This is a genomic window from Sorangium sp. So ce381 (assembly GCF_051473845.1).
GTDB lineage: Bacteria > Myxococcota_A > Polyangia > Polyangiales > Polyangiaceae > Sorangium > Sorangium atrum.
Map to the genome: position 1 here is coordinate 115,343 of NZ_CP150336.1, position 229,984 is coordinate 345,326.

Annotated in this window: 184 protein-coding genes, 2 pseudogenes and 1 riboswitch (2 of these 187 cut by a window edge); of the genes and pseudogenes, 71 read left to right on the forward strand and 115 right to left on the reverse strand. The window is 71.4% G+C overall.

Features of this window, described 5'->3' with window-relative positions; translation table 11 throughout:
- A protein-coding gene (locus WMF29_RS00435; RefSeq protein WP_437326940.1) for a UvrD-helicase domain-containing protein crosses the window boundary here: on the reverse strand, positions 1-29 show its start. It extends 3,730 nt beyond the left edge of the window; the window shows 29 of its 3,759 coding nt (coding positions 1-29); the start codon lies at positions 27-29; its stop codon lies beyond the left edge, outside the window.
- A 249-nt stretch (positions 30-278) separates the two neighbouring features.
- On the opposite strand from WMF29_RS00435, the gene WMF29_RS00440 reads away from it, so the two are divergent.
- Genes WMF29_RS00440 through WMF29_RS00455 form a run of 4 tightly spaced genes read left to right on the forward strand, consistent with a single transcriptional unit; the run spans position 279 to position 3,599 of the window.
- A complete protein-coding gene (locus WMF29_RS00440; protein ID WP_437326941.1) occupies positions 279-1,238 on the forward strand; it encodes a UbiA family prenyltransferase in 960 nt (319 codons plus the stop codon).
- Positions 1,235-1,969 carry a ferrochelatase gene (locus tag WMF29_RS00445; RefSeq protein ID WP_437326942.1) on the forward strand — a complete coding sequence of 245 codons (735 nt, stop codon included), beginning with the start codon at positions 1,235-1,237 and terminating at the stop codon, positions 1,967-1,969. Before WMF29_RS00440 ends, WMF29_RS00445 begins: the two co-directional genes overlap by 4 nt.
- On the forward strand, positions 1,966-2,883 hold the full coding sequence (locus tag WMF29_RS00450) for a prenyltransferase (RefSeq protein ID WP_437326943.1): 918 nt from the start codon (positions 1,966-1,968) through the stop codon (positions 2,881-2,883). The genes WMF29_RS00445 and WMF29_RS00450 overlap by 4 nt, the downstream gene beginning before the upstream one ends.
- 14 nt (positions 2,884-2,897) lie before the next feature.
- Positions 2,898-3,599: a lycopene cyclase domain-containing protein gene (locus WMF29_RS00455; RefSeq protein WP_437326944.1), complete on the forward strand. Its 702-nt coding sequence runs from the start codon at positions 2,898-2,900 to the stop codon at positions 3,597-3,599.
- A gap of 78 nt (positions 3,600-3,677) precedes the next feature.
- On the opposite strand, the gene WMF29_RS00460 is transcribed toward WMF29_RS00455, so the two are convergent.
- The 4 genes from WMF29_RS00460 to leuC all read right to left on the reverse strand — a co-directional run bounded on the left by WMF29_RS00460 (position 3,678) and on the right by leuC (position 12,478).
- Positions 3,678-6,215 carry a glycoside hydrolase family 31 protein gene (locus tag WMF29_RS00460; RefSeq protein ID WP_437326945.1) on the reverse strand — a complete coding sequence of 846 codons (2,538 nt, stop codon included), beginning with the start codon at positions 6,213-6,215 and terminating at the stop codon, positions 3,678-3,680.
- 1,508 nt (positions 6,216-7,723) lie between these two features.
- The gene (locus tag WMF29_RS00465; RefSeq protein WP_437326946.1) at positions 7,724-9,172 is read right to left on the reverse strand and encodes a hypothetical protein; all 1,449 of its coding nucleotides are present in this window, start codon (positions 9,170-9,172) and stop codon (positions 7,724-7,726) included.
- A 1,251-nt stretch (positions 9,173-10,423) separates the two neighbouring features.
- Positions 10,424-11,041, reverse strand: coding sequence for a 3-isopropylmalate dehydratase small subunit (gene leuD, locus WMF29_RS00470; RefSeq protein WP_437326947.1), 618 nt, complete (start codon positions 11,039-11,041; stop codon positions 10,424-10,426).
- A gap of 27 nt (positions 11,042-11,068) precedes the next feature.
- Entirely contained in the window at positions 11,069-12,478 is a 1,410-nt protein-coding gene (leuC, locus tag WMF29_RS00475) for a 3-isopropylmalate dehydratase large subunit (protein ID WP_437326948.1), read from the reverse strand.
- 244 nt (positions 12,479-12,722) lie between these two features.
- On the opposite strand from leuC, the gene WMF29_RS00480 reads away from it, so the two are divergent.
- On the forward strand, positions 12,723-13,634 hold the full coding sequence (locus tag WMF29_RS00480; RefSeq protein WP_437326949.1) for a LysR family transcriptional regulator: 912 nt from the start codon (positions 12,723-12,725) through the stop codon (positions 13,632-13,634).
- A gap of 136 nt (positions 13,635-13,770) precedes the next feature.
- On the opposite strand, the gene WMF29_RS00485 is transcribed toward WMF29_RS00480, so the two are convergent.
- The 5 genes from WMF29_RS00485 to WMF29_RS00505 all read right to left on the reverse strand — a co-directional run bounded on the left by WMF29_RS00485 (position 13,771) and on the right by WMF29_RS00505 (position 19,392).
- Positions 13,771-15,315 carry an IMP dehydrogenase gene (locus WMF29_RS00485; protein WP_437326950.1) on the reverse strand — a complete coding sequence of 515 codons (1,545 nt, stop codon included), beginning with the start codon at positions 15,313-15,315 and terminating at the stop codon, positions 13,771-13,773.
- Positions 15,316-15,526: 211 nt separating this feature from the next.
- A complete protein-coding gene (locus WMF29_RS00490) occupies positions 15,527-16,492 on the reverse strand; it encodes an AraC family transcriptional regulator (protein ID WP_437326951.1) in 966 nt (321 codons plus the stop codon).
- A 128-nt stretch (positions 16,493-16,620) separates the two neighbouring features.
- Positions 16,621-17,748 (reverse strand): DUF4185 domain-containing protein, encoded by a 1,128-nt coding sequence (locus WMF29_RS00495; protein ID WP_437326952.1) that lies wholly within the window; start codon positions 17,746-17,748, stop codon positions 16,621-16,623.
- A 201-nt stretch (positions 17,749-17,949) separates the two neighbouring features.
- On the reverse strand, positions 17,950-18,288 hold the full coding sequence (locus tag WMF29_RS00500) for a four-helix bundle copper-binding protein (protein WP_437326953.1): 339 nt from the start codon (positions 18,286-18,288) through the stop codon (positions 17,950-17,952).
- 447 nt (positions 18,289-18,735) lie between these two features.
- The gene (locus WMF29_RS00505) at positions 18,736-19,392 is read right to left on the reverse strand and encodes a ferritin-like domain-containing protein (RefSeq protein ID WP_272097150.1); all 657 of its coding nucleotides are present in this window, start codon (positions 19,390-19,392) and stop codon (positions 18,736-18,738) included.
- Positions 19,393-19,471: 79 nt separating this feature from the next.
- Here WMF29_RS00505 and WMF29_RS00510 point away from each other — a divergent pair, with 79 nt between their 5' ends.
- The 3 genes from WMF29_RS00510 to WMF29_RS00520 all read left to right on the forward strand — a co-directional run bounded on the left by WMF29_RS00510 (position 19,472) and on the right by WMF29_RS00520 (position 21,951).
- Positions 19,472-20,455 carry a hypothetical protein gene (locus WMF29_RS00510; protein WP_437326954.1) on the forward strand — a complete coding sequence of 328 codons (984 nt, stop codon included), beginning with the start codon at positions 19,472-19,474 and terminating at the stop codon, positions 20,453-20,455.
- Positions 20,456-20,534: 79 nt separating this feature from the next.
- Positions 20,535-21,353: an MOSC domain-containing protein gene (locus WMF29_RS00515; RefSeq protein WP_272097152.1), complete on the forward strand. Its 819-nt coding sequence runs from the start codon at positions 20,535-20,537 to the stop codon at positions 21,351-21,353.
- Positions 21,354-21,474: 121 nt separating this feature from the next.
- Complete coding sequence (locus tag WMF29_RS00520; RefSeq protein ID WP_437326955.1) at positions 21,475-21,951, forward strand: DUF2059 domain-containing protein; 477 nt, start codon at positions 21,475-21,477, stop codon at positions 21,949-21,951.
- Between the two features lie 32 nt (positions 21,952-21,983).
- On the opposite strand, the gene WMF29_RS00525 is transcribed toward WMF29_RS00520, so the two are convergent.
- From WMF29_RS00525 to WMF29_RS00585, 13 genes are all read right to left on the reverse strand, one after another.
- Positions 21,984-22,844, reverse strand: a complete 861-nt coding sequence (locus WMF29_RS00525) for an alpha/beta fold hydrolase (RefSeq protein ID WP_437326956.1) — start codon at positions 22,842-22,844, stop codon at positions 21,984-21,986.
- Between the two features lie 126 nt (positions 22,845-22,970).
- Positions 22,971-23,783 (reverse strand): dienelactone hydrolase family protein, encoded by an 813-nt coding sequence (locus tag WMF29_RS00530; protein WP_437326957.1) that lies wholly within the window; start codon positions 23,781-23,783, stop codon positions 22,971-22,973.
- A 191-nt stretch (positions 23,784-23,974) separates the two neighbouring features.
- Positions 23,975-24,826, reverse strand: coding sequence for a dienelactone hydrolase family protein (locus WMF29_RS00535; protein ID WP_437326958.1), 852 nt, complete (start codon positions 24,824-24,826; stop codon positions 23,975-23,977).
- Complete coding sequence (locus tag WMF29_RS00540) at positions 24,823-25,806, reverse strand: TauD/TfdA dioxygenase family protein (protein ID WP_437326959.1); 984 nt, start codon at positions 25,804-25,806, stop codon at positions 24,823-24,825. The genes WMF29_RS00535 and WMF29_RS00540 overlap by 4 nt, the downstream gene beginning before the upstream one ends.
- Before the next feature lie 433 nt (positions 25,807-26,239).
- The gene (locus tag WMF29_RS00545; protein WP_437326960.1) at positions 26,240-27,115 is read right to left on the reverse strand and encodes a transglutaminase family protein; all 876 of its coding nucleotides are present in this window, start codon (positions 27,113-27,115) and stop codon (positions 26,240-26,242) included.
- 30 nt (positions 27,116-27,145) lie between these two features.
- Positions 27,146-27,559 (reverse strand): DUF4150 domain-containing protein, encoded by a 414-nt coding sequence (locus tag WMF29_RS00550; RefSeq protein WP_272097160.1) that lies wholly within the window; start codon positions 27,557-27,559, stop codon positions 27,146-27,148.
- A 12-nt stretch (positions 27,560-27,571) separates the two neighbouring features.
- Positions 27,572-28,303: a DUF3540 domain-containing protein gene (locus WMF29_RS00555; RefSeq protein WP_437326961.1), complete on the reverse strand. Its 732-nt coding sequence runs from the start codon at positions 28,301-28,303 to the stop codon at positions 27,572-27,574.
- 44 nt (positions 28,304-28,347) lie between these two features.
- Positions 28,348-30,360: a pentapeptide repeat-containing protein gene (locus tag WMF29_RS00560; protein ID WP_437326962.1), complete on the reverse strand. Its 2,013-nt coding sequence runs from the start codon at positions 30,358-30,360 to the stop codon at positions 28,348-28,350.
- Positions 30,357-32,729 carry a DUF2169 family type VI secretion system accessory protein gene (locus tag WMF29_RS00565; protein WP_437326963.1) on the reverse strand — a complete coding sequence of 791 codons (2,373 nt, stop codon included), beginning with the start codon at positions 32,727-32,729 and terminating at the stop codon, positions 30,357-30,359. Before WMF29_RS00565 ends, WMF29_RS00560 begins: the two co-directional genes overlap by 4 nt.
- Before the next feature lie 52 nt (positions 32,730-32,781).
- Positions 32,782-35,460, reverse strand: a complete 2,679-nt coding sequence (locus WMF29_RS00570) for a type VI secretion system Vgr family protein (RefSeq protein WP_437326964.1) — start codon at positions 35,458-35,460, stop codon at positions 32,782-32,784.
- Positions 35,457-36,917: a type VI secretion system Vgr family protein gene (locus WMF29_RS00575; RefSeq protein WP_437326965.1), complete on the reverse strand. Its 1,461-nt coding sequence runs from the start codon at positions 36,915-36,917 to the stop codon at positions 35,457-35,459. The genes WMF29_RS00570 and WMF29_RS00575 overlap by 4 nt, the downstream gene beginning before the upstream one ends.
- Positions 36,918-37,076: 159 nt before the next feature.
- Entirely contained in the window at positions 37,077-38,693 is a 1,617-nt protein-coding gene (locus WMF29_RS00580; RefSeq protein WP_437326966.1) for a DUF2169 family type VI secretion system accessory protein, read from the reverse strand.
- A gap of 253 nt (positions 38,694-38,946) precedes the next feature.
- On the reverse strand, positions 38,947-39,069 hold the full coding sequence (locus tag WMF29_RS00585) for a hypothetical protein (protein WP_437326967.1): 123 nt from the start codon (positions 39,067-39,069) through the stop codon (positions 38,947-38,949).
- 79 nt (positions 39,070-39,148) lie between these two features.
- On the opposite strand from WMF29_RS00585, the gene WMF29_RS00590 reads away from it, so the two are divergent.
- Positions 39,149-39,727 carry a Uma2 family endonuclease gene (locus WMF29_RS00590; RefSeq protein ID WP_437326968.1) on the forward strand — a complete coding sequence of 193 codons (579 nt, stop codon included), beginning with the start codon at positions 39,149-39,151 and terminating at the stop codon, positions 39,725-39,727.
- Between the two features lie 142 nt (positions 39,728-39,869).
- Here WMF29_RS00590 and WMF29_RS00595 read toward each other — a convergent pair whose 3' ends face one another.
- Positions 39,870-40,232 carry a metallophosphoesterase gene (locus WMF29_RS00595; protein ID WP_437326969.1) on the reverse strand — a complete coding sequence of 121 codons (363 nt, stop codon included), beginning with the start codon at positions 40,230-40,232 and terminating at the stop codon, positions 39,870-39,872.
- A 173-nt stretch (positions 40,233-40,405) separates the two neighbouring features.
- On the opposite strand from WMF29_RS00595, the gene WMF29_RS00600 reads away from it, so the two are divergent.
- The 4 genes from WMF29_RS00600 (at position 40,406) to WMF29_RS00615 (ending at position 46,838) form a co-directional block, all read left to right on the forward strand.
- Complete coding sequence (locus WMF29_RS00600; protein WP_437326970.1) at positions 40,406-42,991, forward strand: YwqJ-related putative deaminase; 2,586 nt, start codon at positions 40,406-40,408, stop codon at positions 42,989-42,991.
- A complete protein-coding gene (locus WMF29_RS00605) occupies positions 42,988-44,283 on the forward strand; it encodes a hypothetical protein (RefSeq protein ID WP_437326971.1) in 1,296 nt (431 codons plus the stop codon). Before WMF29_RS00600 ends, WMF29_RS00605 begins: the two co-directional genes overlap by 4 nt.
- A 165-nt stretch (positions 44,284-44,448) precedes the next feature.
- Positions 44,449-46,110 carry an amidase gene (locus WMF29_RS00610; RefSeq protein WP_437326972.1) on the forward strand — a complete coding sequence of 554 codons (1,662 nt, stop codon included), beginning with the start codon at positions 44,449-44,451 and terminating at the stop codon, positions 46,108-46,110.
- 32 nt (positions 46,111-46,142) lie between these two features.
- Positions 46,143-46,838: an acetoacetate decarboxylase family protein gene (locus WMF29_RS00615; protein WP_437326973.1), complete on the forward strand. Its 696-nt coding sequence runs from the start codon at positions 46,143-46,145 to the stop codon at positions 46,836-46,838.
- A gap of 11 nt (positions 46,839-46,849) precedes the next feature.
- On the opposite strand, the gene WMF29_RS00620 is transcribed toward WMF29_RS00615, so the two are convergent.
- From WMF29_RS00620 to WMF29_RS00635, 4 genes are all read right to left on the reverse strand, one after another.
- Positions 46,850-47,263: a PilZ domain-containing protein gene (locus WMF29_RS00620; RefSeq protein ID WP_437326974.1), complete on the reverse strand. Its 414-nt coding sequence runs from the start codon at positions 47,261-47,263 to the stop codon at positions 46,850-46,852.
- 239 nt (positions 47,264-47,502) lie between these two features.
- The gene (locus WMF29_RS00625; RefSeq protein WP_437326975.1) at positions 47,503-51,564 is read right to left on the reverse strand and encodes a DUF3344 domain-containing protein; all 4,062 of its coding nucleotides are present in this window, start codon (positions 51,562-51,564) and stop codon (positions 47,503-47,505) included.
- A 41-nt stretch (positions 51,565-51,605) separates the two neighbouring features.
- Entirely contained in the window at positions 51,606-53,447 is a 1,842-nt protein-coding gene (locus WMF29_RS00630; protein ID WP_437326976.1) for an OmpA family protein, read from the reverse strand.
- Between the two features lie 485 nt (positions 53,448-53,932).
- The gene (locus WMF29_RS00635; RefSeq protein ID WP_437326977.1) at positions 53,933-54,451 is read right to left on the reverse strand and encodes a DUF2690 domain-containing protein; all 519 of its coding nucleotides are present in this window, start codon (positions 54,449-54,451) and stop codon (positions 53,933-53,935) included.
- Between the two features lie 359 nt (positions 54,452-54,810).
- On the opposite strand from WMF29_RS00635, the gene WMF29_RS00640 reads away from it, so the two are divergent.
- The 4 genes from WMF29_RS00640 to WMF29_RS00655 all read left to right on the forward strand — a co-directional run bounded on the left by WMF29_RS00640 (position 54,811) and on the right by WMF29_RS00655 (position 60,088).
- A complete protein-coding gene (locus WMF29_RS00640) occupies positions 54,811-56,028 on the forward strand; it encodes a cytochrome P450 (RefSeq protein WP_437326978.1) in 1,218 nt (405 codons plus the stop codon).
- Positions 56,029-56,352: 324 nt separating this feature from the next.
- Entirely contained in the window at positions 56,353-56,835 is a 483-nt protein-coding gene (locus tag WMF29_RS00645; RefSeq protein ID WP_437326979.1) for a PspA/IM30 family protein, read from the forward strand.
- A 273-nt stretch (positions 56,836-57,108) separates the two neighbouring features.
- Positions 57,109-58,110: a universal stress protein gene (locus tag WMF29_RS00650; protein WP_437326980.1), complete on the forward strand. Its 1,002-nt coding sequence runs from the start codon at positions 57,109-57,111 to the stop codon at positions 58,108-58,110.
- A gap of 142 nt (positions 58,111-58,252) precedes the next feature.
- A complete protein-coding gene (locus WMF29_RS00655) occupies positions 58,253-60,088 on the forward strand; it encodes an SLC13 family permease (protein ID WP_437331255.1) in 1,836 nt (611 codons plus the stop codon).
- Positions 60,089-60,137: 49 nt separating this feature from the next.
- Here the strand turns inward: WMF29_RS00655 and WMF29_RS00660 are convergent, their stop codons facing one another.
- Positions 60,138-60,356, reverse strand: coding sequence for a hypothetical protein (locus tag WMF29_RS00660; RefSeq protein ID WP_437326981.1), 219 nt, complete (start codon positions 60,354-60,356; stop codon positions 60,138-60,140).
- On the opposite strand from WMF29_RS00660, the gene WMF29_RS00665 reads away from it, so the two are divergent.
- Entirely contained in the window at positions 60,355-62,001 is a 1,647-nt protein-coding gene (locus tag WMF29_RS00665) for a glycoside hydrolase family 43 protein (protein WP_437326982.1), read from the forward strand. The two genes, WMF29_RS00660 and WMF29_RS00665, sit on opposite strands and share 2 nt — an antisense overlap.
- Before the next feature lie 185 nt (positions 62,002-62,186).
- On the opposite strand, the gene WMF29_RS00670 is transcribed toward WMF29_RS00665, so the two are convergent.
- The 4 genes from WMF29_RS00670 to WMF29_RS00685 all read right to left on the reverse strand — a co-directional run bounded on the left by WMF29_RS00670 (position 62,187) and on the right by WMF29_RS00685 (position 68,803).
- The gene (locus WMF29_RS00670) at positions 62,187-63,593 is read right to left on the reverse strand and encodes a hypothetical protein (RefSeq protein WP_437326983.1); all 1,407 of its coding nucleotides are present in this window, start codon (positions 63,591-63,593) and stop codon (positions 62,187-62,189) included.
- A gap of 358 nt (positions 63,594-63,951) precedes the next feature.
- Complete coding sequence (metG, locus tag WMF29_RS00675) at positions 63,952-66,027, reverse strand: methionine--tRNA ligase (RefSeq protein ID WP_437326984.1); 2,076 nt, start codon at positions 66,025-66,027, stop codon at positions 63,952-63,954.
- Between the two features lie 55 nt (positions 66,028-66,082).
- On the reverse strand, positions 66,083-66,946 hold the full coding sequence (locus tag WMF29_RS00680) for a DUF6209 family protein (protein ID WP_437326985.1): 864 nt from the start codon (positions 66,944-66,946) through the stop codon (positions 66,083-66,085).
- A 237-nt stretch (positions 66,947-67,183) separates the two neighbouring features.
- The gene (locus WMF29_RS00685) at positions 67,184-68,803 is read right to left on the reverse strand and encodes a DUF1552 domain-containing protein (protein ID WP_437326986.1); all 1,620 of its coding nucleotides are present in this window, start codon (positions 68,801-68,803) and stop codon (positions 67,184-67,186) included.
- Positions 68,804-69,226: 423 nt separating this feature from the next.
- Here WMF29_RS00685 and WMF29_RS00690 point away from each other — a divergent pair, with 423 nt between their 5' ends.
- Positions 69,227-69,736, forward strand: a complete 510-nt coding sequence (locus WMF29_RS00690) for an RDD family protein (protein WP_437326987.1) — start codon at positions 69,227-69,229, stop codon at positions 69,734-69,736.
- 148 nt (positions 69,737-69,884) lie between these two features.
- Here the strand turns inward: WMF29_RS00690 and WMF29_RS00695 are convergent, their stop codons facing one another.
- On the reverse strand, positions 69,885-70,274 hold the full coding sequence (locus WMF29_RS00695) for a hypothetical protein (protein WP_437326988.1): 390 nt from the start codon (positions 70,272-70,274) through the stop codon (positions 69,885-69,887).
- A gap of 444 nt (positions 70,275-70,718) precedes the next feature.
- Here WMF29_RS00695 and WMF29_RS00700 point away from each other — a divergent pair, with 444 nt between their 5' ends.
- Positions 70,719-71,123, forward strand: a complete 405-nt coding sequence (locus tag WMF29_RS00700; RefSeq protein WP_437326989.1) for a hypothetical protein — start codon at positions 70,719-70,721, stop codon at positions 71,121-71,123.
- A gap of 45 nt (positions 71,124-71,168) precedes the next feature.
- Here the strand turns inward: WMF29_RS00700 and WMF29_RS00705 are convergent, their stop codons facing one another.
- The 5 genes from WMF29_RS00705 to WMF29_RS00725 all read right to left on the reverse strand — a co-directional run bounded on the left by WMF29_RS00705 (position 71,169) and on the right by WMF29_RS00725 (position 75,650).
- Positions 71,169-73,085, reverse strand: a complete 1,917-nt coding sequence (locus tag WMF29_RS00705) for a hypothetical protein (RefSeq protein ID WP_437326990.1) — start codon at positions 73,083-73,085, stop codon at positions 71,169-71,171.
- Positions 73,086-73,133: 48 nt separating this feature from the next.
- A complete protein-coding gene (locus WMF29_RS00710; RefSeq protein ID WP_437326991.1) occupies positions 73,134-74,243 on the reverse strand; it encodes a hypothetical protein in 1,110 nt (369 codons plus the stop codon).
- Positions 74,244-74,328: 85 nt separating this feature from the next.
- Positions 74,329-74,751 carry a hypothetical protein gene (locus WMF29_RS00715; RefSeq protein WP_437326992.1) on the reverse strand — a complete coding sequence of 141 codons (423 nt, stop codon included), beginning with the start codon at positions 74,749-74,751 and terminating at the stop codon, positions 74,329-74,331.
- Positions 74,752-74,778: 27 nt separating this feature from the next.
- Positions 74,779-75,399, reverse strand: coding sequence for a hypothetical protein (locus WMF29_RS00720; RefSeq protein ID WP_437326993.1), 621 nt, complete (start codon positions 75,397-75,399; stop codon positions 74,779-74,781).
- Positions 75,396-75,650: a YdeI/OmpD-associated family protein gene (locus WMF29_RS00725; protein ID WP_437326994.1), complete on the reverse strand. Its 255-nt coding sequence runs from the start codon at positions 75,648-75,650 to the stop codon at positions 75,396-75,398. The genes WMF29_RS00720 and WMF29_RS00725 overlap by 4 nt, the downstream gene beginning before the upstream one ends.
- Positions 75,651-75,814: 164 nt before the next feature.
- Here WMF29_RS00725 and WMF29_RS00730 point away from each other — a divergent pair, with 164 nt between their 5' ends.
- The 4 genes from WMF29_RS00730 to WMF29_RS00745 all read left to right on the forward strand — a co-directional run bounded on the left by WMF29_RS00730 (position 75,815) and on the right by WMF29_RS00745 (position 78,946).
- Positions 75,815-76,723: a hypothetical protein gene (locus WMF29_RS00730; RefSeq protein WP_437326995.1), complete on the forward strand. Its 909-nt coding sequence runs from the start codon at positions 75,815-75,817 to the stop codon at positions 76,721-76,723.
- A 2-nt stretch (positions 76,724-76,725) separates the two neighbouring features.
- Entirely contained in the window at positions 76,726-77,502 is a 777-nt protein-coding gene (locus tag WMF29_RS00735) for a hypothetical protein (RefSeq protein WP_437326996.1), read from the forward strand.
- Positions 77,499-78,401: a DUF692 domain-containing protein gene (locus WMF29_RS00740; protein ID WP_437326997.1), complete on the forward strand. Its 903-nt coding sequence runs from the start codon at positions 77,499-77,501 to the stop codon at positions 78,399-78,401. Before WMF29_RS00735 ends, WMF29_RS00740 begins: the two co-directional genes overlap by 4 nt.
- 212 nt (positions 78,402-78,613) lie before the next feature.
- Complete coding sequence (locus WMF29_RS00745; RefSeq protein ID WP_437326998.1) at positions 78,614-78,946, forward strand: hypothetical protein; 333 nt, start codon at positions 78,614-78,616, stop codon at positions 78,944-78,946.
- 103 nt (positions 78,947-79,049) lie between these two features.
- Here the strand turns inward: WMF29_RS00745 and WMF29_RS00750 are convergent, their stop codons facing one another.
- Complete coding sequence (locus WMF29_RS00750) at positions 79,050-79,766, reverse strand: Uma2 family endonuclease (protein ID WP_437326999.1); 717 nt, start codon at positions 79,764-79,766, stop codon at positions 79,050-79,052.
- A 114-nt stretch (positions 79,767-79,880) separates the two neighbouring features.
- On the opposite strand from WMF29_RS00750, the gene WMF29_RS00755 reads away from it, so the two are divergent.
- The gene (locus tag WMF29_RS00755) at positions 79,881-81,896 is read left to right on the forward strand and encodes a hypothetical protein (protein ID WP_437327000.1); all 2,016 of its coding nucleotides are present in this window, start codon (positions 79,881-79,883) and stop codon (positions 81,894-81,896) included.
- A gap of 142 nt (positions 81,897-82,038) precedes the next feature.
- On the opposite strand, the gene WMF29_RS00760 is transcribed toward WMF29_RS00755, so the two are convergent.
- The 6 genes from WMF29_RS00760 to WMF29_RS00785 form a co-directional block, all read right to left on the reverse strand.
- Positions 82,039-82,806 (reverse strand): thaumatin family protein, encoded by a 768-nt coding sequence (locus tag WMF29_RS00760; RefSeq protein WP_437327001.1) that lies wholly within the window; start codon positions 82,804-82,806, stop codon positions 82,039-82,041.
- A gap of 127 nt (positions 82,807-82,933) precedes the next feature.
- A complete protein-coding gene (locus tag WMF29_RS00765) occupies positions 82,934-83,833 on the reverse strand; it encodes a hypothetical protein (protein WP_437327002.1) in 900 nt (299 codons plus the stop codon).
- A gap of 250 nt (positions 83,834-84,083) precedes the next feature.
- The gene (locus tag WMF29_RS00770) at positions 84,084-84,764 is read right to left on the reverse strand and encodes a lamin tail domain-containing protein (protein ID WP_437327003.1); all 681 of its coding nucleotides are present in this window, start codon (positions 84,762-84,764) and stop codon (positions 84,084-84,086) included.
- Positions 84,765-84,930: 166 nt separating this feature from the next.
- Positions 84,931-86,355: a M20 family metallopeptidase gene (locus tag WMF29_RS00775; RefSeq protein ID WP_437327004.1), complete on the reverse strand. Its 1,425-nt coding sequence runs from the start codon at positions 86,353-86,355 to the stop codon at positions 84,931-84,933.
- Between the two features lie 259 nt (positions 86,356-86,614).
- Entirely contained in the window at positions 86,615-87,877 is a 1,263-nt protein-coding gene (locus tag WMF29_RS00780; RefSeq protein WP_437327005.1) for an alpha/beta hydrolase family protein, read from the reverse strand.
- 343 nt (positions 87,878-88,220) lie between these two features.
- Complete coding sequence (locus tag WMF29_RS00785; RefSeq protein WP_437327006.1) at positions 88,221-89,147, reverse strand: hypothetical protein; 927 nt, start codon at positions 89,145-89,147, stop codon at positions 88,221-88,223.
- A 741-nt stretch (positions 89,148-89,888) separates the two neighbouring features.
- On the opposite strand from WMF29_RS00785, the gene WMF29_RS00790 reads away from it, so the two are divergent.
- Positions 89,889-90,623 carry a hypothetical protein gene (locus WMF29_RS00790; protein ID WP_437327007.1) on the forward strand — a complete coding sequence of 245 codons (735 nt, stop codon included), beginning with the start codon at positions 89,889-89,891 and terminating at the stop codon, positions 90,621-90,623.
- A 141-nt stretch (positions 90,624-90,764) separates the two neighbouring features.
- A complete protein-coding gene (locus tag WMF29_RS00795; protein ID WP_437327008.1) occupies positions 90,765-91,235 on the forward strand; it encodes a hypothetical protein in 471 nt (156 codons plus the stop codon).
- Between the two features lie 267 nt (positions 91,236-91,502).
- Here the strand turns inward: WMF29_RS00795 and WMF29_RS00800 are convergent, their stop codons facing one another.
- Entirely contained in the window at positions 91,503-92,159 is a 657-nt protein-coding gene (locus WMF29_RS00800) for a YceI family protein (protein ID WP_437327009.1), read from the reverse strand.
- A 21-nt stretch (positions 92,160-92,180) separates the two neighbouring features.
- The gene (locus tag WMF29_RS00805; RefSeq protein ID WP_272097221.1) at positions 92,181-92,981 is read right to left on the reverse strand and encodes a dioxygenase family protein; all 801 of its coding nucleotides are present in this window, start codon (positions 92,979-92,981) and stop codon (positions 92,181-92,183) included.
- Positions 92,982-93,215: 234 nt separating this feature from the next.
- On the opposite strand from WMF29_RS00805, the gene WMF29_RS00810 reads away from it, so the two are divergent.
- The 8 genes from WMF29_RS00810 to WMF29_RS00845 all read left to right on the forward strand — a co-directional run bounded on the left by WMF29_RS00810 (position 93,216) and on the right by WMF29_RS00845 (position 102,392).
- Positions 93,216-94,133 (forward strand): LysR family transcriptional regulator, encoded by a 918-nt coding sequence (locus WMF29_RS00810; protein ID WP_437327010.1) that lies wholly within the window; start codon positions 93,216-93,218, stop codon positions 94,131-94,133.
- A 547-nt stretch (positions 94,134-94,680) separates the two neighbouring features.
- Positions 94,681-95,592 (forward strand): ABC transporter substrate-binding protein, encoded by a 912-nt coding sequence (locus WMF29_RS00815; protein ID WP_437327011.1) that lies wholly within the window; start codon positions 94,681-94,683, stop codon positions 95,590-95,592.
- A complete protein-coding gene (locus tag WMF29_RS00820) occupies positions 95,589-96,497 on the forward strand; it encodes an ABC transporter permease (protein WP_437327012.1) in 909 nt (302 codons plus the stop codon). The genes WMF29_RS00815 and WMF29_RS00820 overlap by 4 nt, the downstream gene beginning before the upstream one ends.
- Positions 96,473-97,261, forward strand: a complete 789-nt coding sequence (locus WMF29_RS00825) for an ABC transporter ATP-binding protein (protein WP_437327013.1) — start codon at positions 96,473-96,475, stop codon at positions 97,259-97,261. The genes WMF29_RS00820 and WMF29_RS00825 overlap by 25 nt, the downstream gene beginning before the upstream one ends.
- A complete protein-coding gene (locus WMF29_RS00830) occupies positions 97,258-98,610 on the forward strand; it encodes an LLM class flavin-dependent oxidoreductase (protein WP_437327014.1) in 1,353 nt (450 codons plus the stop codon). Before WMF29_RS00825 ends, WMF29_RS00830 begins: the two co-directional genes overlap by 4 nt.
- A 348-nt stretch (positions 98,611-98,958) precedes the next feature.
- Positions 98,959-100,281: a S41 family peptidase gene (locus WMF29_RS00835; protein ID WP_437327015.1), complete on the forward strand. Its 1,323-nt coding sequence runs from the start codon at positions 98,959-98,961 to the stop codon at positions 100,279-100,281.
- A 153-nt stretch (positions 100,282-100,434) separates the two neighbouring features.
- Positions 100,435-101,073 (forward strand): peroxiredoxin, encoded by a 639-nt coding sequence (locus WMF29_RS00840; RefSeq protein WP_272097229.1) that lies wholly within the window; start codon positions 100,435-100,437, stop codon positions 101,071-101,073.
- Entirely contained in the window at positions 101,073-102,392 is a 1,320-nt protein-coding gene (locus WMF29_RS00845; RefSeq protein ID WP_437327016.1) for a hypothetical protein, read from the forward strand. The genes WMF29_RS00840 and WMF29_RS00845 overlap by 1 nt, the downstream gene beginning before the upstream one ends.
- A gap of 93 nt (positions 102,393-102,485) precedes the next feature.
- On the opposite strand, the gene WMF29_RS00850 is transcribed toward WMF29_RS00845, so the two are convergent.
- From WMF29_RS00850 to WMF29_RS00860, 3 genes are all read right to left on the reverse strand, one after another.
- Positions 102,486-103,034, reverse strand: a complete 549-nt coding sequence (locus tag WMF29_RS00850) for a hypothetical protein (RefSeq protein WP_437327017.1) — start codon at positions 103,032-103,034, stop codon at positions 102,486-102,488.
- A gap of 173 nt (positions 103,035-103,207) precedes the next feature.
- The gene (locus WMF29_RS00855; protein ID WP_437327018.1) at positions 103,208-103,615 is read right to left on the reverse strand and encodes a cupin domain-containing protein; all 408 of its coding nucleotides are present in this window, start codon (positions 103,613-103,615) and stop codon (positions 103,208-103,210) included.
- A 196-nt stretch (positions 103,616-103,811) separates the two neighbouring features.
- Positions 103,812-104,513, reverse strand: coding sequence for an alpha/beta hydrolase (locus WMF29_RS00860; protein ID WP_437327019.1), 702 nt, complete (start codon positions 104,511-104,513; stop codon positions 103,812-103,814).
- 249 nt (positions 104,514-104,762) lie between these two features.
- Between WMF29_RS00860 and WMF29_RS00865 the strand changes: the two genes are divergently transcribed.
- Positions 104,763-105,476: an IclR family transcriptional regulator gene (locus WMF29_RS00865; protein WP_437327020.1), complete on the forward strand. Its 714-nt coding sequence runs from the start codon at positions 104,763-104,765 to the stop codon at positions 105,474-105,476.
- A 5-nt stretch (positions 105,477-105,481) separates the two neighbouring features.
- A complete protein-coding gene (gene ilvE, locus WMF29_RS00870) occupies positions 105,482-106,372 on the forward strand; it encodes a branched-chain-amino-acid transaminase (protein ID WP_437327021.1) in 891 nt (296 codons plus the stop codon).
- Between the two features lie 95 nt (positions 106,373-106,467).
- Here ilvE and WMF29_RS00875 read toward each other — a convergent pair whose 3' ends face one another.
- Positions 106,468-107,379, reverse strand: coding sequence for a LysR family transcriptional regulator (locus tag WMF29_RS00875; RefSeq protein WP_437327022.1), 912 nt, complete (start codon positions 107,377-107,379; stop codon positions 106,468-106,470).
- A gap of 680 nt (positions 107,380-108,059) precedes the next feature.
- Between WMF29_RS00875 and WMF29_RS00880 the strand changes: the two genes are divergently transcribed.
- The 3 genes from WMF29_RS00880 (at position 108,060) to WMF29_RS00890 (ending at position 113,630) form a co-directional block, all read left to right on the forward strand.
- On the forward strand, positions 108,060-109,622 hold the full coding sequence (locus tag WMF29_RS00880) for a hypothetical protein (protein WP_437327023.1): 1,563 nt from the start codon (positions 108,060-108,062) through the stop codon (positions 109,620-109,622).
- A 154-nt stretch (positions 109,623-109,776) separates the two neighbouring features.
- A complete protein-coding gene (locus tag WMF29_RS00885; protein WP_437327024.1) occupies positions 109,777-111,711 on the forward strand; it encodes an ABC transporter ATP-binding protein in 1,935 nt (644 codons plus the stop codon).
- The gene (locus WMF29_RS00890; protein ID WP_437327025.1) at positions 111,708-113,630 is read left to right on the forward strand and encodes an ABC transporter ATP-binding protein; all 1,923 of its coding nucleotides are present in this window, start codon (positions 111,708-111,710) and stop codon (positions 113,628-113,630) included. Before WMF29_RS00885 ends, WMF29_RS00890 begins: the two co-directional genes overlap by 4 nt.
- On the opposite strand, the gene WMF29_RS00895 is transcribed toward WMF29_RS00890, so the two are convergent.
- The gene (locus WMF29_RS00895) at positions 113,616-114,041 is read right to left on the reverse strand and encodes an organic hydroperoxide resistance protein (RefSeq protein WP_272097241.1); all 426 of its coding nucleotides are present in this window, start codon (positions 114,039-114,041) and stop codon (positions 113,616-113,618) included. The genes WMF29_RS00890 and WMF29_RS00895 overlap by 15 nt on opposite strands.
- Before the next feature lie 220 nt (positions 114,042-114,261).
- Positions 114,262-114,870 (reverse strand): VOC family protein, encoded by a 609-nt coding sequence (locus tag WMF29_RS00900; protein WP_437327026.1) that lies wholly within the window; start codon positions 114,868-114,870, stop codon positions 114,262-114,264.
- A gap of 136 nt (positions 114,871-115,006) precedes the next feature.
- Here WMF29_RS00900 and WMF29_RS00905 point away from each other — a divergent pair, with 136 nt between their 5' ends.
- The gene (locus tag WMF29_RS00905) at positions 115,007-115,660 is read left to right on the forward strand and encodes a TetR/AcrR family transcriptional regulator (protein WP_437331256.1); all 654 of its coding nucleotides are present in this window, start codon (positions 115,007-115,009) and stop codon (positions 115,658-115,660) included.
- Between the two features lie 96 nt (positions 115,661-115,756).
- On the opposite strand, the gene WMF29_RS00910 is transcribed toward WMF29_RS00905, so the two are convergent.
- From WMF29_RS00910 to WMF29_RS00930, 5 genes are all read right to left on the reverse strand, one after another.
- A complete protein-coding gene (locus tag WMF29_RS00910) occupies positions 115,757-117,016 on the reverse strand; it encodes a PAS domain S-box protein (RefSeq protein ID WP_437327027.1) in 1,260 nt (419 codons plus the stop codon).
- 233 nt (positions 117,017-117,249) lie between these two features.
- A complete protein-coding gene (locus WMF29_RS00915; RefSeq protein WP_437327028.1) occupies positions 117,250-118,005 on the reverse strand; it encodes a glutathione S-transferase N-terminal domain-containing protein in 756 nt (251 codons plus the stop codon).
- A gap of 163 nt (positions 118,006-118,168) precedes the next feature.
- Positions 118,169-121,453: a P-loop ATPase, Sll1717 family gene (locus tag WMF29_RS00920; RefSeq protein WP_437327029.1), complete on the reverse strand. Its 3,285-nt coding sequence runs from the start codon at positions 121,451-121,453 to the stop codon at positions 118,169-118,171.
- Between the two features lie 52 nt (positions 121,454-121,505).
- On the reverse strand, positions 121,506-121,835 hold the full coding sequence (locus WMF29_RS00925; protein WP_437327030.1) for an AzlD domain-containing protein: 330 nt from the start codon (positions 121,833-121,835) through the stop codon (positions 121,506-121,508).
- On the reverse strand, positions 121,832-122,575 hold the full coding sequence (locus tag WMF29_RS00930; RefSeq protein ID WP_437327031.1) for an AzlC family ABC transporter permease: 744 nt from the start codon (positions 122,573-122,575) through the stop codon (positions 121,832-121,834). The genes WMF29_RS00925 and WMF29_RS00930 overlap by 4 nt, the downstream gene beginning before the upstream one ends.
- Before the next feature lie 366 nt (positions 122,576-122,941).
- Here WMF29_RS00930 and WMF29_RS00935 point away from each other — a divergent pair, with 366 nt between their 5' ends.
- Positions 122,942-123,850 (forward strand): MBL fold metallo-hydrolase, encoded by a 909-nt coding sequence (locus WMF29_RS00935; RefSeq protein WP_437327032.1) that lies wholly within the window; start codon positions 122,942-122,944, stop codon positions 123,848-123,850.
- Positions 123,851-123,880: 30 nt separating this feature from the next.
- Here WMF29_RS00935 and WMF29_RS00940 read toward each other — a convergent pair whose 3' ends face one another.
- Positions 123,881-126,319, reverse strand: coding sequence for a PAS domain-containing protein (locus WMF29_RS00940; RefSeq protein ID WP_437327033.1), 2,439 nt, complete (start codon positions 126,317-126,319; stop codon positions 123,881-123,883).
- A gap of 1,095 nt (positions 126,320-127,414) precedes the next feature.
- On the opposite strand from WMF29_RS00940, the gene WMF29_RS00945 reads away from it, so the two are divergent.
- From WMF29_RS00945 to WMF29_RS00970, 6 genes and pseudogenes are all read left to right on the forward strand, one after another.
- The gene (locus tag WMF29_RS00945) at positions 127,415-128,335 is read left to right on the forward strand and encodes a transposase (protein ID WP_437324994.1); all 921 of its coding nucleotides are present in this window, start codon (positions 127,415-127,417) and stop codon (positions 128,333-128,335) included.
- Between the two features lie 613 nt (positions 128,336-128,948).
- Positions 128,949-129,194, forward strand: coding sequence for a hypothetical protein (locus tag WMF29_RS00950; RefSeq protein WP_437331257.1), 246 nt, complete (start codon positions 128,949-128,951; stop codon positions 129,192-129,194).
- A 365-nt stretch (positions 129,195-129,559) separates the two neighbouring features.
- A pseudogene (locus WMF29_RS00955) lies at positions 129,560-129,616 on the forward strand (hypothetical protein); the annotation flags it as partial.
- A gap of 52 nt (positions 129,617-129,668) precedes the next feature.
- Positions 129,669-129,917, forward strand: a complete 249-nt coding sequence (locus WMF29_RS00960) for a hypothetical protein (protein WP_437327034.1) — start codon at positions 129,669-129,671, stop codon at positions 129,915-129,917.
- Positions 129,814-130,077 (forward strand): hypothetical protein, encoded by a 264-nt coding sequence (locus tag WMF29_RS00965; protein ID WP_437327035.1) that lies wholly within the window; start codon positions 129,814-129,816, stop codon positions 130,075-130,077. The genes WMF29_RS00960 and WMF29_RS00965 overlap by 104 nt, the downstream gene beginning before the upstream one ends.
- Positions 130,074-130,556, forward strand: a complete 483-nt coding sequence (locus WMF29_RS00970; protein ID WP_437327036.1) for a hypothetical protein — start codon at positions 130,074-130,076, stop codon at positions 130,554-130,556. Before WMF29_RS00965 ends, WMF29_RS00970 begins: the two co-directional genes overlap by 4 nt.
- 199 nt (positions 130,557-130,755) lie before the next feature.
- Here WMF29_RS00970 and WMF29_RS00975 read toward each other — a convergent pair whose 3' ends face one another.
- Positions 130,756-132,096, reverse strand: coding sequence for a sigma-70 family RNA polymerase sigma factor (locus tag WMF29_RS00975; protein ID WP_437327037.1), 1,341 nt, complete (start codon positions 132,094-132,096; stop codon positions 130,756-130,758).
- Between the two features lie 706 nt (positions 132,097-132,802).
- Between WMF29_RS00975 and WMF29_RS00980 the strand changes: the two genes are divergently transcribed.
- Complete coding sequence (locus WMF29_RS00980) at positions 132,803-133,162, forward strand: arsenate reductase family protein (protein ID WP_272097255.1); 360 nt, start codon at positions 132,803-132,805, stop codon at positions 133,160-133,162.
- 134 nt (positions 133,163-133,296) lie between these two features.
- On the opposite strand, the gene WMF29_RS00985 is transcribed toward WMF29_RS00980, so the two are convergent.
- Positions 133,297-133,956, reverse strand: a complete 660-nt coding sequence (locus WMF29_RS00985) for a hypothetical protein (protein WP_437327038.1) — start codon at positions 133,954-133,956, stop codon at positions 133,297-133,299.
- Between the two features lie 149 nt (positions 133,957-134,105).
- On the opposite strand from WMF29_RS00985, the gene WMF29_RS00990 reads away from it, so the two are divergent.
- Positions 134,106-134,531: a hypothetical protein gene (locus WMF29_RS00990; RefSeq protein ID WP_437327039.1), complete on the forward strand. Its 426-nt coding sequence runs from the start codon at positions 134,106-134,108 to the stop codon at positions 134,529-134,531.
- Positions 134,532-134,707: 176 nt separating this feature from the next.
- Here the strand turns inward: WMF29_RS00990 and WMF29_RS00995 are convergent, their stop codons facing one another.
- Entirely contained in the window at positions 134,708-135,973 is a 1,266-nt protein-coding gene (locus tag WMF29_RS00995) for a DUF4142 domain-containing protein (protein WP_437327040.1), read from the reverse strand.
- A gap of 551 nt (positions 135,974-136,524) precedes the next feature.
- Here WMF29_RS00995 and WMF29_RS01000 point away from each other — a divergent pair.
- A complete protein-coding gene (locus WMF29_RS01000) occupies positions 136,525-138,882 on the forward strand; it encodes a GAF domain-containing protein (RefSeq protein ID WP_437327041.1) in 2,358 nt (785 codons plus the stop codon).
- 63 nt (positions 138,883-138,945) lie between these two features.
- Here WMF29_RS01000 and WMF29_RS01005 read toward each other — a convergent pair whose 3' ends face one another.
- Both WMF29_RS01005 and WMF29_RS01010 read right to left on the reverse strand, forming a co-directional pair.
- Positions 138,946-140,163, reverse strand: a complete 1,218-nt coding sequence (locus WMF29_RS01005) for an ABC transporter permease (RefSeq protein ID WP_437327042.1) — start codon at positions 140,161-140,163, stop codon at positions 138,946-138,948.
- Positions 140,164-140,246: 83 nt separating this feature from the next.
- A complete protein-coding gene (locus WMF29_RS01010) occupies positions 140,247-143,930 on the reverse strand; it encodes a PD-(D/E)XK nuclease family protein (RefSeq protein ID WP_437327043.1) in 3,684 nt (1,227 codons plus the stop codon).
- 629 nt (positions 143,931-144,559) lie between these two features.
- Between WMF29_RS01010 and WMF29_RS01015 the strand changes: the two genes are divergently transcribed.
- From WMF29_RS01015 to WMF29_RS01025, 3 genes are all read left to right on the forward strand, one after another.
- Positions 144,560-145,258 carry a hypothetical protein gene (locus tag WMF29_RS01015; protein WP_437327044.1) on the forward strand — a complete coding sequence of 233 codons (699 nt, stop codon included), beginning with the start codon at positions 144,560-144,562 and terminating at the stop codon, positions 145,256-145,258.
- 341 nt (positions 145,259-145,599) lie between these two features.
- A complete protein-coding gene (locus WMF29_RS01020; protein ID WP_437327045.1) occupies positions 145,600-147,717 on the forward strand; it encodes a tetratricopeptide repeat protein in 2,118 nt (705 codons plus the stop codon).
- Positions 147,710-148,726: a ComEC/Rec2 family competence protein gene (locus WMF29_RS01025; RefSeq protein WP_437327046.1), complete on the forward strand. Its 1,017-nt coding sequence runs from the start codon at positions 147,710-147,712 to the stop codon at positions 148,724-148,726. The genes WMF29_RS01020 and WMF29_RS01025 overlap by 8 nt, the downstream gene beginning before the upstream one ends.
- A 329-nt stretch (positions 148,727-149,055) precedes the next feature.
- Here the strand turns inward: WMF29_RS01025 and WMF29_RS01030 are convergent, their stop codons facing one another.
- Both WMF29_RS01030 and WMF29_RS01035 read right to left on the reverse strand, forming a co-directional pair.
- Positions 149,056-149,313, reverse strand: a complete 258-nt coding sequence (locus WMF29_RS01030) for a hypothetical protein (RefSeq protein WP_437327047.1) — start codon at positions 149,311-149,313, stop codon at positions 149,056-149,058.
- Positions 149,314-149,556: 243 nt separating this feature from the next.
- Positions 149,557-151,005, reverse strand: a complete 1,449-nt coding sequence (locus WMF29_RS01035) for a cytochrome P450 (RefSeq protein WP_437327048.1) — start codon at positions 151,003-151,005, stop codon at positions 149,557-149,559.
- Between the two features lie 81 nt (positions 151,006-151,086).
- On the opposite strand from WMF29_RS01035, the gene WMF29_RS01040 reads away from it, so the two are divergent.
- Entirely contained in the window at positions 151,087-151,596 is a 510-nt protein-coding gene (locus WMF29_RS01040) for a bifunctional diaminohydroxyphosphoribosylaminopyrimidine deaminase/5-amino-6-(5-phosphoribosylamino)uracil reductase RibD (RefSeq protein WP_437327049.1), read from the forward strand.
- Positions 151,597-151,910: 314 nt separating this feature from the next.
- Entirely contained in the window at positions 151,911-152,864 is a 954-nt protein-coding gene (locus WMF29_RS01045; protein WP_437327050.1) for a S1 family peptidase, read from the forward strand.
- A 55-nt stretch (positions 152,865-152,919) separates the two neighbouring features.
- Here the strand turns inward: WMF29_RS01045 and WMF29_RS01050 are convergent, their stop codons facing one another.
- The 5 genes from WMF29_RS01050 to WMF29_RS01070 all read right to left on the reverse strand — a co-directional run bounded on the left by WMF29_RS01050 (position 152,920) and on the right by WMF29_RS01070 (position 162,209).
- Positions 152,920-155,757 carry a hypothetical protein gene (locus WMF29_RS01050; protein ID WP_437327051.1) on the reverse strand — a complete coding sequence of 946 codons (2,838 nt, stop codon included), beginning with the start codon at positions 155,755-155,757 and terminating at the stop codon, positions 152,920-152,922.
- 460 nt (positions 155,758-156,217) lie between these two features.
- Entirely contained in the window at positions 156,218-157,447 is a 1,230-nt protein-coding gene (locus tag WMF29_RS01055; RefSeq protein ID WP_437327052.1) for a radical SAM protein, read from the reverse strand.
- A 119-nt stretch (positions 157,448-157,566) separates the two neighbouring features.
- Entirely contained in the window at positions 157,567-157,983 is a 417-nt protein-coding gene (locus WMF29_RS01060) for a GAF domain-containing protein (protein WP_437327053.1), read from the reverse strand.
- Positions 157,984-158,029: 46 nt separating this feature from the next.
- The gene (locus WMF29_RS01065) at positions 158,030-161,461 is read right to left on the reverse strand and encodes an ATP-binding protein (RefSeq protein WP_437327054.1); all 3,432 of its coding nucleotides are present in this window, start codon (positions 161,459-161,461) and stop codon (positions 158,030-158,032) included.
- Between the two features lie 109 nt (positions 161,462-161,570).
- Positions 161,571-162,209, reverse strand: coding sequence for a regulatory protein RecX (locus WMF29_RS01070; RefSeq protein WP_437327055.1), 639 nt, complete (start codon positions 162,207-162,209; stop codon positions 161,571-161,573).
- Between the two features lie 189 nt (positions 162,210-162,398).
- On the opposite strand from WMF29_RS01070, the gene WMF29_RS01075 reads away from it, so the two are divergent.
- Positions 162,399-163,244 (forward strand): hypothetical protein, encoded by an 846-nt coding sequence (locus WMF29_RS01075; RefSeq protein WP_437327056.1) that lies wholly within the window; start codon positions 162,399-162,401, stop codon positions 163,242-163,244.
- Between the two features lie 59 nt (positions 163,245-163,303).
- Here WMF29_RS01075 and WMF29_RS01080 read toward each other — a convergent pair whose 3' ends face one another.
- The 23 genes from WMF29_RS01080 to cobM form a co-directional block, all read right to left on the reverse strand.
- Positions 163,304-163,714, reverse strand: a complete 411-nt coding sequence (locus WMF29_RS01080) for a hypothetical protein (protein ID WP_272097270.1) — start codon at positions 163,712-163,714, stop codon at positions 163,304-163,306.
- 105 nt (positions 163,715-163,819) lie between these two features.
- Positions 163,820-167,494, reverse strand: a complete 3,675-nt coding sequence (locus WMF29_RS01085; RefSeq protein ID WP_437327057.1) for a hypothetical protein — start codon at positions 167,492-167,494, stop codon at positions 163,820-163,822.
- A 6-nt stretch (positions 167,495-167,500) separates the two neighbouring features.
- Positions 167,501-167,761 carry a hypothetical protein gene (locus tag WMF29_RS01090; RefSeq protein ID WP_437327058.1) on the reverse strand — a complete coding sequence of 87 codons (261 nt, stop codon included), beginning with the start codon at positions 167,759-167,761 and terminating at the stop codon, positions 167,501-167,503.
- 83 nt (positions 167,762-167,844) lie between these two features.
- Positions 167,845-168,498, reverse strand: coding sequence for a hypothetical protein (locus tag WMF29_RS01095; protein ID WP_437327059.1), 654 nt, complete (start codon positions 168,496-168,498; stop codon positions 167,845-167,847).
- On the reverse strand, positions 168,495-170,108 hold the full coding sequence (locus WMF29_RS01100) for a type VI secretion system baseplate subunit TssF (protein ID WP_437327060.1): 1,614 nt from the start codon (positions 170,106-170,108) through the stop codon (positions 168,495-168,497). Before WMF29_RS01100 ends, WMF29_RS01095 begins: the two co-directional genes overlap by 4 nt.
- Before the next feature lie 12 nt (positions 170,109-170,120).
- A complete protein-coding gene (locus WMF29_RS01105) occupies positions 170,121-170,699 on the reverse strand; it encodes a hypothetical protein (RefSeq protein ID WP_437327061.1) in 579 nt (192 codons plus the stop codon).
- A 2-nt stretch (positions 170,700-170,701) separates the two neighbouring features.
- Positions 170,702-172,345: a hypothetical protein gene (locus WMF29_RS01110; RefSeq protein ID WP_437327062.1), complete on the reverse strand. Its 1,644-nt coding sequence runs from the start codon at positions 172,343-172,345 to the stop codon at positions 170,702-170,704.
- Positions 172,342-172,737 carry a GPW/gp25 family protein gene (locus WMF29_RS01115; protein ID WP_437327063.1) on the reverse strand — a complete coding sequence of 132 codons (396 nt, stop codon included), beginning with the start codon at positions 172,735-172,737 and terminating at the stop codon, positions 172,342-172,344. Before WMF29_RS01115 ends, WMF29_RS01110 begins: the two co-directional genes overlap by 4 nt.
- Positions 172,738-172,746: 9 nt before the next feature.
- Complete coding sequence (gene tssK / locus WMF29_RS01120; protein ID WP_437327064.1) at positions 172,747-174,150, reverse strand: type VI secretion system baseplate subunit TssK; 1,404 nt, start codon at positions 174,148-174,150, stop codon at positions 172,747-172,749.
- Between the two features lie 11 nt (positions 174,151-174,161).
- Positions 174,162-174,731, reverse strand: coding sequence for a hypothetical protein (locus WMF29_RS01125; protein ID WP_272097280.1), 570 nt, complete (start codon positions 174,729-174,731; stop codon positions 174,162-174,164).
- A gap of 33 nt (positions 174,732-174,764) precedes the next feature.
- A complete protein-coding gene (gene tssC / locus WMF29_RS01130) occupies positions 174,765-178,055 on the reverse strand; it encodes a type VI secretion system contractile sheath large subunit (protein ID WP_437327065.1) in 3,291 nt (1,096 codons plus the stop codon).
- 139 nt (positions 178,056-178,194) lie between these two features.
- On the reverse strand, positions 178,195-179,085 hold the full coding sequence (locus WMF29_RS01135; protein ID WP_437327066.1) for a hypothetical protein: 891 nt from the start codon (positions 179,083-179,085) through the stop codon (positions 178,195-178,197).
- 6 nt (positions 179,086-179,091) lie between these two features.
- Positions 179,092-180,087 carry a type VI secretion system protein IglI family protein gene (locus WMF29_RS01140; protein ID WP_437327067.1) on the reverse strand — a complete coding sequence of 332 codons (996 nt, stop codon included), beginning with the start codon at positions 180,085-180,087 and terminating at the stop codon, positions 179,092-179,094.
- Between the two features lie 3 nt (positions 180,088-180,090).
- On the reverse strand, positions 180,091-180,480 hold the full coding sequence (locus WMF29_RS01145) for a DUF4280 domain-containing protein (protein ID WP_272097284.1): 390 nt from the start codon (positions 180,478-180,480) through the stop codon (positions 180,091-180,093).
- Positions 180,481-180,546: 66 nt separating this feature from the next.
- Complete coding sequence (locus tag WMF29_RS01150; protein ID WP_437327068.1) at positions 180,547-182,253, reverse strand: DUF4135 domain-containing protein; 1,707 nt, start codon at positions 182,251-182,253, stop codon at positions 180,547-180,549.
- A gap of 91 nt (positions 182,254-182,344) precedes the next feature.
- Entirely contained in the window at positions 182,345-184,036 is a 1,692-nt protein-coding gene (locus WMF29_RS01155) for an AMP-binding protein (protein WP_437327069.1), read from the reverse strand.
- A 238-nt stretch (positions 184,037-184,274) separates the two neighbouring features.
- Entirely contained in the window at positions 184,275-186,440 is a 2,166-nt protein-coding gene (locus WMF29_RS01160; protein ID WP_437327070.1) for a DUF362 domain-containing protein, read from the reverse strand.
- An 85-nt stretch (positions 186,441-186,525) separates the two neighbouring features.
- The gene (locus WMF29_RS01165; RefSeq protein WP_437327071.1) at positions 186,526-188,088 is read right to left on the reverse strand and encodes a cobyric acid synthase; all 1,563 of its coding nucleotides are present in this window, start codon (positions 188,086-188,088) and stop codon (positions 186,526-186,528) included.
- Entirely contained in the window at positions 188,085-189,023 is a 939-nt protein-coding gene (gene cbiB / locus WMF29_RS01170; protein ID WP_437327072.1) for an adenosylcobinamide-phosphate synthase CbiB, read from the reverse strand. The genes WMF29_RS01165 and cbiB overlap by 4 nt, the downstream gene beginning before the upstream one ends.
- Positions 189,020-189,619: a bifunctional adenosylcobinamide kinase/adenosylcobinamide-phosphate guanylyltransferase gene (gene cobU, locus WMF29_RS01175; RefSeq protein ID WP_437327073.1), complete on the reverse strand. Its 600-nt coding sequence runs from the start codon at positions 189,617-189,619 to the stop codon at positions 189,020-189,022. The genes cbiB and cobU overlap by 4 nt, the downstream gene beginning before the upstream one ends.
- Positions 189,616-191,100: a cobyrinate a,c-diamide synthase gene (locus WMF29_RS01180; protein WP_437327074.1), complete on the reverse strand. Its 1,485-nt coding sequence runs from the start codon at positions 191,098-191,100 to the stop codon at positions 189,616-189,618. The genes cobU and WMF29_RS01180 overlap by 4 nt, the downstream gene beginning before the upstream one ends.
- Positions 191,100-191,672 carry a cob(I)yrinic acid a,c-diamide adenosyltransferase gene (gene cobO / locus WMF29_RS01185; protein WP_437327075.1) on the reverse strand — a complete coding sequence of 191 codons (573 nt, stop codon included), beginning with the start codon at positions 191,670-191,672 and terminating at the stop codon, positions 191,100-191,102. The genes WMF29_RS01180 and cobO overlap by 1 nt, the downstream gene beginning before the upstream one ends.
- Positions 191,669-192,463 carry a precorrin-4 C(11)-methyltransferase gene (cobM, locus tag WMF29_RS01190; RefSeq protein WP_437327076.1) on the reverse strand — a complete coding sequence of 265 codons (795 nt, stop codon included), beginning with the start codon at positions 192,461-192,463 and terminating at the stop codon, positions 191,669-191,671. Before cobM ends, cobO begins: the two co-directional genes overlap by 4 nt.
- A 268-nt stretch (positions 192,464-192,731) precedes the next feature.
- On the opposite strand from cobM, the gene WMF29_RS01195 reads away from it, so the two are divergent.
- The 4 genes from WMF29_RS01195 (at position 192,732) to WMF29_RS01210 (ending at position 198,637) form a co-directional block, all read left to right on the forward strand.
- Positions 192,732-192,917 (forward strand): GmrSD restriction endonuclease domain-containing protein, encoded by a 186-nt coding sequence (locus WMF29_RS01195; protein ID WP_437327077.1) that lies wholly within the window; start codon positions 192,732-192,734, stop codon positions 192,915-192,917.
- Positions 192,918-193,131: 214 nt separating this feature from the next.
- The gene (locus WMF29_RS01200; RefSeq protein WP_437327078.1) at positions 193,132-193,398 is read left to right on the forward strand and encodes a hypothetical protein; all 267 of its coding nucleotides are present in this window, start codon (positions 193,132-193,134) and stop codon (positions 193,396-193,398) included.
- Between the two features lie 456 nt (positions 193,399-193,854).
- The gene (locus tag WMF29_RS01205; protein ID WP_437327079.1) at positions 193,855-195,705 is read left to right on the forward strand and encodes a hypothetical protein; all 1,851 of its coding nucleotides are present in this window, start codon (positions 193,855-193,857) and stop codon (positions 195,703-195,705) included.
- Between the two features lie 34 nt (positions 195,706-195,739).
- Positions 195,740-198,637, forward strand: a complete 2,898-nt coding sequence (locus tag WMF29_RS01210; protein WP_437327080.1) for a protein kinase domain-containing protein — start codon at positions 195,740-195,742, stop codon at positions 198,635-198,637.
- Here the strand turns inward: WMF29_RS01210 and WMF29_RS01215 are convergent.
- The 4 genes from WMF29_RS01215 to WMF29_RS01230 all read right to left on the reverse strand — a co-directional run bounded on the left by WMF29_RS01215 (position 198,634) and on the right by WMF29_RS01230 (position 202,683).
- The gene (locus tag WMF29_RS01215) at positions 198,634-199,917 is read right to left on the reverse strand and encodes a formylglycine-generating enzyme family protein (RefSeq protein ID WP_437327081.1); all 1,284 of its coding nucleotides are present in this window, start codon (positions 199,915-199,917) and stop codon (positions 198,634-198,636) included. The two genes, WMF29_RS01210 and WMF29_RS01215, sit on opposite strands and share 4 nt — an antisense overlap.
- 146 nt (positions 199,918-200,063) lie before the next feature.
- Positions 200,064-200,228, reverse strand: a complete 165-nt coding sequence (locus WMF29_RS01220; RefSeq protein WP_437327082.1) for a hypothetical protein — start codon at positions 200,226-200,228, stop codon at positions 200,064-200,066.
- A 225-nt stretch (positions 200,229-200,453) separates the two neighbouring features.
- The gene (locus WMF29_RS01225; protein ID WP_437327083.1) at positions 200,454-201,569 is read right to left on the reverse strand and encodes a BPSS1187 family protein; all 1,116 of its coding nucleotides are present in this window, start codon (positions 201,567-201,569) and stop codon (positions 200,454-200,456) included.
- 136 nt (positions 201,570-201,705) lie between these two features.
- Positions 201,706-202,683, reverse strand: a complete 978-nt coding sequence (locus WMF29_RS01230; RefSeq protein ID WP_437327084.1) for an AraC family transcriptional regulator ligand-binding domain-containing protein — start codon at positions 202,681-202,683, stop codon at positions 201,706-201,708.
- 167 nt (positions 202,684-202,850) lie between these two features.
- On the opposite strand from WMF29_RS01230, the gene WMF29_RS01235 reads away from it, so the two are divergent.
- The 9 genes from WMF29_RS01235 (at position 202,851) to WMF29_RS01275 (ending at position 210,109) form a co-directional block, all read left to right on the forward strand.
- Positions 202,851-203,342 (forward strand): hypothetical protein, encoded by a 492-nt coding sequence (locus WMF29_RS01235; protein ID WP_437327085.1) that lies wholly within the window; start codon positions 202,851-202,853, stop codon positions 203,340-203,342.
- Between the two features lie 153 nt (positions 203,343-203,495).
- On the forward strand, positions 203,496-203,735 hold the full coding sequence (locus WMF29_RS01240) for a hypothetical protein (protein ID WP_437327086.1): 240 nt from the start codon (positions 203,496-203,498) through the stop codon (positions 203,733-203,735).
- Positions 203,735-203,857 carry a hypothetical protein gene (locus tag WMF29_RS01245; RefSeq protein WP_437327087.1) on the forward strand — a complete coding sequence of 41 codons (123 nt, stop codon included), beginning with the start codon at positions 203,735-203,737 and terminating at the stop codon, positions 203,855-203,857. Before WMF29_RS01240 ends, WMF29_RS01245 begins: the two co-directional genes overlap by 1 nt.
- Positions 203,858-203,984: 127 nt before the next feature.
- On the forward strand, positions 203,985-205,172 hold the full coding sequence (locus WMF29_RS01250; RefSeq protein ID WP_437327088.1) for an amidohydrolase family protein: 1,188 nt from the start codon (positions 203,985-203,987) through the stop codon (positions 205,170-205,172).
- Between the two features lie 62 nt (positions 205,173-205,234).
- Entirely contained in the window at positions 205,235-206,185 is a 951-nt protein-coding gene (locus WMF29_RS01255; RefSeq protein WP_437327089.1) for a BMA_0021/BMA_0022 family TOMM bacteriocin, read from the forward strand.
- Between the two features lie 159 nt (positions 206,186-206,344).
- Positions 206,345-206,638: a hypothetical protein gene (locus WMF29_RS01260; RefSeq protein ID WP_437327090.1), complete on the forward strand. Its 294-nt coding sequence runs from the start codon at positions 206,345-206,347 to the stop codon at positions 206,636-206,638.
- Between the two features lie 198 nt (positions 206,639-206,836).
- Positions 206,837-209,062 carry a TOMM precursor leader peptide-binding protein gene (locus WMF29_RS01265; protein ID WP_437327091.1) on the forward strand — a complete coding sequence of 742 codons (2,226 nt, stop codon included), beginning with the start codon at positions 206,837-206,839 and terminating at the stop codon, positions 209,060-209,062.
- A gap of 421 nt (positions 209,063-209,483) precedes the next feature.
- Complete coding sequence (locus WMF29_RS01270) at positions 209,484-209,717, forward strand: hypothetical protein (RefSeq protein ID WP_437327092.1); 234 nt, start codon at positions 209,484-209,486, stop codon at positions 209,715-209,717.
- Positions 209,714-210,109, forward strand: a complete 396-nt coding sequence (locus WMF29_RS01275; protein ID WP_437327093.1) for a type II toxin-antitoxin system VapC family toxin — start codon at positions 209,714-209,716, stop codon at positions 210,107-210,109. Before WMF29_RS01270 ends, WMF29_RS01275 begins: the two co-directional genes overlap by 4 nt.
- A gap of 100 nt (positions 210,110-210,209) precedes the next feature.
- On the opposite strand, the pseudogene cobJ reads toward WMF29_RS01275, so the two are convergent.
- The 16 genes and pseudogenes from cobJ to WMF29_RS01355 form a co-directional block, all read right to left on the reverse strand.
- Positions 210,210-211,481, reverse strand: a pseudogene (cobJ, locus tag WMF29_RS01280) (precorrin-3B C(17)-methyltransferase).
- Positions 211,474-212,613: a cobalt-precorrin 5A hydrolase gene (locus WMF29_RS01285; protein WP_437327094.1), complete on the reverse strand. Its 1,140-nt coding sequence runs from the start codon at positions 212,611-212,613 to the stop codon at positions 211,474-211,476. Before WMF29_RS01285 ends, cobJ begins: the two are co-directional and overlap by 8 nt.
- Entirely contained in the window at positions 212,610-213,410 is an 801-nt protein-coding gene (cobI, locus tag WMF29_RS01290) for a precorrin-2 C(20)-methyltransferase (RefSeq protein ID WP_437279194.1), read from the reverse strand. Before cobI ends, WMF29_RS01285 begins: the two co-directional genes overlap by 4 nt.
- On the reverse strand, positions 213,407-214,735 hold the full coding sequence (cbiE, locus tag WMF29_RS01295) for a precorrin-6y C5,15-methyltransferase (decarboxylating) subunit CbiE (RefSeq protein WP_437327095.1): 1,329 nt from the start codon (positions 214,733-214,735) through the stop codon (positions 213,407-213,409). Before cbiE ends, cobI begins: the two co-directional genes overlap by 4 nt.
- Positions 214,732-215,451 carry a precorrin-8X methylmutase gene (locus WMF29_RS01300; RefSeq protein WP_437327096.1) on the reverse strand — a complete coding sequence of 240 codons (720 nt, stop codon included), beginning with the start codon at positions 215,449-215,451 and terminating at the stop codon, positions 214,732-214,734. The genes cbiE and WMF29_RS01300 overlap by 4 nt, the downstream gene beginning before the upstream one ends.
- Positions 215,448-216,593 (reverse strand): cobalt-precorrin-5B (C(1))-methyltransferase, encoded by a 1,146-nt coding sequence (locus WMF29_RS01305; RefSeq protein ID WP_437327097.1) that lies wholly within the window; start codon positions 216,591-216,593, stop codon positions 215,448-215,450. Before WMF29_RS01305 ends, WMF29_RS01300 begins: the two co-directional genes overlap by 4 nt.
- Positions 216,594-216,727: 134 nt before the next feature.
- Entirely contained in the window at positions 216,728-220,657 is a 3,930-nt protein-coding gene (gene purL / locus WMF29_RS01310) for a phosphoribosylformylglycinamidine synthase (protein ID WP_437327098.1), read from the reverse strand.
- A gap of 100 nt (positions 220,658-220,757) precedes the next feature.
- The gene (locus WMF29_RS01315; RefSeq protein ID WP_437327099.1) at positions 220,758-221,495 is read right to left on the reverse strand and encodes an FAD-dependent oxidoreductase; all 738 of its coding nucleotides are present in this window, start codon (positions 221,493-221,495) and stop codon (positions 220,758-220,760) included.
- Positions 221,496-221,562: 67 nt separating this feature from the next.
- Positions 221,563-221,937, reverse strand: coding sequence for a DUF3209 family protein (locus tag WMF29_RS01320; protein ID WP_437327100.1), 375 nt, complete (start codon positions 221,935-221,937; stop codon positions 221,563-221,565).
- A gap of 23 nt (positions 221,938-221,960) precedes the next feature.
- A complete protein-coding gene (locus WMF29_RS01325; RefSeq protein WP_437327101.1) occupies positions 221,961-223,148 on the reverse strand; it encodes a CbiX/SirB N-terminal domain-containing protein in 1,188 nt (395 codons plus the stop codon).
- Positions 223,124-223,951 (reverse strand): ATP-binding cassette domain-containing protein, encoded by an 828-nt coding sequence (locus WMF29_RS01330; RefSeq protein ID WP_437327102.1) that lies wholly within the window; start codon positions 223,949-223,951, stop codon positions 223,124-223,126. The genes WMF29_RS01325 and WMF29_RS01330 overlap by 25 nt, the downstream gene beginning before the upstream one ends.
- Positions 223,948-224,697, reverse strand: coding sequence for a CbiQ family ECF transporter T component (locus tag WMF29_RS01335; RefSeq protein ID WP_437327103.1), 750 nt, complete (start codon positions 224,695-224,697; stop codon positions 223,948-223,950). Before WMF29_RS01335 ends, WMF29_RS01330 begins: the two co-directional genes overlap by 4 nt.
- The gene (locus WMF29_RS01340; RefSeq protein WP_272097333.1) at positions 224,687-225,010 is read right to left on the reverse strand and encodes a hypothetical protein; all 324 of its coding nucleotides are present in this window, start codon (positions 225,008-225,010) and stop codon (positions 224,687-224,689) included. The genes WMF29_RS01335 and WMF29_RS01340 overlap by 11 nt, the downstream gene beginning before the upstream one ends.
- 23 nt (positions 225,011-225,033) lie before the next feature.
- Positions 225,034-225,747 (reverse strand): energy-coupling factor ABC transporter permease, encoded by a 714-nt coding sequence (locus WMF29_RS01345; RefSeq protein WP_437331258.1) that lies wholly within the window; start codon positions 225,745-225,747, stop codon positions 225,034-225,036.
- A gap of 98 nt (positions 225,748-225,845) precedes the next feature.
- Positions 225,846-226,053, reverse strand: a riboswitch (cobalamin riboswitch).
- A 1,166-nt stretch (positions 226,054-227,219) separates the two neighbouring features.
- On the reverse strand, positions 227,220-228,041 hold the full coding sequence (locus WMF29_RS01350; RefSeq protein ID WP_272097335.1) for an enoyl-CoA hydratase/isomerase family protein: 822 nt from the start codon (positions 228,039-228,041) through the stop codon (positions 227,220-227,222).
- Positions 228,042-228,595: 554 nt separating this feature from the next.
- The gene (locus tag WMF29_RS01355; RefSeq protein ID WP_437327104.1) at positions 228,596-229,486 is read right to left on the reverse strand and encodes a 3-hydroxyacyl-CoA dehydrogenase family protein; all 891 of its coding nucleotides are present in this window, start codon (positions 229,484-229,486) and stop codon (positions 228,596-228,598) included.
- Positions 229,487-229,744: 258 nt separating this feature from the next.
- On the opposite strand from WMF29_RS01355, the gene WMF29_RS01360 reads away from it, so the two are divergent.
- On the forward strand, positions 229,745-229,984 hold the 5' end (the start) of the coding sequence (locus tag WMF29_RS01360) for a tetratricopeptide repeat protein (protein WP_437327105.1). The gene runs 10,980 nt beyond the window's last position; 240 of the gene's 11,220 nt are visible here — the first part of the coding sequence; the start codon lies at positions 229,745-229,747; its stop codon lies off the right edge, out of view.

The window sequence follows — 229,984 nt, forward strand, 5'->3', positions numbered from 1 at the left end:
CCGCGCGGCCGGACCGCGTCGGCGGTCACGCGCGCCTCCGCGCGGGCTCGAGGCGCTGCCCGAGGGCGCGCGGCTGGAGCGCGCCGGCCAGGCTCGGGGAGGGAAGGGGGACGTGCCGCACTGGTCGCGTGTGGAGGCTGTCGGGGGGAGTAAGGTGGCTCAGATCGCCGTGGAAGGAAACGCTGCCGTGCCCGGCGGAAGGCGCTCCGTTTTCCGGACGGGCTCATGTAGCCCCGAAGCGTGGATGTTCTTGTGCTAGCAGCAGGGAGAGCTGATCCATGCGCCTCGAGTCGATGAGCCCTGGAGCGCGGTGGGCGTACGCGCTCAAGCCCGCGAGCTGGCCCAAGGTGCTCGTCCCGGCCGTATACGGGCACGCGGTGGGCGCGGCCGTCGCCGGCCGGCTGTCCGCAGGGGCCCTCGCCTTCGGCGCGCTGTGGATGATGGCCGACGTCGCCTTCGTCGTGCTCCTGAACGACTGGGGCGATCGCGAGGTGGACGCCCTCAAGCGACGCATGTTCCCGGACGGCTGCTCGCCGAAGACCATCCCGGACGGCATCCTTCCCGCGAGCGCCCTCCTGCTCGCCGGGCTCGGGGCAGGCGTCGCCGCGTTGCTCATGGCCTGGGGTGCCGGCGTCGCGCTCGATCGCCCGCTGCTGCTCCCCCTGGCCGCGCTCGGCCAGCTCGTCTTCATCGCCTACACGTTGCCGCCGATCCGGCTCAACTACCGCGGCGGCGGCGAGCTCCTCGAGATGGCCGGCGTCGGCGGCGTGCTCCCCGCGCTGCACGCGTATGCCCAGTGCGGCGCGCTGGCGCCGGCGTGGCTCGTCGCGCTCCTGCCGGGGTTGCTCGTGCTCGCGCTGGCGAGCGCGCTGGCCAGCGGGCTGTCCGACGAGCAGAGCGACCGCGCCGGCGGCAAGCGCACCGTGGCCACGCTGCTCGGCAATGCGGCCACGCGCCGGGCCACCGAGGCCCTCGCCGGCCTCGGCCCGCTCCTCTGGCTCGCGGCGTCCCTCCTCGCCGAAGACGCGCCTCCGCTCTGGTCGGTCGCGCCGGCGGCGGCCGTGGCGCTCTCCTTCAGGGCGCGGCTCCTCGAGAAGAGCCCCGAGGCGGTGACGAACGCCTTCGCCGCGCAGGCGGCCTACAAGCGCGAGCTCCACCGCGCGATCCAGTGGGGGATCGTCGCCCTGTCGGCGGCCGTGCTCGCCGCCGGGCTCCGCGCCGGGGGAGGGCCGGCATGACGGGCATCGCGGTCATCCCCCCGGAGGAGCGCGACGCGCTCGCGCGCCTCACGCCCCTGCAGGGCGCGCGGGCCTCGGTCGCGCCGGGCCGGCCGTGCGCGCCCACCCCCGTCGCCCTGGTCGAGCAGATCGTGGGCGGCAGCGAGGACGCCGAGCGGGCGCGCGCCTTCGCCCGCGGGCTCGGCGAGATCATCTGCGCGGTCGCCGACAACTTCCCCGACAACATCTTCTGGGATCTCGACTACCTGGCCTGCTGTCTGTGGCAGGCCGGGAGCGCGCCGGCGATCGGCGACTTCGCCCGCCGCGTGGTGTCGCTCTGCCTGGGCTTCGGCAACAAGTCGAAGCTGCGCTTCCGCTACGCGCACGACTTCCTCTACGGCTACGACTGGGCCCGCTGGGTGATGCGCAAGCCGGAGGAGCGCGCGGGCATCGGGCCCTTCGACGTCTCGTTCTTCGATTACCTCGACGGCCGGCAGAGGACGCTCGTCGAGCTCGTGGCCAGCAACGACCGCAAGTACTCGCAGCTGAACGGCCGGGAGTACCGCAACCCCTTCTCGTTCATCCGCGAGCCGCCCGAGGAGTCGCAGCTCCACTGCCTGCTCGCCCAGGTCGACCTGATCCCGCTCAAGGCCTGGCGCCTCGACGGCGAGCGCCGCTGGGACCTCCCCTTCACCGATCTGCGCGCCAAGCTGGCCGATCGCCTCGGCCTGTCGCGGGGCGAGGGGCGATGAGCGTCCGGCCGGGCGCGCTTCGAGCGTGGCTCGATGCGTCGCGGCTGGCCTCGCAGCCGAGCATCGCGCTCCCGCTGCTGCTCGGGCAGCTCGTCGGCGCGCAGGCGGCCGGCCGACCGCTCGACCTGGGGACGCTCGCGGCGGTCCAGCTGTTCGGCCTGCTGGACCAGCTCTTCATCGTCTACGCGAACGACGTCGCCGACCACGACACCGATCGCCGCAACAGGACCGCGACGCCCTTCTCGGGCGGCTCGCGCGTGCTCGTCGAGGGGCGCCTCTCGCCCCGCGCGCTCGGCGCGGCGGCCGTCGCGTGCGCCGCGGCGCTCGTGGCCGTCTCGGCGGCGCTCGCCGCGGCGCTGGCGACGGCCGCCGCGCCGCTCCTCGTGCTCCTCGCGATCGCGGCGCTCCTGCTCCTCTGGGCCTACAGCTACCCGCCGCTTCGCCTGTCGTACCGCGGCGGCGGGGAGCTGCTCCAGATGGTCGGCGTCGGCGCGGTCTTGCCGCTCTACGGTTACATCGCCCAGGGGGGCGACCCCGCGCGTTTTCCCTTCGCGCTGCTCGCGTTCCTGCTGCCGAGCCACCTCGCCTGCGCGATCGCCACCGCGCTCCCGGACGAGCCCTCGGATCGCGAGAGCGGCAAGCGGACGCTGCCGGTGCGCGTGGGCGGAGAGCGCGCGGCTCGGTGGGTGGTCCTCCTGAACGGGCTCTCGCTCCTGCTCGCGCCGGTCGGCCTGGGCGCTGTGGGCCTGCGCCCGGGGGCGGGCCTGCTCGCGCCGGCGGCGGCGGCGCTCGTCGTGATGCTGGCCCGCCCGGCGCCGCCGGGCTCGCGCCTGCTGCTGGTCCGGGTCGCGGCGGCGGGCGCGGCGACGCTGTCGCTGGTCGGCTCGACCGCCATCGCCCTCGCAGCGCGCTGAGGGGCGAGGGCGCGATGTCGCACGAGTTCCTGCTGCTCTCGTTGCTCTTCCTCCTGCCAGGGGGCGTCATCTGGCTCGCGCGCCCGGATCTGCGCCCCCTGATGAAGCGGATGGCGCTCGCCTCGCTGCCGTTCGCGGCGGCCGAGCGGCTGTTCTACCCGAGGTACTGGGCCCCGAAGTTCCTGTTCGACCTGGCCGATCGGATCGGGTTCGGCATCGAGGACGTGCTGTTCGTCGTCGGGCTCAGCGCGTTTTCCTCGACCGTCTATGCCGTTGTGTTCCGCCGCGCGCCGGTGCCCTGCGGGGCGCGGGGGGCGCGGCCGTGGCGGCGGGCGGCGGCGGCGATCGCGCTCGTGCTCGCGGTGGCCGGGGCGCTGCTCGCGGCGGGGGTGCCCGTGCTCTATGCGTCGGTGGCGGCGATGGTGGGGGTCGCCGCGGCGCTCGGCGCGGTGCGCGCCGATCTGCTCGTGCCGGGCCTGCTCGGAGCGCTCCTGTCGGCGGCGCTCTATCTCGGCCTGTGCCTCGTCTTCGCGGCGCTCGTGCCTTCCGTGTTCGAGCGCACCTGGCGGCCCAGCGTGCTGCTGCCGGGGAGGGCGCTGCTCGGCGTGCCGCTCGACGAGATCCTCTACGGGCTCGGCGCGGGCTTCGCGGCCACGGTGTTCCCGGCGTGGGCGTTCGGGTTCAGGTACGGGCACGCCGGAAGCGACGGGGATTGAAGTTCCCCCGGCGCCTCCGGCGCGCCATTTCTTCAGCGGAGCGGTGTTGCCACCGCAGGGTCGAGCCGCCCCCGTCGCTCAGTTCGCGGTGACGACCACCTCTGAGCCATTGTAGGTGACCATTTGATCCGGCGCGGCAGTGACGTCGACGCCGGCGCCGTGATTGGAGCCTACCCGCACGATCCTGAACGTCCTGCTGGCCGGCATTCCTGTATAGGTTCCCTTCCGTGCGCCGATGGTCAACTTCTTGGTCGACTCGTTCCATGTGAATGGAATCGTCGAATATTGACCGTCCTCGTAGCTGTAGCTGTCGCCCTCGTCTTCGTAGAGAGTGAAGGCCCCGTCCTGGCCTGTATAGATCCGGATCTCCAGCGGGTCGATGCTCTGCGTCGCGTACTGAATGCTGGGACCCATGGGGACGATCGAGCCCGCTTTGACGAAGAGCGGCATCTCGCTCAGCGGCGCGGGGACCGAGGCGGTACGTCCGCCGTCTGTCGTCGATCCTGTCCAGAAATCGTACCAGGTCCCCGCGGGGAGATAGACGGAGCGGCTGGTAGCGCCCGCGGTGGTCACTGGATTGACAAGGAAGGCAGGGCCGAACAGGAACTGATCCTTGATGTTGAACACCTTCGCGTCATTGGGATAGTCGAAGACCAGGTGCCGCATCATGGTGTAGCCCTCGCTGGTCACCTTCCATGCCAACGAGTAGATGTAAGGCATCAACCGGTAGCGCAGGTTGTCGATCTTGAGGAGGTTGGCCTTGGTGGCGGCGCTCCAGCTGTTGCTGTACAGCTCCCTCGATCCGCCCCCGTGAATCCGGAAGATCGGGGAGAAGGCGCCATACTGAAACCAGCGGGTAAAGAGCTCGTTGTTTGCGCTGGTGGTCCAGTTCACGTTGTGTCCCCAGTATCCGCCTATGTCCGTGGTCCAATAGGGCATCCCCGCGAGCGAGAAGTTGAGCCCCGCGGGGATCTGCTTGGTATAGGTCGCGAAATCACTGTTGATGTCTCCCGACCAGCACGTCGTGGCGTATCGCTGCTGGCCGGCGAAGGCGCTGCGGGTGAGGACGTAGACTCGCTTTTGCTTCGGGCCGATGCCACGCCAATGCTCGTACACCCCCGCGGCGTGTCCCAGGGGATAAGCGTTCAGGTACAGCGCGCCCTTGCCGAGCGCGGTATCCGCCGCCCGCACGTTGACGGGGTCCGGATAGGCCTGGGGTTCGGTGTTGTCTGCCCAGATGCCGTCCCAGCCGTACGGCCCCAGCAGGCGATCGTGGATCTGCTGGTACACCAGCGCTCTGGCGGCGGGGTTGAACGTGTCGTAGAAACGGTGTGTGCCGCTGCTGGGGTACAGCGCGCCAATTTCGTCGAGCGCGTTGTAGTTGCCCATCTCTCCCGCCTTCCGCTCGGTGTTCACGCGTTGATACACGGGCCAGATCGATATCATCGTGTGAACGTTGGCCTTGTGCATCTCGGCGATGAGGGCCGCTGGATCCGGGTAGCGGCGTTCATCCATGAAGTGGGAGCCCCACGCGTACGGGGTCCAGTAGTCCCAGTCTTGAACGATGCAGTCGACAGGGATTTTGTTGTCGCGGTAGCCGTCCTTGATCTTCAGCAGCTCGGCCTGGCTGCCGTACTTGTCCTTCGACTGGAAGAGCCCGTAGGCCCACTTCGGGAACAGCGGGGCCGCGCCGGTCGCGGTGCGGTACTGGGCTACTATCTGGTCGATGCTCGGACCATAGAAGAAGTAGTAGTCCACCATCTCGCCGGCTTCGGACGAATAGCTGTACTTGCTGTTGCTCGACCTGGTCCCGTCGAAGTTCGAGGTGGAATAGTTGTCCCAGAAGATCCCGTAGCCCTTGTTGGACACCAGCACCGGAATGTTGATCTCCGTGTTGGCGTTGACGATGCGCCGGGTCGTCCCTTTGCGGTTCATCACGTTGTCCTGGTGCTGGCCAAGACCGAACAAGGCTTCGTCGGCGGGCGAGTTGAAGACGGTCTCGACGCGGTTCGTGCGGACCCCCTCGACGGTCGCGGGCGTCAAGGTCTTGCTGTCTTCCGACAGGATGACGCTGTCGTTCAGGTCGGTGTATGTGACCAGGCCGTCGGTCGTGTTGACGTTGATCTTCAGCCGTGAAGTGGTGATGGTCACGGTCCCCGAGTTCTCTGCGACGCAAAAGCTCGGCTTGTCCCACTCCTTGTTGACGGATAGAGATTTCTTGTCAGGGGGTGAAGCGGCAGTGGTGTACTGGACTCTGATTATGCTTTCATTGCAGACCTCCAGTCTCAGCAGGCCGGTCTCCAGGTTGAAGGTGACGCCGCTGGCGTCGACGGCATAGAGCCCGGTCTCTGGAGGTGCAGGCGGGCAAGCTAGCTGGTCGTCGTCGCCTCCCTGGCCTCCGGAACCGCCGCCGCCGCCGACCCCGGCCGCACCGGCTGCACCGGTCGTACCGGTCGTTCCGCCTCCCCCCGCCCCGCTGGTCGTGCCAGCGGCGCTGGTCGACGCGCCGCCTCCGGCGCCCGGATCGGGGGTGGTGGACCCGCCCGAGCATGCGCCGCCGAGCGGCAAGAGGCCGATCAGAACCGCGTAGAGATGACGGTTAATCAAGTTTCGCATGACTCCTCGCAAGCAACAGAGTGCATGATGGTTCTCCCGACTTCGATGATGTATGCCAGCTGTAAGAGCGCGGACTGTCCCCATGCGGCCGAGGCACGGAGCTGTTTCCGCCTGCGCTTCGCACCGCTGGATCAGCATGAGAGCATCTGGTAATAGCCCGCTGATCCCGCTCGCTTGGGAGAGGCGGAGCGCGCGACGGATTAGGATGTTGGAAAGCTGCTTGTGCCGGACGAACGCTGGGAGCGACTTGAACCGCTACTTCCGAAGACGGAGCCGAATCCGCAGGGCGGCCGGCCGCGTGCGCCTGGTTGGATCGCCTTGACGAGGATCTCGTTCGTGATCGAGGCGGGGTCCCTCGGGAGTACCTGCCGCGAGAGCTCGGCTACAGCGGAGCGCCTCGCTGGCGCAGGCTGCCCGACTGTCCATTCCCAAGGTGCCATCCGGCCGCACCGCCAGTATCGCCGGATTCGTGACGAAATCATCTCCGGTGGACAGCACTCAGGCTTTCACGACAGGCGTCGAATGAGCGACGCTCGTCGTGTTCTCTGGCGGATCACCCTTCGCAAAACGCCAATCACCATCGATCGGCAATTGCTTTCCCGAAGGCCGAGCGAACAGAATCGGTGCAAAAATTGATCAAAAGTGAATAGATGACGAAGATCTCGGTGCCACGGGGACCGAGGAGGCCGAAGCGAAAGGATGCCCCTCGACCGCAATGTGAACGCTCACATGATTGATGTCAATTCCAATCAACCGGCCCGCGGGCATCATCGAGGCCGAGGGAGGGCGAGGCTGGCGGGGTCGCTCCGGAGCGCCGCGTCAAGAGGGGGAGCGCTGGACCGCGGTCATCGCTTTACCGCCGGACCAGCTCGACGCGTCGGAGGCAGCTCGATCAACCGCCGAGAGGGCGCGCGCAGACGGCGTGAGGGGGATGTGGCGGTACCAGCGGGTGAAACGGCGAACCTCATCGTGGCCAAGGCAGACCTCGCTCATCGCCCTCTCGAGCGCTCTTCAATCGACCAGCGGCTTTCAACGGTACGGAGCACGTCGATCAGCGGGGTGATTTCCGTGGTCCAGACGGCATAGTGGGCGACGTCGGTCGGGCCACCGAGGCTGCGGCGGAACAGGATACCGCGCCTCCGACGACGCGGCTCCGCTTCGACGAGCGGGCGAAGGCCCGGTCCTAGCTCCGTGGTCCCTTGGCACTGTCGCCTGCGCCGAGGTGGTGCCAGCGACCCGAAGGCGCCTGCTGCCGCAGCTCGCTCACATCGATCTGCGGCCGGTCCTGCCAGATCCGATGCTGGCTCGAGGGGGCCGCGCGGCCGCGCAGCGCCGGGGCGGTGCCGTCCTGAAACGCCGATGCGCCGGGAGCGCCAGGGGATCGCGTTTCCCCTGGCGCTCCCGGCGCCTTCGTCATTCGATCGGAGCTGCGGCGCTCCAGGGCGCGGGCGGCGGCGGTTCGCTCGCGAAACCTCCCGCCGTCGGGGGGATCGCCCGCGCCCGTCGCGTCACGGCAGCATCAGGACGCACTCGGTCCGGCAGATCGGGGCGGAGCCGCCGGCGCTGATCTCCTCGCAGATGGTCCGGATGGTCGCGCCGGGGGGGCAGGTGGCTCCCTCCACGCACTCGATCCAGCAATCACCGGGGGGGTACGCGTCGGCGCCGCCCATGCCGGTGCCGGTGCTGCTGCTGCTGCTCTCGCCGGAGCAGACCTTCTGCTCGATCATGCCAGGCGGGCAGTAGGGCTCGACGGGCACGCACTCGGTCCAGCAATCGCCGGGGTAGGGCATGCCGCCCACGCCGGTGCCAGTGCTGCCCGAGCTGCCGACAGAGACAGAGCTGCCGCCGCCGCAGACCGTCTGCGGAATGCTGTCCGGCGGGCAGTAAGGCTCGGTGGGCACGCACTCGGTCCAGCAGCCGCCGCCGGGGTAAGGCATGCCGCCCACGCCGGTGCCGCTGCTGCTGGTGCCGGGCATGGGGTCCTCGCAGATGGTCTGCTGGGTCGTGCCAGGCGGGCAGTAGGGCTCGACGGGAACGCACTCGGTCCAGCAGTACTCCTGGCCGGGGTACGGGCTGGCGCCGCCAGCGCCGCCGGCGCCGCCGTAGCCGGTGCCGGTGCTGCCGACCGAGACCGCGCTGCCGCCGCAGACCGTCTGCGGGATGCTGTTCGGCGGGCAGTAGGGCTCCGTGGGCACGCACTCGGTCCAGCAGCCGCCGCCGGGGGGGAGCGGCGCGGCAAAGCCTGGATCGGCGCCAGCGGTGTTCCCGCCAGCGCCGCCGGCGCCCGCCCAGCCGCCCGAGCCGCCGACGCCGACGCTGCTGCTGGTGACGGTGGTGCCGCCGTCGCAGTAGGTCTGCGGGGTGGTGCCGGGCGGGCAGTAGGGCGCGGTGGGCACGCACTCGGTCCAGCAGCCGCCGCCGGGGCGCGGGGCGGCGAAGTCTGAATCGGAGCCGCCGATGCCCCCGCCAGCGGTGCCGCCGCCGGTGCCCGCCCAGCCGCCCGAGCCGCCGGCGCCGCCGGTGCCCGCCCAGCCGCCCGAGCCGCCGACGCCGACACTGCTGCTGGTGACGGTGGTGCCTTCGTCGCAGAAGGTCTGCGGGGTGGTGCCCGGCGGGCAGTAGGGCTCGACGGGCACGCACTCGGTCCAGCACGGCTCGGAAGGCATCGGAATGCCGCCAGGGCCCGAGCCGCCGACGCCGACAGCGCTGCTGGCGCTGCCCCAGCCGCCGGAGCCGCCGGCGCCGCCGACGCCGACCGTCACGGAGCCGCCGCACACGGTCTGCTCGATCGTGCCCGGCGGGCAGTACGGCTGCGGCGGGATGCACTCGGTCCAGCACTCGCCCGGATCGACGGGCATGGCGGTGCCGCCGGCGAAGCCACCCTGGCCCGAAGAGGTGGTGCCGCCGCTGCAGATGGTCTGCTCGCTCCAGTCAGCAGGACAGACGCTATCGGGCACACACTGCTCCTCGCACATCTCGCCGATCTCGCACGGTGAACAGACCGTCTCCCAGTGAAAGCCAGGTCCGCAGTTGGGCTCTGGTGGCGGTGACGGCTCGTCCACGCCCCCACAGCCCTGCCCCTTGGCGCCGGTGAGCACAACGAGCGCGGAGAGCGCAATGAGCCCCTGGAGAGAGGAGCGAGCGGCTGACGAACGCGGGATAAGAGAGGAGAAGATCGCGAAACGCATGGGGTACTCCATCCTGCGTGCCTGTGCGAGACACGCGATCAAGGAACGATGGCTCTGCGCCGCGGCATGCGGAGCGCTGCTGCGCGCGGCGTCTCAGCGCCGACTCGAAGAGCTCGCGTCGAGATAAAGCACTGGACATGCCAGGCGCGTCCGCCTGCTCGGTCGGGTTGCCGGCCGCCCGGAGCGACGTGTATCGGCCGGCTTTTCGCGGTCGCGCGGCGCCCGCTGCGCGCAACCGCACGGCGCGACAGGGCCACAGTGTGACGGGGAGCGCTGCCTACGTGTCACGTTGAGCCAACCGGCGCCGCAGGGGGTGCCGGCAGGCAAGCGGATGGAGTGATGGCGGAATTTTCCTCTTGAGTGACCTGGGATGCCCCGACCCAGGTTGAGGTTCGGCCGGGTGGTAACCCGGTGGTAACCCGGTGGTAACCCGACCCAGGTTGGGGTTTGGATGAGGTTTGGATGACCCGACCCTGGAGGACCTGGATGCCCCGACCCAGGTTGAGGTTCGGCCGGGTGGCGACCCCTTACCCGACCCAGGTTGAGGTTTGGATGCCCCGACCCTGGAGGACCTGGATGCCCCGACCCAGGTTGAGGTTCGGCCGGGTGGTGACCCGACCCCCCTGACCCGACCTAGGTTGAGGTTTGGATGCCCCGACCCTGGAGGACCTGGATGCCCCGACCCAGGTTGAGGTTCGGCCGGGTGGTGACCCGACCCCCCTGACCCGACCTAGGTTGAGGTTTGGATGCCCCGACCCTGGAGGACCTGGATGCCCCGACCCAGGTTGAGGTTCGGCCGGGTGGTGACCCGACCCCCTGACCCGACCCAGGTTGAGGTTTGGATGGCGTGGTACCCCGACCCAGGTTGAGGTTTGGAGGACCCGACCCTGGAAAGCCCGACCCAGGTTGAGGTTCAGGTTCGGGGAGGCGGTCGATCCGACCCAGGTTGAGGAGGTGCTTGAGGTTGAGGTGCTTCCTCGCGCGCCCCAGGTTGGGGCAGCGCCTCGATCGAGCGCGGAGCTACTGCGCGGAGGCGGGCCGCACGTAGGGCAGTCGCGCCGCCACCTGCTGGACCTCCGAGGCCCCCTCGAGCAGCTGGGCGATCGGATCCCACGTGCCCCGGATCAGCGACTCGCGCGCGCCCGGCTTGATGGTGAAGGGCACCGTGAGATCGCTCCCGGCCCGGACGACTTGCCCCTGCAGGTCGACCGTGACGGGCGTCTTCGGGTCGGCGTTCACGCGCGCCACGAGCGCGGCGCGGTCCTCGCGGCTCACCGAGACGCAGGGGATGCCGAGCGTCGTCGAGTTGCCGAAGAAGATCTCGGCGAAGCTCTCGGCGATGACCGCCTTGAAACCCGCCTTCGCGATCGACTGCGGCGCGTGCTCGCGCGACGAGCCGCAGCCGAAGTTGCGGTCGGCGATCAGCACCGTCGCGCCCGCGAAGCGCGGGTCGTTCAGCGGGTGCTCCCGCTTCTCGCCCCGCTCGTCGAAGCGCACGTCCCGGAAGAGGTGCTCGCCGATGCCGTCGAAGGTGACGCACTTCAGGAAGCGCGCCGGGATGATGCGGTCCGTGTCGATGTCGTCCCCCGGAACGTGAACGGCGCGACCGGTGACGGATTGAATCAAATCGAGTGCCATTGGGATCTCCCTCGGGTGCGAGCGTCGTCAGATTCCGAACACGTCACGAGCGTCGGCGATCTCGCCGCGGACGGCGGCAGCCGCGACCATCACCGGGCTCATGAGCACGGTGCGCCCCGTGGGGCTCCCCTGCCTGCCCTTGAAGTTGCGGTTGGACGAGGACGCGCACAGCTCATCTCCGATGAGCTTGTCGGGGTTCATCGCCAGGCACATCGAGCAGCCCGGCTCGCGCCACTCGAAGCCCGCCTCGCGGAAGACCCGGTCCAGCCCCTCGGCCTCGGCCGCGCGCGCCACCTCCATCGACCCCGGGACGGCCAGCGCGCGCACGTGCGGCGCGACCTTGTGCCCCTGGATGCGCCGCGCCACCTCCCGGAAATCCGAGATGCGGCCGTTCGTGCAGCTGCCGATGAACGCCACGTTGATCTTCGTCCCCTCGATCGGCTTGCCGCCCTCGAGCCGCATGTACTCGAGCGCCTCGCGGATCAGCGCCCGCTCGGACTCGTTCGCCACGTCCTCGGCCGCCGGGACCCTCTCCTTCACCGAGATCGCCTGCCCCGGCGTGATGCCCCAGGTGACCGTCGGCGCGATCTCGCTCGCGTCGATCCGGACGACGTCGTCGTAACGCGCGTCCTCGTCGGAGGCGATCGAGCGCCAGTACTCGAGCGCCTTCTCCCACGCCTCACCCTTCGGCGCGTACGGACGCCCCTTCATGTACTCGAACGTCGCCTGGTCAGGGTTCACATAGCCGACCCGGGCGCCGCCCTCGATCGACATGTTGCACAGGGTCATCCGCTCCTCCATCGAGAACCCCTCGATGGTCGACCCGCCGTACTCGTACGCGTAGCCCGTGCCGCCGGACACGCCGAGCCGGCGGATGATCTCGAGGATGATGTCCTTCGCGTAGACGCCCGGCCCGAGCTTGCCCTCCACCTGGATCCGCCGGACCTTGAGCCGCTGGAGGCTCAGCGTCTGCGTGGCGAGCACGTCGCGCACCTGCGTCGTCCCGATCCCGAACGCGATCGCGCCGAACGCGCCGTGCGTCGACGTGTGCGAGTCGCCGCACGCGATCGTCATGCCCGGCTGCGTGAGGCCGAGCTCGGGGCCGATGATGTGCACGATGCCCTGCCGCCCCGACTCGAGATCGAAGAACGTGACGCCCTGCTCGGTGCACGCCTTCTTGAGCGCGTCGACCATCCCCTCGGCCAGCGTGTCCTTGAACGGCCGCTTGCGGTTGTCGGTCGGGACGATGTGATCGAGGGTCGCGAACGTCCGCTCGGGCATGCTCACCCGCAGGCCGAGATCGCGGAGCATCCCGAACGCCTGGGGGCTCGTCACCTCGTGGATCAGGTGAAGGCCGATGAAGAGCTGGTCCTCGCCGCTCGGCAACGTGCGGACTTTGTGGAGGTCCCAAACCTTGTCATAGAGACTCTTACCCATGATGGCCTCTCGCGGTGCGCTGGAATCCGGTGAAAGGGGACGTGAAGGGGGGTGAAGCGGGACGGCGTGCGAAGCGAAGCGGACCGGCCCGAGCGCCGCAGCCGCGGCGCACCGGCAGCCTCCTCGGAGGCATCGGGCGCGCCGCCGGTCTGGCGGTCCAACGTCGGGCGGGCGGCATGACTATGCGGGCGCGAGAGGATTAAGTCGAATGAAACTTTTTTCACGATCGATTAAGTAAAGCTACATGGACGCGTCGCTGCTCCCCGCGCTCGAGGATGTGCTCATGGTGGCCCGGTCGGGCTCGGTCGCCGAGGCGGCGCGGCGGCTGCACAAGACGCCGTCGGCGATAAGCCAGCAGGTGCGGCGGGTGGAGGAGCGCTTCGGGGTGGCGCTGTTCGAGCGCGACGGGCGCGGCGTGCGGCTGAGCCCGGCGGGCGAGGCGGCGCTCGGCGCGATCACACGGCTGTTCGACCAGGCGGAGGGGGTGTTCGAGCTGCTCTCGGAGCTGGCGGGGGAGCCGTCGACGACCCTGCGCGTGGCGGCGAGCGACTACCTCGGCAAGGGGCTGCTCGTGCCGGTGATCCGCCAGATGCTCGAGAAGCGCGCGCCGGTGCGGTTCGCGATCACGACGGCGAACTCGGTCGACGCCGCGCGGGGGGTGGAGCGCGGCGAGGTGGATCTGGGCCTCGCGTCGGCGTCCTCGGCGGGCGGCGACCTCGTGAAGCAGCCGCTGTTCGTGCAGCCGTTCCTCTGGGTGGGGCCGCGGCTCAAGGGCTCGTCGCCGGCGCTGCGCGAGCGGCTCCGGCACGAGCCGCTGCTCCGGCTGGCGCCCGGCAGCGTGGGGCGGCGGATGCTCGACGCGTACCTGGATCGCGAGCGGATCCGGCCCATCTCGACGATCGACGTGTCGAGCGTGTCGCTCCTCGTCTCGTACGTCTCCGGCGGGCTCGGCATCGGCCTCGCGCCGGCGCTCGCGCTGACCGAGGTGGCGCGCTCGCGGCTCGACGTCGAGGTCGCGGAGGTCGACCCGCTGCCCGTCGAGCTGATGACGCGCGAGAATTTCCGGCGCAATCCGATCATCGAGCGCTTCGTCGAGCGGCTCGCCGCCGAGGGGCGCCGCGCGGAGCAGCGGACGCGCGCGCTCCTCGGCGGCTGACGCCGCGCGAGGCGCGCCGCCGCCCGTCAGGTGGACGGGGCGCGACACGATGACTCGCTCCGTCGACCAGAGTGTGCGCCCCGGGGCGCAAGAGGGGTAATCGGCGCGGCCGGCGCGGCCGGCCGGCCGGCGCGGCTCAGGGCTCGCGCGTGTTGCCGCGCGTGTCCTTCAGCATCACGTCGTGGACTCCGCCCTCGTGGATGCTCACCGCGGACGCGACGGTCAGGCGCGCGCGCATGTACAGGTCGCGCAGCGAGGTGGCGCCGCAGTTGCACATCGTCGAGCGCACCTTGGCGAGGGTGACGTCGAGGTTGTCCTTCAGCTTGCCGGCGTACGGCACGTAGCTGTCGACGCCCTCCTCGAACTCCAGCTGATCCTTCTTCTTGCTGGTATCGCCGTGGTCGTAGCGCTGCCAGTTGCGCGCGCGGTTGCTCCCTTCACCCCAGTACTCCTTCATGAACTGGTTGTTCACGCGGACCTTGCGCCCGGGCGACTCGTCGAAGCGCGCGAAGTAGCGGCCCATCATGACGAAGTCGGCGCCCATCGCGAGGGCGATCGTGATGTGGTAGTCCTGGCTGATGCCGCCGTCGGAGCAGATCGGCACGTAGACTCCGGTCCGCTGGAAGTACTCGTCGCGCGCCTTGGCCACCTCGATCACGGCCGACGCCTGGCCGCGGCCGATCCCCTTCTGCTCGCGCGTGATGCAGATCGAGCCGCCGCCGATGCCGACCTTGACGAAGTCGGCGCCGGCCTCGACCAGGTAGAGGAAGCCCTCGCGATCGACGACGTTGCCGGCGCCGACATAGGCCGGCTTGCCGAGCGACTTGACGAAGGCGATGGTGTCGCCCTGCCACTCGGAGTAGCCGTCCGACGAGTCGATACAGAGCACGTCGGCGCCCGCCTCCACCAGCGCCGGCACGCGATCTCTGTAGTCGCGCGAGTTGATGCCGGCGCCGACGATCAGGCGCTTCTCGTGATCCACGTTCTCGAGCGGGTGCGCCTGGTGCGACTCGTAGTCCTTGCGAAACACCAGGTACTGGAGGTGCTGTCGCTCGTCGATGACGGGCAGGGTGTTGAGCTTGTGACGCCAGATGAGCTCGTTCGCCTCCTGCAGATCGAGGCCGACCTTGCCGCAGTGGATCGACTTGAACGGCGTCATGATCTCGCGCACCGGCGTGCTGAGCGGCGTCTTGCCGAGCCGGTAATCACGGCTCGTGATGATGCCGACGAACCTGCCCGTGGGCGTGCCGTCCTCCGTGATCGCAATCGTGGAGTGGCCCGTGCGATCGGTGAGCGCGAGGACGTCGCCGAGCGTCGCGTCGGGGCGCAGGTTCGAGTCGCTCACGACGAACCCCGCCTTGTAGTTCTTCACGCGCCGCACCATGGCGGCTTCCTCCTCGATGCCCTGCGAGCCGTACACGAACGACAGGCCGCCGCAGCGCGCGAGCGCGATCGCGAGGTCGGCGCCCGAGACCGACTGCATCATCGCGCTGGTGACCGGCACGCTGATCGTGAGCGGCGCGAGCCTCGGATCCGGCGGCGTCGCGCCCGGATCGGCCTTGAACCGGACGACAGGGGCCGTGAGATCGACGTTCGCCGGGACGCAGTCCTTCGTCGTCAGATTCGGGACGAGCAGGTACTCGCCAAACGTCCTGCTCGGCTCATCGTAGATGAATGCCATGTCGGCTCCTAGTGCAGGGATCCCCGGCTGTCAAACACGAGCGGCGCCGTTCTCCCGGGAAAGTCGTGTAATATCGATGCTTTACGGTGGCAACGGCGGGCCTGGAAGCGCGGCGCGAGGCGCGAGGCGACAGGGGCCCGGCCGCCCGCCAGCGTTGCGGTGAGGCGGTGCAGGAGCCCGGGCGGGATGACCGGGCTCCCTGGGGGCGGCGCTAGAGCGGGCGCACCGGCAAGCAGAGCTCGCAGCGGAACCTGTTGGTCTTGGGATCGTGGAACTCGCCCTGGTAGAGCTCGAAGCAGGGCCGGTGATCGGGCTGATAGCCGCTCTCGGGGAGCCACCTCCCGAAGAGCTGGTCCCAGGCGGCGCCGATCGTGTGCGCCTCGCCGAGGAACGCGCCCGCGGCGTACTTGCCGCCGGCGACGTCGGTCACGTTGACGTCGCCGTCCGCCTTGAAGCCCTGCGGGATCACGATGGCGGCGTCGAGGCGGCACTTGGCAGGCTCGGTGACCTTGGGGTTGTCGTGCGCGATGCCGAGGCAGATGCGGTCCGGGGTCCACAGATCGCGCGCGCTGGCCCAGCGCGCGATCCGTCGCCAGGCCTCGTCGACGACCCCTCCGGGGCCGTAGGGGCCGATGCATCGGACATAGGCCACGTGGTAGCTCGGCAGGGTCTTCACGGTCACGTTCATGATCTCCTCCTCGTCTTGACGGGCGTCCGCGCCCGACGAGGAGGCATCTTGGTCAGGCGCGCAGAGCGCTGCTTTGCGCGGATTGTGCTCGACTTCACCCGGCTTGCGATCCGCTTGCCGCGCCTTGCTCGCGTCCGTGGCGCCGCCGTTGCGCCAGGCGGACGCGCTCATGCCGAAGCGCTCCTTGAAGGCGCGCGCGAAGGCGCTCGCCGAGCTGAAGCCGTTCTCGAGGGCGATCTCGAGGACGTCGGTGTGCGGCCGCTGCACGAGGTGGCTCGCCGCGGTCTCGAGGCGCGTCCGCTGGATGAACTCGCGAAGGTTCTCGCCCGTCATGGACTTGAACACGCGGTGGAAGTGAAACGGCGAGAACGCCGCCACGGCCGCCAGCGTATCGAGGGAGATGTCCTCCGCGCGATGGGCCTGGATGTAGTCGATCACGCGGTTGACCCGCCGCTGGTACTCGGCGCGGCTCCTGTCGGACGTTGCCACGGGCGGAGGGTACCTGATGGATGGTCGCAGAAAAAAGGGCCTCGGCCGCGACCGCGCCCAGGTCGGGAGGGGCGCCCGGCACCCGACTCAACGTGGGTCGGGTCGCCTCAACGTGTGTCGGGTCGCCTCTACTCGAGCTCCAGCTCGACGAGCCGGATCTCCCCCTCCAGGAACCCCGTCTCCCGGAAGTACGTCACGTACTCCACCCGCTCTCCTTCCCGCGCGAGCTCCGCGTGCACGAGGGCGGCATAGGGCCACGCATCCGGCGTAGGCGGGACCTCGGCGGTGAGAACCACCGCGCTGTCCGACCAGGGCCCCTCCGGCGCCGGAGCCGTCCGGATCGAGATCTCCGACGATACCGGCTCGCTGTACAGCGCGATGTACCTGCCGACATGCTCGTTCCAATGCACCGACATCATCGGTGCGCCCGCCATGACCGGCTCTGCCTCATCATGGCCCTTCACCCAGCGCTCGTCCGAGAAGAACCGCCACGCGTCGCGCTCCGTTGCCTCCGCGAGCGGGGCGCGCGCGACGATGCACGGGCACGTGAGACCCGAGCACGCGCAGGCATAGGCGTAGAGCATCCCCTCGCGGACGAGCGCCGCCGACGTGAGCGAGGGCTCATCCGCGCCGAAGAGGAGCGTCGGATCCGCAGCGCCCCGGCGCACCTCCGGGCGTGCGGGGGGCGCGTCGAGGCTCTCCCAGACAGCGATGGACGAACCCAGCATGTCGACTTCGAACGCCCCGGCCCCGAGTCGCCCCGTCACCTTGCTGTAGAAGACGAGCGCACGGCCGGTCGACTCGTCGACGACGATGGGGCCCGGCCACAGCGCATAGCGCGCTCCGCAGTCCTCCTCGCACGTCTCCTCCGCACGAGGGTCGGAGTGCTCGAGGTTGAACGCGAGCTCCTCCTCGGTGAACGGCAGGAACTCCCGCGGCGCGCCGTCCGCGTCGAGCGGCTCGGTGAGCGACGAGAGCCCATCCGACGCATCCAGATCGTCGGTCGCGCAGAAGGTGCTCGACCTCCAGATCGCCCCGTCTTCCCCCGGCATCTCCAAGGTCGTGTCGCCGAACACCCACACCGATCGGTCGCCCCACCGCGCGCTGTAGCCGCCGTCCCGCCCTCGGATCGCCGGGGCAAACTCCAGCGCGCCCAGGTCGCGCACCGCGCGCACCGCGGCCTCGGGCGCCTCCTCGCCACACCCGGCGCACAGGAGAGCGAACCCGGCGGCTCCCATGGTCCATCGATAACGCATGCGCGCGAGGGTACCATGGGGAGCCTGAACGCCGCCGCCGTCGGCGTCGCTCCGCTGCCGGACTCCACGCGACGGGGGCGCCGGCGGGCCCCGCGCGCACAAGGGCTCTGGCGCAGAGGGTGGCGGCGATCCGCAAGAGGCGAGGAGAGCTACTCCGCTGATCGGTTCGCGGTCTGGAGGACGGCGATGCCTCCGCCGCTGTCAAATCTGCCGGCAGGCGGCAGCGCAGCGGCGGCACTCGTCAGCGCACGTCTTCATCTGCATATCCCCAGTGAGCTTATCGCAGCTCGCCGCGCACTGCTCGCAGAGGCTGGCGCACACGCTCATCATCTGGGGGATCTGGGGCGAGCTGCGCAGGAGGAGCTTCGAGGTCGCCTCGCAGATATCGGCGCAGTCCTGGAGCATCCGCATGTGCGTGGCGCTCACGTGAGAGCCTCCCATCTCGAGGCAATACTGAGCCGCGTGCGTGCAGATCGAGCCACAATCCTGGGTGAACCGGGCCACCTCCCGGAACGATCTGTCCCCCGGAAACTTGATCATGAGAACCCCCCTTGATCCAACCGGCCGCCCCTCGCCGCGAGGGAGCCTCGCGACAACGCGGCAACTTCGGTGTCTGGAGGGTGCATGGATTCGATGGCTTTCGCATGTCGGGCCATCCCGCAAATGGGCCTCGGAACAGCGACCGACGCCGAGACCGCCGTGCCCTCGAGCGCGCCTCGCGAACAGCCGGGACGCCGCGAGACATGCGCGAACGCCCCGCCCGAACCGCTGGTCCCGCCCTGGTCGCTCCCTCAGCGCAACGCGGCGACACAACTTGGCTCTACTGCGGGAAGTTGCCCCGGCTCGGCAGAAAAACCGCCAAGCCGCCAAAGACGCCAAGGGGAGAGGGGGAAGGGGGCCGTCCGGGCATCCCCCCTATTCCCGGTTCTCTTGGCGCCCTTGGCGGCTTGGGGGTTCGCTTCCCCGGCCGACTTGCCGCAGTAGAGCTTAGCACCCAGGCGCGCGGCAGATACCCATCTTCAGGCGCGCGATCTCCTGGAGCTCCTCGGCGATCTCGAGCGTGCGCATCGCGGCGGCGCGCGCGAGCGCCTGGGACTCCTCGGTGACCGCGAGGCGCGCGAGGAGCCGCCGGCCCATCTCGTGGTGATGGCCCTCGTCCGGCTGGATGACGTCGCGGTAGAGGCGCGCGGTCTCGGCGTCGCCTTGCGACTCGCAGTAGTCGATGAACGCCTGGTTGTGCACCTTCGCGAGCGCCTCCCGCGTGAACTGGCCCGCTGCGACGCGCTCGACCGTGGAGCCGAGCCCCTTCAAGTACCCGAACATCGGCGTGGGAGGCCCGAACTTCGCCGGGATCGCCGCGGGGTCGACGCCGAGCGCGCGGAGGCGCTCGGCGATGAGCCGGTAATGCCTCGCCTCGTCGCCGCACTGGCGGGCGAGGGCGAGCTTCACCTCCACGTCGGTCTCGGTGGTGAGCCAGAGCGCAGCCTCCTCGGTCGCCTCGAGCTCCTTCTTGAGCGCTGTCGCGAGCAGCGCCGGGATGCCGACGCCGCTCGCCGGCTCCGCCGCGCGGGCCACGGCGCCGATGTGGGCGAGGCGCTCACCGACCTTGCGGTCGAGCTCGTCGAGGAATTCCTCTGGTTTCATGCGGGGCATGATGGGCGCGCCCCGTGCGGCGGGTCAATAGGCCGCGCTTCCGGCGGCCAGGTGGGTGTACCCTCCTCGAATGGCCTGGTGCTTCCTGCCGTCGTGGATCGATCTCGAGTCGGTCTCGATCTCGTTCGAGCTCCCTGCTCGCACCGTCCTGAAGCGCACCGGCGTGGCCGCGCTCGCCACGTCGAGCGCGACGGCGCTCCGCCTGACGCTCGCGCCGGCGCTCCTGCGGATCACCTTCGAGCCGTACCTCGTCATCGACCTGCCGCCGCCGCTCGGTGACATGGGGCTCCAGCAGGTCGAGTACGACTTCCGTTCAGGCGCGATGACGCCCAACGTCTTTTACACGGGAGGGCTCGTCCGGGTCGGAAAGGGATCGGCGGAGGACGAGGCGCGCGCCTTCATGCGCGGACTCGTCACGTCGACGCCCATGGCCATGCCCCCGTACGACCCCACGAGCGATCCCGATCTCGTCGTGACGGTGCGTCAGGCGCTCTCGAACCTCGAGGCCGGCAGCAGTACGGCCGTGCGGGGTGCCCGCCTGTCCGCGCGGCTGACGCTGCGCCAGGAGCTCGCTGGCGGGGTGGGCTCGGACGGGTTCCGCATCCCGGCCGGCGCGACCATCGCGGCCAGCGTCGATATCGAGGGCACCCGGCAGGAGATCGAGACGGCGCCGCGCGTGCAGCGCATCGAGGTCGACTGTTCCTCGGCGGTGCTCCAGAAGGGGGGAGTCGACCAGGCCGATGTCCGTCGCTTCATCGTGAAGCGCGGCGGCGAGATCGCCGTCGAGCGGGTCGAGCCGCTCGGCGCGGCGCGCCAGGCCGCGGGCGCCGAGTCGCTCGTGCGCCTGTTCAGCGCCCTGGTCGCGGGCGGCGGCGTCGCGCTCGACCCGCAGCGCCTCGGGCCGAGCGTCGTGGAAGGGCTCGTCAAGGAAGAGATCGCGCGCGCCCTGCGCCCCGCGCTCGTCGGCTGGGTGCGGCAGAACGCCGACGTCGTCGTGGGGATGGACCTGCGGCAGGTGCTCGGGATACCGGCGGAGGGAGGCGACGTGGCATGAGGGGCGGCGCGGGCATTCGCGACGCGCGCTCCGTGCTTCTCCAGGCGCCGGGCGCCCGAGGGGTGTTATAAGCTACGGAATGCGACTCTCCGCGATCCACATCTATCCGGTCAAAGGCTGCCGGGGCCTCACGCTCGACGCGTCCGCCGTCGACGCGCTCGGCCTCGCCGGCGATCGGCGGTTCATGATCGTCGACCCCGAGGGAAAGCCCCTCACGCAGCGCCCGCTGCCGCGCATGGCGCTCATCGAGACGCAGCTCTCCGAGAGCGCGCTCACGCTCGGCTTCGCCGGCCGGCCGCCGATCTCGGTGCCGCGCAGGGCCGAGGGCGCGCGCCTGCTCACGGTCGAGGTCTGGAGCAGCAGCGGCCTCCTGGCCGAGGATTGCGGTGACGAAGCCGCCGCGTGGCTCAGCGGCGTCCTGGATCATCCGGCGCGGCTCGTCCGCATCGGCGAGGCGTTCCGGCGGCCCGTCCTCAAGGCCTCGGTGGCAGGCACGGAAGACGTCGTGTCGTTCGCCGACGAGTTCCCGCTGCTCGTGATCTCCGAGGCCTCCCTCGCCGATCTGAACGCCCACCTCGAGGGCCGGGGCGCCGCGCCGTTGCCGATGGATCGCTTCCGGCCCAACCTCGTCGTGAGCGGCTGCGCTGCCTTCGACGAGGACCTGTGGAGCCGCGTCCGCATCGGAGACCTCGTGCTCCGCGCCGGCGGCCCGTGCGGCCGCTGCGTCGTCACCACGACCGACCAGCGCACCGCAGAGCGCGGCCCGGAGCCGCTCCGCACGCTGGCCAGCTACCGGCGCGATGCGCAGAGGCCCGGCGAGGTGAACTTCGGACAGAACTACATCCAGGAGACGAAATCCGGCACATTGCGCGTGGGGGACGAGGTGACGGTCGTGTGACCGAGCACCCGATCTGCTCCGGCGTGGCGGCTCCTCAGGTGTCGCGGCGGCTCCTGGGAGGGAATGCGGCGGGCCACCCTGCGCGGCGCGGATCGCGGCGCGGTCGTGATACAAAGGGCCGATGAGAAAGCACGCGCTTCGTTCATGGATCGTCTCGCTCGCCGTCGTGACCTTGCTCTCGTTCGTGTCGCTCGGCAGCGCCTACGCCGGAGAGGCGGAGAAGAAGCTCGCCCTGGAGCTCACGCACCTCGTCATGCCGAAGGACGTCTACAACGCGCTCCTCGATCAGCTGATGACCAACATGAGTGCATCGATGCAGCAAGCGGGCGCGAAGGTCTCGACCAAGGACGCCAGCAAGCTGAAGGCGGTGGTCGCCGAGGTGCTGCCGTACGACGAGCTCGTCCAGTGGAACGTCGATATCTACGCGGGGAAGTTCACCGCCGATGAGCTGAAGGAGCTCATCAAGTTCTACGGCACGCCGGTCGGAAAGAAGGCCGCGAAGCTCCTCCCGGAGATCAGCGGCGAGGTGGGGAAGAAGGTCGGGACGGTCATCGTCCAGCGGATGCCCGCGGCGATGAAGAAGGCCGGGATCCAGTAGAGGGCGCGACGCTCGGCGGTGCGCTCTCCGCGCTACCGCCTCTCGGCCAGGAAGCCGGCGACGGCGTCGAGCAGCGCCCGCGGCTCGTCAGCGCGCACCCAGTGGCTGCTGCGCTCGAAGATGCGTAGATCGGCGCCCGGGATGAGCCGCGCGATCTCCTCCGAGAGATCGGGTGGGCAGATCCAGTCGTGTCGGCCGGCGATGACGAGCGTGGGCACCGCGATCTCGGGGAGGCGCGGCGTGAAATCGAATCTCCGCATGAACCTCTCCAGGCCGACGTTCCACGCGTCGACGTTGTAGATGGTGCGCGCGCGGGCCTCGTTCGCCTTCTGTGGATCGAAGGTGGTCGAGTAGAGAGGCCCCAGGATCTGGAGGAGGTCGGCGAACTGCGCGTCGCCCTCGATCTCGCCGGCCCAGAGGCGTTCGCACGCCGCTCTCTGCTGCTCGGTGCCGCGCTCCGCGACGATCCGCTTGGCCCGGTCGATGAGGCGATGGCTGGCCGCCGTGGCCACCAGGATGAGATGAGAGATGTTGCGCTGGTATTCGAGCGCATAGGCCATGGCCACCATGCCGCCATAGGAGGTGCCCATCACGACGATACGATCGAGGCCGAGGTGCAGGCGCAGCGCCTCCATGTCCTCGACGTTGTTCTCGAGGGTATACGTCTCCTTCGGCCCGCGCGCGGAGCGGCCCTGTCCGCGATGATCGAAGTAGACGAGCTGCGCCTGATCGGCGAGCGGCGTCATCCCGCCCTTGTGCGAGGCGTGATCTGCGCCAGGTCCGCCGTGTACGACGAACATCACCGGCTTCTCGCGCATCCGCGGGCCGTCGGGGACGAGGCCCATGCCCTCGACGTCGAAGTAGAGCTCGGTGTCTCGGATCCTGGCGCGCACCGCGTCAGGGTATCCGATCGGCGGGGCGCGGTGGCGCGGGCGGGAGGTGCGTGGGGAGTAGCAGTGGAGGCGCAGCTTGTTGCCGGGGCAGCAGGGGCCGCCGGGCGCTGTCGCGGCTGGTCGCCGTCAGGCGACGCCGTGTCGGGCCAGCCAGTCGAGCTGGCGCTGCCAGGCGTCGGCGGCGGCTTCCGGCCGGTAGCTCGGCCGATAGTCGGCGTAGAACGCGTGCGGGACGTCCGGGTAGACCTGGATCTCGGAGTGCGCGGCGCCGGGCGCGCTGCCGGTCTCGGAGGCGGTACGGAGCGCCTCCTGCAGCGCGGTGACCGTCGGGAGGGGGATGCCCTGGTCCTGTCCGGCATAGAGGCCCAGCACGGGCACCTGCAGCGCGCTCGCCACGTCGATCGGGTGCTTGGGCTGGGCCTCGGTCCGATCGCCGGTCAGGCGTCCGTACCAGGCCACCGCCGCCTTGAGCGCCGGGTTGTGCGCGGCGTACAGCCACGTGATGCGCCCGCCCCAGCAGAAGCCGACCGCGGCCGCCTTGCGGACGTCGGCCTTTCCGGAGGCTTGGGCGAAGGCCACGCTGGCGTCGAGGTCCGAGAGGACCTGCCGGTCGGGTACGCGGCCCGCCAGAGCGCGGAACTCGTCGACGGTGCGGAGGTGGCTCGGATCGCCTTGCCGAACGAACAGATCCGGGGCGAGGGCGTAGTAGCCGCGGTGTGCGAGGCGGCGGACCACGTCGCGGATGTGCTCGTGGACGCCGAAGATTTCCTGGATCACCAGCACCAGAGGGAAGGGGCCACCGGAGGCGGGGTGGGCGCGGTAGCCGGGGAGGTCACCCGCGGGCGCGGGGAGGGTGATCGCGCCTGCGATGAGTCCGGCGTCGTCGGTGTGGATGGGCTTCGGAGCGTTGCTCTCGGCGATGGGCGTGGAGGCGGTCATGGCGGGCGCCCAGCAGCCTCCGTGCCATGAGGCGGGACCGACCCGACCCAGGTTGAGGATCCGACCCAGGTTGAGGAGCCGACCCGACCCAGGTTGAGGAGCCGACCCGGGTTGAGGAGCCGACCAAGGTTGAGGATCCGACCCAGGTTGAGGAGCCGACCCAGGTTGAGGTGCCGGCGGCGGAGCCGCAGCTACCCCGCCGCGCGCGCACCCTCGCCGGCGACTGCCTGCGGCCGCCACTGCGCGACGTTGCCGGTGCGCTCGGCGAAGAATTCCCGCGTGCGCCGCCACGAGAGCTGCGCCGCGTCGGCGTGGTACGCAGGCCGCGTCTCGTTGAAGAACCCGTGGCGCGTCCCAGGGTACACGAACGAGATCAGCTCTCGCCCCGCAGCCCTGAACGCCTCCCCCACCGCTGGCGCCTTCGGGGTGATCGCCGGATCGTCCTCCGCATAATGCACCTGCAGCGGAAATCGCACGTTCTTCACCTGCTCCAGGGCCGGCGCCTGCCCATAGAACACCGCGCCCGCCGCGAGCTCCACGCCTGCGACCGCGAGCTGCCCCACGAGCCCGCCGCCCAGCGAGAACCCGACGGCGGCGACGCCCCCCGGCCGCACGTCCGACCGGCCGACGAGGTGCGCCGCCGCCGCCCTCGCGTCGGACAGGTAGGTCGACGTGTCGCGGCTACCGAACCAGGCGAACACCTTCTTCAGCCGCTCCTGTTCGTCCGCCGGCAACCGCGCGACCACCTCGTCGCGGTCGGCGGCGCGCAGCAGGCTCACCCCCCGAGCCACCTCCGCCTCGGTGAAGGTCCGGTGCGTCGTGTCGTGCGAATACAGGTTCGGCGCGAACGCGAGGTACCCTTCCTGCGCGAAGCGCCTCGCCAGCTCGATCGTATGGACCGTGAGCCCCAGCCCCTCGTGGAGGATCAGCACCGCCGGCGCCGGCGAGCGCCCGCCCGACGCCGGGCGGACCTGCACCGCATCCACCGGCCCGTGGGGCCCCTCGAACGACGTCCTCTCGACGCCTGCGCTCGCGGCGCTCATGCCTGCACCTCGGCCTCGGGCGCCTTGTCCTTGCGGGCGGGCTTCAGCTTGCTCGGGGGCCGCTTGCCGAACGGCTCCCCGGCCACGATCTCGGAGCGGACCCCGTCGATCCCCACCGGGATATCTCCGGTCAGCGTCACCCGGTAGAGGACGCGCTCGACGTCGAGGTGCCCGAGGTCCTGCGGCCCCAGGTGCGCCGTGGCCCGGTTGTCCCAGAACGCAATGCTGCCGGGCTCCCACCGGAACCGCACCGTGTAGGTCGGGCGGCTGATCTGCTCGAAGAGCAGATCGAGGATCGCGCTGCTCTCGCGCGGCGACAGCCCGACGATGTGGCTGGTGAAGCCGGGGCTGACGAACAGCGCCCGCTCCCCGGTCTCGGGGTGGACGCGCACCACGGGGTGGATCGAGATCAGCGGGTTCTCGCGCACCTTGCGCAGGTACGGGCTGTCCTGGTCCTGCGGCGCGAACCGCAGCCCGAAGCGGTGCTCCGCGCGCAGGCCGTCGACGAGCGCGCGCAGCGGCGCGGACAGCCCCTCGTAGGCCGCCACGAGGTTCGTCCAGGTCGTGTCGCCGCCGTAGGGCGGCAGGATGTGCGCCCGCAGGATCGACGCCGCCGGCGGGTTCACGGCCGCGGTGACGTCGGTATGCCAGCGGTTCTCGTAGCTGAAGCGCCTGCCGTAGCGGCGATCGTAGCGGCGGCTGTCGATGGCGAGGATCTCCGGGTGCTCGTCGAACGGCTCGTCCTCGTGCGGATGGGCATAGGTCACCTCGCCGAAGCGCGCCGCGAAGGCGATCTGCTCGGCGTGGCCGAGCGGCTGATTCCGGAAGAAGACGACCTTCCACTTCAGCAGCGCCGCGCGGATGGCCGCCACGGAGTCGTCGGGCAGCGGCTTCGAGATGTCGGCGCCGTGGATCTCGGCGCCGATATGCCCTGCGAGCGGCTTTACCTGGATGGCTTGATCGGATGCTCTCTGGCTCATGGGTCTCCTCCGCGTGGTCCCCCCGCCACGTCCTTGCTGACGGTCGGTATGCGGGCGCCGTGCCAGGGAGCGAGCGGCGGCGTGCGCGGGGGCGGGGCGCGCGTGCGGAAGTCCCCAGAACGTCTCCAGCAGGGGGCATGGTGACGTCGCCGCCCACGGCGAGCGCGTCGAACACCGTCGTCCTCTCCGCGATATCGCCGAAGTGCAAGCAGACCTCGGTGTCGCTCCCTTTCGCGGCCGGCGTGCCGGGCATCGTGCCGATGACCATGATGACGCCAGGACCGATTGCAGCGTGGCGTGGAGGATCCGGTCCTTGCTCTCGGGAGAGGGGTTGTCGCCCGACACATCGCCGGAGCGCATCACGCCCTCACACGTCGCCCCGAGCGCTCTTGTGGAGCGTGATGGCCCTCTCGGCGGTTCCGCCGAACATCAGTCATTCGTTTCCCTGCGGCGCCACCACGATCTCCGTCCGCAGCCGGACGCCGCGCGCGCCCTCGGCGGTGCCCCTGAGCGGCGCGACGTCATCGTAGTCGCGTCCGTAGCCCAGCACGATGTGCCCGGGCGCGCCCAGGCGCCCGAGCGTCGGATCGAGGTCGTGCCAGCCGCCCGACGGCAACCACACCGACGCCCACGCGTGCGAGGCGCGCGCCGGCGCCGAGGCGGAGCCGGTCACGTAGCCGCTCGCATAACGCGCCGCGAGGCCCATCGATCGCAAGCACGCCACGGCGAGGTGCGCGAAGTCCTGGCAGACGCCGCGCCGGAGCTCGCAGAAGACGGCGATGCCGGTGTCCGCGGTGGTGACGCCCGGGGTGAAGGTGAAATCCCGTCGGATCTGGTCGACCAGCCCCTCCAGCGCTCCGCCGAGCGGGAGGCCTTCCCGGAAGCTCCCCCGCGCGTAGTCCGCCATCGCGCCGCTCCGCGGCGCCCGCGCCGTGCCCTCCACGAGCGCGCGAAGCGCCGGGTCCTCCGCCGCGGCGGCCGCCGTGCGCGCCGCCGCTGCCCGCCAGTCGTCCCCGAGATCGCCGGCGCCGCCCGCGGCCTCCTCGCAGAGGCGCACCACGCTGAGGGCCGTGACGTCGATCGCGCCGAAGCGCCCGCAGATCTCTATCCGCGCGCGGCGGTTGCCGAAGGCGTCCTCCTCGACCCGCCTCGATCGCGGCGGCGGCCGCACCACCAGCTGGTGAAACTCGACCGCTTGATGCGGCAGCGCGCGCGGGGTGAGGTGCGCCTCCAGCCGGCACGCGACCGCTCCGTCGGCCCCGAGCTCGTACCGGCTGCGATGAACCACGCGGTAACGACGCGCCGCCACGTGGACCCCCTCCGCCAGCCGCGCGGCCCCTCAGCCGCTCACCATCACCTTCGCCTGCGACGGCGCGACCTGCACGCCCATGGGCATGTTCGGGCTCTTGCCGTTCTGCGCCACCGCGCACGCGTGGAACACGACCGGATTGCCCTCGGCCTTCACCTTCGCCGAGAAGCTGCGGAACATCGCCTCGCCTTTGATCTTGCCGCTCACGACGCCGCCGGCAGCTCCCGCCTCGTCGCCGGTCGACATCGGGATCTCGCTCTGCTTCGTGAGCACCGGCTTGCCCTCCACCAGCACCTTCAGGGCGCAGGTGCTCGGGAGCGCCTGGTTGCACATCGCCACGTTCGGGTACGGCAGCGGCACCGGCGGACCAGGCGGCGCAGGGGTCTTGCACGTGTCCGGCATGGCCTGGCAGATCCCGGCCTGCGTCGTTGTTACAGGGAACATCGCCGCGCCCTCCTACCCCAGGTTGATCCGCTGGCCATCGATGCTCACGTCTTCGCGCGCGTCCACCGATACCTCGCGCCCGCGCAGCTCGATCACGTCCTCGACCAGCGCGCGCACCCGCCCGGCGCGGAGCTGGTGCAGCTCGCGCACCTCCTGGAAGAGATCCCCCGCCCGCGCGATCACCCGCCCGGCGATCGACTCGATCTTGCCCACGGTGGTGTGCGCCCGCTCCAGCACGGCGGTGAGCGCCCGCCCCTCATAGCGCGCCTCGGCGATGCGGACGTCGCCCCGCTCGGCGACGGCGGCGAGCGTCTCCCCGGCCACGGTGACGCGCCCGGGCGCGACCTGCACCGTCGCGCCGCGCTCGCCGGCGCGCGCGCTCAGGGTCGCGCCGCTCCGGCTCGCGATCGCGACCTCGCCGGCCGCCCAGCAGCGGATGGCGCCGCCCGCCACGAGATCGATGTCGCCCCCGGGCGCCGCGAGCGAGAGGCCGCCCGCCGCGACGAGGCTGCCCCGACCGGTCTCCGCGTCGTACTCGAAGAGCAGCCGGCCGGCCCGGTCGTGCACCGCGACGACCTCGTGGCCGTCGCGCTCGACGATCGACGCCGAGGCGCCCCCGCTCGCCACGATGCGCAGCGGGCGCTCCGCTGACTGCGCGCGCGGCGCGCCGTCGCGGAGCCCCTCGGGGCGCGCGTCGGAGGGCGGGGGCTCGACGGGGAGAGCAGGGAGGGCGGCGGTGGGCATGGCGGTGGTCCTCGGGTCGTGGCTTCGCGGCCGTCGTCGGCCGTTCATAACAGCGTGGGCGGGCGCCAGTCCTCGGCGCGGGCACGCTCCGGATCGGTCTCGCGGGCGCCCTCGCGCTTCGCGCCGTCCCAGCGCGCGCGCGCGGTGGCCGCCCGGTGCAGGTTCACCCCGCGGCAATCGGCGCCCGACAGATCGGCGCCCGACAGGTCGGCGTGCGACAGGTCCGCGCCGACGAGCGAGGCGCCCTCGAGCCGCGCGCCGCTCAGATCCGCCTTGCGCGCCATCGCCTCGTCGAGCCGCGCGCCGCCGAGATCGGCGCGCGCGAGCGCGGCGCCGTCGAGGCACGCCCGGGAGAGATCGGCGCCGGCGAGCCGCGCGCCCCGGAGGCCGGCGCCGGTCAGGTTCGCGACCCCGAGGCGCGCCGAGGCGAGCGAGGCGCCGCCCAGCTCGGCGCCGGCCAGGCTCGCTTGCGCCAGATCGGCCCCGTCCAGCCGCGCGTCCCGGAGGTCCGCGCGCGACAGGTCGCAGTCGCGGAGCTCCGCGCCCGAGAGATCCATCCCGCCGAGCTTCGCCCCGACGAGCGAGCTCCTCGCGAGCCGCGCGCCGGCGAGCCGCGCGCCCCGGAGATCGAGCCCGACCAGCGAGGTCCCCTCGAGCGAGGCCCCCCCGAAATCCGCGCCGGAGAGGGCGGCGCCGGCGAGCTGCGCGCGCTTCAGCGTGGCGCCGTGCAGGCGCGCGCCGGCCAGGTTCGCGCCGCGGAGGCGCACGCCCGCGATGCGCGCCTCGGAGAGATCGGCGCCCGCGAGGTCGGCGTCCGAGAGATCGACGCCGGTGAGCTCGGCCCGGGCGAGGCGGGCGCCCGGGAGGCGCGCGCGGCGCAGATCCGCGCCGTCGAGCGCGGCGTCCTGGAGCGACGCCTCGGCGAGATCGGCGCCCGTGAGCTCGGTCCCGCGCAGCACGGCGGCCGCGAGCAGCGCGCCGCGCAGGCGGGCGCCGCGCAGCCGCGCGCCCGACAGATCGCAGCCCGACAGGTTGGCGCCGGAGAGGTCGGCCCCCTCGAGGCCGGCGCCGTCGAGCCGGGCGCCGTCGAGGTTCGCGCGCTCGAGCACGGCCCCCTCGAGGTCGGCCCCGCTCAGCGTGGCGCCGGCGAGGCGCGCGCCGCGCAGCGACGCGCCGCGCAGCGACGCGCCGCCGAGCGCCGCGGACGGGAGCTGCGCGCCGTCGAGAGCGGCCGCGTCGAGCTTGCAGCCGCGCAGGTCGAAGCCGGACAGGTCCGCGCCGGTGAGGTTCGCGCCCGTGAGGTCGCCGCCGGCGAGGTCGCGCGGGAGCGCCGCGCCGCGGAGGTCCTGGTTCGGAACGCGGAGCCCGCGGACGAGGCGCGCGCGCGACAGGTCGAGCGCGCCGAGCTCGACGCCGATGAGCGTCACGGCGGCGAGCTCGGCGTCGATGAAGCTCGCGCCCGCGAGCGCGCAGCGGTCGAGCTCGACCTCGCCGAGCGTCGCGCCGTCGAGGCGCGCGCCGTCGAGGGCGCACTCCGCGAGCGCGGCGCCGGTCAGCGTCGCGGCCGAGAGATCGGCGCCGGCGAGGTCCACGCCCTCGAGCCGCGCGCCCGACAGATCGGCCCCACGGAGCGACGCGCCGGCGAGCGACGTGGCCCCGGCGGCGTACCCCGCGTACCCGGCGGCGCGCAGCGCCTCGACGGACTCGGCGCCGAGGTCGCGATCGGCCTCGAGCGGCAGCGTCGCGGCCGCGGCGTCGCGGGTGAGCCGCACGTGGCGCGCGAGCACCGCGCGCTCGAGGCGCGCGCCCGACAGATCGGCCCCGCGGAGCGTGACGGCCAGGAAGACGGCGCCGGCGAGCCGCGCGCCCGCGAGCCGCGCGTCGCTTAGGTCGACGCCGTTGAAGAGCACGCCCGAGAGATCGCGGCCCGCGAGGTCGACGCCGCGCAGGTCGAGGCCGAGGATCATCGGCGGATTGAGCGGTCCGGCGTCGAGGCGCGCGAGGAGATCGTCCTTGTCCCGCGCGAAGCCCGCGGAGGTGGCGGCGGCGCCGGTCACGTCGCGCCTCGATCGCTGGTGAGCAGGGTGGACGCGAGCTGCGCGCCCGTGAGATCGGCGCCCTCGAGCCGCGCCTGCCACAGGGCGGCCTCGTACAACCCTGCGCCGCGCAGGTCGGCGTCGCGCAGGTCGGCGCCCTCGAGGCGAGCCCCGTGCAGGTTCGACCGCTCGAGGCGGGCGCCGCCGAGCCGCGCCCGCGTCAGGTCGGCGCCCGCCAGGTCGGCGCCGCGCAGGTCGGCGCCGCCGAGCTCGGCCCGGCCGAGATCCGCGCGGCGCAGGCTCGACAGCGCGAGGTCGGCGCCCGTGAGGTCGGCGTGCATCCAGCGCGAGCCGTCGGCGCGGGCGCCGCGCGCCTGGGCGCGCGGCAGGCGGGTGTGCTCCGAGGCGCGCAGCCCGCGCAGGTCGGCGCCGCGCAGGTCGACCGCCTCGCCGTGCGCCCCCTCCATGCTCGCGTCCTCGAGCGCCGCGCCGCCGAAGGACGCGCGGTCGAGCGCCGCGCGCGCGAGGCGGGCGCCGGCGAGCTGCGCGCCGTCGAGCCGCGCCCCGGTGAGGTCGGCCTCGAGGAACGAGGCGCCGGCCGCGGCCGCGCCGGTCAGGATGGCCCCGCGCATCGCCGCGCGGTCGAGGCGCGCCTTGCCGAGCGCCGCGCCGGTCAGGTCGGCGCCCGCGAGGTCGGCGCCGGAGAGGTCGGCGTCGTTCAGCCTGGCCGCCGGCAGCCACGCGCCCGCCATCCTGGCGCGAGCGAGCGTCGCGCCGCCGAGGTCGGCCCCGGCGAGGCGGGCGCCGGTCAGGTCGGCGCCGACGAGCAGCGCGCGCGCGAGGCTCGCCTCGCTGAGGTCGAGCCCCGACAGGTCGAGCCCCGAGAGATCGGCGCCTGCCATGCTCTCGCGGATCGACAGGCAGAGCTCCACGCGCTCGCGCGTCCACGGCGCCGCGCGCTCCGTGGCTGCCCGGTCCCGTGCCTCGTCCTCGCGGTCCAGCGCGTCGAGCTGCGCCGGGTCGTGCCCCCCGGCCTCGAGCGCCTTCTTCATCTGCTCGCGGCTCTTCCGCTGGATCTCGTCGAGCTGCGCCGGATCCCCGCCGAGCTTGCCCAGCCACGCCTCGAGCTCCACGCCGGGCGGGCGCGGGCCATCGACCGACGCGCCGAGCGAGGCCACGAGCGCCGCGGGGGCGCCGCCCCGCTCGAGCGTCGCGCGGATCTGCGCGAGGAGCTCGGCGTCGTCGAGGCCGGCCAGGGGAGACGCTCCGCGGTTGTCGTTGCCGGGGGGCGCCCCTGCGGCCGGCGCCCCTGCGGCGGGCGCCTCCGCCACGGCAGGGCGCGCCTCCATCAGCGCGAGCGCGAGCTGCTCGCGGTAGCGCGCGGCCGCGACGCGGCCCTCGCCGAGCGGCTCGCTCGCGAGGAGCACGTGCCGCACCTCGGGGTGGTCCTCGGCGGAGACGGGCGCGTGGCCGCGCCACACGAGGGTGAGCGCCTCGGCCTCCATGTCGACCCGGACCGTGTCGAGGTGCATCTGCACCTCGCGGAAGCGCTCCGCGCCGCCCGCGAGCTCGTCGAGGAAGCAGCGGATCCGGACGCCGGGGAGCCGCGCGCGGTAGTCGCGCCGCGCGCGGTGCAGGTTGTGGCAGACGATCTCCTCGTCGCCGCGCGGGTACTCGGCCTGGAGCGCCGGCACGGCCGCGTTGAAGTGGCTCCAGTCGAAATCGTCGGGGAAGAACGGCCAGCGCTGCTTCAGCCAGCGCTCGTCGTAGGTGCCGAGCTTGCTCGCGCGCAGCGCCCAGGCGGCGGCGAGCGGCCCGAAGCCCGCGGGCAGCGGCCGCGCCGCGGGCGAGTCGACCAACGCGCGCGGATCCTCGATGTTCGGCAGCGGCCGCCGCCGCAGATCGCGCTCGCCCGGATCGAACACGCCGCGCCCCGCCGGGTTGGCAGCGAAGCCCGGGCCCCCGAAGGCGCGGTCATGGCCGAGCGGCATCTCGACGAACGGCTGCGGGTCGGTGCGCTTGCCGGCGGCCGGATCGGTCCAGTACCGGTCGCCGGTCACCTGCAGCGCGAGCGACGTCCTGCCGACGGCGAAGCTCACCGGCAGGGAGCTGACGGGCCGGCCGCCGGGCGCGTGGGCCTTGCCGAGCAGCAGGAGATCCGCCTTCGGCTTGAAGGGGGCGAAGTCGGACGCGCGGAGGAGCGCCCCGCGCGGATCGTCGCCCTCGTGCGCGTCGCCGAGCGGCGGCTCCGGGGCGCTCGCGGGGATCGCCGGCTCGCCGGGCACGAGGCGGTAGGTGCCCTTCGCGATCAGGCACAGGGCCCATTGCGGGGGCCGGATCTGCCACGAGACCGCGGCGAACGTGGTGGGCGTGGGGTTGATGATCTTCATGGCAGCTCTCGACGCGCGCAGGCCGCGGGGCCGCTCGCCGAGCGGGCTCCTCCTAGAGCATGTGGAACTGGGCGCCCTGGATGACGGCTCCCCCGGCGTCGACCTGGACCTGGTGGCCGCCGAACCTCAGGACGGAGGACGCGGCTGTGCTGCTCAGCTCCAGCTTGGCGGTCCCTGTTCCGGCGACGACGCTCGTCGCGTCGATCCTGAGGCTGCTGGGACCGCAGGCGAGCTCGATCGCGGCGGGCTCGATCTTGATGTACGCGCCGGCCAGCCCGCCGCAGCGCAGCAGGAGCTGGGTCGGCTCGATGATCAGCTCGGCGTCGTTCAGCGGGCTCGCGTGGGCGAGCTTGTGGACCAGGTACGTCCCGACGAGCGCCCCGAGCGTCGCGATGCCCCACGTCGCGCCCGTGAGCCCGCTGCCCTTCTCGAGATCGTCCTTGCCCGCGGAGGCGCCGAGCGGGCCCGCCACCGCGCCCAGGGCGCCCGCGGCCACGGCGGCTGCCCACGGCTTCGCGGCTTCGACCGTCGGGGCGTCGGTGCTCCGCACGCGCAGGTGCACCTTGGAGCGCGCCTTGATGTCCTGTTCGTCGGCCGTGGTGAGCTTCTTCGTGCTGCCGAACTCGAGCACCGGGCCGTACGCGATGTTGCAGCTCATCCCGGCCGTGATCCCCGTGTTGAGCCCGAGGAAGACGTTGCCGTTCACGCCCGCCGCGATGCTGTAGTTCCCGCCGAGGCTCGCCCCGAAGTTGATCCCGGTGAAGAAGTTCGAGTTGTCGCCGTACGTGAGGTTGACCGTCGAGACGTGGCTGCGCGTCGTCTTCCGCCAGCCCTGCCAGTCCTTGCTGAACGTCATCGAGTAGAAGTCCACGTCGAAGATGCCGAGCGTCCGGTTCGGGATGACGAGCCGGTAGTTCCCCAGGACGACGTCGGTGCGGTTGCCCGTGGTGACCGACTGGTAGTCCCCCTGGGTCACGACCGTGCGGTTGCCGTCCGTGTGATCGTAGACCCCGTCGCTCGCTGCCCAGCCGAAGTGCGCCGCTTTCCCCTTGTCATTGGCGTCCGAGCTCGTGTCGTAGCCGTCGTCGAGGCTCGACCACGTCCAGCCGCTGCTGCCGAACCCCCCCGTAGGATCCAGCCGCGCGGACTCGGTGAACGTGCCGGCCGCCGTGGTCGCCCGCTCGCCGTAGCGCAGGTAGCTGTACTTGCCGTCGCTGTGGGGGACCGCGATGCGGATCCAGTCCTCCGCGCTGCTCGCGGTGGTCGTCATGTCGTCCTGGCCGAGCTGCTGCTCCGTCGGCAGCGCGCCCTCGGCGCCGGCGCGCGTCGCGGGCCCGCCGCGCGCGCGCCCGAAGCCGCCTCCCATCTCGACCATGGCCCCGTTCGGCATCCGGATGCGGCCGCGCCCCTCGTCGGCGCTCGTGACCATGCGGCTCTTCGCGTTGGGCACGACGCCGGTGATCACCGGCCGCTCGGGATCCCCGCCGACGCCGGTCCACAGCACCTCGGCGCCCTTGCGCAACGTGAAGTGCATGCCCTCGTCGGCCCCGCCGTAGGGCGTCGCCAGGCGCATCGGCACCGAGCCCTGCGCCTCGGCCGCGCCGCTCAGATCGAACGGCATCACCACGCGGTAGCGCCCCTCGGCGTCGACCGCGGCGGTGCCCTCCGGGCCGCGCGCGTCGACGTGGGCGACCATCGCGCCCTCGAGGCGAGGCCTCGGCGTGGCGCGCGGCGGGCGGTAGCGCGTCGAGGCCGGGATGGCCTCGAACTGGCAAGCATAGCGCGGCTCGTCGACCGCCCCGGCGCTGTGCACCGCGCGCGTCACCAGGTAATCGCGGTTCCAGTCGGCCCGGAAATGGCCGGAGAGCCCGAGGCGCTCGCCCGCGGCGAGCGGCGCGCCGATCGCGCCGTCGTACACGGTCGCGCGGCAGCGCAGCTCCTCGGCGCGCACGGCGGCGAGCGCGGCGCCCTCCTCGGGCGCCGCGAACGAGCCGCCCTCGTCGACGAGCAGCCCGAAGCCGCGCGCGTCGACCTCGGCCTCGGCCTCCAGCGGTACCTCCGGCGTGCGCTCGTTGTAGTCGAGCAGCACGAGCGCGCGCGGCGACATCCGGCGCCGGCAGCGCAGCGCGCGCACCCCTCCGGCCTCCCCCATCGCGGCCTCGACCGCGCCCCGGAAGCCGTCGGGGTGGTCGCAGAGGACGAGCCGCTCCGCCCCCCCGCGTGGCTCGATGAAGTAACTGACGCCCGCCTGCTCCAGCTGCCGCGACACGAAGTCGAGCGCGCTCTCCTGGTACTGCACGGCGTGCTCGCGCGGCGGATACGCCCGCTCGAGCCGCCGCTCCACCTCGATCCCGAGGCCGCTCCCGGCGATCACCGCCTCCACCAGGTCCGGCACGCTGAGCCGCTGGTAGATGCGCGTCTGCCGCGCGAGGCCGAGCAGGGCGAGGCGCGGCACGAGCACGACCCGGTAGGCGTACCGATCGCCGCCGAGCGCGCCGCCCTGCTCCACCTCCGCCACGACCCCCGGGACCGCGCGGCCGGCGAGCTCGAGCTCCCCGGCCGCGCCGACGAGGTCGTCGAGCGGCAGCGCGGGATCGGGCGACGCGAGATCGATCTCGAAGCGGTACGGGCGCGACAGCGCCTCCTCGCCGCGCAGCCCCAGCACCGTGAACGCCCCGGCCGGGGCGGCCTCGGAGCGGAAGTGGATCCCGACCGTCGTGGGCTTCGTCATCGCTTCTCCGAGATCTCGAGCATGGCGCCGGACGCCGTGGTGATGCGGCTCTGGTTGGCGTTGCGGGCCGTCACGGGCGACGGCGCGAGCGGGTTGAACATGGCCCCGACGATCACCGGGCGATCCGGGTCGCCGTTGGCGAACGCCACGAGGACCTCGGTGCCGGGGCGCAGCGGGAAGTGCATCCCGTGGCCCACGCCGCTGAAGGGCTGCGCCATCCGGACAGGGCGCGAGGCCTTCTGCTCGCCCGGCTCCGCCGTGTCGAAGTGGAGCTGGACCGTGTAGCGCCCCTCGGCGTCGAGCAGGGCGACGCCGTTCGTCTTTCCCCCGGGCCCCGGCTGCACGACGCCCGTGACCACGCCGGAGATGCGCGGCCTCGGCGTCCGGCGCGGCGGCCGGTAGGCGACGCGCGCCGGGATCGCGCGGAATGCGTTCCTGTAAAACGGGCTCTGCTCGCCGGCGTCCTTGAACGCGGGGAGCCTCGCCTCGTGCTCCACCTCGACGAGGAGCAGCTCCTCGCGCTCCGGGAAGCGCGGGTGCTCGATCAGGGTCACGCGCCGCCCGGCGGACAGCGCCGCGCGGCTGGCCTTGCCCTCGTACACGCGCTGCCGCGACAGCCGCTCGTCCGCCCGGATCTGCGCCAGCTTCGCGGCCTCCTCGGGCGTCTTGACGTGGCTGCCGTACTCGACAACGCCGCCGCCGTCGCCCGAGCCCAGGCTGGCGTAGGCCGTCAGGTCGAGCTGCGGCGCGCGGTAGTTGTAGTCCTGCACCACGTAGCTGGTGGGCACCAGGTCGGTCGTCACCTCGAGGGCGAAGATGTCCGCGGCCTCGCCGCGGGCGCGGAAGGGCACCGTCTCCGCGCCCGCGGCGTGGCGGAAGCCGGACGGGTGATCGGTGAAGACCAGCCTGTCGCGGCCGCCCTCGTGCTCGAAGAAGAAGCTGATGCCGACGTGCTCGGCCAGGCGGCTGATGAACGCGAGATCGCTCTCGCCGTACTGCACGACGAACTCGCGCTCGGGGTAGGTCTCGAGCAGCCGCAGCTCGACGTCCTCGGAGCCCAGGCCGTGCCGCTCGAGCTTGCTCCGGAGGATGTCGGGAACGCTGCGATCCAGGTAGATCTCCTGCGTCTCGACAAGGGTGAGCCGGAACGCGCGCGGCACGAGGCGCAGGCGGCAGGTGGCGCGCTCCGCCAGCGGCTCGAGGCGGTCCCGGATCGGGCCGAGCATGCCCGAGACGCGGCGGATCTCCTCGCCGTCGGCCTCGAAGACCAGGCTGACCTCGGCGCCGGGCGCGGCGTCGGCCGGGAGCTCGCGGCCCTCGTCGATCACGACCTCGAGGTCGAACGAGAAGAGCTGCGAGATCGCCTCTCGCCCGGAGAGCTCGCGGACCTTCACGTGGTCCCACGGCCCCCGCTCCGACTCGATGCGAACGTCCAACGTCCCGGAGGCTTCCTTCATCGCTCGTTCTCCGATTCCTCCGCGGCTTTCCCTGGAGCACCGGAAAGGTGGAGGAGCCGCGTGGGCGTGCGCGCCGCGGGGGCGCCGGGGTGGCCGCGCGAGGGCAGCTGACACCCTGCGCCGGGGCTCGCCCTTCGGGGTTTCACGGGCATCGGAGCGTCAGCCTCGCCCCTTGCCGGCGCCGTACAGGAGCGCCCGCACATCGAGCTTCGCGGGGCGCTTCGGCGCTCCGGCGGGCGGCGGCTCCGGGGGCGGCGGTTCGGGGGGCGGTGTCGCCCAGGCGAAGGCGCCCCCCGCGGCCGCGGGGCTCGCCGGGTCCGGCGTGGGGACCGCGGGCGCGGCCGCGCTGGCGGCGGGAGCGCTCGGCTCGGCCGGCGGCGCGCGTGGCGGCTCGGCCGGCAGCGCGCGTGGCGGCTCGTCCGGCGGCGCGCGTGGCGGCTCGGCCGGCAGCGCGCGTGGCGGCTCGGCCGTGAAGGGAGTCGCCGGCTGGCGCGCCGCATGGCTGTCGACGTCCTTCGGCATCTGCATGGTCCCCGACCTGGCGAGCGGAGCCTCGGGTGGCGATGGCGAGGCGCCTTGGTTGCCGACGTCCTTCGGCATCTGCATCGTCCCCGACCTGGCGAGCGGAGCCTCGGGCGGCGATGGCGCGGGCCGTTTCGGCGGCGACGGCGAGGCGCCTGCGGGGGCCGGACGAAACGGCAGCGTCCCCGGGACCGCGAGCGCCCTGTTCGGCGCGATGTCCAGCGTCCCGCTGGGACTCATGCTCGCCGCGGCGGACAGCGCGACGGTCGACTCGAGGGAGGCGTCGTCCTCGTCGCCCGCCGCGCCCGCGCGGGGCGCCGTCGCTCCGGCCCTGCCGACCGCGGCGCCCGGAGCGGGCCACGCGATCGGCTCGCCCGGGAGCTCGACGCCGGCGAAGATGCGCATGCGCGGGAGCACGTCCTCCGAGGGCACGGGTAAGCTGCTGCGCCACGTCACCGTGCAGCGCTGCTCGTCGCCGTCGATGCGCAGCACGTCGGCGCTCATCTGGAGCTCCTGGTGCTCGGCGAGGCCGAGGCCCGCGAGGCCGTGGATGCGCGCGAAGCCGCGCGCGCCGGGCAGGCGCATGCGCATGCGCGGCGCGCTCGGGTGCAGGCCGTCCATCACGATCCACTCGTCGCCGCGCAGGAAGTGCGTGCGCTGATCCGGCGGCGCCGCCTGGAAGTAGTCCCAGCTGAGCTCGTCCGGGATCTCGGGGATACCGCGCTCCAGCAGGGCGCGCGGGGTCGCCCCGAGGAGCCGCCGGCGGGCGGGGCTGATCTTCGAGATCGGGCCGAAGCCAGCCACGCGCCTCGCGTCGACCGGATCGAGGATGTTCGGCTCGCCCGAGCCCTGCGGATGGCCCTCCCCGAACGGGTTGTCCGGGAAGCCGATCCCGCCAAAAGCATGCTCGTAATCGATGGGGAGCCGCACGAAGCCGCCCCGCTTACGGACCATCAGCGTCTTGTCCAGCAGCGTCCAGCTGCTCGAGAAGAGTCCCAGCCGGACATGCGCCGCCTCGACGGGGCGGCCGTGCGGCGCATGCGCATGGCCCGTGAAGAGAACGTCGGCCTTGAGCAGGCGAGGAACCAGATCGGTCGCGAACCGGATGCTCCGCGAGGGCAGCCCGCGGTGATGGACCTCCTCCCGGATGATCTCCTGCGGCGCGATGCGTTGCATCGTCGTGTCGCTGGCGAACCCGAAGGTGGCTTTCACCATCGCGGTCACCCAGAGCTTGCCCTTGAACCTCCATGCCATGGCGGCGGCGGTCGCAGCGCCGACCGGCATCGCGCTCACATGCGGAGGGCTGCTCGTCGCCATGGATCCACAGCGATGAGACCCGCCCTCCGACGCTGCTGTCAAGCCATTGTGGCCGTCACGCGGCGCAGCGATCACCGGTTCAATCGGCAAGAGGATCGCGCCGCTCCGCTTCTGTCGAGCGCGTCCTCGAGCGATCTCTGCGCGGGCCGATGAGCTCGACCCTCCCTTTCTCGGCGAGCATCGCAATCTCTCAGCAGCTCATGGCCGAGACGCCACGCCTATCCGCACCATCGACGGCCACGGCTGCCTGCTCGGAGAGGCGATCTGGGGACGCGACGAGCCAGAACCAGGCGTGCGTCTTCAGCACGATCACGGCTTGAAGCTCTCCTCGTCGCGCGGCCGCGCATCGGCATTCGCGGCGAACGCCGTGCGCTGTGCCATACTGCGCGGCCATGGTGGCCCCGGCACATCGCATCCACTACACGTACGCCGAGTACCTGGCCCTCGAGGCGTCCAGCAACGTCAAGCACGAGTACCTGGACGGCCAGATCTACGCGATGGCGGGAGGTACGCCCGAGCATGCCGCGCTCGCTGCGGCGGTCATCGGCCTCCTCTTCCCCGAGCTTCGCAGAGGTCGATGCCGTGCTTACGACGCCGATCTTCGCGTGCGTGTGCCGTCGACAGGCCTCGCCACCTACCCCGACGTCACGGTCGTGTGTGGGCCGATCGAGCGCGACGCCCAGGACGAGCAAGCCGTGACGAACCCCACGCTCATCGTCGAGGTGCTGAGCCGCAGCACCGAGGAGTACGACCGAGGCGACAAGCTCGAGCATTACAAGAGCCTCGCCTCATTGCGCCAGTACGTCCTGGTGTCGCACCGGGAGCGCAGCGTGGAGGTGTGGACTCGCGACGTCGACGGCGACTTCACGTCTGCCATCGCGCGGGATGGCGACGTCGCGCACCTCGCGTCGATCGGCGCCCGGCTCGACGTCCGCGAGCTATACGAGGCTGCGGCCGAGCCGGCGGCCTGAGAGGGCGCAGCCGGCGGAGCCCTGTGCCCGGCACAGCGTTCGAGGGCGCGCTGGCGGCGCTCATCCCGCGGCGGACGTGCGGCGCCTTTCCACTGCTGGAACCGGCTCCGTCACACCGTCTCGGTGCAGTGTCCGCTCGCGCTCACTCGTCGAGCTCATCGCGGATCCACGCGCCGGGGACGGGGACGCGGAGATGGTCCTCTTCGGTGAGGAGGCAACGGCGACCGCGCGCGACATCATGGTTACCCGGCACCACGAAGAGCCGTTCGGCGCCGAGCCCCAGCCGTGAGAGGAGCCGCTCGAAGAACGCGGTCGCTGCCTCGTACTCCCTGGCGATCCCCCAGTCGGCGATATCACCCGTGAAGCAGACGAGGTCGATTGCCCCGCCTCTCAGAACCTCATCCAGGTTTCGCTCCCAGGCCGCTCCGAGCACGCGCTGCCGCCGCCAGTGATCCCGTTCACGCGGTCCACGCTCGTGCAGATCCGAGATATGGAGGATTCGCACGCGAAGCGCTGCATTCGACGAGAGGTGCCCGGGCTCATCGAGGCACATTGTACACCAGCGTGCATGGGCTGGAAGCTGCGCGTACGTCCGGTCACCGCGCGCTGCACCATCCCAGCACATTTCTGCGTGGCAGCGGGTATTGACTCCGTGGCTCGTTGGGCGACCATCGCATCATGGCGCGCACAGCTCCGGTTCCGAACATCCCCGCGATCCCTGGGATGAACCCTGGTGTCTTCATCCTCGGCGGCGGCGCCGGCGGCGGTGGCAGCGGAGGGCGGGGCGGCAACGGCGCCGGCGGCGATCAGGGCGCGGGCGGCAAGAACGGCGGCAACGGCGCCCAGGGCGGCGGCCGCAACGCCGGCAACTGCGGTCAGGGCAGCGGCGGCGGCTGCCCCAACCCGACGCACGGGGGCGGTGGAGGAACGCATGCCGGGCACCCCATCGATCCGGTCACGGGCCGCGTCTACACGCTCGCCGTCACCGACATGGCGCTGCCGGGAGCGTTCCCGCTCGTGATCGAGCGCGCCTATAACTCTGCGCAGCGCGACCTCGACTACGGCCTTGGCTACGGCTGGAACCATTCGCTCGGCGAGTTCGTCGAGCTCGCCTACGACGAGCTCGATCGGCTGATCGCGCGCACCTTCTCGGACGACACATCCCACAAGCTGGAGTACGACGAGCGCGGGCGCCTCCTGAGCTTCGAGACGGAGGCCGTCAGCACGCGCTACACGTACGACACGCGAGGGCGTTGCACCCGCGAGGACACGGAGCGGAAGGACGATCCGTCGTCCGCGACATCGCTCCGGCACGTCTACGACGCCGGCCTGCATCGCACGAAGGTGGAAGTGCTCGGCGCTTTCTCGATCGCCGCGCCGCGCGACGCCGTCGGGCGATGCGTCGCGCTCGTCTTCTCGGATGTCCCGGGCGCCCGGGGTGCGGACCCGCCGATCGCGACGTTCGTGTACGACCCGACAGACGGCGAGACGGGGCGCTTCTTTGCCGGCGGTGGCCGTATCGAGCTCACGAGGGACGCGCACGGCAACGTCCTCCGCTCGGCGGTCTTCGGCGGTGGCACCGCTGTCATCCGCCCGGGCGAGCCCATGTGGGTCGGCGGCCTGGGCGGCCCGGAGACCCTGCGGTTCGACTACCGATGGTCGCCTGCCGACGAGCTCCAGGTGCTCGCCGATCGCGATCGCGGGGCGCAGTCCTTCCTGTACGACGCGCGCGGCCGGATCGCGCAGAAGCGGCACGAGGGGCGGGCCAGGACCGAGGACTACGCGCTCTCGCCGCGAGGCGACGTGCGCTGGATCGACGGCCGGGCGCAGTCCCACCTCGGCGGCGGCCGCCTCGTGACCACGAACGGCGCGGCCCTCACGTACGACGCGCGCGGCCGGCTCTCGAAGAAGGTCGAGGGCACCGCGGTGACCACCTACGCGTGGAGCGTGCTCGGCTTGCTCTCGGGCATGACGCTGCCTGACGGCACGCGGCTGGAGTTCGTCTACGACGGGTTCGCCCGGCGCATCGAGAAGCGCGTGCTGCGTCGGGACGCGGCGATGGTGCGGCACCGCTACCGCTGGGATGGTGAGGACCTCCTGGAGGAGACGGTCGAGCGCGGGTCGAGCGCCACAGGAGCATTCGCGCCGTTCAAGCTGGTGGAGCGCCGTCGCTACGCGTACTCGCCGGGCTCGCCGGCGCCGGTCGCGCAGGCGATCGACACCGAGGCGGGCCCGGGCGCCTGGAAGTACTTCGTGCACCGGGACGGGGCGCCTGTGCCGCTCGGGCTCGTCAATGCTGACGGGAGCGTCGATCAGGTCTTCGAGACCGACGCGTACGGTCGGGTGATCGCGGGCGACGCGGCTGCCACGCTGGTCCGGTTCCCGGGGCACTGGTACGAGCCGGAGACGGGGCTCCACTACAACCGGTGGCGGTACTTCGATCCGGCCAGCGCGACGTACCTGAGCCCGGAGCCGCTGGGGCTCGAGGGGGGGCTCGAAGCGTACGGGTATGTGAGCGGGAGGCCGCTCGCAATGGTCGACGCTGACGGGCTGATGGGCTCCAAGTTCAACACGCGGCGCCTCCCGCGATCTCAAGGAGGCGGCACGCGGGAGTTCACCGGGCAATCAGCCAGCGAGCGCAACGCTGGCGGGAAAGGGCCGCTGCACGATCTCCACCCGGCAGTCGCCGCCGCGCTCCCTCAGGACTCGGGGCGCGGCCAGGGCAGGGATCCATCCTGGTGCTCCGAGCCCCATGCGGTCAGCAATTATCTCTATGATTACGAGGAACGAAATCGGGTAAAATGCGATCCGGGCACGTCCGAGGGCCAGCGACACCTCCGACGCGCCTTGCGCCGCATGGGGCCGATCGGAAGCACCGATGTTAATGGAACCGCTTGCGCGCCGTGCCCAAACTGCTCGCAGACGCTGGCTCGCTTGCATGCGCTGGTAGGCACGGGCCAGCAGCCCGAGACGATTCCCGCGTCGCCTCCCAAAGGCGGACCGCCCCTCAACTTCAGGCCCGCAGGCCCGGGAGCTCCGCTGGATCGAGCACGGCAGCAGGCCGCCCAGGGGAACAATGCACCTCTAGACGACGCGCGCAGGGCGAATGCAACGCGGTATCGAGAGCAGCTCGAGGCCGATCGGGCGGCAGGACGCAACAATCATTCGGACGCGGAGATTGAGCGCCGCACCAATCGCGTGGCCGGAATGACGCCGGGCGTCTTCGGAGGTACCGGCCTGAACAACGACTGGGGGCCGACGTGAAGCCTCGATTCAGCCATTTCCTCCTCGGAACGATCGAGAAGGGCATGTTCAGCCCCCAGCTCCGATCCATCTGCGGAACCAAACAGCTCACGGCCTCCGTTGCCCAGTTGAACGAGGTGGCGGAGAGGCTCGAGGGGTGGCGGGCTCCGGGGTTTGAGCTGCGTGCCCGCGTCCACCTCGGCACCTTCGAGCCGGAGGTGGGACCGGTCACCGCGCTCGACAAGACGAACGCTCTTGTCAAGGGCGTTGCTCGCCGGGTCGGCCAGGCGGCTCGTTCGTCTCGCCTGCACGGATTCGTGTGGCACGTCTGCGACGGGGTGCTCGCCCTGCGCGACGACGTGTTCTTGCGGGTGCTGGGCCCCACGGCGGCCAGCCTTTTGCCGTGGCTCGAAGAGTGTGCGGCCCTGCGGTTGCAGTGCGCCTTTCCGGTGGTGCGAGCGGCGGGAGAGGCGCCTCGGGCGCCCGAATCTGGCTGGATCGAGTTCCGCGACAACTATGCTGATTTGACAGCGCGTGCGGCTCTGGACAACGACGCCGTGCACCTCGATCTCCCGCTCGAAGAGGCGAACCACCGGTTTCGGCAGAGCGTGGTCGGGTTTCTTTGCGCAACCGTCGATCCGGCATCGAAGACGCTTCCACTGTCGCCTCGTGCGAGCGAGGCGGCATCGCGCTGGCTTTGTCGGCTGCACGATCCCGGCGATCCCGAGCGGCTCGCCTCGTGGGTGCTGGAGAACGGCGGCAGCGAGGCGCTCGCCAGGACGGCCGCCGACGCCGAGCGCTCGTTCGGTGGTCTGCGCAGCGTCGACCGGATCCAGCGCTTCGGCGGGATCCAGATGCTCGATCGAGCCCTCGCCGAAGGGAGCGTCGCCGAGTGGCCGCTTCAGCAGACGCCGGATGGCCCCGCGATCCTGGTGAGCCCGCGAGACATCGACAACCCTGACACCCTCGCATGCGTGACGGAGGACGGCAGGATGTGGGCCTATGGGTTCGGCTGGGACGACTGGGAGCGAACGAGCGACTCGGTGCACACTTTCGTCTCCCGCATTGCGTTGTGGGGACACCCCAAAGAAGTGCCGGTTCATATCTCGCGGTCGTCGCACGGTCGTGAGCTCGCGCAGGCGCTCGGCCTGGACGAGGTCGAAGAGGCGACCGACTCCACCGGCACTTTCTACGCGGGCGAGGCGGCGCTGGTGTTCGAGCGGAGGCTGTCCGAGGGGCGCGCCGTGACGTGGTTGCGCGAGCTGCGCCCCGAGTCGGTGCGTGTCTGGGACGACCTCACCTCGTCTGCCTGAGCGCCGGGTCGCGGCGGCCGACGTCCCATGCCATCCCACGCGCGTGGATCGACGAGGAACGACGAGCGATCCCGCCGTCGACGACACGCAGCCACGGCGTGATCTCACGGAGCACCCTGACCATGAGCCGCCGCCCCGCCCAGCCGGTCGAGTAAGCTGCGGCGCATGAAGGTCCCCCGACTCACCGGCCGCGCGCTCACCGCGGCGCGCCTCGCCGCCGAGGCGCCCGGATCCTCCGCCGCCCTCCGGGAAGTGATGAAGCGCAGCCTGGGCATCGATCGCCTCGCCTCGCTTCCGGACGCCTTCCGCGACGACGCCCCCGCCGAGGCGCGCCCCCTCCAGGCCGCGCCGCCGCGGCGCTGGGAGGACGCCGACCTCGGCGCGCCCCCGGTCCGCGACTGGCCCCGGCCCTCGCTCGCCTACGCGGCGGCCTACCGCAAGGGCGCCACCACCCCGCTCCGCGTCGCCGAGCGCGCGCTCTCGGCGCTCGAGGCGCTCGCCGCCGAGCGCCCGTGCATGAACATCGCCGTCGCCACCTCGCGCGAGGCGACGCTCAGGGACGCCGACGCGTCGACCGCGCGCCACGCCGAGGGGCGGCCGCGCGGCCCGCTCGACGGCGTGCCCCTGCTCGTCAAGGACGAGTTCGACGTCGAGGGCCTCCCGACGACGCTCGGCTCGCCCTGCGGCCCGCAGACGCCCGCGCCGCGCGACGCCGCCGTGGTCGCCCGGCTCCGGCAGGCGGGCGCCGTGTTCCTCTGCAAGACCGTGCTCACCGAGTGGGGCATGTCGCCGATCGGCAACAGCATCCACCAGCGCATGCCCCACAACCCGCACCACAAGGAGCGCGCCGCGGGCGGCTCCTCCACCGGCTCCGCCGTCGGCGTGGCGCTCGGGCTCGCGCCGCTCGCGGCCAGCGGCGACGGCGGCGGATCCATCCGGGCGCCGGCCGCGCTGAACGGCGTCTTCGGCCTCAAGCCGACCTTCGGCCGCGTCAGCCGCGCCGGCGACGGCTTCAAGGGCTCGGTCGCCCACGCCGGCCCGATCGCCAGCAGCACGGCCGATCTCGCGCGCTTCCTCGACGCCGTCGCGAGCGAGCCGGACCCCGACGACGACCTCACCGCGTGGGCGCCCCCGCCGCCCCCCGGAGGCTTCGGCGCGCGCCTCGGCGCCGGCGTGCGCGGGCTGCGCATCGGCGTCGACGAGGCGGAGTGGCGCGACGCCTCCACCCCGGTCGCGAGCGTGTGCTGGGGGGCGCTGCGCGCGCTCGAGCGCGAGGGAGCGACCCTCGTGGACCTGAAGATCCCCCTCGCGAGGCACGCGGCCTCCATCGGCTACCTCGTCATCGGCCCCGAGTCGCTCGCGGCGAACCAGCGCGCCTGGAGGGAGCAGCGCGATCTCATCAGCGAGGACCTGCGCGTCACCTTCAGCCTCCTCTCGGGCGTCACCGCGCTCGAGCAGATCGACGCCGCGCGGCTCCGCGCGGGCATGCGGCGCGAGGTGGCGCGCGCCCTCGCCGGCGTCGACGTCCTCGCGCTCCCGACGACGGCGATCACCGCGCCCCCCTACGCCCAGGCCGAGGAAGGCCGCGCCTTCCTGGATCCCGTGGCCCTCGACGGCATGTGCCGCTTCGCCTTCCTCGGCAACCTCACCGGACTCCCCGCCGGCACGGCGCCCGTCGGCGTCGACGCCGAGCGCCTGCCCATCGGCCTGCAGATCCTCGGCGACGCGTGGGACGAGGCGGCCGTCCTCGCCGTCCTCGCCCACCTCGAGAGGTCGGAGCTCGCGCGCGCGCGGCGCCCCCCGGGAGCGATCGATCTGCTCGGGTAACCTGATCCCATCGAGCCCGAGGAGAGGTCGTCATGAGCCAGAGCGCCGGAAGTCATCCTCCTGACGTGAAGCCAGCGCCGGCGCCGTGGACGCTGGCCGGCGATGCGACCATCGTGATGCTCGAGCTCCCCGGGCCGCTGCTCGAGGAGCAGAGCTTCATCCCGGAGGCGCTCCGCCCCCGCTTCGAGGGGCGCTACAGCCTGCTGATGGCCCTCGACTACGCGTCATCGAACGTGGGGCCTTATCGCGAGCTCCTGTTCATCCCCGGGCGCTTCCGCACGCGCCGCGGCCTCTGCTGGTCCATCAGCAAGATCTACGTCAGCTCGTGGGACAGCGTGGTGAACGGGCAGCGCAACTGGGGCATCCCCAAGGAGCACGCCGATTTCGAGATCGCGCGCGAGGCGGACGGGAGCGAGCGATTCCGGGCGTCGCAGGGCGGTGAGGTCTTCGCCGATCTGCGCTTCGCGGCCGCGGGCCCGAGCCTGCCCGCCTCGAGCGCGCTCGTGCCCGCGCGCCTCCGCCGGCTGGTGCACCACCGCGACGGGCACGACTATTTCTGCGCGCCGACCGCGCGCGGGAGCGCCCGCCACGCGCGCCTGATCGAGGCGCGCGTCGATCCGGCGCGCATGCCGCGCGTCGACGAGGGTCGTGTTGTGTTCGCCGCCCGGCTCTCCCGCTTCCAGGCCGAGTTCCCGGTCGCCGACGTCGAGCTCGCTCCCTCGTCCTGAAGCAGCGCGGATCAGCTGAGCGCGATCATCGCGGCCGTCGCCGCGTAGTCCACGCGCTGCGCGCGGTAGGGGTACGTCGGCGGGAAGCGCTCGAGCGCCGCGCGCAGGCGCCGGATCGACGCCCTGTCGAGCGGGTCGAAGCGCAGGCCCACGGCGCGCCCCGGGTCGCCCTGGCGCCGGCCGTGGAGGGTGCGCGCGATCGTCGCCGTCGCGTCGATCCAGACGTTCGTCTCCGGGATCCGGAACGAGACGATCACCGGCTCGCCCGTGAGCGCGCGGGCGCTCGTCAGCACGAGCATGCCGTCGATCGACAGGTCGATCGCCCGGGTCCCGAGCAGCCGAAAGCCCCGCTCGCGCACGGCCTGGCACTCCACGATCGCGGCGCGGCGCGTGGCGCGGCGCTCGCTGGCGAGCAGCATCTCCATGGTCGTTCTCCTTGGCGCGGTACGCTACGGAGGACGGCTACAGGTGGACAAGAAACTTACACGATGATGCCGCCCGCTGCGGCGGGTCGAGGAGGAACGCAGGCAGGGGAGCGGGTGGGGGGATCTCGGCGCCCCTGAGGGCGCTCGCGGCGAGAGGCGCCCGCGGCCGCTGGGGAGGGTCGCCGCCCCGCCGGGGGGGCGGGGCGGCGCGCGGCCGTGGGCCTCTCTCTATCCGGCGGTCAGCGGCCCGCGCGGCGCCGGCGCAGGGCGAGGCCGGCGAGGGCGGCGAGCATGGGCAGGAGCGCGGCGGCGCCGCGGGTGCTGCCCGCGGGCGTGGGCCGCGCGGCGCAGAAGCCGTTGCCCTCGGCGAAGATGCCGCTCGGGTCGTTCTCGCTCTCGGGCTCGCAGGTGCCCGCCGTGCTGTCGGTCGAGCTGCACACCTCGCCGGACGGGCAGCTGTTGCCCTCGGCGCCGCGGCAGCCTTCCACGCAGGTCTCCTGCTCGCAGATCATCCCGCTCGTCGCGCCGCCGCAATCGCTGTCCTGCCGGCACGCCGGAGGCGTCTGATCGTCGGCGGGATCGTTGGGATCGGTCTCGCCCGCGTCGATGGCGCCGTTGTGGTTCGCGTCCTCCACGCCGTCGGGCACGCCGCCGTGGTCCGTGTCCGGATCGAGCGGGTTCGTCTTCGTCGTGGGATCGGCGTCCGGGATGCAGGTCCCCGCGGCGGCGTCGGTGGCGGCGTTGTCGCAGGGCAGGCCGCGCTCGGTGCCGTCGAACAGCCCGTCGTCGTCGCTGTCGGGGTCGAGCGCGTTGATGAGGCCATCGCCGTCGTGGTCGTCGCTGAAGTTCGGCTCGTCGCCGTCGATCACGCCGTCGTCGTCGCTGTCGGCGTCGTTCGGGTCGGTGCCGATCTCCTCCTCGAGCGCGTCGACCAGCCCGTCGCCGTCGCTGTCCACCGGCGTCCCGTCGTCCTCACCGATGTTGGGATCGGTCTCGCCCGCGTCGACGACGCCGTTCAGGTTGGTGTCCTCCTGGCCGTCCGGCACGCCGCCGTCGTCGGTGTCGGCGTCGAGCGGGTCGGTCTTGGTCGCGCCAGCGTCCCCGTCGGGTCGGCAGTGGCCCGCCGCAGCGTCGGTGCCCTCGTGATCGCAGGGCAGGCCGAGCTCGGTGCCGTCGAACAGCCCGTCGTTGTCGCTGTCGACGTCGCGCACGTTGATCAGCCCGTCGCCGTCGGTGTCCTCGCCGGGCTTCGGCTCCTGGCCGTCGGGCACGCCGTCGTCGTCGGTGTCGGCGTCGTCCGGATCGCTCCCGATCGCCTCCTCCTCCGCGTCGGGCAGCCCGTCGCCGTCACGATCCTCGTCCACCGCGTCGTCGTCGCCGTTGTTGGGATCGGTCTCGCCCTCGTCGATGGCGCCGTCGTGATCCGCGTCCTCCGCGCCGTCGGAGATGCCGCCGTCGTCCGTGTCCGAGTCGAGCGGGTGCGTCGTCGTCGTGGGGTCGGCGTCCGCGATGCAGTTGCCCGCGGCAGCGTCGGTGGCGGCGTTGTCGCAGGGCAGGCCGAGCTCGGTGCCGTCGAACAGGCCGTCGCCGTCGCTGTCCGGGTCGAGCGCGTTGATGAGGCCGTCGCCGTCGTGATCGTCGCTGAAGTTCGGCTCATCGCCGTCGATCACGCCGTCGTCGTCGCTGTCGGCGTCGTTCGGGTCGGTGCCGATCTGCTCCTCGACCACGTCGATCAGCCCGTCGCCGTCGGTGTCCTTCGGCGTCCCGTCGTCGGCGCCGTTGTTCGGATCGGTCTCGCCCGCGTCGATCTCGCCGTCGAGGTCGATGTCCTCCTGGCCGTCGGGCACGCCGCCGTCGTCCGTGTCGGGATCGACCGGCGAGGTCTTGGTCGCGCCCTCGTCCGCGTCGGCGCGGCAGTGGCCCGCGGCGGCGTCGGTGTCCTCGTTGTCGCAGGGCAGGCCGAGCTCGGTGCCGTCGAAGAGCCCGTCGTTGTCGCTGTCGACGTCGCGCACGTTGATCAGCCCGTCGCCGTCGGTGTCGTCGGCGGGGTTCGGCTCCTGGCCGTCGAGCGCGCCGTCGTCGTCGGTGTCGGCGTCGTTCGGATCGCTCCCGATCGTCTCCTCGAAATCGTCGCTCAGCCCGTCGCCGTCGGTGTCCTTCGGCGGCACGTCGTCGGCGCGCACGTTCGGATCGGTCTCGCCCGCGTCGACGACGCCGTCGAGATCGAAGTCCTCCTGGCCGTCGGGCACGCCGCCGTCGTCCGTGTCGGCGTCGAGCGGATCGGTCTTGGTCGCGCCGGCGTCCCCGTCGGCGCGGCAATGGCCCGCGGCGGCGTTGGTGGCGGCGTTGTCGCAGGGCAGGCCGAGCTCGGTGCCGTCATAGAGCCCGTCGTTGTCGCTGTCGGGGTCGAGCGCGTTGATGAGGCCGTCCTCGTCGGAGTCCTCGTCCCAGCGCGGCTCCTGCCCGTCGGGCACGCCGTCATCGTCGCTGTCGGCGTCGTTCGGGTCGGTGCCGGCCTCGAGCTCGTCGGGATCGTCGATCCCGTCGTTGTCCGAGTCGCAGCCGTTGTTGAACACGCCGTCGCAGTCGTTGTCGATCGAATCGCCGCAGACCTCGGCACCCGTGGGCACGCACTCGCAGGCGTGCGTGTCGGGGTCGCACGTCGGCGAGAGCGGCCCGCAGTGCGCGTTGGTGAGGCACTCGACGCACTCGTTGGGCTCCGCCGCCGTGTCGCAGTGAGGCGTCGCCCCGGCGCACTGCGCGTCGGTCTCGCACGCGTCGATGACGACCTCGGTCGGCGGCACGCCGTCGGTCGGGCCGTTGCCGTCGGTCGGCGTGTCCTCTTCGGGCGCGCCCTGCTGCCCGGCGGCGCGGACGATCGCCTGGTTGGCGATGACCCCCGAGGCGCTGGCGTCGACCGTCACCCGGAAGGTCACCCGCGCCGACTGCCCGGCGGGGATCGACCCCCCCGCCGTCCCGTTCGCGCCCGTGCCGAGCCGCACGCGGACCGTGCGCGTCCCGGCGTCGTACTCGCCCTGGTCGTCGCCGGCCGCGTCCGTCTTCGGGCCCATGTTGGCGCCCGCCACGATGGAGAGCGAGCCAGGCACGTAGGTGACGCCCGCGGGCAGCGGATCGGTGAGCACGGTGCCCCTCGACGCGTCGTTGCCGCTGTTGACGACCTCGATCGTGTACTGGAGCTGGTCGCCCGGGAGCAGCAGCCCGCCGTTCACGTCGACGGCCGACTTCGAGGAGGACGTGAAGTCCGGCTTGAAGGTCGAAATCGACGTGATGAACCCGGCGAGGAAGTACAGATCCATGCTGCTCGACGCCCGGATGGGCGCCGAGGTCTGCCTCGGGGTCACCAGCGAGGTGATATCGAAGACGTCGATATCCATGCCCGCCATGGTCCCCGCGGTCCCGGCGAGCTGCGGCAGATCTCCGACGTTCGACACCGGCGCGTTGAAGTAGGAGCGCGTGCCGTTGAAGAAGTTGTTGACCGGGTTCAGATCGTTGCCGAGCGCGGTCCCGTTGAAGAGGAACTGGTCCCCCTCGTGGGCCACGTCGCCCTCGAACGCGACCATGCCGATCTTCGCGTCGTAGCCCGCGTTCGGCACCAGGAACCCGTCCAGGGTGGCGTTCTGGGTCGACCCGCTGGCCACCGTGTCGAGGCCGTCGAAGAGCGCGAGGTTGCGCGGCGGCTCGGAGGCGAGCTCGTAGAACACGACCAGCCACCACCCGGCGAAGTGGTTGTCGAAGTTGTTGTTCGTGAAGGTCGCGCTGTTGACGCCGCTCACCCGGTACGCGCCGGACCCGTGGGCCTGCACGAGGTCGGTGATGTTCGCGACCGACTGGTAGTAGACGCGACTCGAGCTGATCGTCTCGACGCTGTCGACGGCGGTCACCTCCTGGGAGAAGCCGCCCGCGCCGGGCCGCTCCAGCGTGACGGCCCCGTCCGCGGTCCCGGTGGTCCCGAGGTGCGCGCCCCAGTAGAGGTACGCGTGGGTGACCGTCGCGCCGGCCGGCACCTGGAGCACGGCGGTGGTGCGCGCCTGCGCGGCGGTGATGGTGGTGCTCGCCTCCGCCTGGCCCTCCGCGGGCGAGTCGGCGCGCCAGTACGTGTCGGGCGCGCTGTCGCCGATGTTGCTGCCGCAGGCACCGATGTCGCCCACAATGGGCGAGTCGATGTCGTCCCTGCCGCACTCGTGGCCCAGCGTGTTCCCGATCAGAATGAAGTCGCCCCGCTGGTCGACCTGCTCGCGCAACGCGGGCGCGGCGTGCGCGGCGCCGCCCTGCCCGCCCACGCAGGCGATCCCGACAAGACTACTTATGACCCAACGTCTCTTCACGGCGCCTCCTGCTGCTGCTTCGGCTTCTTCTCGAGGATCTTGAACTGCACGCGGCGGTTCTTCTGCCGTCCCTCGTCGGTGTCGTTGTCCGCGATCGGGACGTCGGGCCCGTAGCCCTTCGACGCCAGCCGCTCGGCCTCGACGCCGCGCTGGACCAGCGCCTTCATGACCGACTCGGCCCTCGCCTGGCTGAGCTTGATATTGTACGCGCGTCCGCCGCGCGGGTCTGTGTGTCCTTGCACCTCGATCTTGGCGATCTCCGGGTGCTCCTTCAGCACACCCGCGACCTCATCGAGGAGCGGATCGCTCACCTTCTTGATGGTCGCCTTGCCGGTGTCGAACTGCACCTGCTGGAGGATGACGATCTCGGTCTCGGTCATGCGCACCGCGACGGGGCAGCCGTTCTTCGAAGGATCCGGATCGGGCTTGCCCTTGATGTCGGGGCAGGCGTCCTGATCGTCGCGCACCGTGTCGCCGTCGCGGTCGCCGGGGCAGCCGTTCGTCGCCGGATCCGAGGTGCGGATACCGGGGATGTCGGGGCAGGCGTCCTCCGCGTCGATCACGCCGTCGCCGTCCCTGTCGGGCGGCGGCGGGCAGCCGTGCTTCTTCGGATCCTCGTTCGCCGGGCCGGCCTCGTCCGGGCACGCGTCGACGTCGTCCGTGATGCCGTCCTTGTCGCGGTCCCCTGGCGGCGGGCAGCCGTGCTTCTTCGGGTCGTCGTTCGCGACGCCGGGCACGTCCGGGCACGCGTCGACGCGATCGAGGATGCCGTCCTCGTCGCGATCCGAGGGCGGGCAGCCGTTCTTCTTCGGATCCGGGTCGCCGACGCCGGGCACGTCCGGGCAGGCGTCCTTCTCGTTGACGATGCCGTCCTTGTCGCGGTCCGGGTCCGCGCGCCGGACCTCGGGCGAGTACGCGAGCATCGCGACGGCGCGGAAATCCGGGGTGCCGATGCCCGAGGTGAAGCCGGGGCCGGCGGCGACGCCGAGCTCGAAATCGCGGAGCGTGGGCGCGAAGCGGTAGCGCAGGCCGAGCAGCGCCTCGACGTTCGTGTTGCGGGCCTCCGGGTCCTCCAGCACCGTCGACACGGTCGCCTCGGGGCCGATCTGGAGCTGCTCTTCCGAGCCCAGCAGCAGGCCGACGCCCGCGCCGCCGTTGAACATCAGGCCTTGCCGCACCTGCGCGAACGTCTGCGCGGGGCGCAGATCGACGCCGGCCGCGGCCGACCAGACGAAGCCCGGGATCCGGCCGCCGGCCAGGATCTGAGGCAGGCCGCGGACCGACTCCTCGCCCACGAACGAGCCGTCGCGGTCGCCGGTCGGCACCCACACGAAGCCGCCGACGGCGAGCTGGAACGGGTCGAAGTAATCGCCGAGGAGGCGCAGGCGCAGCCCGACCCGGAGATCGCCGAGCTGCACGTCGCTCGGCGACCTGAACGAGAGGCCCTCGGCCGCGGGGCTGTCGCCCTGCTGCAGCACGGCGAGGGGCAGGTCGACGTTGACGTGCAGCCGGTCCCAGAGCGTGAGCGAGGAGTTCAGGTGCAGGAACAGCTGGTGGCCGACGATCGCGCCGAGGTTCTCGTCGCTGCCCTCCCGCGTGAGCACGAGCGGGTTGTGCGCGTAGTCACCGAGCAGCATCACGTGCAGCGTCGCGCTGCCGTCCTGGTTCGGCGAGGCTGCGTACGGCGACGGCACGCCGAACATCCGGTCGCCGGCGGGCGCGGGGCTGAAGCGGTTGAGGGCGAGGCCGCGCGCCGGTCCCGCTTCCTGAGCGGACGCTGGCGCGGCCCACGCCGCCGCGGCTAGCGCGGCGGCGCCGCAGATCCATCGAGGGGGCAAGGGGGCTCTCATTCGCAGGATCACCTTGGGTGCTTTGGGCGAGCGGCCGTCGACTGCTCCGGCGCGCAGGCAAGTTGGGGGAAACGCCGCATGCTCGACGAGGAAGATCGCGAGCAGCCTCGAAATCCCGGGCCGTCTTATAGGCTTCGCAGGACGCTACGGGTGGACTTTTCGCTGGGCGGCCGTCCGAATTCGGATCGGCCTCGACAGGGCGGCTCTCCTGCGAGCCGGCCATCGCAGCGCGGCCTATGCAAGGCGTGTGCACGCCTCGCCGTCGCGCGGGGCCGGTGGTCTGTCGAGGATCTGGCGCCTCAAGCCGGCTCTGCGGCGGGTCGACTGAGGACTACAGACATCAGCACTGCGGCCCCGGTGCGGCGGTATCGACCGCGATCGAGCGGGGGGCGCGCCGGCGCGCCCGGTTGGCGGGCTCTGCGGCGCTCGCGGCCCCGGCGCTGCGCCGCCGGAGGCCCGGCTTCACCGCGGGGTCAAAAGTTCGTTCGGACGGTGCCGCTGAATTGAAAGATGCCAGGGTTCGAGCCGATCTTGCCAATGGCGGTGAACCTGGAGCCTGGCGTGACGGCCAGCATGGCCGAGCGCAGCGCGTCGGTCGGTGAGGTCGACTCGGCCTGGCTCGTCGCGTAGGGCGAGCTCCTCGTGATCTCTGCCCGCAGATACGAGCTGCCGCTGGTCACGACGGTCCTTGCCCATGCCGCGTTGCAGCTCGGCGAGTACCGGATCACGATCTTGCCGATCGCGGTGGTGCCCGACAGGATGTCGCTCGACGCCCGCGTGACCGCGTCGGCCTCGCACCCGGTCGCGCCAGGGTCTTGCCCCGTGCACGACGCGCCGTAGCAGCTGCCGAGCGCGGCAGCGTCCTCGCCCACGTCCTCCTGCGCGGAGCCCTCTCCGTCGAGCGGCTCGGGATCGGACGTGTCGGCGATGCAGCCGGCGAGGGCAAAGGAAGCTCCGAGGGCGACGACGGCAAACGAGGAGGCGATACGCATGGTCCATGTCCTTTCGAGCCCTGGGAACGCGGGCATTGCGCTACAGAGCGGCGCCGGCGCGTCGAGGTCTCGGCCTGGGTACGGGCGCCGGGCCCCGACCGGTTCCCGCGACCGCGAAAGGACCCGTGTCGGGCGCCTCCCGGGACTCGCTACGTCGGGCGCCGCGGGCTCGTCAGGGGCCGCCAGCGGCGCGCGGCGCGGCGCGAGGCGATCGCGCGACGCGTCCGTCCGGGTCGTGTCGACTGGGGCATTCCGTTCGGGAGGCGCGTTCCAGCGCTCCATCTGGTGGTTGCATCGATTACCATCGTCTCCCGAAGGGCTGCTGCCACCGGCGACTCCAGACGACGGAGGTTTCGACGATGAACCTTTTTCCGGACGAGATGCGGCGGGATCCTTATCCCCTCTACGATCAGCTGCGGACCGGCTCTCCCGTGTTCCACGTCGCTCCGCTCGATCTCTGGATGATCTTCGATTACGAAGGGGTGAAGCGGGCGCTGACCGATCATGACGCGTTCAGCTCCGCGGTGACGCCTCCCACGGGCAAGGCGCCGGACTGGATCGTCTTCTCGGACCCGCCGCGCCACACGAAGCTTCGATCCATCGTCCTGCGGGCGTTCACGCCGCGCTCGATCGCGGGCCTGGAGCCGCGCATCCGGGAGCTGTCGCGCGAGCTCCTGGATCCGTGGATCGAGCGCGGGGAGATGGACCTCGCGGCGGACTACGCGGGGCCGCTGCCCACGATGGTGATCGCGGAGATGATCGGCATTCCCCCCGAGGACCGGGCGCGGCTGCTGCGCTGGAGCGAGGTGATAGCGAACCTCAGCCACGCGATCTCCGGCGGCGAGGAGGCGGCGAGGGCCGTGAGCGAGCACGCCCTGGTGAAGGAGGAGATGAAGGCGTATCTCGCCGACCTGATCGAGGCGCGCCGGAGGGCGCCGGCGGAGGATCTCTTGACCCGGCTCGTCGAGGCCGAGGTGGACGGCGAGCGGCTGACCGAGGGAGACATCCTGAACTTCTTCCAGTTCCTGCTCGCGGCGGGCACCGAGACGACAACGAACCTGATCGACAACGCCATCCTGTGCTTCATCGGGAGCCCGGCGGAGCTCTTCCGCCTCCGGGCGGCGCCCGAGCTCTTGCCCTCGGCGATCGAGGAGGTGCTGCGCCACCGCTCGCCGCTGCAGATGGTGTTCCGCGAGACCAGGCGCGCCGTCGAGGTGCACGGCCAGGTGATCCCGGCCGGGAAGCTGGTGCTGCCCGTGATCGGCTCCGCGAACCGGGATCCGCTGCAATTTCACGACCCTGGCCGCTTCGACATCGGGCGCGATCCCAACCCGCACGTCGCGTTCGGCCACGGCATCCATTTCTGCATCGGGGCGGCGCTGGCGCGCCTGGAGGCGCGGATAGCGCTGCCCGATCTGCTCTGCCGGCTGAAGGGCCTCCGGCTCGCGAGCGACGAGCCGTGGGAGCCGCGCAAGGCGATCATCGTGCATGGGCCGGCGCGCTTGCCGATCCGCTTCGAGCCGGGGAGGCGCGTTGCGGTGCACGCGGCGGGGGCGTACACGCCGTGTCCGGGGTGAAGGGCGCGAGGACGTCGTGGGGGTGGGGGAGGGGGCTCTGGACGGGCGGGGCCGCGGTGGGGCAAGGGGCAGGGGCGTGGGGAAGCGCCGGCCCCGTCCCGGCGGCCCCGGTCGGGGCGGACGGAACGCCGTGAGCCCGTCCGGATGACCTGGCTCGTCCACCCGGGAGAGGGGTGGCACCCGTCTCCGGGTGGAGGTGCGTCCACAAAAAGACGAGTGGCACTCGTCTCCGCGGTGGAGGTGCGTCCACAAAAAGACGGGTGGCACTCGTCTCCCGGTGGACATGGCTCCAGCGTAAGACGAGCAGCAGGCGGTTCAATCGAGATGCCTTCCCATGCCGAGAGGTTTGCCAAGATCGCCGAGCGAATTGAACGCGAGTTGGAGCGTATCGATGAGGCTGCAGTCGCCGCTGCCCGGCTCGAACCCGTGCGGGCACGGGAGAGGGGACCTCATTGGTTCGCTCGCGTCCTTTCAAAGCTTCGGCATGGTTTGAAGGCTCAGCCGAGCGCCGAGGACGAGGGAGCTCGTCGATTCGAAGCAGCTCAACGCCGCCTGGAATCACTTGAGAAATACGGGGCGGAGCTGGCACGAGCGGCTGCGCAGCAGGCGGCGAACGCCGATGAATGGGAACGACGCGCGATGCTCGCGGTTCGAGCGGGGGACGATGACCTCGCGCGCAAAGCGCTCTCCTGGCAGCGCGAGGCGCTCGAACGTGCATCGACGCTCGAGCGGCAAGCCGCAACGATCTCGGCGGCGATGGCCGAGTACACGTCTGCGCTCGCCGCCATCAAGGCCTCCTCGCGTTGATGGGGCTGCCCCCACGTCGCTGGCGGAGGTGGTTCGCGCGGCTCGGCGGAGCGGCGCGACGCCTCCGGCGGGCGTGCAGGGTGGCTGAGCTGAGATCGCCTGCCGGAGCGCTTCGACCTCGAGGAATACGGCGAGTCCCGCCCCACCGCGGGCGCAATCCTTACGTAGCGCGCGCATCTTCCGCGCCGCGCAGGTCCTCGGCGGCACGCGCGCCCTGCGCAGGGCAGGTCGCGATGCCTGGCGCGCGGCTTGCTGTGTTTGCGCGGCGAGCCGATGCGCCGCACCGACGCCACGCCCACCACGCCTCCGAACTCGCCCGCCCAGGCGGAGCCGGCCCCCAGGCGCGGCGGCCGGACGACGAGCACACCGCGCCGCGAGGCCCGCGTCGGCGACATCCTCGCTGCCACCGATTTCTCGCCGGGTGCTCTCGCGGCGGTCGAGCGCGCCGCGTGCCTCCCCCTCTCCGCGAGCAGCACCTTGCACCTCGTTCACGTGCTGCCAGCGCCCGCCTCGCCCGCGGAGGGCGACAGCGCGGAGCAGGCCGCGCGTCGCTCGCTCGACGAGATCGCGGCCCGCGCTCTCGATGTCGCCCGGGGCGCGGGGAACGCAGGTCTGCGGATCGTTCCGAGCGTGCTCGTCGGCAGAGGGTTCGTCGAGATCATCCGTCATGCGCGCAGCCACGGCGCGGAGCTGATCGTCCTCGGCAGGCACGGAGAGCGCTCGATCCTCGATCTTCTGCTCGGGTCGACGGCCGAGCTCACGGTCCGTCACGCGGACACTCCCGTGCTCGTCGTGCAGCGAGCCCCCGCCAGCGCCTACAGGCGACCGCTGCTCGCCGTCGAGCTCTCGGACGTCGCGCTTCGGAGCGCCGCGCTCGCGACGAAGGTCATCGATCCTGAGGTGAGCCGCATCCGGGCGATCCACGCCTATCGCGTGCCCTTCGAGGACAGGATGGCGCTCGCCCTCCCCTCGATGGAGTTCGCGGCCTATAAGGCTCGATACCATGACGACGCGCGCGCCGGCCTCGGGCGCCTCCTCGACTCGTTCGACGGGCTCGGTGTGACGTGGGAGCCGTCGGTCCGGCGTGGCGATGCGAGGCGCGCGATCGTCCGCGAAGCCAGGCGATGGAAGGCCGATCTCATCGTCATGGGGACGCACGGGCGCTCGGGCATCTCGCGCGCTCTCCTGGGCAGCGTGGCCGAATCCGTCATGCGCTCGGCGCCGTGCGACGTGCTGGTCGCGCGCCCCTCCACGTTCGTGCTGGAGCTGCCCTGAGCGGCGCGGCAGCAAAGCATGCTCCGGCGGCGCCTGGACACCCGCGTCGACTCGACCCGCCGAGGGCAAGGCGGCGTGAGCCCTAATGAGACGATAGGGGGTTGGATCTGCAGCCCCTTCGGATAGCCTTCGCCGTCGCATGATGCCGGAAGCCGCCCTCACGTTGGCCATCCTCGGAGCCACGATCGTCTTGTTCGTGAGCGATCGCCTGCGGCTCGACGTCGTTGCGATGATGTCCTTGCTCGCGCTCACCCTCTCCGGCGTCACCACGGTCTCGGACGCGCTCGCAGGGTTCAGCAACCCGGCCGTGCTCATGATCGCGGGCCTGTTCATCGTCGGGGCGGCGCTGACGGACACCGGCGTGGCCGATTGGCTGGGCCACCGCCTCGAGCGCGTCGCGGGATCGGGAGAGGCGAGGGTGATGGTGGTCCTGATGGGGGCGACGGCGCTCCTGTCCGCCTTCATGAGCTCCACAGGGACGGTGGCGATCCTCCTGCCGGTGGTCGGGACCCTCGCGTTGAAGCGCGGAATTGCGCCCGCGAGGCTCCTCATGCCCGTGGCGTTCGCCGCGCACCTCGGGAGCAACCTTACGCTCATCAGCACGCCGCCGAACCTCCTCGTGAGCGACGCCCTCCGTGAGGCGGGGCGCGAGCCGTTCCGCTTCTTCAGCTTCATCATTCCCGGCCTCGCCGTGCTCGTGATCGGTGTGGCCTACCTCGTGTCGATCGGTCGTCGCATGCTTCCTGGCAAGGCAGACGCGGCGGGCGGGGTCGCGCCGCGCTCGCTCACGCTGAACGATCTCGCGATGGACTACGAGCTCGACACGTCGCTGCGCGCCTTGCGTGTCACCGCGCGCTCGGAGCTCGCCGGCCTCACGCTCGGCGCCGCGAACCTCCGCGCCGAGTTCGGCGTGACCGTGGTGGGGATCGCGCACGCCGGACCCCGCGGCCCCTTGGCGAAGCGCGTCGTTCCGCAAGCGGTGTTCGTCGCGGGCGACGAGCTGCGCGTGCTCGGGAGCGACAGCGCGATCGCGGCGCTCGCAGATCGATTCGGGCTCGAAGCGCTCCCGGAGCGCCCCGTCTTCTCGTTGCCCCACGAAGAGTCCATGTGTGAGGTCGTGCTCCCGCGGCGCTCCCGGCTGGCGGGACAGACCCTGCGGGAAGCCAAGTTCCGCGATCGCTACCGCGCGAACGTGCTCGCGATCCGCCGAGGCGGAGGATCGCTGCCGGTGTTCCATGCGACGCCCGAGCTGCGCGATCTCAAGCTCCGCGCCGGCGATACGCTCCTCGTGAAAGGGCGGCAGAAGCACCTGAGGAACCTCCGCGACGAGCGGCGGGATCTCGTGCTCGTCGCCGAGCCCGACGCGCCGAGCGCCGTGTTCGTCGATCGCGGGCGCGCCCTCGCTGCCGTGGGGGTCACCCTGGGTATGCTCGTCGTCATGGCGTTCGGGTGGCTGCCCAACGTGGTCGCCGTGCTGCTCGCCGCGGTCCTCCTGGTGCTCGCGCGGTGCGTGCGCCCGGCGGACGCCTACCGCGCCGTGAACTGGGAGAGCGTCGTGCTCATCGCGGGGATGATCCCCGTCTCCACGGCGCTGGAGCGCACCGAGGCGATGGGGGCCGCCGTGTCCGCGGTCGAGGCGCTCCTGACCGGGGCGCGGCCCACGGTGGTCCTAGGTCTGCTCGTCCTCTTCACCTCGGCCATCGGGATGGTCCTCTCCAACACCACGACGGCCTTGCTCGTGGCCCCCCTCGCGGTTCGCCTGGCCGGCGCGCTGGGCCTCGCGCCGGAGCCATTGCTCATCGGCGTCGCGTTCGCGTCCTCCGCGGCATTCGCCACGCCGATCGCTTCTCCTGTGAACGTCCTGGTGATCGCGCCGGGCGGCTATCGCTTCAACGATTTCACGCGCGTCGGGCTGCCGCTGCAGCTCCTGGTGCTCGCGACCACCGTCGTCGTCGTCCCGCTCGTGTGGGGCTTCTGACCGCGGGAGGCGCGGCTTCAGCCGCCCGGCGGCGCGCCGGGCGCAGGCCTCAAGGCTCCTTCTTCTTCTTCCACTTCTTCTTTTTGGCGGCGGCGGCTTCGTCTTGTTCGGGTCCTTCGGCGCCCACGGAACGCGCGTGTCGATCGGCAGGATGTCCTCGCGGCAGGGCGCGCTCGCCCTCGAATCGTTTCACTTTTCCTTCCCCCCGTTCCTCGATATCCTCGGCGCGATCGTCCTCTGGACCATCGCCGGCGAGCCAGTCATCCATGCCTGATACCGTCATCCGCAATCCGATCCTGCCGGGCTTCAACCCCGATCCGTCCATCGTCCGCGTCGGCGACGACTACTACGTCGCGACCTCGACCTTCGAGTGGTACCCCGGCGTGCAGATCCACCACTCGCGCGACCTCGTGCACTGGCGTCTGCTCTCGCGCCCGCTCAACCGCGCGAGCCAGCTGAACCTGCTTGGCGACGGCGATTCGTGCGGCGTCTGGGCGCCGTGCCTGACGTATGCGGATGGCCTGTTCTGGTTGATCTACACCGACGTGAAGCGCTACGGCCGGACCAGCGTCGGCGGCGCGACGGGCGCGTCGATGCGCGACTTCCACAACTACCTGGTGACCAGCCCCACCATCGACGGCGAGTGGTCGGATCCCGTTCATCTCAACTCGAGCGGCTTCGACCCCTCGCTGTTCCACGACGACGACGGCCGCAAGTACCTGAGCAACATGCTGTGGGACCACCGGCCCGGCCACAATCGCTTTGCCGGCATCGTGCTCCAGGAGTACTCGCACGCCGAGCGCAAGCTCATCGGGCCTGTCACGAACATCTTCAAAGGCACGCCGATCGGCTACACCGAAGGTCCGCACATCTACAAGCGCGGCGGCTACTACTATCTGATCACCGCCGAGGGCGGCACGTACCAGGGCCACGCCGTCACCATGGCGCGCTCCCGTGACCTCACCGGCCCGTACGAGCTGCACCCCGAGACGTACATCCTGACCTCGCGGTCTCGCGCCGACGTCGCGCTGCAGCGCGCGGGCCACGCCGACCTTTGCGATACGCCGTCGGGCGACGTGTACATGGTCCACCTGTGCAGCCGTCCCATCCCGAACCGCGGGCGCTCGACGCTCGGCCGCGAGACCGCGATCCAGAGGATGGTCTGGTCGGACGACGGCTGGCTTCGCACGGCCGATGGTGAAAATATCCCGCGCGTCGAGGTCCCAGCCCCCGGCCTGCCCGCGCATCCTTTCCCTGCCCCGGCCGCGCGCGAGGACTTCGATTCACCGCAGCTGCCTATCGACTTCCAGTGGCTGCGCTCACCCTACCCCGACGAGCTGTTCAGCCTCACCGCACGTCCCGGTCATCTGCGGCTCTACGGCCGCGAGACGCTCGGCAGCCTGTTCCGCCAGTCGCTCGTCGCACGCCGCCAGCAGGCGCACTGCTACAGCGCGGTCACGTCGGTCGACTTCGCGCCCGAGCGTTATCAGCAGATGGCCGGGCTCATCTGCTACTACAACGCGAGCAAGTTCCATTACCTGCACATCTCGCACGATGAGACGGTCGGGCGCTATATCCGGATCATGTCGGCGATTCCGGATGGGGTCATGGCGGACGCCTTCACCGCACCCGTCCCCATCCCGGGCACCGCGCCCGTGCACCTGCGCGCCGAGCTCGACCACGACCGGCTCTACTTCGCCTACAGCCTCGACGGTACGGACTGGAGCTGGTTCCCCGAGCACCTGGACGCCAGCATCCTCTCGGACGAGGCCTCCGCGCCCGGCCTTCCCAACTTCACCGGCGCGTTCGTCGGCATGGCGTGCCAGGACATGTCGGGTACCGCGCGCCCAGCCGATTTCGACTACTTCGAGTACCGCGAGCGCGAGTACCTGATCGACCCCAGGCGCCCGTAGCGTCACTCTCCCGGGAGGGAGGCGGTAAGGAACCTCGTTGTTGACCGCGGGTCGCCGGATCTGGGGTCGTGGCGCCCGACGGGGTCGACGACGAGCGCCTCGCCGAAGCGCGAGGCGCGATCCGGCTCGCGCTCGCTCGGCTGAGCTCTCTGCAGCCCGTCAGCGTCGTGAGCAGGCCGGGGCCCTCAAGGCTCCTTCTTCTTCTTCCACTTCTTCTTCTTGGGCGGCGGGAGCTTCGTCTTGTTCGGGTCCTTGGGCGCCCACGGGACGCGCGTGTCGATCGGCAGGATGTCCTCGTGCGGCAGGGCGCGCTCGCCCTCGCGCTTCACCGCGAACGACGCCGAGACCACGTTGACCTTGTGGGCGCCGATATCGGACAGATCGCCCTTTACGCGCAGCCCGACAGGGATGCAGAACCTCCTCTTTCGCTCTTCTTCATCCATGTCGCCCGGCGGCGGCGCCCCGCCGCCCGGGCCGCGCAGCTGGCCGAGCCGACTCGGGTCCTCCATCGCCTGCTGGAGCTGCTCGAGCACCTCCTCGGCGCACACGAGCTCCGGCTTGGGCTTCTTCTTGCTGCCGGACGGATACTGCACCTTGGACTGGACCTTGACCGTCACGGTCACCGGTTGCCGGTCAGGCCCCATCTGCAGCGCGCTCCCCGCGAGCGCGCCCTTGGCCCCGTCCACGATGCGATCCCACGTGGGGCCGTCTCCGGCCGACGCGCTCACCAGCCGGACGCCGAGGACCTGGCCGTCGGCGCCGAGCTTGACCTCGAAGGTCGCCCGCGCGTCGAGGGGCGCGGCCGAGGAGCGCACCATGTCCGCCAGGGTGCTCGCCACCGCGCCCGCGGCGGGGACGCTGATCCCGACGCTCTTGTCCTTGCCGTGCAGCGTCTCGTTCAGCACCGTGCCCGCTATCGCCGGATTCACCGGGCGAGCGCGCGGGGCGGACGTCGGGGCGGCGCGCGGCGCGTCGGGGCCGGGGAGCACGCCGGGCACGGTCCAGAGGGGCGTCCCGAGCCCTGGCGCGAGCGCGATGCCCCCGCCCGCAGCGGGAGGTGCCCCGCCGTACTCGTCGCCGGGCGGCGCCGTCGCCGGGGCCGCCGGCGCCTCGGCGGCGGGCGCAGGGGCCTCGGCGGTGGGCGCGGGGGCGCCGGGAGCCTCGGCGGCGGGCGCAGGGGCCTCGGCCGCAGGCCGGGCGGCGGCTTCGGCTGCGGGCGGCGCGCTCTCCGGAGGTGCGGCCTTCGGCTCTGTGGCCGGAGAGGCCGGCGCGGGCCTCGCGCGATCGACCGAGGCGATCTTGGCCGCTGCGGCGCCCGGCGCGGGCGCCTGCGCCTTCTCGGCCGGAGGGGCCTTGCCGATCTCACCGGCCGCCTCCGGCTCGCTCGCGACCGGCTCGCCTCCGGCCGGCGCCGCGGTTGCGGCCTGGGGAGCCTGTGGTTCCAGCTCGAAATCGATGCCATCCACGAGCGCCGATGGCTCGGCAGGGCCCTCGAGAGGCCGTTCCGGCGTCGGCGCGGCGAGGATCGCGGCGTGCGCCGCGACCGCCATGGCCAGGGCCACGGCATCGCGCCCCCGCAGGGAGATGCTCACCGCCTCCTCGTGCCAAGGCAAGCGCGCATTGACCAGGTCTAGCACGCCCCCCGGCGGGCGGACCGGCATCCCCCTTGGTCCCCCGCCCACCGGCGTGAAAAGCACGATCGCGGCGCAGCGATCGCGGCCATGCCGGTCGGCCGCGGAGGCGGGGTGGCGAGGGGATTCCCCACCTGCCGGAAGGATGGAACCGCCAAGTCGCCAGGAGACGCCAAGATTTTTTTGTTTTTCTTGGCGTCTCCTGGCGACTTGGCGGTTCAAAAGACCCCACCTGCGGCCAGAGGTACACAACCGCCAGAGGCCGGTGTCTCGCTCCCGCCGTGTCGCTGCGCTGTGAATCGCGTGCCGAGGTGCGGTATCAGAGCACCGGCGTGCCCGGCGCGGCGTCCTCGACCGTGATGGTGCGGACTCGCCCCTCGACATCGGCGGTCAGCAGCATGCCTTCCGACACGAGCCCTTTGCCGAAGTCGCGCGGCGGCAGGTTGCAGATGACGACGACCCGCTTGCCCACCAGCTCTTCCGGGGCGTAGCTCGCCGCGATGCCCGAGATGATGCGCCGCGGAGCGCCGTCGCCGGTGTCGACGCGCAGATCGAGCAGCCGGTCCTTCTTCTTCACGCGCTCGGCGCTCGTGACCACGCCGATCCGGAGGTCCAGCCGGGCGAATTCGTCGAACGCCACGGGGCTCTTGCCCTGGCGCGCCGGCGGGGCAGCCACCTCGGCGCCGCCGCTCGCCGCGGGCGCGGCCTTCGCCTCCTTCGACTCGGCCTTCGCACCGGCCGTCGCGTCGGCCTTCGCCGGCTCGGCGTCCGGCCGCGGCGGGGCGAACCGGGCGAGCAGCTCGGCTTCTTTCTCCTTCTCGAGGCGCGGGAAGATGGGCGAGCCCCTGCGGAGCTTCTCGCCGGGCGCTCGCGAGGGGAGCGCCATCGGCCAGCGATCGCTGCCCGCCTCGAACGCGATCGGCGGCAGCCCGAGCTGCTCGCGCATCCTGCCCGCCACGACCGGCATCACGGGGGAGATCATCACGCTGATCGCCTCGAGCTGCTCGATCAAGGTCGCGATGATCGTCCCGAGGCGCGCCGGGTCCGTCTTCTTGGCCACCCACGGAGCGGCCTTGTCGATGTAGAGGTTCGCCGCGGCGATCACCGTCCAGATCGCGTCGAGCGCGCGCGTCGGCTGGTTCGCGTCGAACGCGGCCGCCGCGGCCGCCGCGGCCTGCCGCTGCGCCCCGGCGAGCTCCTCCTCGAGCGGGCCCAAGGCCCCCTTCGCCGGGACCTCCTCGGCGAACGGGAGCACGCGATTCAGCAGGTTGCCGAGCGAGTTGCCGAGCTCCGAGCCATACCGCGACAGCACGTCCTGAAGGCCGAAATCGCCGTCCTGGCCGAACGAGATCGCGCGCATCAAGCAATACCGCACCACGTCCACCCCGACGGGCGGCGCGGCGGCGGCCGCGTCCGGGCCGCCGGGCAGGGCCGCCGCGGCCGCCTCGGAGAGGGCGGCCGCCACCTCGACGGGGCTGATGGTGTTGCGGAGCGTCTTCGACATCTTCTGGCCGCTGTACGTGAGGAATCCGTGGGCGAAGACCTGGCGCGGCAGCTCCGCCTCGCCGTAGCCGGCCGAGAGCAGGAACGCAGGCCAGTAGACGGCGTGGAAGCGCAGGATGTCCTTGCCGACGAGGTGCACGTCCGCGGGCCAGAAGCGCGTGTTGTCCTCTGGCTCCCGGAGGGCGGTCATGTAGTTCGCCAGCGCGTCGAACCACACGTACATGACGTGCTTCGGGTCGTCGGGGACGGGGATGCCCCACTGGAACGTGGTGCGGGAGACCGACAGATCCTGGAGCCCCTCGCGCACGAAGCTCACCACCTCGTTCAGGCGGCTCGCCGGCTGCACGAAGGTCGGGTTGCGCTTGTAGTAATCGAGCAGCGCGTCCCCGTACCTGGACAGGCGGAAGAAGTAGCTCTCTTCCTTGACGCTCTCGGCGGGCTTCTTGTGCAGCGGGCAGACGTTCCCGGGCTGCTCCAGATCCTTCTCGGTATAGTAGGCCTCGCACCCGACGCAGTAGAGCCCCTCGTAGTGGCCGAGGTAGATGTCCCCGCGCGCCTTGATCCGGCTCCAGAGCTCCTGCACGGCCTTCTTGTGGCGCGGCTCGCTCGTGCGGATGAAGTCGTCGGGAGCGCAGCCGAGCTTCGGCCACGTGTCGCGGAAGACGGCGGCGATCTCGTCGGCGTGGGCGCCCGGCGCGACGCCGCGCGCCTCGGCGGCGCGCTGGATCTTGAGGCCGTGCTCGTCCGTGCCGGTGAGCATGCGGCTCTCGTGGCCGCGCAGCCGGTGGTAGCGGCACAGCACATCCGCGGCGATCGTCGTGTAGGCGGTACCGAGGTGCGGGACGTCGTTGATGTAATAGATGGGCGTCGTGACGTAGAAGCGGCTCGCCATGGGAACGCCCTCTTAGCATGGGGCGCTCCCCCGCGGCGAGGCGGCGGGGCGCCGATCAGAGCCGCGCGTCCTCGGGGAGCTCGGCCTGGTGCAGGACTCCATCCGTGAACACCTGACCGTCGATCTCGTAATAGAGCCGGAGCTGCACCTTGCGCGCGTCCGGCCGCGGCGACACCGAGCCCGGCGTCGCGGTGGATCCCTGGAAAATCTTGCCCGCGAAGCTGAACTGCTGGTTCGGGCCCCACCCGGTATACGAAAGCGGGATCGTCTCGGCGTGGACGAGCGCGTCGTGTCCGTCGAACACGTGGACATCGATCCACGCCTTGGCGCCCCACGCCGAATGGCTGACCCACGCGTCGAGGTCCACGTGGGTCTGGATGTCTTTCCCCGCGATCGGCCCCTGTGCGGGCCTCGGGAACGCGTTGACCTTCGAGACCCGCAGGGCCCGGACGTTCGTGATGTCGGGTCGCCGCTGCGCCCCCGCGCGGTAGACGACCGGCTGCGCCGGGATCCGCGGCGGCGGGCCGCCCACATCGAACCAGTAGTTGTCGCCGAAGCGCGTGTCCCACGCCTCGCACCGGCGGCTGGTCTGAGAGAAGCCGTGGAACCAGATCTCCGCCTGGGTCGCGTCGTCCGGCACCGAGATCTCCAGGGCCGCCGCCCTGTGCGCGATGACGTGCCCGGGCGGGTTCCCCGGGGCCCGCACCTCCTCGACGACGCTCCCCTGCACGATCGCGCCGCGCGGGTGAAAGCGGACGTAGGCGGTGATGTCGCCGATCTCGGCGCCGCGCCACATCGTGAAGCAGCGCGACAGGCGGCTCGGCTCATACTCGATCCTGAGCTTCCCCCCGCGCTCGATCGGACCCTGCTGCGCGTGCTGCCAGTCAGGCAGGAACTGGAGAACAGCGGTCGTTGTCATCGGGACCCTCCTTGCATGGACGGGTAGCCAGGAACGGGCAGCAAATGCAAGCGGGGCGACGTTTCGGCCCGCGTGAGGGCCGATCGCGCGTCGGCTGGGCGCGCGGGTGCGCTTTCAGGGGGGCATGACGGCGGAACGCAGCTCCTCGGACGGCGCGGACCCAGACCGGGCCCAGCTGTCAAGCCCCGGGCCTGGGGAGCTCGCCCTGGCGCGCGACAGGCCAGGGGACGAGACCGCTCAGGAGCTCGCCCTGAGCGCGTCGAACTCGCCCGGATCGTGGATGGTGGGGGGATTGGTCCCGCCACCGATGAAGTCTTCCGTCCGGTCGTACATGCCGTAGTGGGTCACAGGCGCCGAACCACCCGGTGCCGGGAAACCATCCGCCCCTGCCTTGACCCCGAGGGCGTTCATCAAGTTGCAGAAGTACTTGTTGATCGGCGCGTTGGCGAGCGACGGAGCGGTCCCCGTTTCCTGGGACATCGCGTCGACCTGGTCCAACGTGCCGTCGGCACACGTGATCTCGCTGTTGCCGGCGGTGAGATCGGGCGAGCCGTCATCGACGTTCACGGCCCAGCCGGTCTTGAAATAGCCGCCGGCGCTGCCGACCTGGACGATCGGCAGGTTGTTGAGGTTGCGGGCGCAGCCGTCCGACGCGTCCTGGAACCAGACGGCCGCGCAGTTGTCGAGGAGCGTCCCGTCGCCCTCGTCGATACGGTTCAGCTGCCCGATGAGGTGGGCGAACTTCCTCGCATAGTAGTCGTCGATCTTGAGGATCATGTCGATCACACCGGGGACGCAGGTGCCCGTCATGCCCGCGTGGTCCAAGCGACTCGCGAGACCCGCGGCCTCCTGCGTCAGGCCGAGCCCCCCAAAGGTGTAGGCCGCGGGGTACTTCAGGAAGATGACGGGGTTCGCGTTGCACGCCGCCGCGAGCACGGCGAGGTTCGAATAGAGGTCCGCTCCGTCCAGGCCGTCTGAGATTGGCTGCGTCAGCTTGTCCGAGTAGTTCGCGTTGCTCACCAGGTCGATGTTTTCTTGCGTCACGCCGAGCGCCGTGGCGAGGGACGCGTTGCACTGCGAAGGAACCACCACGTTTCCTGTCGCGTGGAGGAGCTCCTTCCAGGCTGCGAGCTTCCGCTTGTCGGTACGGCTCATGTCGAACCGCTCGAGCGTCTGCAGATCATCCCTCACGATGTCGAGGATGCTCTTGCCGCGCATCGCCGCGTAGGTGTCCGGAGATGTCGGCTTCCCCGCCTCGAAGAGGCCCGTGAGGCTGCTGAAGGCCTGCTGCGCGTCGAGGGCCTTGAAGAGGGTCTCGGCGGCGGAGTAGGAGATCGCCGACTGAGAGTTGTCATTCCCACCAATCGTGTTCATGAGCAAGGGAGTGCCTTGCGGGCTGAGCTGTCGTGCGATGACGTGGTCCAGCGAGGGGCCGGTCGGCATGGCGTAGAACTTCGTCGCCGTGTTGAAGCTGAACGGGTCGTTGCTGTTGGGAGTGACCGGGTGGCAAGTGAAGTACGACCCGTTCACCTGCGTGTTTTCATCGTTCCCCTGCCCCCGAACCATCGTCGCCGTCCACTCGTTCATCGCGCGGATGCCTCGGGGCATGAGGAGCTTGTCGACGTAAGGCGCCAGGTGCTTGAGCGTCGTCGACTCGAGGTCCGCGGCGGTGAGCGGCCCGTGCGACTTCTTCGGGAACCACCGCGTCGTGATGCAGCCATAGTGCGTGTACATCACGATGAGCCGCTTCGGTGGCGTGGCCGGCTGCGCCATCACGGTGCGGTCGAGGATCGAGCCGAGGAACGGCGCCGCGACGCAAGCTCCGCCCAGCCCCCGGAGGAAGATTCTTCGGTTCACGCGCTTCGCCATGGTCGTACTTTTCCTGCCTCGGTGGAGGCAAACGCCCGGCTGACACTCGGAACGCCGTCGGATGCCCGCGTTTGCCACGTCTCCATCACCCCTACAATGCCCGCGGGCCCGTGAACGTATTTGGGTTTCGCTCGGCCGGGCGCGTTCTTCGAGCGGAAGGATGCCCCGCGATCGCCGCTCGACGCGGCAGCCCGCCACGTCGCCGCAGTCCTCGAGAGCGCACCGGTCGCCCTTGCGATCCGTCCACACTCCGAAGACCGACGCCGGTTTGATCGTTCATCGCCGGGTCGAAGGGGCTGTCTTCACGCCGCCGCATACGGGGCGTAGCATGCGCTTGGGCGCGTCGACTCCACGGCAGTCTGCCCTCGAGCGCTGCGCCGCGACGTCATCCAACCCGCATGGAGGGGTCTCATGAATTCTCCGACCGCGCAGCCCGCCGAGAGCTACAACCCCTACGAACCACCCAAGGCAGACGCCTCTGCGGGGCTGCGACCGGAGGAGCGCTCGCGGTTGCGGCTCGCGAGCAGCGACAGGCGGCTCGTGAACCTCGTCGTCGATTACATGGGATTGATGCTGTTCACGTTCCTCGTGGGCGTGATCTTCGGGCTCCTCGGAGGCGCCGAGGTGTTCGAGAAGATCAACGATACATTGCTCGGCCTCGTGATGATGTTCGCGTACTATGCCTCGATGGAGGTGATCTTCGGCGCCACGCCTGGCAAGCTCGTCACTGGCACGCGGGTCGTGATGGAGGACGGCAGCCGCGCCGGCCTCGGTCGGATCGCGCTCCGCACCCTGTGCCGGTTCATCCCCTTCGAGGCGTTCACGTTCCTGACGCGGCGGGGCCGCGCGCCCGTGGGCCTGCACGACCGGCTGTCGAAGACCCGTGTCATCCTCGTGCGCGGCTCTGACGACGCACGTTGAGAGGCGGTTCGCCCGGCTCCAGCGGGGACGAGGCGTGTCTCCGGCGGCCGGCGGCGTGCGTGGTGCCTGTCGCAAGAATGCGGTCGTCTCGCCGTAGCCTCACGGCGTTCGCGGCGCGCGCGCTTTCGTCGCCTCTCGAAGGTGCAGGTCAGGGGAGGGGCTGCTTGCGAAGGCGAGCGAGAGCGCGAGAGCACTGGAGGGCCATGGCGCCGAACCCGACAAAACAGACACCGACGTCAGACCAGCTCCGGAGGTCGAGGGCGTCGACGCGCACAAGCAAGAGATACGCGAAGGCGAGGTTGGCCAGCGCCCAGGCGACGTTCACCGCCGGCGGCGACAACCCCTTGAATGGCGGTGATGCGAACGGGGTCTGCAACGGTTGGCCGGACACGCCGGCGATCAAGTGGGGGAGCGCATTGGCGAGGAACGCCCCACCGAAGAAGTACGCGAAATAGACATACCAGGGCATGGTGATCTCCTCGAGCTGTTCGAGCGGAGCCTGCTCTCCCGTCAAGAAGTACGCTGTGGCGGCTTTCACATGCAAGGAAGAAGACCGGGCCACCCCGGACCGTCGAGTGGAATCGTCTGGACTTTTTCCTGTCTCCTGCCCGATCACGAACAGCCGATGCCGTCCGCGCGCGTCAGAGGATGACGCACGCATCAGGCGTGGCGTGAGCGCGGCGGCCAGCGCCGCAGCGTCCTCTCACGTCCGGGATGGGCAGGCTCACCTGCCACAGGGTGTCACGTGACACCCTTGTGGCGATGTGTCACCCGCAGCGCTCCCGCCCGAAGGCTCGAGCAGGCGCCCGGGGGCTCCGCGCGCGCGCCTCCCCGCAGCGGAGGCGGGCGGCGCGCGACGAGGACGAGGCCCGGCCCTCGCGGTCCGACGCGAGTTCGCCTCTGGCCTGCCGGTTGCTGAGGTCCCTGCGCGAGCGAGCCGTCGAGGTGAATCGACGGCCGCAACACCACAGGAGGACTCGCCATGATGATCCAACGACATGTGCTCATTCGCCGGACCTTGATCGCCGCTGCCCTCGCGTTGCCCATCGGCGCTGCGATCGCCGCGGGCGCGCCGAGCGACGCGGTTGCCGGCTGCCAGATCACGGTGAGCGTGCACAACTCCGGCAGCCAGGCGTTCACGGTCGACTGGGACGAGAGCAAGGTGAAGGTGTCCGGCGGCACGTGGGACAAGCTCGCGAACAACTCGTCCGAGCTGGTCGGCGCCGGTCAGACGAAATCGGTCGTCTACGGGGCGCTCTTCAATTGCGGAGCGAATCGCCGGTACCAGATCCACACGACCCAGGGCGGCGACGAGGAGACGACCTATTTCCCGGGCGTCAGCTCCTGGACGACGGACCAGACACCCACGATCAACATCTCGATGTGACGCTGCCACGAGCGCGGTCCGGGCCCCTCGCGCGGTGGGTCGACGTCAGCGCGCGAGGAGCGCGATCGCGTCCTGGATCCCGGCGTGGGTCAGCCGCACGCGGACGTCGAGGCGGGCCGCGCCGGAGCCGAGCACCTCGGAGGTGACGGCGAGCGGAATGGCGACCCCGCCGCGCGCCGGCAGCGCCGCGAGCGCGGCGAGATCCTTGGCGACCTTGTCCAGCGCCTCCGGCGTGTCGCCGTTCGCCGCGAGCAGCGCCAAGCCGGCCAGCGAGAAGAGCCCGCCGGCCAGCGTCCCGCGCCTCCGCAGCACGTCGATGTCCGGCGCCGCGCCGAGCGTGCCGTCGTCGCGCCCCGGATCCACCGCGACGCGCAGCCGGTCCACGAGGGCGGCGTCGTCCTCGCCGATCCCGAACCACGTCCGCTGGCCGGCGGGGACGACGTAAAGATGGGTCGTGTGCGCGGGCGGGGCGTCCTTCGTGAGCGGCTTCGAGCGGAGCTCGACGTGGAGCGTCCCCGCGGGCAGCGAGGCGGGCGCGCGGACGATCGCGTGCGTCGTGCGCTGCTTGTCCTCGTCGTCCTTGCGAGCACCGTCCTTCGGCGCGCCCCCGGGCTTGCCCGCGGCCTGCGTGCTGTTTCCGTCCTTCGGCGCGCTCCTCTTGAGCTTGTCGAGCTCATCGCCGCGCAGGAGGAGCTCCTTCACGCTGGAGATCCACGTCGGCGCCGGCTCCTCGACCGAGGCCAGCATCCATCCCTGGAGCGCGAGGCGCGCCGCCTTTTGCGCGCGCTGCGCGCCCTTGTCGCGCTGGTAGGCCGCGAGCGCCTTCTCCGCCGCCGCGCCGTTCGCGCCCGCGCCGAAGACGAAGGGGCCGCCCGTGAGGGCCAGGGTCTCGAGGCGATCGAGGACCTGATCGAGCCGCGCCTCGTCGTAGCCGTCGTCGATCATGTCGTCGCGCAGCGCCTTGAAGACGGCCTCTCGCAGCGGGGTGAGCTCGGCGCGCGACGCGCCCTGCGTGTGGAAGGCGACCGCCGTGTCGGCTGGGAGGCGGAAGAAGGCCGGCGGCGGCGCGGCGTCCTGCGCCGCCGCCGGCGCGAAGGCCAGCGTGAGGGGCGAGCGCCGGCCCGCGAAGCGCAGCGTGAGGCCGACCTCGACGTCCGCGCGGCCCCACGTGAGGTCGACGTTCAACCTCTCGATGTCGCGCAGGAACCCCGCGGCGAGCTCCTGGCCCAGCGCCCCCGCGTGGCCGTCGTCCTCGTCCGCGCCGTCCGCGCCGTTCGCCTCTTCCACGGCCTGGCGGAGGGTCCGCTCCGAGAGCTCGATCCGCGCGTCCGCGTCGAGCGGCTCGCGGGCCACGACCTGGACGAGGTAGGCCGCGGCGGTCTCGATGTCCTCCACGTCCGTGCCGCAGAGCAGGCGCGCGCCATCCCGCCGCTCGCCGGGATCGAACGCGCAGGCCCAGGGCGGCGCCTCGTCGTCGGGGTCGGCGTCACGCGCGCGCTCGACGCGCAACAGGCCCGGGTGCTCCTTGAGCTCCTTGAGCGCGAAGCGATCGGCCAGCCGCGGCACGTCCTGCTCCGCGACCGACAGGGAGGCCACGGCGTGATTGCCCATGTTGCCCAGGAAGGCGACGTCGAGCGGCCTCTCCAGATCGACGATGTCGGCGAGCTCCGGGCCCGCCGCTTGCGCGATGACCTTCGTGGGGTCCGTCGAGCCCATGGTGAACACGAGCGCGCTGCTCGGCAGGATCCGCGCGACGTTGTCCCAGGTCCGCTTCGGATGGGCGATCCTCAGCACGAAGGCGAGCTCCTTCGGCGCGGTCGCTGGCTGCGCCGCCGCGACCGCGGGCGCGGCGACGGCGGGGCGCGGCGCCGCGAGCAGCGGCGCGTCAGGGGCCCGCTGGGGAGCCGGAGCGCCGGCGCACGCGGTGAGGAGGGCGATCGGGAGGAGGGCGGCGCGCTTCATGGAGGCGCCGATCGTCGCGCTCGAACCGGGCCCCTGGCAAGCGGGGTGTCACTTCGGGAGCTTCATCACCGTGCCTGCGGCGCTGTTCGTCCAGTAGACGCTGGTCGCGTCCACGGTGATGCCCAGCGGATGATCTTGCCCCGTCGCGAGCGTCTCGGGATCGCCGCCGCCGATGGGCACCTTCTTCACGCTGCCGTCGTCGTTCGTCCAGTACACGCTCTCGGCGTCGATCGCGAGCTTCCCGGGGTTGCGCTGACCCTCCGCGAGCGCGACGGGGCTGCCGCCCTCGAGCGGCGCTTTCATCACGGTGCCTCCGTCGTTGGTCCAGTAGACCGCGGCGGCGTCCACGGCGATGTCCTTCGGCTTGAGCTGCCCCTCCGCGAGCGTGACCGCGGCGCCGCCCGCGACAGGCACCTTCATCACCGTGCCTCCTTCGTTCACCCAGTAGACGTGGGTCGCGTCGACAGCGACGCCGAGCGGGGAGTCTTGCCCCTCCGCGAGCGCGACGGGCGAGCCGCCCGCGATAGGCACCTTCATGACCGTGCCCTGGTCGGCGCTCGTCCAGTAGACGTTCTCGGCGTCGATCGCGATTCCCATGGGGTATGTCTGCCCGTCCGCGAGGATCGTGTAATCGCCCTCGAACGACGCGCTCACGACGACCTCGAGGCCGGAGTCCGTGAAGTAGACCTGGCCGGAGGGGCCGAGCGTGATGCTCTGGGGGGCGAACGGCGGGTCTCCCTCGAAGAGGAACGCCGCATTGCCGCCGCGGACCGGCACCGTCATCACCTGTCGAGCGACGGGATCGACCCAGTACGCCGTGGTGTCGTCGACCGCGATGTCCGTCGGCTCGACGCCGCCCGACGCCAGGAGGAGGGGCTGGCAGCGCGACGCCTCGCACGGCGCCCCCAGGCAATAATGGCCGCAAGCGCCGCAGTGCTCAGGATCGGAGGTCTTGTCCACGCAGGCGCCGGCGCAGAAGGACAGGCCATCCTGGCAGCCGGGCGCGTCGCCCCCGGCGCCCGCCGCGGCCACGGCGTCGCCTCCGCCCCCGCCGGCGGTCCCCGAGCTCGTCGCATTCGAGCTCTCAGGAGTGAAGTCGCGATCTTCGGGGCTACACGCGGACAAAGCAAGCACGCTCATCAGGAGGAAGCGGTTCATGGCGCGTAGTGTACACGGAACGCGGGAGCACGTCGGGCCCGCCTTGGAGCGCTCGCGATGGTCGCTGCTGTCGGTCGCTGTCGTGTCAGCGGGCCAGCGCCACGAGCGACTCGGGCATTCCGAGGTCGACCAGGGTTGGTCGCACGAGGGAGAAGAGCTCGAGCCAGATGCGATCGAACTCCGCCTCGAGCGGCGTAGCGGTCCTCCCCGATACCGACCGGCGACGTTCGATGGCCCCATCTCCGGTGCGGCACCGGACGTGCCGGACAGGAGCGTCGTCGAGCGCCCACCGCTGGAGCTCCTCGGGGAGCTCGCGGAGCGCGCGACTGAGCCTCTCGAAGGCTTGCGAGGTCAACAAGAGATCGTCGCGTGTCCCGGTCCGCTCCTCGGGGCCCGACGGCCCGATCCAGTGGCACCTCACCGCGCCATGGCCGCCCACGCGCAGCGTGGCCTCCCAGCCGGCGAGCGACGCGGAGAAGCCGGGGACGAACGCGAGGTCGATCTCCATGAGCACCGGCTCTATGGCGGGCGCGCCTCAGCGCGCCGGAGGCATGCCCGTGTCGTCGAGCGCCGGCCAGGCTGGCCGGAGCGGGAGGACGAGCGCATCGAACGGCGCGGGCAGGGATAGGGAGATCGCCGCGTGCAAGCAGAACTCCCGGCCGGGCCCGAGCACCATCTGGCGCATCCACAGGCCGGCGCTCGCCTGGTTCAGCGCGGGCGCGAGCCGGTCGAAGAGCTCACCGTAGGACACGCCGTCGGGTTTGCCGAACCAGTGGGCGTAGCCGGGAGCGTTCAGCGCTGCTCCGCCTCTCAGGCGATACAGCCCGCCGGCCCCGCCGCTCGCGACCGCGGCCGCCGCGTCGTGCGGCGCCGAGCGGCTGGCGGAGACCGCGGCCTCGTTCAAGGCGCCGAGCGCACCGAAGTCTTGCACAAGGTACCAGTCCTCGTAGACGTCGCCGCCGCCGGCCGCCCAGGGGGCCCCGGAGAGCCCGACGCTGAACGACCGGAGAAAGCCCGGCGCGGGCGCCGCGGCGAGCGCCGCATGGAAGGCTCGCTGCCGGCGCTCGTACTCCTCCGCAGGGGTCTCGGGTCGTCTCCAGTGCCAGAACACATAGGCCAGCACGGACTCGCTGTTCCCTTCCGCGGGATAACTCACGTCTTCTCCGATGCCGGATGCTTCATGTTCATGTAAACACCGCCGGCTTCGAGCTCATCCAGCATCTGGCGGAGGCGCTTGTCCCTGGTCTCCTGCCGCTTCGCCTTGTCGATCCATCCGATATAATCGTTCTGCTGGTACGCGGGGCGGGCCCTGTAGGCATCCATCAAGCCACGCTCGTTCAGCGCGTTCTCGACGAAATCGGGGATCGGGTGCCTGGGCCGTCTCAGGCCTGACGGGTCGGCGCTCATGACTTCCTCTTTATACCGATGCACGGCGTGGAGGTGAAGCCGAGGGTCGAGCCCCTCGCCGCTCGGGGCTCGCCCCGGGCGCCCCACGGGCGGGGCGCGCCCCTTGGTGGTCGATGAAACTTTCACCCCCGTGGGGCGTCTCAGCTCCCTGGAGGTTCCGCCCGATGCCCAGACGTCGTGGTCTCTTCCTTGCGTTCTCCCTTCTTTGCCCGGCGCTGCTCTCCGCCGGGTGTTCCCAGCCGATCGACGCTCCGGACGCGACCGCGTACGTGCTGCTCGATCCCGCAGCCCGCGCTCGCTGGACCGTGGCCAGCGACGGCTGGCAGGGCGCGCCGATCCTGCCGGTCGCCCTCGACGTGGAAGAGACGGCCGTGCTGCGCGGCCCGGAGGGCGCGGCGCGGATCGCGCTGCGCGGGGGCATGCTCGCGCACGTCCGCGGCGCCGAGGGCGAGATCCGATGGCTCGCGCTGGGGGAGGAGGCGCGGGACGACCGCCTGACGCTGCACGCGAGCAAAGCGGCCGCTGCGGCGCTCGCGGCGCTCGTCGGCGGCGAGATCTCCCGGCGCCGCGACGGCATGTGGACGCTCACGGCGCCGGACCTGCTGGAGCGTGGCTCCTTCCTCGATCCGCCCGAGGGCGTGATCGAGGCCCTGCCCGACGCGCAGCGCGATCCCGGCGAGCCCGCCGCGTTCGCACCTTCGGCGGCGCAGGACGCCCTGGACGCGCTCGCCGCGGTGCCGGCGGCCGCCAGAGGCGGCGCGCTGGAGCCTGGCAGCGCGGAGGCGGAGCTGGTCGGCCTCTATGCCGCGGGGCTGCGGACGCTCCTCCTGGACGCGTCCGGGGGCTTCACGCTCGAGGACCGCTGCTCTGGCGAGGTGGTCGCGACCGGCGCGTACTCGGCCGCGGGCGATCGCGTGATGCTGCGATCCGCGGGGGCGGCGTCGATCGTGCTGGACCGGGATCGGGATAGGCTGGTGCAGCCGGGCGGGTCGGCCTTCGCGCCGCTCGCGCCCGAGCCCTCGGGGCGCGGCGAGACGGAGAGCGAGCTGCTCGGGAACGGCGGTGAGGAGTGACCATGAAGCGCAGGCATTTGCTGGGAGCGACTGCAGCAGGGCTCGCGGCCACCGCGTGGCCCGCGTTCATCCGCGACGCGTTCGGCGACGGCGCCGCGTGCGACGAGAAGGGGACGAAAGCGGCGGCCTCGGGGTCGCTGGTCCAGGTCTCGGCCGCGTTCCGGCGCGCCCGGCACGCGAACAGGGCGCTGCTCGTCTTCGTCATCCCTGCCGACGACAGCGCCAAGTGGGAGCGCGGCCATGCGTTCGGCGAGCTGCTCAACTTCGGCGCGGACGGGGATCTCGCGCCGCTCGCGGGCGTCGAGGTCGTCTGCGCGACCATGGCGGATCTGAAGAAGCTCGTGCCCGGCGCAGGCAACGGGGAGCCGCTCCTGGTGGTGGTCGGGACCGACAAGGTGCCCGTCGCCGCGACGCAGCTCGACGTCGCGCTCCCGAGCTACGACGGAATGCGCCGCATGGCGGCCGGGGGCCGGGAGGAGCAGCTGAAGCACGACGAGCGCATCGCTGCGCAGCGGATCGGCGCGCTGGGCGCGCTGCTCCGGAAGGGCCTTGGCGACGACGCACGCAATGTGGAGGCCCGGGCCGCGAGCGTGCGCGCGCGGCTCGTGAAGGCGCCGCCCGCGGGCGCGCACTGGGCGATCGCGAGCGGCTGCGGGATCGACGTCGAGGGGGCCAAGGACAGCGGGCTCATGGCCTGCGGCATGGGGCACGTGCCCTCCAAGTCGCGGCGCTTCCTGTACTTCTTCTCGGTCGAAGGGCGCGGGGCATCCACGCGTTGATCCCGATCGGCCTGACGCTCCAGCCCGACGCGGCGTTCCTCGACCTGCTGGCCGAGGTGATCCTGCGCGACGCCGACTACTACGAGGTGGCGCCCGAGACGCTCTGGCGCGTCCCGGACGCCGCCGAGGCCGATCTCCAGGAGAACGGCTTCCACCGCCGCTTCGCCGAGCTGGCGCGCCGGTCGGACCGGCCGTTCGTCGCCCACGGCGTCGGCTGGTCGCTCGGCGGCGCCTCGGCCGCCGACGCGGGCCGGCGCGCCCGCTGGCTCGCGGCCCTCCGGCGCGACCACGCGATCTTCCGCTTCCGCTGGTACACCGATCATCTCGGGATCAGCGCGCCCGCCGGGCTTTCGGCCGGTCTGCCGCTCCCGATGCCCATGAGCGCGCACGGCGCCGCGGTCGCCCGCCGCGCGCTCCGGGCGATGCAGGCCGTCGTGGAGGACGTCGGCGTCGAGAACAGCGTCAGCTACTTCGTGCTCGGCGATCCGCTGGACGAGCCGCGCTTCCTCGAGCGCATCCTGAGGGCGCCGCGGACGCACCTGCTGCTCGACCTGCACAACGTCCACACCATGGCGGAGAACTTCGGCTTCGATCCGGCCGAGTACGTGGCGCGGCTCGATCTCGCCCGGGTGATCGAGATCCACCTCTCCGGCGGCGGTCCGAGCGATCCGGGCTGGCTGCCTTCGGGCCGGGTGTTGCGGCTCGACGGTCACGACGACGCGGTGCCGGAGCCGGTGTGGCGCCTCCTGGACGAGGTCGCGCCGCGCTGCCCGAACCTGCGCGGGGTGACCCTGGAGCGCATGGAGGGCACGGTGCACGGCGCGGACGACGCGGCCGCCGTGCGGGAGGAGCTCCGCCGCGCGCGGCGCGCGCTCGACCGGCGCGGGAGGCGCAGGTGACGCGCGCAGCCGGCGGAGGGGCAGCGGGGCGCGCGGCGCGTGGCAGGGCAGCGGAGGCCCGCGGCGGGGCAGGGGAGGCCGGCGGGGCAGCGGAGGCCCGTGGCGGGGCAGGGGAGGCCCGTGGCGGGGCAGCGGAAGGCCGGGCGGCACGGCCGGCGCGGCTGAGCGGGGCGCAGGCGCACGCGCGTTACGAAGCGCTCGTTGCCCGCGCGATGACCGCCGAGGATCCCGTGGCCGCGCTGCGCGCCGCGGCCGAGGATCCGGCGCTGCCGCCCGCGCTCCGGAGGGCGCTGCTCGGCGCGGACGAGGACGGCGTGAGGATGTCGGCGCTGCTCGTGGCGCGGCTGCGCTTCGAGCGGCTCCTGCGCGGCTCGCCCGAGGCCGAGGCGTGGTTCGACCGCGATCCTGCGGAGTTCAGCGCCGCGTTCCGGCGCTACCACGCCCAGGTGCCTCCCACCGCCTTCTTCCCGCCGGGCGAGGCCCGCCTGTTCCGCCGCTGGATGGAGGCGCCCTCCGCGCCTGCGCGCGCCCGACGGCCCCGATGACCAGTGGGCGTCAGCAGCGCTTCCTCGCACCCCTGCCGGGTGTCAGCAGTGCTTCTTGGCCTCGTCGGAGATGGTGAGGTTGACCCGGTGGATGCCGACGGGGTCAGCCGCCTCGTCGGCGCAGCTCGGCCTCGAGCTCGGCGATGCGCCGCTCCGCAGTCGCGCGGGCGGCCTCCTCGGCCTCGGCGCGGGCCTGCTCGGCCTCGGCGCGGCGTCGCTCCGCCTCCTCAGGGGTCGGGACGAGCTCCGCCCCGTCGGGGGTGCGGGCGAGACGAAGCGCCGCCGGCTGGCCTGCGGCAGGGACGATGACCCAGTGCAGATTGAGCACGGTGCACGGGCTGCGTTCCCCTTCGACGACGCGCTCGATCAGATCGCCGTCGATGCGATCCCAGACCCGCAGCCGCTCTCCTGACGCGGCGTCAGGATCGAACGCGACGAGCTCCAGCACGCCGAGCTCGTGGTACTTGCGGAGCTTGTCGGCCCACGTCTGCGGATCCGAGTCGTGCTCGCTCACGATCTCGACGGCGAGCTCAGGGGCACCACGCTCCCACGTCTTCCAGGAGCCGAACGGCGTGTCAGGGGTGTCGAGCCGGACAAAGGCGTCCGGCGCCAGACACCGGCTCGGATCCGACGCGGACCAGTAGACGAACTGGTCGGATCCGATCGACGCGCGATCCGCGAAGGTCTTGAGCACGACATAGAGCAGGGTCCTGATCTCGAGGTGGCGCTTGGTCTCCGGCACGAGGGCCTCTTCCGGGAAGTGGAGCGGGGAAGGCGCGCGAACGTGGCGGAGCCGGCGCGCGAGCGCGGCGTGCTGCATGGGGACAGTATCCACACGCCGTGTGTGTACGTCGACCGCGACGCGGCTCGGTTTGCTCGCTTCGTCGAGATCGCATCGAGATCGTTACGGCGCGCGCCGGTGTAGCCTGGCAGCGTGCGCCCCCGCCGCCTCCGTCACGCCCTCGCCCTCGCCGCGCTGGCAGCCAGCGCCGGCATCGCCGGGTGCTCGTGGTGGCCATCCGAGGGTCCCTCCGCAGCGCGCCAGGATGTCCGGAGGGCAGCGGGGCAGCCGTCCGCCGCGCCGCCCTCTCCCGCCGCGGGAGGGCCGCAGCCCGCCGCCGCGCCGCAGGGAACCCCGCCGCAAGCGCGGCCTCTCCTGCTCCTCACGGACCCTGCCGTGCTCGCCGAGCTCGAGGCCGCGGGCCTCGACTTCGGCTCGGTGCTCACGGGCGCGCAGCGCGCGCCGGCCTCGCTCTCCGCGCTCTCCCGCACCGCCGAGCTCGCCTCGATCGCGCGCGTGCTCGCCGACGACCTGCGGCAGATCCAGCGCGCCGATCCGAGGAGCGGGACGAGCATCGCGCGCCACGCGCACCGCCTCTTCGACGAGCGGTGGCTCTCGGCCGAGGGCGCCCGCTTCGAGCTCATCGGCGTGGTGAACCGGATGGATCGCCGCCCGTTCGACGCCTCCGCCTGTGGAGAGACCCGCCTCGTGTACCGGCTCGCCTACGCCGCGAAGACCCCGGGCGGCGCGGCAGGCGCCACGTCCGCTGCGGGCGCCTCCGTCGCCACGCCGGCTCCCGCCGCCTCACGCCTCCCGATGACCGCGTCGTTCGAGCTCCTCGCCCCCGCCGGCGACGCCCTCTCGTGCCGCCGGCTCGCGCAGGCCTGGTCGCGCGCCGGCGCGCTCTCCGGGCCGGATCTCGTCCGTTTTCTCACCTCGCTCGAGGGCCCGCTCGCCCCGGGCGCCGCCGATCGCGCGAACCTCGCGCAGCTCGTGGTGAACCTGCAGAGCGTCCGCTGGCCCTCCACCGTTCGCCCCGACCTCGGCGGGCACGCGGAGTACGTGCTCCGCGCCTTCCGCTGGGACGCCCGCGCTGGGCGCTACGCGCCGCTCGCCCTCGAGAACACCCCCGACGTCGCCCGGCTCTCGCGCGACCCGGCGCGGCGCGAGCGGCTGCGCGCGTGGCTGTCTGCCCCCGAGAACCTCGCGCGCCTCGACGAGGGGACCGCGCTCCTGCCCGAGGAGTTCCTCGCCACGAAGGCGCTGTCGGCCACGCCCCACGGGCTCGCGCGCCGCGCCAACCGGCCCTTTCGCGTCCTGTTCGAGCCCCGCGACTTCGCCGGCGTCGACTTCGCCGGCCTCTCGCGCGTCCGCTCGCCGGAGGGGCTGCTCCGGCGGCTCGACCAGATGACCTGCCCCGGGTGCCACCAGAGCGGGTCCGTCGCCGGCTTCCACCTGCTCGGGCAGGAGCCCCCCGGCCGCGTCCACGACGCGCTGTTCACCCTCGAGTCCGCGCACCTCGCGGGCGATCTCCCGCGCCGGCAGGCGGTGGTCGAGGCCATCGCGCGAGGCGCCGCCCCGGACTACCAGGTGCCGTACCCCGAGCGAGGCGACGGCGCGCGCGGCGGGTACGGCGCGCGCTGCGGGCTGGGCGACCCGAGCTTCGCGGGCTGGGCCTGCGCGGAAGGGCTCGTGTGCTCCGCGTACGACGCGCCCCAGGAGGACCGCGCGACCGTCGGCGTCTGCCTGCCGGCGGCGCCGGAGGTCGGCGACCCGTGCCAGGTCGGCGCCGTCGTCCCCCACGCCGACCCGCACCGCGATCGCGCCGCGGCGGCCCAGCCCGGGGCGTGCCCGCTCGCGGCGGTGTGCAACACGAGCCCCGTCGGGTTCCCCGGCGGCATGTGCACGAGCAGCTGCGTCGGGCTCCCGGACGAGGGCGTCTGCGGCGCCATCGCCGTGCTCGACCCCTTCAACCGCTGCCTCGCCCGCGGGTCGGTGTTCACCGAGTGCCTGAGCCGCCACGTCACGCCCGCGGGCCTGCGCCGCTGCTCGAGCGAGGCGCCCTGCCGCGAGGACTACGTGTGCGCCAGGACGAGCTCGGGCGAGGGCGCCTGCATCCCGCCGTATTTCCTCTTCCAGCTCAGGGTCGACGGCCACGCGGTGCCGTGACCCGCCCGGCGCCCTGCGGCGCCGGGGTCCGGCATCACGTCATCACCGGCCTCTGGACCACCCTCTGTGCGGCCTTTCGGGTGCCAATCCGCGGTGAGCTGACCCTGACGTGCGGGTGCAGGACGGGAGTTGAGGGAGCACGTCAGGGGCAAAACACGATGTCGTAGTCTTCCCCGGCGCAGGCGGCCATCGACTCCTGATCATCGCCGGACCACGAATACGCGTCCTTGCATTGCTCTTCGAAGTACGCGGCCACGGGGTTCGTGGCATCGTCCCGGTCAGGGCTCACGCAGGAGACCGTCGCGCCGCTCGCGTCCTTGTAGCGACCCACCTCCGGGCACCCCGCGAGGAGGCTCGCCGGGCACGACAGCGTCCGGCAGTCCGGCAGGCCGACGGGCACGATCGCCAGGGGGAGGTTGTGCGCGTCCACGTGGCTGATGTTGTACCAATCGAAGTCGTTGAAATCGGTGTTGAGGGTCATCTCGGCCAGCGTGTATCGGCCGCCGCCGGGGTCCGACCCGGCATACGCCCGGTAACGCAGGGACGACAGCGGCTCCTCGCTGGTGCCCACGTCGCGGCACGCGAACTGCCCCGGCCCGAGCTCCCCGCCGTCGATGAGGCTCCCCTGGAACTGGAGCGGCTTGTCGCACTTGTTGACGAAGGTCAGGGTGGACTTCCCGTCCCCGGGGGTGCGGCAGTCGACGTCGCCCGGATTGATGGGCGGCTGGCCTGTCGACGCGCTGCTGGCTTCGCTCGACGACGGTCCGCCGGTCGCGCTGGACACGGAGCTGACCGAGGTGGATCCGCCGCCCGTCGCGCCGGAGGATGTGTCCTGCTCGGGGGACCCGCAGCCGGCATGAAGCAGCGCAATGGCGAGCAGTGCGGCCGCGGCCTTCCCATGGTGCGACATGATGGTCCTCCTTGCGGACTCGGTGGCGGGAGGAGGATGAGAATACAGAAAGCCTCGTCCACCGAGAAGCCGTGTCCTCTCGGGCCGCGGGCAACGACCAGCGCGGACTCGCGACCTCGGGCGTCCTTCAGGGCGCCTGGCAGGACACGCGGTGGATCGGCTCCTCTTTCCCTTCACCGACCGTCACGTAGTCCCATCCGCCGGGCACCCACGCGATCGCCTCGGCCTGCTCCTCGTCGGGCGACGGCAGCACGCAGGGCGGTTCGGCCAGCGCCTGCGCCACCGTCTGATCCGGTGTCATGGGGTAGTAGAGCACGTGGGATGAGGTGCGCAGCAGCACGCCCGTGCCGTCCGGGTGGACGTCGCCGCTTGTGAAGCGCGCGCTCCCGGCGGGCGGCTCGATGGAGCCCGTCCGGACGAGCGTCGCCGGCGCGCCCGCTGCGGGCAGCGCTGGCAGCTCATAGACGTCCGAGGTGCCCTTGTTGACCTTCGTCACGATGGTGAGCGCTCCGGTGGCGGGGTGAATGAGCAGCGTCTCCGCGTCGTGGTCTCCGTCGGGGTACGAGAGGACGAACACCTCGGCGGTCGAGGCGAGCGGCGCTCCTCCGAGCGTGTCCGGCTCCGGCACGCCGTAGATCGTGTAGCTGTCGCGCTCGCCGTCGTTGTCGCCGATGTCCGCGAGGAACAGGCAGCTGCCTCCGCCCGAACGGCACGGGCCGCGCGCGATGTCCTCCCAGTCGATCGCGGCCGCGCCGGCCACGGTCACCTCGGCCCGCAGCGTGCCGTCGAGCCCGATCGCGAAGAAGCGGGGGTCATCGCCGTGGTCGTTGTGAACATAGAGCGTGTCCGGGTGCAGCCCGCTGGCGACGACACCGGAGCACTCGTCGATGTCGCCCGGCGGGAGCGCGCCGATTCGCGCGGCCCCGGTGCAACGAGGGCAGCCCGACTCCCGCACCTCCGGCGGATCCGAGGCCCCGCAAGCCGGCAGGAGCAGCGAGAGCGCGAGCGCCGCCGAGCGCCACGCCAAGGCACCTGGCGCATCATTGCTACGCGGACGGGACGCGTGGAGGCGACGCGGCAGCGGCCGCGGGGAGCGGAGGATCTCGATCGCGGACGTCGGTGACGTGCGCATCGCGGTTCGGTGCAGAGAGAGAGCTGAACGCAAAGGCGCCAAGAGCGCAAAGGCGCAGAAATGCATGATATTCATTCTTTCTTTTGCGTCTTTGCGTCTTTGCGCCTTTGCGTTCACTCTCTCTCCGGATCCCCGGCGGGCGGAGCTAGGGCGCCGCGTTCTCCGCCCCGGGGGTCGGGGCCGTGACGGCGCCGTCGCCGGTCAGGTCGGGCAGCCTGCCCCACGTCTGCCCATCTGCTGCTGCCTCCATCGGGTACTCGAACTGGGCGAGCACCTGGTCGCTCTCGGAGATGAGGTAGACGGTCTCGCCTCTGGAGGCGCTCACCTTCCAGGTCGCATAGAAGCAGCTGCTCGGGCCGCCGTCCGGCAGGCACGCGGTGTGGGGCCCAGGGCCGTCCTCGGGCAGCTGGTCGCCGAGGATCAGCAGGTACGCGCCCGGGGCGAGCTGCGTGCCTTCGGGGAACCTGAGCGCGTCGGCCGTGTTGCACTGCCCGCTGTCGTCGGAGTCGCACAGGCCGAGCCCGCTGAGGTCGGCCGAGCCCGGGCCCGGGTTGCCGAGCTCGATCCAATCGCCGCCCTTGGCCGAGATCTCGTTCACGACGACGGTCGTCGTCGCGGTCCCGCCGCCCGTCCCCCCTTGGCCGCCGCCGCCCGCGCTGCTCGAGCTCTGGGACGCGCTGCTCGAGCTCTGGGACGTGGTGGTCGCGCCCGCGCCGCCCGTGCCGCCCGCGCCCCCCGTGCCCGTGTCCCCGGGCTCGTCGCTCGAACCGCAGCCTCCCGCGCAGAGGGCAGCGATGCAGAGCGCGGCGTATCGAAATTGTGCCATCACGATGTTCTCCTCGGCCCCAGCACACGGCGATCCCGGCGGTGTGTCAACGGTGTGTCGACGGGCGGCGCGCGCCGGCTCCCGTTCGCGGCCGCCCCCGCCATGGACGCGCGCGTCTGCCCCGCCATGGACGCGCGCTCGTGTGAAAGGCGCGCCGCCGCGCCCCTCAGCGCGCGCGTGCCGCGTGGTCCGCGATCACGCTCGCCACGCAGCAGGTCAGCTTCTTCCCCATGCCGAGGTGCAGGAACTCGTTCGGGCCGTGCGCGTTCGATTGCGGCCCGAGCACGCCGGTGATCAGGAACTGCGCCTCCGGGAACTTCTCTCCCAGCATCGCCATGAACGGGATCGTCCCGCCCTCGCCGATCCCCATCGCCGGCCGGTCGAAGAACGTCTTCGACGCCTTGCGCACCGCCGCTTCGAGCCAGGGCGCCGTCGCCGGCGCGTCCCATCCGGCCGACGGCTCGCTCACGTGGAACCGGACCTCCGCGCCGTACGGCGGGTCCTTCTCCAGCGCGTCCTTCAGGGCCGCCGCCGCCGTCCTCGGGTCGAGGCGCGGCGGGAGGCGCATCGAGAGCTTCGCCCTCGTGAACGGGCGCAGCACGTTGCCCGCGGCGGCGATGGGCGGCAGGCCGTCGGCGCCCGTCACGGAGAGCGCGGGGCGCCAGGTGCGGTTCAGGAGGAGCTCCGCCGTGTCGCCGGTCACCGGGCGCGCGCCCTTCACCCACGGCAGCTCGCTCACGACCGACGCGCCCAGCACATCGGCCGCGGCCCGCGCCTGCGCCGCGCGCTCCTCCGGGATCTGCACGTGCAGCGCGTCCACGAGGACGCGCCCGGTCCGCTCGTCCTCGATGCGCGACAGGAGCTGCCGCAGGATCCGGAAGCTCGAGGGCACCACGCCGCTGCCCACGCCCGAGTGGACGCCCTCGCGCAGGATGTTCACGTCGAGCGTGCCCTGGAGCAGCCCGCGGAGCGAGGTCGTGGTCCAGAGCTGGTCGTAGTTGCCGCAGCCGGAGTCGAGGCACACGACGAGGCTCGGCTTGCCGATGCGCCCCGCGAGCGCGTCGATGTAGGCCGGCAGGTCCGGGCTGCCGCTCTCCTCGCAGCCCTCGATGAGGATCACGCAGCGCGCGTGCGGGATCCCCTGCTCGTGCAGGAGGCGCAGCGCCGCGAGCGACGCGAAGGCCGAGTAGCCGTCGTCGGCGCCGCCGCGGCCATAGAGCTTGTCGCCCTCGCGCACAGGCTCCCAGGGGCCGAGCCCCTCGCGCCACCCCGTCATCTCGGGCTGCTTGTCGAGGTGCCCGTAGAGGAGCACCGTGTCGTCGCGCGTGCCCGGCACCTCCATCAGGATCACCGGCGTGCGGTTCCCGATGCGCACCACCTCCACGGTGAGCCCGGGGATCGGCTGCGCCTCGCACCAGGCCGCGATGAGCGACGCCGCCCTGTCCATGTGGCCGTTCTCGCGCCAGGCGGGGTCGAAGGCGGGCGACTTGTTGGGGATGCGGATGTAGTCGTGCAGCGCGGGGACGATCTCGTGCTCCCAGCAGCGCTCGCAGGACGCGACGGCTTCACGCTCGTTGAGCTTCGTCAGCATGAACCTCTCCAGGGGCTTGAGGACGGCGGCGATCTCCGGGGACCGACTCTACAGCGCCCACGACGTGGGTGTACCCCGGACATGGGGGAGCGACATCTTCAACCTTCCAGAGCGCCGAGGCGAGGAGCGCGGGGCCGGCGGGCGGGCGCGGCGCGTGGATGGGCGGACGCGGGGCCGGCGGGCGCGGCGCGTGGACGGGCGGGCGCGGGGCCGGCGGGCGCGGCGCGTGGACGGGCGGGCTCAGCGGGCTCGCAGGGCGTCAGGGCCGCTTCTCGAAGGTCACTTCCGGGTACTCCGGCGAGGGACCGTCGAGCAGCGGGGCCGCGTCGCCGCGCACGTGCGCCTGGACGAACGCGCGCGTGTACGCGTTCGTGATCTCGACCGCGCGGGCCGGATCGAGCGTGCCGAGCAGCTCCGGGACGACGCCCTCGCCAAGGAAATGCTCGACGACGAGCGGCAGGTCCGAGAACGTGAGGTGGGCGGTGTCTTCGACCCGCGCCCGGTAGGCTTGCCCGTTCAGCGCGCCGTAGGTCTCGTCGATGCTCGCATCGTCGGGGTGGTCCGCCGCGAGCATGATGAAGAAGGGCTGCGCGAGGCTCCTGCCGCCGGCGCCGTTCTGCGGCCCGAAGAGGCTGCCGTCGATGTCGAGGCCGGCGTCGAAGCGGTCGTCGCGGGCGCACGCCTCGGCGGCCATCGCGCCGCCGTAGGAGTGGCCGAGCACGCCGACCCGCTCGAGGTCGAGCCGGCCCGTGAGCAGGCCGCCCGGGTCGTCCTGCGCGGCGGCCGTGAGCTCGTCGAGCACGAAGCGCGCGTCGTCGACCCAGACAGCGACGTGCTCGTTCATCGCCTGAGAAAAGGCCTCGATCTCCTCCTCCGACGCGTCCATCGCCGGCGTCAGGACGACCGAGCCGAAGGGCACCGCGCGGCCGTCGGGGAACACCGTGAGCTCGGTGTCGTAGGTGTGGCTGATGGCGGCCACCACGAAGCCGTGGCTCGCCAGGTCCTCGAGGAGGCTCGTGTAGTCGGCGCGGAGCATCCCGAACCCGTGCGAGAAGAGGAGCACCGGGTGGGGCGCGCCGTCTTCGGCGAGCGGCACGCCCACGCGCGCGTGCGTGACGATGCTCGCCTCGAAGCCGTCCTCGATCGGGAGGCCGCCGGTCGTACGGCGGCTGTCGCCTTCCTCCGGCGACAGGTACGGCGCGAGCTGCCCTGTGCCGCAAGGATCGGCCGGGTAGAAGAGCTGCACCACGAGCTCGCGGCGGTCGTCGGGATCCTCCGTCGCCTCTTCTCCACGCGCGCTGTCGGTGAGGGCGCGGATCTGCGTGCCGACCGGGTGCGGGCCGGTCGGGCGGGGCAGCTCGAGGACGCCGTCGGCGGGCGCCTCGTCGCCCCAGCCGGTGCAGACCGGATCGCCTTCGTGCGGCGGCAAGGCCTCGTCATCGGCGCAGCCGGCGAGGAGCGTAGAGGCCGAGAAGGCGGCGAGCAGGCAGAGGGCGTGTCGAGAGACGTCGCTGTGGAGCATGCGCGCATCGTTCTCACGCCCTGGCCGAGACCGGCGCGGCGAGCACGATCGCGGCGCGAAAGGAACGAAGATACGAAGGGGCGAAGACCGTCGGCTGTGTTCTTCCCGTCTTCCTCTTGGATCCGATGAGCTGGTGGCGACCGTCCAGAGTGGTCGTGGAGCATCGGGGCAGCGGATCTGCCCGAGCTCTGTGCTTCTCCGCCGCACCGATGCAATTGCCGAGAACGCCTCCCATTGCCTCGTCGCGGTGGGGCCCTCGACTGGAGACCGCTGACGGTCCTGAGAACGATGCGAGGTCGTTGCCGAAGCACCCGAGTCGGGCAGCGCCTTCGGCCTGCATCGCTCAGCTCAGTTCGTCGAGCACCTCGGCGAGCGATGTGGCGACGATGGCCCGCTCCAGCCACCGCTCCAGCGCCTCCGGATCCTTCTCGGCCAGGATGCGCTCACGCGCGGCGTCCGGCACGGCGATGCCGCGGACCCGGAGCGCGGTCAGCACGGAACGCGCCGCCTCCTCCGCGCGCCCCTCGTCACGACCTTCCTTCCGCTCCTCGGCGCGGAGCTTCTGCTCGTACTCCTTGAACCACGCCCGGATCTCTGCGCTCACATCGTCCTCCTCGTCGGTCGTCGGCTCCTGGATTTCGTGCCGGAAGTGTACCAGCAGCGGCGTGGCGACGCTCTTCTCCCAGGCATCGTCTGGCAGTGCCGCCAGATCCGTCAGCGCCTCGCGCAAGCGGCGGCCCGAGCCGAGCAGCCGCAGCAGCAGCGTCGCACGCGTCCGGGGCAGCTCTGCGAGCACCACCACGCGCATCACCAGGCCCGGTACGGCGTGGTAGACGCGGGCTTGCACCGGCTCGCACCGGTAGGCGTCGAGCACCGTCTCAGGACGCCCGGGGCCGATGACGACCAGCGCAGGAAAGTCCACCGCTGGCTGCGGCGGCGTGTCCGTGTCCTCGTCCGGCGCGACGGAGCGCGCTGCAGAGCGGGCGCGGCGCTCGAGCTCGTGGTGCCACGTGAGCTGCTTGCGCAGGCAGTGCCGGACCTGACGAAGGCTCGGCGTGCCGTGGAACGGCTCGAACAGGCTTGGTTCCGCCGAAAGCTCGCCGAGCAGGCCCATGGCGGCGCGCTCGGACGCTCGCGCGGGATCAGGCACGCTGTAGACATCGATCTTCTGTGTCGCCGCCAGCACCTCGACCTCGGTCTCGGCCGCCGAGACGAGGCTCAGCCCGTCGCGCAGCAAGCTCTTGGTCAACTGGTCGGAGCGGTTGTGCATTCGCGAGCGACTCTAATCCACCATCGCGGCATGAGCCAGCATGTTTCAATGGGTCGGGGCGAATCGGAGAGTCGTCGAGTCGCGCTACGAGATTGCAGATGCGTTCGTAATGCGACATGGGAGCACGAACAATTGCCGTCAGGTGGAGCCAGTCGTGTGGAAATCGTATTCGGTCGCGCGAGATTTGCGGTCGACTGGGGGAATGAGCACTTTGTGGCTCGTCGGCGATGGGGGAGGTGCACGCCGCAGCGTTGGTTGCCGAGGTTGGTTGGCGTCGCGCAGGTACGGGCGGTAGAACCGGGCCGGCGTCAGCTGCGAAGCACGGAGGAGAGCGCCCGGCGGGCCTGACGACCACGTGGTCGGCCAGGGGGGCGCCGATGAGGTGCGCTGTGTGCCGAGCACGCGCGACGCCGCGCCGGGCATGCCGAGCGCCAGGTCCACCAGCATGGTCTCCGGGGCGGTCGGTACGCCGACGAGCAGAGCCGCGGCCCATCGCCGGGGCGACCCGACCCAGGTTGGGTTCGCGCCTTCGCTGGCGCGACCAGCCTCGATCGCGCTCGGCAGACGCGAAGATTCGCCTGACAGAAACCGCAGTCCCCTGTAGTATCGGCACCATGCGGGCAGTTCAGGAGGCGTGGCCGCGACCCAACGGGCGGCGCGTCAGGCAGACCCGCGACGGCGGTACGAGGCGGGGCCACTCTTGAGGAGCCGCGACGCCGCGACCGTGTGGAGACATTCCAGATGTTCGAGTACAGCCCCGCGTGGCCGCATGGCGAGGTTCAGGACGCATTCCCAGAGGTCTTTTACGTCGTGGGTACGAACAGGACTCACCACGCCGGGATCGATCTCCAGACGAGCCGCACGATGACCGTGCTCCGACAGAACCGAGAGCTCACGCTCGTGAACACCGTGCGCCTGACCGAGGAGGGGCTGCGCCAGCTCGACGCCCTGGGCCAAGTCCGCCACATCGTGCGGCTCGGTGCGTTCCACGGTCGAGACGATCCCTTCTATCGTGACCGCTATGGCGCCACCCTGTGGGCGCTTCCCGAGGCCGTGGCGGCCGACGGCCGACCTGCCGACCGAGCCCTCGCAGCAGGGGGCCCGTTCCCGGTTCACGGAGGCATCGTGTTCGTGTTCACGACGGCGCGGTTCCCGGAAGCGGCCGTCTTGCTCCCGCGGGAGGGCGGAATCCTCATTACCTGTGATGCCGTCCAGAACTGGTCACACGTCGATCCGTTCTTCTCCGAAGAAACGGGCGCGCTGTTCGTCGCCCAAGGGTTGATCGGCGTGGCGAACATCCCCGCGACCTGGCGAGAGGCGTGCGCCCCCGATATTTCAGATTTTCGCCGCCTGGCCGACCTGCCATTTCACCATCTCATCAGTGCCCATGGTGAGCCGCTTCGTGACGACGCCAAGAGGCTACTCCAGGTCCGCATGGACGAAGTGTTTCACCCGCGAGAACAGGCGCCGATGTGACGCATGCTGATGCATCGAGGATGGCGATGGCCTGACGCGGTAGGAACGCGTCGAATTGCTCACCAGCCGCTGCTCATCTTCATGATGGAACCGCACGATGATGACAGGCTACAGCTCGAGGGGTGATGAGAGCTTGTTGGTATGTCGGGCATCTGGATTGACCTGTCGGACGGAGCGGCAGCCGGCGACGGCGTTGCTGAGGCGCGTTCTCAGTGTTCGCTCTGTCGACGCGGGGTGGCCGTTTCATCGCCCGAGCGGACTGCCCCAGCTGTGGACATTTCAGGCGAGCTCTGGGGCGCCAGCGTGGGGGACTCCGGCGCGCTCCTCGTCACGCCCGACGGACCGATCGAGCTGACGGCGGCGCAGAGCCGCAAGCCGCTGGCCGGCAGCGGCGCGTGCAGGCCCGCGATCATTCCTCGCCAACCGCTCTCGCGACGCCTCTTGGTCGCCACCGATGGCCTGCTGAAATACACGTCGCTTGCGACCATCAACGCTCTTGCGCGCACGGGTGACGTGAAATCGGCGGTGGAGGCGTTGATCCAGGCGGCGGCTTTTCCATCCGGCAACCTGCGGGACGATGTCGCGGTGGTGCTCGGCGAGCGCGTCGGCTGACCTGGCGCCGCTTCGCGGCGCGGCAGGGTGGTGCTCGATCAGGATCACCGTGTTCCTCGCGTCCACGAGCCGGTCAATGATGCGCACCAGCTGGCCGATGTCCGAGAGGTGCAGCCCGGTGGCGGCGAGCCGCGAGAGTAGGCCTCCTTTCTGGGCGGAGGCGCACCCTCTCATGCCTCGGCGTCTCGCACGCCGGCGCGCCGCCATGGCACCTGCGTCGTCGGAGCGCGGCGTCCACGGGCGGCGCGCCCGGTGTGCGGCCGGCGCTCAGCCCTGCTTGCGGGGCGCCTTGAGCGAGAGCTTCAGCAGCACGTCGTCGCGGATCAGATCGTCCTGCTTGCCCGGATAGACAATGCCGAAATCCTTGCGGTTGATCACGAACTCGGCGCTGCCCGAGACGGCGTCGGCGCCCTCGGTGATGGTCGCGGGGAAGGTGATGGTCTTCTTCACCCCGTGCAGATCGAGCTCGCCGGTGACGGTGTGCGTCGCGCCCTTCTCGCCGCCGGCCTTGATCTCGGTCGAGGTGAACGTGGCCTTCGGGTACTTCTCGACGTCGAAGAAGTCCGGCGACTTGAGGTGGCCGTCGAGCTTCTCGGCGTCGGTCTTCACCGACGACGCGTCGGCCTCGATGGCGAGCTTGCCGCCCGCGGCCTTGCCGCCGGCGAGCGTGATCGAGCCCGAGATCTTCTCGAATTTGCCCTCGTGTTTGCCCGTGACCTTCGAGCCGGCGAAGCCGATGGTCGATGCGGCCGCGTCGATGGGCAGCGTCTCGGCGGGGCCCGAGGGCGCGGCGGCCTGGGTCTGCGCGGGCGCGGCGGTCGAGATGGTCGCCTTGGGCTTGTCCTTGGTCGGATCTTCGCACCCCGCGAGCGAGAGCAACAGCGCGGCGGGGAGGGCGATGCGAGCGAAACGAGCGGTGAACATGAGAGACAATCTCCTTATCTGTCAGCCAAACTGCACAGAACGTCTCGTGAACGAGCCATAGGTGAGCCCCGTGATGGGGAACTGCACAGGCTCGCTCACGTCGATCGACGCCCCCATGGCGGCGACGACCGGCACGAAATGCTCGTGGGTCGGGAGCGCCATCCGCACTCCCGGCGCGCGGGCGCGGTACTCGACGAGCGCGCCCACGTCGCGGCGCGAGAGGACCTCGGCGCACCATGCGTCGAACTCCGTGGCCCAGGGCTGCGCGACCGCATCTCCGCGCCAGTCTGCCGCGCGGAGGTTATGGGTCAAGAAACCGCTGCCGACGATCAACACCCCCTCGTCGCGGAGCGGGGCGAGCGCTCTCCCCATCTCGAGGAGCGGAGCTGGAGAGAGCGTCGGCAAAGAGATCTGGAGCACCGGGACATCCGCGCCCGGGTACATGCAGACGAGCGGCACATAGGCGCCGTGATCGAGCCCGCGGCGAGGAGCCTCGGCGACCGGCCCCAGCGGGCCGAGCAGCTCACGGACGCGCCGCGCGAGCGCGGGGGCGCCGGGTGCGGGGTACTCCACCCGATAGTACTTCTCGGGGAAGTTGTAGAAGTCGTAGACGAGGGGCACTGTCTCGGTGGCGCCGAGCGTGACCGGCGCGTCCACCCAGTGCGCCGAGATCATGAGGATCGCCGTGGGGCGCGGCACCGCCTGCGCCCAGGCGGCGAGCTCGGCGACCCACGCGCGATCGTCGAGCAGGAACGGAGAGCCGTGCGCGAGGAACAGGGCCGGCATGCGACCCTCGCGCGCCTTGTGCTGGGTGTCGGACATCGAACCTCTCTCGGCCGCGGTGGATGTGGAGCTCGACGCCGGAGCCGGGCCGGGCACGGTCGACGTCGAGCGCCCGCACGCGCCGGCGATCGGTACGGCCCCGCCCGCGGCAAGGAGGAGCCTCAATGCAGCCCGGCGATCCATGGTGCGCTCACCCTAGGTCGTTTCCAGGAGTGGTACAATGACCCTGCAATGAAACGCCAGGTTGCCAAAACGGAAACGATCGACGCGAATGTGAGCGATTTGCGGGCCTTCTGCCTGGTGGTCGACCTCGGGTCGATCACGGCGGCCGCGAAGACGCTCGGCGAGACGAAGGGCAGCGTCAGCCGCCGCATCACGCGCCTGGAGCACGCGCTCGGGGTGGAGCTGCTCCGCCGCAGCCCGCGGCTCGTGCAGGCGACCGAGGACGGCGTCGCCTACCGGATGCGCGTCGGGCGGGCGCTCGAGCTGCTGGAGGACGCGAACGTGGCGGTGCAGCAGGCGCGCTCGAGGCCGCGCGGGCACCTGCGGGTGACGGCGCCGTTCGATCTCGGGCTGAGCATCCTGGCGCCGCTCTCGGCCGGCTTCGCGGAGCGCTTCCCCGAGATCTCGCTGGAGCTGCTGCTCACCGAGGCGCTCCTCGACTTCGACGCCCACCAGGTCGACGTGGCCCTGCGCGCGACCGCGAGCCTCCCGGACTCGTCGCTCATCGCTCACAAGCTGCAGCACATCGAGGTCGGCCTGTTCGCGGCGCCTTCCTACCTCCGCAAGCACGGGGCGGTGCGACGGCCCGAGGACCTCGAGGGGCACCGGCTGCTGCTCGCCCAGACCGCGCGCGGGCACGCGACGATCGCGCTCTCGGCGCGCGATGGCCGCGAACGCGCGGAGCTCCGGGTGCGCGCGGCGATCTCGGCCTCCGATTTCTCCTTCTGCCGCGAGGTCGCGCTGGCCGGGGGCGGGATCGCGCTGGTCCCCGCGATCAACGTGCGGGGTGACCTCGACGCGAAGCGGCTCGTGCCGGTGCTCAAGGACTACGCGATCCACGGCGCCGCCTCCCTGTACCTCGTTCACCCGGGGACGCGCTTCCTGCCGTCCAAGATCCGCGCCTTCCGCGACTACCTGCTCGACGCGTTCGGCGTCCAGGGGCGGCGCGAGGCCGCCGCCGCGCGGTAGCGGGCCGCCGCCGCGCTCGCTCCCGCCGGAGGGAGGCCGGCCGTGCTCGCGCCGGAGCAGCGGATCACCACCGGCTGTTGCTGGGGAAGCAGCGCGGCGGCGGCCCGACCGTCCTGCCGCCGGCGGGCGCCGCGCGACGGCGGGCGCGGGCCGCTGGACCGCGCCGTCCCCGGGCGCGCGGCGCGGCGGCATGGGCGTTGCTGGTCATGGCGAGACGCTCCCGAGGACGGACCGCGAGCCATCGGCTCGGTGAGGCCCATCCCGGGGTCTCCTGAGCGCTCCTCTCCGCCGCCGGCTGGGCGGCGGGCGGGGCGGCGCCTGGGCAGCAGCGAAACGGCACCGCTTCCAGCCGCGCACCGAGGTCCATCTGCGCTCGTTCATCGACAGGATTCGCTCACTCGCGACGTTCGCGGCGCTCTCTGCGCTGATCGCGTCGTCCGGGTGCAAGCGCGACGGCCAGGCGAGCGCCGCTGCCACGCTCGCCCCGGACGCGCCGATCCCGGCGGAGATCCCGCGCGAGACGCGGCTCAGCATCGGTGATCCGACGGTGCAGAAGCAACTCCAGCTCTCCGGCGACATCGACAAGCTCCCGTTCCGCGTCGACTGGCAGAACATCAGCGGAGGACCGCAGACCGTCGAGGCGTTTCGCGCCGGCGTGCTCGACGCGGGCGCGGTCGGCGATACGCCGCCCATCCACGCCACGTTCACCGGGCTCGACGTGAAGATCGTCACCGTGCAGGTCAGGGAGAAGCCCATCTACGAGCTGGCCACCGCGCCGGGCGCGCGGGTCGCGTCCATTGACGATCTCCGCGGCAAGAAGATCGCCTATTCGCCGGGGCAGGCGCAGGGCGCGCTCGTCCTGCGCGCGCTGAAGAAGGCCGGGCTGTCGCAGAAGGACGTCACGCTCGTCCAGCTCGGGAGCACCGAGTTCAAGGAGGCGCTCACCAGCCGCCAGGTCGACGTCGCGCCGCTGTCCGGCGTCACCCTGCTGCGTTATCTCAACGAGTACCGCGCCGAGGGCGCCTCGTCGATCGCGCACGGCGTCCGCGACAACCTCGGCTTCCTTTATGTGCGCGCCGCGGCGCTCAAGGACGCTCACAAGGCGGCCGCGCTGGTCGACTACGCCAGGTGGCGGGCCAGGGCCCAGCTGTGGGCCTATGCGCACCCGGAGGCGTGGATCGAGGCGTACTACGTCAAGGACCAGGGCCTCTCGGCCAGGGAAGGGCGCTTCCTCATCGAGGCCGCGGGCAACCCGCAGTACCCGGGCGACTGGTCGGAGGCGATCGCGCTGACGCAGGAGACAGCCGATCTGCTCGCCGAGGCCTCCGGCCAGAAGCGGTTCGAGGCCAGGACGATCTTCGACCTCCGATTCCAGACGATCGGAGCGGAGGTGGCCGGCGCCGCCGAGGGCGCCGGACCGACGGACAGGCCGGCGACGGCCGACAGGAGCACTCCATGACGACCGCACTGCCCACGAGCGCCGCCTCGCCGCGCCTCGCCAGCTTCCCGGATCTCACCGCGACCGCGGACGTCTCCGCGCCGCCGTCCGGCGCGCCGACCGGTCGCCGCCTGTCCGGCCGCCGCTCGCGGCGCCGCCTGGGCCCGGGGCGGCGCATCCCGTACGGCCTCGCGCTCGGCCCGGCGCTGCTGCTTGCGCTCTGGACCGTCGCTTCGGCGACGGGCGCGCTCGACGCGCGCGTGCTCTCCGCGCCGTGGACCGTGGTGACCACGGCCCATGAGCTGATCGCGGACGGGCGGCTCCAGTCCAACCTGCTCACGTCGGCGCAGCGGGCCCTCCTGGGGCTGGCGCTCGGGGCCGGCCTGGGCACGGTGCTGGCGCTCCTCGCCGGGCTGACGCGCGTCGGCGAGGCGCTTGTCGACGGGCCGGTGCAGATCAAGCGCGCGATCCCGACGCTGGCGCTCATCCCGCTGCTGATCCTCTGGTTCGGCATCGGCGAGCAGATGAAGGTGCTCACCATCGCGCTTGGCGTCGTCATCCCGGTCTACGTCCACACCCACGCGGCGCTGCGCACCATCGACGCGCGCTACGTGGAGCTGGCCGAGACGGTCCGCCTGACGAGGTGGCAGTTCATCCGGAAGGTGGCGTTGCCGGGGGCGCTGCCGGGCTTCCTGATGGGCCTCCGGCTGGCGGTGACCGGCGCGTGGCTGGCGCTCGTCGTCGTCGAGCAGATCAACGCCACGAGCGGCATCGGCTACATGATGTCGCTGGCGCGCTCGTACGGGCAGACGGAGATCATCCTCCTCGGCCTCGTGGTGTACGGGCTGTTCGGCCTGGCCTCCGACTCGGCCGTGCGGCTCATCGAGCGAAAGGCCCTGTCATGGCGCCGCATCCTGGCCGGCTGACGGCGGCACCGCCCACGGTGCGGATCCGCGGCCTGGTCCGCCGCTTCGGCGCCCGCGTGGTGCTCGACGGGATCGACCTCACGATCGAGCGGGGCGAGTTCGTCGCGCTGCTCGGCCGCAGCGGATCGGGTAAGAGCACGCTGCTGCGGGCGATCGCCGAGCTGGACGACGAGGTGACCGGCTCGGGCGAGCTGCACGTGCCGGACAACCGGGCGGTCGTGTTCCAGGACACGCGGCTCCTGCCGTGGGCGCGGGTGCTCGACAACGTGATCCTGGGGCTCGATGTGCCGCAGGCCCGGGAGCGCGGCCTGGACGCGCTCGCGGAGGTGGGGCTCGCCGGGCGGGAGCGCGCGTGGCCGGTCGAGCTGTCCGGCGGCGAGCAGCAGCGGGTGGCGCTGGCGCGGTCGCTGGTGCGCGATCCGGAGCTCGTGCTGGCCGACGAGCCGTTCGGCGCGCTCGACGCGCTGACCCGCGGGCGCATGCACGACCTCCTGCGCGAGCTGTGCACGCGGCACCGGCCGGCCGTGCTGCTGGTCACCCACGACGTCGACGAGGCGATCGCGCTCGCCGATCGGGTGCTGGTGCTCGAAGGCGGCCGCATCGCCGAGGAGCGGCGGATCGATCTGCCGGCGCCGCGCCCGCTGCGCGATCCGCGGTTCCTCGCCCACCGCGAGTCGCTGCTCTCGGCGCTGGGCGTCGCGCCGGGCGCGGCCGCTGCCGGAGATCCTGACTCGAACCCTGAACTGGAACGGAGTTCCCCGTGACCCAACGACCCGGACAGCTGCATCTCAACGCGTTTCTCATGAGCGTCGGCCACCACGAGGCCTCGTGGCGCTTGCCGGAGAGCGATCCGTTCGCGAACACGAGCGTCGCGCACTTCAAGAACCTGGCCCGCATCGCGGAGCGGGGGAAGCTCGACTCGGTGTTCCTCGCCGACAGCCCGGTGCTGTGGAACAACGTGGGCCGGAGGCCGGCCGGGACGCTCGAGCCGACGGTGCTCCTCGCGGCGCTCGCCGGGGTGACAGAGCACATCGGGCTGATCGCGACCGCCTCGACGACGTACAACGAGCCGTTCAACCTGGCCCGGCGGTTCGCCTCGCTGGACCACCTCAGCGGGGGTCGGGCGGGCTGGAACATCGTCACGACGGCGGGCGTGGACGCGGCGCGCAACTTCAACCTGGACGAGCTGCCGGCGCACAGCGACCGGTATGCGCGGGCGGCGGAGTTCATCGATGTGTCGCTGAAGCTGTGGGACAGCTGGGGCGACGACGCGCCGCTCGGCGACAAGGAGAACGGCGTCTGGGGTGATGACCGCAAGATCTACCCGCCGCGGCATGTGGGGCGGTACTTCAAGGTCGAGGGGGCGCTCAACGTGCCGCGCTCGCCGCAGGGGTATCCGCTGCTCGTGCAGGCCGGCTCTTCGGATGACGGCAAGGAGCTGGCGGCGCGGTACGCGGAGGCGGTGTTCACGGCGCAGCAGACGCTGGAGGACGCGCAGCGGTTCTATGTCGATCTGAAGGGGCGTGCGCGCGCGCTGGGGCGCGATCCGGGGTCGATCAAGATCTTGCCGGGGATCGTGCCGGTCATCGGCGCCACCGAGGCCGAGGCGCACGCGCTCGACGCCGAGCTCGATCGGCTCATCAAGCCGGAGTATGCCAAGCGCCAGCTCGCGCAGACGCTGCGGGTGAAGCCGGAGGATCTCGACCTCGACGCGGAGCTGCCGCGGGATCTTCCGAGCGAGGATCAGATCGAGGGGGCGAAGAGCCGTTACACGTTGATCGTGAGCCTGGCGCGGCGGGAGCGGCTGACGGTGCGCCAGCTCATCGGGCGGCTGGGCGGCGGCCGCGGCCACCGGACGTTCGCCGGCGCGCCCGAGCAGGTGGCGGACGCGATCCAGCACTGGTGGGAGCAGGGGGCGGCCGACGGCTTCAACGTGATGCCGCCGGTGTTGCCGTCGGGGCTCGAGGCGTTCGTCAAGCACGTGGTCCCGATCCTGCAGAAGCGAGGGCTGTTCCGGACGGAATATGCGGGGCAGACGTTGCGGGACAACTATGGGCTGCCGAGGCCGGCCAACCTCAACCCCGGTCGGGATTTGGTCGCGGCGGCAGAGTGAGATGGATTGCATTTAGCCTCAACCACGGTTGGGTGAGCTGCAACCCCGGTGAGCCGCAATCCCGTTCAGGGAGCGAGCGAACCTCAACCCCGGTCGGGATCTGGTCGGCGGCTAAGTGAGATGAATTACGTTGGTGGCTGAGCCGCAACCCTGGTCGGAGAGCGGCTGAACCTCAACCCCAGTCCGGATCTGAACCTCAACCCCGGTCGGAATCTGGTCGGTGGCGTGGTGAGGTGGATTACGTTGATCCCAACCCCGGTCGGGGATCGCGAACCCAACCCAGGTCGGGTCGAACCGCCAACCCAACCCCGTTGCTCGCCCTTTCCGTTTCGTGGTGTGCTGAGGCGCATGGTCGCCTCGAAGCTCGTCGCGGTCCTCTCCACATGCACCCTCGCGCTGGCCGCCGCCGCGATGGGAGGCTGCACCGCCTCGGACGGTGATCCGGAGCCAAAGGCAGACTGCTCACCGCAGGGACAGAACCAGTTTCTGTTCGAGCTGATGAAGGACGCCTATCTCTGGTACGACACCGTACCCGACGTGGACTACCGGGCGTACCCCTCGCCCGAGGCGCTGCTCGCGGATCTCGTCACCGAGCCGCGAGACCGCTGGAGCTACATCTCGAGCAAGAGCGTCGACGACGCGTTTTTCCGGGAAGGACAGACCCTCGGGTTCGGCATGCGGTGGAGCTTCGACCAGGAGAACAGCCTCCGGCTCGCGATGATCCAGCCGGGCTCGCCTGCCGGAGAGGCCGGCCTCCGGCGGGGCGACGCGGTGGTGGCGATCAACGGGATCGACGTCGAGCAGGTCGTGAGCGACGACCTCTGGGAGGAGCTCGCAGGCCCCGACGAGGAAGGATACGAGATGTCGCTCACGATCGAGCGCGCGGACGCCGAGCCCTTCACGGTCGCGCTCCAGAAAGCGTGGTATGGCATCACCACGGTCGTGAGCCCGCGTGTCGTGCAGGCAGGGTCCGCGACCGTCGGATATCTCATGCTCACCACCTTCATCGAGCCTTCGGTGAGCGAGCTCGACAGCGCCTTCGCGCTGTTCAGGGAGAGCCAGGTCGACGAGCTCGTGCTCGACCTGCGCTACAACGGAGGTGGGCGCCTCTCCGTCGAGAGGCACCTCGCGAGCCTGATCCACCGGCCGGCGGAGGCCGGCGCGCTGCTCGACATCACCGCGCACAACGACAGGCACGTCGACTGGGACAAGCGGGAGACGTTCGAGGACCTCGACCAGCCGCCGCTCCCCCTGTCCCGGCTGGTCGTCATCACGTCCGGCGGGACGGCCTCCGCGAGCGAGACGCTGATCAACAGCCTGCGCGCCTACATGGACGTGAAGATCGTCGGCTCGACCACGCACGGCAAACCCGTCGGCATGTACGGCTGGGACAACTGCGACATGGTCGTGCACCCGATCGCGTTCCGGGTGCTCAACGCGAAGGAAGAGGGCGACTTCTACGATGGCTTCCCCCCCGACTGCGCCGCCGACGACACGCTCAGCGCAGAGCTCGGCGACGCGGGCGAGACGTGCCTCGCCGAGGCCCTGCACCTGCTGGAGCACGGCGAGTGCTCGACCGCGGCGCAGCCGGACGGGGCGGGCGAGCGCCGCGCCTCGCCGCCGCGGGAGATCCCGTGGCGCGGCCTCCGGCGCGAGGTCGGCGCGCTCTGACGCGCGGCCGCGCCGGCCAAGCGCGGCGCGGTCGAGCCCGCGCCGGCGGCGCCCCGGCGCGAAACACCGCCGCTCCCGGCTTGACACGCTGAGCGGCTTGACGGAGATTCCTCCGCCATAGCGGAGACTAGGCTGCGGCCAGGAGGGAATGTCATGAGCCTGCAACTCGGAAGCATCGCGCCTGATTTCGAGCAAGAGTCCACGCACGGGACCATTCGATTCCACGAGTGGGCCGGGAGCTCGTGGGTGATCCTGTTCTCGCACCCGAAGGATTTCACCCCGGTCTGCACGACCGAGCTCGGCGCGGTCGCCAACCTCAAGGCGGAGTTCGACAAGCGCGGCGTGAAGCCCATCGCGCTCAGCGTCGACGACGTCGACTCGCACAAGCGCTGGTCCGTGGATATCGAGGAGACACAGCGCACGAAGCTGAACTACCCGATCCTCGCCGACGTGGACCGGAAGGTGTCGGGCCTTTACGGCATGATCCACCCGCAGGCGAGCGACACGCTCACGGTGCGCTCGGTGTTCGTCATCGATCCGAACAAGAAGATCCGCGCGACGTTCACGTACCCGGCGAGCACGGGGCGCAACTTCGATGAGATCCTGCGCCTCATCGACTCGCTCCAGCTCACGGACAGCCACTCCGTGGCGACGCCCGCGAACTGGAAGGACGGCGATGAGGTGGTGATCGTCCCCTCGCTCCAGGACCCCGCCGTCCTCGCGCAGAAGTTCCCCAAGGGCTACAACGCCGTCCGCCCGTACCTGCGCCTCACCCCGCAGCCCAACCGCTGATGCGGCGTGGCGCCGCCCGAGCGCGGCGAGGCGTCGACGCGTCCACGCGGCGCCTCGCCGCGCTCGCCCTGGTGCTGCCGGCGGCGTGCTCGCGCGCGCCCGCGCCGGAGGCGCTCGGGGTGAGTGGCGGCGGGCCGAAGCCGGCGGCGCGGGCCGCCGGCGCCGGCTGGAAGCTCGTCCACCACGAGACCTTCGATGCGCCGTTCCAGGAGCCCGCGGCGTGGACCGAGGATCGGTATGGCGACGAGAGCCCCTATCACGTCGACGTCTTCGACGAAGATGGTGAGTTCTTCTCCGCGCGGGGCGGCGAGGTGTTCAGGGAAGGGCTGCGGAGGTTCCGATCGTTCCGGAAGTCCTTCACGTACGGCGAGGGCGGCTGGCTCACGGTCGAGCTGTATGGCCGCGACAGCGACCGCGACGGCGTCCCCGAGACGGGCGGCCGCTTCGAGGCGGTGGGCGGCAAGGCGAGGCTCGTCTCCACCCGCCATTACGACGGCGCGATCCTCCGCTCTACCGCGCCGCTGCCAGCGCGGTACCGCGTGGAGGTGACGGTCTCGAACATCGACTTCGGCGGCCTGCGCGAGGGCAGCTGGACGCACGGGGGCAAGACCAACGGCTACGACGGGGACGAGCTGGCCGACCCGTGGCGGTTCAGCGATCGCAGCACCGCGCCGCGGTCGGCGACATTCGATAATGGTGTTTACTTTCTCTGCATCACCGATTATCCGCGGCCGGCCCCTCACAACAACGTCTTCATCCATCACCACCGGAAGGTCGTGATGGACACCGACAGCAACTTCGGAGAGGACGGCCCCTGGTCGGCGGTCTGGAACCCCTCGACCGGCCGGGCCGAGCAGGATGGATCACGCTATGTGAGCATGATCTGGCTCCGCGGCGATGCGTTCGGGAGCCCGTGGACCGGAAATGGGTTCACGTCGTACACCGCGGCCGGGTGGAAGGACGGCCCCATCTTCGTGGACAAGTACCTCGAGAGGGAGGCTTACGAATTCACCGTCGAGCGGGACGGCCGGGGCTATGCGATGTCCGCGGCGGGCAGGTTCCACCACGGCGGCAGCACGACGTACGCCGCGCGGAGGGACTTCCGCGAGCCGCCGGTGACGTGGCACTACAACCAGCGCCCCGACGAGATCGAGGCGGAGCGCCACGGCGAGACGGTCGATTTCGGCAAGACCTTCGAGACCTGGCCGGCGGGGTCGGCCTACCCGGATCACTTCTTCTTCGGTGATCCGCACATCAACTATTACGAGGGCACCGCCGAGTTCGACGACGTGAAGCTCTACCTTCCGGACGACGGGTAGCGCCTGTTCCGGCGGGCGGCGCTGGCCGGGCGGGGCTCCGGCGGCGGCGGTCTCACGCGGACGAGCCGTCCCGGAGCCTCCGGTCGAGCGTGTTCACTTGGGCGTGCACCCCGTCGAGAGCTTCAGGAGCGGTCCCGATGTGCAGGAGTCCAGGCCGAGCCGGAGGTCGGCCACCAGGTGATCGAGCGCCAGAAGGGGCGCCGGCGCCTCGGCGTACTGGTAGAGGTGCGACGTCTCGAGACCGTCGCGGCGCAGGTGCACCGACGTTGCGCCGCCGTCGGCGCAGTCAGGGCAGCCGTAGCGGTCGTCGAGGGCGACACCCGAGAGCGCGTCCTCGATCTCGTCGAGCTTTCGCGCGCCTTCGTCCGTCAGCGTCGCCAGGTTCGAGCGGGGACAGCCCTGGTTGTGCGTGCAGGCCTTGAGCGAGAGCTCGGCGCCGTCGCGGGAGATCGTCGTGATGCACTCGCCGGAGCAGAGCCCGAAGGAGTATTTCGTGGAGAGCCAGATCCCCTCGGCGTCGGGCGAAGCGCCGAGCGACTGTTGCCCCGGTGCCGGATCCTCCTCGGAGCCGAGAGCGCAGCCGGCGGCGAACGGGAAGCTAGCGATCAGCACAAGAACCTTGAAGAGCGTGTTCGGTTTCATGCCAGCACCAGACGGCAACCCGTGTGCCACGAGCCAGGGCGCCGCACGTGGCTCCGGTGCAGGCAGCGTCCTGCGGCCGGGCAGAACAAGGCTGCACGCCCGCCCGGCTGCTCGGCGAAGGCGACCTCGCCAGAAAGCGACAGGCGGCCTGGCTCAGCCGACTGGCATCGATGTCAGACTTCGCACTTTTTGCGAGCGAAGCGGTGCTGATCCCAGGGCAGCTCGATGCGTTCGCCGGCAGGCGTCTCCACGGTGACCGGCGCTGCGCCGAGCGCGGCGACGACGTGCATCTCTTCCTCACCCGTGTTCACGATCTGGTGCGGGACGCCCGCCGGTACGATGAGCGTCGAACCCGGGCCGAACGTGAGCGCCACTCCATCGATCTCGCATGTCCCGGAGCCGCGGAGGACGACGATCACCTCCTCACATGCGTGCCGGTGACGCGGAGTTTGCGCGCCCGGCGCAATGGTCTGCATCCACACCTCGAGCGTCCGGAGGCCGTCGCGAGGGCCGGCGAGGGTCTGGTGGGCGAGCCCGGGCAGGCTGAGCTTCTCGATCGAGGCGATGTTCAGGACAGTCATGGCTTGATCCTCCACGGCAGCGTCGGGCGCGGGTCTGCCCATCGCGACAGGCCGTCGCGACAGGCCGCCCTGCTCGCTGGATACGGCAGCCCTCCGCCGCCGTTTCGCTGGCCGAGCAGAAATGTCGATGCGGCTCCGGGGGCCAGGCGCGGGCGATGGCGGCCCCGATGTCGCCGCGCCGCGCGCCGACGTCGGCTCAGCCGCCCGCGGCCGCGACGATGTCGCGCACGAGCGCAACCAGCTCGTCCGGCTGCGACAGGAACGGAGAGTGGCCCGCGTCGAGGCGCCGCACGTCCCTCGCGCGCCGCGACATCGCCTCCTGCGCGAACAGCGGGATGGCGTTGTCGCGCTCGCAGATCACGTACGTGGAGGGCAGCTCCTGCCAGGCCGCGGCCCCCAGCGGCTCCGTGAAGGACGCCTTGGACTGGGGCCGCAGCGCCGTTGCCGCGGCGGCCGCGACCTCGTCGCTGCAGTCGTTGTAGAAGATGTCGCGCGCGCGCTCGGGCATCATCGTCCGGCCGTCCGTGGAGGTGATCCACCACGGCGGCTCCTGGCCTCCGATCGCCGAGAGCAGGGATTCCCCCGGGCCGAGCATGAACGCGCACAGGTAGACGAGGTGGGCGACGTTGCCCGCGCGGGCCGCGACCTCCGTGACCGGCAATCCCCCGTAGGAGTGCGCGACCACGACGGTCTCGCCTGGCGCCTCGGCCAGCGCCGCCCGCACCACCTCCGCGTCCGCCGCGAGGCTGCCCGGCTCGCCCGCGGCAGGCCCGACGCTCGGCAGCTCTGGCACCCGGACGTCGAGCCCGCCGGCGAGCAGCCGGCACGCGACCTGGGACCAGCAGGACGGGCCGTGCCAGGCGCCGTGGACGAGTACGACCGATGAGATCTTCCGCATGTGCTCCTCTCCTCCGCAGCTCACGGCGGGACCGAAGGACGCTATCCGACCCCCTCGAGCGACACCAGCGCGCGTCGCCCCCAGCGCTGAGCCCGCTGTCCCAGCGCCTCCTCCGGCCCCCGCGCGCCTCCGCCCGCCATGCCGCGGAAATTCCGCGGCGCAGCCCCGCACCCGCGGCGCGCCCTCGACCGCGGCGCGGGATGGATGTATACCAATAGTCGGAACGTCATTCCGAATAGTGGAACTAGCATGGAGCGATCCGGGACGGTCGACAAGGCGGTGCGCGCCCTCGAGGCGCTGCGCGAGGGGGGCGGCAGCGCTTCGCTCTCGGAGCTCGCGGAGCGGCTCCGCATGCCGAAGGCGACCCTGCACCGGCTGCTCGCGTCGCTCGCCGCGCACGCGCTGGTGGAGCAGGACGGGGAGGGGCGCTACCGGCTCGGCGTCGGCCTCATCCGGCTCGGGCTCGGGGCGCAGGGGCTCGACGCGGTCGCGCGCGTCGCGAGGCCCGAGCTGGAGCGGGCGGCGCGCGCCTTCGGCGAGACGTTCTTCCTCGTCGCCGCGCGCGCCGGCAGGCTCGTCGTGCTCGACAAGGCGGAGGGGACGGGCCTCCTGCGCGCGGCGCCCACCGTCGGGGCCGAGGTGCCGGTCGACGTCACCGCGAGCGGGCGGCTCTACCTCGCGCACGCGCCGGAGCTCGTGGGCGCCTCGGGCGCGGACCCCGCCGTGCTCCGCGCCGCGCGCCGCGCGGCGAAGCGCGGCTACGACGTCAACGAGGGGGAGTGGATCGACGGGCTGACCGTCATCGCGGCCCCGGTGCTCGCGCGAGGCGGCCTGCACGGCTGCGTCGCCTGCGCCGCGGCCGCCCAGAGCCTGCGCGGCGATCGTCGTGACGCCGCGGTGAGTCACACACGCGACGCCGCCGAGCGGGTCGCGCGCGCCCTCCAGGGCGAGGGCAGGAGGTGAACGGCATGAAGACATGGATCGATGGGCGGATCGTCGACGCTGCGGACGCGACCGTGAACGTGACCGATCACGGGTTGCTCTACGGCGACGGCGTGTTCGAGGGCATGCGCGTCGCTGCGGGGCGCGTCTTCCGGATCGAGCGCCACCTCGCGCGGCTCGAGATCGGCGCGAGGGCGCTCGGCATCGCGCTCCCGCGCTCGCTCGACGGGCTCCGCGCCATCGTCGAGGAGACCGCGCGCGCGCACGGCCAGCCCGAGGCCTACGTGCGCCTCGTGGTGACGCGCGGCGTGGGCCCGCTCGGCGTCGACCCGACGACCTGCGAGCGGCCGGGGCTGTTCTGCATCGTGGGGGCCATCCGCCTCTTCGACGACGAGCAGCGGCGGCGCGGCCTCGAGCTCATCACGTCGAGCCACAGGAGGCCCAACGCGGACGCGCTCGACATGCGGATCAAGAGCCTGAACTACCTCGGCTCCGCGCTCGCGAAGCTCGAGGCGAGGCAGCGCGGCGCCGACGACGCGCTGCTCCTGAACGCGCGGGGCCACATCGCCGAGGCCTCCGTGGCCAACGTGTTCGCGCTCCGCGGCGACGTGCTCGCGACGCCGCCGGCCACCGACGGCTGCCTCGAGGGCATCAACCGCGCGGCCGTCATGGATCTCGCGCGCGACATCGGGCTCACGGTCGTGGAGCGCTCGATCGGGCGGCTCGACGTCTTCGCCGCCGACGAGGCGTTCCTGACGGGCACCGGCGCCGGCGTGATCGCCATCCGGAGCCTCGACGGGCGCACGATCGGCCGCGGCGAGCGCGGCCCCGTCACGGCCCGCCTGACCTCGCTCCACCGGCAGCTCGCCGAGACCGAGGGCACCCCGTTCATCGCCGCGCCCGGCGGCCCGGGTTGAACGGCGGCGCGAGTTAACCGGTTCATCCATTCGTCACTCGGCACGTCGGCTCGCCCCCGCTCCCGCGAGACCTGGCCGCCGCGCGGGAGAGCGCGTCAGCTGTCGCGGGCGATCTCCGCGAAGACGCCGCGCAGCCAGATGTGCGCCGGGTCCTTCGCGTGCCGCTCGTGCCACACCTGATCCACGGAGAACCCGCCGAGCTCCACGGGCGGCTTCATGACGTGCAGCTCCTCCATCTCCGCGAACACGCGCGCGATGCGCGCCGGCACGGTCAGCACGAGGTCGGTCTGGGCCACGATGTGGGCCGCCACCAGGAAGTGCGGGATCTGCAGCGCCACGCGGCGCGAGAGCCCTCGTTCGGCGAGGACCTCGTCGACCCGGCCTCCGCCCTCGCCGCGCGGGCTGATGAGCGCGTGTGGCAAGCTCGTGTACGTCTTGAGCGTGAGCTTGCCCCGCACCGCGGGGTGGCTCCTCCGCACGACGCACATGTAGCGCTCCTCGATGAGCCTTTGCCGGTAAAACCCCGCGGGCAAGGTGGGGAGCAGGCCGATCGCGAGATCGACCTTGCCGGTCTCCATGGAGCTCCACATCTCGCTGTCGTAGGGGCGCGCGACGAGGTCGATGAAGGGCGCCTCGGAGACGAGCTTCTGCACGAGCCGCGGCAGCAGGATGAGCTCCACGTAATCGACCGTGGCGACGGTGAACGAGCGGCGCGCCGTCGCGGGCTCGAAGCGAGGGCTGCGCGCGACCGTCGCCTCGATCTTGGCGAGGGCCTCGCGGATGGGGCCGATGAGCTCCTGCGCGCGCGGCGTCGGGATCATCCCCCGCGGCGTGCGCACCAGGACGGGATCGTCGATCAACACGCGGAGGCGCCCGAGGGCGTGGCTCATCGCCGACTGGCTCAGCCCGACGCGCGCCGCCGCGCGCGTGACGCTCCCCTCCGCCAGCAGGGCGTCGAGGACGACGAGCAGGTTCAGGTCGATGGAAGCGAGATGCACGGGATGCATAGGGCCCATGCTACTAATGAGTTGGAAGCGCGCCATCGGCCGACCTAAACGTTGGCCATTGAACCGGCACGGTCACTGATCTCACCGAGAGAGGTGAGGGGATGCCGCCGGTCTTCGCACCCATGTCCGCTTCGATCTCCCGAGCACGCCCGCGGAGCCGGGCACACGGCTCCTCCTCGCGCCCGCTCCGCCCGCCGTCATGGCGATACCCGGCGATGCCGCAGGCCGATCCGCCGGGGAATGTCGTCTCGTGATCCTGCTTGTAAAGGTTCGTTAAGAAGTCAGATTTGTGCTGCGAACGTTTGTGAACGTTGCCATGTCTGGTCCGGTCCGCTAAGTAATCGCCGCCTGAGATCGCCTGTGGCGCGATCCCCGTAGGGGGTCGTATCGAGGCGGAGCGGCCCGAGCGCGCTTGTCGCATGGAGCGCGCGAGGACCGGGCCTCGAGCCTCCGGCGTGCCTCCAACGCCGCGCGGATGGCCTGGATCGGCCATCTCGCCCGCAGCGCCGGCGCCTCGTCGGCCGCCTGCCGTCGGCGTATCGCCAGGTCGGTTTCACCTGTGTTTCCACGGCGCTGCCGCCGGACGGCGCGCCGCATCCATGAACGCCGTGGTTCGGAATCGGTGTCGAACAACAGTAATAGGAAGAGAGAGCGTCATGCCAAGTCCGAGATTGAGTTCCTTGATCCTCGCTCCCATCGTCTCTGTCTCGCTCCTCGCCTCGTGCGCGCCCTCCGCGCCGGAGTCCGCGCCGGAGGGCGAGGGCGAGGTGGAGACCGTCGGCGCCGCGTCGAGCGCGCTCACGGCTCAGCAGCGGCTCGCGGCTTGCGACCAGGATCCTCGCGTGATCGCCGGGCTCGTCACGAGGGAGATCTGCGCGGGCGCCGATATCTTCTTTCGCGAGACCTTCGAGGGCAACGGCCGCTCTTGCGGGACGTGCCATCCTGTCGGAAACAACTTCACGATTGACATCCCCTTCATCGACGCTCTGCTCGAGGAGAACCCCCTCGACCCGCTGTTCGTCTTCGAGCAGGACCCGGAGCTGACCGATCTCGAGACGCCCGAGCTGAAGACGCTCGGCCTGATCCGCGAGAACATCGACGGCTTCGACGATCTCGACAACAAGTTCTCGATGCGCGCGGTCCCCCACACGCTCTCGCTGGCGACGAGCATCACGCCGGATCCGGTGGACGGGATAGCGAGCCCGCCGGTCCATCGCACGGGCTGGTCGGGCGACGGCGCCCCGGGCACCGGCTCGCTGCGCGAGTTCCTCACCGGGGCGATCACGCAGCACTACCCGACGGATCTCGGCCGCGTGCCGGGGGTGGCCTTCCGGCTCCCGACGGCGCAGGAGCTCGATCTGACGCTCGCCTTCCAGATGAGCCTGGGCCGGACGAACGAGCTCAACCTCACGCAGGTGAACCTCGCCGATCCCGAGGCGAACGAGGGGCGGCAGGCGTTCCTCGACCCGGCGCGGGGCCGCTGCAACGTGTGCCACGCGAACGCGGGCGCGAACCACCTGGACACGGGGCGCAACCGCAACCTGGACACGGGCACCCGGAAGGCCCCCGCGACCGGCACCATCGGCGCGTTCGACGGCGGCTTCGGCGGCAGCGGGCTGGCCTCGCCCAACATCGATGTCCTGGACATCGGCTTTCTCAACGGGTTCGGCGACGGCACGTTCAGCACCCCGCCCCTCATCGAGGCTGTGGACACGCCGCCGTTCTTCCACACGAACGCCTTCGGGAACCAGATCGAGGGCGCGGTGGCGTTCTACCTGTCGAACTTCTTCAAGGACTCGCCGGCCGGCCTGGAGCTCGAGGCGCGGTTCGGCAGCCCCATCCAGTTCCCCGACACCGACATCAACAAGATCGGGCGGTTCCTTCGTGTGCTGAACGCCGCGTTCAACCTCGACATCGCGAAGCAGCGCCTGAACGCCGCCCAGGTGCTCGTCCAGCAGTTCCACGACACGCGCGCCGACGTCCAGAGGCGCCTGATGGAGCTGGCCGAGGCCGAGATCGACGACGCGCTGGAGGTCCTCGACGCCGGCGGCACGCCGCTGCACCCCGTCTCCACGGATCGCCTCCAGCTGGCGAAGACCGAGATCGCGGCGGGCCTCTCGGCGGCGACCTGGTCGCAGCGCCAGGGCCGGATCTCGAACGCGATCTCGCGCGTCCAGAACGCGCGCGATCAGTTCGGATCGAACATCAACTTCCAGCTCGGCAAGGGCAACCTGATGTACTAGCGGAGCGCCAGGAGCCCTGTCAGGGCGCTGACCCAGCGGTCCAGGCGACACGCGGGCCGCGCCCCGGGGTTCGTGTCCCCGCCGCTGGCGAACGCCGCACAAATCGGTAGCTTACGGGCCCCGGCATGGCCGGTATGCCAGGTGCCCTGCGCTGATGTTGTCCGGTTCACGTCCTGATGTCGGTTCCCTCGCTTCGCCTGAAACAGGGCGCTCCCGCGAGGGCGGCTCTCTCCTGCTGCGGCTCCTCGGGCTGAGCTGGGCGTACCGGGGGCGCGTCCTCCGTGTCCTCGGCTACCAGATCGTCCTGCTCTCGCTGGGGCTCGCCGGGCTCGGCCTGACCGGGCTCGCCATCGACATCCTCCGCCATCGGCTCGATCCGTCGATCCACCTCCCCGAGCTGCCGGCCGGCCTCGGCACGCTGGTAGACGCCGAGCGTGAGCCCATGCGCGCGGTCCTCTCGATCGGCGCCGCCATCCTCGCCATGGCGGCCGCGCGCGCGGTGATCAACTACGGTTACGCGCTCTCGGTGGGCCACCTCGTCCACATGGAGATCGTCCCGGATCTCCGGGCGCGGGTGTACGACAAGCTCCAGCGGCTGAGCTTCCGGTTCTTCGACGCCAACAAGAGCGGCTCGCTCATCAACCGCGTCACCGGCGACGTGCAGCTCGTCCGCTCCTTCGTGGACGGGGTGCTGCTCCCGAGCGTCATCATGGTCCTGTCGCTCGGCGTGTACGTCGCGTACATGCTCCGCGCGCACGCCCTCCTCACGCTCGCGTGCCTCGCCCCGACGCCGCTCCTCTGGATCACGAGCACGCTCTTCGCCCGGTGGGCGCAGCCCGCCTACCTGCGCAACCGGGAGCTCGTGGACCGCATGGTCCTGAGCTTCACGGAGGGGCTGCAGGGCATCCAGGTCATCAAGGGGCTCGGGCGAGAGCGCGAGGCCCATCGCCGCTTCGACGAGCGCAGCCGCGAGGTGCGCGAGCAGCAGCAGGAGACCTTCCGGACGGTCAGCGTGCTCAGCCCGACCATCGATCTGCTCGGGCAGATCAACCTCGTCATCCTGCTCGGCATGGGCGGGCTGCTCGTCACGCGCGACCGGATGACGCTCGGGCAGCTCGTGGTGTTCGCCGGCATCCTGCAGCAGTTCTCGGGGCAGATCGCGAGCATGGCGACCATCGTCAACACCGCGCAGCAGAGCCTCATCGGGGCGAAGCGCGTCTTCGAGGTGCTCGACACCCCCGTCGAGATCACGAGCCCCGAGGCGCCGGCGCGCCCTGCCCGGGTGGAGGGGCGCCTCGTGTTCGAGCGCGTCACGTTCGGGTACGATCCCGAGCGGCCCGTCCTCCACGACGTCCACCTCGACGTCGCGCCGGGGCAGTTCGTCGCCGTGATCGGCCCGACCGGCGCGGGCAAGAGCACGCTGCTCAGCCTGATCCCGCGCTTCTACGATCCGACGTCGGGGCGCGTCCTCCTCGACGGCATCGACCTCCGGCGCCACGACCTCGACCACATCCGCCGGCGCATGGGGGTCGTCTTTCAGGACAACTTCCTCTTCAGCAACACGGTGGCGGCGAACATCGCGTTCGGCGCCCCGCACGCGACGCGCGAGCAGATCGAGCGCGCCGCGGTCATCGCCTGCGCCGACGAGTTCATCCGGGAGCTGCCCGAGGGCTACGACACCGAGCTCGGCGAGGCGGCGGCCAACCTCTCGGGCGGCCAGCGGCAGCGGCTGGCCATCGCGCGCGCCGTGCTGCTCGACCCGCCGCTGCTCCTGCTCGACGACCCGACCGCGGCGGTGGACGCGAGCACCGAGCGCGAGATCCTCGACGCGATCCTCAGCGCGACGCGGGGGCGGACGACGATCATGGCGACGCACAGGGCGCACCTGCTCCGCCGCGCGCACCAGGTGATCGTGCTCGACCGGGGCCGCATCGCCGAGCGGGGGACCCACGAGGAGCTGCTCCGGCGGCGCGGCCACTACGCGAGCGCCCTCGCGCTGCACGAGGCCCACGCCTCCGGGGCGCGGGCGGACGACACCCCCTCGCGCCGCGCCGCCGCGGGCGCGCGCCCTGCCGAGGACCCGGCGTGAGCCGCGGAGTCGACGCGCCGAGCCGCCCCGCGACGACGTCGGGAACGGCCCGCTCCGCGGCCGAGGCGGCGCCGATCGACGTGCGCCTCGGCCTCACGCGCGTGGCGCTCGACGACGAGCGGGACCAGCACCACCGCACGCTCGATCTCGGGCTCGTGCGGCGGGTGTTCGACTTCACCCGCCCGTACGCGCGCAAGCGGAACGCGCTCTTCGCCCTCGTGGTGGTGAGATCGATCCAGCTCCCGATCCTGACGTGGGCGGTCGGCGCCATCATCAGCGGCCCCGTGGCCCGGCGCGACGCGCGCGCGACGCTGCTCGCCGTCCTCGGCTTCGCGGCGCTCGTCCTCTTCACCGAGATCGTCTTCCACTACCGCGCGCGGCTCGCGCTCGAGCTCGGCGAGGCGGTGGTGTTCGACATGCGCGATCGGCTGGAGAGCCACCTCCTGCGCATGCCGATGCGCTTCTTCGTGAAGACGAAGGTGGGGCGCCTCATCGGCCGCATGACGTCCGACATCGACGCGATCCGGGTGGCGGTGCAGGACGTCGTGTTCGTGAGCACGGTGAACCTCGGCACCATGGCGGTCGCGATGGCGCTGATGGCCCACGCGCACTGGCAGCTCTTCCTCGTGGTGGTCGCGATGGTCCCCGTCTTCTGGGGGCTGATCGTCTATTTCCACAAGCGCCTCGGGGCAGCCCACCAGCGCGCGCAGGAGAGCTTCACCCGCGTGACCGCGACGCTCGCCGAGTCGGTCACGGGGGTGCGCGTGACGCAGGGCTTCGTGCGGCAGGACATCAACGGCGGGCTGTTCCGCGCGCTGATCTTCGACCACTCCCGCTACAACATGGATGCGGCGCGCCACTCGGCGGCGTTCCTTCCGCTCCTCGAGTTCAACGGGCAGCTGTTCCTGGCCGTCCTCGTGGTCGTCGGCGGCTATCAGGCCCTCCACGGCGCGATCGAGCTGCGCGTGCTCGTGGAGTTCTTCTTCCTAGCGAACCTCCTGTTCAACCCGATCCCCGTCCTGGGCAACCAGTACAACCAGGCCCTCACGGCGATGGCGGGGGCCGAACGGCTCTTCCGCGTGCTCGACACGGCGCCCGACTGGCCCGACGAGCGCGGCCTCCCGGCGCTGCCCCCGGTGCGCGGCCGGGTCGTGTTCGAGGGGGTCCACTTCGCCTACGATCCGGGCAAGCCGGTGCTCCACGGCGTCGATCTCGTCGCCGAGCCGGGGCAGATGATCGCGCTGGTCGGGCACACGGGCAGCGGCAAGACGTCGATCCTGAACCTGCTCGCGAAGCTCTACCTGCCGACGGCGGGGTCGATCACCGTCGACGGGCACGATCTCGCGGCGACCTCGTCCGCCTCGCTGCGGGCGCAGCTCGGGCTGGTGCTGCAGAGCAACTTCCTCTTCAGCGGGACGGTGCTCGACAACGTGCGCCTCGGGCACCCCGCCGCGACGGACGCCGAGATCCGCGACGCGGCGCGGGGCCTCGACGTGCTCGACATGCTCGACGCGCTGCCGGACGGCCTGCGCACCGAGGTCGGCGAGCGCGGGACGGCGCTGTCGCTCGGGCAGCGGCAGATCGTGTGCTTCCTGCGCGCCATGGTCGCCAATCCGCGCATCGTGCTGCTCGACGAGGCGACGAGCGCCGTGGACGCGCTCACCGAGGCCCGGCTGCAGGCGGCGCTCGGGAGGCTCTTGAGAGGGCGAACGAGCTTCGTGGTGGCCCACCGGCTGAGCACGATCCGGCACGCCGATCGCGTCGTCGTGCTCGACCACGGGCGGGTCGTCGAGCAGGGGACGCACGCCGAGCTGCTCGCGCGGGGAGGCGCGTTTGCGGCGCTCCACCGGGAGCTCATCCAGGAGGGGCCGGCCCCCGTGGAGGGGGCGCGCGGCGTCAGACGGTCAGGCGACCTCTAGACGGACGGGGACGTTGTTGCGGGTGGCATTCGAGTAGGGGCAGACCTGGTGCGCCTTCTCGACCAGCTGCTCGGCTTGCGACCGCTCCAGGCCCGGCAGCGCGATCCGCAGGCCGATGTCGAGGCCAAACCCGCCCTCGGAGCGCGGGCCGATGCCGACGCTCGCCGTCACGGTGGCCTCGGCCGGGATCCGGGCCTTCTCCTGCGCGGCCACGAACTTGAGGGCGCCCAGGAAGCAAGCCGCGTAACCCGCCGCGAACAGCTGCTCCGGGTTGTTCCCCTCGCCGCCGGCGCCGCCGAGCTCCTTCGGCGTCGAGAGCTTGACCTTGAGAGCACCGTCGGCAGTGGCAGCGTGGCCATCGCGGCCGCCATGGGCCGTGGCTTGCGTCGTGTACTTCACGTCAACAGGCATCGGAGCGTTCCTTTCGTGGCGATGGGCCCGGTCACGGGCAGATCGTTCCCGCCGGGCACGGCCCGACCGGACAGCGCCGTTCGGGTACGCTCCCATAGTGCCCGCTTTCCTCCCGGGCAACCGCGGGAGGAGACGCTACCCGGAAATCACGCCAGGCATCGACCGCGCGGCGTCATCCGCTTGTGATCGGCTTGCAGTCCGCTTGCAGTCCGCTGGCGGCTCACGGACCAGCCCAGGTGTAGTCCAGCGCGGAGAGGTCGGGCGCCCCGACCGGTATCTCCCCGGTGAAGCCGAGCGTGACGAGCTCGAGGCGGTTGCCGAATGGATCGTTGAAATAGAGCGACGCCTGGCCCGGCGGTCCGAGCCGCGTGGGGCCGTACGTCGGCACCGAGGCCGCGTTCAAGCGCTCCTTCCACGCAAGCAGCTTCCCAGGCGCGACCCAGAGCGCGCAGTGCGGATGATCCGCCTTGCGGGGCGGCTGCCCGATCGGCGACTCGAAGAGGTCGAGCCGCGGCCCCCCAGCGAACACGACCGAGAGGTGGACCCCCCGCGCGATCTCGTCCGCAGGCCGCCCCATCCGCTCGAGGAACGGGGCGTCGACGCGCATCATCAGGCGCGCGCCGAGCAGCCCGACATAGAACCGCTCCGCCACCCGGAGATCCGAGCACGGCACGGTGAGGTGATCGACAGCGCGCAGCTTGCCGCCCCACGGCGGAAGCAGGCGATACGCAAGGTGTGACCAGGCGAAGAACAGACGCATCCCCACGCCTATCGCCTTTCGCTGGACCCGGGCGGCGAGCGGCGCGGCGGTGAGCTCCAAGGACATCATGCATTTCCTCCATGCGATGTGAGTCAATCAATCAGTTGATTGACAATACGCGGCGGCGGCCGGACGGTCAAGGCGCGCGCCGCGGGCGCTTGCTGGGACCGGAGGAAATCTGTAGCTTTGCGCGGGCTTGGCGAAGATGAGAAGCGCCGCCGCGGGCGGCAAGACCTCGTCCACGGAGCTCGGTGCAGCGCGGCGGCGCGACCTGCTCGAGGCGGCGTATACGCTCATCGCCGAGAAGGGCCTCGAGGGGCTGCGGACGCGCGACATCGCGGCGCGCGCAGGGGTCAACATCTCGACGCTGCACTACTATTTCGGGACGAAGGACGAGCTCCTCGCGGCCATCGTCACGCACGTGACGGACAAGTTCGTGGAGGCGCAGCGCCGCCCGGCAGGCCAGGGCGCCGCGAGCCCGGCGGACGCGCGCGCGATCCTGAGAGCGCACCTCGAGAGCGCATGGCGCACCTTCCAGGACAATCCGCACCTCGCGGCCGTGCTGCAAGAGCTCTCCGTGCGCGCGCAGCGCGATCCGGCGGCGCAGGCGGCGCTCCGCGCCGTCCACAAGGAGTGGAACCTCGCTGTCGAGCACCTCGTGCGGCAAGGCGTGCGCGGCGGACAGCTGCGCTCCGATCTGGATCCTCGCTCCGCGGCCCGCGTGGTCACGTCGTTCATCATCGGCGCCATGACCCAGCTCGGGATCGACTCCGAAGCGTTCGACTTTCACCTCGTCTCGGACGAGCTCGATCGATGGCTCGCGCCTGCGGACGGGAAGCGGGCGCGCAGCCGCGGGTGAGCGGCTCGACAGCCGTCGAGCGACGCAGAGGCGCTCCCCGCCACGTCACGTCAGCTCATCAGCTCAAGCGCGCGTCGATGCGCGCGCCCGGTCGGCTCACCGCGGGCCCTTGGCGCCGCAGTGGGAGAGCGCGTAACGCAAGGCGCTCTGGAGCACGCCGAAGGTCTTGAACCCGCCATCCGCCGCGCCGAGCTCCGTCATCGTCCGCGCGATCTCGGGCGAGATCCCGGAGACGAGGCAGCTGCTGCCGAGGAGGTTCGCCGCGCGCACCACGGCGAGGAGGTGAGCCACGGTCGCGGCGTCCACCGCGCTCACGCCGGTCAGGTCGAGGATGGCGAAGCGCGCGCTCGTCCGCACGATCTCGGTGAGCAGCCGCTCCATGATGTCGTTCGCCCGCCCGGTCTCCACGGTCCCGATGATCGGCAGCACGAGGACCCCCTCCCACGCCTGGATGATGGGCGTGGACATGGCGCGCATCGTCTCCTGCTGCTGCCGCATCAGCGCCTCGGCGCGCTCGCGCTCGGCGTTCTCCGCCGCGAGCAGGCGGTTCTTCTCCTCGAGCTCCTCCGCGTGGATGGCCCGGCGCTGGAGCGCCTCCCTGAGCTCGGCCTCCAGCTGCTTGAAGGGCGTGATGTCCCTGATCGTGATCGCGACACCGTCGCTCAGCTGGATGACCTGATGCTGGAACCACCGATCCTTGTGCGCTGGACTGTCGCTCAGCTCCTCCTCGAGGAGCCGCTCGCCGGTCCGAGCGACGCGCGCGTACTTGTCCAGCTGCTGGCGCGCGGCGGGCGAGAGCTCGCTGAGCCGCTTGCCGACGATCTCCTCGCGGGGCATCGACATCCCCGCGAGGGCCCTCTGGTTGGCGTCGGTGATCACGAAATCCACGAGTGTCCCGGCCTCGTCGAAAGCGCTCCGGAGCACGAAGAAGGCGTCCAGGCTCCCTTCGACCGCCGCCCGGAACCGGGACTCGGCCTCGATCAGCGACTCCTCCGCGCGCTTGCGATCCGTGATGTCACGAGCGACGAAATAGACGAGCTCCTCCTCCGGGTGAACCGACGAGTTCCACTCGATCCATCGGTAAGAGCCGTCGCGACACCGGTAGCGGTTCGTGAACGTCACGCTGCCGCTGCCGCCGAACACCTGCGCCGACTCGGCCAGCGTGCGCTCTCGATCGTCGGGGTGCACGAAGTCGATGAACGGCGTCGACAAGAGCTCTTCGCGCGAGAACCCGAGCGTGCGCTCCCACGCCTGGCCAACCCGCTTGAAATGCCCGTCAAAACCGGCAGTGCCGATCAGATCCACGGACATCTCGAAAAAGCGGCCCAGCTCGTCCGTTTGCCACGCTTGTTTCATGGTAAATTCCACCGCTATCAGATCCGGCGTCCACGATCGAGCCTCTGGCGCGACGCGAGGCCCAGCGCTGCGGACGAGCCTGCCAACGGTCGGAGGGAGCGCGCTGGGCGACCGCGCTCCCGGTCAGCCTCACTCGACGCTGAAGGAGAGAGCCCCTTGATGAAGCACATTGCCATGCTGGTTTCCCCGGGCTTCACGGCGCTCGAGATACCGCGCTCGCCCGACGCGGCCGGTCAGCTCGTGCGGAAGGCGCGGTAGAGCTGGTCGCGCCACGCGATCAGGTCGTCGTAGCGATCGCGCAGGTCGGGGTCGGAGAAGCACCGGCGGCTGGCGGCGCCGAGCTTCAGCTGGGCGGGCGGCGCCACGTTCACGAGGACCTGGCTCATTGCGATATCGGCGAACGTGAAGCGCCCGAGGAGCGTCCGCGGCGCGTCTCCGGACGGCGCCGCGCGCGCGAGCGTCTCGCGGATCTCCTCCAGCACGGCGACCTGCGTTTGCCTGTGCGCCTCGCCGTCGGCTTTGTCGCCTTCGTACTTGCGGAGGGTGCGGGCGACCCCCAGCGCTCCTAGCCGCGAGGCGAGGGGGCGGAGCGCACGGCGGATCGGCCTCGGCGCCATCTCGGCGAGCGCCTCGTCGTCGGCCAGCATGCGCCTCAGCGCGCGGGCGCGCCCGGCGGCGAGGCCGCGCTCCGATAGATCGATGAGCCGCGCGATGTCGGCCTCGTGCTCGACGGGGAACAGGGTCGGTCCAGCGCCGCGTCCGTCCGCCCAGCGCGCGATGTCGGCCGAGTCCCCGAGCACGCGCCCGTCGTCGGTGGTGAGCACAGGCACCGAGACACGGCCTGTGAGCCGGCGGAGCTTCACCCGGAGCGCGGGCTCACCGACGAGCGGCTGGTAGTGCCGGAAGGTGTAGGGGACGCGCCGGACGTCGAGGGCCCAGCGGGCCTTCTCGGTCCACGGCGAGAAAACGAGGCCAAGTAGCTCGGTCATGTCGCCGGCAGACTACCACACTGGCGCGCGCCTCCGGCCGAGCGCTTGCGGGCGGAGGACGCGGCGCGCCGGTGGGCCCTTCGGCTCACCGCGAGCGATCTCACGGGCAGGCGTCGACCTCGCCGAGCGCGCCGGTGGGCCCTTCGGCTCACCGCGAGCGATCTCACGGGCAGGCGTCGACCTCGCCGACCTCGTCGATCTCGACCCAGATCGACTCGGGATCGTCGAACCCCTTGAGCCGGAACGTGCCCGCTCGGCGGAAGTCCGCGCGCGACGGGTCGGGGAGCGCGGCGGCCGCGGAGCGCGAGAGCGTCACGCGGCCGGGGCGAGGCAGGCCGATCCCGGAGCTCGGCTCGTCCGTGCGATCTTCCTCTGTGACCGCCTCGATCCGGAAGAGCCGGTGGACCTCCCTGCCGATGACGTCGTGATCGCTCATCCGCACCCAGCCCCAGTGGACGACGAGGCGCAGCTGGGCAGGGTCGTCGATGGTGCGACGGAGCATGCGGGCCGCGTCGACGGCGCGGGCCACCGTGGGATAGACCGCGAGGTACCCATCGCCGGTCCCCTTCAGCAGGCGCGGATTCGTCGCCCCTCGGAGGGAGCCGCGGAGCCGGTGAAGGTGGTCGACGAAGCCGGTGTCGCCGATGCTGCGGATCATGTGGGTCGACCGGACGATGTCGATGAGCAGCATCGCCACCTCCACCCGGTCGGTCGGCTCCGTTTCCTCCCGCCGCTCGTCGGGGAAGAGCTCGAGGAGCGTGAGGTGGAGATCGTCCCAGTGGATTCGCTCGAGGTGCGCGCTGAGGCGGGCGAAGGTGGGAGAGGCGGCGATCGCCCGCCGCGCGGCCTCAGGGCCCTCGCCGTCGGCGACCTCTGTCGAGAGGCGGTCGAGGAGGGAGAACACCGCCCCGGCGATCTCCTCGTCGGCGTCCGGGCGCCGGAAGAGCTCGCGCTGGACGTCGACCACGAGGTCCCAGTGGCGCGGCCAGGGCTCCTCGTGGCCGATGACCACGTGGCGGATCGCGTGGAACGGGCCGCCGCCGGGGAGCGGCTCGATCAACGCGCGGAGGGACGGGTGGAGCAGGTAATACCGCGAGCGCGGCAGCGCGTGGCGCGAGCCGACCACGGCCTCGTGCGGCTGTCGAAAGTGCTGGAGCTGGCGCTCGGTCCCCGGATCGGCGCCGAGCACCCCGAGGAGGCCGCACTCGAAGAGCTCGCGGAAGGGGTGGTAGACGTCGTCGGCGTCCCGGCCGTGGGCGTCGTAGTACGCGCGATCGACCTCATGAAACTTGCACCAGACCTCGATCACCTCGTCGTGGGTGAGGACGTCGCAGGGGAGGAGGCCGAGGAAGCGAGCCCGCTTGTCGCGGTCACAGAGCACCTCGAGGAAGACCCGCATCTCGTCGAAGATGTTGGCCACGAGCAGACCGGCGCTGGTGCGCTGCACGATCTGCGTGAAGGTCCGCTCGTCGAGGGCCTTTCGGTTGCGTGAGATCTCCGAGGCGAGGATCACGAGGTCGCGCGGCCGCCCGAGGGTGTGGCGGTGGAGGAAGTCGAAGGTCGACTCGCCGCGGGCCGAGCGGCCCGCGCTCACCACGTCGAGGTGGATGAACTCGCGGAGCGGCAGCCGCTCGTAATAGTACGTGAGCTTCTCGAGCAGCTCGAAGAGCTCGTGCTTGGCGTAGCGGAGCGTCGACGTCGCCCCGTAGAGGTTGTTCTTGATGTCGGACTCGTAGGTGGAGAACGCCTCCTCGCGGATGGTGGCGAAGATCTTGACGTGCCTGTTGGCGTTCATCAGATCCCACGCGGCCTCGATCATCCCCGCTTGCATGTGGATCCACGCGGCTCGCGGGAGCCGCCGGAGCGCCTGATCGAGCTTGTCGATGAAGATGTAGACGCCGCTGTGGAGCGAGCGGAGCCGCCGCTCGAGCGGGCGCTCCATCGCGTCGACCACCTGGTTGATCTGGCGAACGGTCAGCGAGAGCAGCTCCTTCAGCACCATCGTCGGCTCGATCGGCCGGCCCTCCAGGAGCCCGCGCAGGCTCCGGGGGAGCGGCGCCAGATCCGCGGGATCGGCGGCGCCGGCGGCCGCGGACTGGTAGGAGACGATCGACATGCGGAAGCTGAAGCTCCAGAGCCGCTTGCACTCGTGGAGACCCGACATGAGGTCGGTCCGGGTCTGATCGACGCTGGGCAGATCGCCCATCAGATCGAGGTACGGCCGCCCCTCCGGGATGAACTGCACGGCGGCGTGGCGCCGCTCGCGGCCGGTCGCCGCCAGGTAGATCTCGCTGAAGACCGAGCGCTTGTACGTGAGGAGGAGGGTCTTGCCGAGCCCCTTGCTCCCCGAGACAAAGTGCTTGTTGGCGCTGTCGAGGAACTCGCGGACCACGGCGTTCTTGAAGGTCAGGTCCTTGAGGGCGCCGATGTCGATCTGGTTGGCGTCCGAGGCCCAGCTCTGGTTGACGGGGGGCTCGGGCGGCCCGCCGGAGGGCCGGGTCGGGGGCGGCTCCGGCGGGCGCCCGGCGAGCGCCCGGAGCGCCTCGAGGAGCTCGCGGGCGGAGGTGAACCGGCGGTCGAGGTCGCGGTGGGTCGCGCGGGCGAACCAGGCGTCAAAGCCGCTCGGGACGTCCGCGAGCCGCGACGGCGGGACCGGGACATCGAAGCAGATCTTGTGGACGAGCTCGAAGAGCGACTCGCCGCGGAAGGGCCGTTGCCCGGTCATGCACTCGTAGGCGATCACGCCGATCGACCACAGGTCCGCGCGGAGGTCGACCCCACGGGCGTCGGCGATCTGCTCCGGGCTCATGTAGCTCACCGTGCCCAGGGTGGCGCCGGCGTCCGTCTGCGGGGATCCTTGGGGGTCGAGCCCGAGGTCACCCAGCTTGACGATCCCGAAGTCGAGGACCTTGCAGAGCGGGCCATCGTCGTCCTCGACGAGGAAGACGTTGGCCGGCTTGATGTCGCGATGGATGATCTCCATGCGGTGGGCCTTGGCGATCGCGCTGCAGACATCGCCGAGGATCGCCGTCGTCTCTTCATAGGAGAGCGGCCCGCGGGCGATCCGCTGGGCCAGGTCCTCGCCGCGAAGGAGCTCCATGGCGATGTAGGGCACCTGCGTGGCTGCATCGACGTTGAAGTCGAGGAGCTGCACGACGTTCTTGCTCCGCAGCCTGGCGGCTGTCTGCGCCTCGCGGAAGAAGCGGGCGCGCGCCCTCTCCGTGCCGACGATCGCCGGATCCATCAGCTTGAGCGCGACCGGCTCGCCGAGGCGAAGATCGGTTGCCCGGTAGACCCGACCCATGCCTCCCTTCTTCAGGAGCTCGTCGATCCGAAAGTGCTGGCCGACGACATCCCCCGGGCCAACGCCCCTGGCCGCGGTCGAGTCGCTCCCGCGAGCGGATGACTTCGTGGCCTGGTGCGGACGGCGGGCACTCTCATCCGACATGTCGCCCAGCGTACCAGCCTTGGCGCCTCAGGAGAACCTGCGCGCCCGCGCACTACCAGCCCAGCCCGATGCGCAGCGGCAAGAACACAGCCATCCCGATCACGATGGTTCCGAGGATGCCGCGGCGGGAGAAGTAGTAGGCGCTGGCCGCGATGGTCGCGGGCAGCCGCGCGTCCTGGAAGGTCGCGATGAGGTGTCCCTGGGTCATCACCACCTCGGGCACGATCACGGCCGCCAGGGCTGCCAGCGGCGCGTAGCGCAGCCCGCGCCTGAGCCAACCTGGCATCGGCAGATCCCGGTCGGGGTACAGGAAGAAGGCGCGGGTGAACGCGGTGATCAGCGAGAGGCCGACGATGGCCACGAGGGTCTCCCAGGCGCTCATCGTCCGGCCTCTTCGCTCACGTTGCGCGCGCGTCGTTGCGCCTCCTCGGCCGCCTCGAGGCCCAGGCCCACCGCGACCGCGGCGGCGATCGCGACGAGGATGTTGAGCTTCAGCGGCAGCGCGTAGGCGGCCACCGCGGCGCTGGCGGCGGTGCCGGCGGCCAGCCAGGTGGCCCTGTCCTGGAGCAGCGAGCAGGTGATGCCCAGCAGCGCGAGCACGCCGGCGAAGCCCAGGCCCCATTCGACCGGGATCACGTTGGCCAGCGCGATGCCGCTCAGCGATGCGCCTTGCCATGCAGACCAGTTCATCGCAACGCCGCCCCAGAAGTAGGGCTCCTGCTCGGGCGCCGGCTCGAGCGCGGGGAAGCGCTCCCTGAAGATCACGTAGTTCAGGTCGCCGCTGAAATAGCCGCACAGGCACCGTCGCCACCTGGGGAGCCGCGCGAAGTAGGGCCGCCACATCGCGCTGAAGATCACGAAGCGCAGGTTCACGCAGGCGGCGGTGGCCCAGACGACCCAGAGCGGCGCGCCGGACGCGAGCAGCGGCATCGTGGCGAGCTGCGCGCTGCCGGCGAAGACCACGAGCGACATGAGCGCCGCGAGCGGCGCCGTGAGCCCGCTCTTGACCATCGCGACGCCGGTCACAAGGCCCCAGGCGGCGATGCCGGGCGACACGTGCAGCATGTCGCGCGCGCCGCGGCGGAACTCGGGGTGGCGCGCGGTGGCGCGGGCGAAGGACATGGGGCGCTCGGGGTCAGGAAGTGTCCAGGCGGGGTACGAAAGTCAAGGCCGCCCATCCAGGGCGCCTCCCGTTCAGGGCGGCCTGAACCGGGGTGCTCCCGCGCCGCGCCCCGGAGCAGGGATCTCGTGGCGTGGGCCTGGGCGCGCGGTGCGATCGACCTCCTCGAGGAGCTCGGCATACCCCGTGCAACCACTGTAACCACGGTGCCTCATGCGCTCCGGTGAGCCCAGGCTCTGGTCGTATGATCACCGGCGGGCGGGTCGCGATGAGCAGTTCGAGCGCACGCCGCGCCGTGGGCCCGCGTCGGCGCCGGCTCGTCGGGCGGTCGTCGCGGGAGCAGGGGAGCCGCGAAGGGGGATGCGTCCGTGCGAATCCATCATCTCAACTGCATCTCGACTTGCCCGGTCGGCGGCGCGCTGATGGACGGGCGGACCCTGGGGCTCCGCGGGAGGCTGACGTGCCATTGCTTGCTCCTCGAGACGGACAGCGGCCTGGTCCTCGTGGACACCGGGCTTGGGCTGCTGGACGTCTCGATGGCGAGGAAGCGGCTCAGCCGGTTCTTCCTCTTCCTCCTGCGACCGGAGTTTCGCGCCGAGATGACCGCGCGCCGGCAGATCGAGCGCCTGGGCCTTCGACCCGAGGAGGTCCGCCATATCGTGCTCACCCACCTCGATTTCGACCACGCCGGAGGCCTCGACGACTTTCCCGGAGCGCACGTCCATCTGCTCGCCGACGAGCGTGACGCCGCGGTCGCTCGGCGGACGCTCCTCGACCGGATGCGCTACCGGCCGGCTCAGTGGTCGACGCAGCCGAACTGGATTGCGTACCCCTCGGGCGGCGGCGAGCGCTGGTTTGGCTTCGAGGGCGCGCGGCCGGTGGGTGGTTTGAAGGACGAGGTGCTCTTCGTCCCGCTCATCGGTCACACGCTGGGCCACGCTGGCGTGGCCGTCCGGAGCGACGGCGGCTGGCTGCTCCTCGCCGGCGACGCCTACTTCTATCACCGAGAGATGGACCCGGTTCGGCCGGCGTGCACGCCGGGTCTGCGTCTCTATCAGTTCATGATGGAGAAGGACCGCGGCGCGCGGCTCGAGAACCAGCGACGGCTGCGCGCGCTGCGCGAGGAGCGCGGCCACGAGGTAAGGCTCGTGTGCTCTCATGACGTCGTGGAGTTCGAGCGCATCACCGGACGAAGCCATGCTGTGCCGGCCGGAGCGGGGAGGGGCGTGCCCGAGCCACCGCTGTGGATCCCCGCTTCCGTCGCGGGCGCGCGCTGACCGGGCACAGCAGGCCAGGGCGGCTCGTGATCACATCGCATCCCGGCGCGGCGCCGCCGCCACCGGAAGCGTGAAATGGAACGTCGTGTGACCCCCCTCGGGGCTCTCGACCCAGATCCTGCCGTCGTGGGCCTCGACGAGCCGCTTCGCGATGTACAGGCCGAGGCCGAGGCCGACCACGCGCTCCTCCTTCGCCTTTCCCCGGAAGAAGCGCTCGAACAGGAGCGGGAGATCCTCGGCCGGGATCCCACGGCCGCTGTTCCGGATGGAGATCTGCACCGCGTCGTCGCGCCGCTCCAGCGCCACCTGTATCGGGGTCTCTGGATCACCGTATTTCACGGCATTGGAGATGAGGTTGCTGAGCACCTGCTCGACGCGCCCGGCGTCCGCGCGCACGATCGGGATCTCGCCGCGGCTCTCGACGTCGACGGCGCGCCCCTCGGTCTCGCTCTCCATCCGCTCGACGACCGCCTCCACGAGGGCGCGCAGGTCGAGGGGAGCGCGCTCGATCGCGAGTCGACGCGACTCGATCTGGGAGATGTCCGTGAGATCGGAGACCATCCGCCCGAGCCGCTTGGCGCTCGCCAGGATGTGTCCCGCCCTCGTCTTCACGGCGGTCGCGACCTGGGGCTTCCGTTCGAGCTGGGTCGCATAGCCGATGATCGTCGTCACGGGCTGCTTCAGGTCGTGCGCGACGACCGACGTCCACTCTTCCTTGAGCCGCTCGAGCTCCTTGAGCCGGGTGATGTCGTCGAACACGACGACCGCGCCGAGCAGCTTGCCGTTCCCGTCGACGATGGGGCCAGCGCTCGCGAGCACCGCCAGCATGGTGCCGTCGGCGCGTCGGAGCGACAGCTCCCTCGAGCTCGTGACCTCGCCGCGCAGCGCGCCCGCCGACGGCTGCTCCTCGTCCGTGAGGGGCTGCCCATCGGGCAGGCACAGCCACCATGCGCCCGGCAGCCCGGGCGGCGAGTCTGTCCCGGCGAGCTCCTGGGCGCGGCGATTCCGGGCGATCTGCGCGCCGGCCCGGTCGAGGAGGAGGATGCCGACCGGCGAGCGCTCGATGACCGCGTGGAGCCAGCGCCGCTCGGCCGCGAGCTGTCCGAGGAGCTGCTCGCGCTCCTCGTCGGCGAGCTTCTCCGAGGTGACGTCGCGCGAGATGCCGATCCCGGCGATCGGGTTTCCGTGCTCGTCGCGCTGGATCGTGATGTGGGTCGAGACCCAGCGGGTCCGGCGGCTCCTGTCGATGATCCGGAAGGTGAGCCGGCCGCCGGACGCGGCCATGTGCTCGACGAACGCATGATAGCGCCCGACGTCCTCGGGATGGATCAGGGTGACGAACAGCTCAGGGTCCTCGTACCAGGCCTCGGGCGGATAGCCGGTGTGATCGAGGACGGCGGGGTTGATGTACTCGTAGCCCCCTTCCGGGCCGAGCCGTATATGGAAGATGACGTCGCTCGCGTGCTCCGCGATCATCCGCAGGCGCTCCTCGCTCAGCCGCAAGGCTCGATCGGCGCGCCGCTGCTCGGTGACGTCGAGCGCCGTGCCGATCATCCGCAGCGGAGAGCCGTCCTCGGCGCGGAGCACGTCCGCCTCGGTGTGGAGGAAGCGCTCTTCGCCGTTCGGGCGGACGATCCGGTAATCGACACAATAGGGCAGGGTGCCCTGGAGCGCGAGGTCGACGGAGCGCATCACACCCTCTCGGTCCTCCGGGTGGATGCGGTCGATGAACCGCTCGTAGGTGATCGCGCCGGCGTCGCGGGACACGCCCAGCATTCGATAACACTCGTCGGACCAGAGCAGCTCGTTGCTTGGAATGTGCCAGTCCCAGTTGCCCAGCTTCGCCAACCTCTGCGCGCGGGCGAGGCTGTCCTCGCTCAGCCGGAGCGCTGCCTCCGTCTGCCTGGCTTCCGCGATCGTCGCGTGGAGCTGCTCGCGCGAGCGCTCGAGCTCGTGGTTCTCCCGCTCGAGCTGCTCGATCCGTGCGCGCTGGGCGTGCAGCTCGGCGGCGGTGAGCGCCATCCCGAAGAGGCTCGATAAGGCGCCGGCGATCTCGAGCAGCTCGGCCTGCGGGAGGGCGGGCTCCGCCGCGGCGCAGAGGAGCACCGCGCGCAGGGTGCCGGCGAAGGCGATGGGGATCGCGAACGCGTGGGTACAGCCGCAGCGTCGGCGCAGATGGCCGGCGTCCAGGAGCGCGTCGGCGCTCTCGTCCTCGGGCGCGACCTGCACGATGCCCGTGCGGGCGGCGGCGCCGGCGAGGCTCGGGGCGTCGAGCGGCAGGCGCCGGAGGGGGTCCAGCGAGTCCGCGCTGCCGCCTGTGCAGGCGACGAGCCCGAGCGGGTGCGGCGCCTGCGCGACATCGTAGAGGCAGGCGATGTCGGCGTGGAGGACGCGCGCCGCCGCCGCCACGATCGCTTGCTGCGGACCGTCATCGCCGGCGCGCGAGAGGGCCATCGACGCGTCGGCCACGGCGCGTGCCAGCGTGTCGTCCGGCGCCGACGGATCCTCGCGGCGTCGTTCCCTGGACGGTCCACCCCGTTCGGCACCGCGCCCTCTGTCGTCGCTGTTCAATCCGCCCCTTGCGCCTTCTACCCGGATGCTGGTGAGCGCGAAGCGAGACTAACACGAGCCTCCGCGCCGCAACCTGGTTCACGCGGAGCCTTCGTCGTCGCGCCGCAACCTGGTTCGTCGCGCCGCAACCTGGTTCACGCGGCCGTCCACAGCCCGGGCCGGCGCAGGCCGGCGGCGGCTCTGCGGCGCCCGCGCCGGCCGAGGAGGACCCCGGCGAGGAAATACGCAACGGCCAGCGCGCTGGGAGGCGGCTACTGGGCGGCGTCGCTCCCTTGTGGCGAAGGTCAAGCGCTCCCGTACCTCTCGAAGTGCGTGGGCGATTTGTATACTGACGGCAACCTCCCATCGTCGCTGTAGGGGTCGAACGCCGCCGGGCGCACCCAGGCGTGCAGAGGTGGCATATCTCGCTTGCGCCGCACAAGTGCGCGGGCTCTGGCAGCGTGATGGCCAATCCCACCCGGACAGGGGAATTCCGGTGAACCATCGTGCCGACGGCGGCGCTTCCTCGCGGCGTGCGCAGAGGCGCACCTCATGATTCACGCCATGCAGGAAGCCCCCCGGCGTTTGCGCGGCGAGGTTCCAGGTGGCTTTCATCCTCCCCCCGTTCAGAAGCGTCTTCGCGGCCCGTCGATGCCATACGGCTGGGCGCCGTAGATGCGCAAGAGAAAATGTGAGTTACAGTGTGAGCGTTGCGGTTCCCAGGTTCGGACCCCACCCAGGTTGGCACGGCGGACCCGGTGGACCGAAGGTTGGCATCGGGTCCGACCCAGGTTGGCGGTGGGCCAGGTTCGCAGACCGGGTTGGCATCCCGACCACGACCAGGTTGGCGTCCCGACCTGGGTCGGACTAACTGCAACCCAGGTCAGGCTGGAGTAGGCGACGGCTCCAGCTCAGGTGGCGGACCGCCAGGCGGCCGCCACCCACGAAGCTTGGTCGAGCAGCGAAATGATTGACGAAAACCCGTGGCACAAAGCTTGTCATGGTGCACCTGTCATGAGCCAGCCCCGCGAGATCGCTGCCGGAGCCACGTACCTCATCACCCGTCGCGTCCTGCGCCGGCACCTGCTCTTCCGCCCGGATGCGGCCATCACCCGGCTCCTGGTCTACGTCCTCGCGGTGTCGACCCGCCGTTACGGCATCGAGGTCCATGCGCTCTGCGCCATGTCAACGCATCTGCACCTGGTCGTGACCGACTCGAGGGGCGTCCTGCCGCGGTTCTTGCAATTCTTCCATCGCATCGTCGCGCTTGGCACGAAGGTGCTACGCGGGTGGGAAGGCCCCGTGTGGGACCACGAGGCCACGAGCGTGGTGCGGCTGCTCACGCGCGCGGCGGTGGTGGAGAAGATTGCTTATGTCATGGCGAATCCCGTCGCCGCTGGCCTGGTGCAGCATGCTCGCGAGTGGCCGGGCGCCAAGGTAAATGTGGACGAGCTCGGTCGCGGCGTGCTGCGCGCGGCACGGCCTTCGGTGTATCTCGACCCGGAAAACCCCCAGTGGCCCGAGGAGGTGGCGGTCTCACTCGCGCTGCCGCCGGCCATTGAGCAGGAAAGCGCGGAAGGCTTTCGCCAGGACGTCTCTGCCGAGCTCGAGCGACAGGAAGCGCGGGCCCGCGCGGAGGTGCAGCGGCGAGGACTTCGCTTCTTGGGCGCCGAGAGAGCCAGCAGGGTGTCCCCTTACGAGCGCGTGACGAGCTTCGAGCCGCTGCGCGACGGCAATCCGACGTTTGCGGTTGGTCGCAATCAGGGGGACGCGTGGCGAATCGCAGGTGCCGCTGTGCGTGCGTTTCGAGCGTCGTACCGTGCGGCACTCGAGCGATGGCGTGCCGGCGTGCGCAGCGCTGTATTCCCCGCGGGGACGTGGTGGATGCGCACGTTTCACGGCGCCAGCGTGGCCGACTTCGTGCTCACGGTGTAGAGCCTTAGCAGCGGCGCGGCTGGGAGGCGGGCGGGACGGGCAAGGGCATCAGCGCCTTGTCGTGGGGCGCGTCCGGCTGGGGCCGGCGGGGTGGACGGCCGAAGCGGCGTGCGGCGGTATACCCTTTCGTACGGCTGCAGGCGGTGCCGAACGCGCAGGAAGCGGCGTCAGAGGCAGCGAGCTGTACGCTATGCTTGGCCGAGCGGGATGATTTTCTATCGGAAGGCGAACCCATGGGATAGTCATTCCGGGGCCGGTAGCCGCGGCCGCAACGCAACCTGGTCGCGATGCAACGTAGGTCAGTCGTTTGTTGACGCAACCCGGGTCGTTTGGGTAGGGTCGTTTGCCTGCTCAATCCGTGTCAGGTGCTGTTGGAACGGGCGTTTTTACCCGGTTGTCGTGCACCGGGTCGGATCGTCGGCTGGCGTGGCCGAGCCAGAGCGCGCGATAGAAGCCGCGGGAACACGGTAAGATGCACCCAGGCACGGGCGCGAGGCGAATGATGATCGGACGAAGATGTCTCATCTCCCGACGAGGGGCGGCCGCCTCGCTGCTCATCACGGCGCCCCTCGCCGGCGGCTGCTTGGACGACTACCACTTCACGCCGGTGCGCATGAGGGCGCTCGAACCCGCGGCGCAGGTCGTCGCCGGTACCTACCATACCTGCGCGATTCTCAGGAACGGTAATACTGCGTGCTGGGGCGACAACGACGCAGGCCAGCTTGGCGGTGTTTCCATCGGCTCGCTGAGTACCTCCCCAAGGTGGGTCTCGCTCGCCGCGGACCCCGTGCGTGTCACCGCTGGTCCGCGGCACACGTGCGCGCTGTTCGACCCGGGGGGTATGTGCTGGGGGGGATGACGTGGGCGGCTCCTCGCCGTCGTGCCGGCGGGCTGCGCAGGCACTTCCGGGGGCGTGGACGCCGTGGCTGGAGGGCGTTGCCCGGTGCCACCGCGCGGCGTGCCGGGTCCTGGAGGACGTGGTTGAGCTCGCGGCCGGCGGGCTCGTGGAGGCGGACGACCCGTCGCTCGGGTTCACGTGCGCCGTGCGCGCCGCCGACACCGTGGTCTGCTGGGGTGACAACCTGATCCACCTGCTCGGCTCCGATCCCGAGAGCACTGTGAGGAGCGAGTCCGCGTTCGTTCGTTCTCAACCTCGTTCGTTCGTTCTCAACCTGGGTGGGTTCCCGCTGGGCGGCGTGACGCGCGTCGCCGCCGGCGAGGCGCACGGCGTGCGCCCTCGACGCGCAGGGCGACGTGTGGTGCTGGGGAGACGGTGCCGCCGGAGCCGCCCGCAAGGAGGGGGTGCGCGGCGCGACCGACGTTGCAGCGGGCGGTGGGCGGCCGCCACAGCTGCGGCACGGGACAGGTGGCGTGCTGGGGGTGGAACCTCAACGGCCAGAGCGGCGGCGGGCCCATTTTCGACAGCGCCGACGAGGTCGTCGAGGTCGTCGGCGTCACCCTCGTCGAGAGCGTTGCCGGTGCGAGGGCCGTCGTCACCGGCAGGCGCCACAGCTGCGCGCTGCTCGACGACGGCAGCGTCGTCTGCTGGGGCTCCAACCAGAGCGGCCAGCTCGGCTCCTAGGAGACCAACCTGGTCTCCGCGCCGGTGCGGGCGGGGCTCGACATGCGCGCGGTCCCCCCTCGCCGCCGGGCGGGAGCGCACCTGCGCGCTGGACGAGGAGGGCGGGGTGTTCTGCTGGGGCAGCGACGGCCAAGGTCAGATCGGGACCGGGCGACAGTGACGCGCGCCGCGTGGCAGCTCGCGGCCGTGTCAGGGATGGCCGGCGCCCTCGCCCCGGGCGCTGCCCTCGCCGATCCGATGCGGCCTTTTCAGATGGATCTCGCCTTCGGTGCGCGCGCGGGCAGCGGAGTGCGGGTCCTCGAGGGCGGGCTGTTCCTCGGCTGGTGCGGGTCTACCGGCCCCGACAGCGCGTCGTGGGTCCCGTACCTCTCCGCGGGGCTCTCGGCGAGCGCCGGCTCGACCGACGTTGACGATCGTCGTGGCTTCGACGGCGAGATGCGCGTCGCGCGCTACGCGCTCGGTCCCGAGCTTCGCGTCGGCTTTGCTGGCGAGAGCGGCACGATGAACCACTACTTCTATCTGGCCGTCGCGCCGGTCTACTTCTTCGCCGGGACGTTGAGCGACAGGCTCCCCGAGGCCGGCGGCGCGTTCGGCGCGCGCGTGGTCCTCGGCCCGGCCTGCCCGTGCAGTGGCGCATAATTTTCGGGAGCCGGGACGACCGGCTGTGCGAAGGCAAGAACGAGTGCCTCCTCGTCGACGCCCTGCTCTTCCTTGTGCCCAACCACGTCGAGGTCGCCCTCGTGCCCAACCACGTCGAGGTCGCGTGGCCGGCTCGTCTCACCGGCTGGGCGGGGCGGTCCGGTACAGCTTCTGAAGCGCGCCGGCGCTGCCCGCGCCCTCACCCCTCGAGATAGGAGCCGAGCTCTCGTTGCCGCGAGCGCGTCCGGAGCTTCTCGAGCAGCTTCGCCTCGATCTGACGGATGCGCTCCCGCGTCAGCGAGAACGACTGCCCGATCTCCTCGAGCGTCTCGTCCTCGTTGCCGTCGAGGCCGAAGCGGCGCCGCAGGAGCTCGCGCTCGCGCGGCTGCAGCGAGTCGAGCAGCTCGCGCGTCTGCTCGATCAGGCGGCGCCGGGCCAGCATGTCCGCGGGCGTGGGCTCGTCGTTGGCCAGCAGATCCCCGTACCGGGTATCCCCCTCCTCGCCGACGGGGGCGTCAAGGCTGAGCGGCTCGAGCGCGAGCTCGCTGATCACCCGCACCTTCTCCACGGTGAGGCCGCTGCGCTCCGCGATCTCCTCGACGGAAGGCTCGCGCCCCCGCTCCTGCACCAGATCTCGCCGGGCGCGCACCACCTGGCTCCGTATCGCGGTGAGGTGGACCGGCATCCGAACGGGCTTTCCCTGGTTGAGGATCGTCCGCTTGATGGCCTGCTTGATCCACCACGCGGCGTAGGTGCCGAAGCGGTGGCCGCGGCGGTACTCGAACTTGTCGGCGGCGCGGATCAGGCCGAGGTTCCCCTCCTGCACGAGGTCGAGCAACGGGACGCCGAAGCGCTGGTGCTCGCGCGCGATGGCGACCGCGAGCCGGAGGTTCGCCTGGACGAGCTCGGACTTCGCCTGGGCGACGGCGCGGCGCCCCCGGGCGATCGCCGCGAGCGTGGCCTCGATCGTGGCGCGCTCGGCCTTGTCGGCCTCGGCCGCTGCTGCACGAAGGCTCCGCTCGATGCGCTCCTCGAAGGTCGGATCGAGGCGCAGCTCGGCGAGGCCTGCGGCGAGGCCCGCGAGGGCGGTCTCCACGCCGTCTTCGGCGATCTGCCGGCCGAGCAGCGAGCGGGCGAGCCCGAGCAGCTCCGCGAGCCGCTTCGCGGAGGCGTCCGCCTCGGGATCACCCGCGTCGGCCTCGCACAGCAGATCGCGGAGGCTCAGCGCCCCGACCTGGACGTCCTCCGCCGTCGAGGCGAGCTCGCGCAGGGCGACGGGCGACCGGACCCACGCCTCGAAGCAGGCGAGCGTGCCCGCCTCGATACGACGGCCTATCGCGACCTCGCCCTCGCGCGTCAGCGGCTGGCTGCCGGCGAGCGACCGGAAGTAGAGCTCGGTCGCTCCGAGCGTGGCTTGCGCGCTGGCGGCCTTCGCACGCCGAGCCGGCGCGCGCTCGCCCGCGCGTCCGCCCGCGGAAGCGATGGAAACGGGATGACTCGATTCGGACTCGCTCGTCGAGAGCGAGGGACGGAACCTCATTCAATGCGCTCCAGTGTTGCCGCTGCGTCGTACCCGACCGCGAAGGGTGTGAGGGGGCACGATCATCGATGCGCCTCGATATCCTAACCGCCGAGGACGTAAATAGGAAAACGAATCGACCGCCGACATGGCGCATTTTACCGACGTTTTTCGGTGTTGTTGCCCCGCTCGGCGCGGCGCGTTCTCGTTGTCCTGGGATGGCGGCGCGCGCGCGGGCGTTGCCGGACGAGCATACATTGCCGGGCGAGCGGACGGGTCACGCTCGATCGCGCGGGGAGGGGGGCCGGAGGGCGCGACGTGACGAAACGGCGGAGGGCCTCGCGAGGGGGTCGCCCTCGAACCGACACGGGCGGCCTCGGAGGGGGACACGGCGAGGTCGCGGCATGCCGGGACCGTCCGGCGGGGGAGGGGGCGAGACCGGAGCGGGCGGCCTCGTAGGGGGCGGAGCGAGGTCGCCACCTGGTGGAGCGGCCGCGACGGGGCGGATCGATCCAAGACGGCAGCGGACGGCACCGCCGGTCGGAAGAATCGACCCGTGCGCGCGGCGGCGCTGCTGAGCTGCGCTTCGGGGCGAAGCGTTTCGGGAACGGCGCGGAGCGTCCTGCGCGCCGCTGGCTCTGCGCCGTCCAGGCAACGGTTGCTATGCTCCGCGCCCGCGCTGCCCTCCGGAGCGCGGAGGTAGCCATTTCACCGAGGAGCGACGCGCATGATCCAGATCTTCGGCACGGCCAAGTGCAAGGCGACGCGGGCGGCGCAGCGGTTCTTCGCCGACCGGGGCATCAAGGTGCAGCTCGTCGATTTGCGCGAGAAGGGCCTCTCCAAGGGGGAGCTCGCGAGCGTGGCGCGCGCGGTGGGCGGCGTGCGCGCGCTTTACGACGCGGAGAGCGCGCGGGTGAAGGAGCGGGGCCTCCAGCACCTCGGCCCGAGCGAGGCGCGGATCGCGGAGCTCCTCGTCGACGATCCGCTCCTGCTCCGCACGCCCATTGTGCGCGACGGGACGCGCGCCTGCGTGGGCGCGGCCGAGGCGACCTGGAAGGCCTTTGCCGACGCCGCGAAGGGTGGGTAGCGGAAGGGCGGGCTAGGGGATCCGGGGAGGCTGGACCCGCGCGCGGGCCGAGGCGCCCCCGAGGGGAGCGCGGTCATGCGACGCCCCGCGTCGCTGGTGCATGCGCAACGTTTGTGCCAACGATGAGACGGCCGTCAGCGCTCGGGGTGCCTCTCCTCCACGTGGTGCCGTCGACGCTCCACGCGATGCTTCTTCGCTGGCTTCGCCGGAGTCGCCGGCCTGACCGTGGCTCCTGCCGTCACCGTCGCCCCCGCCCTGACCGAGGTTGCCGGCCTGACCGAGGTTGCCGGCCTGACCGAGGTTGCCGGCCTGACCGAGGCCCCCGCTCGGACCGAGGCCCCCGCCCGGACCGTCGCTGCCGGCCTGACCGTGGTTGTGCGGTGCACGTGGTGATGGTGATGATGGCCGTGTCGCTCGAAGTCGACGCGGTAGCGGACCAGGGCGCGCGGCTCGTCGCGGTAGTAGACCCAGCCGTGGTGCGACGGGTAGTACCAGCGGCCGTCCACATAGTAGACGTAGGTCCCGCGGTAGTACACGCGCGGGTAGGTCTCGACGTGGACCGGCGCCGCTGCGATGTGAACGACCGGCTCCTCGTACACCGCGAACTCCTGGTACGTGACGGTCGCATGCGCCGGCGCTGCGGCCCTGGTGTGGACTTCTGCCACGCACCCGGTCGCGCCGAGGAGCGCGAGCGCAACGAGCGCGGCCAGCACGGCGAGCCTGCTGCTGCGCTGCTGAGCGCGCGCCGCAGCTCTGGGGGAGGAAATATCGAGGACTGGCACGTTCATCTCCATGGGGGCTTCACAGGAGCAACTGCGGTGCCACCCGGCGAAGGCGGAGCGCCGCCGGCGCATCGCAGCGCGCCGCTCGCTGGTATAGCGCTTGCTGCCGTGCCGCGCATCGGCGCGACAGCGCCAGACTTGGATAAAGGAAGACGACCCCCATGAAACTTTCGAAGGTGCTCACCGGTCTCGCTGGCTGCGTCCTCGCTACTGCCTCGCTCACGGGGTGCATCGTCGTCGATCATGACGATGACCACGATCACCTCACGCGCGGCTCGCTCACCGTCGCCCTGACCATCGACGGCAGCGACGACCCGTGGGAGTGCTTCGATCACGACGTGAGCGGGGTCGCGGTCAGCGTCGAGGACGAGGCGGGCTTCCTCGTCGTCGACGCGGTGGGGGACTGCGATGATCTCGGCCTCACCATCGACGGCCTCTCCGAGGGGTACTATGACGTCGACGTCTGGCTCGTGGATTTCGACGGAGATCCGATGAGCGATATCGTGCGCGTCGAGAGCGTCGACGTGCTCGACGGCGCCGACACGCTTGTGGAGGTCGACTTCCCGTGGACGTGGATCGACCCTTGACGCGCGCGGCTCGCCTGAGCGACCCCGGGCAGGGGCCTACTCGCCCGCCATCGCGGTCACGAGACCATGGACGCTGTTATTGGATCGGGTAGGCGGGGTCGCGCTCGGCGAGCTTGGCGCTCGCGGAGGCCGCGAGCAGGCGCCGTCGCCGCCGCCCTGCGGGACATGAAGCCCTGTTACTGGGACTTCTGCGATTCCCCTTGCCGCTGCGCGTAAGCCTGGGGGCCTTGCAGCTGGCTGCCTTGCTGCTGGCCGGGCTGCACCTGGCTCGCCTGGCCGCGTTGCTGCTGGCCAAGCTGGGTGCCCTGCCGCTGTCCGGGCTGCACCTGGCTGACCTGGCCGCGTTGCTGCTGGCCGCGTTGCTGCTGCTGGCCGAGCCGGGTGCCCTGCTGCTGGCCAGGCTGCATCTGGCTGACCTGGCCGCGTTGCTGCTGGCCGCGTTGCTGCTGCTGGCCGAGCTGGGTGCCCTGCTGCTGGCCAGTCTGGATGCCCTGCTGCTGCCCGGTTTGCGCCCAGCCGAACTGGCCGCGTTGCTGCTGGCCGGGCTCGCTGCTTTCCTGCTGAGTGCGTTGCTGCTGGCCGCCTGCCCGCTGTTCGTTGAGCAGCAAGCAGAACAGTTGCTCGGCCTCTGTCAGGCGCTGCTCGACGTCCGCTCGCATCGCCTCCACGCGCGATCGTATCTCGGCGTTCTCCGCGTTCGCGACGCGCGGCGTGTCGAGGAGCTCGAGGGCGCGGCGATGGAAGGAGATCTGAGACCAGATGAAGGCCCTGTCGAACTCGGCGCCTTCCTCTTCTTCCAGCGCTCCGCTCACCTCGGTCGAGCTCTTGTCGAGCTCTCGGCAGCGCGGGCACGACTCCATCTCGATACGTGAACCCCTCGAGCCCGCGCCGATCTGCTCGGACTGGGACTGCTCCTCGATGAGCTGCTCAGCGTAGCGCTTCACATCCGGCGACTCGGCCTTGTCCAAGGCGATCTGCGACAGATCCGCCTCCTTCTGGTGGATGAACGAGATCAGCATCGTGAGCTCCGCGTCGGACAGCTGCCGCTTCGCGCCGCTCTGTCCGCGGCCTCCCTCCCTGCCGCCCTGACTGCCGCTCTGTCCGCGGCCTCCTTGCCTGCCGCCTTGATAGCCGGCCTGCTCGCCGCACATCTGCCTGTCGCCCGCGCGCTGGCCGCCGGCCCTTTCGCCGCCCTGCCTGCCGCCTTGATGGCCGGGCTGCTCGCGGCCTCCCTGCCTGCCGCCGGCCTGCGCTCGACCGCCCCTCCCGCCGGCGCCTCGCGCGCCGTCTCGGCCCGTCTGTCCGTGGCTCCTGCCGTCGGGGCCCGTGCCGGTCCTCTCGTGCCCAGCCGTTCCATCGCGATCCGCCTCGGCGTCATCGCTGCTGCCGATGCAGCCGGCGGCCCCCGCGAGCACAAAGCTTCCAGCGAACATGATCGCCATGAGGCGACCTGAACGATTGCCTATCATTGCTTGCTCCTTAGCCCGACACCGGCGCGCTGTCGCGCTCACCTGCCGGTTATCGGCCCCGAACATCTGGGTTCGGGAAGCGAGGATGGTGAGCGAGGTGGAGCCCTAAGCCTGCATCGTCATTTCCCCGAGAGCTCCTGCGCCCCTCGCGGGATCGCCGCGAGAGTCGCAGTCCCGCTCCGCGTCGACCCCGGCCGATGCGCAGCGGCCGGCCCGGCGATCGACCATGATCCCAAGGACCAGCTCGGGCACTCGCCCGCGCGAGGGCGTGACGCAGTCGGCCGCCGTCCGCCCGCGCCTGTGCTGAGCCGGACAAGCCGCCAGGCGCCCGGATACGCCGCCAGGAAGCCGGACATCTCGTGCGCCGACGCGTGCGCCGAGCCGCGCACGCGCGCCGCGCGCTGAGGAACCCGCTCGGCCGGGTCGCGCCGCCTTCCGCCGCGCCATCGATGCGCGTAAGCTCCAAGCGACGTCCGCCCGCCCGGCGCCTCGGCCTTCCGCGAGGCGCCGGTGGCCATCATCTTATGAGAACCTCCGCGCACACCGGCCCGTCCCCCGGGCCCGCCGCCCGCGTCGATACGACGGACCTCGAGGCCCTCAAGCGTGAGCTCGAGCGGCTCCGCGCCGTGGGGTCCCGGGATCGCGGGTGGCTCGACGCCGTGCTCGAGCACAGCCCGCACGGCGTCATCCTCTGCGACGCCTCCGGGAAGCTCGTCCTGCACAACCGGGCGGCGGAGCGCATCTGGGCCGGCAGCGCCTCGACCGAATCGATCAACGACTGGACGCTTTATCGCGCCTTCCACGAGGACGGCCGCCCGTACGAGGCAAAGGACTGGGCCATGGCCCGCGCGATGTCCGCACGGCAGGTCATCGAGAGCGAGGAGACCCGGATTCAGCGCTTCGACGGCACGTATGGCATGGTCCTCGGGAGCGCCGCGCCCATCATCGGGCCTGACGGCGAGCTCGAGGGCGGGATCTCGGTGTTCGCCGACATCTCGCGCCTCAAGCAGGTCGAGGCCGAGCGCGGCGAGCTCGCCGCGCAGCTCACGAGGCGGGTCGAGGAGCTCGATCGCCGCGCCCGGCTCACCCAGGCGCTGCTCGCGGTCAGCACCGCGCTGAGCGGCGTCGTGACGGTCGAGCAGGTGTCCGCCGCCGTCGTGAGCGACATCCACCGGGTGCTCGGCGCCTCGACGTCGATGATGTACACGGCGGACGAGGCGGCAGGCGTCGCGACGCTCGTCGGCCACTCGGGGCTCGAGGAGCAGCGCACGAGCCCTTACGCGCGGGTGCATCTCGACGCCCGACTGCCGCTCTCGGAGGCGCTCCGGGAGCGCCGCCCCATCTGGGTGGACACGACGCAAAGCCTGCACGCCGCGTACCCCGAGCTCGCGGCCCTGCGGCCTGTCCGCGACGACGTGAAGGCGCTCGCCGTCCTGCCGATCGTCGCCCACGCGGCGCTGCTGGGCGGGCTCGCGTTCTCGTTCGCGAACGAGCGGGCGTGGAGCCCCGAAGAGCGCGAGTTCCTGCTCAGCGTGGCGGCGCAGTGCGCGTCGGCGCTGGACAGGGCGCGCCTCCTCGAGCGGGAGCGCGAGGCCCGGGCGCGCGCGGAGATGCTCGCGGCGGAGCTCGAGCGGCAGCAGGCGACGCTCCGCCTCCTGAGCGAGGCGGGCGCCGCGCTCTCCGGCTCGCTCGACGTGGCGTCGCGGCTCACGCAGCTGACCCACCTGGCGGTCCCCACCCTGGCCGACTGGTGCGCGGTCGACATGCTGAACGGCGATTCCATCGAGCGCGTGGCCGTCCACCACTGCGATCCCGCGAAGATCGAGCTCGCCGAGCGCCTCCGGGCGATGGACCCGCCCCGGCCCGACGCCCCGGCGGGCGTGCCCGCGGTGATCCGCGCCGGCCGCTCCGAGTGGATGGCCGACATCCCCGACGCCGCCATCGAGTCCGCCGCGCAGAGCCCCGAGCACCTGCGCCTGATCCGATCGCTCGGGCTGAGGTCGTATGTCGTCGTCCCGCTCCGGGGGCGCGACCGGACCATCGGCGCGCTGACGCTGGTCCACGCGGAGTCGGGACGTCGCTTCAGCGAGGCGGACGTCGCGCTCGCCGAGGAGCTCGCCAACCGGGTCGCCCTGCTGATCGACAACGCGAGGCGGTTCCAGGAGGCGCAATCGCTCATCCGCGCGCTGGAGCGGACCAACGCCGAGCTCGACCAGTTCGCGTACGTGACGAGCCACGATCTCAAGGCGCCGCTCCGGGGCATCGCGAGCCTCGCCCAGTGGATCGAGGAGGACCTCTCGGACAAGCTCACCGAGGACACGCGCCATCAGATGGAGCTCCTGCGCGGGCGCGTGCGGCGCATGGAGGCCTTGATCGAGGGGATCCTGGCCTACTCCCGCGCCACGAGGTTCCGCGAGAAGCCGGAGAGCGTCGACCTCGAGCGGCTGGCGAGGGAGGTGGTCGAGCTCATCGCCCCGAGGCCGCCCGCGCGGGTGACGCTCGACGTGCCGCCGGCGACCCTGCGGACCTACAGGGTGCCCTTGCAACAGGTGCTCATGAACCTGATCACCAACGGCCTCAAGCACGCGGGCCGCGAGGACGCGGCGGTCTCCGTGTCCGCCCGGGAGCAGGGCGACAGGGTCGAGGTCTCTGTGACCGACAACGGGCCTGGTATCGCGCCTGCGTTCCAGGAGAAGGTGTGGGGGATGTTCCAGACGCTGCAGGCGAGGGACAAGGTGGAGAGCACGGGGATCGGCCTCGCCATCGTGCGAAAGATCGTGGAGAGCCGCGGCGGTCGGGCGTGGGTGGACTCGGACGGCAAGAGCGGCGCGACGTTCCGGTTCACGTGGCCCAGAAAAGAAGAGGCGGAGGGCACCGCGTAGCCACCGCGCCTGCCAGGCGGCTCGGAAGCGTGCAATCCTTCGCAGACGCGGGGGACGAGGTGCTCAGTTCGAGGGCTTCGGCATCTGGAACACCACGCCTTCCTCTTCGGCCTCTAGGTCGTTGACGTTCCAGTAGATGGATCCGCAGTCGACGGCGATCTCGAAGAAGTACGGCTGCCCGGTCGCGAGGGTGACCGTGTCGCCCTTGCCGAGGTGTGCCCTCCGCACCTCGCCTTGCCCCTCGCTGTTCATGTAAACGGTCCAGTAGACGAACTCGTCATCCACCGTGAGCGACTTGGCGACGGCCTGCGTGTCGACCGTCGTGGTGAAGGGCGGGGCGCTCGGCGCCGCGTCCGTCGCCTTCGACTGGATCGCGCCGGCGTTGTCGGTCACCCAGTGCACGACGCCGTTGGCGAGGACCAGCTCGGTCGGGTTGCCGTTCGTCTCCGCGAAGACCTCGGCGGCGGCGCCGAGCGGGTCCTTGGTCTTGCGCAGGATCTGGCGCGCCAGGTAGTCCGACCAGTAGACGTGCGTCGCGTCGACGGCGACGCCGATCGGGCGGTCGCTGGAGGCGACCAGCTCGGCGATAGCCTGGCTGCCGTCGGCCTTGGCTCGCCAGACGGCCGCGGGCGACTGCGTCGCCCAGTAGACGCTGTCGCCGAAGGAGGCGATCCGGCCGAAGGCCGTGGCCGCCGGTTCGCCTTCCTGCAGGGGGACCTGCGCGATCTGGATCGGGCTGGAGCTCGGCGGCTCGATGGAGATCCCCAGCACGTCTCCGTTGCTCCAGTTGATCCACGAGAGCTGCCCGCCCGAGTAGGTGACCCAGGCGGTGTCGCCGAACCCGTAGGTGCCCGGGAGCGTGCGCGCGGCCCCGCCGTCCTTCGGGATGGCGACGATGGCCTGGTTGTTGGCCAGGAGCACGAGATCCCGCGTGACCGCCATCCCCTTCACGTTGGAGCCGAGATCTCCTGGCATTCGCGTCACGGGGCACTCCCCCACGGCGCAGCTCGACGGGGGACACGAGGGCGTGCCCCCGGCGCTGCCGCCGGCGCCGTCGCCGCCGTCACCGTCACCGCCGGTGCCATCACCTCCGTCACCGCCGGCGCCCGACGTCGTCTGGGCAGAGCCACCGTCCCCGGATCCGGTGCTCGTCGTCGTCGAGGAAGAGGAAGCGGAGGACGCGCCCTCCGTGCCAGGCTCGATGCCGAAAATGAGATTGCAACCGGTGCCCGCCGCTGCGAGCGCGAGCAGGGCGCAGGGCAAAGCGATCTTGCTGTGCATGGTGGAGTGTATACATCCCCGGCGACGCCCGCGGCGATCGGGGGCCGCCGCCTGGAGGCGACGCTTCCGTGCGACACGCGCGTTCACGCGAGCCGGCGGAGCTGCTCCAGACGCCGTCGCGGCTCGATGTCGCGCCGCTTGATCTTCCCGGTCCTGAGCTCCTCGTAGGGCCCGCACACCGGCCGGTAATCGCACTGCGCGCATGCCCCCTCCGCCGGCATCGGCAGGAGGGCCGCCTTGTCGATCGCGTCCCCGATGATCCCAGCCACCTGGGCGGCAGCGTCGCGCGCCCGCGCGTCCAGGTAGATCGGCACCTCCGTGAACCCGCCGGCGGAGGTGCAGTAATAGAGCCGCCCGGACTCGACCTGCGTGCCCGGGGGCATGAGCTTCTCCAGCGCGAGCGCGTAGAGGACCGGCTGGAGCGTGCCGCCGCCGCTCACGACCGCGTCGCGCGGCGCCCGCGCCTTGCCCGTCTTGTAGTCGGTCGCCCGCATCGCGCCCCACACGCTCCGCTCGACAAGGTCGATCGAGCCCCGGAGCCGGACGCCGCAGTCGAGCTCCACGGGCGCGTCCGAGCTCCCCGGATCGCGGATGGCGAGGCGGCGCGGCAGCCCGAACGACAGCTCGAAATGGATCGGCTCCCAGTCGCGGTCCTCCGCGGCGCGCCGCAGCCACTCCCGGAGGTCGGCCCGCACCGACGCGATGCCGTCGTCCCAGACGCGCCGGATCGCCGGCGCGAGCTCGTCCGCGTAGCGCGCGGCGACGCGGTCGAGCGCCCGATCGAGCTCGGCCCGCGCCTCGTCGAGCGAGGACAGGCCGAGCGGCAGCTTGCCCGCGTCGCGCAGGGCGACCAGCACCTCGTAGAGCACGTCGTGCACGAGCCGGCCGCGCTGGAGCGGGTCGAGCTCCTCGATCGCCTCGGGCGCCGGGCGCGGGGCGAGCTTGTGCACGGCGTAGAGGAAGAAGCGGTAAGGGCACGCGGCGAAGTGCTGGAGGGCGGTCGGCGAGAACGACCTGCGCTCGAACGCGTGCTTCGCGAGCGCCTCGCGCGCCTCCGCGATCGGCTTGAACAGCCCGTCGGCGGTCGTCCAGCCAGGGATCCAGCGCCGCGCGCGGAACCGGAGCGCCCGCGCGAGGTGGGGGTTGGCGTTGAGCAGGTAGCGCGCGGTGCCGACCGTCTGCGCCTCCGGCAGGCTGAAGAGCGTCTCGAGCAGCGCGAGATCGTGCTCGGCCGCGTCGATGGCGTCCTCGGGCCGCGCAGGCGCGGGCCAGCCGATGCGCGCGGCGCCGCCCTGCTCGGCGCGGCGCTCGAGCTCGCCGAAGCCGGGCAGCTTGCCCTCGGCCGCGCGCAGGAGCTCGAGGCCGTAGAACGAAGGCACTCGAGGGCGGGACTGATCCATGTCCACGCGCGGGTACGACACGACGAGCCGCTGGCGGGCCGCGCCGACCGCGAGCCGGAGCGCGAGGCGCTCGCGCGCCACGCGGTCGTCGCTCGTGTCGAGGCCCGAGTCGCCCCCGGCGATCGCCCGTCGGAGGGCGTCGCGGAGGATCGGGTCCTCGACGACCTTCTGCGGGAAGATCCGCTCGGCGAGCCCGGGGACGAAGACCACGTCGAACGAGCGCCCGCGGGCGCCCTCGATGGGCGAGACGAAGAGGCGCCCGTCGCGGCGGGCGGCCGGCGGCAGCACGAGGTCGGTGAGGCGGCGCGAGAGGCAGAGGCGGATCTCGCTGAGGTCCACCGGGCCGACGTGGGCCATCGGCGCGAGCTCGGCGAGCACCGCGAGCACGCGCTCGGGCCGCCGGAGCGCGCGCGTCGCGAGGGCCGAGAGGCGGCGCTGCCACTCGCCGAAGGTCGCGCGCTCGCCCGGGCTGGGCAGCGCCGCGAGCAGCGGCAGCGCGAAGGCCCGGAGGGCCGAGAGGTCCGCGAGCGTCCGCGCGATGCGCGCGGCGTCGCGGTCCTCGGGGGCGCGGGAGAGCTCCAGCCGGAGCTCTCGCTCGAAGCCGGAGAGCCGCGCCTCCCACCGATCGAGCCCGCCGATCACCGCCGCGTCGACGAGGATGCGCTCCCAGCGCCGCGGGGCGCGCAGGGTGCCGTCGTGCACGGGGGCGTCGGGGCCTTGGGCTGTCGGATCGGGGGGGTGGGCTGTCGGATCGGGGGGATGGGCTGTCGGATCGGGGTTGTGGGCTGTCGGACCGGGGTTGGGGGCCGTCGGACCGGGGTTGAGGGCGGTCGGACCGGGGTTGAGGGCGGTCGGACCGGGGTTGAGGGCGGTCGGACCGGGGTTGAGGGCGGTCGGACCGGGGTTGAGGACCGTCGGACCGGGGTTGAGGGCGGTCGGACCGGGGTTGGGGGCCGTCGGACCGGGGTTGAGGACCGTCGGATTGAAGCTTTTCCCTGGCGGATCGAACCCGAGGTCTTCCCCCGCCATGTCGTCGTCCGGAGGCGCCTCGTCGAAGCCGCCGCGCAGAAGCTCGGGGAAGAGGTCGTCGTCGGGCGGCACCCAGCGGTCGGCCTCGGGCGCGGCGGGCGGCGGCTCGCCCGCGGGCGTCGCGTCGGGGACCTGCCCGAGCGAGAGGTACTCGGCGAAGCGCGACGCCGACAGGTGCTCGGCGGCGCACGCGAGCAGCGCGAGCAATGCGCGGCCGGCCGGGTCGGGTTGCACCGAGCCCTGCGCGAAATGCGCGGGGATCCCGGCCCGGCGCAGCGCCTCGACGAGGTGCGCGCGGTACTGCTCGGGCGCGCGCAGGAGGATCGCCATCCGCTCGAACGGCACGCCGCGGGCGGCCTCGCGCAGCGCGATGCGCGCGAGCTCCACGCACTCCCGGCTCTCGCCGGGCGCGGAGAGGATCTCGACCTCGTCACCGAGCCCGGGGGCCTCGTCGTTCAGCGGATCGAACAGGTGCTCCTGCAGGCGCGCGAGCGAGGTGCTGGGCGCCACCGGCGGCAGGTCGTCGCCCGCGCCGTCGTCGGCGCCGTCGTCCACGCCATTGCCCGCGCCGGCGCCGTCGTGCGCGGCCGAGACCGCGGTCAACGAGACCCGCCGCGGCGGCGATCGGAGCGCCGCCTGCAGGTGGCGCAGCGACGCGGCGTCGCCGGCCGGAACGGTGGCCAGCGCGTCCGGCGAGCGCGCGGCGACGGCCTCGAGGAGCTCGCGCTCCAGCGCGAACCGCACGGGCAGGTCGAGCAGGAGCATCGGCAGCCCGAGCAGCGGGTGGCGCGAGCGGGGGTCGCCGTCGTCCGCGGCACGCGCGCGCTCGGCCGCGAGTCGCAGGACGATGGCGCGATCGGCGAGCCCCGCGTCGTCCAGGGCGGCGTCGAACGCGTGGGCGATGCGGTCGAGATCGGCCGGAGCGAGCGCGTCCGCCGCGACGCCGGAGAGCCGCACCTCCTCGAGCGTCCGCGCGACGGCGCGCGGGAGACCGGGTCGATCCGCGACGCGGGCGAAGCGACCGAGCAGCCCGTCCTGCGCGAGCCCGTCGATGGTGCGCGCGCAGAGGGCCTCGATGGCGAGCGCGCTGGCCGGGACGAGGCCGCGCTCCGCGAGCGCCGGCATCGCGAGCGCGGCGGCGAGGCGCCCCAGGGTGAGCCGGTGCCAGCCGAAGGTGGCGCGGCGACCGCGGATCGATGCGCGGGCGAGCTCGCTCACGGCCTCGACCGAGGCGCCGACGAGGAGAACGCGCTCCGCGGGGCGCCGGCGGCGCAGCCAGCCCACGGCCCGATCGAGGCGGGCGGCGGCGCTGGGGGAGGTGATGACGGCGTGGGGCACGGGGTCGCGGAGGCGGAAGCGGCGGAGGCCGGAAGGGCCGGGGGAGGCCGCTGCACGAGGGTGCAGTTCGGCGGAGGCAGAGTGTGAAGCAGAACGGAGGTGGAGGGAACCCGCCGCCGAGCAGGACGGCGCTGGCGCGGGGTCGGTCGTGGCCGCCGGCTTCGGGCCAGTCGAGGCTACCTGGCGGAGGGCCCGCGAGCTGCTTGGCCTCGACGGCTGCTCCGCGTACGCTAATCCGCGCGAGATCATCACAACCTCGTTGATTGAGCATGCACACGCAAGCTTCGCCCTGGTTGCGGCCGCACGGGCGCCGTGTCCTGGGTGCAATCCGTGCGGCACGACGGATCGGAGCGCCGGCCGTCGAACGGCGGGAGTACGTGCTCATGAAGCAGCCTATCCCTGGACATGCGCTGATAGGGCGCAGCAGGTCACGGCCTATCCACGGGAATACGGACAGAAGCGGCGGGGAGATGTGCCCCATTCGTGGGAATATGGATCGTAGGCCGCGGTGGCTCGCGGCCTACATGCGGGAATGCGCAGATAGGCCGTGCGCCACAGAAAATTGCGACGTTGGCCAGCCAGCACAGGCGGCCGTTGTGGGCGGCCGCGGGACGTGAGAGGGTACCAGAATGCCCGTTGACTTGACCGCGATTGGGAACGCTCTCGAAATCGCGCTCGCCGCCGACGAGCGCAAGTTGGGCTTTTTGTGCCATACCGGAAAGTTCGAGGACTGGATCCGCGACGAGGCATCTTTTGCGCTCCAGCTTGCCGGCCTCGATATTCACGTCGCACGGGAGCATAAGAACATGGACGTCGTGCTCTTCGACCAGAATGCGGACGGGGTCACGGTCTGGCAACTGAAACATTCATATTCCATCAACCAGTGGCAGTCAAAAGGGCTCTCTGTTGTTTGGCCGCCGCGGCGAGGGCCTTCGAACCGGCACGGGGACTATCACTACCGGCTGACGGAGGATCTTCGGCTGGCTCGGTCGGCCGCGACGAAGCTGCGCAAGAAGCTGCGCCGACAAGATTTACCCGCAAAGATCTTCCTCACTTACGTCGTGACGCACACGAGCGGTCTTGCCAGCCCATCGACGCCTTTTGCGCTGACGCAGAAGTACTCAAGCGACTTCTTGCGCAAATGGCTCAAATACCATGGCCCCGCGGTCGGTGGGTTCGCTGGGCTGCGCTCTATGTCTGCTGCGGCCGTCAGAACATGGGCAATTGAGGGGCAAGTCGCGGGGCACGACCTTGTTCGCGAACCCTTGCCTGGGCCCGCCGGACTGACGTATTCTCTCATGTCCTTCACCTGGGGACCATTCTCGTGATCTCGCTCCGCAGTGCCACAGCGTGCCGATGGGGCTGGCCAACAAGGGCTTGCAGCACGACGGGGCACGCTGGCGAGGAAGCGAGCCTGCGTGCCCTGCGGCTGAAGCCCAGGGCGTTGGGTAAGACGGGCGCTGTGTCGAGGAGCGCCATGCGGGAGAGAAGCCACCGCCTGGCATGGGCGAGGGGCGTCGTGCCGGTCGCGTACGCGAAGCTTCGGCCGGGCTGGACGACTTGACGGCCCGGCCCGAGTGCGAGCAAATGCCCGGAGGCGTCCCGCCTCCGCGTTCAGGAGCCAGCTGTGGTCTGGAGAGTCGAGAAAACCGAGGTTCGCGCGGAGCAGGTGGACCGCCTGACGAAGGAGGTCCAGGAGGGACGCAGGGTGGTCGTGACCGGCCCGGACGGGCGCGGGAAGACCGACGTCCTCCTGGACGTGACGAGGCGCCTCGGCGAGCAGGCCCTGCTCGTCAGGGTGCCGTCTGGGCTCGACCAGGTCGAGGCCGTTGTCATCCAGGCGGCGGCCGGCCTGGGGGACCAAGCGCTGCGCGAGGTCGACGCCGCGCTGCACGATCACGTGGACCGGCTCGAACCGGCGCTCAACGTGCTTCGCCAGCATTTCCGAGGGCGGTTGCTCGTGGTCGACGACATCGACTGCCTCGCGCCGAACCCCGGAGACATGGACCTCGACGGAGTCGTCAGGGAACGCCGTGAGGCCCTCGACGCCTGGCTCGGCGAGCACGCTTCCCTCTGTTCGAGCGAGGTCAGCTTCGATCGGCTGGGCCTTCAAGCCTTGGCGCTCCCGCCGCCCGAGGCCCCGCCCCTCCGGCTCGTGAACGACATCGAGCACGACGTCATGCCCGTCTGGAAGAGCGTCGGAGCGGATCTCGGTCGCTTCCGCCTGGCGATGGCCCTGGCGCAGATCGAACAATCGCCGCCCGACGCTCGGGTCGGTCGCGAGGACCGACTCCTCGAGGCCATCTGGGCGGCCTTGCCCGGCTCGCAGCGCGAGGTCCTCGGGCTCCTTGCAATCCATGGCCGTCCGCTGCCAGACGAAGTGTGGCAGTCCCTTCCTTCCCCGCTCTCCCCGTCGGTGATTTCCCAGGTCCGCTCCCTGACGTCGATCATCGGCAGTGATGGACGCTCTCTCTGGCTCGAGGGGCCGGCGCGGCGCTTCGCAGAGGCGCGCCTCTCTCCCGAGGAGCGGGTCCACGCCCACCTCTGCCTCGCCGCCGCGTTCGCCGGCGAACTCCGGGGCGACGAGCCCAGTGGTTGGGCGAAGGCCGCGTCCCTCGTCGAAGCCGAGCGGCACTACGCTGCCGCTGGGCAGCCCGACCGAGCCCTCCTCTTCGCACGCTACGGCGTGGCGCTCCTGCTCGACCTCGCTCGCCAGCGCTCCCTCATGGGCCGCTTCCAGCAAAGCGAATATGATGCCGCCGCGGCCATCTACGAGAGCATCCTGAACCTGCCCGAGCGCCGGATCGGCCCACGGGCGTGGGCCTATGCCAAGCACTACCTCCACTACAACCGCTACAAGGCCAAGCCGGCCCTGGTCGAGCCCGTCTCCAAGACGGAGGCGGGGTATCGTGCCTCCGTCGAGCGGTGGCCCGAAAACGCGCTCTTCTGGTCCCGGCTCGCGCTCACGCAGCTCCTCCAGGGGGAGCGCGGCCGCGCCCTGTCGACCCTGAAAGAGGCGAGGGAGAAGGTGCCGGCGCACAGGCGCAAGGAGTGGTACCTCCGCTGCCGCACCGCGCAGCACCTCCTGCGATTCGAGCCGCCGCACCTCATCGATGCGCTCCACGTCTGGGAGCACTACGACGCGAGGGACCACAGCGAGAAGGAGGCCGAGGAGGAGCTCTATGCCGCTCTCTCCCGGGGATTCTCCGCCGCCCTGCTGGAGGCGCCAGACGTCCCCGCCGTGCACCTCCATCGCGAGATCAAGGTCACCGTTACCCGTACAGGCAGGGGGTTCTCTTGCACGCTGGAGGAGCTCTACGTCTCCGCCCGCGCCGATACCCCCCTCGCCGCCCTCGCCGCCGCCGTCAAGAAGCTGCGCCAGGAGACCGATCGCTTCCGTCGCGCGCTGACCCATACGCTGGATCCCGCCGCCCGCGCCCAGAAGCAACGCCTCCTTGGCAGCGTCGACATCGTGGCGTCGCGCCTACTGGGAGAGGTCCCGGAGACCACCTGGATTCTCGGAAAGGTCATCGCTGATCAGGACGGATCGATGGTCGTCCGCGAGGTGGGATCGAGCGCCCGCATCTTCGCGCTCGGCGTTGCAGATGCCCTCGATACATCGCTCGTGCCCGACACCCATCCCCGGCTCGTCTGTGTCCGCACGGGCGCCGCCGGCGAGCCCGTCGGCCCCGTCGTCGAGCTCGACAAGCCGCTGGGTCGCGATCCGGAGCGGCTCTGGGCCGAGTGGCGCAAGCGCCTCGGCGAGGCCGAGTCTTCCCATGAGTAGCCCGCTCGGCGTCTACTTCCTGGACGTCGGGCAGGGCGACTGCTCGTTCGTCGTACCCCCGGGCGGCGGCAGCGCTGTCCTCTTCGACTGCAACGACGCCCATGTCGCGGATCGCTTCGTCGTCGATCACGGCATCACCCACCTCTCCGCAGCCGTTGTCTCCCACCTGGACGTCGACCACATCCGCGGCATCCTCCCCTTCCTGGAAGGGTTTTTGGCCCGCGGGGGCAAGGTCAACGAGCTCTACATCGGCATGGACGGCGATCCGGACAAACGATTGAAGGAGGCGTGCACGGCCCTCCTCGACAAGGCGTTCGCGTGGGAGAGAGACGATAAGCTCGTGCTCTGCTCGCCCACCCGCGAATCGAAGCCCAAGATCGTGTGCAGCGGCGCCAGCTGGAGCGTGGACGTGGTGCTCCCGTACTATGGAAAACAGCTCAGGGCGATCATCGACGGCGAGCAGCCCAACGAGTGTTCCGCCGTCCTGCGCGTGACCTGCGGAGGGATCGCGGTTCTCATCGGCGGCGACGCGCCGCTCTCGTCCTGGTCGCGCCTGGACGATGGGCTTGTGAAGGCCAGAGTCGTCCGCACGCCCCACCACGGCGGCGAGATCCGTAGCGGAGTTGACGATTTCAGCGATCTGTACGAGCGCGTGGAAGCCGAGCTCTCCGTCTTCTCGGCGGGGACGAACAACCGCTGGGGCCATCCCTTCGAGGACCACGTCCACGCAGCGCATCGCGCTGGATCGTGCCGCGTCCTCTGCACCCAGCTCACGCCGAGGTGCCACGAACGGCCTGAAGAGCGCCTGACGCAAGGCCTGGCGCGCACGGGAGAGGTGACCTACGCGTACCGTCACCACGTGAAGCGCTCTGGGGGCACGGTCGAGGTGCCCTGCGCGGGCTCGATCGCATTGACCCTCGACGGCGCCGGAGGCTACTCCGTCGCGCCGGCCCGCTACGGCTGGCACGATGCCTTCGTCGCCAAGCTGGACCAGCCCATGTGCCTGTAAGGCCTCGGGCGAAGCGGCCGAGCAGCCCGTCCTGCGCGAGCCCGTCGAGGGGGCGCGCGCAGAGGGATCTCTGCGCTCACATCGTCCTCCTCGTCGGTCGTCGGCTCCTGGATTCCGTGCCGGAAGTGTACCAGCAGCGTCGTGGCGACGCTCTTCTCCCAGGTACCGTCTGGCAGTGCCGCCAGATCCGTCAGCGCCTCGCGCAAGCGGCGGCCCGAGCCGAGCAGCCGCAGCAGCAGCGTCGTACGTGTCCGCGGCAGCTCCGCGAGCACCACCACGCGCATCACCAGGCCCGGTACGGCCTGGGGCGAATGGGCACGACACCCGGCTCATGGCCTCCCGGGCCAGTACCTCACGACCACGTGACAGTCGCCGACCTGCCAGCCCTTGGCGGCATCCCAGCGCAGGTTGAACACCTCCCCGCTGGCGTCGAACTCGTCATCGTATTCTCCTGCGGTGACCTGCAAGAGCTCCGCATCCGGGCCCGCGCGGCGGAAGGCCACCACCTGGAGCCGCGCGCTGTCGCCGGGCGAGTAGCGGAGCGAGGCCTCCGAGAACGCCCCGAGCTCCGTTAGTGGCACTCCCACCTTGGTGCAGCCTCTCTTCGTGAACGGCTGCAGCTCCCCTATCTCCGGAAAGCCAGCGACGCGGACGGATGGCTTAAGGAACCATCCGAGCGCAAAGGAGACGACAGCGACGCCGAGGACCACGAGGTAGCGCAGCTTTGCGGATGGGAAGGAGGTATGCACGTCTTGTCCGGATCGGCTCAGGGCGTCTCGGCCAGTGGGATCCACTCCAGCATTGCCCCCGGAGCAAGGCCCGATGGGACGTCAGCGGCGGCGGGGGGTGAAACGGACGAACAGCCCTTCCGGCTTCATCGTGAACCCGAGGAGCTCCTTCACGGGCCGCGCCGGGTCGACCAGCGATACATCGAAGTCGCGCGCGACCATGGCGCCCACCATCGCGCTCTCGACCATCGAGAGCGCGCGCCCGGGGCAGACCCGCGGGCCGCTGCCGAAGGCGAGGGCGGCGCGCGGATCGTGCTTGCCGGCGCCCGCTGGCCGCGGGGTCAGCCAGCGCTCCGGGACGAACGAGGCCGCGTCGTGGAAGTGCTCCTCCTTCAGGCCGATCTGCCGCGTCAGCAGGATCATCCGCGCTCCCGCCGCGAGCCTCAGCGGGCCGACCACCGTGTCCTCACAGGCCTCGATGAACAGGATCGGCGCGGCGGACTTCAGGCGCAGGGTCTCCTGCACGACCGCGCCGATCGTGCGCAGCCGCTGCGCGTGCTCCGGGCTCTCGGGCAGGTCCACGTCACCCAGCTCGGCGTCGACCTCGGCCCGCATCCGCGCCTGCACGTCGGGGCGCAGGGCCATGAAGTGGAGCATCCAGGCCATCGTGTCGGCCGTCGTGTCCTCGCCGGCGAGCAGCAGCGTGAGCACGTTGCCGAGCACCTCCTGCTCCGACAGCCGCGCCTTCGGGTCGTCGGCGTCGCGCGCCACGAGCAGCGCCTCGAGCAGCGAGCGAGGCGCCGCGGCCCGCGCCGGATCCCTGTCGAGCTCCGCGCGCGCCGTCCGGAGGATGTCCAGCATCCGCGTGCGCACCTCCGAGAGCGCCTGATCGAGCGCCCGATCCGCGGGCAGCTTGACGTGCCGCCAGTACGGAAATGGCGCGAAGATGCGGCGGTTGAGCGACGCGAAGACCGTCTCGAGCTGGTGCGACAGGGGGTCGGTGCCGCGCTCGATGAGGTTCATGTCGAGGCCGAACGCCACGGCGGTGGTGACATCCACCGTGTAACGGGCGAGGTCTCGCCGCGCGTCGACCGGCGCGCCCCGCGCGGCCGACGCGCGCCATCGTTCCCGGAGCCGGCGGGTGATCGTGGAGAGCGCGCCGTGGCTCTCGCGCAGCTGCCCGGGGGTGAACGCGCTCATCACGAGCCGCCGCTGCCGCGTCCACTGGTCGCCCTCGGCCGAGAAGACGCCGCCGAAGCCCATCTCGTCGATGAGCTCCTGCAGCGGGCTCCAGCGACGGAACTCCTTCGGCCGCTCGCGCAGGACGCGCTGGACGAGCTCGGCGCTGCCGACGACGACGACCGGCGTGCGGCCGAGCCGGAAGGTGTAGAGATCACCGTACTTGCGGTTCCAGCCCTCGAGCGTGAGGTGGAACTGGGTCGGCCGGATCTCGAGAAGGTTGCCGAGGAGCGGCAGCCTCCGCGGTCCTGGCAGCGTGGATGGATCGCTCACGCCCGCTGCGGGGGCGGCTTCTGCTCTGGCGGTCTCCATGGTCTCCTTTCGAGAGAGCGAAAGCGCCCTGCGCTGGCGCCGCCGCGGATCGAGGTACAACGTAGCTCGTCCTGGCGTGGCGTGGGCGCTCGCCGGCGCGCCGCCTTCGTCACGCGCCGGCATCGCGAGCGCGGCGGCGAGGCCGCCGGCATCGCGAGCGCGGCGGCGAGGCGTCCCTGGGCGAGCCGGCGCGTGACGAAGGCGGCGCGCCGGCTGCGGATCGACCGGCGGGCGAGCTCGCCGACGGCCGCTGCCACGCGGATGGCGCACGCCGAGGTCGACGCGCTCCGCAAGCTCGCCGGCCGCGCCGGGGGCGCCACGCTCTACGTCAACCTCGAGCCGTGCTGCCACCACGGCCGGACGCCCCCGTGCACGGATGCCCTCCTCCGCGCCGGTATCCGGCGCGTCGTGATCGGCATGATCGATCCGGACCCCCGGGTCTCCGGAAAGGGCGCGGCCCTCCTGGAGAGCGCCGGTATCGAGGTGGTGGTCGGCGTCTACGAGCCCACCTGCCGCGAGCTCAACCGCGCTTACATCGCCAGCACGGCAGAGCGCTTCGACCTGCCGGCCCGGGCGACGCCGGCGCCATGAGACGCCGCCGGGCCCGCGGGTCTCCATGGGAGAGCGCGCGAGGGCCGCGACCGCGGCGCCATGCCCTCTCCGGAAAGGAGCGAACGTCCGCGCCGTCCCTCCAGCGGTGATCGCCCCGACGAGATTCCCCCGCTCGCGCGCCATTCCAGGACTCCCCGCCACGCCCCGCGGCCGACTCGCGCGCTCGCGGAGCATGGCGCTGGCACTGCGCTTGTTATGCCCCCCGCGCGCCCGCGGGTCCGAGCGGCGCCGAACCGTGGGCGCCTCCGCAATCCGCCGCTCTAGACACCATTTCTGGACGGAAAGGTTGCAGTATGAAGAATGCCATCCCGATCGCGATCCTGTGCCTCGGCGGGCTCGGCTGCGCGGACGCACCTCCCGCGGGCGACGGCGAGCAGCCATTGCTCACGTCCCGACAGCGCATCATTGGAGGCGCTGTGGACACGACGCACGCCTATGTCGTGGGCGTGGGCAATCGGAACCGGGCGTACTGCAGCGGGACCCTCATCTCGCGGCGCACCGTGATCACGGCGGGGCACTGCTACGGCGCGCTCACGCGCGTCTTCTTCGGCCCGACCCTCGGGCGGCGGTCGGAGAGCGTGCGGATCGAGACGTCGAGGAGGCACCCCGCCTTCAATGCCGCAACCCTCCAGAACGACCTTACGCTCCTCGAGCTGGAGAGCGACGCGCCCATGCAGCCCGCGCCGCTCCTTCGCGAATCGATGGAAAATACCACCTGGTACGTCGGGCCGGACTACACCTTTGTCGGTTACGGTGTCTCCGACGGCGTCGCGGGGACGGGGTTCGGCATGCGCCGCGCCGTGACGTTCCCCATCCTGGCGGTCGGCCCGGCCCAGGTCGGCGGGACGCCGGGGACGATCGACGCGACTCAGTTCTATTACCAGGTTCCCGACATGAACACGTGCGCCGGCGACTCCGGAGGTCCGGCGTTCCTCGTGCGCGGGGGCGTCGAGCGCCACGCCGGCGTGACCTCGTTCGGCGACGACCCTTGCACGCTGGACGGGGTGCAGGCGCGCACCGATCTCGACCAGATAGTTCGCTTCATCCAGCCGACGATCGACGAGTTCGAAGCGGACAACCCGTGCCGCGCGGACGGCCTCTGCGAGGCGTCGTGTGATGTAGGCCCCGAGATCGTCGACCCCGATTGCGCCGATCTCCATTGCGGTGCAGATGGGGTGTGCGCCCTCGCCTGCGTGTCACCGCCCGACCCGGACTGCGCGCTCCGCGCCGGCGTGGAGGTGCGATGACGGGACAGGCGAAGGCCAGCGGGCGCCGGCCGCGCGCCGCCCTGCGAGGCGGAGCTCAGGGCGTGTCGGCCGGGTCCGCCGGGTCGCTGCCGGCGCTGCGCTCGTCGCCGTCGAGGAAGCCGTCCTCGTCCCGATCGACGCCGATGCGGTAGCCCGAGCCCGGCGGCGTACACGTGTAGGTGAAAGGTCGTCCTGTCGCGAGGGCGATCTGGCGGAGCACCGCGTCCGGGATCGGCGGCAGCGCCATCCGGTCGGCGACGAACTGCCCTGCTCCGGTGTGAAGAAAGCCGATCTCCTGCGAGGTCAGGTGGCTCTTCGCCACGAGATCACACTCGCCGGCGTCCGCCCTGGCGATCAGGAGATCGATCCGCGGAGCGGCGGCGGCCTGGTTGCCGGGCGCGAGCGTGACCTGCTGGCCGACGATCGGCGCGACGTTCGAGTCGAAGGCGAGCAGGAACGACTCGAGCTGTCGGCGGACCGCGTCGCCCGCCGGCGAGTCCGGCAGGCCGTTCGGGTTGTCAGGGAAGGTGCCGAACTGGGTGGTGAAGCCGGTGAACGGCGAGAAGCCCATTCCGCGGAAGAACCGGAACAGCGTGTCGAAGCTCCCGTCGTGCAGGAAGCCGAACCCCCGCACCTGGTCTCCCTTGGGGGCGTTGTCGCCGGGCAGGATGCCGAACAGCGGGGCGGCCATCCCGAACATCCCGACCTTCTGGTACATGTTGCGCAGGTGCGGCGTCTTGATGAGCTGCGGCTGGAAGTCGAACGTCATGTTGCCGTTCGTTCCAAAGAAGCCTGGCTTGTCGACGCCGGGATTGCCCTCCGGGTCGAGGACGTGACAGCCATTGCAGATGGCAGTGCCGTCCAGGTTGCTGCTCACGAAGGTGTCGCGCCCGGCCAGCTGATCCGGCGTGAGCGAGTTGTCCAGACGGCGGATCGGGTTGGGCGGATAGGTCACCTGCAGGATGAAGTCCGCGAACGCCTCCATGGAGGCGGCCGGGATCGGGCCGCTCCGGCCGAGGAGGTCGGTGAAGCCGGCCTGGAACTTCATGAACGCGGCGCGCTCGTCGAACGAGCCGCTGTCCGGCTGCGCGGTGGGCGCGTCGTTGCCGCCCGTGCGATCGCCGCGCCAGTGCATGGGGCCGTGGTTGGCCATGCCGCGCAGGCTCTGGGTCGTTGTCGGGCCCTTCATCGGGTGGAACTGCCGGGGCATCGGCTGCTGCGTGAAGAGGTTGAGCAGCGGGCCGACGAAGGGGCCCGGGTTGGTCGTGACCGGCTCGTCCGGATTGCCGAGATCCCACCCGAGGCTGTCGAAGTCGCCGAAGATATGGCAGCTCGCGCACGAGGAGTCGCCGTGCGCCGAACTCGATCGCGCGTCGTAGAGGAAGCGCCGCCCGAGCGTGACGCCCGGCGGCTCGGGGCTGTACATCGCGACGTGCGCCGTCTCGGCCCGGGTCGCGGTGTCGACGATCGAGATGGAGTTGTCGAAGCGGGTCAGCACGAACAGCTGGCCTCGCGCCTCGTCGAGCGCGAGCCCCGACGGGCCGCCGCCGCTCACCTCGATGTGGTCGGCCGCGTCGGGCACGAACGCGTCGCTCTCGAGCGCGGCCGTGCCGAGCACGCCGACCTTGCTCGACCCGAGCGCGGCCACGTAGAGCGTCGCGCCGTCGCGCGTGACGGCCATGTCGACCGGCTGGGCCAGGCTCGCCTCGCTCTCGGCGTTCGGCGTCGGGGCGCAGCAGACCGAGTAGTCGATGTGCTTGTTGAGGTGCCGCGGCGCGACGCGCGAGGGGGCGTTGCCGGGGCGGAGCACGGTGATCCGGCTCTCGTGGAGGTGGCCCCGCAGGCTCTGCCCGGCGAAGGCGCCGGGGCCCTCGAACCGCTGCTCGTTCCGCGCGTCGGTGTTGGAGACGTAGACCTTCCCGTTCACCGGGTTGACGACCATGTTGAAGAGGATCGTCCCGACGCCGGCGAAATGGCCCGAGGGCCCGGCGATCGGCCTCGGGGGGTTCGCCATGGCGTTGATGGCGAACACGTCCTTGTCGGGCAGCGAGAGCCGCACCTTCTCGTCCCAGGTGCGGCCGAGCTCGTCGACCCAGTGCGCGCCGTCGAACTTCACGATGAGGCTGACCTCGGGCGCCGGGTCGCCGAACGCGTTGGTCATCGGGCCCGGCGAGCCGCCGTTCGCCGCGCCGCCGTCGGGCACGAGCAGCTCGGTGACGACGGTGCTCCGGTTGCCCGAGTGGAAGCCGGCGGCGTAGACGCGCGCGCCGTCGGGCGTGGCGGCGAGCGCGCGCGGCGTGTCGGCGAAGAGGGTGAGGATCGCGAGCGGCTCGCCGCCGAGCGACGGGCCCAGCTGGCTCGCGTCGAACACCCAGACGTCGGCCCGGCCCACGCCCGGCGTGGTGAGCTGCGGATCGTTCGGGTTGTTCTGGCCGCGGTGCGCCGACGTGATGAAGGCGCGGCGCCGCCCGGGGCCGGCAAACACGATGTCTCTCGGCTCGTCGCCCACGAGCAGCGTGCGCTCGACGCGGCCGCCGTATCCGCCAGGGGACAGATCGACGACGCTGACGCTGTCGGACAGGTGGTTCACGACCCACACCTCGGTGTCGCTCCGCGCCGCCACGGCGACCGGATCCAGCCCGACCGGTATCGAGCTCCGGTGGACCAGCGCGCCGTGATGGACGCGGAAGACCTCGAGGCGGCCATCCGGCGTGTTGAGCGCGAAGAGCAGGTTTCCGCTGGGAGAGAGCGCGAGCGGGCGCACCTGCCCGCTCTCGAAGAGCGTGTAAGACGACCCGGCCAGGGCGGGGGCGCTGGCCGCGAGGACAAGAGAGGACGTCGCGGCGGACAAAAGACCGCCAGCGACCCTTCGCAGGGCGAACGGTGACTTCATGGGACCTCCTCGAGAAAGCGACTTCAGCAGCGATCCGGGATCAGGCGGTCATTGAACAACTAACACAGACACGCTCTTTGGGGATCCAGGAAAGAGCATTTATGTTTCAATGTTGAAATGCGCGCGGCGCGCATCGTACACCGCCCCACGATCATGACCCTTTTCAGGGGTGCGGCGCGTCATGAGGCAAGTAGTGAATGGCGACGCGCGCATCTCACCGGCGCGCGCACCCGAGCGACGGGTGGTGAGCCCATGTGCGTTCCAGCGGTGCGTATCAGCGATGCTCCTGCGATCGGGGGAGTTCGGTCGGGACGCAAGTTGGCTCTTCCGGGGTGCGAGGAGCACCGGACAGTGCGTCTGGTGAAATGAGACAGAGACCTCGCGGCAACAGGCCCAGTCGGCTCACGCGCGGCGAGGCGCGCGCGGGTTCGGCAGGAGCGGGGCGCCCGCCTGTGCGGCGCTACGGCGCTGCCGGTCCCCACAGCCCGGGCACGCGCGTCCCGCAGGATGGGCACGCGCCGCCGGAGAGGAGGACCTCCTGCGTCTCGTAGTTGAAACGCCGCACGACGACCTCGTGGCAGGCGGGGCAGCGTGTATGCGAGAGCTCACGGACGCGGTCGGCCACGTTGCTGACGTAAACGTACTTCATCCCCCGCGCATAGGCGACGCCCGCCACGTCGACGAGGAACGCCGGGTCGGTCGTCATGCGATCGCGCATCTTGTAACGCGGATAGAAGGCGTTGAGGTGCCAGGGGATGTCGGGGTCGACGCCGGCGATCTCGGCGCCGAGGGCGCGGAGTCCGGCCGCCTTGTCGTTGAAGCCGGGGACGACGAGCGTCACGACCTCGACCCAGTAGCCGAGGCGCCGGGCCTCGCCGATCGCCGCGAGCACCGGCTCGACGCGGCCGCCGAGCGTCCGGTATTGATCCGCGCTCCACCCCTTCAGGTCGACGCGGAACACGTCGGCGACCGGGCGCATGTACGCGAGCGCCTCGGGCGTCGTGTTGCCATCCGAGATGAGCGCCGTGACGAGCCCCCGCCGCTGCGCCTCGGCGAAGACGGCGCGCGCCCACTCGGCCGTGATCATCGGCTCGTTGTAGGCGCTCGCGAGGACCCCGCAGCCCGCCGCGACGGCCACCTCGACGAGATCCGCGGCGCTGATGTCGATTGGCTCGCCGTCGCCCTCCGGCTCGCGGAGGGCCTGGGAGACCTTCCAGTTCTGGCAATAGGGACAGCGCAGGTCGCACCCGAACATCCCGAAGGTGAGGGACCTCGCGCCGGGGCGCACATGGAAGATCGTGTTCGTCTCGACCGAACGCACGTAATGGCGCGCGACGTAGCCGAACGGGACGCGCAGCTCGCCGTCCTTCTCGAAGCGGATCCCGCACGCGCCCGCGCGCCCCGGCGCGAGGACGCAGCGGTGCGCGCACGCGGTGCACCGCAGATACCCCTCCTCGGGACCGGGCTCGTAGAGCGCGCCGGGCACGGTGCGGCGGGCGAGCTTCGCCGTGAGGGGCTCGCCCGTGGCGCCGCCCTCGCCAGGCCCGGCTGCGGCGCGCTCGCACGCGGGCTCGTTCGCGGCGCCGCGCACGAGGTCCTCCACGCGGACGTGCGGGCGGGCGTCCGGATCGCGCGCGTCGAGCGGAGCGTCGATCGCGGCTTTCGGGGCGCTGCGTCCGTTCGTCTCCATGGGAGATCGGGCATCGCTAGCATCGCAGCCGCGAAAAACAAGGGCCTTGTGGTGCGGTGGCGTGGCGATGCAGCGGCGCTGGGCGGGCAGCGAGGTGGCCCGGCGCGGGAGCGCTCTTGTCAGGCCGGCAGCGCGCCGGCGCCCTGCGCGAGCCGATCGAGCTCGTCCTGACCGAGCTCGCGCTCGCCGGCGAACGCGATCCCCACGACGGCGCGCACGCTCGCCGAGGCGTCGCGCACGGGCAGCGCCACCGCCGCCTGCGCCGCGACCGCCCTGGCCCCGGGCCGCACGTCGCCGGACGTGTCCGTCTGCAGGTTGCACGTCTGCACGGGCTGGTCGCGCTCCCAGGCGAGCCCGGCCATCCCCTTGCCCCGCGGGACGCGGCGCGTGATCTCCTGCACCTTCTCGGGGATGTTCACGGCGGCGGCCAGCGCGAGCGCATCGCCCTCGACGAGGTGCACCGTGCCAGCGATACCCCCGCTGTCGGCGACGAAGCTCCGAAGCCACGGCTCCAACGACTCTCGGCGCGCATGCATGCCCGCACCTTCGACCGTCGCGTGGCCTGCGTCAACCCGGGGGCGCTCACGCCTCGTCCTTCACCCGCTTGGGCCAGCGCACGACGAAGGTGGCTCCTGCGCCGGGACGCGACGAGACGGACACGCTCCCTCCGCGGCTCTGCACGATCTTCTTCACGACGGAGAGCCCTATCCCGGTGCCTTCCACCTTGTCGCGCGACTCGAGCGTATGAAAGAGATCCCAGATGCGCTCGTGGTACTCGGGCGCGATGCCGGGCCCGTTGTCGCTCACGGCGAACTCGAGGTAAGCGCCGGTGTCCTCACACGTCACCTCGACGTGCGCGTCGCTGCGGCGCGCGTGCTTCAGGGCGTTGCTGATGAGGTTCTGGAACACCTGCTGCATCGGGACGCGCTCCGCGGCGATCGTCGGCATCCCGGGCGCGATGTCGACCCGGGCGCCCTGGGGCGGCGAGAGCAGCTCGACGACCTCCGCGAGCAGATGGCCGGTGTCGACGTCGACCACGTCGCCGCGCAGGCGCCCTGCGCGCGAGTAATGGAGGATCCCGTCGATGAGCGCCTCGAGGCGGCGCACGCGCCCGCGCAGGAGGTGGATGTGCTCCTGCGTCTCGCCGTCCAGCTTCCCCGCCAGCGACTCCTCGATCCACTCGGACAGGTTCGCGATCCCCCGGAGGGGCGCCTTGAGGTCGTGCGAGGCGACGTAGGCGAACTGGTCGAGCTCCTGGTTCGTCTTCGCGAGCGCGGCGATGAGCTCCTCTCGGTGCTGGCTCAGCTGCTCGATCCGGCGCCGCGCGAGCACCTGATCGGTGATCTCGAAGGCGACCACCATGACGCCCGTGACGGCGCCGGAGGGGTCGCGGATGGGCTGAGCGACGTAGTTGAAGACGGCCTCGCTCACCGCGCCGCCGCGCCGGACGGGGATGGTCAGCTCGGTCATGCGCTGCGGCTGGCCGGCCGTGAGCGCGCGGTCCAGCATGGCGATCGCCTCGTGCTCGCCGAGCTCCGGGAACACCTCGCGCACGCTCTTCCCGACGAGGTCCTGCCGGCCGACCATCTCGCAGTACGGCGGGTTCGCGACCTCGTAGCGGTGCGCGGGGCCGGCGAACACCGCGATGGGGACCGGCGCCTGCATGAAGAGGTCGTACAGCCGCTCGCGCTCGCGCTCGGCCGCTGCCCGCAGGCGGGCGAGCTGGAGGTGCGTGGCGACGCGAGCGACGAGCTCGCGCGCGGAGAACGGCTTGGGGAGGTAGTCGTCCGCGCCCGCCTCGAGCCCCTCGACGCGCGACTCCTCCCCGGCGCGCGCGGAGAGCATGACGACCGGGACACCCCTCGTGCGCTCGTCGTCGCGCAGCGCGCGGAGCAGGCCGAAGCCGTCGAGGTTCGGCATCATGACGTCGGTGAGCACGAGATCCGGCGGGTCGCGGCGAGCCGACGCGAGCGCCTCGGCGCCATCGGCGACGGCCTCGACCGTCCAGCGCTCCCGCAGCACGCGCGCGACGTACTCGCGCATATCGGCGTTGTCGTCCGCGAGGAGGACGCGCGCCGCCGGGCCGACCGCGAGCGCGGCGTCGTCGGACGACGTCCGCGCCGCCGGGGCGAGGCGCTCGACGCCGTGATCGCGCTCTGCGCCGTGGGGCGAGCCGCCCTCCGCGCCGGGCAACCAGCGGAGCGCCTCCTGCACATAAGGCGCTGCGCCCGTGGTCGTCGACGGCAGCGTCCGCGCGGCGTTCACGCGGTCCTTCGGCAGGTGCGCGGTCCCGCGAGGCAGGGAGACCGTGAACGACGTCCCCACGGCGACCTCGCTCGTGACGTGGATGGCCCCGCCGTGGAGGCGGACGAGGTCGTGGACGAGCGCGAGCCCGATCCCGGACCCCTCGTGGGTGCGGGAGCGCGCGCCCTGGACGCGATGGAACCGCTTGAACAGGTGCGAGAGCTCCCGATCCGGGATGCCCGTCCCGGTGTCCCGCACGGTGAGCTCGACGCGATCGCCGTGCGCGCGGAGCGAGATCGAGACCGTCCCTTCGAACGTGAACTTGAGCGCGTTCGAGAGGAGATTGAGCACGATCTTCTCCCACATGTCGTGATCGACATAGATGGGCTCGGGCATCGGCGGGCAGTCCACCTCGAACGCGAGCCCCGCGCGCTCCATCGCCGAGCGGAAGGCGCTCGCGAGGTCCGCGGTCAGCGCGGAGAGATCGGTCGGCGCGTAGGACGCCTGGATCCGGCCCGCCTCGATGCGCGAGAAGTCGAGCAGCGCGTTGACCAGCTTGAGGAGCCGGCCCGCGTTGCGGTGCGCGGTCTCGAGATCCGCGCCCGACAGGCTCCGCTCCGCCGACGCGAGGGCGTCCTCGAGCGGCCCGAGCATCAGGGTGAGGGGCGTGCGGAACTCGTGGCTCACGTTGCTGAAAAACGTGGTCTTCGCGCGATCGAGCTCGGCGAGGGCCTCCGCTCGCCGCTTCTCCTCCTCGTACACCTGCGCGTTCGCGATGCTGGCCGAGATCTGGCCGGCGACGAGGTGGAGGAAGCCTCGGTAATCGTCGTCGAAGAGGCGGAATGGATTCAGCCCGACGATCAGGACCCCGGCGCGGCCCGTCTCCCCCGAAGGGGAGATCGCGAGCACGGCCGCCCGCGTCGGCGGCTTTTTCCACGCGCCGGTCGGGAGATCCCGGAGTTGTGGCGGCAACTCGACGACGCGGCAGGCCTCGTGCTCCCGCAGCGCCGTGGCGAGCGGCCACGGCGACTCGTCCGTGAGCGCGAGCGTCTCCGGGGCCGCGGCGTGCCCCTGCTCGAACCCCGTGCTGCCCGCGAGCTGCACGCGCCGCCGGTCCGGGTCGACGACGTAGAGGAGCGCGAACGGGAGATCCTTCGCGTTGGTCGCGAGCGAGCTCGCGCTGCGCGCGCACACGTCTTCCCACGAGCGCCCGTGCGCGGTCCGCGCCGCGAGGTCGCGGAGGAGGGAGAGCTGCCGCTCTCCGATGATTCGCCGCGTGTCGTCGGTATTGGCGCAGAGGATCCCGCCCGTGCCGCCCTGATCGTTCGGCACAGGGCTGTAGGAGAACGTGTAATACGTCTCCTCCTGGTAGCCGTTCCGCTCCATGATGAGGAGGAGCGCCTCGTCGTAGGTGCCCTCGTCGCGGCGCATCGCGGACGCGGCGCGCGGCTGGATCTGGCCCCAGATCTCGCGCCACACGACGGACGCGGGCTGCCCGAGCGCCTCGGGGTGCTTGCCGCCGACGATCGACTTGTAGGCATCGTTGTAGAGGTTGATGAGCGAGTCGCCCCACCAGACGAACATCGGCTGGCGCGACGTCAGGACGATGCGCACGCACGTCTTGAGGCTCTGGGGCCACGATGAGACCGGGCCGAGCGGCGTCTTCGACCAGTCGATCGCGCGCATGCGCGCGCCCATCTCTCCTCCCCCGGCCAGGACCGCGCCAGCATCCGCGCGATCCGGCGGCGAGCCATCCAGCTCGTGCGACATAGGGCTCCTTGTAGCGTGCGGTGAGTGGCGGGAGAAGGGCAGAAAAACGATGGGTTTTGGTCGCCCGGGTGATCCACCGCACGCGGAGGGGCCGGCGCGGCGGCGCCGTTCACGGCGGCGCGTCGAGCACCGCGCGCAGCGCCCGGCGCGCCACGTCGGGCGAATAGCCCTGGCGCGCGAGGAAAGCGTAGAGCTTCTGCCGCTGCTCCGCCGGAGCGAGCCCCGAGAGCGAGCGGAGCTTCTTGCGCGCCGCCCGCTCGGCCACGGCGGACTCGTCCGTTCCTTCGTCGGCCATCACCTGCCGTATGGCCGCGTCCGCCACGTCGCGCGAGACGCCTTTGCGGGCGAGGTCCTGCTCGATCCTGCGGCGCGAACGGGGCTTGCCCACGATGCCGGAGCGCGCCTTGGCCTCCGCGAAGCGCGCGTCGTCGAGCAGCCCGCTCGCGGTGAGGCGGTCGATGGCGGTCGTCACGTGCTCCCTGGGCTCGCCCTTCTCGAGCAGGCGCTTCTCCAGCTCCCTGGCCGATCGCGCACGGAACGACAGGAGCCGCAGCGCCCGCTCGTAGGTCTTCTGCTCGCCCGCGGCGGTCTTCCGGGGCGGCTCCGCCGCGGCCCCGGGGCTGCTCTGCCCGGGGGCCAGGCCGGCGGCGGCCTGCTCGGGCACCGTGGCGAAGGGGACCCCATCCACCAGGATGACGACGTGGCCGGGCTTGTCAGGCGAGGGGGCGATCCCCGTGATGATCGGCATGCTCGAGGGACGATGGCGCACCCCGCGCGGGCCGCAAGCCCCTGTTCACCCCGCCTGCTCACGGCCGCGGCAGGGCGCCTGCTGGCTCGCCTCACCTGAACGATCGCGTCTGCCTGGTGGAGCCGTCGACACGGAATTTGACACGCCGGGGCGCGCTGGCGTTTCCTGCTCGCGAGGAGACAGGACGCCATGCCCGGGCAACGGCTCGTCTACAAGCTGCTGAACGACACCATCGATGTCAGGGTCGTGGTGGGCTACATGCCGACGACGAGGGCGCTGGCAGTGGACCAGACCGAGCCCGAGAAGCTCGACCAGTGGTGGTGGGACGCGGGGGGCAGGCGGCCTGTCGGCGTCGACAAGCCAACCATGTCGATCGAGTACATCGCCGCCTATCCCAAGAAGCTCGGATACCTGATGATGATCCAGGTCCTGTGGGTGCCCGGCACCGATCTTGCGGTCCTGGAGAAGAACTCTTTCGACATAAACCGCCTCACCACGTTCGGGGATGGGCTGGCCACGATCGACGGCGGCAAGGTGGGGGCCCCGGCGCGCCTGCGCACCGGGCGGGAAGCGCCGCACAGCACGTATCCTTTCTTCGCCTACAACGCGGCGTACTACAAGCCGCTGAAGGGTCAGCAGGCCACGAGGACGTTCCGGCACAAGGACTACGCGAGCGCGGCGGGCAGCCACTCCGCGCTCATCTTCGACTGCGTCCTGGTCGCCAAGCTGAAGACCGAGGTCGCCCCGCTGAGCAGCCTCTCTCTGAAGCTCGCTCCCTCGAAGCCGAAGGCACAGCCCAACTTCGGCGTGCTCGACTCGTTCATCTGGGGAATGGACAACTACAAAGAGGCGGTCTTGAAGAGGCGGGCGGACATCTCTCCGCTGATGACACAGGTCCTCGCCAACGAGTACCCCAACACGAAGCTCGAATGGCTGACGGACCCCAGCAAGATTGACACGCTTTACGAGCCCTTCGCGACGGGGTCGACGAAGACGGGCTCCACGTCGACGGGCGGCAGCAAGACGTTCGATTGAGGGCCGCGGCGCCCGCTCGCCGTTCACGAGCCCGCTCTCCGCTGGCCTCCGCCCCGGGATCACCTCTTCTCGACGCGCAGCCGACTCCCCTCCAGCACGACGTCGTACGTCGCCTCGGAGGAGGGGAAGATCGCCTTCCAGTCGCCCGTCGGGTGGTAGAAGAAGACGTAGAGCGCCACCATCCCCTTCGCGGGCGGCGACACCGAGATCTCCTTCTTCGTGCCGGGGAACACCACGGCTGTCTCCAGCACCGAGTCGTCCGGCGCCGTCACCTGGAGAGAGGCCGCCTGGTACGTCTCTTCGAGGTACGTCTTCGAGTCGACGTTGCGGACCACGAGGTAGCAGGGCCGGTTCTCGTTCAGCGCGTCGTCCGGGCGCACGTGGAATTGCACCTGCGACTTGCACCCGAGCACCGCCGGCGCCGCGAGGGCGGCCGCGAGCAAGGGGAGGGGCAGGCTGGGCAGTCGCACGCGGCGATTATCCCGTGACCGCGCAAAGGAATCCACTTTGCCGGCGAGCGCCCGCGACGCGCTGCCCGTCCTCGCCGTCCTCCGCGGTTCCCCGGCGGTCCGCGCTCAATCGAGGGACGGCGCCCGGAGCAGCCCCGCGGGATTGGGCTCGAACAGGAACGCAGCGTACCTCCGCGGGTCCCCGGGGGACTCGGGCGAGGCCTTCCAGGTGACCTTCGAGCCCGTGATCTCGGCGCGCTGGATCAGGTGGAAGAAGGAGAAGTCCGCCGCCGCGACGTCGATGGTCTGGATCCGGGGCTCGCCGCCGCCCGTCGGCGTGGTCTGGATCCCCACGCTCGATGTGTTGGCCTGGCCGCCTGCGGGCGACCACGCGACCGGGAAAGGCTGCCACGAAGGGGCCTGATTGAACGCATAAAAGGTGGCTGTCCCCGACTGCAGGAGAGCCAGGGTGATCGTGCGCTCGGGCTCGACCGGCGAGAGGGGAGGGGCCTTGACGCGGAACGCGATGGGCTGCGGCTTGCCGTCGGGCCCGAAGAGCATCTTCTGGAGGCCCTGCGCCCACGACGCGAGCCGGAGCGCCCCCGCCGGGACCTCGACCGCGCCCGCCGAGGGGACCTCCAGCGGCGTGTAGCTGCCCGCCGGGCCCTCGCGGCACACCGGCCCGATCAGCGACGCGAACGACGCGAAGAAGGTGCCCTTGGGCCCGAACGTCGCCTCCACGTCGGCCGCCTGCGCGTCCACCGTCGATCGCGTGTCGAACGGGAAGCGCCCCAGGATCGGGGTCACGGACGGGCGGAGCTCCGCCGTGTACGCGTCGGCCGCCGCGCGGTCGAGATCGGCCTTCCCGAGCGCGAGCGCCCGCTGCACCGCGAGGCGGAACGGCCGGCGGAGGGACTCGGTCATGGACGCGTCGTTCAGCCACGCCTCGACCTCGGCGTCGGGGGATTTCGCCGGGGTGCGCAGGGCCGAGAGCGCGAGCGCGCCGATGGGGGCCAGGCGATCGTCGAGCGGCGCGTCCCTCTTCGGCGCCGGAGGGGCCCTGTCCGAGAGCGAGGGGACGAGCGTGATGAGGAGCTTGTAATAGGGCTCCAGCGCGGGATACTTGCCGTTCTCTCCGGTCAGGAGCCGCGCGATCGGGCCGAAGTCCGCGACCGGGTCCCCCACGAGCCGGAGCAGCGTCCCAGGCGTTCCCGGGATGCTCGCCTGATCCGCCACGCGCTTCTGGAAGGTGGTGAAGAACGAGGACGGAGACACCATGTCGGCCACGTCCGCCGCGAGCGCGGAGGCGCCCCCTCGCGAGAGCTGGAAGCTCTTGTAATACGCGTCCGTCGCGTCGCGCAGCCCCGCGCCGTAGCTCGACGCCGCCGAGCGCGTGGGCCGCAGGTAGATCTCGCGCTCCGAGACGTCGAGGCCCGTGCTCGCGAGCGCGGCCTCGAAGCCCGCGAGGCCGGGCTCGACCTCCGCCGTGAACGCCTCGTGCGAGACCAGGCCATCGATGTACGTGGACGCGCCGCGCCCGGGCTGCGGGAGCACGGGGGGATACGCCGCGTCCTTGGGGAACAGCACCGATCGCCTGGACGAGTCCGCGAACAGGGCGTCGAGGTAGACGAGCGCGCGGCCGGCGACGATGGCCTGGGCCCACTGGCCCATGTCGAAGCTCCACGACTGGGCGTCGAGGACCACGCTGTAGACAGGCGGCTTCTTCGCCTCCGGCTCGGCGCCGGCCGCCGCGGTCGAGGACGCGCTCCCCGACGACGCCGCGCTCGCCGAGGCCGGCGCGGTGGGGGCCGCCGGCGCGGCGCTCGACCTGGGGGCGGCGGAGCCGACCCCGGCCGCCGAAGCGGCGGCGGAGGCGACGCCGGCCGCCGGAGGGGCGGCCGTCCCGACGAGCTGCTTCAATCGATCGAGCAGATTGTCAGCCTGCGTCTCGGCCGTGGCCTCGCTCGCTTTCGGCTCCACGATCTCGGGCGGTACGGCGATCACCTGGAGGTCCAGGACGGCCTGTCGCAGGCCTTTGCCCGCGCCCGACGGCCCGTCGAGCGAGGCTCCCCGGACGGCCGCGAGCAGGTGCTGGAGCGTGCCCGCGTTCTCCTGCATCCACGGGCCCGCGTCGCTCGTGGTGCCCTTTCCGAACAGGTTCTTCTGGTGCGGATGACGCGCCTGGAGGATCCGCGCCGCCTCGTCGAGCTCCGTCTGCTCCGCGGCGTCGCGGACCGCCTGATCGAGATCCCCCGCGCTGTCCTGGAGCTCCTTCAAGGGCTCGGTCCGCAGGCGCTGTCCGTGCAGCACGTCCGACAGGCGGCGGAAGAAAGAGGCCCAGTCCGCGCGCGAAGAGCCCTGCGGCAACGCGGTGATCTCGGGCAGATTCGAGAGCTCCCTCTCGGTCGGACCCGCGCCGTCGCTCACGGTCAGATAGCTCTTCAGGGTCCGGGGCGACATGCCGAGCGCGGCGGCCCACGCCGCCTCGTCTTTCTGGATGATCGCGCGCAGCGGGTCGCCCTCCTTGCCCGCGTCGAGCACGGAGAGCGCGCGGATCCGCGCGGCGCGGTCGGTGCTCTGGAGCTTGGGATTCAGCATGCCCGCCTCGACGGCGGTCCGATACTGCTCCTCGATCTCGGCGCGCCGCGACTCGAACAGCCAGGCCGAGCGGTCCATCCGGAGCACCTCGGCCGCGGCCTTCTCCTCGACGGTCCTCGACACCCTGTCACCGTGGCTCACCGCGTCCGCCATGATCGTGACGGCGCTCGCGGTGCGCTCGACCGAGCTGCGCTGCGCCGTGAACACGATCGCCCCGAGCGCCAGCGCCGCGGCCAGCGCGAGCGCCACGCGCGTGATGAAGCGGCGCTCCCGGGCCCGACGGTCGCTGCTCGCGAGCTCGGGATCCTCGGCCAGCGCGTCGCCGGTGGAGCGGAAGGGCTCCAGCTCGGTCGCGGCCGAGAGGAACACGCCGTTGACGATCGGCGCGTCCTTCGTCGAGGCGAGGAGCGACTCGAAGAACGGCGCGAGGGCCCGCACCGTCTCCGGGCCCTCCGACGAGACGAAGCCCACGAGCTCGGGGAACCTCGTGGTCCGGGCGCCGAGCGGCGTCACGCGGCGCCACTCGGCGGGGAGCTCGTCGGACTCCCTCGGCGCGATCGGGCCGCGGGCGTTGGTCTCCTCGAGGATGTCGCAGAGCGGTGAGAACCCGGCGGAGCGAGCGTCGCAGTGCGTGACCGCGACGCGCACGTTCACCGGCGAGCCGCGCAGATCGGTGAGGATATCGAGCTTGCGCCGCGCCACGCGGCCGAGATCGCGCAGCCCGGCCTCGTTCCACGAGAGCGAGCTCGCGTTGACCACCACGATCACGCGGAGCGCATCGAGCGCCACGCCCTTCCAGAGCTTGCGGAGCGCGTCCTCGGCCTCGGGCCGCGGGTCGAACAGGAGGTCCGAGGCGATCTCCTGGACGCGCTGTCCATTGCCTGAATACACGTCCAGATCGCGGCCGTCCGGCGTGTACCGATCGCCCTGCTTCAGGGCTCCGCGGATGAGGGTCGTCTTCCCCGACAGCCGCTCTCCGAGCACGACGAGCACGGGGCCGTCGCGCTCGCGCTGGGGCATCGCGGCGACGGCCTTGCGCCACGCGCCCGCGAGGTCCAGGTCCTCCGCCTTCTTTCCCTGGGCGGCGCGGCGCTTCCGGACCCACCCCACGGCGAGCAGGACGAAGCAGAGGATGCCGACGACGAGCGCGATGATCCCAAGGATGAACCACCCGTCCGCGCCGGAGCCGCCCGCGACATCCATCCCAGCTCAGCCCACTGCTTCCAGCAGGTCCTCGATGGTCTCGAAGGTGGCCACGAGCTTCGCTGGGTCGACCTTCGCCCCCGGGGCCACGGCTTCGTGGAGCGGCGCGAGCACGGCGGCGACGGCCGTCTTCGAGAGCGAGGCGGAGAGGCGGGCCTCGACGCTGGCGAGGAGCGCCTGCTTGGGCGAGACTCCGCCCTTCGCCGGCGGCGCGGACGGGCGCGGCGCCGGTGCGGCATCGTCGGACCCCGGGCCAAGGCGCTCCATGGGGGGATCTGACCACGGGCGGCGCGCGGCCACAAAAAAAAGGCGTCTGCGCTGTCTCTGCCCTCACCCGCGGCGATCCGCGCTCAGAGCGAGAGCGCCTTTCGCAGCCTCGCGAGCCACGATTCCGGGGGCTGGGGAATCGCGAGGGGCGCGGCGCGGGGCGCCGGCGGAACGAGGAGCCGCAGCGCGCTCTGCACCTCCTCCGTGCGCTCGCGGAGCAGATCGGGGGCGCCGGCGTAGCCGCCGGTGAAGCCCTCCGAGAGGCAGAATCGATACAGGGTCAGGAGCAACAGGACCCGATCGCGCTCGTCCGAAGGGGGCTGATTCGCGAGCTGCTCGGCGCGCGGGACGAGGGGCGCGAGCTCCTCGAAGAACAGGTCTCCTCCGTCCTCGCGAGGCGCGTAGTCGCGCCGCTGCACGCGCAGCCACTCCTCGCTCCCGCCGAGCGGGGCGACGCGGAGCAGCACGCGCTCGTCGTACAGGCACACGAGCGGCAGCAGCACGTTCTCGGGCGACGCGCGCGTCTTCCGGGACACCCGCCCTCGCAGGTGGTCCAGCTCGTCGGAGATGTCGGTCGAGAGCACGACGAGATCGGGCAGGCCCGGGCCGGCGTCGAACGCGTCCTCGATGATCTTCTCGAGCTTCGCGTGCGCGGCCGTCACCTCGCGCAAGAGGTGGAGCACCCCGTCCTCCCGGGGCGCCGCGGCCGGGCCGGATGGACTGCCCACCTGCGTCACGGCGAGATCTCCTGATCTCCGGCGCGCGGGGAGGTCGTCTCGACGTCCGCGGGCTCGGGGCTCCACGCGTCGAGCAGCGCCGAGACCTGCCGGTGGAACCAGGGCGCGAGCGCCTCCTCCCCTGCCGCGGGCCGCTGCATCTCCACGCGATACACCCTCTTTCGCGGGCCCCGCGCGCCGAGCGGATCCGGCGCGAAGGACGCGGTGAGGCCGGCGATCCGGCCGGGAAACCGGGCGAACGGGCTCGCGCCGGAGGCGCCGAAGAGCGTGAGGAGCGCCCGGAGGTCGCGCGCTTCGAGCGTGGGTTTCTGCTTGAGCGCGAGCACGTCGAGCCCCTTCTCGGGCGAGAGGGCGAGGGGGCTCGGCAGGGGCGGCCGCACGTTGCCGAGCACGCGGAGCGAAAGGCCGTCGAGGGCCTTCTTGCGCTGCGGCCGCACGGTCAGCGGGCCGCGCGCGTTCTGCCAGAGCGAGGGCTGCGACCAGACGGCGTCGACCTGCGCGATCCACGGCGCGGTCACCGCGTCGGGCGAGGAGACGCGCACCATCACGCTGCCGTCCTCGGGGAAGAGCACCTCGTACGAGTCCCCTTCCTCGCCCGAGAGCGAGCGCGGCGGGACAGGCGTCAGCACCTTCTGGACAGGCCTGTAGATACCGCGCACCGTCACCGGCTCGACCCCCTCGAGCGCCGAGTGGAGCAGCCGGACCTGCCGGGCGTCGCTCGTGCCGTCCACGGAGATCGGCTCGGCCAGATCGCTCCATGCGTTCTGCATCGGCACCACGAAGAGCGCGAACGTGTCGGCCGTGACCGAGAGCTGCTCCGGGAAGCTCGCGCCGAGCGAGATCGTCAGCGTCATCCGCTCGGGGGCGGGCCCTTCGGCCGGCACGGAGACGCGGAAGAGCAAGGCCTGCTCGGGGGCGTGGAAGAAGGAGCGGATCCGGTCGATCGGCGAGCCGCCCTCGCCGCTGTCCCACGGCCTCGCGGGCGCGGGCGCCTCGAACGACACGTCGCAGGCGCGGTCGATCCCGTCGTCCTTTGTCGCGACCGCGCGCACGAAGTGGCGGCGCAGCTCCTCGTGCAGCTCGGCGCCGGCGTTGTAGTCGCCGTGCCGCCGGACGAAGAACGGGAGCTCGATCTGGCCCTTTTGCGGCACCCTGGCCGCGAGCTGGATGCGCAGCTCCGCGCCGCGCGCGCTCCTCGCGATCTCGGCCTTCTGGATCCGGATCGGCCGCACGGGCAGGGGGCCTCGCGTCGAGAAGATCGACGCCCGCCCGTCATAGGTCTCGACCCGCATCTGCGTGCCCTCGGGCAGCTCGATCGGCGCGTCCAGGAGGCCCCACCCGTCCGCCTGGAGCAGCGCCGCGGCGGGCGTCGGGGCGAACAGATCGTCGAGCAGGCCGCCGGCCAGGCGGATGATCGCCGCCCGCATCGCGGCGCTCGCGGACGCGCGCGTGCGCGCCGAGAAGAACGCCATGGCCTCGATGAGCCTCCGCACGTCGGGATCGTCCGTCCCGGCCGCGAGCTCGCCCCTGCGGACGCCGCTCTCGATGGTGTGATCGAGCGCCGCGAGCTCCTCGTGGAACAGGGCGCGAAATTGGGGTCCTTCGTCCATGTCGCCGCTCCCTCAGCCCACGTTCACGAGCTGGCCTTGCACGTTGGTGAGGCTGCCCTTGAACGTGGCCGTGCCCGTCGACTCCGCGTTGAGCGTCGCGTCGGCCTTGATCTGGACCATCGCCCCGGACACGCTCACCTTGGTCTGCCCGGCGGCGTCGACCTCCATCGACGCGACCTTGGCCGCGGAGGACGTCAGATCCACCGTGCTCTGACCGCCTCCGGAGAGGGCGATCTTCGTGTTGCCGGTGACGCTCACGTTGGTGCCGGTCGCCGAGATGTCCTTGTCCGACGAGAGGGTCATGTCCTTCGCGCTCTTCACGGTCATCGTGTCGTCGCTCTGGTAGGTGGACGCCTTGGTCGACTTCATGGTGATCGTCTCGGAGGCCGTCACCTCGAACTCCTTGCACGAGACGCTGACCTTCGCGGAGGTCTGCGTGATGGTGCTCGTCGCGTCGGAGCCCTTCACGGTGAGCGTGATCGAGGTCCCGTTCATGGCGACGGTCTGCGTGATCTGATCGTCCTTGTTCTCGATCGTGACGGTGATCCCCGCCACCTTGTCGAGCTCCACGGTGCAGATCAGCTTGCCCACGACTACGACCCTCCCCCTTCCGTCTCCTCGACCTTGAGGGTCATCTTGCCCTCTTCGAGGCGCAGGAGCACCGTGTCGCTCTCGTTCGTGCGGAGCACGCGGAGGACGGGTTTGTCGCTCTGGTAGTCGTGGAGCATCGAGGTGTTGCTCTTGTCGGATTTCCCGAAGAGCAGGTGTTGCCCCTGGCCGTCCTGCGGCACCCGCGCGCCGGGCCGGTGATCGAGGACGCGGACGATCTCCGCGCGATCGAAGAAGCACGCGAGCCGCACCCGCTCGTTCTTGTAAACGGGCAGGTAGAAGGTGCCCGTCGCCTGCGCCGACATGTACGGCGCCTTGATCTGCTTGCTCTCGAAGGACGGGATCTCGACCTTGTACTCGTCCACGGACGTCGTCTCGTTCGCGGTGATCTCGTAGGTGACGTCGGTGTCCTCGCCGACCGCGCTCACGCACTTTCCTTCGAGGTAACCCGGGAACTTCGGAGGTACGAACGGCGGGAGGGACACGAAGGGGTCGTCCTGGTCCTCGAGCAGGAGGCCGAGCTCGATCTCGAACCCCGTCGCGGTGTCGCCGTAGTCCGCCTCGGGGCCCTGGTCGAGCGCGCGCGCCGACATCGAGAGCTCGAGCACGCGCAGGTCGCCCGGGGGCGTGCGGATGGAGCTCGGGAACCCGCCGCTCGCCGACACGGTGACAAGGCTGCCCGGGGAGACAGGCACGGCGGGGAACCGCGCGAACGAGAGGGTGAGCCGGGTCGCGGGCGCGCGCGCGCGGGCTGTCTCGGCGGTCACCCGATCGTCGCCCTCCTGCGCGACGTCGGAGCAGATCACCACGTCCTCGTAGATGCCAGTCGCGGCGTCCTGGTTCGTGATCGCCGAGAGCTTCGGGGACGCCGCCGAGACGTTCAGGACCCGCGGGGCGTACCGCGCGGGCTCGGCGATCTCCCAGGTCAGGTCGACGACGTCCTCGCGCGGCAGGACCGCCGCCGTCCCCGAGGCGTCCTTGGTCTTCGAGAGCTTGTAGGTCCCGGCCGTGTGATCGAACGTCAGGACGCCCGCCTTGTGGCTCACGTACCAGGTCACGAGATCGTAGAAGCTCGCTCCCGCGGCCCTGGGGAGGTGGAAGAACACCATCGGCACCGCGGCGGACAGCGTGTCCCAGTCGTAGGAGAGCGTGATCTTGTCGCCCTTGTTGGCGTCGAGGACGTCCTGGAACGACTGGTCCACGGTGAGAAGCGTCGGGTGGTGCTGCCTCCAGAGGGCGCGCGCCGCGTCCACGAAGCGGACCCGATACCTGCGGTAGAGCACCGGGCGCTCCGTGAAGCCCTTGTCGTGGATCTTCTCGGTCACGCTCCGCTCGACGACGAGGCCGCGCGTCGCGATCGCCGGGATGGTAGGGTCCTTCTGCGCGTCCGAGCGCACCGCGGCGACGGAGAGGCTCACCTCGGCGAGATCGGGCTTCTGGAAGTCGGCGAGCACGCCGTCCGTGTACTGGCCGCCTCGTGTCTGATCGTCCTGGAGGACGAACTCCACCGTTCCTTCGGCGCCCCACGGCGTGAGCCGGAGCGAGAAGGCGCGCACGTTGCCGCCCTGGATCGTGTGGGCCGTGCCGCCGCAGGTGAGCGTCAGGGTGGCGGCGAGGCGGTCGTTCACGCGGGCGCCCTCCCTCCGTCCGGCCCCGGGGCCATGGGCTCGACGGTCACGTAGCGCAGGATCGTGTGCATCCGGATCCAGAAGGCCGCGGGGCTCCCCTCGACCTCGCACTGGAGCTGGAAGGCCGCGTACAGGGTGCTGTCCGCGCCGAGGAAGGTGAGCACCGGCCTCTCGGCGCGCGGCTCGTAGTCCTCGATGAGCCTCAGCATCTCGCGGCCCAGGGCCTCGATGAGCGGGTTCGTCGCGAGGTGCTCCTCGTAGTCGCCGAGGCCGAAGACCTCCGCCGCCTCGGCATATCCCTTCTTCGCGTTCAGCACGGTCGCGAGGTTCCGCGCGACCGACTTCAGGGCGGGCTCCATGCGCTCACCGGCCAGACGTCCCAGGAGGCCCATCGTCCGCCCTCAGCGCGCCGTGCTCGCCGGATAGGTCCAGTAGAGCGCGGCGCGGATGCCCTCCAGCTCCTTCGGGCGCAGGAAGCCGATGGAGCGGCTGGCACGCACGTACTTCCACTCTTCTTCGGGCGTGGCGACGCGCTGGGCGCCCTCGCGGTGCGGCTCCATGCGCTGCGTGTCCGCGCGGTGCGGCTCCATGCGCTGCGTGTCCACGCGGTGCCCCTCCAGGCGCTGCCGCTGCTTGCCGTCGGGCTTCGGGAGCGCATAGACGTCGAACCGAGCGCCGAAGTCGGCGGGGGAGGCGCTCGTCCGGGCGGGGCGGATACCGCGCGTGGAGTGCTGGTTGATCCATGGCAGCCGGCTCGGCTCGCCGAGGCGCACATTGTACCGCTCCAGGGGCATCTCGCCGTACGGCGTCGGACGCTCGATGACCAGGTAAATCTCCGGCGCGTCGAGCACGTCCTCGGGGATGTCCTGCGCCACGAAGCGGCCCTCCGACTCGACGAGCTGGATGGTCGGCGTCGTGAGGGGCAGCCCGTCGATCCGGGACTCGATCGCGTAGATCAGGTCGCCGAACAGGCCGCCGAGGTTGTCGTGATCGTACCTCGGAAGGAGGCTGTCGGGCAGCGTGCCCTCCACGAGGTGGAGCTCCACGAGGAGCGACCGCAGCGCCGCGAGCACCGTATGCGGGTGCAGGCGCGCGTGCGAGCGGCTCTCGGCGCCCTGGGGAGCGTCGAGGAGCGCGTCGTCGAGGAGGACGACGGCCTTCATCACCTCGGCGCGCCCGCGCAGGAAGGCCTGCGTGGGGCCGGCCGACCTTCGGGCCTGGGCCACGTGCTTGCGCAGCTCGTCGGAATACCGGGTGAGCCGGTCGCGCAGCCCGACGAGGCGCGCGTGGAGATGGGGAGTCGATCGGAGCCGGAGGAGGGGTGGGACGACGGCCGGAGCGACGTAAAACGCCTTTCCGTCGCGGGTCTCGAAGCGCCCCACGTGCAGCGATCGGCCGCGCGCGGACGCCTCCTTGAACGACAGCTCGGATCGGAGGGTGATGCGGGGGGTCCCCACGGCGCCCGCCCGCTGGCCCTCGGCGGGCTCCGCGGGGAGCACGTGGAAGTACACGTCGACCTCGGGCGTGCCCGCGGCCTTGAGCTTCACGGGCTCCGGGAGAGAGAGGTTGTCGGAGGAGCGGACGATCGGCCCGCCGGGCATGGCGGCCGTCGCCCTCTCGAGGCGCAGGATCCCGCGCGAGAGGTCGCCGGCATCCCATTCCAGCTCGAGCCAGCCGTACGCCGGGAGCCCGGGAGCCTCGGCCCGCGCGCGAGATTCCTCGGACAGGGACTCCTCCAGAGACTCGAAGTCTTCCGGGCGGAGGATCTGTCCGAGGTGCCAGTCGACGCGGGCGAGGCTCTCCATCTCGTCTCCCGTCAGCCGAGGGCCAGGCCCCAGGACTTGACGACGTTCTTCTGGTCGGCGGTCGCGATGTGGAGGGTCTGCGCGCTGGGCTGCGGCTTGATCCCGATCTGGAACGAGTAGTTGATCGGAGACTGCACCTCGGTGGAGGCGTCGTCGGCGACCGAGACGTTGAGGTCCTCCCCGCGCTTCTCGAGCAGGCCGTTCATGTCGGTCTGGTTCGCATGGAACGCGAGGTAGTACTTCTTCGCGACCGGGTCGTAGTCGTACACGGCGAACTGGTACACGACCTCGACGCTCGTCAGGCTGTTGATGATCAGGCTCGCGAGGGTCTGCCGGTTCGGCGCCGAGACCTGGCCGGAGAGGTACACCGCGTCGGTGACGCCCGTCTCCCACAGGGCGCCGCTCAGCACCGCCACGCACTTGAGATCCGTGGTGGGGTTCGTCGGGTCCTTGCAGGTCTGATCGACCGTGAGATCCGTGCCGGCGACCTTGATCTTGGTCAGGTAGCCGACAGGGGTCTGCTTGTCCTTCTTGTAGTTGTATCCCTGGTAGATATCGAGGCTTCTTCTGTATTCAGGCATGGCAGCTCGTCCTTTCCTCGGATCGCTTCAGGATCACTTGCCGCCCAGGCTGGCTTCGAGGCGCAGCTCGACGTCCATGCCCTCGAACTGCACGTGCGGGAGGACCGAGATGACCGACTTGTACCAGCCGAACGGCCCGGGCTTCGGCTCGACGGTCACCGAGGTGGCCTTGAAGGGGTAGTAGCGGAGCGTGAGATCGTCCGGGTTGGTCACGGTGGTGACGTAGCCGGAGAGCCACTCGGCCAGCGACTTCTGGATGTAGTCGCCGTCCGCGGTCGACCCGATGTAGTCGCGCACCATCGCCTTGACGTAGTGCGCGATGATCGTGATCGAGTAGGTGTACGCGAGGTTCGTGACGAGGAAGGAGTTCTTCGTCGCGACGTCCTCGAGGAAGTTCCTGCCCTTCTTCACGGACTGGGCGCTGAAGAACGTGGCGACCGCCTCGCCCTTCTTGTGCACGAGCGCGATGAGCCCGTTCCTCGCGAACTGGTACTCTCGGTAATCGGGGATCACGATCTCGACGGGCGGGAGGAACTCCTCCTTGCCGTCGACCCCGATGGCCTTCTTGCCGTAGACGATCTCGTCGTCCTTGCGCGTGTACGAGAAGACGGTGAGGCCGTCCACCCTGCCGCCGCCCTTCGGGCCGCGGATGTGCTGCGCCCACTCGCTCGTGGCGTACGAGCGGATGAGGTTCTTGCCGAACAGCACCACGGGGTTGCCCCAGAGGAAGTTGTTCTCGTCGCCCGGCCGCTCGGGGTGCACCGTCTCTTCGTAGGCGATCTCGTTGCCGAGCTCGGGCTCTCCCGTCGAGCCCCACGGCGTCCGGACGAGGTACCGCGGCAGGATCAGGCCGATGTAGGCGGCGTAGTCCTCGTCGCGGAAGGCGTCCCATTTGCCGTACTTCGGGTTGGACAGGACGGCGTCGAGATCGGCCAGATCGGCCACGTCCTGCATCGAGTCCTTGCCGATGAACTTGCTGTTCGCCGAGGCGAGGAACGGGCAGTGCGCGGACGCCGCGATCTTCGACATGGTGCGCAGCCACCTGATGTCGGCGCCGTCGCCCCGCACGTCCTCGAACTCGTAGAGCCCGAGCATGGTCGCGAACGGCTCCCCGCCGTACCGGTCGTACTCCTCGATGTAGACCTTGCGGAAGAGCGCGCTGGAGAAGATGTCGGAGTCGTGATCCAGGAAGTCGTTGCGCAGCTCCTCGCGCGTGACGTCCAGGAAATCGATCACGATGTTCTCCTGCTGGACGTACTGGCAGAGATCTTCGAGCCCCTTCCAGTTCCGCTCCAGCTCCTGGAACCCGGGAGCGTGGTAGATATCGTCCAGGTATTCGCTGAGCTGTCGATCCACCTGGGCGCTGAGCTTCGAGCAGACGTCGAGGAGCTCGCTCAGGTTGGCGCCCTTGCCGGAATACAGCTTGAGCTTCGCGCCGGGCGCCAGAGGCCCGGTCGGCTTGGTCGTCACGATATCGACGTTGAGGAGGAGCGCGGCGAGCTCGTTCATGAGCCTCGCGCCGTCGCTCACGGTGACGTCGTGATCGCGGAACTCGACCTTCGAATAGCGCACGGGCGCGCCGTTCTGGGGGGCCGGGCCCTGCAGCTTGACGAGCGCCAGCGCCCCGTTCTTGTCGACCGTCTCTCCCATGGAGGAGCCGACCGCGCTGAGCACCGCCCTCTGGAGCTCCGGCGGGGCGCCCGGCGGGCCGCCGGCCGACGCGGCGAGGGGCGCCGCGGGCTTCACGATGGCGAGCTGCTGGTAGCCGGGCTGCAGAGCGGCCTGCAGGGCGAGGAGGCCTGACGTGTCGTTCTCCAGGGCGGCGCGCATCGTGTCGCGGAGCGCGGGCACGTTGCGCAGCTCGCTCTTGAGCGATCCGAGCAGCTCGCTGATGATCCCGAGGCGGTTCAGCTCCGGGATGTTCGACGCGATGGTGTCCGGATTGAATGAAGCGATGGAGTCGAACGGCAGGACGCGCTCGGCGTTCAAAAGGATCTTGCCGTTCGGCACGACCGGCGGGATCGGCGAGAGGGGGGCGGCGTTCAGCGCGTCCGACGACGTCTTCACGCCCTCGGCGCTGGCCTGGGCCCTTGTGGCGACGTCCTTCCGGACCTGGGTCCTGGCGTCGGTGGCGTCCGCGGCGGTGGCGTTCTGCCCCTTGGCGATCAGGGCGGCGAGCGCGTCGTGGGCCGCCTTCGCGGCGCTGGCGGCGTCCTTGGCGGCCCCGCCTGCCGACTTCGCGAAATCGATCAGGTCGCGGGCCTTCTGCAGCGCGGCCTCCGCGTCGGCAGCGGCCTTGTCCAGATCCGCGCCGCTCTTGCCATCGAGCGCGGTGACCTTGGTCGCCGAGGCATCTGTGGCGGTCTTCGCGGTGTCCGCGGCGCCCTTGGCCGCGGCCGCGGCCTTCACCGAGGCGTCGGCGGCGTCCTTCGCGTCTTGCAGCGTCGTCGCGCCGAGCGCGGTCTTCACCGCGTCCGGCAGCGCATCGATGCTCAGGGCGTCGGTGGCGGTCTTCTGCGCGCCCGCGTCCGTGACCTGCTGAGTCGCTCGATCGACGGCCGCCGCCGCGTCCACGGCGAAGCCCTTCTGCTCGTCCGGGACCAGGCCTGCCCACTGATCCATCGTGATCGGCGTGGCCACGACCTTGGTGTCGTCCTGCTCGGATTTCTGGACGTAAAGCCTCGTTCTAAAGGCCCTCTCGCCCTTGCCGACCGTCTCGACCACGCCCGCGACGACGCCGACGGGCTCGTCCCGCGCCGGGATCGTGAACAGGCCGCGCACCTTGCCGCCGCCGCCGAGGCCCGCGTCGATCATCGTGGGCAGGCTGTCGGCGACGAGCTCGACCTGGGCGCCGAAGGAGAGCTTGCCGGCCACCTTGCAGAGGCCGTTCTGGTCCTCGGTGCTCGCGAAGCTCGCCGAGCCGGAGAGCTTCACTTGCACGCTCTCGGGCGCTCCCTCGGGCGCCTTGCTGGCCGGGAGAGCGCCGGTGAGCTGGAGGTTCGTGATGGTCCCGGGCAGGTCGGTGGCGAGCCACGGCTCGAGCTTCACATAGGGGAGCAGCTCCCCCATGAACTTGTCCACCCTGGCGCCCAGCACGCCGAAGACGTACGAGCGAATGGGCCTGTCGTAGAGGGAAGGGAGGTGGGAGACCCGGTTTGCGTACTCACCTTCGGCGTGAGCGTGGTCCCCGGTGAAGTTGCCGAGCACGAGCAGCCGGAAGGGCAGCTTCTTCTGCGCCTCCGTCCCGCTGATGCGCGTCCTGTAGCGGAGCATCAGCCGGGAACGGAACCGTTCTGGGAAAGGATAGGGAAATTGATTGCTCACGATCTTCTCCTGGGCGCGGGCTCTCACACCGCGGAGCAGGCATCACGAGCCTGACCGCCTTCCAGCGCGATATGGCCAGCATTTCACGGTCCAGCGGCCAGGGCCAAAGAAGCGCGGTGCAGCCCCGGTTCGCCTCGCTTCAATCGCCGCGCGAGCGCGGCGCGCGACCCTCGAAGATCAGGCGCACTTCGGGCCGCGAGGCCACGACGAGGGGCTCCACTCCCACCCTGCCGTCGCCGAGCCGGAGCGCCGCGCGCCCGTCCGGATCGACGAGCCAGACGCGGAGGAGCGCCTCGGTGGGGTCGAGCCCGCGCCATACCGTGTTTTCCAGCCGGCGCATCACCTCGACGGGCCAGTCATTTTCGGTCCACGTGTCGTTCGACGTCTTGAGGAGCACGACGTCGAACCCCCACGTCGGGGAGCGCACGGTGCCGCCGAGCATGGCCGAGCCGAGCGCCGCCCGCCCGAGCTCGGCCGCCATCGCGGCGAGCCTCTCGGTGAACATCCCTCTCCGGACGGAGACCTGAAATTCGGGGAATGCCCGCGAGAAGAGCCAATGCAGCCCCGAGGGGGTCGCGAGCCGCGAGATCTGCCGCAGCCTCTCGCCGAGGTACCGCCCCGCCGGAGCGAGCCAGCCGCTCGAGCCGGGGTCCAGGGCTTCGAGCCTGTCGCGGAGGAGCGCCGCGTCGATGTGCTCGATCAGCGTGAAGAGGGGCGGCCCGAGCAGCGGATCGGCCTCCAGCTCCCGGAAATACGACGGCAGCGCCGACGTGGCCGACCGGAGGCCCAGGTTCAGCGTGATGGTCACTCCGGCGGGGCCGAATCCGATGGAATCCACGGCCGAGGGCTGCGGGGCGGCGGACGAGCGGCCCCGGAGGTGGATGGGGCGGCCCGGAAAGAGGCGCTGGACGAGCCGGTAGAGCACCCACGGCTCGAATCGCCGCGCGTGCTTCGCGAGCGCCGACTCCAGCTCTCCCGCGGGGGGCGCGTCCGGCGGGTCGGAGGAGGCGGGCAATCCGGGCGCGGCCACCGCCGGTCACCCGTCCACGAAGGCGTCCAGGTCCACCTGGTAGAGCTGCTCCAGCGCCTCCCACCGCGGACTGCCCATCTCTTCCCAGCAGGGCGCGATCTCGTCGATGTGCGAGGAGAGCGCCTGGAAATAGGGCACGAAGACGTCGGGGAAGAACACCTTGGGATCGAAGCTCTTGAGCGTGCGGCGGAGGTCGTCCGCGACGACCGCCGCCTTCTGATATTGCCCGCTCTCGACCAGCATGCTGAAGGCCTCGAGCTTCCGGAGGAGGTGCGCGAACGCCGGCGAGATGCGCAGCGTGCCCGAAGGAGCAGAGGTGTCCGGCGCCCGCGGGAAAGAGGAGCGGGCGGGCACTGTCTCCGAGGTGGGAGCCGGGTCGTCCTCGGGAGCCTCCGGGGCCTCGGGCGCGACGTCGGCCGGCGGCTCGGGCGGGGGCTCGAGCCGCGGGGCCGGCCTGGCGGGCGCGGCGACCTTATCGAAGTGTGTCCTCACGCGCGCCTCCAGCTCGGAGAGCGAGTCCGTCGAGCGCGGCGCCGGGAGCGCCGCGGTGATGGCCTCTCGCAGCGCGGCCGAGGCGAGGAGCGCGGGCCCGCCGACGGCGTCGTGGTCGGCGCGGCTCCACTGCTTGAAGGTCGCGTCCTTCATCTTCTCATGGACGTCGATGTGCTGGACGATCGTCCTGAAGAGCGTCGAATACGCCCCATCGACCGTCCGCTCCTTGCGCTCCGCGGGGCGCAGCGCGCTCCACCGCTCGGCGACGGCCTTCCGGAGGGAGGTGAAGATCGGCGCGAGCGCCTGGGGCCCCTGCTCCGCGAACAGGCCGAGCGCATACGCGGTGATCACGCGCACGTCGGTTACCCCTTTTTCGAGGGCGCTCCTGGCCACATCCGCGCCGGTGATCGGGTCGTTCGCCATGGCGCTCTCGAGCGCGGGCAGACGGCCGTCCTCGGCGTCCTTCCCGCCGCCCGAGAGCGCCTTTTCGAGGAGCGCGGGGTCGAGCATGCGTCAGACGTCCATCACCTTGAATTGCCCTGGATTGAGCACCTGGATGACCCCGCCCCAGGAGCACATGAGCTTGCAGGAGACGTCCGTGGCCGGCGGCCCTTTGATCATCACCTTGGTGTTGCCCGGCAGCCACGTCCCGGCCGGGACCGGCACGCAGGGCATGGGCGTGAGCACGCCCAGCGCGGCCGAGGTGGCCGAGGCGACGGTGGGATTGGCGAGCGAGGTGCAGGCGCCGAACGGGGGGATGGTCGCTATAGCCGCCATGTCGGCGATGTTCGCGGAGGGCGCGCTCGCGAGCACGCCCTTCACGGGGAGCACGGCGAGCGTCGAGGGGGCGAGCCCGAAGCTGCACATCATGGTCGCGCCGGCGACGACCTGGGGACCGGACATGGAAGGCGCTCCTCTCGCAGGAGCGCGAGCATGCCCGAGGTGAGGGGAGGAGTGAAGTTTTCGGGATCAGAGGAACTGGCGCACTCTCTCTGGATGCTGGAGGCGCCGGGGGATCTGCAGCTCCGCTTCGAGCGCTGTCTGGAGATCTGCCTTCGTGCGGGCGATGGCGCCGCCCATGTGCGTCGTGGCGAGCCGAATACGGACTTCCTGGGTGCTGGAGACGTGGACCCCGGCGACCGCGGCGGCCGCGGTCGTGACGCCGATCTTGGGCCGAGGATCGTACATGACCGCCTTGTCGCGAGGCGGAAAGAACGCGGCGGGCACCGCGTTGAAGGCGCCCCCGTACCACTCCGTCCAGTTCATGAAATTGCCGTTGGTCGCGGTGGTCTCGTCGATCAGCGTGCCTCGCAAGTACTCCGTGATGCCGTTCACGTGCTGGCGGACCATGGTCGAGGTGGTGAGGATCACGCGCGCCAGCGGGTTGACCCGATCGAACTGTTGCATGAGCCAGTTGCTCGCGTGGTTGAACGCGGCGGCCACCCCGTCCACGCCGTCCACGATGCCGAGGGCGATGAAGAGGGCGTACGTCCTCGCGTTCCGGACGCCCCCGCCGTTCGCGGTGGCTGCCCCGGAGTTCGCGTGGCCTCCTCCGCCGGGGAGCGATACCGACTGGGCCTCCCATCCGGTGTTGGGGTCGTGATACGGGGCGAACATGCCGCCCGCCTGGGTGGTCCCTGGCGGCCTCGCCCCGAGCGCCGCTTCGAGCTTGGTGTGCGAGATGAGGGTGTTCGCCGGCGCGGCGTTCGGAGCGAGCGAGAAGCCCATCTCCGCGTCGATCAGGAAGGGCCCGTTCACGGTGGCCATCACGTTCTCCTGGTGGAGATCGGTGATCCCGAAGGCGTTCGCGACGGCGATGAGCTTGCCCATCCCGTGGAAGTACCTGCTCGCCTGCTGCTCGGTCATCGCCTGCGCGCGGGGCTTGAACTCCATGTATCCATAGCCGGCGTTGTGCTTCGGCGCGCCGATGTGGAGCAGCGGCAAGCCCATGTTCAACGTGTCGAACAGGCTCCTGAAGTTGGCCACGCGGGGGTGGCCTTGCGCGCACGCCGCGAAGGACTGCGGCGACCCCATCAGCATGAGCTGGAACGTGAGGTCGGTGGGCTTGTAGACGACGCGCACGCCGTTGCCGTACCTCACGATCACCACGCGGCGCGCGCAGACGTGCGGGTCGCTCCCCTGGATGTCGATCGCGGCCACGCCCCCTCCCACGCCGAACAGGTTCGCGAGGAGGGCTCTGTCGCGGTGCAGGCGAGTGACGATCTCGACCCCGAACTCGATATAGGACCGCCTGACGAGCTTGATGAGCGCGTCGACCCGGTCGGCGACGGTGGCCGGGAGGCTGTACACCAGGTTGGTGAAGAGGCTCCGGCCGATGCTGGTCGTGGTCGTGAGGAGACCGCGCGTGCGGACCGTCCGGAGGGAGCTGACGATGCTCCACTCGCCGCGCGCGTACAGCATCGCGGCGGTCCGGCACGGGCCGAAGAGGTCGCGCACCGCGTGGTCGAGGAGGCCCGAGGCGATGAGGGGCGCCATCATCGCTCGCATGCCGCCCGCGCCGAGGTGCCAATCGAGATCCGAGACGATGGACCGCAGCGCGCTCTCGATGTAAGGGCGGGCGCTATCGGCGTTGTTCAAGGGCGCGAGGGACGCTCCCTGTGTGCCGATGAGCTGGAGCCCTTGGTTCAGCGCCTGCGTGATCTCGTTATCGTACACGGGCCACCGAGCGCGAACGTACCCGTCATGCCGGCGAACACCAAATTCGCCGCGCGTCGCAGGTGATTCGCGCCCGAGCAGGCCGCGGCCCTCATCCGCCGGTCTCCCCACGAGGGGGCGGTGAGGTCAGCCGCCGCCGCAGCTCCACGAGCGCGGCGACGCCCGGGTTCGCGGAGCGCGCGTGGAGGCGGCCGGCGCGGTAGTTCGAAGCGCACCACTCCGGGTCGACCTTCTTGCCTTTTCCGCGTCCGTACAGCGGGAAGAGCTCCACCGCGTCCGGGGTGTAGTCTGGCCCGAGGCGCTCGCGGACGAGCTTGTCGATCGCGTCGGTGAAGCTCGGCTCGCTCTGCCGTGCGCCGAGGAACACGCACAGCACGAACCGCGTGTCGCCGCGCGCGGCCGCGCCCGGCAAGGGCACCACGGCCGCGCCCTCGCAGAAAGGCAGCTCGCTCACCGCGAGCGACAGGGCCTCTCCCGGAAACACCCGCGCTGACCTCCGAGGGGTGAGCGTGCTGCCCCACAGGTACTCCGACGCCACGCGGGCGAGCAGGAAATAGCCGTCCTTGTCCGGCTTGTCGCCGCGCCGCACGAACAGGCCGGCGTCGCCGGCCGTGGGCTTCTTCGTGGCGGGATCGAAGAGGTCCCACGGCACCCCGGGAGAAGGCAGCGCCTTGGCGTTGATCCCCTGGGGGCGCCGCGCCGAGAACAGCACGGTACCTCCCGCGGCCGTGTCGATCAGCAGGTTGGAGAGGGGCAGCTTGCCGAGGTTGTTTCCAGCGACCGCGGCGCGCGTCTCCATCCAGTCGAGCGGCTCCCCCACGTCGCGGAACAGCGCCTTGAGCGAGCCCGGCCACGCGCGGGGCGAGGCGCGCAGCGCCGCCGTCGCGGACGCTGAGAGGCCGAGCACGTTGACGCCCTCCGCGTCGAGGACGGCGGGGGTCGACTGGAAGGTGGCGAGGGGGACGGAGACGTACGCAGCGCCCGCGAGCCACGCCGACAGCACCATGGGCAAGAAGGCCTGCTCGTGGTGGAACCCCGGCGCGGACAGCCGCTCTCCGGGCGCGAGGCGATGGACAAGCATCGCGTCCGAGAGGGCGCTCGATACCACCGTCTCCGCGGGGACGAGGGTGGCTGTCCCGAACGGCGCGCGGAGGGGGGAGAGCGCGCCGAGGCAAGGCTCCTTCGGGGCGTAGGCGTGCGGGCCCACGGCGGGGGCGCGCGGAGGGGCCGCGATCGGGAGCGCCTTCTTCGCGAGCTTCTCGCCCACCTTCGCGGGCGCCTTCGGATCGAGCACGACGTGGGCCGGCGCGAGCGCATCCATGGCGGCCGCGAGCGCGAGATCGCCCTTCGGCGTTATCCAGGAGACGCACGCGCCGGCGTACAGCGCGGCGGCGAGCGCCACGACGCCGGCCACGCCGGGCGGGAGGACGATCGCGATCGCGGCGCCTGGCTTGACGCCGAGGGGCGTCCACGCCGCGGCGAGCGCGGAGGCCCGCGCGTGGAGCTCGGAGAAGCGGAGCCGCCCCGGCGCCCCTCGACTCGGCACCTCGACGAAGGCGATCCTGTCCGAGGCGGCGTGTCGCAGCACGGCGTCGGCGTAGACGTCATAGGCTGTTCCAGCGCGGCTCCTGAGCGTGCCAGTCCGCTCCGCGGCGAAGGCGAAGAGGGCGCGCCGGAACGCCGCCGGGTCCTCCCACGTGGCCGAGAGCGGCCCGGGATCCGTGGTCTCGTCCTCGCGGCGCAGCTCGACCGAGCGGAGCAGGGCGGCGAGATCGATCGGCATCGTGCGCTCGTAACCGAGGAGGCGCTGTCGGGCCAAATCCGCGGAGCTCCTCCCGTGACCAGCGATCACTGTGGTGCCTGTCCGGCTCAGGGATCGATCCCGAAGCATCCCCTCGAATGTTTCGGGAGAATTCACAGGGAGGCGGGGAGGCGGGGAGTAAAATCCCACAAATCTCCCCGTCTCCCCGCCTCCCTGTTCAATTTCTCTTCTGCTAAAAATGCCAGCAAAAGGGGATTGGTCAGGGCTCGATCACGAGCGTTCCAAACGCCTCGGGGACATGGAAGTTCGGCTTGCTCGTGCGAGGCGGGCTCCACGCGAGGTACTGCCGCGGATCCTTGCCCTCCATCCGGTACAGGTTCATGGGCAGCCGCGCGTTCGGGGCGAGCGCGCCCACGATCCCCGGCGCCGTCAGCAGCGCCTCGATGACGGCCGTGCGCGCCTGCGCGTCCTGGCGCGTCGCGATCGTCGCGCCGCTCGACCACGCCGTGTCTTCCTGGCGCGCGTCGCGGTCGATCGCGATATCGAAGAAATGGCCGAACGGCCCGATCTCCACCTCGAAATACCGCCTTGGCGAGCCAGGGGCCGGCGTCAGGAAGAGCTCGATGCAGTCCTCTTTGTAAAGTCCCTTCCTCTCCTCGCCGATCGGCTTCGAGCGATCCGTGTTGAGCCCCGTGTTCGAGAGCTCGAAGAGCGCGTGGAGCCCCTGCTTCGACCAGAGGAAGCGCGCCCGCGTGGTGAACCCGGTGCGCTTGCCGGCATAGTCGGTGTCCCACTGCACGGCCTTCGCGCGGCTCCATGCCGCGTCGTCGGCCTTCCCGTCGATCACGATCTTCTCTCCCGGCGGCAGCGGCGACGCGTGCGCCTCCGGCTTCGCGGGGCCTCCTTCCGACCCGCCGCCCTGCTCACCGCCGGGCGCCTTCTGCGAGGCCGGCGGCGCGGGAACGAGCCCCTTCGCGGGCCCGCCGGGCAAGGGCGCCTGCCCGGGCTCCCAGTCGAGCCGGAAGGGCGCCATCGCCTTGTAGTGGACGGGCCTCGGGCTCTTCAGGAGGTCTGCCCCGTCTCCCGTGATCGCGGTCGCCGTGAGATCCAGCCCGAAGCGCTTCGCCGCGGCGTCGATGAGCGGCGAGGTCCTGTGGCCGCCGAGCTCGCGCGCGAGCGCGGGGCTGTTCCACACGCCGAGGAGCTCCGCCGCCACGCGGTCGACCCGCACCGGGTTCGTACCGCCGATCGCCACCATCTCCGCCGTGGGCTGCAGGACCTGGAAGCCGTCTCCGCCCATCGCCGGGGCGCCGTCGCCGAGCACCGCGTCCGGCGCCGATATCTCGAGCACGTCGACCATCCGCTCGGCGAAGACGCGGAGCGACGACAGGTAAAGAGCTCTATCCTCCTGGCCAGCGGCCTTCGTGTCCAGGTACTCCTTGAGCTCCCTGTGCATCCTCCACTTCTGCTTGTAGGCAGGCGCGCTGTCCGACAGCATGACCGTGCCCTGCATGCCCTTGATGCCGACGGAGATGACCGCGTACCGGTGCATCTTGAGCCGGGGGAGCGACAGGAAGAGCCCGTGATCGAGGTGCTCTGCCAGCACCTTCGGCATGAGCAGCGTCGGGACGTGGGTCGCCTGGACGCCGCGGATGGCGAGGGGCTTTCCGGGCCTGTCCCCTGCGACGTCGTAGACCCCGTCGTCGTCCATCGCGACGAGCGCGGCGCCCTCCTCCGCGGCCATCGCCTCGTAGCCGGTGCGCTGCGCGAGGTCCTTCCAGAACTTGTGCGAGTGGCCGCATCCCTCGGCGATCGTGATCTTCGTGTGCCCGCGCGCCTTGAGGCACTGGACGACGCCTCGCACGAACTCCGGCTGGGTGATCCGGCCGGTCACGCCGTCGTCGCCCTTGGACTTCGCCGGGTCCTTCACGCTGTCGAACCCGCAGATGTTCGGCTTGAGGAGCACGGGAGTCGCCGCGGGGCGCTTCGGCACCACCGCCTCGCAGATGCGCTTGCCGAGCTCCAGGGGACCCTGGCCGCGGAGCACGGTCACGGCCGAGTCGTCGGCCTTGATGCGCTCGACGTGCCGCTTCCTAAGGGCGGCGCCGTCGATGCTGTCCGACGCGATCACCGAGGGCCCGGCCTCGTAGCGCTGCGACGCGCCCGCGACGACGTCGGTCGACGCGCTCGGCACCGCGGTCGGGACGGCCGGGTGCGCGGAGGCGGCGGCGAACGAGGAGGCGGTCGGCGCCGGCGCCGAGGAGGACGTCGCCGTGTCGGGCGGCGGCGCCGCGGCGGCGGGCCCGCCTGGCTGGCGTTGCCGGTCCCCGCAGCCCGCGAGGGCGGCGAGCAGCGCCGGGAGCGCCGCGATCGCCAGGAAAGAACGCCGCGCCCGGCGGCCGTGCGTCGCCCGTGTCGTCTCCATGCTCGCCGAGCACGATGGGGCGAAACGACGGCGGCGAGAAGGAAGAACCCTTCACGTCAGTGGAGTGTGCCTCTTCGGGCGCCGTTCAGCGCCTGTCGAGCCCCACGATGCGGTCGAGCAGCCCCCGGTCGAGGCTCGCCTCCACCGCGTTCGCGAGGCGCTCGTACTCCTCGTGCCGGCTCGGTATCGCCGGCTCGCCCGCGGCCCTGGGGAGCCCCCTCCGCTCGCGCAGCGCCGCGAGGAGCGACCGCCTGAGCCCGTCGTTGTCGAGGATCCCGTGGATCATCGTGCCGACCACGGCGCCGTCCGCCGACACGGCCCCGTCGAGCGCCGGCTCGGCCTTGCCGCCCCGCGACCCGATCGCGAACGCCGCGGCCGCGCCGCCCACCCGCTCCACACGGCCCATGTGGATCTCGTAGCCGGTCAGCTCTCCCGCGCCCTCGCTCTCGGCCTCTCCCACGGTCGCCGCGCCCGCCGCCCCCAGGAACGAGCCGCCCGCGAGCCGCGCCCGCACCTGCGCCACCGTCTTGGTCCGCTCGAACCGCGTCCACACATCGAGCAGCCCCAGCCCACGCGCCGCCGGCTCGGCCGACTCGACGCCTTCCGGATCCTCGATCGCCCCGCCGAGCATCTGGCAGCCGCCGCAGATCCCGAGCGTCCAGCCGCCCTGCCGGGCGCGCGCCGCGACCGCCTCCGCCAGGCCGCTCGCGCGCAGCCACGCGAGATCGGCCATCGTGCTCTTCGTCCCGGGGAGCAGCACGAGGTCCGCATCGCCGATCTCGTCCGGCCGCTCGATGAACCGCACCACCACGCCGGGCTCGTGCTCCAGCGGCTCCACGTCGTCGTAATTGGATATCCGCGGCAGCCGGACCACCGCGATGTCGAGCTGCCCCGGGCCCGCCGGCCCCCGGCGCCGCCGGCCCTCCAGCGACACCGAGTCCTCGTCCGCGATCCGCAGCTGCTTCAGATAAGGCACCACGCCGAGCACCGGGACGCCCGTCCGCGCGGTCAGCATGTCGAGCCCCGGCTCCAGCAGCTTGAGGTCGCCGCGGAACTTGTTGATGACGAACGCGGCCACGCGCGCGCGCTCGTCGGGCTCGAGCAGCGCCATCGTGCCGACCAGCGCCGCGAACACGCCGCCTCGGTCGATGTCGCCGGCGAGGAGCACCGGCGCGTCGGCGACGCGCGCGACGTGCATGTTCACGATGTCGCGGTCCTTCAGGTTGATCTCCGCGGGGCTGCCCGCCCCCTCGATCACCACGACGTCGTGCGCCTCGCGGAGCCGCCCGAGCGAGCGGGCGATGATGTCCTTGAGCTCCCCGCGGTATGCGAAGTAGTCGCGCGCGTGCAGGCTGCCGATGGGCTTGCCGAGCACGACCACCTGAGAGCGCGAGTCGCCCTCGGGCTTGAGCAGCACCGGGTTCATGTCGACCGTCGGCGCGACGCGCGCCGCCTCGGCCTGCACCGCCTGCGCCCGGCCGATCTCGCCGCCGTCCAGGGTCGCGAACGAGTTCAGCGCCATGTTCTGCGACTTGAACGGCGCGACCCGGAGGCCCCGCCGCTGGAAGATGCGGCAGAGCGCCGTGCAGAGGAGGCTCTTGCCGACCGACGACGCCGTGCCCTGAACCATCACCGTGAGCGCCGTCATCGGAAGAGCTCCTGTCCAAAGGATGCCGCCGCCAGCAGGGCCGCCGCGAGCCCGGCGAAGAGCAGCGCCGCGAGCAGCACGATACGGCAGGCCTCGTCGATGAGCCCCCGCCGGAGCGGCTCCACGGGGTCGCCGAGGCGGTAGTGGCCGCGCTTCTCGAGCTCGACCCGGAGCAGCCCGGCCATCGCCGCCATGGGCCGGCCGGCGTTCGGGCTCTCGGTGAGGCCGCCGTCGCGCAGGAGCACGGCGAGGCCGCGGCGCGCGTCGGCGCCGCGGAGCCACCCGGCGGCGAGCAGGAGGAGCGCGGTGAGCCGCGCCGGCACGAAGTTCAGCGCGTCGTCGAGCCGCGCCGAGGCCTTGCCGAGGTACTCGTAGCGGCCGTGGTAGCCGACCATCGCGTCGAGCGTGTTCACCGCTCGGTAGAAGAGCGCGCCCGGGAGCCCGAAGAGGGCGAAATAGAAGAGCGGCGCGACGAAGCTGTCCGACGCGTTCTCCGCGACCGACTCGACCGACGCGGCGACGAGCGCGGGCTCGTCGAGCTCCGACGGGTCGCGGCTGCAGAGGCTGCGCAGCGCGCCGCGGGCCCCGGTGATGTCGCCCGCTTCGAGGGCGTCGCGCACGCCGAAGGCCGCGTCGCGGAGCGCGCGGAGCGCGAAGGTGGGCTTCAGCAGGAGACCTGACAAAGCGAGCGCGAGGAGGGGGTGCGGGGCGAGCAGCGCCGTGACGCCGGCGCCCAGCGCCGCGAAGAGGCAGGGGACGGCGAGGGCCATGAGCGCGCCCCAGAGGAGCTCGGCGGCGCGGCCGCCCGTGGGCGCGGCGCGCTTCAGGGCCTGGATCGCGGAGCCCATCCACACGACGGGGTGGATGGCGGCGGGGGGCTCGCCGCAGGCGAGGTCGAGCGCGACCGCGGCGAGCAGCGCGGCGGCGGCCGTCATCGCGCGTCCTCGCCGTCGCCGCCGACGAGCGCGACAGGGCCGGGGCGCAGGCGCAGGATCGCGCCCATCACGGCCACGTAGAGCTCGCTGGCCGAGCGGCCGAGCCGCTGGTGCGCGCGCCCCGCGAGGTCGCGGAACGCCCGGCCGAGCCGGCTCTCCGGGACCACGCCCATGCCGACCTCGTTCGAGACGAGGACGACGTGCGGCGCCGCCGACTCGACGGCGGAGGCGAGCGCCTCGATGCGCTCCTCGATGGGCCCGAGCGCGCGGCCCTCGGTCTCGTCGCGGAGCAGCAGGTTCGACAGCCAGAGCGTGAGGCAGTCGACGACGACGACGTCGACGCCGGAGAGCGAGGCGATGCGCTCGGGGAGCGCGATCGGCTCCTCCACGGTGAGGAACGCGCCGCCACGCTCGCGGACGTGCGCGTCGATGCGCGCCCGCATCTCGTCGTCGAACGGCTCGGCCGTCGCGATGAAGGCGCGGCGCTCGCCGAGCGAGCGCGCGAGGGAGAGCGCGAACGCGCTCTTGCCGGAGCGCACGCCGCCGCCGATGAGCGCGACCCGGCGCGGCGGCGTACCCTGGCCGCTCTCGCTCATCGCGCGCGCTCCTTCCGGTGCGCGGCCGCGCTCGCGACGAGGCCCTCGGGGACGATCGGGTTCGAGGCCCAGTGCGCGTGCACGTACGAGGCGAGGACGCTCCCTGCCCGGTACCCCTCGCGCGTGACCTGGCCGCCGCGCCGGCGCCGCACGGAGTAGGCGTGCTCGATCGGCAAGGGCGCGTGCTCGGGCTGCGGCGCCGGCGCCTGCGCGGGCGGCGGCTCGGCAGGTGCCGACGCCGCGCGCTGCGACGGGCGGAGCTCGGAGTAGCGGAACTGGTGCCCGCGGAACCGGAGCCCCGCGCCGCCAAGGATCGTGCGCGCCTGCGTCTCGACCTCCACGTACCCGAGCGCCTGCAGCTTCTCGCACATCACGGCCTCCGCGGGCACGAGCCCGACCATGGGGTGCGCGCGCCCGTCCAGCGTGCGGATCGCCTCGGTCAGGTACATGAGCCCGCCGCACTCGGCGTAGATCGGGCCCCCGCGGCCGGCGAACGCGCGGATCTCGTCGCGCAGGGCCGCGTTGTCGGCCAGGCGCTCCGCGTGCACCTCGGGGTAGCCGCCCCCGAGGTAGAGCGCGTCGACGTCGGGCAAGCGCGCGTCGCGGATCGGCGAGAACCGCACGAGCTCGGCCCCGGCGGCCTCGAGGCGGCGCAGGTTGTCCGCGTAGTAGAAGTGGAAGGCCTCGTCGAACGCCACGCCGATGCGCGCGCGGCCGCGCTGCGCGCCGGCGCCGGCGGCTGCGCCGGGCGTCGCGGCCGCGTCGGCCGCCGGCAAGGGCGGCGCCGCGCGCGCGATCTCGAGCAGCGCGTCGAGCCCGATCCACGCCTCGGCCTGCGCGCCCCAGTGGTCGAGGCGCTCCTCGGGGAGCGCGGCCTCGTCGGCCGTGCGCAGGCCGAGGTGGCGCTCGGGGAAGCGCTGCGCCTCGTCCCGGGGCAAGCCGCCGAGGACCGGCAGCGACCGGTTCACCTGGGCCTGCGCCTGCCGGAGGATGTCGAGGTGGCCGCGGCTGCCGACCTGGTTGCACACGACAGCGGCGACGCGCAGCGCCGGATCGAAGCCAGCGAAGCCCTGGACGAGCGCCGCGACGCTGCGGGCCATCCCGGACGCGTCGACGACGAGCGCGACAGGCGCCTCGAGCCACTTCGCGATCTCGGCGGTCGAGCCCTCCTCCCCGGTCGGGCTCGCCCCGTCGAACAGCCCCATCACCCCCTCGATCAGCGCGACGTCGGCGCCGGCGGCCTCCGCCGCGAACGTCGACAGGACCGCGTCCCGGCCCATCATCCAGCCGTCGAGGTTGTGCGATGTCCCGGCCACGGCGCGGGCGTGGTACGTCGGATCCAGGTAGTCGGGGCCGCACTTGAACAGCGCGACCCTGAGGCCGCGGGCGCGGAGCGCGCGCGCGATCGCCACCGTGGCGGTCGTCTTGCCGACGCCGCTCGCCGTGCCGGCGACGACGAGCCGGGGGATGGCCCGGGACATCAGAAATCGACTCCGATCTGGGCCTTTTGCCCCTGCTCGAACGGGTGCTTCACCGATCTCATCTCCGTCACCAGGTCGGCGAGCGCGAGGAGCGCGTCGGGCGCGTTCCTGCCGGTGATCACGACGTGCACGTGCGCGGGCCTCGCGCGCAGCGCCGCGAGCAGCTCGTCCTCGGCGATGAAGCCGTAATGGAGCGCATACGTGATCTCGTCGAGCACAACGATGTCCTGCTCGCCGCCCGCGATGAGCGCCGCGGCCTCCTGGAAGGCCGCGCGCGCCGCCGCCTTGTCGCGCGAGAGGTCGTCGCTCTCCCAGGTGAAGCCGCGCCCCATGACGAGGAACGTCAGGTTGGGGAGCGTCTCGGCGAACAGCCGCTCTCCCGTCTTCCACTTGCCCTTGATGAACTGCACGACCGCGACGCGCATGCCCCGGCCGAGCGCGCGGAACACCATGCCGAGCGCGGCCGTCGTCTTGCCCTTGCCGTGGCCCGTATAGACGATGATGAGCCCTCGTCGACCGGCAGTCGCCGCGGCGGCTGTCGCGCCTGCCCCGGCGCTCTCCTCCGCGCTCACGAGCCCTCCTCGGTCGTGCCAGGGACGAGGAGCTTCTTCTCGGCCTTGCGGAAGCGGTGGCTGAACTCCGGATCATAGAGCCGCGAGTCGGCGAAATCCGTGGACGTGAGCACCCGGCCGACCAGGATCATCGACTGGGTCTTGATGCCCTCGGCCCGCACCTTCTCCCGGATGTCCGCGAGCGTGCCTCTCACGATCTTCTGATCGGGGCAGCTCGCCTTGTGGACGACAGCGACCGGGCAATCCGCGCCGTAGGCCGGGATGAGCGCCGCGGTCACGTCCTTGAGCAGGGTGATGCTCAGGAACAGGCACAGGGTCGCCTGGTGGCGGGCGAGATCCTCGAGCCGCTCGGCGGGCGGCACCGGCGTGCGCCCCTCGGCGCGCGTCAGGATGACGGTCTGCGAGAGCTCGGGCAGCGTGAGCTCGCGCCCGAGCGCCGCGGCCGCCGCGGTGAAGGACGAGACGCCGGGGACGATCTCGTACGGTATCCCGAGCGCATCCATGCGGCGCATCTGCTCGGCCGTCGACCCGAAGAGGACGGGATCGCCCGTGTGGACGCGTGCCACGTCGTGCCCTGCGTCCCTGGCCTCGACGAAGACCTCCACGATCTGGTCGAGGGTCATGCCGGAGGAGTCGATGACCCGGGCGTCCGGCCGCGCGGACGCGACGATCTCCCGCGGGACGAGGGAGCCCGTGTACATGACGACGGGGCAGCGGGCGACGAGCTCGGCGCCGCGGACCGTGATGAGCCCGGGATCGCCCGGGCCGGCGCCGATGATGTAGACGCGCATGAGGGTTCTTTCCTTGCTTCGTGCGCCGGCGATCCCGGAAGGGACCGCGGGCGCGCGGCGCGACGCTAGAGCGATCGCGCAGCGGACGCCAGGGGGTGGGGCGACCTCGGGTAAGGCGGACGCGATGCGCGACGCCCTGGCGCTGGTGGGCGAGGCTCGACCGCCGGTCGTCCGGGCCCTTTGCGACCTTAAGGAAGGCTAGGGGCGAGTTCCAGGGGAGCTCACAGCGTACCCGTACGCCTCGTCAGTCTTTGCTCACGAGCAGGCAATGAAAGCAAACGCCGTGTCGAATTCCGCGTGGACAACGAAGAAGCCTGCGCTCATGAGTGCATCATGGCTACTGATCAACCAGCAGCTTCATGAGCACGATACCTGGGACGGGGAGGCGATCCAGAAGCGTGGAAAGGACCTCCTCGATAAGGCGCTCAAGCTTTGGTTCGGACCAAGCTTGTAAACTGCGCCGTGCCGCCCGACAAACGGCGGGTGCTGACGCTGCGCCGAGCCTCGCTCCACTCGACGCCCCGCGCCGCGTCCACCCCTTCCGCCGCCGCGCTTCAGCGGGGCCTCGGCACACCGCCGGGTCCCGTGCATGCGTGAGCGCAGCCATCGAAGAGAGGGGTAGCGCCTGGCGGGTTGTCAGATGGGCCGGACCGGGTACCATGAGCCGCATGGCGTCCTACATTTCGGCAGCCGAGGCCACGCAGACGTTTCCGGACGTACTCGAGCGCGTCCGTTCGCATGGGGACGTGTTTGTCGTCGAGTGCGAAGGTGAACCGATCTGCCGGATCGAACCCATCGTTCCCGCGCGGCGCACGGTCCGAGACCTCGTTCGACTGCTGCAAACCGCGCCGCGCCCGGACGACGGTTACCTCGACGGCGTCGAGGAGGTCGCACGGAACCAGCCGATGCTGCCGGAGACCCCGTGGGAGCGCTGATCGACTCCAGCTCGCCTGTCGGTGCGCACGACCCCTTGATCGCGGCGACGGCGCTCGCAGTCGGGTAGGATGTGGCAACCCGAGACGACCGCAGCTTCCCACGAATACCGGGATTGAGGGTACTCCACTGGTGAGCGCCCTGCACCCGCCAATGAGTCCAGTGCTCTCGTCGCTTACGAGAGATCAATACTCGGGTGCGCTTCGTGCGCCGGCGATCCCGGAAGGGACCGCCGGCGCGCGAAATTAGAGCGGTCCCGAAGCGGACGCCAGCGTTCATGGTGGAGCCCGTGCGCTCGGCGCGGAGGCCCGAGAGACTCATCGCAGGCCCGAGGACACGAACCTGCGATGTGTGCCGGAAGGCTCCGTCTTCTCCCCGGGACCCGCTGGTCCGGGGCCTTGCTCAGGGCATGCGCCTGTGATGCGATGGGAGGTCGCACCCCTCTTCAAGGAACGGCCATGGACCACAAGAACACCGGGTCTCAGCCCTCGGCGCCCATCCTGTGCGCGGCAGCCCTCTTCGAGCCGACGCTCCCGGCCGCGTGGGGTCCCACGCTCGATCTGCTCGCCGACATCGAGGAGCTGCAGGACGCGACGAAGGGCAGCCGCGAGGAGCGGGAGGCGAGGGGGCGCGATCTTCACGATCGGCTGATGCGCGGCATCGACGCCCTGAGCGAGCCGACCCCGGACGAGTTCCACGCGGCGAGCGCGTCCTTCCGGGCCTGGTTCACCGAGGCGGTGCTGCTCTGGCTCCGGTTCGCCGGCAGCAGCTCCGCGCCGCTCATCGATACGGTCGCGTCGCGTCCGCTCCTCGATTTCCCGCTCGATCTGCCGGCGGGCAGCGAGGGGATCCCGCTCGTCCGGCGGGCGCTGCGAGAGGCGCTCGGGTGGGAGGAGGCGGATCTCGCGCAGGTCGAGGCCGCGATGGATCATATGACCTCCAACCTCGCGGTGAAGCACGCGATCACGAGGACGATCGCCTCGCAGCTCGCCGCGAAGGGGGGCGCGTCGCCCGCCGCGTGCGCCGAGCTCATGAGCGCGATCTACGGCCCGCTGCCGTGGCGTCCAGGCGACGTGGATCTGCTCATGACGTCGACCGCGATCTTCCTCTGCATCCGCGCGTCGGCGCCGGCGACCGGCTCGCCTGGAGCGGCGGGCTCCGGCGAGGCGCCGCGGCTCGAGGTGCTCGGCTGGGACGAGCGCCCGGAGGAGGAGCGCCGCGCCATCTCCGCCTTCATCGCCCGGTGCGACGACACGAACACCGCGGCGACGGCGCGTTTTCCTGCGTTCGGCTACTTCGACCGCGCGGCCATCGATCCGGCGCTCGCGCGCTCCCTCGCGGACGCGGCCTCGGTCCCGACGGAGGTCGTCACGCAGACGCTCGCGACCATGGTGATGGTCCTCCGGACGCCGGAGGTCGAAGACTACGTGGTTCATGACGCCTGGGGCCACGCGTGGCAGGAGGCGCTGGCCGAGTTCGAGTGGGAGTACGCGGTGCTGCCGCGGCTCGAGGAGCCCCTCGCGCTCGACACCGTCTTCCCCGGCGCGGTCGGCCCCGGCATCGCCTCGGCCTTCGTCGAGCGCGGGGGCCGCACCGAGCTCGACGAGGCGGCGCTGCTCCGCTTCGCCGAGGCCGACATCAGGGCGCGACTCCAGGTGGCCGCGAGCAACGGCATCGCCGAGATGCTCGCCGATTTCATGGAGAGCAAGTACGCGTGGCACAGGCCCTCCCTGAAGCTGCCGGATGCGTCGCTGCTCCCCATCACGGGGCTCAAGCTCGATCTGACGGTGGGCGACGTTCGCCGCCAGGTCGCCCGCTGGTCGAAGCCGTACCGCGCGCTGGCCGAGGACGAGGGGGCGCGCGCCCGCCTCGTCGATGCGCTCTCGCCGCGCGTTCCGGCTGCGGGGCTCAAGGAGGCGGTGGATCAGGCGGGCGCGCTGCTATGGCGCGAGTTCGCGACGGCGTTCGACGACACGCTGCGGCCGGTGGCTGCCAAGGGCGGAGGGATCCGCGCGAGCGCATGCCGCCGCATGGTCCTGCAGCTCACGCTGGTCGCCGCGGTGCTCGAGCAGACGCTCGCCGCGTCGTGCGCGGGCGGGCCGCGGAGCGGGTCGCGGAGCGGGCCGCGGACGGAGCTCGCCTGGCGCGACCCGGCGCTGTGCGTGGACCTGCTCCTGGTGACGATCGCCCGGTTCTATGAGCACGAGCGGCAGAGGAACTTCTGGCACCTCGACCAGATCCTCTCGACCGGGTTCGTGGACGCCTGCGGCCGGCTAAGGGCGGCCATGGCGAAGCCCGAGTCGCCCTGAGTCTGTCCTCCGGAGATGGCGTATACTTCCGCCGATGTCCGGCGCCCAGCGCGACGTATTTCGGCTCTGCGGGACCACGATCGACGGCAAATACCGTGTCCTCTCCGCCGTCGGCGCCGGCGGGTTCGGCGTCGTCTACCGCGGCGTGCACGAGGGGTTCGACGCTCCCGTCGCGATCAAATGCCTCAAGCTGCCCGACGAGCTATCGCCCGAGGCGCAGCAGGATTTCGTTCGACGGCTGCGCGACGAGGGGCGGCTCCTGCTCCAGCTCTCGCGCCTCTCGCCCGGCATCGTGCAGGCGCTCGACATCGGCGCCTTCACGACCCAGGAGGGCGGTCGCGTGCCCTATCTCGTGCTCGAGTGGCTGGACGGCGAGACGCTCGCCGGCCACCTCGAGCGTCGGCGCGCCGGAGGCGGCGGCACCCTGTCCCGCCGCGAGGCGATTCTCCTGCTCGACCCCGCGGCGCGCGCCCTCGCGGTGGCGCACGAGCAGAACATCGCGCACCGCGACGTCAAGCCGGAGAACCTCTTCCTCGCCGAGGCGGGGGGCGCGAGGACGCTCAAGGTCCTCGATTTCGGCATCGCCAAGATCATCGGCGATCAGCGCTCGCGCACCGCGGCGCTCGCGAGCACCGCGGACGGGCCGTCGGTGTTCACGCCCCGCTACGGCGCGCCGGAGCAGTTCGACAAGCAGCGGGGCGCGACAGGGCCATGGACCGATGTCTTCGCGCTCGCGCTCGTCTTCGTGGAGCTCGTGACGGGCGCCCGGGCGCTGGAGGGGGAGGGGATCGTCGAGCTCTATTCGGTGGTCGTCGATCCTGCGCTGCGCCCCACGCTGCGGGCGCGCGGCGTCTCGGCGCCGGACGCGATCGAGCGCGTGCTCTCGCGGGCGCTCAGCGTCTCTCCGCGCGACCGGTACCCGGACGCCGGCGCGTTCTGGCGCGCGCTGATCGCCGCCGAGGGGCTCGAGGGCGAGCTGCCCAGCCTCCCGCCGCGCTCGCTGCCCGCGGCGCGGGAGGCCGAGACCCAGATCGAGGGCGCCAGCGCGCGGGGCGGCCCTGCGCGAGGCGCTGAGCCCGCGGGGATCGGCTTCGAGCCGACCGTGCCGCACCGGACCGACCCGGCGTCGCAGCGCCCTGGTAGCGCGCCGCCCGCGGCCGCCGGGGCGGAGCCTGCGCCGCGACCGGACCACGGGGCCGCGTCGGGCGAGGCCGTCGTGGTGCGGAATGCACCCAACGAGCGCGCGCGCCCGGCTCGGCGCGGGCTCGTCGCGCTCGCGCTCGCGGCCTCGGCGGTCGCCGGCGCCGCGGTCGCGGTGCTCCGGCGCCCCCCGGAGCCGCCGCCCCAGCCGAGCGGCGCGGCAGTCGCCGCCCCGGAGCCGCCGCGCCCCGCCTCGAGCAACCCGGAGGCCGCGGCGCTCTACCACGAGGCGCTCCAGGCCTACCGTGACGGCGCGCCGGACGTGGCCGCGCGCACGATGGAGCGCGCCGTCGCGCTGGATCGCGGCCTCGGCGCCGGCCACCTGCGGGTGGCGATCTGGACGTTTCGACAGAGGCCGGCCGTGGCGCGCGAGCACTTCCAGCTCGCGCTCCTGCACCGGGCGGCCCTCGGCGAGCGCGACATGGCGCTGCTCGACGCGGCCGAGCCGTACGTGCGCCAGCCCTCCGACGCCGTGTCGTGGGAGGGGCGGCTCGAGGCCGCGGTCGCGAGGTTCCCGGCCGATCCGGAGCTCCTCGTGTACCTGGGCGCGGCGAGGTTCGCGCAGCTCCGGTTCGACGCCGCCGTCGAGGCCTACGATCGGGCGCTCGCCCTGGACCGGGGCCACGTGCTCGCGTGGGGGCTCAAGGGAGAGTCGCTCGGGATGAAGGGGGACGTCGCGGCGGAGCTCGCCGCCTACCAGGCCTGCGCCGAGACGGCCCCCGGCGCGACGCTCTGCCTCGCGAACCGGGTCCGCCTCCTCCATCGCCAGGGCGATTGCCAGCAGGTGGAGGAGCACGCGCGCCGCTGGCTCTCGATCGATCCGAAGGCGGCGCCGGCGCACCGGCACCTGGCGCTGGCGCTCCACGCGCGGGGCGCGCCGCGCGAGAGCGTGCTCGTGGCGCTGGAGCAGGGGTGGGCGGCGGTCCCCGAGGGCGAGCGGAGGGCGAAGGAGCTGCTCGATCGGATCTCGCTCGCGGTCCTGGACGGCGATTTCGAGCTGGCGGTGGAGCACGCCCGCGCCTGGCAGCGCGAGGTCGCCGGCAGGAACGATCAGGACGCGCACGCGAGCCCGGCCCTCAAGCTGGCGGAGCTCTACCGTGAGATGGGGTTGCCGCGGGAGGCGGGGCGGGTGGCGGACGATTTCCTCCGCCGGATGAGCGCCTGGTCCGAGCCGGCGACCACGGCCGACTGGACCATCGCGTTCTTGCCGTACAGCCTCCGGGCGGCGTCGATGACGCAGGAGGCGTACGACGCGGCGCGCTCGGCGTGGGTGGAGCGGGTCCAGTCGAAGTGGCGCGCCGCGGCGCAGGAGATCAAGCCGGAGCACCGCTGGCTGCTCTGGACCGAGGCGTACGCCGCCGGCGTGGAGACCGCGGCCGACGCGGCGGCGGCGTTCGAGACGATGCCGCTCGACCAGCCGCTCCCGTCGGAGAGCGGCCGGTGGCTCCTGCTCGATCTGCGGATCGGCAAGGTCTACGCGCTCGCGGGGAAGGGGCAGGAGGCGATCGGGCCGCTGACGCGCGTTGCGCGCTCATGCGCGGCCCTGGCCGACCCGTTCTCGACCACGGAGGCGCGGCTTTATCTGGGCATGGCCCTGGAGGCGACAGGCGATCTGCGCGGCGCCGCGGCGGCGTACGAGGCCGTCCTCGAGCGCTGGGGCAAGGCGCGCCCGCGATCCATCTCCGCGGAGCAGGCGCGAGCGCGGCTCGGCGCGCTGCGGGCGCGGCGCTAGGGAGGGAGATCTCTCGCGCAGCGCGCGCTGGTCCATGGGCCGCGGACCGTCGGAGGGTCGGTGCCTCGGTGCGCGTTGCTCACCGTATAGTCATCGGAGGCGTAGTAGCCGCCTCGACGGGTGCGTTGGTTGTCGCCGGCCACATCCGAGATCTGGGCCTGGTCGTTCCAGGGAACGGTGTAGTTGACGGCCCAGTCCAGCGCCCATTCCGAGACGTTGCCGCTGAGATCGAACTGGCCCCACCGTCCCCGCCCCTGCGGCAGCGAGCCGACCTCGAGGAGGCTGCTCAAGGTGCACGGCGCCGTGCAGGCGTACGACGCGTGGTCATGGGTGATCACGTCGCCCCAGGGGAACTTCCGCTGCATGTTCCCTCCAACAGCTGCGTAGTTCCACTCGGCGTCGGTGGGGAGCCGCCCGCGGTCCCAGACGCAGAACGCGAACGCTTCGTACCAGGTGATGCAGTTGATCGGCAGCGCCTCGTTGCCCCCAGCCGCGGGCGTCCACGTCGCGGTCGAGCTGGTGCAGCTCAGCGCTGCCGAGAGCGAGGTGACGTCCGGGCGGAGCGCCTCGTTCCATGCGGACTGCCATCCGCTCCCCGGGATCTTCGGGTGCTCTCCCGCTGCAGCGGCGGGCGGCGAGGTCCGTACGCCGTGCCCGCTCTCCATGAAGGCTCTGAATCGCCCCACGGTGATCTCGAACGTATCCAGATGGAAGCTGCTGACCGACGCGGCGAATGCGGGGTTGTTGTTCCGGTTGAACGTGCCGCCCGGGACCTCACGGCTGTCACAGCAGCTGATGCCGGGAGGAGGCCCGCAGAGGGGGCCTGTCTCCGGCGAGCTGGTGGCGCAACTCGGGGCGGTCACGCCGCCGCCGGAGCCGCTGCTGCTGGTGCTATCGCCACCGCCGGAGCCGCTGCTGCTGGTGCTGCCGCCTGTGCCGCTGCCGTCTGTGCCGCCGTGACCGTCTGTGCCGCCGTGACCGCCTGTGCCGCCGTGACCGCCTGTGCCGCCGTGACCGCCTGTGCCACTTCCGCTATTGCTGGTGCCGCTGCCGCCGGCACCGGACGCGTCGCCTCCGGCCACTCCGCCGCCGCCCCCCTGCTCGGGGCCGCCACTCTGGCCACCCTGGCCGGATGCGGAGCCGCCCGCGCCACCTCCGCCGTGCGCTCCGGGAGGCGTGTAGCTATCCCAGTCCGCGCCGAGGATCTGGGCACAGCCAGCAGCGAGCACCGCCGCGAGCCACCCCGCGGTCCACCGTGCTGCGCCACGCGCCTGAGGCATCGACACCAGGCTCCGATCTTCGCCCGGCATTTGTCAAGTCACCTTCCGAAGCCGGCGGATGACCCAACTCGGGGTAGAGCGCATTGAACCCGCGTTGGACAATCTACCTGCCACTCAGATCGCGCCGATCTCGCTCACCACCTTCGTCAGACATCGGTGATCGTGATGTGCGCGCCCGAGGCGACGTCGTTGCGTGTCACCACCGAGCCGTCGGGGAACGTCACGCGGATATCGACCGACGCCGCGGCCCCCATACCGATGAACAGCGGGAGCTGGCTCTGCTGCCGGTTGCCCCACTGGCCGGCGCCCACGAGGTAGGTCGCACCGTTTCACGTTCGACCTCCGATCGTCACGCCCGCGGTCGCCGCGGGAAAGCGATCCGGTCGAGACTACAAGCAGCGCAGGACGTTGTCGCCCACGAGCTGCCAGGTGGGTCGCGGCAGCTGTTGTCCATCACGCCCCACGTCCTGCGGCGCACGTTCGCCGCGCATCTGCTCGATCCGGGCACTCCGACTCGACGGCGCCGCTGTCCGGCATCACGGCAGCGGCAAGCCGAACATCGCCTCGCAGACGGCGACGTGCGCGCCGCAATTGCCGGCGGCTCCGTGGTCGCCGTCCTTGAGCGCGAGCCGGTGCGACCCGCTGTACGGCGGCGCCGCGCCCGGGACGTCCACCTCGACGAGCTCGCCGGGCAGGCCGATGAGGTCGAATGCCTTGAGGTGATCCCGGTGCTGCTCATCGCGCTCGCCGGTCAATCCGAACATGCGATCCACGGGCGTCGCCGACGGCTCCGAGAGCCAGGTGGCGCTCACCGGGTTCGTGTCGCGCGGCCCGGCCAGCGACACCACCCGGTCGAGCCGGACGACCTTGCCGATGCGGGCGGCCGAGCTCGCGCCGTGCGAGTGGCCGCTGAAGATGATGACCGACCAGCGCGGGCTCCCGTCGTCTTCGAGGAAGTAGCCCCAGTCGCCTCGCGGGTGGACCTCTTTCAGGTGCGCGAGCGCCTTCGCCAGCCGCGCTTCGATGCTGTCGGCCCTCGTCACCTCGATGAGCGCGGTGTGGTCCTGACCGTCGAACGCCTCGAGCCGCGCGTCGCCGAACGTGTCCGGATCATTCTGAATGATGTCGTAGTCGTTCTTGTAGGCGACCGCGAACGCGTGAAAGCCGCGCGCGGCGACGAAGCGGGTGAGGTCGAGCGGGCCAGGAGGCTGGCTGCTCCCCGACAGCGTGACGACGAGCTTGCCCGCGAACCGCGCGACCCGAGTGTCGAGGAGGGCCACCTGCTCCAGGTCGCGGTCGGAGACCTCCGGATCGAGCTCGCTGGGCTTGAACCGGATCTCGCTGAGCTCGGGTGAGCTCGTGTCCACGTGCAGCTCGCGCGGCGCGCCGCCGGCGCCGCCCGCGCCGTTCGCGCCGCCGGCGCCGCCCGCGCCGTTGGTGCCGCCGGCGCCGCCCGCGCCGCCCGCGCCGTTCGCGCCGCCCGCAGAGCCACCGACTCCGGAGGTCGCGGCGGCGCCGCCGGTCCCGGTAGTCGCGGTGCCCGTGGCTGCTCCGCCGCCAGCGCCCGGGGGGCCGCCGTCGCTCGACGAGCCGCCGCACGCCACGCACCCGAGCGTCCACCAGGCGCAACCGATCCACGCCGCAATCCGCATGCTCGAGACGTTACCAGATCACCTCCGGCGCCCCGCGGTGGACGAGCCGGCTGGCGACGGCCGTCTCGCAGGGCGCCGCCGTCGCGTTCGCCGAGCTGGTGAGATACGCGTTCTCCCACGAGGAACCCCGGGCGCATCACCGGCCTCGCCGCGGCGTGAGCGCCGATCCGTGGCGGCGGCTCCGTGACGGGGCCTCTCCCCGCCAGCGCCGCCACGCGCGCGTGAAGGAGGCCGGCTCGGCGAACCCCACACGGGCGGCGATCTCGCCGAGCGTCAGCACCCCTTCGTCCAGCAGCTGCTCCGCGCGATCGCGGCGTACCTCGTCCAGCACCTCCACGAACGAGGTGCGGCTCAGCGAGAGCTTGCGCTGCAGCGAGCGCACGCTGAGCCCCAGCGCCGAGGCCACCTCGCCGAGGGGCGGCGTGTCGGGCAGGCGCCGCAGCGCAAGGGCGCGCACGGCCACGAGCAGCGCGTCGCCGGTGCGCTGCTCGTCCCCCACCGTGGCCTCGAGGGTCGCCAGCAGCCGCGGGTCAGCGCTGCGCAGCGGCGTCGTCCAGTCGCCCGAAGAAAAGTGCAGCGCGGTGCGCCGCGCGCCGAACCGCAAACGGGCCACGCCGAGCAGCTCGACCCACCGCGCGCGCGGCTCGGGGCTGGGTTCGGCCAGCTCGAGCCACGGCATCTCGAGCGACCGGCTCGCCAGCGCCCGCATCCGCGCCAGCACGACGCCGAGCACCAGCAGGTCGCTCTCGAGCTGCCCCGGGAAGGGCGGCTGGTTGACGATGACCACGCGCCGCACGCCGCTCCGCAGCCGATCGAGGAGCAACTGGACGCCGGGCGCGACGAGCGGGAAGACCCGCTGGGCCACCGTGAGCGCCGCCCCCACCGTCGCCGAAGACGCCGCGAGGTAGTCCACCACGCCCATCGTGCCCAGCGGCATCGTCAGCCCCACCTCGAGCGGGAGGGTCCGCCGGCCCGTGCGCGCGATCGCCCGGGCCCACAACGTCGCGATCGCCAGGTCGTCGTGGATGGGCCCGATCTTCAGCCGCGGAACATCGATCCCGAAGCGCCCCAGCGCCTCGGAGATGGCCTGTGCGGTGGCGGCGACGACGGGCACGCCGCGAGGGTACCACGTGGCGCACGAAGACAAGCGACTGGCGCGCGCGGACAAACGACCGAATGCATGGTGGGCGCATGACTGCTGCACAGATACTGGCCAGGGCGTTTCACGAAGATCCTTTCATCTCCTGGGCGGAGCCCGACCCCGCCCGGCGACCGCAAACGATGACCACGGTGTTCGGAGCGATGCTGGCGCACGCGGACCGGCACGGCGGGCGGCTGTTCGAGCCCGGGGTCGGCTCGGTGGACTGGAAGCCTCCCGCGCACGCGGGCATGGGCCTCGGAGACGTCGTCCGCAGCGGCATGTGGCAGGTGATGCTCGTCGCTCCGCCGGCGGTGTGGTGGCGGCTGTCGGCGCACGAAGACGCCGCGATGGCCCGCGTTCGCCCCTTCCTCGGGCAAGGCAGCGTCTACCTCGGCACGCTGGGCGTCCTGCAGGAGCTGGCCGTGAGCGACACGGACGCGTTGTGGCGGTGGTATTTCAACGAGCGGCTCGGCAAGCCGGTTCCCGAGGATCTGGAGACCTACGCCGCGCTCTTCGGCTTTGCGAGCGCAGGAGCGCTGCTCCGATCGGTGCTGATCGAGCGCTGGTACACGAGGCTCGGCCGAACACCTGGCATCCGCCCTTCCGATGCCGATGCCGACAACGAGCCTTGAGGGATGAGCGCAGAGCCGGTCGAAAATATGCTGCGCCTAACGTTATTTCTTGACGGGTCGCGCTGTCTCGCGCTGTCCTGTTGGCACGTTCGAATGCTTCCAGCGGACACGAGCGCGAGCATGCAGCGCTGCTGAAATTACCTCTCACGAGGAGTGATCCATGGGCACCAATACGTAAGCGAGGCGCCCGATGATTTTGCCGAATTCGGCGTGATCACGGCCCGCATCCTCGCGCTGACGTGGTTCGATCAGGCCTTCGCAAGGAAGCTCTATGATGCGGAGGACGCTCGGCCGCTCGTGCAAGCGTCGATGGGCGTCGTTGTTCGCTGGAACTTCAGGTTGAAGTTCTGCTATCTCGATTGGGAAAATTCTGGGCGCCTTCCCCTCTTCTGATGCCCCCTCGGACGACGATCACCGTCTACATCCCCAAGCATCCGCCGGACGAGGTTGCCTGGCCGATCGCCCTCGCCGCGTACAACGACACGGGTCCCCAGTACCCGTTCACCTGCGCTTGACCCTGCGCCGCCGTCTGGTCCGCGAGCGACGGAGGAGGTCGCGCAATCCCATGCCGCCGGACGAATTGCAGCGCGTCCTCTGCGCCGCATGGAACGCCGAACATCTGCTCGTAGTAAAGAGGGTCGTGTGCGCAACGGGATTGCCATCATCGACATCGACCGCCACGTCATGGAGCCCATGGGGCTCTGGCCGGAGTACCTGCCGGCGAAGTACCGCGACGTCACGCCGGACGTCCGCCCTCTCTCGCAGCAGGACGAGCCCCTCCGGGCTCGTCTGGACCGGCTGGGAGACCATGCCCTCTTGCCGACCCCGCCGGTGGTCACGGTCGCAGGAAAGCCCATCTGTCGCGGAATGACCGAGGTGGGCTACATCGAGGTCGGGCTCCATGCGGAGGAGCACCGCCGCGAGCTGATCGCCGCGGAGACGGCGGCCGGCCAGCTCGCAACGATGGACGAGGCGGGGGTCGACGTCGCCGTGCTGCACCCGACCTACACGGGGTTCCTGGTGTACGACGAGGAGATCGACGCGGACCGCTCCCGTGCCTACGCGGGAGCCTACAATCGCTGGCTCGTGGACCAGTGCCGGCGAGACCCGACCCGGCTCAAGGGGGCCGCGATCATCTCGCGCCACGATCCCGCGCAGATGGTCGCGGATCTCGACGCCGGCCTCGCGGACGGCCTCAGCGCCGCCGTGGTCCGGCCGAACCCGGTCCGCGGGAGGACCCTCGGCGCGCCGGAGCTGGAGCCCTTCTTCGCGGCCTGCGAGGCGAACGACATCCCGCTGCTGCTGCACGAGGGGACGCACACGCGCGTGCAGACGGCCGGCGCTTCGCGCTTCCGAACGCACTTCGCCCAGCATGCCTGCTCCCACCCGCTCGAGGCGATGATGGCGTTCCTCGCCCTGCTCGAAGGAGGCGTCCTCGAGCGCCATCCGGGCCTTCGCGTCGGCTTCCTCGAGTCGGGCTGCGGGTGGCTGCCCTACTGGCTCTGGCGCCTCGACGAGATCGAGTATACGCAGCTGAGCAACGAAGTCAGCGGTCGCGTGAACCGGCGCCCCTCAAGCTACTTCCGTCGCCAGTGCTGGATCGCGTTCGAGCCGGGCGAGGCGATGCTCGCGCACTGCGTCGACGTCATCGGCGAGGATCGCGTCGTCTTCGGCACGGATTTCCCCCACGTCGACCACGATCCCACGATCGTCGCCAGGCTGTTCGACGGGGGCGGGTCGCTCGCCGACGACGTGCTCCGGGCAGCCTTGTGGGACAACCCTGCGCGGCTCATGGGGCTGTCGGAAGCAGCGCGCCCGCGCGGTGCGTGAATGGGCGCGAGGCCGACCCGCGCACACTGAATTGCGAACAACGGTCAAGCAGAGAGGAGCTCATGAGCACGAACCAATTGATGGAGTTTCGCTCGACGTACCTGCGCGCGATCGCAGAGGCATGGGCCGATCCGAACGGTTTTGGCAAGGAGTTGACCGGGGACAACCCCACTTCCGTGCTCAAGGATCGATTTGGCTATATCTGGCCATGGCCAAGGACGTGCGAGCTTCAGATCGCACGAGCCGACGAGGACTTCAGGTGGATCCACGATGAGTGGGTCTGGCCCAGCGACCTGCTCGACTGCTTGACGCTGCGCCTGCCGCTCGCGCCCAAGCGTTCCGCAGCTCGTCCAGGGTACGATGGTCTGCGGGAAGACCTCCGTCCGGAGGACTACTCGAGGGCGCTCGGGGATTATTACAGGCAGCGCCCGTCGCTGTTCAGCGATCAATGGATCCGGGAGTACGATCAGCACGGGGTTCATGCACGCCCTCAGGACAAAGGGGGCGGGTCCAACCTCCGGGCGGACCACGGGGTGCAGCACGTCGGTCGCCGCGAACGAGGGCGGGAGCCCGGGGGGTGCTGTCATGAGGGCGAACAGGCGGGTCAAGAGCGCGTCGGCCTCCACAGCGGCCCTCCTGCGGGAGGCTTCGTCCCCGACGACAGCTCGTTCGCCGAGCTCAACGTCGTGCTGCTCGCGGCGGTGGCCAAAGCCTGGAGCGACGAGGAATATAGACGGGCGCTCAAGAACGACCTCGCATCGGCGCTGCGAACCATCCGAGGTTACAGGCTACCTTGGACGATGAGCCTGCGCGTCGAGGAGGACGGCGCAGCCCTGTGGCATCCGCCGGGATCTCCGCTCGACAAGGACCATCAGTCGTACTGGGATTCGCTCCAGCCTCATACGCTCAAGCTCTACCTGCCCACGAAGCCGAGCAACGTGGACTCCGAGCCCATCGCGCTCGCCGCATACAACGCGACGGGAGCAGCGTACCCGTTCACTTGCTGCTGCTGATCGGGGGACGAGACCAGGACCGACGATGGATCCTCTGGAGCCGGGTCAGGTGCTGAGAGCCGCCCGAGGAGCTGCGCATGAGAGATGGCTTCCGGATCCTGGATGTGGATCGTCACGTCTCCGAGCCCGTCGCGTTAATGGGCGGAGTCCCTGCTGCGGGTGGGCCTGCTCGAGGCGGGGTGCGGCTTTCTGCCTTACTGGCTCTGGCGCCTCGATCACGTCGAATACGCGCAGATGCGCGGCGAGGTGCGCGGCCGGGTGCGCCGGCCTCCCTCCGAGTACTTCCAGCGGCAGTGCTGGATCGCGCTCGAGCCCGGCGAGGCGATGCTCGACCGGGTGGTGAAGGAGATCGGCGCGACGCGGATGATGTTCGGAAGCGATTTCCCCCCACCTCGACCACGGGCCCGGGATGGTCGACGAGGTGATGGCGCTGCGGGGCGCGCTCGGAGATGAAGCGCTGCGGGCGATCCTCTGGGAGAGCCCTTGCGGCCTCATGGGGATGTAGTGGAACGCCCGCGTGCGACTCCACTCCGCCCGGATTCTGACGGGTCTTGGGGGCGAGGCGATCCCCGGCCATCCAGCGGTCGCTCTCGTCGAGCGCGCCACTTGCACTTGCTCATCGGCGGGTGAAACCAGGAACCAGGAACGACGATGGATCCTCTGGAGCTGAGCCAGGTGCTGGCGTTCAAGCCCACGCTGCGCGTCGAGCGCATGGATGCGGGCGTGGTCTTCCTGATCGGCGAGCGCGAGCGCTTCGTCGTCTCCGGCGCCTGCGCCGCCGAGGTGGCCGCGCTCGTCGACGGCCGGCGCACGGTGGACGAGATCCTGCGCGCCGCGCGCGATCGGTTCTCCGAGCCCGAGACCCTGTATGCCCTGAGCCGGCTCGCGGCGCGCGGCTACCTGGTCCCCGCAACGCCGGAGCTCCCCTCCGAGCGCGCGGCGTTCTGGCGCGGGGTGGGTCTCGACGGCAAGGCGGCTGCCGAGGCCCTGAGCCGCACCCCGGTGTCGGTCCTGGCCGTCGGCGAAGCCGCCCCCGCCGGATGGATGGCCGAGGCGCTCGAACAGGCAGGCGTGCAGATCGACGGCGAGGCGGCGGTGCAGGTGGTCGTGGCCGACGACTACCTGCATCCCGAGCTGGCCTCGATCAACCGCCGCGCGCTGCGTGAAGGGGCGCGCTGGGTCCTGATCAAGCCTGCCGGCGTCCAGCCGCTCATCGGGCCCGTCTTCGAGCCCGGCGCCGGCCCCTGCTGGGGCTGCCTGGCGTTCTGGATCCGCCAGAACCGCCCGGTCGAGGAGCTTGTTCGCCGGCGCCGGGGTCACGAAGGCCACGTCCCTCCCCCCAGGGCGGCCACCGAGGCGAGCGTACGGACCGCTTGCGGGCTCGGCGCCTCGGCCATCGCCCGCGCGCTCGCCAGGGAGGATACGAGCTCTCCCCACGCGCTCGGTTCCCGGGTGCTCGCCCTCGACCTGGCCACGTTCGAGATCACCGCGCACGCGGTCGTCCGGAGACCGCAGTGCCCGGTGTGCGGCGATCCCGCGGGGATGGCGGCCGTCGGCGAGCGCCCGATCGAGCTGCAGCCGGTGGAGAAGGCCCATTACGAGGACGGTGGATATCGCCGGCAGACCCCGCGGCGGACCTACGAGCGCTATCAGCACCTCATCAGCCCGATCACCGGAGCCGTGACGTACCTCGTGCCGATGCCGGGACGGGACACCGAGCTCCGCGCCGTGTACGCGTCCGGCTACCTGGCCTGCCCCCGGGAGGGCGTCCCGCGCACCAACGTCTTCGACAAGGCCTGCGCCGGCAAGGGGCGCAGCGCGGACCAGGCCAGGGTGAGCGCGCTCTGCGAGGCGCTCGAGCGCTACAGCGGCGTCTACCAGGGGGATGAGGCGCGCGTCCGCGCGAGCGAGGCCGAGCTCGGCCCGGCGGCGCTCTCGCTCGGCGATCTGCTGAACTTCAGCGAGGCGCAGTACCGCGAGCGCGCTCACCTCAACGCGCGGGCAGCGGATCGCCGCCAGTGGATACCCGAGCCGCTCGATGCGAGCACCCCGATCGACTGGACCCCGGCCTGGTCGCTGAGCAAGCGCGAGCGGCGCTATGTCCCGCTGGCCTACTGCTACGCCGAGGCCCCGGCCGAGAGCGGCACCTCGTTCTGCGGGCCCTGCAGCAACGGCGTGGCGGCCGGCACTTGCCTCGAAGAGGCCGTGCTGCAGGGCCTGCTCGAGCTCGTGGAGCGCGATGCCGCCGCGGTCTGGTGGTACAACCGGGTCGCGCGCCCGGCCATCGAACTCGACAGCTTCGGGGACCCGTACTTCGAAGCCCTCGAGGCAGACTACGCCCGTCTCGGCTGGGCCGTCTGGGTGCTCGATCTGACGCACGACCTCGGTATCCCGACCTGCGTTGCGCTCGCCCACGAGGCCCGTGAGGATCGATTCAGCATCGGGTTCGGCTGCCACCTCGACCTGCGCCTGGCCGTGCAGCGATCGCTCACCGAGCTGAACCAGCTCTTCGATCCCGGCGCGGCGCGCCGGGCGCCGTGGGACCTCGAGCGGCTGCCTGACAGCGCGCATCTCTTCCCCGGCCCCGATCTCCCCCGGGTCGCGGCCGAGCACCTTCCCCGGATCGGCGGCGCCGATCTGCGCGCCGACATCGAGCAATGCCTCGGTCGCCTCGACGAGGCGGGCCTGGAGCTCGTCGCCGTGGACAAGACCCGCCCCGACATCGGCTTGCCCGTGGTCCAGGTGATCGTCCCGGGGCTACGCCATTTCTGGCCTCGATTCGGCCCCGGGAGGCTCTATGAGGTGCCGTGCGCGCTCGGGTGGCTCGCCGGCCCGCTCGCGGAGGGCGAGCTCAACCCGGTCCCTCTGTTCGTCTAGCTGCCGAGGAGCTGCGCAGGCGAGAGGACATGATGGCCCAGCGCGTCGCGCCCGGCGATGAAGCGCTGCGAACGATCCTCCGGGATAGCCCGTGCGGCTTGACGGGCACGGCCCCTGGAGCGTGGTCGAGCGCCCCTCGGGGGGATAGCCAGGAGTCGCGTCGCTCGATATCGGCTCGGGGATCCCGCCCAGCCAGCGCGCGTCGCGCTCGACCGGAGCCTCGGCGTTGTCGAGCGGGTCGTCGGGGCCGCGGCTGTGGACGAGCCGCCACAGCCGCTCGCTCACTGAGCCGTTTCGATCGCGAAGCGGTGGACGAGCTTCTTCGCGAGCTCCTCGCCCTCGACGTCGAGCAGCAGCACAGCGCCCCGCCGCCGGCCTCCGCAGGATGGACCTCCGACGCTCGGTAGCGCATCCTGTGCGCATGCAAGCGCTCAAGATCCACGTCGTGGTGGACGATTCCGTCGTCCGCGCTCTGCCTGCGCTCTCGCCGCTCCGTGGGCAGCGGGTCGAGCTCATCGCGCTGGGGGAGGCGCAGCCGCCGTCTCCTGTCGCGCCGGTCGCGGGCGGCTTGCTCGGGCAGATCAAACTCAAGGAAGACTTCGACGCCCCGCTCCCCGACGACGTCCGGAGCGCATTCGAGGGGGACGAGCCTTGAAGTGGCTCCTCGACACGCACGTCGCGATCTGGTTCGCCGCCGACCCCAACCGCTTACGGCAAGAGGTCATCGATGCGGTCCAGGATCCCGGTGCGCAGATACTGATCTCGGTCGCATCCTGGTGGGAGCTTGCGATCAAGCACGCCATCGGACGGCTGGAAGGCAGCCTGCCGCCGGCGCAGCTCCGGACGTGGTGGCTTGGCTATCCGACGGTGCGGGAGCTGTCCATCGAAGCGGCGCACGTCTGGATGGCGACTTCCTATCCGCTGTACCACCGCGATCCGTTCGATCGAATGCTGGTGGCGCAAGCCCAGCTGGAGGATGCGACGCTCATCACTTCGGATGAGATGCTGCGTGCGTACCAGGTACCCATCCTGTGGGCGTGCAGCTGATCGAGCAGGCGTCACTCCGCGTCCGAGCGCAAGAGGGCTCACGTCGTTCGGCGCTCGTCCCCCACGGACCAGCCGCGGTAGCCTGTGCGTGCGCTGGTGGTTACAGGCAGCGCAGGACGTTGTCGCGCACGAGCTGCCAGATCGGCTCAGGGATCCCGCCCAGCCAGCGCGCGTCGCGCTCGACCGGCGCCTCGGTGTCGTCGAGCGGATCGTCGTGGCTGTAGACGAGCCGCCACAGCCGCTCGCTCACCGAGCCATTCCGGTCGATCACGAAGCGGTGGACGAGCTTCTTCGCGAGCTCCTCGCCCTCGACGTCGAGCAGCAGCACCGGCGGAGCCACCTCGATCTCGCTCGCGTCGCGCAGCGGCTTGAGCCGGACATAGGACCCCTTCACCAGACTGGCCTCGTCCGGCGGCTCGAACCCCGCCGCGCGGAAGTCGCACGGCGCCTTGGTGTTGCCGATGAGGTAATACGCCCCCTGGGTCTCGGCGAGGATCGCGCCGCCCAGCCTCCCTACGCGTGCCATCTAGACCTCCTCCGCAGTGCCGCCCTCGTCCGAGAGCACGAGCGAGCGCCCCGGCGTCTGGCCCGGGAGCGCGGCTCCATCCCATGTGTACTTGTTGGTATACCCGCGCGGCGTGACCATGTACCCCTCGAACATGAAGGTGTTGGTCGACCCGACGAGCACCGTCGTCAGCATCCCGATCTCGTACTCGAGGAAATGGTCGAGATCGGTGAGCACGGCGCTCTCCAGCTTGCGGTAGGCGCTCTTCACCAGCGCGACCGGCGTCGTGCCCGCGCGGTGCTGGCGGATGATCTCCTGGGCCCGCACGATCTGGCGCGTGCGCCGCCCGCTCGCCGGATTGTAAAGGCCGATGACGAAGTCGGCCGCGGCCGCGGCCTCGAGCCGCCGCTCGATCACGGGCCACGGGGTCAGGAGGTCGGAGAGCGAGATGGCGCAGAAGTCGTGGCCGAGCGGCGCGCCGACGAGCGACGCGCACGCGTTGAGCGCCGTCATCCCCGGCACGAGGCGGAGCTCCGGCGACTCGCCGCGCTTCCAGCCGATCTCCTCCAGCACCTGGAAGACGAGCCCGGCCATGCCGTAAACGCCCGCGTCGCCCGACGAGATGATCGCCACGCGCGCCCCGTCCCGCGCCCGCTCCACCGCGGCGCGCGCCCGGCCGATCTCCTCGGTCATGCCGGTCTTGATCACCTCCTTGCCCTCGATCAGGTGCTTCACCAGCCGGATGTAGGTCGTGTACCCGACGATGAGGTCCGAGGCCGCGATCGCCTCGAGGGCGGCGCGGGACGCGTGCTCCTCGGCGCCAGGGCCGATCCCGACGATCGACAGGACTCCTTTGCCGTCACCCATGGCTCTCCTCCACGTTGCGCTTCGAGAACGGGACGCGCGCCACCGCGAGCGTCATGGACCGCCCCACGCCCTCCTCGGTGTACGCCCGCTTCGGCACGAGCAGCCTCGCGGCCCCCGCCGCCCGCAGCGCGGCCGGCTCGGCGACGCCCCGGGCGCCGACGTGCTTCTTCACCGTCTCCGACGGGTTCTCGATGCCCTCGGTCGCGTCGAGCTCCTCGGGCGTGAACGTGACGAGCGGCCACCCCCGCCGCGCCGACAGCGCGAGCAGCGCCTCCTCGTCGGCCTTCTTGTCGATCGTCGCCAGCGCCTTCACCGATCTCGCCGACAGCCCGTGCTCCTCGAGCAGCCGGTCGACGCCGCGCTCCACCATGTCGAGCGGCGCGCCGCGATCGCAGCCGATGCCGAGCACCAGGCTCTTCGGCCTGTAGACGACGGCGCGCTCGACGATGCCGGGGTGCGAGCGGGCGAGATCGCGGTCGCTCGCGACGAGCAGGATCTCCCACGCGCCGGGGTCCACGCCGTCGAGCGACGTCGCGTAGCGCACGCCCGGCGGCAGCGGCGTCGCCTCGGGCCAGAACGAGGGCTCGCCGGTCTCCTGGACGAACAGCACCGGCGCGGCGTTCACGACGGCGGCGCAGCCGCGCGTCACGTTGCGGTCGGGATCGTCAAGGGTCCACCCGAGGTCCCGGCCGAGGATGTCGACCGTGAGCGTCCCGAGCGCGTCGGAGGCCGTTGTCACCACCGGCTGCGCGCCGAGCAGCCCGGCCACCTTCTCGGTGAACGCGTTGCCCCGCCCGACGTGCCCGGAGAGCACGCAGATCGAGAAGCGCGCCGTGTCGTCGACGCAGACGACCGCAGGATCGACCTTCTTGTTCTTGAGCAGCGGCGCGATCATGCGCACGACCGCGCCGACGCTGATCACGAAGACATGGCAGTCGTAGGCCGTGAACGCCTCGGTCAGGAGCGGCCCCATCGGCAGCGGCAGCGGCTTCGCCCCCGCCGGCGCCCCGTCGAACAGCTTCTGCGACACGTAGAGATCCGCGCCCGGCAGCCCCTCGATGAGCTTGCGCGCGATGGAGATCCCGTGCCGCGTGATGGCGTAGATGGCGTAGGGCTTGCGCTCGGCGGTCATGGGGCCTCCGGTTCGGTAACAGCCTTGTCGAAGCCGCCCGGCGGCGAGGCCGGGGCCTCCCCGACGAGCAGCCCGCTCCGCTCCCCGCGCGTGACAACGACCATGGCGAAGCAGTCGCCCCGCTCGCCCTGCGCGGCCCGGAGATCGCGGACGATCCGCTGCTCGGGCATCGTCGCCTTGGACACGAACACGGCCCTGTCGAGGAGGCCGGCGCGCGTGAGCGCCTCGGTCACCTTCGGCATCTCCGAGCCGATCTTCATCAGGACCACGGTGTCGAAGCGCCGGAGGACGTCGGTCAGGTCGTCGACGCCGTACGTGGCGGGCAGGATGGCGATCCGCTCCTGCCCGTCGGCGAGCGCGAGCCCGCTCACGGCAGGGACCGCCGTGACCGAGGTGACGCCGGGGACGACCTCGACCTCGAGCCCAGGGAAGCGGCGGAGCGCCTCGCGGCGGACATAGACGAAGGTGCTGAAGAGCGACGGATCCCCCTCGGTGGCGAACGCGACGGTGAGGCCGCGCGAGAGCCGCTCGCCGATCGTCTCGACGGCCGCGTCGACGTAGGGGCGGACGCGATCCGGGTCCTTGCTCATGGGGAAGGTGAGGAGCAGCCGCTCCTTGTCCCGCTGCTTGCCGACGACGGGCTCGAGGATCCGGTAGGCCATCGAGGCGCCGAAGTCCGAGCTGCGGGGGAGCGCGAGCACGTCGGCCTCCTGGAGCACGCGCACGGCGCGCAGCGTGAGCAGGTCCGGCGCGCCGGGGCCGACGCCCACGCCGTAGAGCTTGCCGAGGCCGCTCATGACGCCTCCGAGGTGGACCGCGGCGCACCGGAGGGCGCGGGCCGGGCCGGCCCCGCGCCGTCCGCAGCTTCCACGGCTTCCTGCGCCTTCGCGGGCTTCGTCGCGGCGAAGATGTGGATCGGGTTCAGCGCCTCGTACCGCACGTAGCGCGCGAGCGGGACGCCGCGCGAGACCGAGAGCAGCGTGACCTCGGGGTCGAGCCCCCGCGCCCGCAGCGCGCGGTACGTCTCGGCGACGTTCTCCATCGTGATGGCGTTGACCACGAGCCGGCCGCCAGGACGCAGCCGATCGAGCGCCACCGTGACGATCTCCTCCATGCTCCCCTTGCTCCCTCCGACGAACACAGCGTCCGGGTCCTCGAGCGCCGCCAGCGCCTCGGGCGCGCGGCCCGCGACGACGCGCACGTTGTCGACCCCGTGCGTGCGGACGTTGTCGCGGCAGATCTCCACGCCCTCCGGGTCGACCTCGATCGCATAGACCCGGCCGAGGGGGCAGAGCATCGCCGCCTCGATCGAGACCGACCCCGAGCCTGCGCCGACGTCCCAGACGACCGCGTCGGGGCGGATCGCCATCGACGCGATCGAGAGCATGCGCACCTCGCGCTTCGTGATGAGGCCGTTCTTCGGCATGCGCTTCGCGAACGCGTCCTCGTGCAGGTAGGGGACGGCCGGCGGCGGGCGCCACGCAGGGTCGCTCCGCAGGAGCAGGAGCACGTTCAGGGGGCCGATGTCCTCGCAGGCGGCGAGCGCGGCGAGGTCGAACGCGCGCACGCGCTCGCCGGCGCCCGCGAGGCTCTCGCAGACCCACGCCTTCCAGCCGGCGTCGCCGTGCTCGAGGAGCCGCGCCGCGAGGCGGGCCGGGCTGTTCTCCCCGTCGGTCAGCACCGCGACCTTCGAGAGGCGGCGGAGGCGCGTCGCGAACCCCTCGGGGGAGCGCCCGTGGACCGAGACGAACGCGGCGTCGTCCCAGGCGATCCCGGTGCGCGCGAACGCCCACTGGACCGAGCTCAGGCTCGGGATGATCTCGACGTGCTCGCCGCCGAGCTTCCGGACGACGAGCGCGCCGACGCCGAAGAACAGCGGGTCGCCCGAGGCGAGGATGCACACGTTCTGCTCGGCGGACAGGGCGTCCACGCGGTCGAGCGCCGCGGACAGGCCGCCCTTGAGGGCGATCTTCTCGCCGCGGAACTGCGGGAAGAACTCGAGGTGCCGCTCGCCCCCCACGAGCACCTCGGCGCGGGCGACCGCGGACGCGGCGCGGCTCGACAGGCTGGCGCACCCGTCGTCGCCGATGCCGACGACGGTGACGGCTCGGCGCGCGCTCATCGCGCCACCTTGGCCGGCTCGGCCGAGCCGGCCGAGCCTGTCGGTTCCGGCGAGTCCGCCGACAGGAGCAGCAGCGCGTGGACGATCGCGACCGCGATGGGGCTGCCGCCCTTGCGGCCGCGCGCCACGATGGAGGGGAGCCCGGACTCGATCAGGGCCTCCTTGGACTCCGCCGCCGACACGAAGCCGACCGGCACGCCGATCACGAGCGCAGGCCGCGCGCCCTCCTCGCGGGCGAGGCGCACGACCTCGAGCAGCGCCGTCGGCGCGTTGCCGATCGCGACGATCGCGCCGTCGAGGAGCCCGAGCCGGTGCGCCTTGCGCATCGACTCGATCGCGCGGGTCGAGCCGGCCGCGGACGCGGCCTGGATGACGTCGTCGTCCGAGATGAAGCAGTGGATCGCGCAGCCGTAGGACGCGAGCCGCTGCTCGTTCAGGCCGACGCCGATCATCTTCACGTCGACGAGGACCGGCGCGCCGCCCCGGAGCGCCGCGATGCCCCGCGCGATCGCCTCGGGGTGGAGCCGCATGAGCGACGAGAACTCGAAGTCCGCCGTCGCGTGGATGACGCGGCGGACGACCTGCCACTCGGCCTCCGGGAACCCGTGCGCGCCGACCTCCTCGTCGATGATGGCGAAGCTCCTGTCCTCGATGCGCCGCCCGAGCGCGGTCATCTGCCGCATGTCGTTCACCGCGCGCGCCTCATCACCGCTCATGGCTCCTCCGCTCTCTCCGCTCTCTCCGCACCGATTGCACCGGCGTCGCCGGCCGGATATCGGCCGAGCAGCGCCCCGTTGAAATCGACAAGGCAGGCGTGCACCTCGAGGGCGCCGCCCGCGTGACGCGAGGTGTGCTCGACGACGCGCCGGCAGATCCCCCCGGCCACGCCGGTGAGCCCCTCGCGCTGGCACAGCTCGAGCACGTGCCGCGCGGTGTTCGCCTGCCGGATCTCCGCGGCGATCTCCGGCCGCGCGCCGAGCTCCTCGGCGATCTGCGCGAGCAGCTCCATGCTCACCTCCGAGCCGGCGGCGTGCGTCATCATCTTGCCGTCGGCCATCTTCGAGAGCTTGCCGATCATGCCGACGATGATCGCGCGGGCGATCCGCCGCCGCGCGGCGTGGCGGACGCCCGTGCCGATGAAGTCGCCCACCTGGATGAACGCCTCCTCCGGGAGCTCCGGGTAGAGCTTCATCGCGTACGCCTCGGACTTGCCGCCGGTCGTCAGCGCGAGCGTCGCGATGCCGCGCTCGGCGGCGACGTCGATCGCCTGCACGACGCTCGCGCGGAAGGCGGCGGTCGAGTACGGCTTCACGATCCCGCTCGTCCCGAGGATGGAGATGCCGCCGATGAGCCCGAGCCGCGCGTTGATGGTCTGCTTCGCCATCTCCTCGCCCTGGGGGACGCTGAGGGTGACCGTGGCCCCGGCGAAGCCCGAGCCCTCGAGCTCCTCGAGGACCATCTCGGTGATGTTCCGGCGCGGCACGGGGTTCACGGCCGGCGCGCCGACGGGCAGCCCGAGCCCCGGCTTGGTGACGACGGCGACCCCCGCGCCGCCGCGGATCTCGACGCCCGGCTCGCGGCGGAGCTCGACCTCGGCGACGAGCTCGGCGCCGTGGGTGCAGTCGGGATCGTCGCCGGCGTCCTTGATGACGCTGCACGTGGCGCGCGGCCCGTCGCGATCGCAGCGCTTCAGCGGGAAGGTGACCTTCTGCCCGTTCGGCAGGGTGGTCTCGATGGCGTCGACCGCCGCGCCGCGCGCGAGCACGCGCGCCGCCGCCTTGGCCGCGGCGGCCGCGCACGCGCCCGTCGTGAACCCCTCGCGCTGCCCTTTCGGGTCTCTCGGCCGGAGCTCTGCCATCGCAGGTGCCGGAACGACTACAACGATTTTCGCGCGGCGTTGTGGGAGAAGCTTTCGAGGCCCGCGCCGCCCTCGGGCGGCGTGACGATTTCCTGCCCTCCTGGTCGGTCGGGGCGAAACTCCAGGAGAGACCCTCAGCCCACGAACGCCCGCGCGCTCTCGAAGAGGCGCAGCCAGGGGCCGCGTTCCGACCACTCGGGGGGAGCCCAGCTGTGCTGCACGGCGCGGAAGACGCGCTCGGGGTGCGGCATGAGGATCGTCACACGGCCGTCGTCGGTGGTGAGGCCGGTGATGCCGTCGGGCGAGCCGTTGGGGTTGGCGGGGTAGCGCGTGGCGACCTGACCGCGGCCGTCCACCCAGCGGGCCGCCACACGCGCCGCGCGGCGATCGGCGTCGCTGGCGAAGTGGGCATAGCCCTCGCCGTGGGCCACGGCCACGGGCAGGCGCGCGCCCACCAAGCCGCGCAGCAGCACCGAGGGGCTCTCCAGGATTTCGACCTGGGCGAGACGGGCCTCGAACTGTTCGGAACGGTTCTTGACGAAGCGCGGCCAGCGCTGGGCACCGGGGATGATGTCCTTGAGGCCGGCCATCATCTGGCAGCCGTTGCAGATGCCGAGGGCGAAGGTGTTCGGTCGCGTGAAGAAGGCCGACAGCGCCTCGCGCGTCTTGCTGTGAAAGAGCGCCGAGCGGGCCCAACCCATGCCGGCGCCGAGCACGTCGCCGTAGGAAAAACCGCCGCAGGCAGCCAGGCCGCGGAAGCTCTCGAGCGACACGGCGCCGCTCATCAGATCGCTCATGTGCACGTCGTGGGCGGCGAAGCCGGCGCGGTGGAAGGCGGCGGCCATCTCGATCTGACCGTTGACGCCCTGCTCGCGCAAGATGGCCACCTTGGGCCGTTCGCTGGCGGCTTCGATCAGCGGGCGAGCCAGCGATCGTTCGACGTCGAAGGGCAGGTGCGGCGAGATGCCCGGATCCCCGGCGTCGAGCAGCGCGTCGAACTCCTCGCGGGCCTTCTCGGGATTGTCGCGCAGCGCTCGCATGCGGTAGCTGGTCTCGGACCAGGCGCGGCGCAAGTCCACGCGCGGCTCGTCGAGCACGGCCTGGCCGCCCGCGGTCACCACCAGTCGATCGTCGCTGCGGAGCTTGCCGACGACGTGCGCCGCTCCCTCGAGACCGGCGCGGGCGAAGGCCGAGATGACCTCGGGCGCGTCCTGGGCACGCACCTGCAGGAGCGCGCCCAGCTCTTCCGAGAACAAGGCTGCAGCCTGAGCGGCCGGAAGCGAGATGTTCGCCGCCAGCGCATCGAGCGACAGCTCCGCGCCGACGCGGCCGGCGAAGCTCATCTCGGCCCAGGTGACGAACAGGCCGCCGTCCGAGCGATCGTGGTAGGCGAGCACCAGCCCCCGCTGCCGCAGGCTCTGTACGGTCTCGAAGAAGGCGCGCAGATCGGCCGGCGAGTCGACGTCCGGCACGCTGTCGCCCACTTGCTCGCTGACGGTGGCGAACGCCGAGAGGCCCAGGCGATTCTTGCCGCGTCCCAGGTCGACGGCCACGAGCACGGTGTCCCCGACGTCGGTGCGGAGCTGGGGCGTGAGCGCGCCGCGCACGTCCGGCACACGGGCGAAGGCCGAGACGATGAGCGAGATGGGAGAGACGACGCTCTTCTGGCCGCCGTCCCAGACCGTGCGCATCGACATGCTGTCCTTGCCGACGGGGATGGCGAGACCGAGCGCCGGGCACAGCTCGAGGCCCACCGCCTTCACGGCTTCATAGAGCTTGGCGTCCTCACCGGGGGCACCGGCCGCTGCCATCCAGTTCGCCGACAATTTCACGCGCTCGAGGCTCTCGATCGGAGCCGATGCCAGGTTGGTCAGCGCCTCGCCCACGGCCATGCGCGCCGAGGCCGCAGCGTCGAGCACGGCGAGCGGGGCGCGCTCGCCCATGGCCATGGCCTCGCCGCCGTAACCCGTGTAGTCGGTCAGCGTCACCGCTGCATCGGCCACGGCCACCTGCCAGGGCCCGACCATCTGATCGCGGTGCACGAGGCCGGTGATGGTGCGGTCGCCGATGGTGATGAGGAAGGACTTGTCGGCCACCGTGGGCAGCCGCAGCAGGCGATAGACCGCCTCGCGCAGCGGCAGCTTGGCGGCGTCGAGCGCCTGTCTGGGCGAGGGCAGGCGGCGGACGTCGCGCGTCATCTTGGGCGGCTTGCCGAGCAAGACCGACAGCGGCATGTCGATCGGCTGGTCGTCGAGCTCGGCGTCGTCGAGCACCAGATCTTGCTGCGCCGTCGAGTGACCGACCACGGCGTAGGGACAGCGCTCGCGCCGGCAGATCTCCTCGAAGATCTCCAGGCGCGAGCCGTCCAGAGCCAGCACGTAGCGCTCCTGCGCCTCGTTGCACCAGATCTCGAGCGGCGACATGCCGGGCTCGACCGAGGGCACTCGGCGCAGCTCGAAGCGCCCGCCCACGCCCGCGTCGTGCACGAGCTCGGGCAAGGCGTTCGACAGGCCGCCCGCGCCCACGTCGTGGATGCTGAGGATGGGCGAACCGGCGCCCAGGGCGTTGCAGCGATCGATGACCTCCTGGCAGCGCCGCTGCATCTCCGGGTTGTCCCGCTGCACCGAGGCGAAATCCAGATCGGCGGATGACGAGCCCGAGGCCATCGACGACGCCGCGCCGCCGCCCAGGCCGATCAACATGGCCGGCCCGCCGAGCACGACGATGGGCGCCCCCGCCGGGAAGGTCTTCTTCAGCGCCAGCTCGGGCCGCACATTGCCGAGCCCGCCCGCCAGCATGATGGGCTTGTGATAGCCGCGCACGCTGGAGGCCCCGCTGCTGTCGCCCGGCACCTTCTGCTCGAAGGTCCGGAAATAGCCGGCCAGGGCAGGACGCCCGAACTCGTTGTTGAAGGCGGCGCCGCCGAGCGGCCCGTCGATCATGATGTCGAGCGCCGAGACGATGCGATCGGGCTTGCCGATCGACTCGGCTTCCCACGGCTGCTCGAAGCCGGGAATGCGCAGGTTCGACACCGAAAAACCGGTGAGCCCGGCCTTGGGCTTCGCGCCTCGCCCCGTGGCGCCCTCGTCACGGATCTCGCCGCCGCTGCCCGTCGAAGCGCCGGGATGCGGCGAAATGGCCGTGGGATGGTTGTGGGTCTCCACCTTCATCAGCACGTGCGCCGGCTCACGCCGCGTCTCGTACAGCGCGCCGGCCCCCGGCTGTGGAAAGAAGCGCTCGGCGTCGAGCCCCTCCATGACCGCCGCGTTGTCGCTGTACGCCGACAGGACATGGTGCGGCGTCACCGCGAAGGTGTTCTGGATCATCTTGAACAGCGAGAGGCCCTGCGCCTCGCCGTCGATCACCCAGTCGGCCTTGAAGATCTTGTGCCGACAGTGCTCGCTGTTGGCCTGCGCGAACATCATCAGCTCGACGTCGCTCGGATCCCGCCTCAGCTCCGTGAACGCGGCCAGCAGGTAGTCGATCTCGTCCTCCGCCAGGGCCAAGCCGAGCTCCTTGTTGGCGCGCGTCAGCGAGAGCCGCCCCTCGCGCGACAGCGGCACGCGAGCGAGGGGCCGCGGCTTTTCGTCGCGAAAGAGCGCCTGCCCGGCCGCCAAGTCGAAGGCCACCGACTCGGTCATCCGATCGTGCAGCGCCCCCGCCGCGCGCGTCAGCTCCTCGCCGGTCAGCGGCCGGGACGCCCGCACGTAGTAGGCGATGCCCCGCTCGATCCGCTGCACCGCCGCGAGCCCCGCCACCCAGGCGATGTCGGTCGCCTTCGAGCTCCAGGGCGAGAGGGTGCCGAAGCGCGGCACCACCAGCACGAGCTGACCTTCGTCCTCGCCCGTCCCGCCCCCGCCGTGCGCCAGCGCGTCGTCGTCCAAGAGATGCGACAGCACGTGCTCGCCGCGCTCGTCGAGCGAGGCCCGCGAGTGCACGAAGTAGATCCAGCGGCTCCCCAGCCCGACCACCTCGGGCACCCGCTGCTTCAGCTCGGTCAGGCGCTTGTCGGTACGAAACGGAGAGAGAGCGCGCGCGCCGCGGACGTGTCGGAAGGCAGCCATGGCGGGCATTTGGCCCATGGGGGCAGCCGATTCAACCGAAACGGGCAGCCACGGGGCTGGGGCCCGGTGCCCCCGCCACCCCTCGCAAGATCCCGAACGATTACAAAGACTTCTTCGCAGGGTTGTTGAAGAAGCTCTCCAGGAGCACGCTCCCCTCCGGCGCGCCGAGCGAGACCAGGTGGTCGCGGAGCGGGTAGAGGACCGCGCCGTCGCCCGCGCAGAGCACGGCGTCGTACGGCCCGGCCGCGAGCTGCCCGTCCACGAGGGCGCACGCGCGCGCCGGCCGCTCGGGGTGGCCGATCGGGGGGAGGTCGCGGGCGACCGTGAGGCGAACGGCGGCGGGGAGGCGCTCGCGGACGAACGGCTCGGAGGCGAAGGTCTCGCCCGGCTCGACGAGCCAGAGCAGGTCGAGCTGCGCCGCGCCGGCGGCGGCAGCGCTGCGCGCGATTCCGAGGGCGGCGGTGATGCCGGTGTCGGTGGCGATCACGAGCGCGCGGCCGGAGAAGCCCGGCGCGAGCCGCAGCTTGCCCCAGGGGCCGCTCCACTCGAGCTCGGCGCCGACGGCGATGTCGTTGAGCACGTTCGACCCCGGCCCGGCGCCGATGCGCTTCACCGCGATCTCGACGGCGCGCTGCTCGGCGTCGCTGGAGAGCAGCGAGTAGGCGCGCTTCGCGAGCCTGCCGCCGGGCAGGGTGACGCCGGTGTTGATGATCACGTACTGCCCGCCGGCGAAGCCGATCTCCGCGCCGTCGACGCGCTCGAGCCGGAGCAGCCGCGCGGCGTCGCCGAGCGGCGTTGCGTGGGCGATCCTGATCTTCGGGTTGCCTTGTGTTGCCATGACGTCGCTCCTGTCTCCGCGCGGTCGCAATCACGCGCGATGGGCTCCCTCCGGTGAGGGGCGCGCTTCACTCGGCCGGGTAGATCTCGTGCACGAAGTCGTGCATCTCCTCGAGCTCCCGGTAGAGCCGGCCGAGCCCGTCGACCTGGGCGCGCAGATCGAGCTCGACCTGCTTCGTCAGGATGAGGAGCGAGCGCAGATAAGGCAGCTTCGGGTCGCCGGCGGGGGTCTTGGCGACCTTCTCCTGGAGCTCCACGAGCGACCCCTCGAAGAGGCGCGAGAGGTTCTTCAGGTCCCCGGCGCGCAGCATCGCCGAGACCGGCCCGGGCTCGGCGGCCGCGGCGCCGAGCTCGGCGAGCTCGTGCGTGCGCTCGGCGGGATCCTCGATGCCCAGGATGTTCATGAGCCCAAGGCGGAGCGCGGCGATCTCGTGACAGGCCATATCGGTTCTCTCCTATCCATCCTTCACTGCATGATGTCGTCGACGAGCCGGGCCACCAGCCGGTCGCCGAGCAGGTGCTCCTCGACGAGGTCCTTCGCGTCCTCCTCGCGGACGCCGCGGTACCAGACCCCGTCGGGGTAGACGGCGACCGTCGGCCCCTCGCCGCAGCGCCCCATGCACGACGTCCTCGTCACGCGGATCTGCTGCTGCTGGCCGGCCTGCTTCACGAGGCGGCGCACCGACTCGAGCAGCGCAAGGCTGCCGCGGTCCACGCAGTCGGCGTTGCCGCAGACGAGCACGTGCTTGCGCAGCGAGCGGTGGGCGTGCGGGTGGTTCGACGCCTGCGTGTGCGTGAGCGTGTGGCGCACGCTGTAGAGCATCGCCTTGAGCCCGCCGACCTCCCGGGCGAGCCCCGGCAGCGCGGTGCGGTACATGCACGTGTCGCAGGGGAGCGGCGCCTCGCCGGCGAACGCCTGGCGCGCGCGCTCGTCGATCAGCCCCTCGAGCGCGCTCGACCGGCCGAGGTGCGGCGCGAGCGACGCCCGGATCCACGGGTACGTCGAGGAGAAGCGGTCGACCTGCTCGGCGAGCTTCGTCATGAGCCGCCCGGCGAAGAGGAAGTAGGGGACCACCACGACGCGCTCCGGCCGGTGCCGCGCGACCCGCTCCAGCGTCTCCTCGACCGAGGGGCGGGTGACGCCGATGAAGGTCGGCTCGACGAGCTGGAGCCCGCGGCCCTCGCCGATGAGGCGCGCCGTCTTGCAGAAATCGCCGTTCGCGTCCGGGTCGCTCGACCCGCGCCCCACGACGACGAGCGCCGACCGGGCCCGCGCCGCCGGGTCGTCCGGCAGCGCGGTCGCGGCGCGCTCGAACGCGATCTGCGCGAGCGCCGGGTGCACGCCGAGCGGCCGCGCCGCCGAGAAGCGCACGCCCGGGTGCGCGGCCCGCGCCCGCTCGAGCGCGAGCGGGATGTCGTTCTTCACGTGCCCCGCGGCGAACAGGAAGAGCGGCACGACCGCCACCCGCGACGCCCGCGCCGCGAGCGCCGTAAGCGCGTCGGCGAGGTGCGGCGTCGCGAGCTCGATGTAGCCGTGCTGCACGGCGATCTCGGGCCGCGCCGCGGCGTAATCGGCCACGATCGCCTCGAACTCGGCGTTCGACGCGGCGTCGCGGCTGCCGTGGCCGATCAGCAGGAGACCGTCGTCATGCACGCGAGCGCCTCCTCCAGGGTGAGCGGGAGCCCCGCGCCGCCCTGCGGCGGCACAGGCCTCATCCGGGTCCAGAGCTCGGCGACCCACGGCCGCCGCACCCGCGCCCGCGCGAGGAGCTCCCCCCGCGCGAACACCTCCCGCGGCGGCCCGTCCGCGAGGACCTGGCCGTCGCCGAGCAGGACGGCGCGCGTTGCGAAGAGCGGCACGAGATCCACGGCGTGCGTCGCGGTGACCAGCGTGGTCCCCTGCTGCTCGGAGAGCGCGCGCAGCGTCTGGCACAGGGCGAGCTCGCCCTCCGGGTCGAGCCCCGCGGTCGGCTCGTCGAGCAGCAGCACCCGCGGCCGCATCGCCAGCATCCCGGCGATGCACGCGCGCTTGCGCTCGCCGAAGCTCAGCGCCTCGATGGCCCGATCGGCGAGGTGCGCGATCTGCACGGCGGCGAGCGCCTCCTCGGCGCGGCGCCGCGCCTCGGGCGCGGGCAGGCCGAGGTTTCGCGGGCCGAACAGGACGTCGTCGAGGAGCGTCGCGCCGAGCAGCTGGTCGTCCGGGTCCTGGAGCACGAGCGCGGCGCCCGCGGCGACGGCGTCCGAGGGCGAGCCCACGCGGCGGCCCGCGATCTCGACGCCGCCGCCGGGCGCCGTGAGGAGCCCGACGAGCGTCCGGAGCAGCGCGGTCTTGCCGGCGCCGTTGCCGCCGAGCACCGCCACGGACTCGCCCTCGGCGACGTCGAGGCGCACGTCGCGCAGCACGGGCTCGCCGTGCCGGTAGCCAATCCGGGGGGCGCGGAGCGCGATCGCGATCATCCGGCCTCTCCCGCGGCGACGCTGAGCCCGAGGGCCGCGATGGCGGCGGCGGCGAACGCGAGGTTCGCGGCGGGCGCGCTCGCCCTTCGGTCCGCCACGGGGAGCTTCCCCTGGTAGCCGCGGAGCTGCATCGCGAGCGCGGCGCTCTCGGAGCGCTCCAGCGTGCGGAGCGCCACGACGCCAGCGACGGCGCCGGCCGAGCGCGCGGCGGCGCCGGGGCGGGTGAACCCGCCGCGGAGCGCGGCGGCGCTCCACGCGCTGTCGGCCGCGCGCTGGAGCACGCCGGCGAAGCGCCGCGTCAGCGCGAGCAGCTCGACGAGGGCCGCGGGGACGCCGAGCCCGGCGAGCGCCGCCTCGATCTCGGCGGGCGCGGCGGCGCCGGCGAGCCACCGGAGCACCGCGGCCGCCGCGAGGACGCGCGCGCCGATGGCGACGGCGCGGCGGGCCCCCTCGGCCGTGATCGCGTCGACAGGGAACGGCGCGCCGGGGAGGAGCGGCGCCCCCGGCGTGAGCGCGAGCGCGAGCGCCGCCGCGACCGCGCCGATCCACGCGGCGGGCGCGGCGGCGCGGAGGACGGCGCGCGCGGGCGTGCCCTGGAGGTGGAGGGCCGCGCACGCGAGGAGGAGCAGCGCGGCCGGCGTGACGGGCGAGCGCGCGCCCGCGGCGACGCAGCACGCCGCCACGGCGGCCCCGAGGCGGAGCCGGGCGTCCACGTCGCGGAGCCGCGCGGGGGGATCAGTCCGCACGCAGGCCTTCGCCGCCGGCCTTGCCCGCGGGCGCGTCCGCGCGCTCGACGAAGAGCACGCGCGAGAAGTAGCCGAGGGCGAAGCCGGCGAGGAGCCCGGCCCACAGGAACGCGAACAGCAGGAGGTCGCCCTCGAGGCCCGCGAACAGCGGCCCCGTCTCGTGGCGCCCTGCGTCCTCGGCGACGCGGCGGACCACGGCCTCGTCGACGCCGTCCCAGGACGCGTTGCGGCAGGCGGCGAGCCAGAGGGCAGCGGCGAGCTGGAGCGCGCGCTCGCAGGCTACGCACGCGCGCCGCGCGAGCAGCGCTGACACCGGGCGCTGTCCGAGCCGCCGCGTCACGATGCCCCCGGGGCGAGCCGGACGACCTGGAGCCGGTCCAGGATGTCGGGCCGCCGGGTGCGCAGGAAGGCGAGCGCCCCCGCGGTCATGACGCCCTCGAGCAGGCCGAGCGGCAGCTGGGTGGGGACGAAGGCGAGGGCGACGCCCGTGAACATGGCCGTCACCGATCCCTCGCCCGAGAGCCCGAGCGCGAGCGCGAGCGCCGTGGTGGCGTACGTCGCCCAGTCCGACGTCACGCCCGCCAGGAAGCCCGCGACCCAGAGGTTCGCGCCGCAGCGCCGCGCGAGGTGGAAGACGAAGTATCCGGTGAAGGCGCCCGCGATGCCCATCGACGCGACGTCGGCGCCCAGCGTGGTGAGGCCGCCGTGCGCGAGGAAGAGGGCCTGGATAAGGAGCGCCACCACGGTGACGAGGACGGTCATCCAGGGGCCGATGAGCACCGCCGCGAGCCCTGTGCCGCACGGGTGGGAGCAGGTCCCGGCGGTCGGCACCGGCACGGGCATGCACGAGATCGCGAAGACGGCGGCGGCGATGAGGCCGACGAACGGCTTGTAGAAGGCGTCCTGCTGGGTGCGGCGCCGGAGCAGGTGGAGGGCGATCGCGACGAAGGGCAGGGCGAGCGCGTTCCAGGCGGCGCACCAGCCGAGCGGCAGGACGCCTTCCGCGAGGTGCATCGCGGCCGCGGGCCGGGGCGCGAGGAGCGTCCCCAGGGACACGGCGGCTATCGACAAAGAGCGGCCGTGAAGACCGATTTCGGCGCTCCGGGTGAAGTCCGCACCCGAACGCCACGAAGACGTGCGCAAGCTGCACCTCGTGGGAGGCTCGGGTAGGTCTCCCGGCTCATGGGTTCAGGGAGCTGATCGAGCTCCCAGCGCTGCGTCCACCTTCCCAGGCCTCGTCCAATGAGGCCCAGTGGTCTTCGGAGGCAGCTCCCCACTCACGGTGGCGGGACCGCGCCGGTTTTGCACCGGCTTCCCTGTTATGCCCTGGAGGGCACCCGAGGAATGGATTGTCAGGCCGGTGCTCGGTAATCCCGTTTCGTGCCCGGCGTCAAGGACGTCGCGCCCCGATCGCGGCGGAGGTGCCCAGCGGACGCTGCACGGGGCCTCGCGTGTCAGACGAGCTCACCGTCGAGCGCGCGGGCTCCGCCTTGCGCGCGCTGGCCTGCGCGTCGGCCCGCGTGTCCTGGCGACGCGATCGCGCGAGCTGGGCGCGCGCACCCCGCGTGCGCGGACCGGGCGAACCCGGGTGCGTCGACCCGGTGCATCGACCCGGGCGCGCGCTTCCACCTGGCGCGCTCCGGTCCGCCGCTGCACGCCGCGAGCTCCCTCGTCTACGGCGTCGGTGCGGCGGTGATGCCTGCGCTGGTGGCCACCTCGCCCTCGGGGGGCGCTGCAGCGGCGCACGAGGCCATCGCTGCCGAGGCGCGCCGTGCGCCTGTCGGGGCCCCCATCGAGCAGACAGGCGCGCGCCGGCGAGCCATCCAGGCCTGTCATGCGATGGCCCAGGCCGAGAAATTGACCCAGACGCATCAGGCGAAGAGTCGTCGAGCACACGTCGTGAAATATGTCCCCCTTAGATAAAACCTGTTTACTTTGTGGCCTCGCGCGCGCTGCGCGTATCGCGGCCTGCGCGCACGCAGGGGCTCTCGTGCGCTTGAACACAGGCGCCGGCGCGTTCCTTCCGTAGTGTGCTTTATTCGTCCTGGCTCTTTACTCGGGAGCAGGTGTCCGTTGTGCTGCCTGCCGCGTCGTGGCGTCTCTTATTGAAGAGATGGGGGATCTCGTGTTCGCTCGTCTCGGAATGCGAAATGAACGCTGCGCCGAGCGCTGTCTTCGGTGGAGGGGTATGCCCGGCTCGAACGTGAATTCCGGCAGAGCTTGTGTGTGTGGGTCGTGCGCTCGCCTGGCTGCCTTCGCGTCTGGAGCGCTCTGCTCGCCCGGCGTGCAGGCGTTGCACTTTGTTATCGACAACGCGCTTGCGGATGCCACAATCTGACTACCGCATGCGCACCGGCGCGGACCCCCCAGCCCGGAGCGCATGCGGTTTTTCTTCTTAGCACCGTGGCGGACGTTCAGGACTCCGGCGCGGTTTTCCTGCCGCGGTCATTCTGGGCCCCCCTCCAGCGTGATGCGCGGTATTTTTTTGCCCCTCGAGCGCGCGGTTCGTGCCTTCCGAGGCGTCACTTTCCGGTGAACGTGGCCTGGGATTTCGCCAGGAACGCTTTCATTCCGAGCTGTTGATCTTCGCTGCCGAAGAGCGCCGCGAATGCCTGGGCTTCCAGCTCGTTGGCGGCGGCGAGGTCGAGGCTCTCGCCGCGCAGGAGGACGCGCTTGGCGGCGGCGACGGCGAGCGGGCCGCGCGAGGCGATCTTGAGGGCGGTCTCGTGGGCGCGCGCGAGGAGCTCGGTCGCCGGGAAGACGGCGTTGACGAGCCCGATCGACAGCGCCTGCTGCGCGGTGATCATGTCTCCTGAATAGACGAGCTCGCGCGCGCGTCCGGGCCCGACCCGTCGCAGCAGCCGCTGGGTTCCGCCGAACCCCGGGATGACGCCCAGGTTCACCTCGGGCTGGCCGAGCTTGGCGCCTTCGGCGGCGTAGATGAAGTCGCAGGCGAGGGCGAGCTCGCAGCCGCCGCCCAGCGCGAAGCCGTTGACGGCGGCGATCACGGGGAAGGGGGCAGTCTCGATGAGCTCGGCGAGCCGGTGGCCAGCGTCGGCGAACCGCTTCGCGGCGATGCTGTTCATGGTCGCCATCTCCGCGATGTCCGCGCCGGCGACGAACGCCTTGCCGGCGCCGGTCAGCACCGCCGCGCGCACCTCGTTGCCCTCGGCGGGCGTGAGGAGGTCGCGGAAGGCCGCGGTGAGCTCGCCGAGGACGGCGGGGTTCAGGGCGTTGAGTTTGTCGGGCCGCTGGATGGTCACGGTGGCGACGTGACCCGCGCGCTCGACGGCGACGAACTGGAGCGTACCGCGGGCCCCCGGCTGCTGTTCTTGAGCGGTCATGGAGCGTGGTTAGCAGCGCGCCGCGCCGGGGGGAAGCGCCTGCCGTCGCGCGCGAAGGCCTCATTCGGTGTCCGACCGATCTCGCTTTGCCGAGACCGTTGCCGAGCCGACGAGCGAGCGATCCAAGCGAGCGATTTCCAGAGGACGTCACGCGCCTGTTCCGGGACACAGCCCGTCGCTCGATAATCCGAACTCCCCGCTTGAGTGCGGGTGCGCGCGATCTGACGCCCTGCCACGAGCCCCCGTGCGATCGTAGTGAGTCGGGCCGACCGCCCATCCTCCGACCCGCACATCCGTGTTCACATCGCGCTTATCCCGTCGCCGCTCCCCTCATCCCCGCCTGGAGAGAGCCAGGGAGGGAGGGGGCGCCGCGCGGGGGGCCGGCGGGGTAGGGCCCCACGAACCCGAGCGCCGGCCCGCTCCGTGCGACGCCCTCCCGGACCGGCCCCGCCGTTCAGCCGGCCATAGCCCCCCAAAAGGCGCGAGTTCGTGGGAGGGGCCCCCGCCGGCCCCCCGCGCGGCGCCCCCTCCCTCCCTGGCTCCGTGGCAGCCGCCTACACCGCCCGCCCGCTCTTCTGCCCCTTCTCGTCGTACACGTAGAACCCCCGCCCGCTCTTCTTCCCGTACCACCCCGCCGCCACCAGGTTCCGGAGCAGCGTCGCCGCCCGGTACTTCGAGTCCCCGAACTCCCGGTGCAGCACCTCCGCGATCGACAGCACCGTATCCAGCCCGATCAAATCGGCGAGCTCGAGCGGCCCCATCGGGTGGTTCAGCCCGAGCCGCGCCCCCGCGTCGATGTCCTCCGGCGTGGACAGCCCCTCCTGGAGCGCGAAGCACGCCTCGTTGAGGAACGGGATCAGCATCCGGTTCACGATGAACCCGGGCTGGTCCTTCGAGGTGATCACCGTCTTGCCGAGCCCGACCGAGAGCGCCCGGACGGCCTCGTACGTCGCGTCCGACGTCTGGACCCCACGGACGAGCTCGACCAGCTTCATCAGCGGCACCGGGTTCATGAAGTGCATCCCGATGACCAGCTCAGGCCGCCCGGTCACCGCCGCCAGCCGCGTGATCGAGATCGACGACGTGTTCGACGCCAGGATCGCCCCCTTCGGCAGCGCCGCGTCGGCGAGCTTGAAGATCCCGCTCTTCACCTCGAAGTTCTCGGTCACCGCCTCCACGGCCAGGTCGACCCCGGCCAGCCCCGCGATCCCGTCGGCCACCGCGACCCGGCCGAGGAGCGCCTCCCGCGCCTCCGCGGCCAGCTTGCCCTTCTCCACCTGCTTCGCGAGGATGGCGGCGATCTGGGCCTTGCCCGACTCCGCCAGCGCCCTCGAGACGTCGCACAGGACCACCTCGAGGCCCGCGGCCGCGGCGACCTGGGCGATGCCTCGCCCCATCTGGCCCGCGCCGATCACCCCGAAGCGCTTGATCGTCGTAGCTTCCATGCCCGCGGTTGATAGCCGAACCCGAGAGCGCGGTGAACCGCCCTCGCCGCGGCCAGACGGTCCGACGGCCCGCCCGCTCGGACGTCCCCGCGCCACAGGAGCAGAAGCGCGCGAAAGCTCCGCCCGACCTTCCAGGCCCGCGGGGGCGAGGATCCTTGAAACCGTATCGTCCGCCCGGCTATCTTCGCCCGGCCCGTGAACGGACCGGACCGAATTCGCGAGGTCCGCGGAGATACGATGAGCGTTGAGACGATTCGGATGGCCCTTGGGCGTCTGCAGGATGAGCCCGAGAACGAGGCAGCCTGGAACGAGCTCGCGGAGGCCGTGACTGCTCCGAACAACGGCGCGGGCCCCGGGGACGTCGAGCGCCTGCTCGGCGCGGCGCGCGGGCGGCACGAGCAGCGGAAGGAATGGCAGGCCGTGGCCCGCCTCCTCGAGCTGGAGATCGCCCTCGCCGCGGGCAGCGCCGTCGAGCCCGCGATGCAGGCCGAGCTCGCC

Bases quoted from the DNA above. Each gene is read 5' to 3' on its own strand.
- WMF29_RS01205 (WP_437327079.1), top strand. From the start codon at position 193,855: ATGGACCACAAGAACACCGGGTCTCAGCCCTCGGCGCCCATCCTGTGC.
- tssK (WP_437327064.1), bottom strand. From the start codon at position 174,150: ATGGAGAGCCTCGCCCGCGTCGACTGGCACCTCGGACAGATCCTCCGC.
- WMF29_RS01300 (WP_437327096.1), bottom strand. From the start codon at position 215,451: ATGAGCGGTGATGAGGCGCGCGCGGTGAACGACATGCGGCAGATGACC.
- WMF29_RS01160 (WP_437327070.1), bottom strand. From the start codon at position 186,440: ATGGAGACGACACGGGCGACGCACGGCCGCCGGGCGCGGCGTTCTTTC.
- WMF29_RS00855 (WP_437327018.1), bottom strand. From the start codon at position 103,615: ATGACTGTCCTGAACATCGCCTCGATCGAGAAGCTCAGCCTGCCCGGG.
- WMF29_RS01070 (WP_437327055.1), bottom strand. From the start codon at position 162,209: ATGCCGATCATCACGGGGATCGCCCCCTCGCCTGACAAGCCCGGCCAC.
- WMF29_RS00610 (WP_437326972.1), top strand. From the start codon at position 44,449: ATGAAGGTCCCCCGACTCACCGGCCGCGCGCTCACCGCGGCGCGCCTC.
- cbiB (WP_437327072.1), bottom strand. From the start codon at position 189,023: ATGACGGCCGCCGCCGCGCTGCTCGCCGCGGTCGCGCTCGACCTCGCC.
- WMF29_RS01330 (WP_437327102.1), bottom strand. From the start codon at position 223,951: ATGATCGCGATCGCGCTCCGCGCCCCCCGGATTGGCTACCGGCACGGC.
- WMF29_RS00710 (WP_437326991.1), bottom strand. From the start codon at position 74,243: ATGAACCGCTTCCTCCTGATGAGCGTGCTTGCTTTGTCCGCGTGTAGC.
- WMF29_RS00725 (WP_437326994.1), bottom strand. From the start codon at position 75,650: ATGAGCGCCGACCCGTCAGGCCTGAGACGGCCCAGGCACCCGATCCCC.
- WMF29_RS00485 (WP_437326950.1), bottom strand. From the start codon at position 15,315: ATGGCATTCATCTACGATGAGCCGAGCAGGACGTTTGGCGAGTACCTG.
- WMF29_RS00655 (WP_437331255.1), top strand. From the start codon at position 58,253: ATGCCGGAAGCCGCCCTCACGTTGGCCATCCTCGGAGCCACGATCGTC.
- WMF29_RS00990 (WP_437327039.1), top strand. From the start codon at position 134,106: ATGAAACTTTCGAAGGTGCTCACCGGTCTCGCTGGCTGCGTCCTCGCT.
- WMF29_RS00775 (WP_437327004.1), bottom strand. From the start codon at position 86,355: ATGCTGACGAAGCTCAACGAGCGTGAAGCCGTCGCGTCCTGCGAGCGC.
- WMF29_RS00460 (WP_437326945.1), bottom strand. From the start codon at position 6,215: ATGCGAAACTTGATTAACCGTCATCTCTACGCGGTTCTGATCGGCCTC.
- WMF29_RS00650 (WP_437326980.1), top strand. From the start codon at position 57,109: ATGCGCCGCACCGACGCCACGCCCACCACGCCTCCGAACTCGCCCGCC.
- WMF29_RS00520 (WP_437326955.1), top strand. From the start codon at position 21,475: ATGAGAAAGCACGCGCTTCGTTCATGGATCGTCTCGCTCGCCGTCGTG.
- WMF29_RS00900 (WP_437327026.1), bottom strand. From the start codon at position 114,870: ATGATGTCCTTGGAGCTCACCGCCGCGCCGCTCGCCGCCCGGGTCCAG.
- WMF29_RS00745 (WP_437326998.1), top strand. From the start codon at position 78,614: ATGACCGCCGAGGATCCCGTGGCCGCGCTGCGCGCCGCGGCCGAGGAT.
- WMF29_RS00530 (WP_437326957.1), bottom strand. From the start codon at position 23,783: ATGACCGCCTCCACGCCCATCGCCGAGAGCAACGCTCCGAAGCCCATC.
- WMF29_RS01265 (WP_437327091.1), top strand. From the start codon at position 206,837: ATGGATCCTCTGGAGCTGAGCCAGGTGCTGGCGTTCAAGCCCACGCTG.
- WMF29_RS00910 (WP_437327027.1), bottom strand. From the start codon at position 117,016: ATGAAACAAGCGTGGCAAACGGACGAGCTGGGCCGCTTTTTCGAGATG.
- WMF29_RS01270 (WP_437327092.1), top strand. From the start codon at position 209,484: ATGCAAGCGCTCAAGATCCACGTCGTGGTGGACGATTCCGTCGTCCGC.
- WMF29_RS00845 (WP_437327016.1), top strand. From the start codon at position 101,073: ATGCGGCGTGGCGCCGCCCGAGCGCGGCGAGGCGTCGACGCGTCCACG.
- WMF29_RS00540 (WP_437326959.1), bottom strand. From the start codon at position 25,806: ATGAGCCAGAGAGCATCCGATCAAGCCATCCAGGTAAAGCCGCTCGCA.
- WMF29_RS00590 (WP_437326968.1), top strand. From the start codon at position 39,149: ATGGTGGCCCCGGCACATCGCATCCACTACACGTACGCCGAGTACCTG.
- WMF29_RS00455 (WP_437326944.1), top strand. From the start codon at position 2,898: ATGTCGCACGAGTTCCTGCTGCTCTCGTTGCTCTTCCTCCTGCCAGGG.
- WMF29_RS00875 (WP_437327022.1), bottom strand. From the start codon at position 107,379: ATGCATCCCGTGCATCTCGCTTCCATCGACCTGAACCTGCTCGTCGTC.
- WMF29_RS00975 (WP_437327037.1), bottom strand. From the start codon at position 132,096: ATGAGGTTCCGTCCCTCGCTCTCGACGAGCGAGTCCGAATCGAGTCAT.
- WMF29_RS00505 (WP_272097150.1), bottom strand. From the start codon at position 19,392: ATGAAACCAGAGGAATTCCTCGACGAGCTCGACCGCAAGGTCGGTGAG.
- WMF29_RS01115 (WP_437327063.1), bottom strand. From the start codon at position 172,737: ATGGGCCTCCTGGGACGTCTGGCCGGTGAGCGCATGGAGCCCGCCCTG.
- WMF29_RS00850 (WP_437327017.1), bottom strand. From the start codon at position 103,034: ATGAAACCGAACACGCTCTTCAAGGTTCTTGTGCTGATCGCTAGCTTC.
- WMF29_RS00920 (WP_437327029.1), bottom strand. From the start codon at position 121,453: ATGTCGGATGAGAGTGCCCGCCGTCCGCACCAGGCCACGAAGTCATCC.
- WMF29_RS00700 (WP_437326989.1), top strand. From the start codon at position 70,719: ATGATGATCCAACGACATGTGCTCATTCGCCGGACCTTGATCGCCGCT.
- WMF29_RS01180 (WP_437327074.1), bottom strand. From the start codon at position 191,100: ATGTCCCGGGCCATCCCCCGGCTCGTCGTCGCCGGCACGGCGAGCGGC.
- WMF29_RS00785 (WP_437327006.1), bottom strand. From the start codon at position 89,147: ATGCACAACCGCTCCGACCAGTTGACCAAGAGCTTGCTGCGCGACGGG.
- WMF29_RS01050 (WP_437327051.1), bottom strand. From the start codon at position 155,757: ATGAAGTCACCGTTCGCCCTGCGAAGGGTCGCTGGCGGTCTTTTGTCC.
- WMF29_RS00635 (WP_437326977.1), bottom strand. From the start codon at position 54,451: ATGCGTATCGCCTCCTCGTTTGCCGTCGTCGCCCTCGGAGCTTCCTTT.
- WMF29_RS00550 (WP_272097160.1), bottom strand. From the start codon at position 27,559: ATGTTCCCTGTAACAACGACGCAGGCCGGGATCTGCCAGGCCATGCCG.
- WMF29_RS01305 (WP_437327097.1), bottom strand. From the start codon at position 216,593: ATGGCAGAGCTCCGGCCGAGAGACCCGAAAGGGCAGCGCGAGGGGTTC.
- WMF29_RS00770 (WP_437327003.1), bottom strand. From the start codon at position 84,764: ATGGCACAATTTCGATACGCCGCGCTCTGCATCGCTGCCCTCTGCGCG.
- WMF29_RS01145 (WP_272097284.1), bottom strand. From the start codon at position 180,480: ATGTCCGGTCCCCAGGTCGTCGCCGGCGCGACCATGATGTGCAGCTTC.
- WMF29_RS00795 (WP_437327008.1), top strand. From the start codon at position 90,765: ATGTCGGGCATCTGGATTGACCTGTCGGACGGAGCGGCAGCCGGCGAC.
- WMF29_RS00885 (WP_437327024.1), top strand. From the start codon at position 109,777: ATGTTGTCCGGTTCACGTCCTGATGTCGGTTCCCTCGCTTCGCCTGAA.
- WMF29_RS00760 (WP_437327001.1), bottom strand. From the start codon at position 82,806: ATGTCGCACCATGGGAAGGCCGCGGCCGCACTGCTCGCCATTGCGCTG.
- cobU (WP_437327073.1), bottom strand. From the start codon at position 189,619: ATGAGCGAGAGCGGCCAGGGTACGCCGCCGCGCCGGGTCGCGCTCATC.
- WMF29_RS00535 (WP_437326958.1), bottom strand. From the start codon at position 24,826: ATGAGCGCCGCGAGCGCAGGCGTCGAGAGGACGTCGTTCGAGGGGCCC.
- WMF29_RS00780 (WP_437327005.1), bottom strand. From the start codon at position 87,877: ATGCTCCACAGCGACGTCTCTCGACACGCCCTCTGCCTGCTCGCCGCC.
- cobM (WP_437327076.1), bottom strand. From the start codon at position 192,463: ATGCGCGTCTACATCATCGGCGCCGGCCCGGGCGATCCCGGGCTCATC.
- WMF29_RS00790 (WP_437327007.1), top strand. From the start codon at position 89,889: ATGTTCGAGTACAGCCCCGCGTGGCCGCATGGCGAGGTTCAGGACGCA.
- WMF29_RS00680 (WP_437326985.1), bottom strand. From the start codon at position 66,946: ATGACAACGACCGCTGTTCTCCAGTTCCTGCCTGACTGGCAGCACGCG.
- WMF29_RS01000 (WP_437327041.1), top strand. From the start codon at position 136,525: ATGAGAACCTCCGCGCACACCGGCCCGTCCCCCGGGCCCGCCGCCCGC.
- WMF29_RS00640 (WP_437326978.1), top strand. From the start codon at position 54,811: ATGAACCTTTTTCCGGACGAGATGCGGCGGGATCCTTATCCCCTCTAC.
- WMF29_RS00865 (WP_437327020.1), top strand. From the start codon at position 104,763: ATGGAGCGATCCGGGACGGTCGACAAGGCGGTGCGCGCCCTCGAGGCG.
- cobI (WP_437279194.1), bottom strand. From the start codon at position 213,410: ATGAGCGGCCTCGGCAAGCTCTACGGCGTGGGCGTCGGCCCCGGCGCG.
- ilvE (WP_437327021.1), top strand. From the start codon at position 105,482: ATGAAGACATGGATCGATGGGCGGATCGTCGACGCTGCGGACGCGACC.
- WMF29_RS00690 (WP_437326987.1), top strand. From the start codon at position 69,227: ATGAATTCTCCGACCGCGCAGCCCGCCGAGAGCTACAACCCCTACGAA.
- WMF29_RS00835 (WP_437327015.1), top strand. From the start codon at position 98,959: ATGGTCGCCTCGAAGCTCGTCGCGGTCCTCTCCACATGCACCCTCGCG.
- WMF29_RS01225 (WP_437327083.1), bottom strand. From the start codon at position 201,569: ATGCGGATTGCGGCGTGGATCGGTTGCGCCTGGTGGACGCTCGGGTGC.
- WMF29_RS01200 (WP_437327078.1), top strand. From the start codon at position 193,132: ATGGCGTCCTACATTTCGGCAGCCGAGGCCACGCAGACGTTTCCGGAC.
- WMF29_RS01015 (WP_437327044.1), top strand. From the start codon at position 144,560: ATGCCCGTTGACTTGACCGCGATTGGGAACGCTCTCGAAATCGCGCTC.
- WMF29_RS01065 (WP_437327054.1), bottom strand. From the start codon at position 161,461: ATGTCGCACGAGCTGGATGGCTCGCCGCCGGATCGCGCGGATGCTGGC.
- WMF29_RS01100 (WP_437327060.1), bottom strand. From the start codon at position 170,108: ATGGACGAAGGACCCCAATTTCGCGCCCTGTTCCACGAGGAGCTCGCG.
- WMF29_RS00645 (WP_437326979.1), top strand. From the start codon at position 56,353: ATGCCTTCCCATGCCGAGAGGTTTGCCAAGATCGCCGAGCGAATTGAA.
- WMF29_RS00450 (WP_437326943.1), top strand. From the start codon at position 1,966: ATGAGCGTCCGGCCGGGCGCGCTTCGAGCGTGGCTCGATGCGTCGCGG.
- WMF29_RS01315 (WP_437327099.1), bottom strand. From the start codon at position 221,495: ATGGCAACACAAGGCAACCCGAAGATCAGGATCGCCCACGCAACGCCG.
- WMF29_RS00820 (WP_437327012.1), top strand. From the start codon at position 95,589: ATGACGACCGCACTGCCCACGAGCGCCGCCTCGCCGCGCCTCGCCAGC.
- WMF29_RS01235 (WP_437327085.1), top strand. From the start codon at position 202,851: ATGACCACGGTGTTCGGAGCGATGCTGGCGCACGCGGACCGGCACGGC.
- WMF29_RS00660 (WP_437326981.1), bottom strand. From the start codon at position 60,356: ATGGATGACTGGCTCGCCGGCGATGGTCCAGAGGACGATCGCGCCGAG.
- WMF29_RS01005 (WP_437327042.1), bottom strand. From the start codon at position 140,163: ATGCACAGCAAGATCGCTTTGCCCTGCGCCCTGCTCGCGCTCGCAGCG.
- WMF29_RS00515 (WP_272097152.1), top strand. From the start codon at position 20,535: ATGCGACTCTCCGCGATCCACATCTATCCGGTCAAAGGCTGCCGGGGC.
- WMF29_RS01215 (WP_437327081.1), bottom strand. From the start codon at position 199,917: ATGCCTCAGGCGCGTGGCGCAGCACGGTGGACCGCGGGGTGGCTCGCG.
- WMF29_RS01035 (WP_437327048.1), bottom strand. From the start codon at position 151,005: ATGGAGACCGCCAGAGCAGAAGCCGCCCCCGCAGCGGGCGTGAGCGAT.
- WMF29_RS00995 (WP_437327040.1), bottom strand. From the start codon at position 135,973: ATGGCGATCATGTTCGCTGGAAGCTTTGTGCTCGCGGGGGCCGCCGGC.
- WMF29_RS00730 (WP_437326995.1), top strand. From the start codon at position 75,815: ATGCCCAGACGTCGTGGTCTCTTCCTTGCGTTCTCCCTTCTTTGCCCG.
- WMF29_RS01195 (WP_437327077.1), top strand. From the start codon at position 192,732: ATGAAAGCAAACGCCGTGTCGAATTCCGCGTGGACAACGAAGAAGCCT.
- WMF29_RS01055 (WP_437327052.1), bottom strand. From the start codon at position 157,447: ATGGAGACGAACGGACGCAGCGCCCCGAAAGCCGCGATCGACGCTCCG.
- leuC (WP_437326948.1), bottom strand. From the start codon at position 12,478: ATGGGTAAGAGTCTCTATGACAAGGTTTGGGACCTCCACAAAGTCCGC.
- WMF29_RS00480 (WP_437326949.1), top strand. From the start codon at position 12,723: ATGGACGCGTCGCTGCTCCCCGCGCTCGAGGATGTGCTCATGGTGGCC.
- WMF29_RS01085 (WP_437327057.1), bottom strand. From the start codon at position 167,494: ATGGATGTCGCGGGCGGCTCCGGCGCGGACGGGTGGTTCATCCTTGGG.
- WMF29_RS00930 (WP_437327031.1), bottom strand. From the start codon at position 122,575: ATGTCCTTCGCCCGCGCCACCGCGCGCCACCCCGAGTTCCGCCGCGGC.
- WMF29_RS01045 (WP_437327050.1), top strand. From the start codon at position 151,911: ATGAAGAATGCCATCCCGATCGCGATCCTGTGCCTCGGCGGGCTCGGC.
- WMF29_RS00620 (WP_437326974.1), bottom strand. From the start codon at position 47,263: ATGGAGATGCTGCTCGCCAGCGAGCGCCGCGCCACGCGCCGCGCCGCG.
- WMF29_RS00565 (WP_437326963.1), bottom strand. From the start codon at position 32,729: ATGAAGATCATCAACCCCACGCCCACCACGTTCGCCGCGGTCTCGTGG.
- WMF29_RS01210 (WP_437327080.1), top strand. From the start codon at position 195,740: ATGTCCGGCGCCCAGCGCGACGTATTTCGGCTCTGCGGGACCACGATC.
- metG (WP_437326984.1), bottom strand. From the start codon at position 66,027: ATGGCGAGCCGCTTCTACGTCACGACGCCCATCTATTACATCAACGAC.
- WMF29_RS01285 (WP_437327094.1), bottom strand. From the start codon at position 212,613: ATGACCGCCGAGCGCAAGCCCTACGCCATCTACGCCATCACGCGGCAC.
- WMF29_RS01245 (WP_437327087.1), top strand. From the start codon at position 203,735: ATGCCCCCTCGGACGACGATCACCGTCTACATCCCCAAGCATCCGCCG.
- WMF29_RS00860 (WP_437327019.1), bottom strand. From the start codon at position 104,513: ATGCGGAAGATCTCATCGGTCGTACTCGTCCACGGCGCCTGGCACGGC.
- WMF29_RS01060 (WP_437327053.1), bottom strand. From the start codon at position 157,983: ATGCATGCGCGCCGAGAGTCGTTGGAGCCGTGGCTTCGGAGCTTCGTC.
- WMF29_RS00715 (WP_437326992.1), bottom strand. From the start codon at position 74,751: ATGGAGATCGACCTCGCGTTCGTCCCCGGCTTCTCCGCGTCGCTCGCC.
- WMF29_RS00555 (WP_437326961.1), bottom strand. From the start codon at position 28,303: ATGCCCACCGCCGCCCTCCCTGCTCTCCCCGTCGAGCCCCCGCCCTCC.
- WMF29_RS00915 (WP_437327028.1), bottom strand. From the start codon at position 118,005: ATGACCGAGCTACTTGGCCTCGTTTTCTCGCCGTGGACCGAGAAGGCC.
- WMF29_RS00895 (WP_272097241.1), bottom strand. From the start codon at position 114,041: ATGCCTGTTGACGTGAAGTACACGACGCAAGCCACGGCCCATGGCGGC.
- WMF29_RS00580 (WP_437326966.1), bottom strand. From the start codon at position 38,693: ATGGCATGGAGGTTCAAGGGCAAGCTCTGGGTGACCGCGATGGTGAAA.
- WMF29_RS00840 (WP_272097229.1), top strand. From the start codon at position 100,435: ATGAGCCTGCAACTCGGAAGCATCGCGCCTGATTTCGAGCAAGAGTCC.
- purL (WP_437327098.1), bottom strand. From the start codon at position 220,657: ATGGCTGCCTTCCGACACGTCCGCGGCGCGCGCGCTCTCTCTCCGTTT.
- WMF29_RS00665 (WP_437326982.1), top strand. From the start codon at position 60,355: ATGCCTGATACCGTCATCCGCAATCCGATCCTGCCGGGCTTCAACCCC.
- WMF29_RS01355 (WP_437327104.1), bottom strand. From the start codon at position 229,486: ATGGAAGCTACGACGATCAAGCGCTTCGGGGTGATCGGCGCGGGCCAG.
- WMF29_RS00750 (WP_437326999.1), bottom strand. From the start codon at position 79,766: ATGCAGCACGCCGCGCTCGCGCGCCGGCTCCGCCACGTTCGCGCGCCT.
- WMF29_RS00945 (WP_437324994.1), top strand. From the start codon at position 127,415: ATGAGCCAGCCCCGCGAGATCGCTGCCGGAGCCACGTACCTCATCACC.
- WMF29_RS00905 (WP_437331256.1), top strand. From the start codon at position 115,007: ATGAGAAGCGCCGCCGCGGGCGGCAAGACCTCGTCCACGGAGCTCGGT.
- leuD (WP_437326947.1), bottom strand. From the start codon at position 11,041: ATGGCACTCGATTTGATTCAATCCGTCACCGGTCGCGCCGTTCACGTT.
- WMF29_RS00825 (WP_437327013.1), top strand. From the start codon at position 96,473: ATGGCGCCGCATCCTGGCCGGCTGACGGCGGCACCGCCCACGGTGCGG.
- WMF29_RS00925 (WP_437327030.1), bottom strand. From the start codon at position 121,835: ATGAGCGCCTGGGAGACCCTCGTGGCCATCGTCGGCCTCTCGCTGATC.
- WMF29_RS00805 (WP_272097221.1), bottom strand. From the start codon at position 92,981: ATGTCCGACACCCAGCACAAGGCGCGCGAGGGTCGCATGCCGGCCCTG.
- WMF29_RS01075 (WP_437327056.1), top strand. From the start codon at position 162,399: ATGCCCGGGCAACGGCTCGTCTACAAGCTGCTGAACGACACCATCGAT.
- WMF29_RS00440 (WP_437326941.1), top strand. From the start codon at position 279: ATGCGCCTCGAGTCGATGAGCCCTGGAGCGCGGTGGGCGTACGCGCTC.
- WMF29_RS00500 (WP_437326953.1), bottom strand. From the start codon at position 18,288: ATGATCAAGTTTCCGGGGGACAGATCGTTCCGGGAGGTGGCCCGGTTC.
- WMF29_RS01165 (WP_437327071.1), bottom strand. From the start codon at position 188,088: ATGACGGCGCTCACGGTGATGGTTCAGGGCACGGCGTCGTCGGTCGGC.
- WMF29_RS01350 (WP_272097335.1), bottom strand. From the start codon at position 228,041: ATGACCGCTCAAGAACAGCAGCCGGGGGCCCGCGGTACGCTCCAGTTC.
- cbiE (WP_437327095.1), bottom strand. From the start codon at position 214,735: ATGAGCGCGCGCCGAGCCGTCACCGTCGTCGGCATCGGCGACGACGGG.
- WMF29_RS01320 (WP_437327100.1), bottom strand. From the start codon at position 221,937: ATGGCCTGTCACGAGATCGCCGCGCTCCGCCTTGGGCTCATGAACATC.
- WMF29_RS00600 (WP_437326970.1), top strand. From the start codon at position 40,406: ATGGCGCGCACAGCTCCGGTTCCGAACATCCCCGCGATCCCTGGGATG.
- WMF29_RS00985 (WP_437327038.1), bottom strand. From the start codon at position 133,956: ATGGAGATGAACGTGCCAGTCCTCGATATTTCCTCCCCCAGAGCTGCG.
- WMF29_RS00705 (WP_437326990.1), bottom strand. From the start codon at position 73,085: ATGAAGCGCGCCGCCCTCCTCCCGATCGCCCTCCTCACCGCGTGCGCC.
- WMF29_RS00735 (WP_437326996.1), top strand. From the start codon at position 76,726: ATGAAGCGCAGGCATTTGCTGGGAGCGACTGCAGCAGGGCTCGCGGCC.
- WMF29_RS00575 (WP_437326965.1), bottom strand. From the start codon at position 36,917: ATGAAGGAAGCCTCCGGGACGTTGGACGTTCGCATCGAGTCGGAGCGG.
- WMF29_RS00980 (WP_272097255.1), top strand. From the start codon at position 132,803: ATGATCCAGATCTTCGGCACGGCCAAGTGCAAGGCGACGCGGGCGGCG.
- WMF29_RS01125 (WP_272097280.1), bottom strand. From the start codon at position 174,731: ATGCCTGAATACAGAAGAAGCCTCGATATCTACCAGGGATACAACTAC.
- WMF29_RS00615 (WP_437326973.1), top strand. From the start codon at position 46,143: ATGAGCCAGAGCGCCGGAAGTCATCCTCCTGACGTGAAGCCAGCGCCG.
- WMF29_RS00495 (WP_437326952.1), bottom strand. From the start codon at position 17,748: ATGCGTTATCGATGGACCATGGGAGCCGCCGGGTTCGCTCTCCTGTGC.
- WMF29_RS00950 (WP_437331257.1), top strand. From the start codon at position 128,949: ATGAGGGCGCTCGAACCCGCGGCGCAGGTCGTCGCCGGTACCTACCAT.
- WMF29_RS01255 (WP_437327089.1), top strand. From the start codon at position 205,235: ATGAGCACGAACCAATTGATGGAGTTTCGCTCGACGTACCTGCGCGCG.
- WMF29_RS01155 (WP_437327069.1), bottom strand. From the start codon at position 184,036: ATGCCGATCGATCTCGCCGCCCTGCTCCGCTCGGTCGAGCTGCGCCGC.
- WMF29_RS01090 (WP_437327058.1), bottom strand. From the start codon at position 167,761: ATGGAGCGCCTTGGCCCGGGGTCCGACGATGCCGCACCGGCGCCGCGC.
- WMF29_RS00570 (WP_437326964.1), bottom strand. From the start codon at position 35,460: ATGACGAAGCCCACGACGGTCGGGATCCACTTCCGCTCCGAGGCCGCC.
- WMF29_RS01025 (WP_437327046.1), top strand. From the start codon at position 147,710: ATGAGTAGCCCGCTCGGCGTCTACTTCCTGGACGTCGGGCAGGGCGAC.
- WMF29_RS00510 (WP_437326954.1), top strand. From the start codon at position 19,472: ATGGCCTGGTGCTTCCTGCCGTCGTGGATCGATCTCGAGTCGGTCTCG.
- WMF29_RS00800 (WP_437327009.1), bottom strand. From the start codon at position 92,159: ATGTTCACCGCTCGTTTCGCTCGCATCGCCCTCCCCGCCGCGCTGTTG.
- WMF29_RS01140 (WP_437327067.1), bottom strand. From the start codon at position 180,087: ATGCTCGACCCCGCGCTCCTCGAAAAGGCGCTCTCGGGCGGCGGGAAG.
- WMF29_RS00445 (WP_437326942.1), top strand. From the start codon at position 1,235: ATGACGGGCATCGCGGTCATCCCCCCGGAGGAGCGCGACGCGCTCGCG.